General features: G+C 38.4%; 161 protein-coding genes, 1 tRNA gene, 2 pseudogenes and 1 riboswitch (2 of these 165 cut by a window edge). Of the genes and pseudogenes, 122 read left to right on the top strand and 42 right to left on the bottom strand.

The genetic code is table 11. From position 1 onward, the window contains the following. From ASE92_RS06315 to ASE92_RS06215, 20 genes are all read left to right on the top strand, one after another. Window positions 1–2,535 carry the 3' portion of a SusC/RagA family TonB-linked outer membrane protein gene (locus tag ASE92_RS06315; RefSeq protein ID WP_056849187.1) on the top strand. 627 nt of this gene lie to the left of the window's left edge, so 2,535 of the gene's 3,162 nt are visible here — the last part of the coding sequence; the start codon falls outside the window, past its left edge; its stop codon occupies window positions 2,533–2,535. A 10-nt stretch (window positions 2,536–2,545) separates the two neighbouring features. Further along, window positions 2,546–4,390, top strand: a complete 1,845-nt coding sequence (locus ASE92_RS06310; protein ID WP_056849186.1) for a RagB/SusD family nutrient uptake outer membrane protein — start codon at window positions 2,546–2,548, stop codon at window positions 4,388–4,390. Between the two features lie 42 nt (window positions 4,391–4,432). Then, window positions 4,433–5,401: a hypothetical protein gene (locus ASE92_RS06305; protein ID WP_056849185.1), complete on the top strand. Its 969-nt coding sequence runs from the start codon at window positions 4,433–4,435 to the stop codon at window positions 5,399–5,401. 369 nt (window positions 5,402–5,770) lie between these two features. Further along, a complete protein-coding gene (locus ASE92_RS06300; protein WP_056849184.1) occupies window positions 5,771–7,426 on the top strand; it encodes a polysaccharide lyase family 1 protein in 1,656 nt (551 codons plus the stop codon). 1 nt (window position 7,427) lies between these two features. Then, window positions 7,428–9,059, top strand: a complete 1,632-nt coding sequence (locus ASE92_RS06295; RefSeq protein ID WP_056849183.1) for a polysaccharide lyase family 1 protein — start codon at window positions 7,428–7,430, stop codon at window positions 9,057–9,059. A 149-nt stretch (window positions 9,060–9,208) separates the two neighbouring features. Further along, complete coding sequence (locus ASE92_RS06290) at window positions 9,209–12,361, top strand: DUF6298 domain-containing protein (protein ID WP_056849182.1); 3,153 nt, start codon at window positions 9,209–9,211, stop codon at window positions 12,359–12,361. Window positions 12,362–12,364: 3 nt separating this feature from the next. Beyond that, window positions 12,365–13,765, top strand: coding sequence for a glycoside hydrolase family 140 protein (locus ASE92_RS06285; protein WP_056849181.1), 1,401 nt, complete (start codon window positions 12,365–12,367; stop codon window positions 13,763–13,765). Window positions 13,766–13,938: 173 nt separating this feature from the next. Further along, window positions 13,939–14,865 carry a glycoside hydrolase family 43 protein gene (locus ASE92_RS06280; RefSeq protein WP_056849180.1) on the top strand — a complete coding sequence of 309 codons (927 nt, stop codon included), beginning with the start codon at window positions 13,939–13,941 and terminating at the stop codon, window positions 14,863–14,865. 161 nt (window positions 14,866–15,026) lie between these two features. After that, window positions 15,027–16,856 (top strand): hypothetical protein, encoded by a 1,830-nt coding sequence (locus ASE92_RS06275; protein WP_056849179.1) that lies wholly within the window; start codon window positions 15,027–15,029, stop codon window positions 16,854–16,856. A gap of 235 nt (window positions 16,857–17,091) precedes the next feature. Further along, on the top strand, window positions 17,092–18,510 hold the full coding sequence (locus ASE92_RS06265) for a sialate O-acetylesterase (RefSeq protein WP_235527292.1): 1,419 nt from the start codon (window positions 17,092–17,094) through the stop codon (window positions 18,508–18,510). After that, complete coding sequence (locus ASE92_RS06260; RefSeq protein ID WP_056849177.1) at window positions 18,510–21,284, top strand: glycoside hydrolase family 2; 2,775 nt, start codon at window positions 18,510–18,512, stop codon at window positions 21,282–21,284. The genes ASE92_RS06265 and ASE92_RS06260 overlap by 1 nt, the downstream gene beginning before the upstream one ends. Window positions 21,285–21,410: 126 nt before the next feature. Beyond that, the gene (locus ASE92_RS06255; RefSeq protein WP_056849176.1) at window positions 21,411–24,149 is read left to right on the top strand and encodes an alpha-L-rhamnosidase; all 2,739 of its coding nucleotides are present in this window, start codon (window positions 21,411–21,413) and stop codon (window positions 24,147–24,149) included. A gap of 224 nt (window positions 24,150–24,373) precedes the next feature. Continuing rightward, a complete protein-coding gene (locus tag ASE92_RS06250; protein ID WP_056849175.1) occupies window positions 24,374–25,042 on the top strand; it encodes a DUF3826 domain-containing protein in 669 nt (222 codons plus the stop codon). A 117-nt stretch (window positions 25,043–25,159) separates the two neighbouring features. Then, window positions 25,160–26,296, top strand: coding sequence for an exo-alpha-sialidase (locus tag ASE92_RS06245; RefSeq protein ID WP_056849174.1), 1,137 nt, complete (start codon window positions 25,160–25,162; stop codon window positions 26,294–26,296). Beyond that, window positions 26,293–27,774 carry an acetylxylan esterase gene (locus ASE92_RS06240; protein ID WP_082454921.1) on the top strand — a complete coding sequence of 494 codons (1,482 nt, stop codon included), beginning with the start codon at window positions 26,293–26,295 and terminating at the stop codon, window positions 27,772–27,774. The genes ASE92_RS06245 and ASE92_RS06240 overlap by 4 nt, the downstream gene beginning before the upstream one ends. Window positions 27,775–27,929: 155 nt before the next feature. Beyond that, the gene (locus ASE92_RS06235; RefSeq protein ID WP_056849173.1) at window positions 27,930–28,826 is read left to right on the top strand and encodes a sugar phosphate isomerase/epimerase; all 897 of its coding nucleotides are present in this window, start codon (window positions 27,930–27,932) and stop codon (window positions 28,824–28,826) included. Between the two features lie 3 nt (window positions 28,827–28,829). After that, entirely contained in the window at window positions 28,830–31,334 is a 2,505-nt protein-coding gene (locus tag ASE92_RS06230) for an L-rhamnose mutarotase (RefSeq protein ID WP_056849172.1), read from the top strand. A gap of 112 nt (window positions 31,335–31,446) precedes the next feature. Further along, entirely contained in the window at window positions 31,447–32,532 is a 1,086-nt protein-coding gene (locus tag ASE92_RS06225) for a Gfo/Idh/MocA family protein (RefSeq protein ID WP_056849171.1), read from the top strand. Window positions 32,533–32,666: 134 nt separating this feature from the next. Continuing rightward, window positions 32,667–34,256: a sodium/solute symporter gene (locus ASE92_RS06220; RefSeq protein WP_056849170.1), complete on the top strand. Its 1,590-nt coding sequence runs from the start codon at window positions 32,667–32,669 to the stop codon at window positions 34,254–34,256. Window positions 34,257–34,306: 50 nt separating this feature from the next. Next, on the top strand, window positions 34,307–36,472 hold the full coding sequence (locus ASE92_RS06215) for an amylo-alpha-1,6-glucosidase (RefSeq protein ID WP_056849169.1): 2,166 nt from the start codon (window positions 34,307–34,309) through the stop codon (window positions 36,470–36,472). A gap of 329 nt (window positions 36,473–36,801) precedes the next feature. On the opposite strand, the gene ASE92_RS06210 is transcribed toward ASE92_RS06215, so the two are convergent. Next, entirely contained in the window at window positions 36,802–37,575 is a 774-nt protein-coding gene (locus ASE92_RS06210) for an IclR family transcriptional regulator (RefSeq protein WP_056849168.1), read from the bottom strand. 274 nt (window positions 37,576–37,849) lie between these two features. Here ASE92_RS06210 and ASE92_RS06205 point away from each other — a divergent pair, with 274 nt between their 5' ends. The 16 genes from ASE92_RS06205 to ASE92_RS06130 all read left to right on the top strand — a co-directional run bounded on the left by ASE92_RS06205 (window position 37,850) and on the right by ASE92_RS06130 (window position 64,156). Beyond that, a complete protein-coding gene (locus tag ASE92_RS06205; RefSeq protein WP_056849167.1) occupies window positions 37,850–40,609 on the top strand; it encodes a family 78 glycoside hydrolase catalytic domain in 2,760 nt (919 codons plus the stop codon). Then, window positions 40,602–41,708, top strand: coding sequence for a hypothetical protein (locus tag ASE92_RS06200; protein ID WP_056849166.1), 1,107 nt, complete (start codon window positions 40,602–40,604; stop codon window positions 41,706–41,708). The genes ASE92_RS06205 and ASE92_RS06200 overlap by 8 nt, the downstream gene beginning before the upstream one ends. Window positions 41,709–41,715: 7 nt before the next feature. After that, window positions 41,716–44,232 (top strand): beta-galactosidase GalB, encoded by a 2,517-nt coding sequence (gene galB, locus ASE92_RS06195; protein ID WP_235527291.1) that lies wholly within the window; start codon window positions 41,716–41,718, stop codon window positions 44,230–44,232. A gap of 251 nt (window positions 44,233–44,483) precedes the next feature. After that, window positions 44,484–45,644, top strand: coding sequence for an ABC transporter substrate-binding protein (locus ASE92_RS06190; protein WP_082454919.1), 1,161 nt, complete (start codon window positions 44,484–44,486; stop codon window positions 45,642–45,644). Next, complete coding sequence (locus ASE92_RS06185) at window positions 45,641–46,792, top strand: CaiB/BaiF CoA-transferase family protein (RefSeq protein WP_056849164.1); 1,152 nt, start codon at window positions 45,641–45,643, stop codon at window positions 46,790–46,792. The genes ASE92_RS06190 and ASE92_RS06185 overlap by 4 nt, the downstream gene beginning before the upstream one ends. A 120-nt stretch (window positions 46,793–46,912) precedes the next feature. After that, window positions 46,913–48,076, top strand: a complete 1,164-nt coding sequence (locus tag ASE92_RS06180; protein WP_056849163.1) for a CaiB/BaiF CoA-transferase family protein — start codon at window positions 46,913–46,915, stop codon at window positions 48,074–48,076. Then, on the top strand, window positions 48,069–49,307 hold the full coding sequence (locus tag ASE92_RS06175; RefSeq protein ID WP_200926337.1) for an extracellular solute-binding protein: 1,239 nt from the start codon (window positions 48,069–48,071) through the stop codon (window positions 49,305–49,307). Before ASE92_RS06180 ends, ASE92_RS06175 begins: the two co-directional genes overlap by 8 nt. Next, a complete protein-coding gene (locus ASE92_RS06170; RefSeq protein WP_056849162.1) occupies window positions 49,304–50,395 on the top strand; it encodes a Gfo/Idh/MocA family protein in 1,092 nt (363 codons plus the stop codon). Before ASE92_RS06175 ends, ASE92_RS06170 begins: the two co-directional genes overlap by 4 nt. A 184-nt stretch (window positions 50,396–50,579) precedes the next feature. Further along, on the top strand, window positions 50,580–51,029 hold the full coding sequence (locus tag ASE92_RS06165) for a MaoC/PaaZ C-terminal domain-containing protein (protein WP_056849161.1): 450 nt from the start codon (window positions 50,580–50,582) through the stop codon (window positions 51,027–51,029). 142 nt (window positions 51,030–51,171) lie between these two features. Next, window positions 51,172–52,464: an L-fucose:H+ symporter permease gene (gene fucP, locus ASE92_RS06160; protein WP_056849160.1), complete on the top strand. Its 1,293-nt coding sequence runs from the start codon at window positions 51,172–51,174 to the stop codon at window positions 52,462–52,464. 105 nt (window positions 52,465–52,569) lie between these two features. Beyond that, window positions 52,570–56,055: a glycosyl hydrolase gene (locus ASE92_RS06155; protein WP_235527289.1), complete on the top strand. Its 3,486-nt coding sequence runs from the start codon at window positions 52,570–52,572 to the stop codon at window positions 56,053–56,055. A 90-nt stretch (window positions 56,056–56,145) separates the two neighbouring features. Then, window positions 56,146–58,167 carry a glycoside hydrolase family 127 protein gene (locus ASE92_RS06150; RefSeq protein WP_056849159.1) on the top strand — a complete coding sequence of 674 codons (2,022 nt, stop codon included), beginning with the start codon at window positions 56,146–56,148 and terminating at the stop codon, window positions 58,165–58,167. A gap of 88 nt (window positions 58,168–58,255) precedes the next feature. Beyond that, a complete protein-coding gene (locus ASE92_RS06145; protein ID WP_056849158.1) occupies window positions 58,256–59,683 on the top strand; it encodes a sialate O-acetylesterase in 1,428 nt (475 codons plus the stop codon). A 109-nt stretch (window positions 59,684–59,792) separates the two neighbouring features. Continuing rightward, a complete protein-coding gene (locus ASE92_RS06140) occupies window positions 59,793–62,159 on the top strand; it encodes a DUF5703 domain-containing protein (protein ID WP_235527288.1) in 2,367 nt (788 codons plus the stop codon). An 86-nt stretch (window positions 62,160–62,245) separates the two neighbouring features. Further along, complete coding sequence (locus ASE92_RS06135; RefSeq protein ID WP_056849157.1) at window positions 62,246–63,034, top strand: SDR family oxidoreductase; 789 nt, start codon at window positions 62,246–62,248, stop codon at window positions 63,032–63,034. A gap of 105 nt (window positions 63,035–63,139) precedes the next feature. Next, window positions 63,140–64,156: a zinc-binding alcohol dehydrogenase family protein gene (locus tag ASE92_RS06130; protein ID WP_056849305.1), complete on the top strand. Its 1,017-nt coding sequence runs from the start codon at window positions 63,140–63,142 to the stop codon at window positions 64,154–64,156. A 292-nt stretch (window positions 64,157–64,448) separates the two neighbouring features. On the opposite strand, the gene araA is transcribed toward ASE92_RS06130, so the two are convergent. Next, on the bottom strand, window positions 64,449–65,939 hold the full coding sequence (gene araA / locus ASE92_RS06125; RefSeq protein WP_056849156.1) for an L-arabinose isomerase: 1,491 nt from the start codon (window positions 65,937–65,939) through the stop codon (window positions 64,449–64,451). Between the two features lie 40 nt (window positions 65,940–65,979). On the opposite strand from araA, the gene ASE92_RS21100 reads away from it, so the two are divergent. After that, complete coding sequence (locus tag ASE92_RS21100; RefSeq protein ID WP_157255643.1) at window positions 65,980–66,141, top strand: hypothetical protein; 162 nt, start codon at window positions 65,980–65,982, stop codon at window positions 66,139–66,141. A 182-nt stretch (window positions 66,142–66,323) separates the two neighbouring features. On the opposite strand, the gene ASE92_RS06120 is transcribed toward ASE92_RS21100, so the two are convergent. From ASE92_RS06120 to ASE92_RS06110, 3 genes are all read right to left on the bottom strand, one after another. Then, a complete protein-coding gene (locus tag ASE92_RS06120) occupies window positions 66,324–67,022 on the bottom strand; it encodes an L-ribulose-5-phosphate 4-epimerase (RefSeq protein WP_056849155.1) in 699 nt (232 codons plus the stop codon). Then, window positions 67,019–68,719 (bottom strand): ribulokinase, encoded by a 1,701-nt coding sequence (locus ASE92_RS06115; protein WP_056849154.1) that lies wholly within the window; start codon window positions 68,717–68,719, stop codon window positions 67,019–67,021. Before ASE92_RS06115 ends, ASE92_RS06120 begins: the two co-directional genes overlap by 4 nt. A gap of 211 nt (window positions 68,720–68,930) precedes the next feature. Then, window positions 68,931–69,155, bottom strand: coding sequence for a CDGSH iron-sulfur domain-containing protein (locus ASE92_RS06110; RefSeq protein ID WP_056849153.1), 225 nt, complete (start codon window positions 69,153–69,155; stop codon window positions 68,931–68,933). Window positions 69,156–69,378: 223 nt separating this feature from the next. On the opposite strand from ASE92_RS06110, the gene ASE92_RS06105 reads away from it, so the two are divergent. The 27 genes from ASE92_RS06105 (at window position 69,379) to ASE92_RS05975 (ending at window position 96,953) form a co-directional block, all read left to right on the top strand. Further along, complete coding sequence (locus ASE92_RS06105) at window positions 69,379–69,684, top strand: hypothetical protein (protein WP_056849152.1); 306 nt, start codon at window positions 69,379–69,381, stop codon at window positions 69,682–69,684. A gap of 4 nt (window positions 69,685–69,688) precedes the next feature. Next, window positions 69,689–70,117, top strand: coding sequence for a hypothetical protein (locus ASE92_RS06100; RefSeq protein WP_056849151.1), 429 nt, complete (start codon window positions 69,689–69,691; stop codon window positions 70,115–70,117). Between the two features lie 59 nt (window positions 70,118–70,176). Then, window positions 70,177–71,937, top strand: a complete 1,761-nt coding sequence (locus tag ASE92_RS06095) for a WG repeat-containing protein (RefSeq protein ID WP_056849150.1) — start codon at window positions 70,177–70,179, stop codon at window positions 71,935–71,937. Between the two features lie 148 nt (window positions 71,938–72,085). Then, a complete protein-coding gene (locus ASE92_RS06090) occupies window positions 72,086–72,661 on the top strand; it encodes a peroxiredoxin (RefSeq protein WP_056849149.1) in 576 nt (191 codons plus the stop codon). 95 nt (window positions 72,662–72,756) lie between these two features. Further along, a complete protein-coding gene (locus ASE92_RS06085; protein WP_157255642.1) occupies window positions 72,757–72,975 on the top strand; it encodes a hypothetical protein in 219 nt (72 codons plus the stop codon). Window positions 72,976–72,979: 4 nt separating this feature from the next. Continuing rightward, a complete protein-coding gene (locus ASE92_RS06080; protein WP_056849147.1) occupies window positions 72,980–73,726 on the top strand; it encodes a DUF2931 family protein in 747 nt (248 codons plus the stop codon). 11 nt (window positions 73,727–73,737) lie between these two features. Next, window positions 73,738–74,448 carry a hypothetical protein gene (locus ASE92_RS06075; protein ID WP_056849146.1) on the top strand — a complete coding sequence of 237 codons (711 nt, stop codon included), beginning with the start codon at window positions 73,738–73,740 and terminating at the stop codon, window positions 74,446–74,448. Beyond that, a complete protein-coding gene (locus ASE92_RS06070) occupies window positions 74,445–75,113 on the top strand; it encodes a hypothetical protein (protein ID WP_056849145.1) in 669 nt (222 codons plus the stop codon). The genes ASE92_RS06075 and ASE92_RS06070 overlap by 4 nt, the downstream gene beginning before the upstream one ends. Window positions 75,114–75,259: 146 nt before the next feature. Then, window positions 75,260–75,622, top strand: coding sequence for a hypothetical protein (locus ASE92_RS06065; protein ID WP_056849144.1), 363 nt, complete (start codon window positions 75,260–75,262; stop codon window positions 75,620–75,622). Between the two features lie 5 nt (window positions 75,623–75,627). Next, window positions 75,628–76,461 (top strand): toxin-antitoxin system YwqK family antitoxin, encoded by an 834-nt coding sequence (locus tag ASE92_RS06060; protein ID WP_235527287.1) that lies wholly within the window; start codon window positions 75,628–75,630, stop codon window positions 76,459–76,461. A 242-nt stretch (window positions 76,462–76,703) separates the two neighbouring features. After that, complete coding sequence (locus ASE92_RS06055) at window positions 76,704–77,195, top strand: hypothetical protein (RefSeq protein ID WP_056849142.1); 492 nt, start codon at window positions 76,704–76,706, stop codon at window positions 77,193–77,195. 255 nt (window positions 77,196–77,450) lie between these two features. Then, entirely contained in the window at window positions 77,451–78,200 is a 750-nt protein-coding gene (locus ASE92_RS06050) for a DUF6882 domain-containing protein (RefSeq protein WP_157255641.1), read from the top strand. Window positions 78,201–78,621: 421 nt separating this feature from the next. Continuing rightward, window positions 78,622–79,524, top strand: coding sequence for a hypothetical protein (locus ASE92_RS06045; protein WP_056849140.1), 903 nt, complete (start codon window positions 78,622–78,624; stop codon window positions 79,522–79,524). Between the two features lie 4 nt (window positions 79,525–79,528). Continuing rightward, window positions 79,529–80,353, top strand: coding sequence for a hypothetical protein (locus ASE92_RS06040; RefSeq protein ID WP_056849139.1), 825 nt, complete (start codon window positions 79,529–79,531; stop codon window positions 80,351–80,353). Further along, window positions 80,350–81,039, top strand: coding sequence for a hypothetical protein (locus tag ASE92_RS06035; RefSeq protein WP_056849138.1), 690 nt, complete (start codon window positions 80,350–80,352; stop codon window positions 81,037–81,039). Before ASE92_RS06040 ends, ASE92_RS06035 begins: the two co-directional genes overlap by 4 nt. Window position 81,040: 1 nt before the next feature. Next, entirely contained in the window at window positions 81,041–82,111 is a 1,071-nt protein-coding gene (locus ASE92_RS06030) for a DUF6688 family protein (protein ID WP_082454918.1), read from the top strand. Between the two features lie 62 nt (window positions 82,112–82,173). Next, a complete protein-coding gene (locus ASE92_RS06025; protein WP_056849137.1) occupies window positions 82,174–83,085 on the top strand; it encodes a hypothetical protein in 912 nt (303 codons plus the stop codon). 120 nt (window positions 83,086–83,205) lie between these two features. Next, window positions 83,206–84,147, top strand: coding sequence for a hypothetical protein (locus ASE92_RS06020; protein ID WP_056849136.1), 942 nt, complete (start codon window positions 83,206–83,208; stop codon window positions 84,145–84,147). 129 nt (window positions 84,148–84,276) lie between these two features. Further along, window positions 84,277–84,918, top strand: coding sequence for a hypothetical protein (locus ASE92_RS06015; RefSeq protein ID WP_056849135.1), 642 nt, complete (start codon window positions 84,277–84,279; stop codon window positions 84,916–84,918). Between the two features lie 296 nt (window positions 84,919–85,214). Continuing rightward, window positions 85,215–86,192, top strand: coding sequence for a hypothetical protein (locus ASE92_RS06010; RefSeq protein WP_056849134.1), 978 nt, complete (start codon window positions 85,215–85,217; stop codon window positions 86,190–86,192). Then, complete coding sequence (locus ASE92_RS06005; protein ID WP_056849133.1) at window positions 86,182–86,619, top strand: hypothetical protein; 438 nt, start codon at window positions 86,182–86,184, stop codon at window positions 86,617–86,619. Before ASE92_RS06010 ends, ASE92_RS06005 begins: the two co-directional genes overlap by 11 nt. 15 nt (window positions 86,620–86,634) lie before the next feature. Next, window positions 86,635–87,456: a hypothetical protein gene (locus ASE92_RS06000; RefSeq protein WP_200926335.1), complete on the top strand. Its 822-nt coding sequence runs from the start codon at window positions 86,635–86,637 to the stop codon at window positions 87,454–87,456. A 167-nt stretch (window positions 87,457–87,623) separates the two neighbouring features. After that, window positions 87,624–88,271 carry a hypothetical protein gene (locus ASE92_RS05995; protein WP_056849132.1) on the top strand — a complete coding sequence of 216 codons (648 nt, stop codon included), beginning with the start codon at window positions 87,624–87,626 and terminating at the stop codon, window positions 88,269–88,271. Window positions 88,272–88,455: 184 nt separating this feature from the next. Continuing rightward, window positions 88,456–89,499 (top strand): NAD(P)-dependent alcohol dehydrogenase, encoded by a 1,044-nt coding sequence (locus tag ASE92_RS05990; RefSeq protein ID WP_056849131.1) that lies wholly within the window; start codon window positions 88,456–88,458, stop codon window positions 89,497–89,499. A gap of 269 nt (window positions 89,500–89,768) precedes the next feature. After that, complete coding sequence (locus tag ASE92_RS05985; RefSeq protein ID WP_056849130.1) at window positions 89,769–92,216, top strand: beta-galactosidase; 2,448 nt, start codon at window positions 89,769–89,771, stop codon at window positions 92,214–92,216. 1 nt (window position 92,217) lies between these two features. Continuing rightward, entirely contained in the window at window positions 92,218–93,567 is a 1,350-nt protein-coding gene (locus tag ASE92_RS05980) for a sugar porter family MFS transporter (protein WP_056849129.1), read from the top strand. Window positions 93,568–93,581: 14 nt separating this feature from the next. Further along, the gene (locus ASE92_RS05975) at window positions 93,582–96,953 is read left to right on the top strand and encodes a DUF5107 domain-containing protein (protein ID WP_056849128.1); all 3,372 of its coding nucleotides are present in this window, start codon (window positions 93,582–93,584) and stop codon (window positions 96,951–96,953) included. Window positions 96,954–97,044: 91 nt separating this feature from the next. Here the strand turns inward: ASE92_RS05975 and ASE92_RS05970 are convergent, their stop codons facing one another. Continuing rightward, window positions 97,045–97,941, bottom strand: a complete 897-nt coding sequence (locus ASE92_RS05970; RefSeq protein ID WP_056849127.1) for an AraC family transcriptional regulator — start codon at window positions 97,939–97,941, stop codon at window positions 97,045–97,047. A 222-nt stretch (window positions 97,942–98,163) separates the two neighbouring features. Here ASE92_RS05970 and ASE92_RS05965 point away from each other — a divergent pair, with 222 nt between their 5' ends. The 3 genes from ASE92_RS05965 (at window position 98,164) to ASE92_RS05955 (ending at window position 104,558) form a co-directional block, all read left to right on the top strand. Continuing rightward, window positions 98,164–100,596, top strand: coding sequence for a DUF4982 domain-containing protein (locus ASE92_RS05965; RefSeq protein ID WP_056849126.1), 2,433 nt, complete (start codon window positions 98,164–98,166; stop codon window positions 100,594–100,596). 284 nt (window positions 100,597–100,880) lie between these two features. Next, window positions 100,881–102,203 carry a rhamnogalacturonan acetylesterase gene (locus ASE92_RS05960; protein WP_056849125.1) on the top strand — a complete coding sequence of 441 codons (1,323 nt, stop codon included), beginning with the start codon at window positions 100,881–100,883 and terminating at the stop codon, window positions 102,201–102,203. Between the two features lie 9 nt (window positions 102,204–102,212). Continuing rightward, complete coding sequence (locus ASE92_RS05955) at window positions 102,213–104,558, top strand: glycoside hydrolase family 127 protein (protein ID WP_056849302.1); 2,346 nt, start codon at window positions 102,213–102,215, stop codon at window positions 104,556–104,558. A gap of 480 nt (window positions 104,559–105,038) precedes the next feature. Here ASE92_RS05955 and ASE92_RS05950 read toward each other — a convergent pair whose 3' ends face one another. The 4 genes from ASE92_RS05950 to ASE92_RS05935 are packed head-to-tail and all read right to left on the bottom strand — an operon-like array spanning window position 105,039 to window position 110,509. Further along, a complete protein-coding gene (locus ASE92_RS05950; protein ID WP_056849124.1) occupies window positions 105,039–106,022 on the bottom strand; it encodes a glycoside hydrolase family 43 protein in 984 nt (327 codons plus the stop codon). A gap of 1 nt (window position 106,023) precedes the next feature. Beyond that, the gene (locus tag ASE92_RS05945; protein WP_056849123.1) at window positions 106,024–106,959 is read right to left on the bottom strand and encodes a glycoside hydrolase family 43 protein; all 936 of its coding nucleotides are present in this window, start codon (window positions 106,957–106,959) and stop codon (window positions 106,024–106,026) included. An 11-nt stretch (window positions 106,960–106,970) separates the two neighbouring features. Continuing rightward, window positions 106,971–108,512, bottom strand: a complete 1,542-nt coding sequence (locus ASE92_RS05940; protein WP_056849122.1) for an alpha-N-arabinofuranosidase — start codon at window positions 108,510–108,512, stop codon at window positions 106,971–106,973. Next, the gene (locus ASE92_RS05935) at window positions 108,509–110,509 is read right to left on the bottom strand and encodes an alpha-L-arabinofuranosidase C-terminal domain-containing protein (RefSeq protein ID WP_056849121.1); all 2,001 of its coding nucleotides are present in this window, start codon (window positions 110,507–110,509) and stop codon (window positions 108,509–108,511) included. Before ASE92_RS05935 ends, ASE92_RS05940 begins: the two co-directional genes overlap by 4 nt. Window positions 110,510–111,167: 658 nt before the next feature. Here ASE92_RS05935 and ASE92_RS05925 point away from each other — a divergent pair. The 18 genes from ASE92_RS05925 (at window position 111,168) to ASE92_RS05835 (ending at window position 145,528) form a co-directional block, all read left to right on the top strand. Next, window positions 111,168–113,591: an MG2 domain-containing protein gene (locus ASE92_RS05925; RefSeq protein ID WP_157255640.1), complete on the top strand. Its 2,424-nt coding sequence runs from the start codon at window positions 111,168–111,170 to the stop codon at window positions 113,589–113,591. A gap of 26 nt (window positions 113,592–113,617) precedes the next feature. Further along, window positions 113,618–115,486 (top strand): rhamnogalacturonan lyase, encoded by a 1,869-nt coding sequence (locus ASE92_RS05920; RefSeq protein ID WP_056849118.1) that lies wholly within the window; start codon window positions 113,618–113,620, stop codon window positions 115,484–115,486. A 61-nt stretch (window positions 115,487–115,547) separates the two neighbouring features. Beyond that, on the top strand, window positions 115,548–116,315 hold the full coding sequence (locus ASE92_RS05915) for a rhamnogalacturonan acetylesterase (RefSeq protein WP_056849117.1): 768 nt from the start codon (window positions 115,548–115,550) through the stop codon (window positions 116,313–116,315). Window positions 116,316–116,463: 148 nt separating this feature from the next. After that, window positions 116,464–117,258 carry a rhamnogalacturonan acetylesterase gene (locus ASE92_RS05910; protein ID WP_056849116.1) on the top strand — a complete coding sequence of 265 codons (795 nt, stop codon included), beginning with the start codon at window positions 116,464–116,466 and terminating at the stop codon, window positions 117,256–117,258. A gap of 262 nt (window positions 117,259–117,520) precedes the next feature. Then, entirely contained in the window at window positions 117,521–120,427 is a 2,907-nt protein-coding gene (locus tag ASE92_RS05905) for a sugar-binding domain-containing protein (protein WP_056849115.1), read from the top strand. A 100-nt stretch (window positions 120,428–120,527) separates the two neighbouring features. Continuing rightward, window positions 120,528–121,655: a glycoside hydrolase family 88 protein gene (locus ASE92_RS05900; protein ID WP_056849114.1), complete on the top strand. Its 1,128-nt coding sequence runs from the start codon at window positions 120,528–120,530 to the stop codon at window positions 121,653–121,655. A 21-nt stretch (window positions 121,656–121,676) separates the two neighbouring features. Next, complete coding sequence (locus ASE92_RS05895; protein WP_056849113.1) at window positions 121,677–124,124, top strand: glycoside hydrolase family 31 protein; 2,448 nt, start codon at window positions 121,677–121,679, stop codon at window positions 124,122–124,124. A gap of 269 nt (window positions 124,125–124,393) precedes the next feature. Next, entirely contained in the window at window positions 124,394–124,702 is a 309-nt protein-coding gene (rhaM, locus tag ASE92_RS05890; RefSeq protein WP_056849112.1) for an L-rhamnose mutarotase, read from the top strand. Window positions 124,703–124,707: 5 nt separating this feature from the next. Beyond that, entirely contained in the window at window positions 124,708–127,479 is a 2,772-nt protein-coding gene (locus tag ASE92_RS05885; RefSeq protein ID WP_056849111.1) for a glycosyl hydrolase, read from the top strand. 354 nt (window positions 127,480–127,833) lie between these two features. Then, entirely contained in the window at window positions 127,834–130,059 is a 2,226-nt protein-coding gene (locus ASE92_RS05875) for a fasciclin domain-containing protein (protein WP_056849109.1), read from the top strand. Window positions 130,060–130,064: 5 nt separating this feature from the next. After that, a complete protein-coding gene (locus ASE92_RS05870) occupies window positions 130,065–133,358 on the top strand; it encodes a SusC/RagA family TonB-linked outer membrane protein (RefSeq protein WP_056849108.1) in 3,294 nt (1,097 codons plus the stop codon). A gap of 10 nt (window positions 133,359–133,368) precedes the next feature. After that, window positions 133,369–134,844, top strand: coding sequence for a RagB/SusD family nutrient uptake outer membrane protein (locus tag ASE92_RS05865; protein WP_056849107.1), 1,476 nt, complete (start codon window positions 133,369–133,371; stop codon window positions 134,842–134,844). 7 nt (window positions 134,845–134,851) lie between these two features. Next, the gene (locus ASE92_RS05860; protein WP_162237744.1) at window positions 134,852–136,660 is read left to right on the top strand and encodes a fasciclin domain-containing protein; all 1,809 of its coding nucleotides are present in this window, start codon (window positions 134,852–134,854) and stop codon (window positions 136,658–136,660) included. A gap of 60 nt (window positions 136,661–136,720) precedes the next feature. After that, a complete protein-coding gene (locus ASE92_RS05855) occupies window positions 136,721–138,163 on the top strand; it encodes a fasciclin domain-containing protein (protein ID WP_056849105.1) in 1,443 nt (480 codons plus the stop codon). Between the two features lie 19 nt (window positions 138,164–138,182). Next, entirely contained in the window at window positions 138,183–141,440 is a 3,258-nt protein-coding gene (locus ASE92_RS05850) for a SusC/RagA family TonB-linked outer membrane protein (RefSeq protein ID WP_056849104.1), read from the top strand. A 24-nt stretch (window positions 141,441–141,464) separates the two neighbouring features. Beyond that, window positions 141,465–143,210, top strand: a complete 1,746-nt coding sequence (locus tag ASE92_RS05845; protein ID WP_162237743.1) for a RagB/SusD family nutrient uptake outer membrane protein — start codon at window positions 141,465–141,467, stop codon at window positions 143,208–143,210. Between the two features lie 486 nt (window positions 143,211–143,696). Further along, a complete protein-coding gene (locus ASE92_RS05840) occupies window positions 143,697–144,152 on the top strand; it encodes a hypothetical protein (RefSeq protein ID WP_056849102.1) in 456 nt (151 codons plus the stop codon). Between the two features lie 125 nt (window positions 144,153–144,277). Beyond that, entirely contained in the window at window positions 144,278–145,528 is a 1,251-nt protein-coding gene (locus tag ASE92_RS05835) for a glycoside hydrolase family 28 protein (RefSeq protein ID WP_056849101.1), read from the top strand. A 20-nt stretch (window positions 145,529–145,548) separates the two neighbouring features. Here ASE92_RS05835 and ASE92_RS05830 read toward each other — a convergent pair whose 3' ends face one another. The 8 genes from ASE92_RS05830 to ASE92_RS05795 form a co-directional block, all read right to left on the bottom strand. Beyond that, complete coding sequence (locus ASE92_RS05830; RefSeq protein ID WP_056849100.1) at window positions 145,549–147,903, bottom strand: glycosyl hydrolase 115 family protein; 2,355 nt, start codon at window positions 147,901–147,903, stop codon at window positions 145,549–145,551. A gap of 11 nt (window positions 147,904–147,914) precedes the next feature. Further along, window positions 147,915–149,309, bottom strand: a complete 1,395-nt coding sequence (locus ASE92_RS05825) for a family 43 glycosylhydrolase (RefSeq protein WP_200926331.1) — start codon at window positions 149,307–149,309, stop codon at window positions 147,915–147,917. 23 nt (window positions 149,310–149,332) lie between these two features. Then, complete coding sequence (locus ASE92_RS05820; protein WP_056849098.1) at window positions 149,333–150,940, bottom strand: family 43 glycosylhydrolase; 1,608 nt, start codon at window positions 150,938–150,940, stop codon at window positions 149,333–149,335. 127 nt (window positions 150,941–151,067) lie between these two features. Next, window positions 151,068–154,022 carry a DUF4982 domain-containing protein gene (locus ASE92_RS05815; RefSeq protein ID WP_056849097.1) on the bottom strand — a complete coding sequence of 985 codons (2,955 nt, stop codon included), beginning with the start codon at window positions 154,020–154,022 and terminating at the stop codon, window positions 151,068–151,070. Between the two features lie 9 nt (window positions 154,023–154,031). Further along, complete coding sequence (locus ASE92_RS05810) at window positions 154,032–155,045, bottom strand: family 43 glycosylhydrolase (protein ID WP_056849301.1); 1,014 nt, start codon at window positions 155,043–155,045, stop codon at window positions 154,032–154,034. A 265-nt stretch (window positions 155,046–155,310) separates the two neighbouring features. Continuing rightward, a complete protein-coding gene (locus ASE92_RS05805; protein WP_056849096.1) occupies window positions 155,311–157,278 on the bottom strand; it encodes a RagB/SusD family nutrient uptake outer membrane protein in 1,968 nt (655 codons plus the stop codon). A 67-nt stretch (window positions 157,279–157,345) separates the two neighbouring features. After that, the gene (locus ASE92_RS05800) at window positions 157,346–160,558 is read right to left on the bottom strand and encodes a TonB-dependent receptor (protein WP_056849095.1); all 3,213 of its coding nucleotides are present in this window, start codon (window positions 160,556–160,558) and stop codon (window positions 157,346–157,348) included. Window positions 160,559–161,125: 567 nt separating this feature from the next. Then, window positions 161,126–161,362: a hypothetical protein gene (locus ASE92_RS05795; RefSeq protein ID WP_157255639.1), complete on the bottom strand. Its 237-nt coding sequence runs from the start codon at window positions 161,360–161,362 to the stop codon at window positions 161,126–161,128. A 540-nt stretch (window positions 161,363–161,902) separates the two neighbouring features. Between ASE92_RS05795 and ASE92_RS05790 the strand changes: the two genes are divergently transcribed. The 3 genes from ASE92_RS05790 to ASE92_RS21095 all read left to right on the top strand — a co-directional run bounded on the left by ASE92_RS05790 (window position 161,903) and on the right by ASE92_RS21095 (window position 165,655). Continuing rightward, complete coding sequence (locus ASE92_RS05790; protein ID WP_056849093.1) at window positions 161,903–163,033, top strand: Gfo/Idh/MocA family protein; 1,131 nt, start codon at window positions 161,903–161,905, stop codon at window positions 163,031–163,033. 630 nt (window positions 163,034–163,663) lie between these two features. After that, on the top strand, window positions 163,664–163,843 hold the full coding sequence (locus tag ASE92_RS05785) for a hypothetical protein (RefSeq protein ID WP_056849092.1): 180 nt from the start codon (window positions 163,664–163,666) through the stop codon (window positions 163,841–163,843). Window positions 163,844–165,493: 1,650 nt separating this feature from the next. Continuing rightward, window positions 165,494–165,655 (top strand): hypothetical protein, encoded by a 162-nt coding sequence (locus ASE92_RS21095; RefSeq protein ID WP_157255638.1) that lies wholly within the window; start codon window positions 165,494–165,496, stop codon window positions 165,653–165,655. 915 nt (window positions 165,656–166,570) lie between these two features. Here ASE92_RS21095 and ASE92_RS05780 read toward each other — a convergent pair. Beyond that, window positions 166,571–168,010 carry a HAMP domain-containing sensor histidine kinase gene (locus tag ASE92_RS05780; protein ID WP_056849091.1) on the bottom strand — a complete coding sequence of 480 codons (1,440 nt, stop codon included), beginning with the start codon at window positions 168,008–168,010 and terminating at the stop codon, window positions 166,571–166,573. Window positions 168,011–168,087: 77 nt separating this feature from the next. Between ASE92_RS05780 and ASE92_RS05775 the strand changes: the two genes are divergently transcribed. Beyond that, window positions 168,088–168,681: a chemotaxis protein CheB gene (locus ASE92_RS05775; protein WP_157255637.1), complete on the top strand. Its 594-nt coding sequence runs from the start codon at window positions 168,088–168,090 to the stop codon at window positions 168,679–168,681. Window positions 168,682–168,753: 72 nt separating this feature from the next. Here ASE92_RS05775 and ASE92_RS21680 read toward each other — a convergent pair whose 3' ends face one another. Further along, entirely contained in the window at window positions 168,754–168,975 is a 222-nt protein-coding gene (locus ASE92_RS21680; protein WP_056849089.1) for a HAMP domain-containing sensor histidine kinase, read from the bottom strand. Window positions 168,976–169,128: 153 nt separating this feature from the next. Here ASE92_RS21680 and ASE92_RS05765 point away from each other — a divergent pair, with 153 nt between their 5' ends. The 5 genes and pseudogenes from ASE92_RS05765 to ASE92_RS05745 form a co-directional block, all read left to right on the top strand. Continuing rightward, window positions 169,129–169,305 (top strand): hypothetical protein, encoded by a 177-nt coding sequence (locus tag ASE92_RS05765; protein ID WP_056849088.1) that lies wholly within the window; start codon window positions 169,129–169,131, stop codon window positions 169,303–169,305. Between the two features lie 196 nt (window positions 169,306–169,501). Then, window positions 169,502–169,831: a helix-turn-helix transcriptional regulator gene (locus tag ASE92_RS05760; protein WP_056849087.1), complete on the top strand. Its 330-nt coding sequence runs from the start codon at window positions 169,502–169,504 to the stop codon at window positions 169,829–169,831. A gap of 53 nt (window positions 169,832–169,884) precedes the next feature. Then, a pseudogene (locus ASE92_RS05755) lies at window positions 169,885–170,349 on the top strand (DUF6428 family protein). A 47-nt stretch (window positions 170,350–170,396) separates the two neighbouring features. Further along, entirely contained in the window at window positions 170,397–170,684 is a 288-nt protein-coding gene (locus ASE92_RS21450; protein WP_235527286.1) for a GNAT family N-acetyltransferase, read from the top strand. Window positions 170,685–170,854: 170 nt separating this feature from the next. Then, window positions 170,855–171,124 (top strand): annotated as a pseudogene (locus ASE92_RS05745) (arsenate reductase ArsC); the annotation flags it as partial. A gap of 189 nt (window positions 171,125–171,313) precedes the next feature. Here the strand turns inward: ASE92_RS05745 and ASE92_RS05740 are convergent. Further along, a tRNA-Lys gene (locus ASE92_RS05740) sits at window positions 171,314–171,386 on the bottom strand. Window positions 171,387–171,814: 428 nt separating this feature from the next. Between ASE92_RS05740 and ASE92_RS05735 the strand changes: the two genes are divergently transcribed. Then, window positions 171,815–173,074: a sugar MFS transporter gene (locus ASE92_RS05735; protein ID WP_157255656.1), complete on the top strand. Its 1,260-nt coding sequence runs from the start codon at window positions 171,815–171,817 to the stop codon at window positions 173,072–173,074. 100 nt (window positions 173,075–173,174) lie between these two features. Here ASE92_RS05735 and ASE92_RS05730 read toward each other — a convergent pair whose 3' ends face one another. Together ASE92_RS05730 and ASE92_RS05725 are read right to left on the bottom strand one after the other, a co-directional pair. Beyond that, window positions 173,175–174,599, bottom strand: coding sequence for an MATE family efflux transporter (locus ASE92_RS05730; RefSeq protein WP_056849085.1), 1,425 nt, complete (start codon window positions 174,597–174,599; stop codon window positions 173,175–173,177). Between the two features lie 673 nt (window positions 174,600–175,272). Further along, window positions 175,273–175,692: a thioesterase family protein gene (locus ASE92_RS05725; protein ID WP_056849084.1), complete on the bottom strand. Its 420-nt coding sequence runs from the start codon at window positions 175,690–175,692 to the stop codon at window positions 175,273–175,275. 412 nt (window positions 175,693–176,104) lie between these two features. Between ASE92_RS05725 and rpsO the strand changes: the two genes are divergently transcribed. From rpsO to ASE92_RS05705, 4 genes are all read left to right on the top strand, one after another. Beyond that, window positions 176,105–176,389 carry a 30S ribosomal protein S15 gene (rpsO, locus tag ASE92_RS05720; protein WP_025146265.1) on the top strand — a complete coding sequence of 95 codons (285 nt, stop codon included), beginning with the start codon at window positions 176,105–176,107 and terminating at the stop codon, window positions 176,387–176,389. 176 nt (window positions 176,390–176,565) lie between these two features. Beyond that, entirely contained in the window at window positions 176,566–178,701 is a 2,136-nt protein-coding gene (gene pnp / locus ASE92_RS05715) for a polyribonucleotide nucleotidyltransferase (protein WP_056849083.1), read from the top strand. Between the two features lie 106 nt (window positions 178,702–178,807). Continuing rightward, a complete protein-coding gene (rpe, locus tag ASE92_RS05710; RefSeq protein WP_056849082.1) occupies window positions 178,808–179,479 on the top strand; it encodes a ribulose-phosphate 3-epimerase in 672 nt (223 codons plus the stop codon). Window positions 179,480–179,651: 172 nt separating this feature from the next. Next, window positions 179,652–182,078, top strand: a complete 2,427-nt coding sequence (locus ASE92_RS05705) for a carboxypeptidase-like regulatory domain-containing protein (RefSeq protein ID WP_056849081.1) — start codon at window positions 179,652–179,654, stop codon at window positions 182,076–182,078. An 11-nt stretch (window positions 182,079–182,089) separates the two neighbouring features. Here ASE92_RS05705 and ASE92_RS05700 read toward each other — a convergent pair whose 3' ends face one another. Continuing rightward, window positions 182,090–183,316, bottom strand: a complete 1,227-nt coding sequence (locus ASE92_RS05700) for a multidrug effflux MFS transporter (protein ID WP_056849080.1) — start codon at window positions 183,314–183,316, stop codon at window positions 182,090–182,092. 144 nt (window positions 183,317–183,460) lie between these two features. Between ASE92_RS05700 and ASE92_RS05695 the strand changes: the two genes are divergently transcribed. Together ASE92_RS05695 and ASE92_RS05690 are read left to right on the top strand one after the other, a co-directional pair. Next, the gene (locus ASE92_RS05695; protein ID WP_056849079.1) at window positions 183,461–184,231 is read left to right on the top strand and encodes a queuosine precursor transporter; all 771 of its coding nucleotides are present in this window, start codon (window positions 183,461–183,463) and stop codon (window positions 184,229–184,231) included. Window positions 184,232–184,246: 15 nt separating this feature from the next. Beyond that, window positions 184,247–184,702, top strand: coding sequence for a hypothetical protein (locus ASE92_RS05690; RefSeq protein WP_056849078.1), 456 nt, complete (start codon window positions 184,247–184,249; stop codon window positions 184,700–184,702). A 74-nt stretch (window positions 184,703–184,776) separates the two neighbouring features. On the opposite strand, the gene ASE92_RS05685 is transcribed toward ASE92_RS05690, so the two are convergent. From ASE92_RS05685 to ASE92_RS05675, 3 genes are all read right to left on the bottom strand, one after another. Continuing rightward, on the bottom strand, window positions 184,777–186,021 hold the full coding sequence (locus ASE92_RS05685) for a homoserine dehydrogenase (RefSeq protein WP_056849077.1): 1,245 nt from the start codon (window positions 186,019–186,021) through the stop codon (window positions 184,777–184,779). Between the two features lie 211 nt (window positions 186,022–186,232). Beyond that, complete coding sequence (gene metX / locus ASE92_RS05680) at window positions 186,233–187,315, bottom strand: homoserine O-acetyltransferase (RefSeq protein ID WP_056849076.1); 1,083 nt, start codon at window positions 187,313–187,315, stop codon at window positions 186,233–186,235. Between the two features lie 60 nt (window positions 187,316–187,375). Next, entirely contained in the window at window positions 187,376–188,707 is a 1,332-nt protein-coding gene (locus ASE92_RS05675) for an O-acetylhomoserine aminocarboxypropyltransferase/cysteine synthase family protein (RefSeq protein ID WP_056849075.1), read from the bottom strand. A gap of 293 nt (window positions 188,708–189,000) precedes the next feature. Further along, window positions 189,001–189,111, bottom strand: a riboswitch (SAM riboswitch). A gap of 191 nt (window positions 189,112–189,302) precedes the next feature. Between ASE92_RS05675 and ASE92_RS05670 the strand changes: the two genes are divergently transcribed. Beyond that, a complete protein-coding gene (locus ASE92_RS05670; protein ID WP_157255636.1) occupies window positions 189,303–190,310 on the top strand; it encodes a hypothetical protein in 1,008 nt (335 codons plus the stop codon). Window positions 190,311–190,549: 239 nt separating this feature from the next. Here ASE92_RS05670 and ASE92_RS05665 read toward each other — a convergent pair whose 3' ends face one another. Next, on the bottom strand, window positions 190,550–191,665 hold the full coding sequence (locus ASE92_RS05665) for a PLP-dependent aspartate aminotransferase family protein (RefSeq protein ID WP_056849073.1): 1,116 nt from the start codon (window positions 191,663–191,665) through the stop codon (window positions 190,550–190,552). A 122-nt stretch (window positions 191,666–191,787) separates the two neighbouring features. Between ASE92_RS05665 and ASE92_RS05660 the strand changes: the two genes are divergently transcribed. From ASE92_RS05660 to ASE92_RS05645, 4 genes are all read left to right on the top strand, one after another. Further along, window positions 191,788–192,282: a lipocalin family protein gene (locus ASE92_RS05660; protein ID WP_056849072.1), complete on the top strand. Its 495-nt coding sequence runs from the start codon at window positions 191,788–191,790 to the stop codon at window positions 192,280–192,282. A 210-nt stretch (window positions 192,283–192,492) separates the two neighbouring features. Further along, window positions 192,493–193,686: an aminofutalosine synthase MqnE gene (gene mqnE, locus ASE92_RS05655; RefSeq protein ID WP_056849071.1), complete on the top strand. Its 1,194-nt coding sequence runs from the start codon at window positions 192,493–192,495 to the stop codon at window positions 193,684–193,686. 93 nt (window positions 193,687–193,779) lie between these two features. After that, on the top strand, window positions 193,780–194,403 hold the full coding sequence (locus ASE92_RS05650) for a histidine phosphatase family protein (RefSeq protein WP_056849070.1): 624 nt from the start codon (window positions 193,780–193,782) through the stop codon (window positions 194,401–194,403). A gap of 44 nt (window positions 194,404–194,447) precedes the next feature. After that, the gene (locus ASE92_RS05645) at window positions 194,448–195,188 is read left to right on the top strand and encodes a menaquinone biosynthetic enzyme MqnA/MqnD family protein (protein WP_056849069.1); all 741 of its coding nucleotides are present in this window, start codon (window positions 194,448–194,450) and stop codon (window positions 195,186–195,188) included. A gap of 122 nt (window positions 195,189–195,310) precedes the next feature. On the opposite strand, the gene ASE92_RS05640 is transcribed toward ASE92_RS05645, so the two are convergent. Further along, complete coding sequence (locus ASE92_RS05640; protein WP_056849068.1) at window positions 195,311–195,625, bottom strand: HPF/RaiA family ribosome-associated protein; 315 nt, start codon at window positions 195,623–195,625, stop codon at window positions 195,311–195,313. 114 nt (window positions 195,626–195,739) lie between these two features. Continuing rightward, a complete protein-coding gene (locus tag ASE92_RS05635) occupies window positions 195,740–199,132 on the bottom strand; it encodes a gliding motility-associated C-terminal domain-containing protein (RefSeq protein WP_056849067.1) in 3,393 nt (1,130 codons plus the stop codon). A gap of 177 nt (window positions 199,133–199,309) precedes the next feature. Between ASE92_RS05635 and mutS the strand changes: the two genes are divergently transcribed. The 3 genes from mutS to ASE92_RS05620 all read left to right on the top strand — a co-directional run bounded on the left by mutS (window position 199,310) and on the right by ASE92_RS05620 (window position 203,153). Then, complete coding sequence (mutS, locus tag ASE92_RS05630; RefSeq protein ID WP_056849066.1) at window positions 199,310–201,922, top strand: DNA mismatch repair protein MutS; 2,613 nt, start codon at window positions 199,310–199,312, stop codon at window positions 201,920–201,922. Window positions 201,923–202,007: 85 nt separating this feature from the next. After that, entirely contained in the window at window positions 202,008–202,505 is a 498-nt protein-coding gene (locus tag ASE92_RS05625) for a C40 family peptidase (RefSeq protein WP_056849065.1), read from the top strand. 180 nt (window positions 202,506–202,685) lie between these two features. Further along, window positions 202,686–203,153, top strand: a complete 468-nt coding sequence (locus tag ASE92_RS05620; RefSeq protein WP_056849064.1) for a TlpA disulfide reductase family protein — start codon at window positions 202,686–202,688, stop codon at window positions 203,151–203,153. A gap of 121 nt (window positions 203,154–203,274) precedes the next feature. Here ASE92_RS05620 and ASE92_RS05615 read toward each other — a convergent pair whose 3' ends face one another. The 3 genes from ASE92_RS05615 to ASE92_RS05605 form a co-directional block, all read right to left on the bottom strand. Beyond that, window positions 203,275–204,126, bottom strand: a complete 852-nt coding sequence (locus ASE92_RS05615; RefSeq protein WP_056849063.1) for an SDR family NAD(P)-dependent oxidoreductase — start codon at window positions 204,124–204,126, stop codon at window positions 203,275–203,277. A gap of 118 nt (window positions 204,127–204,244) precedes the next feature. Then, window positions 204,245–205,078, bottom strand: coding sequence for an SDR family NAD(P)-dependent oxidoreductase (locus tag ASE92_RS05610; RefSeq protein WP_056849062.1), 834 nt, complete (start codon window positions 205,076–205,078; stop codon window positions 204,245–204,247). An 82-nt stretch (window positions 205,079–205,160) separates the two neighbouring features. After that, the gene (locus ASE92_RS05605) at window positions 205,161–206,072 is read right to left on the bottom strand and encodes an AraC family transcriptional regulator (RefSeq protein ID WP_056849061.1); all 912 of its coding nucleotides are present in this window, start codon (window positions 206,070–206,072) and stop codon (window positions 205,161–205,163) included. A gap of 185 nt (window positions 206,073–206,257) precedes the next feature. On the opposite strand from ASE92_RS05605, the gene ASE92_RS05600 reads away from it, so the two are divergent. The 4 genes from ASE92_RS05600 to fabF are packed head-to-tail and all read left to right on the top strand — an operon-like array spanning window position 206,258 to window position 209,162. Further along, window positions 206,258–206,845, top strand: a complete 588-nt coding sequence (locus ASE92_RS05600) for a TetR/AcrR family transcriptional regulator (protein WP_056849060.1) — start codon at window positions 206,258–206,260, stop codon at window positions 206,843–206,845. Window positions 206,846–206,895: 50 nt separating this feature from the next. Continuing rightward, the gene (locus ASE92_RS05595) at window positions 206,896–207,663 is read left to right on the top strand and encodes an SDR family oxidoreductase (protein ID WP_056849059.1); all 768 of its coding nucleotides are present in this window, start codon (window positions 206,896–206,898) and stop codon (window positions 207,661–207,663) included. Window positions 207,664–207,682: 19 nt separating this feature from the next. Then, window positions 207,683–207,907, top strand: a complete 225-nt coding sequence (locus ASE92_RS05590; RefSeq protein WP_056849058.1) for a DUF2798 domain-containing protein — start codon at window positions 207,683–207,685, stop codon at window positions 207,905–207,907. A gap of 4 nt (window positions 207,908–207,911) precedes the next feature. Beyond that, window positions 207,912–209,162 carry a beta-ketoacyl-ACP synthase II gene (gene fabF, locus ASE92_RS05585; RefSeq protein WP_056849300.1) on the top strand — a complete coding sequence of 417 codons (1,251 nt, stop codon included), beginning with the start codon at window positions 207,912–207,914 and terminating at the stop codon, window positions 209,160–209,162. Window positions 209,163–209,164: 2 nt separating this feature from the next. Here fabF and ASE92_RS05580 read toward each other — a convergent pair whose 3' ends face one another. Continuing rightward, a complete protein-coding gene (locus ASE92_RS05580) occupies window positions 209,165–209,815 on the bottom strand; it encodes a YceH family protein (protein ID WP_056849057.1) in 651 nt (216 codons plus the stop codon). 256 nt (window positions 209,816–210,071) lie between these two features. On the opposite strand from ASE92_RS05580, the gene ASE92_RS05575 reads away from it, so the two are divergent. From ASE92_RS05575 to ASE92_RS05560, 4 genes are read left to right on the top strand one after another with little or no spacing between them, the layout of a single operon-like run. Beyond that, a complete protein-coding gene (locus ASE92_RS05575; protein ID WP_056849056.1) occupies window positions 210,072–210,695 on the top strand; it encodes a (2Fe-2S)-binding protein in 624 nt (207 codons plus the stop codon). Beyond that, window positions 210,692–211,675, top strand: coding sequence for a xanthine dehydrogenase family protein subunit M (locus ASE92_RS05570; protein ID WP_056849055.1), 984 nt, complete (start codon window positions 210,692–210,694; stop codon window positions 211,673–211,675). The genes ASE92_RS05575 and ASE92_RS05570 overlap by 4 nt, the downstream gene beginning before the upstream one ends. Window positions 211,676–211,677: 2 nt before the next feature. Continuing rightward, window positions 211,678–213,807 carry a xanthine dehydrogenase family protein molybdopterin-binding subunit gene (locus ASE92_RS05565; protein WP_056849054.1) on the top strand — a complete coding sequence of 710 codons (2,130 nt, stop codon included), beginning with the start codon at window positions 211,678–211,680 and terminating at the stop codon, window positions 213,805–213,807. Window positions 213,808–213,866: 59 nt separating this feature from the next. Beyond that, complete coding sequence (locus ASE92_RS05560; protein ID WP_056849053.1) at window positions 213,867–214,913, top strand: NAD(P)-dependent alcohol dehydrogenase; 1,047 nt, start codon at window positions 213,867–213,869, stop codon at window positions 214,911–214,913. A gap of 113 nt (window positions 214,914–215,026) precedes the next feature. On the opposite strand, the gene ASE92_RS05555 is transcribed toward ASE92_RS05560, so the two are convergent. From ASE92_RS05555 to ASE92_RS05540, 4 genes are all read right to left on the bottom strand, one after another. Further along, on the bottom strand, window positions 215,027–216,640 hold the full coding sequence (locus ASE92_RS05555) for a S8 family peptidase (protein WP_056849052.1): 1,614 nt from the start codon (window positions 216,638–216,640) through the stop codon (window positions 215,027–215,029). 138 nt (window positions 216,641–216,778) lie between these two features. After that, window positions 216,779–217,375: a DUF4142 domain-containing protein gene (locus ASE92_RS05550; RefSeq protein WP_056849051.1), complete on the bottom strand. Its 597-nt coding sequence runs from the start codon at window positions 217,373–217,375 to the stop codon at window positions 216,779–216,781. A 58-nt stretch (window positions 217,376–217,433) separates the two neighbouring features. Next, window positions 217,434–217,874 carry a GNAT family N-acetyltransferase gene (locus ASE92_RS05545; RefSeq protein ID WP_056849050.1) on the bottom strand — a complete coding sequence of 147 codons (441 nt, stop codon included), beginning with the start codon at window positions 217,872–217,874 and terminating at the stop codon, window positions 217,434–217,436. Between the two features lie 43 nt (window positions 217,875–217,917). Next, window positions 217,918–218,409: a YajQ family cyclic di-GMP-binding protein gene (locus ASE92_RS05540; RefSeq protein ID WP_056849049.1), complete on the bottom strand. Its 492-nt coding sequence runs from the start codon at window positions 218,407–218,409 to the stop codon at window positions 217,918–217,920. 76 nt (window positions 218,410–218,485) lie between these two features. Here ASE92_RS05540 and ASE92_RS05535 point away from each other — a divergent pair, with 76 nt between their 5' ends. From ASE92_RS05535 to ASE92_RS05525, 3 genes are all read left to right on the top strand, one after another. Continuing rightward, window positions 218,486–219,187, top strand: coding sequence for a hypothetical protein (locus tag ASE92_RS05535; protein ID WP_056849048.1), 702 nt, complete (start codon window positions 218,486–218,488; stop codon window positions 219,185–219,187). 129 nt (window positions 219,188–219,316) lie between these two features. Next, entirely contained in the window at window positions 219,317–221,374 is a 2,058-nt protein-coding gene (gene ppk1, locus ASE92_RS05530) for a polyphosphate kinase 1 (protein ID WP_056849047.1), read from the top strand. Further along, window positions 221,374–222,255 carry a hypothetical protein gene (locus ASE92_RS05525; protein WP_056849046.1) on the top strand — a complete coding sequence of 294 codons (882 nt, stop codon included), beginning with the start codon at window positions 221,374–221,376 and terminating at the stop codon, window positions 222,253–222,255. Before ppk1 ends, ASE92_RS05525 begins: the two co-directional genes overlap by 1 nt. Window positions 222,256–222,434: 179 nt before the next feature. Here the strand turns inward: ASE92_RS05525 and pgl are convergent, their stop codons facing one another. The 4 genes from pgl to ASE92_RS05505 form a co-directional block, all read right to left on the bottom strand. Then, window positions 222,435–223,160, bottom strand: a complete 726-nt coding sequence (pgl, locus tag ASE92_RS05520; protein WP_056849045.1) for a 6-phosphogluconolactonase — start codon at window positions 223,158–223,160, stop codon at window positions 222,435–222,437. 88 nt (window positions 223,161–223,248) lie between these two features. Next, window positions 223,249–224,763 carry a glucose-6-phosphate dehydrogenase gene (gene zwf / locus ASE92_RS05515; protein ID WP_056849044.1) on the bottom strand — a complete coding sequence of 505 codons (1,515 nt, stop codon included), beginning with the start codon at window positions 224,761–224,763 and terminating at the stop codon, window positions 223,249–223,251. Between the two features lie 28 nt (window positions 224,764–224,791). After that, window positions 224,792–226,207 carry an NADP-dependent phosphogluconate dehydrogenase gene (gndA, locus tag ASE92_RS05510; RefSeq protein ID WP_056849043.1) on the bottom strand — a complete coding sequence of 472 codons (1,416 nt, stop codon included), beginning with the start codon at window positions 226,205–226,207 and terminating at the stop codon, window positions 224,792–224,794. A gap of 102 nt (window positions 226,208–226,309) precedes the next feature. Beyond that, window positions 226,310–227,068, bottom strand: coding sequence for an ROK family protein (locus ASE92_RS05505; RefSeq protein WP_056849042.1), 759 nt, complete (start codon window positions 227,066–227,068; stop codon window positions 226,310–226,312). A 145-nt stretch (window positions 227,069–227,213) separates the two neighbouring features. On the opposite strand from ASE92_RS05505, the gene ASE92_RS05500 reads away from it, so the two are divergent. Further along, complete coding sequence (locus tag ASE92_RS05500; RefSeq protein WP_235527285.1) at window positions 227,214–228,443, top strand: sterol desaturase family protein; 1,230 nt, start codon at window positions 227,214–227,216, stop codon at window positions 228,441–228,443. Window positions 228,444–228,968: 525 nt separating this feature from the next. Beyond that, a protein-coding gene (locus ASE92_RS05495) for a SusC/RagA family TonB-linked outer membrane protein (protein WP_235527284.1) crosses the window boundary here: on the top strand, window positions 228,969–230,686 show its 5' portion. 1,606 nt of this gene lie beyond the right edge of the window; 1,718 of the gene's 3,324 nt are visible here — the first part of the coding sequence; it begins with the start codon at window positions 228,969–228,971; its stop codon lies off the right edge, out of view.

Below are 230,686 nucleotides of genomic sequence, written 5' to 3'. Positions count from 1 at the left end.
ATGGTGGAAAATTTAACCTTCCTAAAAGATGCTTCAGCATCCATTTATGGTGCATCAGGTGCTAAAGGTGTTGTGTTAGTAACTACTAAAAGGGGTAAAGTTGGCAAGCCGAGCATCAGTTACAACGGATATCTAGGTATTTCTGATGCAGCTCAAACTCCTGAAATGTTATCTGCATATGATCACGCTCTATTGCTGAATGATACATACCGAACTCAAAGAGCCCCTTTATCAAGTTTTTTTTTACCTGAGGATTTAGCATACATCAAAACATTAAATTATAAAAGTTGGTATGATGAGGTTTGGCAGTCTGCTACAACCCAACGACATAATGTTAGTCTTTCTGGTGGTGGAGATAAAATTACATTTTTTGCTGGCGGAAACTATCAAAGTGAAAGTGGAAATTACGCCGGGATGAAGTTTGATAAGTATGGTTTTAGAAGTGGATTAGTAGCTACTTTGGCTGCTGGTTTAAAAGCTGACGTAAACTTCAATGTTGATTACAATACAAAGGAACTTCATCATAATGCTAATGACCAAGATAATACTTTTTTTGAACGCATTGTGAGTATTCCGCAATGGGTACCAATAAGTATCAATGGTAATTATGTAAACTTTAATGCTAACAACAGTACGGTAAATCCAAAAGCTGTTGCTGAATCAGGTTATTACAATAAAAGCAGTAATAAAGGTTATCGTATTAATGCTGCAATAACTTATGAACCAACGTTTTTAAAAGGATTAACAGCAAAATTCCAGATTTCGCAAGCTAGTGGTGCTACAAGATCAACCATATATGCTCCCCCATATCGTTTATATAATTATGTAAGAAGTGGTAATAATCAACAACTGTTTACAGATCAATTAGTTAATACGTCGTCAACCTCTTCATTTTTTGAGCCAACAAGCGCAGCTAGTGCAAATATAACACCGGGTGTTTCAGATAATAATAGTTATCAGGGTTTTTTAACTTTACAATATAACAAATCTTTTGCCAAGCATTCTGTTAACTTATTGGTAGGTGGAGAGCAAAGTGAAAGTAATTCTCAAGAATCGGTTGTTCGTTATACTAATCAGCTAATTCCAGATATCGATCAGTATTGGGCATTCGACGCAACAAGTTTAGCTCGTCAAAACTTCGGAAGAACCGCAGTTTCAAAGCGATCGTTCTTTGGACGTTTCAATTATGATTTCGATAAGAAATACTTATTAGAGGTAATTACCCGTATTGACGCCTCATCAAATTTTGCGACAGGTAACCGTTGGGGCGTTTCGCCAAATGTTGGACTTGGATGGGTAGCTAGTCAAGAAGATTTCTTCAAAAATGCTGACTTTTTAAAATTTATCAATTTCGCTAAACTAAAAGTTAACGTGGGCATAACGGGAGATGATAGGGTTGGTAGTCGTTTATGGCAAGATCGTTTCCAAATCGACGTAACAAATGGATATTTATATGGTACCTCTAATCAAAATAGCTTAAATCGTTCTCGGTTAGCTAACCCCGATATTACCTGGGAAAAGAAAAGAACAGTAAACATTGGTTTAGAAACTTCCATGTTTAATAATAAGCTTGACTTTAGTGTTGAGGTGTTCCAAAATCGTAATTACGATGCGTTCGATCTCGGTGGGAATAACCTCTTTCCGCTTTACTTCGGTACAGCTGCACCAGTTGTGAATTATAGAGAGACCTACAACTGGGGATCGGAATTTAGTATTGGTTACCGAGCGAAGTTAGCAACAGATTGGAATCTCAGTGCCAGCATGAATTTTGGTTGGGGGAATTCTATTGTTACCCAAACGTTATATGCTCCTGGTCAGTTAATCAACAATGTGGCACCAGATTGGCAAACACAATTTGGAACTGATCCACGTGTGTATTCATCAAGCAATATTGGTTTAAAATCACTGGGTATGTTTAGAACACAGGGTGAAGTTGATGCATGGATGGCTAAATATCCTAATTACAGATTGTATGACGTAATTCCGCAGGCCGGATGGTTATATTACGAAGATACAAATGGCGACGGTGTAATTTCAGATAGTGATATGAAACCGTTATATAATAATACAAATGCATTCTTATCTACTGGTATTTCATTGAATTTGACTTATAAGAATTTCTCTCTAAATACCAATATCAATGCAAGGTTTGGTGGCAAAGTTTTTTATGACAGTAGAGCAAGGATTGCGCCATCAGCAACTAGAAATGTATTGACTATATGGCAAGATCGCTGGACTCCGGAAAACCCAATGGACGGAAAATTCCCTCGTTTTGATGATCCAGGTTTAACAAAAAATTCAGACTTCTGGGCAGTAGACGGAACTATGATCCGAATTAATACCATGACCTTGAGTTACAAAGCACCTACTGCATTTGCAAATAAATTAGGGATAGGAGGAGCACGTATTTTGTTAACAGGTAACAACCTTTGGACGATTATAAATCCTTTGCCATATAAGGATCCGTACACTTCAAGTGCTTACGATTATCCAATCTTGAGAACTCTTTCATTGGGGTTAAGTGTTAACTTATAATTTTTTAGTCATGATTAAGCAAATTAAAAACAACATAAGAAAGGCTGCACTAATTTTAACAATGGCAGCATGTTTACCGGCATGTGTAAACAAAGATGAATTTTTTCTTTTACCTGATACAGAAGGAATTGATGCAGCGATTTGGGATAACGAAGGCTCTGTTCAGTTGCATCTAAATAGGGTTTATGATGTAGTAATGCCATATTTCCCACTACAAGTAGTTCCTGATCGTTATGGTGTGCATCTTGCGAGTGACGAAAGCTACTTTCCGGACAATGATGCTAACGCAAGGGCAGCACTAGGTTTACAAGGTGTATTAGGAGTTAACGATGTTCGGTTCACAGGTAATCAGTACCGTGGTAATCCTGGTGATAACAAATACTGGGATATTGCAAGATGTAACGATGCAATCACAAATATCCCAAAAGGAACTATGGCTCCTGATAGACAGCGTATTTTATTAGGTCAATATTATGCCTTAAGGGCAATGACCTATTTTGAATTGGTTAAAGTTTATGGGGGTGTACCACTGATATTAGAGCAACAGTTAGAAAATTCTGTTTACATGGGCGGTAGAAAAAGTGCTAAAGAGTGTTTTGCTGCGATAGTTTCGGATTTAAACAACTCAATGCAAATGCTCGAAGGTTTCAATTCGACAGATGGTAGAATAACGAAACTGATTGCGGCATGTTTAAAAGCTAAAGTTCTATTTTACTGGGCTAGCCCACAATTTAATCCGACAAATGATGCCAAACATCCATATCAGGCGACCAGATGGACTGATGCTTTGACTGCAAATAAGGAAGCGTACGATTTAGCGCTTGCAGCAGGGAAAAGATTGATGCCAAACTACCTTGATATTTTCCGAATAGAAGGAACAGCTAATACGGAAGCCATTTTGATAAGAACTTATTCAAGCACAGTGGTGAACAGAGGTAATAATGCGGAAGTAAGGAATAGACCAAGTTCAGAAGGAGGATCATACAATTCATTGTATACACCAACTACAAAAATGATTGACGCCTATCCAATGCGGGATGGTAAACCAAGAGGTTTATCTACAGCTTATACTTATGACCCAGTTTTATTCTGGCAGAATAGAGACCCAAGATTTGAGGCTACTTTTGCTTATAATGGAAGCGTTTATCCATTAAGTGGAAATACGACCAGAAAGCAATGGACTTATAATACAGCTGTTAACGAATCAAATGGAAACGGCGTATATGTAAAACGCTTCACAACTCCCGGTCTTACTTCAGGCGCAGTAGCTTATAATAATGGATTGGGTGGAAGTGGGATGGACTGGATTGACTTAAGACTTGCTGAAGTAATGTTAAATTACGCCGACTGCTTAAATGAAACAGGAAATATCGCAGGTGCAAAAGATTTGGTTAGACAAATTCGTGTTAGAGCAGGTGTTTTGGCTGGCGATGCCGATTATGGTTTAGGGTTAGCTGGAAGCACTGCTGAATTGCGGACTTTAATTTTAAATGAGAGACAAATCGAATTTGCTTTCGAAAATAAACGCAATGCTGATTTGAGAAGATCACGCACGATGCATTTATTAACAGGCAACATGTCAAAATTGGAAATACAATTAAGTGCAACAACAGATAAAGGAATCTTAGAAGCGGCCACAAACGGCGTAATGTTCAGAGAAACCATAAATGTGAATGATAGAACTACATATAATAGATATTTTAGAACCGTAACAGTTACAAATACAACTTATCTGCCTTATAATATTCCTGAATTTCACTATTTCTATACTTTTCATAGTGATTTTGTGAATTTCGGTGCTAATATTGCCACTACGATTGGTTGGCCGGGTGGAACATTTGATCCATTAGATTAATAAGGAAATATTATCTTTTATTGTCAGTTTAAAAATTCAAAAATGAAAACTAAAAATATTCACAAGTTATTCTCTATTGCATTAAGCATATTGTTGTTTGCTTCATGTAAAAAGGAATCAGAAAATATATTTACCATGTTTACGGATGTAACCGTAACCTATAATAATAGCGATCCTCGTTGCGTAACCGACTACAAATTGGTGAACGATAAAGATGAGGTTTGGATTGATTTCACTATCAATTCAGCATCCGAGGATATGTATTCCTATACCATAGAGAAATCTTCTGGAACACAAACCCCAGAGCGTACGATTATTGCAATTAACGATCCAGCAAAACGTAGAAGCTTTTCAGATATATTAAAGCTTACAATGACTCGTGATGGAAAAACAACATACAGGATTTATGCTCTTAATCAAAAAGGCATTTTTATAGGCGATGGTAAGAAAAGTGTGACCATCGAAGTGAATCCAAGTTATATGGTTTATGCCAATAGAGATATTTATTTGCCAGATAGTGTTGGTAAATCGTTGCCAAGCTTCTTTTCGCTTTCAGATGCATCAAGTTATAGTTACACAAATGGTGCATCAAACTCAGCTAAAATAGACTTTGGTGTTTACAGAAAATTGGCTTCTAATTCGACACCAACGGCGATATCTTATACTTACAATTTGTATTCTCCTAGCGTAGCGGTAAATCCATTGACGGTTTATGATATTAGTACATGGACACCCAAGAGAACCACAAAATTTAGTGCTCCTATAACAAGCCAAGCGGCAGCATTTCTCACAGGCGCAGTGTCAGGTTCAACCATAGAAACATTAGCAAAAGCAAGGACTATCAACCTTGATGCTACGGTTGGAACTACCCTAGTAAATGGTCTTAACGGTGGTAGTGCAGTATTTTTTTTAACACCAGAAGGTAAGTATGGAATGATTTATATTAATGCTGTAACTTCTGATTATGAAAAAAGACCATTCATCAACGTTAGTATAAAAGTGCAACGATAACGCTTTTCTTGGCGGCTAAACACCGCCACAATTTTATATATATTTGGTTTGAAAAAAGGAAGCAGCGAGTGCTTCCTTTTTCATTTAAGAATGTTACATTTATATATGAAAATTATTTATACCTTGTATCGTGGCTAAGTTATAACAGTCAGGTTTAAATGCATATTCTTCAGCTATTGCTAATATGATATACTTTTAAGTCAAAATGTTGCACAAAACAGCCACATATTACGGTTAACTTTAAATTTTAATATACTTTCTAACCAAAATTTTTTATTTGAACTGACAAAGAAATGAGCCACGTTTATTAATATTTTTCAGTTAAAGATATTAGCTTCAATTCTTTGCTTTTCTTAGGAGCAAAACAATATGAAAAAAAACTTTTTTAACCTACTATTTTCATCAGCATTAATTCTCTCCGCTGGTTCGGCTTTTGCGCAATACCCCAACATTCCTGCTGATGTTAAAAAAGCATCAGATTCGATGATGAAAGCTGCTTATCACCAATCAGACATTGCTTGGGAGAAAGCGAAACCCATTATCGAGCAGGAAGCTAAGCAAGGTAAGCCCTATATTCCCTGGGCTGGTCGTCCAACTGACTTACCTCAATCGGATATCATTGCCTTCCCAGGTGCTGAAGGTGGGGGCGCTTATAGTTTTGGTGGTCGCGGTGGAAGGGTTATTGTAGTTAAAAATTTGAACGACAGTGGTCCAGGATCGTTGCGTGATGCCTGTGAACAGGGTGGAGCCCGTATCGTTGTTTTCAACGTTGCTGGTATCATTCGATTAAAAACGCCGTTAATTATTCGTGCACCTTATATTACTATTGCAGGTCAAACTGCTCCTGGTTATGGCGTTTGCGTGGCTGGAGAATCGGTGTGGTTAAATACACACGATGTGATTGTTCGGTTCATGCGTTTCAGAAGGGGCGAGACTTTTGTAGGTCGCCGCGATGATGCGATTGGCGGAAATCCGGTAGGTAACATTATGATTGATCATGTTTCGGCAAGTTGGGGTTTAGATGAGAATATGTCGATGTACCGCCACATGTACAATGATAGCACGGGTAAAATTGAGGATAAATTAGCAACGGTGAACATCACCATTCAAAACTCAATCTTCTCTGAAGCTTTAGATACCTGGAACCATGCTTTCGGTAGTACCTTAGGCGGTGAAAACTGTACTTTTATGCGTAATCTTTGGGCCGATAATGGTGCTAGAAATCCTTCAATTGGTTGGAATGGAATCTTCAATTTCGCAAACAACGTGGTTTTCAACTGGAATAACCGCTCTACAGATGGTGGAGATTACACTGCCTTGTTCAATATTGTAAACAATTATTACAAACCCGGACCGGTGACCAATTTAAAAGAACCGATCAGCTACCGGATTTTAAAACCAGAAAGTGGTCGTAGTAAATTGCCTTATGTGGTTTTCGGCCGTGCTTACGTAGAAGGAAATATTATCGAAGGAAATGAAAAAGTAACTAAAAATAACTGGGATGGTGGTGTGCAGCTTGAAGATAAAAAAGGCGAGCTAATGACATTTGAGCAGGCTTCTCCATACTTTGCAGCAATGAGGGTGAGAAAGCCCTTCCCAATGGCAAAAATTACCATTTTACCAACTTTACAAGCCAAAGATTATGTGCTTACCCATGTTGGTGCTAATTTACCAAAAAGAGATCCGGTGGATACACGGGTAATCAAGCAGGTTGCAACTGGTAAAATTGATTTTATTGAAGGGGTAAAGTTACCAGAGAAAGATTTTGAACACCGTCGTTTACCAAAAGATTCTTACAAAATGGGTATTATAACCGATGTGAGTCAAGTGGGTGGTTATCCAGAATATAAAGGCACGCCTTACAAAGATGCTGATAACGATGGTATGCCAGATGCATACGAATTGAAAAACGGATTGAACCCTAAAGATGCATCTGACGCTGCAAAAATTTCGAAAAGTGGCTATTCAAACATCGAAGTTTATTTGAACAGCGTTGTAAATGTTTCAACCGTAAAACCTAACTAATATGCGTAAGTGGAATTCTATTTTTAGCATTGCTGTGTTATGTGGTATCGGGAACGTTGCTTTTGCGCAATATCCGGTAATACCCGAAGCAATGGAAAAAAGAGCCGATTCACTTTTAAAAAGTATTGAAGAGCAATCGGAATTACAGTTTCTAAAAGTAAAACCTATAGTTGATGCTGAGGCAAAACAAGGCAAACCTTACATTCCATGGGCTGCAAAACCAAGTGATTTACCTCAGGCAAAAATGGTTGCTTTTCCAGGTGCTGAAGGTGGTGGAGCCTACTCATTTGGCGGTCGAGGTGGTAAGGTTTATGTAGTGACCAGTCTGGAAGACTCAGGTAAAGGAACTTTACGTGAAGCTTGCGAGCAAGGTGGTGCCCGCATCATTGTGTTTAACGTTGCCGGTATCATCAAATTAAAAACACCGCTGATTATTCGGGCACCATACATTACCATTGCTGGTCAAAGTGCACCTGGCGATGGGGTTTGTATAGCTGGCGAATCGGTTTGGATTAATACACACGATGTCGTGATTCGTTACATGCGTTTCCGCCGTGGAGCTACCGATGTTACCCGTAGAGATGACGCAATCGGCGGCAATCCTGTTGGAAACATCATGATTGACCACGTTTCAGCAAGTTGGGGATTAGATGAAAACATGTCTATTTACCGCCATGTTTATGATCCGAAAGACGGTTCAAAACCAGAGAAACTTCCAACGGTGAATGTAACCATTCAAAATTCGATCTTTTCTGAAGCTTTAGATACTTATAATCATGCCTTCGGAAGTACGATTGGCGGTTTGAATTCTACCTTCATGCGTAACCTTTGGGCTTCGAATATTGCAAGAAACCCTTCTGTTGGGATGTACGGCGATTTCGGTTTCGCGAACAATGTTATTTTTAACTGGTGGAATAGAAGTGCCGATGGTGGCGACAATGCTTCATTTTATAGTTTTGTAAACAATTATTATAAACCAGGTCCTATAACGCCTGCAGGTCAGCCAATTTCTTATCGCATTTTAAAGCCAGAATCGGGAAGAGATATCAGGTTCAAAAATGAGTTTGGCAAGGCTTACGTAACAGGAAATATTGTAGAAGGCAATGAAAAAGTAACTCAAAACAATTGGGATGGTGGCGTTCAGCCAGAAAGCAAACGTGATATGCAGAAGTTGTTAGATTCTATCCGTGTTAATAAACCACTTCCAATGGCAAAAATTTCGATCATAGATACCAAAAAAGCGTATGATTATGTGCTGGCAAATGCGGGTGCATCTTTACCGGTACGCGATGCGGTAGACAAGCGTATCGTTAAACAGGTTGCAACAGGTAAAATTGAGCATGTAGAAGATGGAAAACTTCCCGCTGCTCAGAATTATGTTAAACGCCGCTTGCCAGCTGATTCATACAAAAAAGGAATTATTTCTGATATTGCACAAGTTGGTGGTTATCCTGAATACAAAGGTAAAGCTTACCTCGATTCGGATAAAGATGGGATTCCAGATGCCTGGGAAACTAAAAATGGCTTGAACCCTAAGGATGCCAGTGACGCAGCAAAAATCTCGAAATCAGGCTATGCCAATATCGAGGTGTATTTAAATAGTTTGGTTGATATCAATAAAGTGAGACCATAGGGAAATCGTCATTGCGAGGCACGAAGCAATCTTAAAGCTATGGGTTCAATAGCGAAAGTAGTAGGATTGCTTCGTTTCTCGCAATGATGGAAACGTTAAAAAAAATGCATCCTTGGCGTCTTCGTGCCTTAGTGGTCAAAAATTAAATTATGCCAAAAACTAACCATATATATAATTCTAAAGTATTGTCCATACTGGCTTTACTTTTTTTGGTTACAAATTTTTCTTTTGCTCAAAAGATAAAACCAGTAGAACCACCAAAACCGCTTTTCAAGAGTAAGGATGGCAAATTGGCCTACACCCCTGATGCCGAGGGAAACCGCATACCTGATTTTTCTTATGCGGGTTACATGGCTGGTGAAAAAGCGATTCCAGATGCCACAATTAAAGTAGTGGTTCCGGTTTCGAAGGGCGATGCCACAATAAGAATTCAATCTGCCATTAATTATGTTTCAAAGTTACCTATCGGAAAAGATGGTTTGCGTGGTGCTATTTTACTCGAAAAAGGAACTTATGAAGTGGCAGGAACGCTAAAAATCTCTGCATCAGGTGTAGTTCTTCGTGGTAGTGGATTTGGTGTTGGTGGCACGAAAATTTTTGCAACTGGCTTAGATCGGATTGGGGTAATCAGAATATTAGGCAAAGATGATCGGTCAGAACAAAACCCCGTTGCTATCACCGATAACTATGTTCCTGTAAATGCAAATCAGCTCACCTTAGCTAGTATCAATGGTTTCAAAGTCGGCGATCAGATCCTGATTAACCGTCCATCTACAAAAGAATGGATCGACACCTTAAAAACGGCTGAGTTTGGAGGTGGCGAGAGCGCTTTGGGCTGGAAACCGGGAACAAGAGATATCCGCTGGGATAGAAAAATTATGGCAATAAATGGTTCTACCATCACTTTAGATGCGCCACTTACCACGGCATTAGATGCGAAATTTGGTGGTGCAACCGTTTCCAAATATGACTGGAATGGAAGAATCAACAATGGAGGAATTGAAAATTTAAAAATAGAATCCGATTATCACAAAGAAAATATTAAAGATGAATACCATCGCTGGACGGCGATTTGCCTGGAGAATGTGCAAGATGCCTGGATTCGACAGGTTGTTTTTGAACACTTCGCCGGCTCAGCGGTAACTGTTTTAGAAACCTCAAAACGCATTACTGTTGAAGATTGTAAATCATTTGCGCCGATTTCAGAGATCGGTGGAGAGAGAAGAAATACATTTTTAACTACAGGACAGCAAACGCTTTTTCAAAGGCTGTATGCGGAGTTTGGTTATCATGATTTTGCGGTTGGCTTTTGTGCACCGGGACCAAATGTTTTCGTACAATGCCAATCTTATTTGCCTTTTAGTTTCAGTGGTACAATTGATAGCTGGGCGTCTGGCGTTTTGTTTGATATTGTAAACGTAGATGGGCAAGCATTAAGTTATTTAAATCGTGGTCAGGATGGGCAGGGTGCCGGATGGAGCGCCGCTAATAGTGTTTTTTGGCAATGCAGTGCAGCAAGGGTTGATAATCCTCAACCACCAACCGCTCAAAACTGGGCATTTGGAACATGGGCACAGTTTTCTGGAAATGGTTATTGGGACATGTCGAACGAACAAATCCAGCCAAGGAGTTTGTATTATGCACAACTCAAAGATAGAATAGGGAATGAAGTTGAGGGAAGGACATTTTTACTTCCGGTAGAAACAGAGGCTTCGAGCAGCCCACCTGTTGACGTTGCGCAAAAATTAACCAAGTTAGCCTATAAACCTGCACTAACTATTTCAGAATATATTGATTCGGCAACAGAAAGAAATAAAATCTCTACAGACATAAATCAGGCAAAAAGCATCGATAGAATTGGCGTGGAGAAAGTGATTCAACCTGTCCTTGCAGCGGCGATGACCATTAAAAATGGTTGGCTGGTTCGTGGTAGCGAAGTGGTAGTGGGCAATCGCCAGGATGTACCCTGGTGGAATGGAAGTGCCCGCCCGTATGGGTTGAAGAAAACTAAATTCCATGCTACCCGTTTCGTTCCTGGTCGTGAAGGAAATGGTCTTACCGATGATTTGAATGAGATCACAGACTCTATGCAAAATGGTTCTGTAAAAGTTTTGGATCATAATTACGGGCTATGGTACGATAGAAGGAGAGATGATCATGAACGCATTCGCAGAATGGACGGTGAAGTTTGGGCGCCATTTTATGAGTTGCCTTTCGCCCGTAGCGGACAGGAAAAGGCTTGGGACGGTTTGAGTAAGTACGACATCACAAAATATAATCTTTGGTATTGGGATAGGCTAAAAACTTTTGCAACTCTTGCCGATCAAAAAAGTCTGGTCTTGATTCATCAACACTATTTTCAGCATAATATTATAGAAGCAGGTGCCCATTATGCCGATTTTCCATGGCGTACAGCCAACAACATTAACAATACCGGTTTTCCAGAACCTGTACCTTATGCCGGAGATAAACGGATTTTTATGGCTGAACAGTTTTATGATATCAGCAATGAAAATCGCAAAGCGATCCACAAAGCGTACATCAGAAAATGTCTGGAAAACTTTGATGGAAATTCTGGCGTGATTCAACTTATTGGTGCTGAATTTACCGGTCCGCTACATTTTGTACAATTCTGGATTGACACCATTAAAGAATGGGAAAAGGAAACCGGCAAGCATCCGATTATTGGTTTAAGTGTAACTAAAGATGTTCAAGATGCAATCCTGGCTGATAAATCGAGGGCAGATGTGGTCGATTTGATCGATATCAGATATTGGCATTACCAGGCAGACGGAACTGCTTATGCACCAAAAGGCGGCCTTAATTTGGCACCAAGGCAACATGCCCGCTTGTTAAAACCAAAGAAAACTTCGTTTGAAGAAGTTTACCATGCAGTTTCAGAATATAAAGAGAAGTTTCCAGCGAAAGCTGTCATCTATTCAGGTGATAATTACGATTCTTTCGGTTGGGCCACTTTCATGGCGGGCGGTTCGCTTTCCAATATTCAAGGGTTTGATAAAAATTTCTTAAGCAATGCTTCTTCCATGAAAGCATTCCTTCCTGCCGGGAAATCGGCCGCGCAATATGGCTTGGAAAATAAAGGTAAAGCCTACATTTTGTACAATGCATCAGGCGAATCAATAAATCTCGATCTCAGTAAAGTAGCTGGAAAATTCAGTATGAAAGTTTTAAATACTCGAAATGGAAAGATCCTAAAAGAAGAAAAAATAAACGCAGGAGCAATTGTAAAACTCAGTAAGGTCGGAACGGGCGATGAGGTAATTATCATCAACAAAATTTAATACATGAATTTAAAATTTAAACTATTTCTGGTTTTCTTAGTATCAATCCTGGCATTTGGATGCAAGGATAAACCACATTTTGGTGATAAAAGTCTACTGATTTCTGAAAATGGAAGATATTTTTCTACCGGAGATGGAAAACCCTTCTTTTGGTTGGGCGATACGGGGTGGTTATTGTTTAGCCGCTTAAATCGGGAAGAAACCAATACATACCTGGAAGATAGAAAACAAAAAGGTTTCAATGTCATTCAGGTGATGGTTTTGCATGATGTGGCCGCTAAAAATATCTATGGCGATTCTGCTTTGGTGAATAAACATGTTTCTAAACCAGTTTTAACCGAACAAAACGATTACAAGGATTCTACTGCTTACGATTATTGGGATCATATTGATTATGTGGTTGACAAAGCTGCCGAAAAAGGACTTTACATGGCGCTCGTTCCGGTTTGGGGAACAAATGTAAAAGAGAAAAAAGTAAATGAGGCTCAGGCGAAAGAATATGCTGAATTCCTCGCAAAAAGATACCGTGATAAGTGGAATATTATCTGGTTAAATGGTGGCGACATTAAAGGAACTGACGGCTTAAAAGTCTGGAATGCGATTGGCGAAACATTGAGAGCAAATGATCCAAATCATTTGATCACTTTTCACCCGAGGGGAAGAACTGCTTCTTCGGCATGGTTTCACGATGCAAAATGGAATGATTTTGACATGATTCAATCTGGTCATCGCCGTTATGAGCAAGATACCTCAGCAAAAGAAAAATTACATTATGGCGAAGACAACTGGAGATACATTGAAAGCGATTATAAACTGAAGCCAGCAAAACCTACCATTGATGGTGAACCGTCATACGAAGATATTCCGCAAGGATTGCATGACGTTACACAGCCACGCTGGAACGACGCTGATGTAAGAAGATATGGCTATTGGTCGGTTTTTGCCGGAGCCTTCGGCTACACTTATGGCCATAATTCGGTGATGCAGATGTACAAAAAAACTGATTTGAAACCTGCGTACGGTCCGAAAGATCAGTGGATTACCGCAATAAACGCTCCGGGAGCGCAGCAAATGAAATTTCTGAAAGACTTAATGTTATCACGGTCTTATTTTGATCGGGTACCTGATCAAACGATGGTTGCAGGAACCAATGGTGAAAAATATGATAAAGTTTTAGCCACACGGGGAGAGGAGTACGCGATGTTTTACATCTACACGGGTAAAACTTTTAGTGTACAGCTTGGCAAAATAGATGGAGATGAGGTGAAGGCTTCATGGTACGATCCTCGGACGGGAAAATTTACCACAATTGGTGAGTTTGAGAATAAGGGAGTAAAAGAATTCAATCCGCCAGGAGAACCTGCAAATGGTAACGATTGGGTTTTGGTTTTGGATAAGGTTTAGGAGTTAGGTTTGACGCTATTGCGAGGTTCAAGGCAAAGCCTTAAATGGTTTGTTAGAACGGTCGTCATTCCCAATTTAGTTGGGAATCTTAAAGCGATTGCAACCATTACTTGGCTATTGCATTAAGATTACCGCCTACGCGGAAAAGACGCAGTTAAAATAAAAAATAATAAATGTTTAAAGCAAAGTTCATATCAACATTACGTTTAGCCATCATCGGACTGTCTTTGTGCGTGATAACATCTTGTTCAAAACAAGGGTATCTATTTACGTCGTTCCATGAACCTGCAACTGATGGGTTACGCTTTTTATATAGTTACGATGCTTACCATTGGACAGATTTAAATAAAACTTTTTTGAAACCTTCGGTAGGTACACAGAAAGTTTTACGCGATCCATCCATTGCACAAGGACCAGATGGAACTTTTCATTTAGTGTGGACATGCAGCTGGAAAGGCGACAAAGGTTTTGGTTATGCCAGCTCAAAAGATTTGATTAATTGGAGCGAACAAAAATTCCTCCCGGTAATGGAAAGTGAGCCTAAAACAGTAAATGTTTGGGCACCGGAAATTTTTTATGATGAAGTAAAAGCCGAATTTGTAATCATCTGGGCATCAACCATTCCATTCCGTTTTGCTAAAGGTATAGAGGAAGAAGAAAATAACCACAGGATGTATAGCATTACCACCAAAGACTTTAACAATTTCTCAAAACCTAACTTGTTTTTAGATCCTGGTTTTAGTGTAATTGATGCTGTAATTGTGAAACGGGCTGTAAAGGATTATGTTTTGGTCTTGAAGGATAATACCCGCCCGAATAGAAATTTAAAAGTAGCTTTTGGGCAGGATGCTTTAGGTCCGTATAGAGATGTTTCAGAAACTTTCAGTCCGAAGTTAACCGAGGGGCCAACAGTAGTTAAAGTGAAAAATGATTGGTTGATTTATTTTGATGCTTATGGCCAAAAAATTTATTCGGCTTACAAAACATCAGATTTTAAAAACTTTAAAGACGTGACTTCGGAGGTTTCGGTGCCAGAAGGACATAAACACGGAACCATTATTAAAGTAAAAAGCAAAGTGATTGAAGGATTGAAAAAATAAAAGGACTTTCGGTTGGTATCTCACCAGCCAAAATAAAATTCGACTTTGCGAGGTACGAAGCAATCCTAAAGCGTTGGCATGAAATGAGAACCCCCCGTTGTAAGATTGCTTCGTTTCGATGAAAAGTCGAAAACTCGCAATGACGGTAAAATAAAAGAAGAATGAAATTGAATAGACTATATATGATATTATCACTTGCACTTGCATCATCAACATTGCAAGCGCAGGATACAGTACGTTACACCGGGAAGACTTTAGTGAATGCAGATTATCACCATGGGCAACTGTCGCCGGTAATGGGAGTACATAATATTCAAACTTTTAGGGCAAATAGAGAACATCCAGAATTGGCCGAAAATTTTGGCTGGACGTACAACCATGCCCCAATGTTGGCCTATTGGAACAATAAATTCTATGTAGAATACCTAAGCGATAAGGTTGGCGAAAGTATTCCGCCAGGGCAAACTTTTTTGCAAACCTCACCAGATGGTTATATCTGGACTAAACCGGACGTAATTTTTCCTATTTACAGAATTGCGGATGGTACCATAAAAGAAGGCAGAACCGATGTGGCTAAAGATTTAGACGCCGTTATGCATCAGCGCATGGGTTTTTATGTTTCTACCAAAAATGTGTTTCTGGTTCTGGGTTTTTATGCAATTAGTTTTGATGCTAAAGATGACCCTAACGATGGCCATGGAATTGGTAGAGCAGTTCGGGAAATTCAGGCCGATGGGAAATATGGTCCCATTTATTTTATTCACTACAATCCTGGTTACACAGAGAAAAACACTAAATATCCATACTTTACAAAGAGTAAAAATAAAGCTTTCGTTGAAGCTTGCAAAGAGTTGCTTTCCAATAAGTTAATGACGCAGCAATGGAACGAAGAAGCAGATAGGAAAGACCCGCTAATCACTTTACAAAAACAGTATAAGGCGTTTAGTTATTATCATTTACCTGACGGAAGAGTGGTTGGTTTATGGAAAAATGCTTTGACCGCAATTAGTACTGACAACGGAAAAAGCTGGCCTGCGAGTGCCTTTCGAGCGCCAGGTTTTGTAAACAGCAATGCCAAAATTTGGGGTCAAAAAACTGCTGATGGAAATTACGCAACTGTTTATAATCCGTCGGAATACCGGTGGCCCTTAGCCATATCAACCAGCAAAAATGGTTTAGATTATACCAATTTGCTTTTGATAAATGGCGAAATCACCCCGATGCGGTATGGTGGAAACTACAAATCTTATGGTCCACAGTATGTTCGTGGCATTATCGAAGGAAATGGTAAACCTGCCGATGGCAAACTATGGGTAACTTACAGTATGAATAAAGAAGATATTTGGGTTTCTTCGGTGCCTTTGCCTGTAAAAGATAAGGCTATGGAACACGTAAATGATGATTTTGCTAAACCTGCGAGCACAAAGTTGCTCGAAAACTGGAATGTTTATAGTCCGCTTTGGGCACCGGTTAAAGTAGAAGATCACGCTTTGATATTGAAAGATAAAGATCCCTTTGATTATGCAAAGGCCGAACGTCTATTTCCTGCATCTAAAAAAATAATCACTTCATTTTCAGTTACACCAAAGCAAAATGACTTCGGTTTATTAGAGATTGAATTACAGGATGCAAAAGGAACGGCAAGCGTTCGTTTGACATTTGACACCGCCGGAAATCTAAGTGGAAAAGCGGGCGCTCGCTACAAAAACTTCATGAAATATGAAGCTGGAAAAAGCTACGATATCAAGTTGAAACTGGATGCACATACCAGGTTCTATTCGCTTATTGTTAATGGAAAGGAATTGTCGCTAAGTTTAGCCTTTCAGCCGGTGGCTGATGTTTCGCGTATTGTTTTCCGTACTGGAGAAGTTCGTCGCTTTCCAAACGTGGATACACCTGCCGACCAGACTTACGATTTGAAAAATGCTGGCGAATCTGAGAAGAAAGAAGCCGTTTATTCAATTAAATATTTAAAAACGGAGGGGTTTTAGGATGGGAAAAAAGTTTAGCGTCTGGAGTTTAGGGTTTGGAGTTTCACCGACTTGCCTTTCTAAACATTTCGTAATGGTGTTTGGCAAATCCGTCATTTCGAGCGAAGCCGAGAAATCTTTGTCGTCGCTTAGAAGGATTTCTCGATTTTTTTGTGCTTCGCTTGACAGCATCGTTGTTCCTAGCTCGATTGAGAATAGTAATGCAAAATACTTTAAGATTCCCGCCTACGCGGGAATGATGACATTACTAATTTTCCTTTCCCTATTCGCCACCTCAGCCAACGCCAAAATCCTTTTGCCGCAAATTTTATCGAGTAATATGGTTTTGCAGCGAGATAAGCCTATCAACATCTGGGGATTTGCTTCACCAGATGAAAAAGTAGAAGTTGCCTTTGCAGGACAAACAAAGCAAGCCATAACTGATAAAAATGGCAATTGGTCTGTGTTATTATCGCCACTAAAAACATCAGCACAACCACAAAAGATGACGTTTTTAGGCACTAACAAAATTGAATTGACGAATATTTTAGTCGGTGAGGTTTGGCTATGTTCTGGGCAATCGAATATGGAATATCAAATGCGTAAACTGGCAAAAATTCCTAAGCCGAAAAATGAGAAACTAGGTTTCCCATCTGATGAAGTAGAAAAAGCAAATAATCAACAAATCAGGATTTTCCTGGTCAACCGCAAGCAGTTAGCAAAACCCGACTCTGTTCATAAAAGTTGGGCCGTTGCAGAAGATTCTGCTTTAAGGGCATTTTCAGCGGTCGGTTATTTTTTCGCGAAAGAAATCCAAGAGAAATTGGGTATTCCGGTTGGAATGATTTCTTCTGCTGTTTCTGGCAGTGCCATTGAACCCTGGATTTCACCAGAGGCTTTTGCACAGGAAGCCTATTTCAAAAACCAAAAAGTGGGCAACGACCCCGGCAAGTTTTATACACCAATGATTGAGCCACTAACCAAGTTTAAAGTCCGCGGATTTTTGTGGTACCAGGGAGAAACCAACTGCTTTTTAAATGAAACCATTAGTTATTCCTACAAGCTTAAAACATTGGTTAACTTATGGAGAAAGGCCTGGGGCGAACAACTTCCGTTTTACTATGTTCAAATTGCACCTTACGATTATAGTAAGCAAAAAAGTGATAAAGTTGTGCTCACGCAAGATACGGAACCTAATTTTTGGGAGGCTCAACAGCAAATTTTACGTTTGCCAAATACAGGGATGATTGCAACATCTGATTTAAATGACAACGGAGCAGATTTACATCCAACCTACAAATGGGAGGTGGGAAGGCGCTTGGCACTTTTAGCTTTAGGCAAAACATACAACCAGAAAATTGATTTTTCTGGTCCGCTTTATAAAACCGTTGCTTTTAAAAACAATATGGCTATTATGAATTTCGATTATTTAAAACCGATTGCAGGCAGCACTATTACGGGTTTTACCATTGCAGGTAGTGATGGAAGATTTGTTGTAGCAAAAGCGAACATTAAAGAAGGAAAAGTGATCGTTTCTTCAAAAGAAATTCCTAATCCAAAAGCAGTGCGTTACAATTGGACAGAAAATCCATCAGGCAATTTTTATAGCAATGGTTTACCTGCACTGCCTTTCAGAACTGATAACCCTTTAACCAGTCAATTTAAAGCCAATTAATGATACCTAGATTTATACTTTTCTTTTGTTCGATTATGTTGTTTGGTGTTGCAAGTGCGCAACAAACAGAAAAATTATATTTATCAGGAACGGGGAACGACAATACCGTGAACTGGGATTTTTTCTGCACTTCCGGTGCAAATTCAGGCAAGTGGACAACCATTCCGGTGCCATCCAATTGGGAATTGCAGGGTTTTGGTAAATATAACTACGGCTTTAACAAAGAGGAAAATAAAGGAAAGGAAGAAGGCCTTTATAAGTATAAATTTAAAGTTCCCGGCAAGTGGAAAAACCAGCAAATCAATATTGTTTTTGAGGGTTCGATGACGGATACTGAAGTCAAAATAAATGGAAAATTAGCAGGAAATGTGCATCAGGGTTCTTTTTATGTATTTAGATATAATATTTCCAATCTGGTGAAACTTAATGCTGAGAATTTACTGGAAGTAAAAGTTTCAAAACATTCGGCAAATAAATCAATAAATGAAGCAGAGCGTAAAGCCGATTTCTGGATTTTCGGCGGAATTTTCAGGCCTGTTTATCTCGAAGCTTTGCCACAAACACATTTTGAAAGAATACAAATCGATGCCAAAGCAGACGGAAATTTAAATGCTCAAGTAGCATTTACTGGTGATGCCGATAAAATTGAAGTGGAGCTTTTTGCTAAAGATGGGAAACGATTTGGTGACAGGTTTACAATGGCGGTTAAAAAAGGAACTCACCAATTGACGTTAAATCATCAGTTTTCTCAGCCAGAACTTTGGTCTTCTGAGTTTCCAAACCTTTATACAGCCACCTTTTCGCTCGTTAAAAAAGGGAAAGGCATCCATCAGCTTTCTAAAAAAATTGGTTTTAGAACAGTCGAAGTAAAAGAGCGTGACGGCGTTTATGTAAACGGAGCTAAAATAAAATTCAAAGGAGTAAACAGGCATTCATTTTATCCGACATCAGGCAGAACAACAAGTAAAAAAATAAGCATAGCTGATGTTGAGCTGATGAAAGAAATGAACATGAACGCAGTGCGCATGTCGCATTATCCTCCAGATGGCCACTTTTTAGAGGTTTGCGATTCGCTCGGTTTATTTGTGATGGATGAACTAGCTGGCTGGCATGGCACTTACGACACGCCAACAGGCACAAAATTGATGAAAGAGATGATGCTGAACGACGAAAATCATCCATCAATTATATTCTGGGCAAATGGAAACGAGGGTGGACATAACCGCGAACTCGATCATCTTTTTGCTGAAGAAGACATTCAGAAGCGGCCATTAATCCATCCATGGGAAGTATTTAACGGATTTGAAACCACACATTATCGTGAGTTTAACTACGGAATAGGAAATTACGATCATGGTCATAATATTTTAATGCCGACAGAATTTTTGCATGGTATGTGGGATGGCGGTCACGGTGCGGGCATAGAAGATTACTGGAATGCGATGTGGAACAATCCGCTTTCAGCAGGTGGCTTTCTTTGGGATTTTGCCGACCAGGCCGTTGTACGTACAGATAAAAATGGGGAATTAGATACCGATGGAAATCACGGTCCCGATGGTATTGTGGGGCCTTACCATGAAAAGGAGGGTAGCTTTTTTACCATTAAGGAAGTTTGGAGCCCTGTTTTTGTAGAGAAAAGAGAGATGACCGCTGGTTTCGATGGCTCTTTTTTATTGGAGAACCGTTATGCTTTTACGAACCTCAACCAATGTACTTACGAATGGAAATTGAAGAAGCTAAAGTCTGGTAATGATGCGGAATTTAAGGCTGGTAAAGCAGATGCGCCCAACGTTAAACCTTTTGAAAAAGGAAAATTGCAAATTAATCTTCCTGCAGACTGGAGGAGTTTTGATGCGCTTTACCTCACCATAAAGGATTTTTATGGTAAAGAGTTATTTACCTGGAGTTTTCCAATTACCTTACCAAAAGCTGACGCGGATAAAATGGTCGTAATCACTGGACCATCGAAAGTAAATTTAAAGGAAGATGCAAATTCGTATCAGGTGTCGGCAAATGGCATCGACTTTACTTTCAATAAAACTACAGGGTTATTGCAAAAAGCGAAAAATGCAAATGGAACAGTTCCGTTTGCTAATGGGCCAGTATTGCAGGAAGCTGAAAACAACTTCAAAAATTTTACCACTAAAATGGATGGTCAAAACCTGGTAATTTCATCTAAATTCGATAAAAAAGAAAGCTGGAATACTTTACAATGGACAATTTACCCCTCTGGCTGGTTAAAAATGGAAGTTAAATATTTTCCTTCAGCCTATTTTACCACATTTGTTGGTCTAAACTTTTCTTATCCTGAAACGGAGATGAAAAGTGTAGAATATAAAGGCAATGGGCCTTATCGGGTTTGGAAAAACAGGATGAAAGGACAGCAGTTTGGCATCTGGAAAAAGGATTACAACGATTCGGCAACTGGTGAACCTGGCTGGAAATATCCTGAATTTAAAGGTTACTATTCGAACATGTACTGGTGTGAATTTGTTGGAAAACAACAATCTTTTAAAGTGGTAACGGATAGAGAAGACGTATTTTTAAGGTTGTTTACACCAAAGAAATCGAAAGATACCGAGTGGGATAATATGAGCCCGACGTTTCCAAAGGGCGACATTTCTTTTATGAACGGAATCTCGGCAATAGGAACCAAAACGCAAAAACCAGAAACTACCGGACCAATGGGAATGAAACATGTATTTTACGATTTCGATAAAGACCAGAGTAGATCATTGGATATGACTTTGTATTTTGATTTTTCAGTGCGGTAGTCCGTCATTGCTAGGAGGCACGACGAAGCAATCTAATTCGGGAATTTAGATTGCTTCAGCTCGTTCAAATCCTGCTTTGCAATGAAGACCGCCTGAAGTGAAAAATTGAAGATAATAAAAAAATAAATGAACATTAAAATTTACATAGCGATAATCAGTATTTGCTTACTACCATTAACCAAAGTGGTGGCTCAAGTTTCTTTGCAAAATACGACCTGCGAAATGCTAGAGAACCCACTTGGAATCGATGTTCAAAAGCCGCGTTTTGCATGGCATATCATTTCGAAAGAGCGAAACGTGATGCAAACCGCTTATCAAATATTGGTTTCTTCAACTGCAGAAAAGTTGAATGCAAATGAAGGTGATCTATGGGATTCGCAAAAAGTAAATACGGGCGAATCAATTCACGTAAGGTACAATGGAGCGCCATTAAAAAGTAGATTGAAGGCGTTTTGGAAGGTAAAAGTCTGGACAAGTGCAGGTCAAAGCAATTGGTCTACAACAAATTATTTTTCTATGGGCTTACTGTACTACAAAGATTGGCCAAAAGGTTGGATCGGCTTCGATAGGGCATTTGCCTGGGATAATATCAAAACTGATTCACGCTTATCAGCAAGATATTTTAGAAAGGAATTTCAAAATACAAAGCAGGTCAAAAGTGCCACAGCATCTATCATTGGTTTAGGTTTGTACGAGCTTTTTATCAATGGAAAAAAAGTGGGCGATGATGTATTATCCCCATCGCCAACTGATTATACTAAAAATGTAAAGTACAATACCTACGATGTAACCAGTTACATCAAAAACGGAAAAAACGCTGTTGGTGCCATCTTGGGTAACGGACGTTTTTTCGCCATGCGCCAGAATGAAAAGCCTTACAAAATAAAGACGTTTGGTTTTCCGAAGATGCTGATGAATATCAATATTGTTTACACAGATGGTAGCACGGCAAATATTGATACCGATAATAGTTGGAAAGGTACTGCGGATGGACCGATTAGAACGAACAATGAATACGATGGCGAAGAATATGATGCGACCAAAGAAGCAGCCGGTTGGAATACAGTGGGTTTTGATGATAGCATGTGGCTGAAAGCGGAATTTGTACAGGAACCCAGCGGAGTAATTGAGGCTCAAATGAATGAGAATATGAGGGTGATGAATACTTTGAAGCCGGTTTCGATTTCGAAACTTTCTGGTGGAAGATACATTCTTGATATGGGTCAAAACATGGTTGGTTGGTTGCAAATAAAGATTAAGGGAATAAAAGGGAAGCAAATTAAAATGCGTTTCGCTGAATCGCTGCAAGATAATGGAGAACTTTTTACGGCCAATCTTCGCAATGCGAAATGTACAGATTTGTACACTTTGAAGGGTGGGGAAACCGAAACCTGGGAGCCCACGTTCACTTACAGGGGCTTTAGGTTTGTAGAACTTTCGGGATATAGTTACCAACCATCAGTAAATGATTTTGTCGGGAAAATGGTTTACGATAACATGAAAACAGTTGGAACTTTTGAAACTTCGAACGGCCTAACCAATCAGATTTTCAAAAATGCCTGGTGGGGAATTGCAGGAAGCTATAAGGGCATTCCGGTTGATTGTCCGCAACGTAACGAGCGTATGCCATGGTTGGGCGATAGAGGTGCAGTAGCTTATGGTGAGAATTTCTTGTTTGATAATGGCAGGTTTTATGCTAAATGGTTACAGGATATTAGAAATTCGCAAAAAGAAGATGGTGCAATTCCTGATGTTGCGCCTGCGTTCTGGCGTTATTACAGCGATAACATGACCTGGCCAGGGGCAATGCTTTTGGTAACAGAAATGCTTTACAAGCAAACAGGCGACGTTTCTTCCGTTCGCGATAATTATCCTGCAATGAAAAAATGGCTTTCTTATATGCAGGATCGCTATATGAAGGATTATATTCTAACTAAAGATAGTTATGGCGACTGGTGTATGCCACCCATTACAATTGAATTTGGAAGGGGTAAAAGCGCCGATAAAAAATATCCTTCCGAATTGATTTCGACAGCATATTATTACCACTTTACAAACTTGATGATACAATTCGGAAGAGCAATTGGTAATGAGGAAGATGTAAAAACCTACGAAGTCTTGGGAGAGAAGATTAAAAATGCATTCAATGAAAAGTATTATAATCAGCAAGGATATTATGCTACAAATGCCCTGACCGATAATATCATTCCGCTTTATTTTGGTATGGTTCCGAAAGATAAGGTAGAGACGGTTTTTAAGAATATCACCCACACTGTTGAAGTAACCAATAAAGGTCATTTAAGTAATGGCTTAGTGGGGATTCAGTGGTTAATGCGTTGTTTGAATGACTATGGCAGACCAGATCTTGCCTATACCGTTGCTACCCAAAAAACTTATCCAAGCTGGGGTTATATGGTCGAAAATGGCGCCACCACCATTTGGGAATTATGGAATGGTAATACGGCAGATCCCAAAATGAATTCGCAAAACCATGTGATGATGCTTGGCGATTTACTGATTTGGTACTACGAAAACCTTGCAGGGATTAAATCTGAAAACGCTGCTTTTAAACAGATCACGATGAAGCCTGAAATAATTGAAGGACTTAGCACTGTAAATGCCAGCTATAATTCAATTTATGGTATGATTAAAAGCAATTATAGTAAAGCAGGCAACGCCTTTGCCTGGAATTTAAGCGTTCCGCCAAATACAACGGCAATGGTTTATATTCCTGCAAAAAGCAAAACTGAGGTTTCGGAAAAGATCAAATCAATTAAAGATTTGAAATTTATAAAAATGGAAAATAACCGGGCGATTTATGAGATCGGTTCGGGTGATTATCAATTTGTAGTGAATGGGAAGTAGGAGATCGGGAATAGGAAATAGAGAGTGGAGAATAGGGAACTAATCTGCTTGTCATTCTGAACGCAGTGAAGAATCTCCAGGCGATGGAAAACGACGATAATGTACCGTTGAGCTAAAATGTGAAGATTAATTTTAAGAAGTACTAGTCGGTTGCAGATTCTTCGTTACGCTCAGAATGACAGCATTTACCGACAGATTTAAAAGTTAAACAAATAATTAATACAATGATGAGAAAGATTTTAAAACCAATAATGATGTTATTGATACTGCTAACCACAGTAACTTCCTTCAGTCAAGCTCAGGATGCGAGTGCAAATGCAGAAATTCTAACTAAAGCGAAGGATTGGGTTTCAGCATTAAACCTAACAGATGCTGCTAAAAAAACAGCCGTAGAAAATGTGATTGCTATTCATTTAACGGCTGTGAGAGATTGGCATAACAGCCATCCTTCATCAACTGTTCCGGATGGAATAAATCCGGTTACTGGAAGCAAATTGGCTGATCTTGATAAGCAAATTATTGCCGATTCTGCTATGCCCTCAACGGTTCATCAATCTTTAATGGATGGTTTAAATGAAAACTTATCTGTGGAACAAGTAGAGCTAATTCTCGATAAATACACCATTGGTAAAGTCGATTTTACCATGAAAGGCTACAAAGCCATTGTTCCGGATTTGACAGCGGATGAAGAAGCTAAAATTTTAGGTTTTATGAAACAGGCAAGAGAGCAAGCTGTCGATTATAAAAATATGAAACAGATTTCTGCCATTTTTGAGATTTACAAAACCAAGTCAGAGCAAATGTTAAACAATAATGGTCGCAGTTGGAGAGCCCTATACAGCGCCTATACCAAAAAGATAAAAGAAGAGAAAGCAGCAAAAGCTAAACAATAACTTCGATCGCTTCACCTCATCGTCATTGCGAGGCACGAAGCAATCTTACTAGGGTAACTAGCGCTTTAGGATTGCTTCGAACCTCGCAATGACGAACTTTGTTAATTGAAAAAAAATATGTTAAAAACGAAAATATACATCACACTAGGAATTGCATTAGCATTGGGATTGAGTGCCAATGCGCAAGTTGAAAAATGGCAAAAAGGTATAGTAAAGCAAGAATTTCTTTACGATCAGGCACCGTTTCCGTCTTGTCATTCAGCCACTATTGCTGAAACACCAACGGGCTTGGTGGCATCCTATTTCGGAGGAACAAAAGAGCGGAACCCAGATGTTGAAATTTACATCAGCCGTTTTGTGGAAGGAAAATGGCTGGCTCCCGTATCAGTAGCCAATGGCGTTCAGCCTGATGGCAAACGGTTACCAACCTGGAACCCGGTTCTATATCAAATTCCAGGAGGAGATTTAATTCTATTTTATAAAATCGGTCCGAAACCATCTGAATGGTGGGGTTTGATGAAAACTTCTAAAGACGGCGGCATTACTTGGTCGGATGCTACAAAGCTTCCAGATGGCTATATCGGCCCTGTAAAAAACAAGCCAGTTTTATTAAGTAATGGAAATCTGTTTGCACCTTCCAGTAGAGAAGGTGATGGCTGGAAAATTCATTTTGAGGTCACTAAAGATAGTGGAAAAACATGGAGAACGGTTGGGCCGCTACCAGACAATGGAATCAAAGCCATTCAGCCCAGTATTCTACAGCATGTAAACGGGAAGTTGCAAATTTTAGCCAGAACAGCAAACAGGGCTATTGTTGAATCATGGTCTGAAGATAATGGCGAAAGCTGGTCTGCTTTAACGAAAACCTCATTGCCGAATAATAATTCTGGCACAGATGCAGTGACGATGAAAGATGGACATCATGTGTTGGTTTACAACCACGTTTTGCCTCCCGGCGATTTAGCCAAAGGCCCGAGAACTCCGTTAAATGTTTCGGTTTCTAAAGATGGAAAAAACTGGTCTGCAGCTTTGATTTTGGAAGATTCACCGATTAGTCAATATTCATATCCTGCAGTAATTCAAACATCAGACGGGATGCTCCATTTCATTTATACCTGGAGAAGGCAGAAGATCAAACATGTGGTTGTAGATCCGTCTAAGTTGAAACTGAAAAAAATCAAGAATGGCATTTGGCCTAAACTTAACGGCTATGCAGCACCAGTGATTACAGAAACGAAAAACGAAGAACCATGAGAGTAGGGAAATTTGCATTTATTCCAAGCGTCATTTCGATCGTAGTGGAGAAATCTTTTAAATTAATTTCACAGTCTTCTTTACTATCGCTGAGAATAATGGGAATTGTTGTTTTTTTATCGTTGTTTACAAGGTTATCTGCCCAAACCCAGAATACCGACAATCTTTACAAAAAACCGTTAGTCGACGTTTTAAAAGAAATCCAGACCCGCTTCAATGTTCAGATTAAATATTCAGAACCGCAGGTGAAAGACAAATGGCTCAACTACGCTGAATGGCGTTTTCGTGCTGATGTAGATGAAACATTAACAAATGTTCTTGCTCCTTTAGATATGAAGGTAAACAAGGAAAAACCCGGCGTTTACAAGTTAAAAGAATACGAATACTACCGATGGGAGCCGAAAGATGGCTGGGCCTACCTGGATACCCTCTCAACAAAATACAGCGACAAGAGCAGTTGGGAAAAAAGAAAGGCGGAGATAAAACCCGAGCTTTACAAAGCCTTGTTACTTTCACCTTTGCCAGCAAAACTGAATTCAAAACCAATCACAACGGCGAAGCGGGTTTTTGACGGTTATTCCGTAGAAAATATTGCATTGGAAATTTTGCCGGGCGTTTGGATCAATGGTTCACTTTATAAACCGCTAAATGTTAAAGGCAAAATTCCTGTCATTCTCAGTCCTGATGGGCATTGGGAAAAACAGCGCTACAGAGCCGATTGTCAGCTCCGTTGTGCCACGATTGCACGTATGGGCGCAATGGCTTTCAGCTACGATTTATTTGCATGGGGCGAATCGATGCTGCAGTTTAAGTACGAAGACCACCGCCGGAGCTTAGCCCAAACGGTACAAACTTTGGGCGGAATCAGAATCCTAGATTATTTTTCTTCTGTTAAAGAAACAGACACTAGCAGAATAGGTATTAGTGGTGGCTCAGGGGCTGGAAGTCATTCCATCTTAATGACTGCAATGGACGATCGGATTAAACTAAGTGCGCCGGTGGTTGCCATGTCATCCTATTTTTACGGTGGTTGTCCCTGCGAAAGTGGAATGCCTATTCATCAATGCGGTGGTGGTACGGACAATGTAGAATTGGCCGCAATGGCTGCACCACGACCACAACTTTTGGTTTCGGACGGTAGCGATTGGACGGCCCACACACCCGAACATGATTTCCCTTACCTGCAAAAAATGTATGGATATTATGGAGTGAGCAATAAGGTGGAGAATGTTCATCTTCCTACAGAGAAACACGATTTTGGGATAAATAAACGCATTGCGCTCTACGATTTCCTGATAAAAAAATTTAAACTGAATGGCAGTTTGGTAAAAGATAAAGCAGGAAAATATGACGAAAGTAAAGTAACCATCGAAAAAGAAAATGCCCTTTATGTTTTTGGAGATAAAGGCGAAAAGTTACCAAAAAACGCAGTGATGGGATTTGAGAATCTGGAAAAATTATTTCCATTAAGCAATTAAATAATGCTTTACCCTTACCGTCATTCCCACGCAGGTGGGAATCTTAAGGCATGGGCAAATCTTGCCACTAAGATGCTCAGTCAAACTGAGTATGACGACCGATCATAGTTGATGCTTAAACTGAAGTACAAAGAATCATTAACAATAAATTAAATATGCAACATCAAAACAGGCGAACTTTTATTAATAACACTGCTTTGCTAGCCGGCGCTTTGATGATCCCAAATCAACTGCTGTTTGCCTTTGAAAAAAAGGATCGATACAAGGTTGCAGTAATTGATTTAATGATTTTGAAACGTCAGAAAATTAGTGCCTTGCCATTTGCAAAAGAGCTGGGTGCAGATGGACTGGAAATAGATATGGGCGGTTTGGGGAATAGAGAGACCTTTGATAACAAATTGGCCGACCCGATAGTGCGTCAACAATACGTTGATCAAGCGAAAGAATTAGATCTGGAAATTTGTTCTTTAGCAATGACGGGTTTTTATGCGCAATCCTTCGCCACACGCCCTACTTATCAAAAAATGATTCAGGATTGTTTGGACACAGCAAAGGCAATGAACGTAAGAGTGGTATTCTTGCCGCTAGGTGTTCAGGGAGATCTTGTTAAAAACCCTGAACTGCGTGAACCTATCGTTAGCAGGCTGAAGGTTGCCGGAAAAATGGCTGCAAAAGCGGGTATTGTGATCGGCATTGAAACAGCTCTTGATGCCAAAGGAGAACTCAAGTTACTCAAAGATATTGGATGTAAACACATTAAAAGTTACTTCAATTTTTCAAATCCGATTAAAAATGGGAGAGATTTACAGCAGGAATTGAGAATACTCGGTAGAAAAAATATCATACAAATTCACGCTACAAATGATGATGGAGTTTGGTTACAGAACGATTCAAAGATTGATTTAAAGCAGGTAAAGGCAACACTAGATGAGATGGGTTGGAGCGGATGGCTGGTTGTTGAAAGGAGCAGAGATGCAAGCCAACCTACAAATGTGAAATATAATTTTAGTGCCAATACAACTTACCTTAAGTCCATTTTTCAAGCGAAATAATTTATGAAACAAATTGGTTTAAGCTTTTTATTGACATTTATTTTACTTCACTTTCAAGTTGCTGCAGTAGAAATTTATGTCGCAAAAAATGGTGCTGATACTAACAATGGAAATAAGGAACAACCTCTTGCAACGCTTCATGCAGCCATTAGGAAAGCCCGGGAATTAAGGCGGTTAAAAGATCCATCCACAAAAGATGGAATTAAAATATTGGTTGGAGCAGGCATTTATCAATTACATGAGCCCATCATTCTTCGTCCTGAAGACGCTGGAACTAAAGATAGCCCAACAGAGATTTTCGCAACCGAAAAAGTTGTTTTAAGTGGCGGAGTTAAAATCGCGGGTTGGAAAAAAGTTAATGGAACTGTTGCGGGATTACCAAAAAAGGCTTTTGGGAAAATTTGGGTTGCTGATCTTCCTAATGATGGTATCAGCGCTTTGATATTTCGCCAGCTTTGGGTAAATGGAACTAAGGCGATTCGGGCGAAAAACTATAATGGAGAGGCTATGGGTAGAATTTTATCATGGGATAAAAAAAATCAAACCTGTAGAATACCACTTCAGCCAAACACAGATTTAAGCAAAATTGCCGGGATGGAAATGTTAATCCATCAATGGTGGGCAATCGCCAATCTTCGGGTAAAATCAGTTAAAGTAATTGGCAATGCTGCAGAACTTTCTTTTATGCAGCCTGAAAGTAGAATTCAATCCGAACATCCCTGGCCAGCACCCTGGATTTCTGAAAAAACAGGAAACTCTGCATTCTATTTATCCAATGCTATCCAGTTTTTAGATGAGCCAGGCGAATGGTTTGAAGACCTGAAAAACCATAAAATTTACTATTGGCCAAAGGCATCAGAAAATATGCGCAATGCTGATGTAGTTGCGCCTGCTTTAGAGAACCTCGTTAAAATTGAAGGAACAATAGATCATCCTGTTTCATTTGTAAGCTTCAAAGGGATTTCTTTTGAACACGCTACCTGGCGAAGACCATCAAGGCAAGGCCACGTTCCGCATCAGGCTGGGATGTATATGCTCGATGCGTATAAACTTGCAACACCTGGAACTCCAGATAAGCCAGGTTTGGAAAATCAGGCCTGGGTTGGCAGGCCAGCAGCCGCTGTTGAAGTAAATTTTGCCAATCAGATCAGCTTTGAAAACTGCCGTTTCCAACATCTTGCCTCTACAGGTTTAGACTTCAACAAAGGAACGTCAGATAATTTGATTCGGGGCAATTTGTTTAAAGATATTGGCGGTTCAGCGATATTAGTAGGCACATTTTCTGATGAAGCATCAGAAGTTCATGTGCCTTACAACCCAAAAGATAAACGGGAGATTTCAACGAATGACAGGATAGAAGATAATTTGATTACGGATGTTACCAATGAGGATTGGGGTGCTGTTGGCATCGGTGCAGGTTATGTGAAAGGAATCAAAATTATCCATAACGAGATTAGCGACGTGTCTTATTCTGGGATTAGCATGGGCTGGGGCTGGACTAAAACGCCAAATGCGATGAAGAATAACACTATCAGTGCAAACAAAATCCATCACTATGGCAAACACATGTATGATGTTGCAGGAATTTATACGCTCTCTGCTCAACCAGAATCTTTCATTACCGAAAATGTAGTCGATAGTATTTACAAGGCGCCTTATGCTCACCTTCCTGATCACTGGTTTTATTTGTACACGGATGAAGGGTCTTCTGAATTCACCATCAAAAATAACTGGACGCCTACTGAAAAATATCTTCAGAATGCGAACGGGCCGGGAAATGTATGGGAAAATAACGGACCGAAGGTTGCTGAAAACATCAAACAAAATGCAGGTTTAGAGTTGCCCTTTAGGTATCTGCTCAAAAATAAAAGTAGTTACTCAAATCGCGGTATCAATCAGGCGGAAGATAAAACGGTTGTTTTTGAATTGATATTTAAAGATGGTCAGTTACCAGGAAACCAAGCTCTGGAAGAGTTTGCAAAAGAGAATAACTTGTTAACTCGCGCCATCTACAAATGGAATAACAGATTGGTTATTTATACCTCAAGCCTAAAAGTAGAAAGTTTGCTGCAAACTTTGAAACGTTTAAATGCGATAGAAGTTAAGCTTTATGACAATATTTTTTACGATTTTAACAGGGAGAAAAACTGTGGGGAGAAACCTGTTGCCGAATGGGACAATGTGATTTTATCAGCCAATTTGGTTGAGGAAGAAAAGATGCAAAAAGAGTATTTGGATTACCATAAAACGCAGTTTGCAAAGTGGCCTGAGATATCCAAAGGATTTTGCAATGCCGAGTTTCAGCGCCTGGCAATTTTTAAAAAGGATAGGCAACTGATGTTAATTATCAGTATTCCTAAAGGCAAAAAACTAGACGATTTAAATCCAAAAACGACTTTAAATAATCCGAAGGTGGATGAATGGAATGCCATTATGAAAAAATACCAGGAAGGTATAGCAGGAACAAAACCCGGGGAGGTTTGGGTGTTTTTTAAACCGATTGAATAGATAAATAACCGTCATTGCATGGCACGAAGCAATCCTAAAACTATTGCTGTTTTTTGCATTAAGATTGCTTCGTGCCTCGCAATGACGACTTAAAAAATAAGAAAATATCAACATGTTAAGACTAGGGATTTTAGGTTTAGGAGAGGGCAGAAGCACGATTTCTGCATCATTGGCGAGCAAGAAATTTAAGCTCATTCAGATTTGCGACGCAAATAAAAAGCTTTGCGAGGAACGCTCATTGGAATTCGATTTTCAAAATTGGACAACCAATTACGAGGATATGCTAACGAGCGATAAAATTGATATGATTGCGATTTACACACCAGATCATTTGCATTTCGAGCACATTAAATTGGCCTTGGAACATGGTAAACACGTAGTTTGTACAAAGCCTTTTATTGATGATCTGTCTCAGGCCAATGAGCTTTTAGAATTGGCTAAAAAATCAAGAAGGAAGATTTTCGTCGGACAAAGTTCTCGTTTTTTCGAACCTGCAATGCGCCAGAAAAAAGATTTTGATAAAGGTTTACTTGGCGAGCTGATCACCATCGAAAGTCATTATCATGCTGATCACCGTTGGTTTTTAGAAAAAGGGTGGTCCTTAAAACAATCGTTTAAATGGTTATACGGCGGCTTAAGTCACCCAGTTGATTTTGTTCGCTGGTATATGCCCGATATTGAAGAAGTAATGGGTTATGGCATGTTAAGCAGCAACGGCTTAAAAGCAGGATTGAAAAATGTAGATACAATGCATTTTATATTCAAAGCAAAAGATGGCAGAATTGCAAGGGTAAGCGGTGCATATACAGGCCCAACGCAACCGGCAAGTCGCGATAGCGGAATGAGTTGCATTCTCCGCGGAACAGAAGGAGCAAGTCAGGCCGATTACCACGAATTACGCTATTCTGTTACGACCAAAACCGGTGAAGAAAAGATTATTACCTGGGGTGATGCTACATTGAAACACTATTTCCGTTTCGAGGGACAAAGTCATCATGCAGGTGAATACCAGAACTATCTCGATTATTTTGCAGACAGTATCAATAACAAATTCACGGCCTATCCGGATTTAAAAGAAGGAATTGGAACCGTTGCCCTATTGCAGGCGATGGATAAATCAATGGAGATTGGTTTGCCTGTAAAAATTGATGAAATTTTAAAAGCAAACAATATTACAAGAGAATCGATTGGCTTATAGTTTCTGCCACAGCGAACGGAATAATATTAACCACAGATAGAAAGGATAAACACGGATAAAAATTTTAATCTGTGTTTATCTGTGTGCATCTGTGGTAAAAACAATAACCAATAAACAACTAACCAAATCAATTAATGGGAAATATTGTAGAACGTTTAACCAACTTAGATTACTTTATTGTCGCCGCTTACCTCGTCATTTTAATTATTATAGGGTATAGGGCAAGCTTTTCAAAGAAGAAAAACGAAGATGAAAACCTGTTCCTGGCCAACAAATCACTTAACTGGTCGAGCATAGGTTTTAACATGTGGGGAACAAATGTTGGTCCATCCATGTTGGTTGCGTTTGCAAGTATTGGTTACTCTACAGGCATTGTGGCTGTTAATTTCGAGTGGTATGCCTTTATCTTTCTATTCTTGCTTGCCATTGTATTTGCCCCGAAATATCTGGCAGCTAAAGTAAGTACCATGCCCGAATTTATGGGCAACCGTTACGGCGATTCAACACAGAATATACTTGCATGGTATGCCCTGATTAAGATTTTGATTTCATGGCTATCACTGGGTTTGTTTGCTGGTGGTGTTTTGGTGAGGCAGATTTTGGGCGTTCCGATGTGGCAATCGGTTACCGTTTTAGTAACTTTTGCTGGTCTGTTCGCATTTTTCGGCGGACTTAAAGCTATCGCTAAAGTGAACGTTTTTCAAATGATTTTGCTGATTTGCGTTTCCTTCGCACTTACCTATTTAGGTTTGGAAAAGGTTGGAGGGATAAGCGCACTATACCAGAAAACACCAAAAAATTTCTGGAACCTCGTTCAGCCCGGGAGCGATCCGCAATATCCATGGTATGCCATTCTGCTGGGTTATCCTGTGTCTGCTGTAGCTTTCTTTTGCACAGATCAATCGATGGTTCAGTCGGTACTTGGAGCCAAAAATTTGGAACAGGGACAGTTAGGTGTGAGCTTTATCGGCTGGCTTAAGATACTTTCTTTGCCACTTTTTATTGTCACTGGCATTCTGTGTTACGTCTTATATCCCAATCTGGGCAACGCCGATATGGCATACATGACCATGGTTACCAATCTGTTTCCTCCAGGAATGAATGGCCTGGTAATCGTGGTGTTAATTGCAGTTTTGGTCGGTACAATTGGATCTTGCCTTAATTCTTTAAGTACTGTTTTTACCATGGATGTGTATGTAAAAAAAATTAACCCCAATGCAACAACGAAAGAAATTATTAAAACTGGCAGGTTAACAGTAGTTGCAGGTTGCGTTTTTGCCATCCTGGTTGCATTAGCAATAGATAATATTCAAGGGCTGAAATTGTTCGATGTTTTTCAGGCTGTGTTAGGTTTTATTGCTCCACCATTGTCTGTTGTGTTTTTATCAACTGTGTTTTGGAAAAGAACCACCAGAAAAGCTGTTAATTTCACACTGTCAATCGGGTCAATCATCAGTTTAGGCATAGGCGTTTGTTACCTGTGGGTTTTGCCATCTTCTGAATATACATTCTGGCCACATTATCTGGTTTTGTCCTTCCTCATTTTTGCATTACTGATGATTTTGTCGATTATTATTTCTCTTGCAGATCGTTCACCATCTGTTTACATCGTAAATGAATCACATCAGGCAAACATTGAAAAGCCAAGTCGAAGGGTATGGATTTCCTTTGGTGCATTAGCAGTTGTGATGGTTATACTTTATATATTCTTTAACGGACATTAAAAGGTGTTAGAGGTCCGAGGGCCGATGATATCAAGCAAAAAATACACTGTATGAAAAACTTTAAAAAAATAATTATTCTGGCATTTTTAAGCTGTTTTGTGATGCCAGCTTTAGCTCAAAAAGCCTCGTGGATCTGGTATCCAGGTGACTTTGATATTTACATGAGCAATGTAATGCAAAACCGCAGAACCGAACGCGGATCGTTTTTCCCAGTCTTTTGGAAAATGGATAGCCATTACGTTCTGGTAGATTTTCATAAGGAATTTAACCTTTCTCAACCTGAAGAAGTCAAGCTTTTTGTAGAGGGAACTTATAATGTGAAGATTGACGGACAGGCCATTTCCGGTTTCCCTAAAACGATCCAAATCCCGGCCGGTAAGCATAAATTAAGCCTTAAAGTTTACAATCAGGCACACGTTCCGGCGATTTTTGTTCAAGGGAAAACAATTGTTTCAGATGAAACCTGGTTGTCAACTTTTGAAGATAAGGAATGGATTGATCAAAGCGGAAAAGTTTCCGACAAATCAGGAACCACATTCGTTTCGGCAGGTTCATGGAATTTGACTGATCCCAATCAGTTGCCATCGCAATTTAAATTACCGGTGAAACCAATGGCTGCAGTTTCGAGAAAGAAAAACGACGGCGGAGAATTGCTTGATTTTGGCAGGGAAACATTTGGTTTCATAAAAGTACACGGTTTGAAAGGCAAGGGGCGTTTGAGTTTATACTATGGCGAATCGCCTGAAGAGGCTTCCTCAGTAGAAAAATGCGAAACGTTAGATGATGTTGATATTGATATTGCGCAAAAGAAAGATTCTGTAATGCCACTTTCGAAAGCATTCAGATATGTAAATCGCCAAACTACTGGAAATGTGACCCTTGATTCCATCTCCATGCTTTACGAGTATGCGCCTGTAACCGAAAGGGGAAGTTTTAAGTCATCTGATGCCGAACTGAATAAAATTTACGATGTAGCTAAATACACCTTTCACTTAAATACCCGTGAATTTTTTATCGATGGAATTAAACGCGACCGTTGGGTTTGGAGTGGTGATGCCTACCAGAGTTATCTAATGAATTATTATTCGTTTTTTGATGCACCAACAGTAAAAAGAACCTTGTTGGCACAACGTGGAAAAGATCCGGTTACGGCCCACATCAATACCATAATGGATTACTCTTTCTATTGGTTTTTAGGTATTTACGATTACTACAAGTTCACAGGCGATCAAAAATTTGTACAAGATATTTATCCTAGGATGCAATCTTTAATGACGTATATCGATGGAAGAAAAAACAAAGATGGTCTACTTGAATGGATGCCGGGCGATTGGATTTTTATCGATTGGGCAGACAAACTGAGTAAAGATGGTGAAGTAAGTTTTGAGCAGTTATTATATGCCCGAAGCTTAGAAACGATGGCTTTGTGCGCCAAACTTGCTAATGATAGTGAAGGCGTTGCAAAATACGACAAACAAGCAAAGGAGTTGAAAGCCAAGATATTCGATTTGTATTGGAACCAAAATAAAAACGCATTGGTTCATAGTAGGATCAATGGTAAGCAAACGGACAATGTAACGCGTTATGCCAATATGTTCGGCATCTTTTTCGATTATTTTACGCCAGAACAAAAACTTGGTGTGAAAAAAAATGTACTCCTTAACCATAAGGTCGCAAAAATTACTACCCCTTACATGCGCTTCTACGAACTGGAAGCTCTTTGTGCCATGGGTGAACAAAGCTACGTTTTAAAAGAAATGAAAAGTTATTGGGGTGGAATGTTAAAGCTCGGTGCAACCTCTTTCTGGGAAGAATATAATCCAGATAAAAAAGGAGCAGAACATTTAGAAATGTATGGCAGACCATTTGGAAAAAGCCTTTGCCATGCCTGGGGCGCAAGTCCGATCTATTTATTGGGCAAATATTATTTGGGCGTTGAACCCACTACACCAGGTTACGAAACCTACACGATCACCCCAAATTTAGGTGGTTTGGAATGGATGGAGGGAAAGGTACCCACTGCTAATGGCGATATCTCTTTGTATTGCAATAAAAAAGAAATTAAAATTTCATCTGCCGTAGGAACAGGAAAATTAAGAATAGGTAGTAAAACCAAACCTGTGGCAAAAGGTGCAGTAATTAAGGAACTTTCGAAAGGCGTTTATGAAATGACGATTGAGAAAGGGAAAGATTATAGTGTGAAATATTCTGGATAACGTATGTTTTTTGTTTTTCGTCATTGCTTGCCTTCGCCAGGCAAGCAATGACAAAGCAATCTTGATGCGGTTGTTATCCAATCCATGTAGGATTGCTTCGTGCCAATGACAACTTTTAAAAGAGTTTACACTCTAATTCTTTCTTTCTCATGTATTTCTACGCTTTGGGAAGACTAAGCTCACGATTCTTTCATAGATGGATCTAACAGACAAACTAGTGACGGCACCAGGTTCAAATCACATCTTTTCGTTTCCCTCTCTTCAAGGAGAGGGATGCAGTGCATTGAAAATAACTACAACCTTTCACAGGGTGAGGCTTTTAAAAGAGTTTATACCCCAATTCTTTGCTCAATCTTTTTAACACACTTATTTGCTTCCGCAAGGATGGTATCATTTCCGATCGACTTATCGTTATTTAAAGCATTTAACATCGAAATAGTTAAACAAGCAATAATGCCATTGTTGCTATCTACACCAATCGGAATAGAAATATCTGTTACCCCCGAAACGGAATCACTGTTTTTGAAATAAGAACCAGTTTTTTTAATATCGTCGAGCGAAAGCATAAAATCTTCTTGCTGCGCCTTGCTATATTTCTTAAAAATTGAATTATTTCTTAAAGTTGTTCTCTTTTCAATATCGGGCATATAGGCTAATAAGACCTTGCCAGAAGCGGTTAATGGCAAAGGGAACAAATTTCCTTCTTCAATAGACAGGGCAATGGGCCCCGGACTTTTAGCATGGATAATTACCATCACCTGGTTCATATACAAGATACTTAAGTGGCAAGATTGGCGAATGGTGTTTGCCAGTTCTTCTAATGGAAATTGAGCAGCTTTCCTTAACTCGTCCATCGGCGAATGCCTGTGCGAAAGGTAAAATAGCTTTAACGAAAGTCTGTACTTTCCAGAAACTTCATCACGTAAAATATAACCACGGCTCTCCAAACTCATTAACATCCTATAAATTTCATTCGGAGTTTTTTCAATGCCAACCGCAATTTCAGTTTGTGAAAGGGGGATGGATTGTGCAGATAGATATTCCAATATATCAAGTCCTTTATCCAAAGCTGGCGCTTGATATTTTGATTCTTTTTCGTTCATAAGGGGTTAAATTTGGTCGTAGCGTTTTTTTTACAATTTCAAACATACAAAATGCTTTCCAAATAACCATTTACAAAGGTTGACCCTGGTCGTAAAGTATTAATTGTTTTCATATTTAAAAAAATTATTTATATTTGAATTAGTGGCGTAAATAGGTTTAACGTTTAACTATAAACCTAAATGCTAACATAAAGAATTAATTTCTTATGTTGTTTTTGAAGCTGATAACCAATTATAAACCTAGGTAAAACATCCAAAAGATGTCAATTTTTTAATGAGCAAACTCATAACTTTTTTGTTGCTTTTCACATTTAATGCTTCGCTTTTTGCGCAGCAGGTTGAAGTCATGCAATTAAGTTTTGCCTCTCGCCATAATCCAATCGGGGTAGATTTTACTTCGCCTAGCCTAAGTTGGAAATTACAATCTCATCAACTAAATGTGATGCAGACAGCATACCAGGTTCTGGTTTCGAGCAGCATAACCAAGTTGAATCAAAACATTGGCGATGTTTGGGACACACAAAAAGTAAATTCTTCACAATCTATCCAGATAAAATATCAGGGCAATAAACTTTTATCAACCAAAACCTATTACTGGAAAGTAAAGGTGTGGGATAATGTTGGAAATGTATCGCCCTGGAGCGCTACTGCCTATTGGCAAATGGGTTTACTTAACGTTAATGACTGGAAGGGCGCCAAGTGGATTGCTTACGAAAAACTGGCAGATTCGAATATTAATGCTTTACCTGTTGATGGTAAAAAAGATAAGTACACTGGCAGTAATATATTGCCAATGTTCCGTCAAGATTTCGTTGTTACTAAAACTATAAAAAAGGCAACCGCTTTTATTTCGGGCTTAGGTCATTTCGAAATGAGTTTAAACGGCGAAAAAGTTGGCGATGATTTTCTTGCGCCGGGATGGACAAAATATGACAAAGAAGCATTGTATGTTACCTACGATGTAACCAAACAGATCAAGAAAGGGAATAACGCTGTGGGTATAATGCTTGGAAATGGTTTTTATTATATCCCTCCGGTTAAAGAACGGTATCGAAAACTAAAGGTAGCTTATGGTTATCCAAAAATGATTTGCCGGGTTTTGGTTGAATATACAGACGGTACTTCTGCCAACATTATTAGTAACCAGAGTTGGAAAACCGCTCCTTCACCTATTACATTTTCAAGTATTTATGGCGGTGAGGATTATAACGCAAACCTAGAGCAAAAAAACTGGAATGTAGCAGGATTTAATGACCAACAATGGAAATCGGCTTTGTTGGTTGATGGGCCGAAATTAAATGCACAAAAGGAAGCGCCTGTAAAAGTTTTTGAATATACCTCCTCTATTAAAACCAGCCGTGTCCCTAACGGTGATTACGTTTACGATATGAGGCAAAATTCATCATCGATAATAGAATTGAAAGTTGTCGGTAAAAAAGGCGATACTATTCGTATTACACCTGCGGAGTTAATTAAAGAAGATGGCTCGGTGACGCAAAAAAATATCGGTGGCCCATCGTACTTTACCTACATCTTAAAAGGTGAAGGAATAGAAACCTGGCGGCCGAAGTTTTTTTACACGGGTTTCAGGTATCTTCAGGTAAGAGGTGGTATTCCCGCAAACACTGAAAATAAATCTGGCTCACCTGTCATAGAAAGCTTAAAAGCATTACACATCAGAAATGCCGCAGAACAGGTGGGAGAATTCAATACATCAAACGACCTTTTCAACAAAACCTTTAAGTTGATTGATTGGTCGATCAAAAGCAACATGGTGAGTGTTTTTACCGATTGTCCGCATCGCGAAAAGCTTGGATGGTTAGAGCAACTGCACTTAATGGGTAATTCTGTAGGTTACAATTATGCTGCGGCGCCATTATTTAAAAAAGCACTCGAGGATATGAGGAATTCGCAGTTGCCTAACGGCCTTATTCCTGAAATTGCGCCAGAATATGTGAAATTTGAATGGGGAGGTGATATGTTCCGTGATTCGCCGGAGTGGGGAAGCAGTGGCATTCTACTTCCCTGGTATTTATATCAGTGGTATGGCGATAAGCAAGCAATGATTGATTATTACCCGATGATGCAAGGCTACATTAACTACCTTGCAACCAAAGCTGATAACCATATTTTGTCGCAAGGGTTAGGAGATTGGTACGATTTAGGACCAGAACCTCCCGGTGTTTCTCAACTCACGCCAATGGGTGTTACGGGTACTGCAATCTATTATTACGACTTAAAGATTTTAGAAAAAATGGCTACGGCTTTGGGTAGAAAAGCAGATGCTTTAAGTTATTCGAAATTAGCAGTTGAAGTAAGAAAAGCTTTTAATGATCAGTTTTTTGATCGTAAAACCAAGCAATATGCAACGGGTTCGCAAGCGGCCAATGCCATGGCGGTTTACATGGGTTTGGTAGCGGATCAGGATAAAAGCGCTGTTATCGAAAATTTAGTAAAGGATATTAGAGATCGGAACAATAGTTTGACGGCTGGCGATATTGGCTACCGCTATGTTCTTCGTGTTTTGGAAGATGCAGGAAGATCGGATATAATTTTCGACATGAACAGTCGCTCTGACGTACCTGGTTATGGAATGCAAATTTCCAAAGGCGCAACCGCTTTAACCGAGTCATGGGCCGCACTTCCAACCGTTTCAAATAATCATTTTATGCTTGGGCATTTAATGGAATGGCTTTACAGCGGCATCGGCGGTATTCGTCAGGCTGAACATTCAATTGCTTTTAAGCACATTGTCATTGAGCCGGAAGTAGTAGGAGACTTAACTTCTGCAAATGTAAGTTATGATTCTCCTTACGGGAAAATAGCAACGCAATGGAACAAAAGTGACAAAAACTTTGTGCTAGAATTAGATATTCCGGTTAATACGAAAGCTGATGTATACTTTCCAGGTAAAACAAAGCAAACCATTACAGATGAGTTAAATCCAAAAATGAATGCCTTAAGCTTCGAAAACGGCAAGGCAAAAATTACAATTGGTTCGGGGCATTACAAATTTATATGTACAAATGAATAGGTTTAAAATCATACTTTTTTTGGTTTTGAGCACATTCAGTGTACAAGCTCAGGTTGCAAATTCTGTTTCTCAGGCGGAGATGGAAAAAATTTATCAGGAAGTTAAAACGCCTTTTAAGTATGGCTTGGTAATGGTTCCTGAAGATAAAGATCATAAAATGGACTGCCCGACTATTTTTAAAAAGGGAAAATACTGGTATATGACTTATCTTATTTTCAGCGGGCGTGGTTACGAAACCTGGTTATCAAAAAGCAAAGATCTTTTGCACTGGGAAAATCAGGGCAAATTGCTTTCGTTTGGCGACAATGGTTTGTGGGATGATAATCAAAAAGCGGGTTACAACGCTTTGCTAGATATTAAATGGGGTGGAGACTATGGTGTAAATCAATTCGATGGTAAATATTGGATGTCGTACTTTGGTGGCAAAGAGAAGGGCTACGAAGTAGAACCGCTCTCAATAGGCATGGCTTATGCAAAAAATCATCCATCAATTATGCAAGAGTGGAGCAGGTTAGATAAACCTGTTTTAACTTCGGCGGATGAAGATGTTCGTTGGTGGGAAAACAGAAACAAGCTCTTTAAAAGTACGGTTATCGAAGATCCAAAAAGGTTGACTGGACATCGGTTCATAATGTATTATAATGCAGTGGGTGATTCTTTGGCGAATAATAAGAAGACACGTTGGTACGAGCGAATTGGAATGGCAGTTTCAGATGATATGGTTCACTGGCAGCGTTTCAATAAAAATCCTGTTGTGCATCATCCTGTTGGAATTACGGGCGATGCGATAATCCAAAAAATAGACGCCAACTACGTGATGTTCTATTTTGGCGCTTTTTGGCAAGATAGAAAAGGATCATTCAATCGTTTTGCGGTATCTAAGGATCTAGTTAATTGGACAGATTGGACCGGCGATAATTTAATCGAATCATCGGAGAAATATGATGAGTTGTATGCTCATAAATCTTTTATATTAAAGCATAAAGGAATAGTTTATCATTTTTATTGTGCGGTAAACAAGCAAGATCAACGGGGAATCGCGGTGGCAACCTCAAAAGATTTAGGCAAAAGTAAAGTGAACTTTGTAAGTGGAAATTAGAATGAAGATGTTGAACAATTTTAGGGTTTTGGTTTTTTTGATGGCAGGCTTGTCGGCAAGTCGTCATTGCGAGGCACGAAGCAATCCTAGTGCGAAAGAAATGCCAACCCATACTAATAAGATTGCTTCGTGCCTCGCAATGACGACCGATCTATTAAAACCGATTTCGGAACCCCGCACTAAAACAAATTTCAATAAAAACTGGAAATTCTTTTTAGGTGACGAACCAGGGGCGAAATCTCCAGCATACAACGATTTAAAATGGAGAAAACTCAATTTGCCACACGATTGGAGCATAGAGGGGAAATTCGACGAAAAAAATCCCGCAAAACCCGAAGGCGGTGGTCTTCCAACTGGAATTGGTTGGTATAGAAAAGAATTTACAGCACCAGCTGACTTTCAAAACCGAGTAATCAGCATCGAATTCGATGGGGTGTACAAAAATAGTGAAGTATGGATTAATGGAAAATATTTGGGAAAACGACCATACGGCTATTCTTCTTTCTCTTATGAGATTAGTAAGTTTTTGAAATCGGGTAAAAACATCATAGCAGTTAAAGTTGATAATTCAGCACAACCCGATTCCCGCTGGTATTCTGGTTCTGGAATTTACAGAAACGTCTGGTTAACCTCTACAGCTAAATTTGCAGTATCAAAATGGGGAACTTTTGTAACTGCAGATCAATCTGGTAAAGTGGAATTGCAGATTCAGATTCAGAATAAAACCTTAAAAACACAAACTGTTTCAGTAACGAATATCATTTATAATGCCGAAGGAAAAGTAATTTCTGCTACTGTACAGCAAGCGCTAAAAGTCGATACATCAGGTTCATTGATCAACAGGGTTTTCGAGGTTAAGAATCCCATTTTGTGGTCTGTGAACAATCCTTATCAATACAAACTGGTTACACAAATTGCCCAAAATGGAAAAATAATTGATAAATATGAAACCAGGTTTGGTATCCGATCTTTCAATTTTGATGCTGAAAAAGGCTTTTTTTTAAACGGTAAACCGATGAAAATCTTAGGAGTTTGCCTCCATCATGATTTGGGCGCTTTAGGTGCTGCCGTTAATATTAGGGCAATGGAGCGTCAACTCGAAATTATGAAAGAAATGGGCGTTAACGCCATCCGCACTGCTCATAATCCACCAGCACCAGAGTTTTTAGATTTATGCGATAAAATGGGTTTCCTGGTGATGGACGAGGCTTTTGACATGTGGGCGAAAAAGAAAACCAAAAATGATTACCATTTGAATTTTTCAGAGTGGCACAGACGTGATCTCGAGGATATGATCAAACGCGACCGTAATCACCCATCTATTATACTTTGGAGCATTGGAAATGAGATTCGCGAGCAATTTGACAGCACAGGCATTGCGATTACCAAAGAATTGGTCGGTATCGTTAAAAATTTAGACACTTCCCGTCCGGTAATTTCAGCATTAACAGAAACCGACGCGAAAAAGAACTTTATTTACCAGGCCAATGCGCTTGATGTTTACGGACTTAATTACAATCATAAAAAATATGCGGATTTTCCAAAAAACTATCCGGGAGTAAAATTTTTGGCTACAGAAACTACATCTGCTTTAGAAACAAGGGGTTTTTACGATACGGCAGATACCATTCGCCGTTGGCCTAAAGATGGAAAAACTAAATTTACCGAAGGCAATAAAGAATGGTCTGCATCCTCATACGATAATGTTTCGGCCTACTGGGGTTCTACACACGAAGAAACGTGGAAGGAAGCTAAAAAATACGACCACGTTTCCGGTTTATTCGTTTGGACAGGTTTCGATTATTTAGGAGAACCGTTGCCTTATCCATGGCCGGCCCGAAGTTCCTATTTCGGAATTGTGGATTTAGCAGGTTTCCCGAAAGATTCTTATTACATGTATCAAAGCGAATGGACGAATAAACCTGTTTTACATATTTTGCCACACTGGAACCTGCCTACCGGACAGGCGGGTTTGGAATCAGGCAAATCTGTTGAAGTTTGGGCTTATTACAACAATGCCGATGAAGTGGAGTTGTACCTAAACGGAAAATCATTGGGAAAAAAATCAAAACAAAATGATGATCTGCACGTGCTCTGGAATGTAAATTTCGAGCCGGGAACACTGAAGGCGGTATCCCGAAAAAATGGTAAAGAAGTTTTAGTTAAGGAAGTAAAAACAGCAGGTGCAGCGGCGAAAATAGAATTAATCGCCGATAGGAAAAACATCAAAGCTGATGGTTCCGACTTATCATTTGTAACGGTTCGTGTTTTGGATGCTGCTGGCAATTTAGTGCCAAATGCAGATCATTTAGTGAATTTTAAAGTAGAAGGCGATGGATTTATCGCTGGCGTTGATAATGGTTTCCAGGCAAGTTTGGAGCCATTCAAAGCAAGTTATCGCAAAGCATTTCATGGTTTATGCCTGGCCATTCTTCAATCAACGGAGAAAGCCGGGACGATAAAGCTGACGGCAACAGCTAAAGGGTTAACATCAACATCTATCACAATCAATACAGGGAAATGATCAACTAAATATTAGAGATTAATTAGACAAATAAATTTGAAATTAAGGTATTGTCATTCTGAGAAAAGAAGAATCTGCAAACGAATAGGGACAGACTCTGCCAAAGCATAGCTTACCTCAAGGTTGTATGAAATAGCTTAGAGATTTTTCATCAAGTTCAGAATGACGACAGCATAAATAAACAATAAAGGGTTGGCAGTTTGCTAATTGATTGCCGTTGACTTTAGTCGACGGTTTAAAAAAGAAGAAAAGTGGAGAAAACAATTAATTTAAAAGGAATAACCTGGAATCATAGTCGCGGGCTTTTGCCTATGGTGGCTACGGCACAGCGTTTTTCCGAATTATATCCAAATGTTAACATCACCTGGGAGAAAAGGAGTTTGCAGCAATTTGCAGATTTTTCTATTCAGGAACTGGCGGAAAGATTCGATTTACTCGTAATCGATCATCCCTGGGCTGGTTTTGCAGCGAAAACAAAGTCGATAGTGCCCTTAGATTTTTATCTTTCTGATGATTATCTCGCTGATCAGGAGCGGAATTCGGTGGGTCAGTCTTACGAAAGTTATTTCTATGATGAACATTTATGGGCGCTTCCGATAGATGCGGCAACGCCGGTGGCGGCTTCAAGGCCAGATTTGTTTGCTGATAAAGGTTTGGAATTGCCGAAATCATTCGACGATTTACTATCGCTTGGCGATAAAGGATTGGTTGCCTTTGCCGGAATTCCAATTGATGTGCTGATGAACTTTTATACCCTCTGTTGCTCTCTGGGCGAAGATCCCTGTCAAGGTGATGATGAAGTGGTGTCGCAGCAAACGGGTGTTAAAGCCTTGCAAATGTATCGCGAACTGGCTTCGAAAATCGATCCGGCAAACTTCAATAGAAATCCAATTCAAGTTTATGAATCGATGACTTTAACAGATGAAATTGCTTATTGCCCGTTTGCGTATGGCTATTCTAATTATTCAAGAAACGGATATGCCCGCAAAACCCTACATTTTCACGATATGATTTCCCTCGATGGAAAAATAAACTTAAGAAGCACATTAGGCGGAACCGGTTTGGCGATATCTTCCAAATGTGAGGAGCTAGATGTAGCAGCCAAGTATGTCGAATTTGTGGGTTCTCCAGCCTGTCAATCTACTTTATTTTTCGAAAACGGTGGTCAGCCAGGACATTTAGCAGCTTGGAAAAACGAAGAAGTTAACCGCCAAAGTCACAATTATTTTTTTAATACCTTACCTGCTTTACAACGGGCATTTCTTCGTCCGCGTTATCATGGCTCAATGTTTTTTCAAGATCACGCAGGCGATGTAGTTCGCGATTATTTAATGGATGGTGGAGATGAGATTTCAGTTTTATCGAAGATGAACGAATTATATCAAAAATCTAAAACTTTGGTATTATCATGAACAGGCCGCTAGAAGGACTTTTAGTTTTGGAGTTTTGCCAGTTTCTGGCAGGACCATCTGCCGGCTTAAAACTAGCAGATTTAGGCGCTCGGGTAATTAAAATCGAACGCCCGAAAACCGGTGATGCTTGTCGTCAGTTATCAATAAAAAATCTTTTCGTTGATGATGATAGCTTGCTTTTTCATACCATTAACCGCAATAAGGAAAGCTATGCAGCTGACCTAAAAAACCCGGATGATTTAGAAAAGTTGAAGAAATTAATCAGCAAGGCTGATGTGATGACGCATAATTTCCGCCCCGGAGTAATGGAAAAAATAGGATTGGGTTACGACAATGTTCAGGCTATCAATCCTAAAATTATTTATGGAGTGGTAACCGGTTATGGAAACGAAGGCCCATGGAAAAATAAACCAGGTCAAGATTTATTGGTTCAGGCAGTTTCGGGATTAACATTCTTATCGGGCGTTGATACCGATGGACCTGTTCCTTTCGGGCTTTCTGTTTCTGATATTATGTGTGGAAATCACCTGGCTCAGGGCATTTTAGCCGGCTTAATCAAGAGAGCAAAAACCAATAAAAGTGTTTTGGTCGAGGTGAGTTTACTGGAGTCTATTTTAGATGTGCAGTTTGAGGTGATCACCACCTATTTAAATGATGGCGGGAATCTGCCAGACAGAAGTGGGGCAAAGGGTAGCGCTCATGCCTATTTAAGTGCACCTTACGGGATGTATGAAACAAAAGATGGGTATATTGCCATGGCGATGGGAAATCTTCCGAATATTTGCGCCATTATTAAATGTGATATTTCCGATTTGTATGTCGAAGCAGGTTCAGCCTTCGAGAATCGGGATAAACTGATTGTTCGTTTAGCCGAAACTTTCAAAAAGGAGGAAACCAAAAACTGGGTTAATCTTTTAGAAGGCCACGGAATCTGGTGTGCAGAGGTATTGAATTACCAAACGGCTACTGCATTAAATACTTATAAAAGTCTGCAAATTGAACAACAGTTGGATTTGCGTGAAGACCTGAAAATCAAAACGACAGTAAGCCCTATTAGGTTAGATAATGAAAAATTATTTGCCCCGAAAGCCGCACCAAAATTGGGCTTTGATACATTGGATATTAATAGAGAATTTGAATTGAGTTAGAAACCCATACATGAACGGCCGTCACCCTGAATTTATTTCAGGGTCTTAATTCATGGACAGCTTAGCATGAAAGATGCTGAAAGAAATTCAGCATGACGATAGTTCATTAAAAACAAAATTATGAGACCGCTTGAAGATTATTTAGTTATCGATTTCAGCCAGTTTCTTTCCGGTCCATCGGCAAGTTTGCGCTTGGCTGATATGGGTGCTCGGGTAATTAAAATTGAACGTTTAGGGGTTGGCGATATTTGCCGCACCCTCTATACTTCTAACCTGATTATGAATGGAGAATCGTCTGTTTTTCATGCCATCAATAGAAATAAAGAGAGCTTTGAAGTAGATTTAAAGAATGAAGAAGACAAGGATATGGTGCGTGAGCTGCTAAAAAAAGCCGATGTGATGATCCATAATTTTCGCCCTGGTGTGATGGAGCGTTTAGGCTTTGATTATCCGTCAGTTAGCGCTTTAAATCCAGCCATTATTTATGGCGAAGTTTCAGGCTATGGAACAGATACAGAATGGAAAAATAAACCAGGCCAGGATTTACTTTTACAATCCGTTACCGGACTTACATCCTTAACAGGAAATGCAGATAGCGGGCCTGTGGCGATGGGTTTATCTATTGTTGATATGCTGGCCGGTGCGCATTTGGCCCAAGGACTTTTGGCTTGCTTATATCGGAAAGCAATAAGAAATGAGGGCGGATTTGTGCAGGTAAGCATGATGGAATCGGCTTACGATTTCCAGTTTGAGACGATTACCACCTTCATGAATGATGGAGGCACCTTACCAGAACGTTCAAAAAAAAATAATGCCAATGCTTATCTAGGTGCACCTTATGGCATCTATCAAACCGAAAATGGCTATCTGGCTTTAGCAATGGGTTCAATTCCTCAGTTAGGCCAATTATTGGGCTGCGAAAAGCTGGAAGATTATATAGAATTGAAGGAAGCTTTTGATAAAAGAAACGAAATTAAAGCGATTTTGGCAGAACATCTGCTTACCGCAACTACTGAAAAATGGCTTTCCGTTTTAGAACCAGCAGATATTTGGTGTGCTGATGTATTAAACTGGAATGCACTAATGGCACATGACGGTTTTAAAGTGTTAAATATGATTCAGGAAGTGGAGATGGAAGATGGCTACAAATATGAAACCACCCGATGCCCAATTCGAATTGACGGCGAACTGTTAACTTCAAGCAAAGGTTCACCGAAATTAGGTCAAGACAATGAAAGGATTATAAAAGAATTCATTACGCAGAAAACGATTGCCAATGCATAACCAGATAGAAACTTTTAAAATAGCTGTTCGGAAATTTGCTCCTTTTGAATCCGCAATCCGGAAATTCTGGGATCAATATTGCGAATTTTCCGGCTGTACCGTAAAGTTGGACATGGTGGTGATGGATTTGCACGAACTCTATGATAAAACCATTTCAAAAAAAGGTTTAGCGAATGGAGATTTTGATATTGCCCACATCAGCACAGATTGGGTTTTGGAAGGTTATTCTCATCAGGATTTTGAAGTGCTCAATCCTTACATCAACAAAAATAAACCTGAAGATTTTCCGAGAGGATGGAGCAAGTCTTTATTAACGTTGCAGCGTTTTGGTTGGGAAGTGGTAGGCTTGCCCTTCCACGATGGACCAGAATGTTTCATCTACAGGAAAGACTTGTTTGAAAGCGAACTAGAGCAAGAAAGATTTTTGGCAAAATACGGTAAGACCTTAGAAGTGCCAAAAAACTGGGAAGACTTTCATCAAATTGCCCAATATTTTAATCGTCCGGAAGACAATTTATACGGAAGTATTTTTGCCTGCTACCCTGACGGGCATAATACGGTATTTGATTTTTGCCTGCAATTGTGGACAAGGGGCGGCAGCCTAACAGATAAAAACGGATTTATCCAGCTTAACACAGAGGAATCAATCAGCGGGTTAGATTTTTACCGAAAAATAGTGAATGACAAAACTGCGGTCCATCCAAAATCAGCTGAATTTGAATCGGTAGCTGCTGGAATTGCATTTTCGCAAGGAGAAGCGGCCATGATGATTAACTGGTTTGGTTTTGCTGCGATGTGTGAAGTAGATGCAAACTCGAAGGTGAAAGGAAAAGTTGATGTTGGTTTGTTACCAGCAGTTGAGGGTAAAAATTCTGCTTCGTTAAATGTTTACTGGCTTTACACCATCGCCAAAGGCAGTAAAAATAAGGATCTTGCTTATGATTTTCTTCGCTTTGCTTTAGCTCAGGAACAAGATAAACAACTTACAATGGAAGGGGGAATTGGCTGTAGAATTTCAACCTGGAATGATCCTGAAATCAACGCCACTATTCCTTATTACCACAAACTGGAAATGTTGCACGAGGTAGCAAATATGCTACCGCAAAAACAAAACTGGGCAGCAATTGCAGCTATTATCGACCAAATGGTTTTGCAGGCGGTAAATACTGAAACGCCAAGTGAAGCGCTTGTTTTAGATGCCCAAGGCCAGATAAATAAAATTGATAAATGAGTATTGATATAAAGTATAAACCAGAATTACCGCTTACCAAGCAGCCAATTATCATTATTGGTGCTGGTGGAATCGTGGCCGATGCACATCTTCCAGCTTATAAAATTGCTGGTTTTGAAGTATACGGCATCGTAAATCGAACCAAAGAACGGGCCCAGAAATTAGCAGATGCTTTTGGCATTCCAAATGTATTTAATACCGTTGCTGAAGCCGTAGCAAATGCACCAAAAAATGCAGTTTATGATCTCACAACAATGCCTGCACAATATATCGATGCTTTAAATCAATTGCCAGATGGAAGTGCTGTTTTAATCCAGAAGCCTATGGGTGACGATTTTGCCCAGGCCAATGAAATTTTAAAGCTTTGCCGTTCCAAAAATCTGAAAGCAGCTATTAACTTTCAGCTTCGCTTTGCGCCATTTGTAAGTGCAGCTAGATACCTCATTGAAAAAGGGCTTATTGGTGAACTTTACGATATGGAAGTTCGGGTGACGATTAAAACGCCTTGGGAAATCTTTCCACATGTGATCATTCATCCAAGGCTTGAAATTCAATACCATAGCATCCATTATGTAGATCTGATTAGATCATTTTTGGGTAATCCCAACACTGTTTTAGCAAAAACTTTGAAACATCCCGCGAAAAATTTATCATCTTCACGCTCTACAATTTTGTTAGATTACGGAGATATACTCCATGCGGTGATTAATACCAACCACGATCATGATTTTGGACCAAACCACCAGGAGAGTTACATTAAATGGGAGGGGACAAAAGGTGCGATTGTGGCAAAAATTGGCTTATTAATGGATTATCCTCATGGTGTGCCAGATGTTTTCGAATACTGTACTTTAGAAGAAGGTGAATCGCCTGAATGGCAAACTGTAAAATTGGAAGGCTCTTGGTTTCCGGAAGCTTTTATTGGAACGATGGCAAATTTGATGAAGTATAACGAGGGTTCGAGCGATGTGTTGTATACCAGTGTTGAGGATGTGATCCAAACGATGGCTGTTGTGGAAAGTGCTTATCAATCGAGCGATACGGGAGGGGTTAAGCCTCTCCCTGTGAAAGGCAGCAGGAAAGGATAATATGAGTGCGTCCCTCTCCAGAAGAGAGGGAAACTATAGTTAGATTAAAAACTTAGTAAAAAAAATAGCATGCCCACTAGGTGTGCAATGGGTTATGAGTAAAAACTTTGTAATCCTCTCTTCTGGAGAGGAATTGCAGATAAGAACAATTACCCCAAAAACATTTAATAAGGAGAGGCTTTTTATGTATTTCAAATCAACATTTTTTGAAGATTACCAACTACAAGATAAACGTATAACGCTTGGTCGTACGATCACAGAAACCGATTTCGTAGTCCACGCTGGCCATACCGGTGATTTTTTTCCACACCATATGGATGCAGAATGGTGCGCTACGCAACCTTTTAAACAAAGAATTGCCCATGGAACGATGATTTTTAGCATCGGAATTGGCTTAACTGCTTCAGAAATTAATCCTGAGGCGATGAGCAAAGGCTACGATAAACTGCGTTTTGTAAAACCTGTTTTCATTGGTGATACCATTCATTCAGAAATCACAATCTCTGAAAAGGGAGATAGCAAAAGACCCGAATACGGAACTGTAACCGAACACGTAGAAATAATCAATCAGCATGGAGAAGTAGTTTTAGTCTGCGACCATTTGCTTGTAGTAAAGAAATCATTAGTTCAGTAGCCAATAGTTCATTGGTGAGGATGCAGATATTGATAATTTTGATAAAATGCCAACAACACGAAATGGACAAATGTATAGGATAGCTTTGCACTCATGAACCAATGATTAATAAACCAGTGAACTAACAAATAAAGCAAATATAATGAACCACAACACACAGCCAGAAATTGTAACCGAGGGTGATCCTTCATCAGGAAAAAAATACCTGTTGCCTTTTATCTTAGTAGTCAGCCTCTTTTTTCTTTGGGGAATGGCGCACAACCTCGATTCTATACTAATTCCACACCTAAAAAAGGCGTGTAACCTGAGCAACAGTCAATCTACATTGATTGATACATCTGTTTTCTTCGCTTACTTTTTAATGGCAATACCCGCAGGGATGATCCTGAAAAAATGGGGCTATAAAGCGACAATGATTTCTGGTTTGTTGGCTTTTGCTTTTGGTGCATTTCTATTCGTTCCTGCCGCAAATAACCTATCATATATTACTTTTTTAGTTGCGCTTTTCATCATCGGATGTGGTTTAACAATGCTCGAAACCTCAGCAAATCCATACGCTGCAGTTTTAGGTAATCCCTCAAAAGCAACAAGCCGATTAAATTTAGCTGCTTCATTTAACGGTTTAGCCGCAATGGTAGCCCCACTTATTGGCGGCTTGTTCATCCTTTCGGGGAAATCGCATACCAAAGAAGAACTCGCAGCAATGACAGAAGCGGGCCGAAACAACTATTTTTTAGAAGAGGCTGCATCGGTCAAAACCCCATACATTACGCTTGGAATTATTTTGCTTGTTATTGCAGTGATATTTTATTTTATCCATTTACCCGAAATCAAAACTAAAAGTATTGATGGCGAAGCAAAAGGAAGTTTCTTTGGAGCATTACGCCACAAACATTTGAGGTGGGCCGTGATTGCACAGTTCTTTTATGTAGGTGCCCAGGTTTGCGTAACCAGCTTTTTTATAAGAATGGCGCAGCAAGGTGGCGGATTTGATGAAAAAACTGCTGCATCATATTTAGCCATTTATGGATTGTTATTTACCGTTGGCCGCTTCGCAGGAACAGCTCTTTTACAATTTATAGCATCAAACAAACTGCTGGCAATTTATGCTGTCATTTCTGTCTTGTTAAGCATCGTGGCCATTACCGGAAGTGGTGTGGTAATCGTTTATGCATTGGGCGGTTTGGGTTTCTTCATGTCGATCATGTTTCCTACCATTTTCGCATTAGGAATTGATGGCATAGGAGAGGATACAAAACCTGGGTCTTCATGGCTCATTATGTCAATTGTTGGCGGTGCGATATTGCCATTCGGAATGGGTTCCCTAATCGATCATTACGGCGATAATATCCAAATTGGTTACAGTATCCCTTTAGTTTGTTATTTAATTATTCTCTATTTCGGATTAAGAGGTTATAAAATCGCCCATAAATAACAATGTTCAGTTATCACTGGGAGGAATAAAAAGACAAATCGAATTGCGAGGCTGGGAATGTGCAAGCTAAAGCAATCTGCTTTACAAGAGAGGTTGCTTCAATCGATGAAAAATCGATTTCGCAATAACGAAAAAGAAATCAAAAAGAAACCAATGTTTAGTAAAATCTCCTTGTTCTTTCTTCTTTTAGCTTTTAGCTTTAAGCTTAATGCACAACAAAACGAAAATGCAAAACCCTGGGTATTTTGGTATTGGGTAAAAGGTGCGGTTTCTAAACCTGGTATCACAGCCGATTTAGAGGCGATGAAAACCAATGGAATTGGGGGTGCTTACTTGATGAGTATTCAAGGTCCGGATAAAACGCCTGTGTATTCGCCGCCCGCGATTCAACTTACACCCGAATGGTGGAAACTGGTAGAGTTCGCCATGAGTGAGGCCAAACGTTTAAATTTAAAACTTGGGATGCATGTGAGTGATGGTTTCGCCTTGGCCGGCGGACCCTGGACTACGCCTGAACTTTCCATGCAAAAGGTGGTTTGGTCTAAGACTGTGGTAAATAGTGCAACTCCAAAAATTATCCTGCCTAAACCAGAATCGAACGAAAATTATTATAATGATATTGCAGTTTATGCTTATCCATCGCCTGTGGGCGAAAACATTTCTACCAGAACGGTTATACCTAAAATTACGGCTAGTAATGGTGCTGATGCCACAGGTTTAATTCAGCCCGGAAATAAGAAAAACTTTGGTTCCAACGAACCGTGTTACATTCAATATGAATTTGCAAAACCATTTACTTGCAGAACAGTAACTATTAAAATTAGTGGAAACAATTATCAGGCACAGCGACTGGCAATTGAAGTGAGCGATGATGGAAAAAGCTTTCGATCAATTGGCAGGCTGGAAGCACCACGTCATGGTTGGCAAGATACCGACGAAGATGTTACGCACTCAATTAAACCAACAACAGCCAAATTTTTCAGGTTTATCTACGATAAAAAGAATTCTGAACCGGGAGCCGAAGATTTGGATGCTGCTAAATGGAAACCTTCCTTAAAATTGTTAAATCTTGAGTTAAGTTCATCTGCCCAAATTAATCAGTTTGAAGGGAAAAATGGTTCGGTTTGGAGAATCAGCAAGCGAAGTACGGATGAACAAATCGCCAAAGAACTGTGTGTTCCATTAAATAAAATCATCAACCTAACGGATAAATTAAATCCAGATGGAACTTTAAACTGGAAAGCACCGAAAGGGAACCTGCCTGCCGGACAGACGAGCTGGACGATTTTAAGAGTTGGGCATACGACTACCGGCCATACCAATGCCACAGCGGGTGGTGGAAAAGGGTTGGAATGCGATAAGTTTAATCCCCAAGCCGTTAAACTGCAATTTGATAATTGGTATGGTGAAGCGCTGAAACATGGCGGACCAGATATTGCCAAAAAAGTGTTAAGCGTTTTTCATGTAGATAGTTGGGAATGTGGCAGCCAGAATTGGTCGCCATTATTTAAGGCAGAATTTCAAAAACGCAGAGGTTATGATTTAGCGCCATACTTGCCTATTATGACCGGCTTGCCTGTAGAAAGTGCTGAAATCTCTGAAAATTTTCTGTACGACATTCGTAAAACCATCTCCGAATTGGTAGTAGATCAGTTTTACAAAACCTTGGCAAAATTAGCTAAAGAAAAAGGGGTAACTTTTACGGCTGAAAGCATTGCGCCAACGATGATGAGCGATGGCTTGTTGCATTACAAAACTGTTGATGTACCGATGGGAGAATTTTGGTTGAACAGCCCGACCCACGATAAGCCAAATGATATGTTGGATGCAATTTCTGGTGCTCATATCTATGGGAAAAATATTATTCAGGCCGAAGCTTTTACCACCGTTCGCATGGATTGGAATGAAAATCCTTCGAATATGAAAACCTTGCAGGATAGAAACTATGCACTTGGCATTAACAAATTAGTTTATCATGTTTTTACGCACAATCCATGGATGGATAGAAAACCAGGGATGACACTAGATGGTGTAGGGTTATATTTCCAAAGAGACCAAACCTGGTGGAAAGCGGGCAAAGCATGGGTAGACTATGCAGAGCGAACACAAAACCTGTTGCAACAGGGTAAGCCTGTGGTTGATATCGCAGTTTTTACGGGAGAAGAATTACCCCGCCGTTCAGTTCTGCCAGATCGGCTAGTAGCAACTTTACCAGGCATTTTCGGTGCTGATGTAGTGGAATCAGAAAAGAAACGTTTGGCCAATGTTGGAGAACCTTTGCGTCAGATTCCGTCTGGTGTAACACATTCTGCTAATATCGCTGATCCTGAAAACTGGGTAAATCCGTTACGTGGTTACGCTTACGATAGTTTTAATCCGGATGTTTTGAAAACGGCGAAGGTGGAAAATGGCGAGGTAGTTTTTGAAAGCGGCGCAACATATAAAGTTTTGGTTTTTCCCGGGGCGATGAAAATGAATCCGAACTATCAGTATATGAGTTACGGAATTGTTGGGAAACTACTGGAATTGATCAAAAGTGGAGCTAAAGTGATTTTAGCAGATAGGCCGATGTATCAAAATGGAAACAAGCAGGTTAAAGTAGCGCAATTTGATAAAATTGTTAATGAAATATGGGGAGGGAATTTTGATTCATTTAAAAGTGGTGGGAAAGCTATCTATATAAAGAAACTCGGTTTTGGGCAAATTTATAGAGCACCTTTTGAGGGAAATGATTTTAATAGTTTGGGTTTGGAAAAGGATTTAGATATCATCGAAATCCCTACAGGATCAATGTTGTTAAGTTCAAAAATTTTGCCAACAAAAAAAATAGCATTTGGTCATAGAAAAACGGCCGACTCTGATATCTACTTTATATCAAACCAAGAAGCTAAAGAAAGAGAATTTAATTTTTCTTTTAGAATAAATGGAAGGGTTCCAAAAATCTACAACTCAGTAACGAATGATACAATAGCTTTGAAAAGTTGGTCTATTAGAGATGGAAGGACATACTTGAATTTGCAATTGCCATCAAATGGTTCTGTGTTCGTGATTTTTAATGAAATGACAAGTTTAACTCAACTGCAAGCTGGGCCAAATTTCAATACGTTTAAAGTCATTCAAAATATTTCAACGGATTGGCAATTACAATTCGATCCAGCTTTTGGTGGTCCGTCAAAGGCAGTTGTATTTAAAGATTTAACTGACTGGACTAAACATGCTGATAGCTCAATAAAATACTACTCTGGTACTGCTATTTATTCGAAGAGTTTTACATTCAATGGAGATCTAAAAAATACCTGGATTGATTTGGGTTGGTTTTCCAGCATGGCTGAAGTGAAAATCAATGGGATTAATTGCGGAACATTGTGGACAGCGCCGCATCGCTTAAACATCAGCAAAGCAATAAAAATGGGCGAAAATAAAATCACTATTGAAGTTACAAATACCTGGGCAAACCGTTTAATAGGGGATAGTAAATTGCCTGAAGATAAAAGAATTACAAAAACAACTGCACCTTTCCGTTTGGAAGGTAAACCTTTAAATCCTTCCGGATTATTAGGGCCGGTTATTATTAAAGCGGAAGAGAAATAAAACTAATCGTCATTGCGAGGCACGAAGCAATCTGTTATAAGGATTGCTCTTCGCTTGCAATGATAGCAAGAAGATAAAATAGCAAGCAATATGATAAACAGATCTGCAATCATCATCCTATTAACGCTACCATTTTTACAGGTTTACGCCCAGGATAAGGCACTTGTTAACACTTCAAATAGTAAATATGCGAAATTACGAAGTGTTAACATGGCTGATGTAACCTGGACAAAGGGTTTTTGGGCCGATCGGTTTAAGGTTGCGACTGAAACCATGGTGCCCAATATGTGGGCAATTTACAACGATCCAAAAATAAGCCATGCATTTAAAAACTTTGAAATTGCCGCAGGCTTAGATACAGGTGCACATTCTGGGCCGTCTTTTCACGATGGCGATTATTACAAAACTTTGGAGGCTGTGGCAAGTCTATACGCCTCAACCAAAAATCCAAGGCTGAATGAAATGATGGATAAAGCCATTGTGGTGATTGGGAAATCGCAGCGAGAAGATGGTTATATCTACACCAAAGCGATGATTGAGCAGCGGAAAACCGGCTCAAAAAATCAGTTTCAAGATAGGCTGAGCTTCGAATCTTATAACATCGGACACTTGATGACGGCAGGTTGCATCCATTACAGGGCAACAGGTAAAACCACTTTATTGAATATCGCTAAAAAAGCAACGGACTATTTGTACAATTTCTACAAATCAGCATCGCCAACACTGGCCAGGAATGCCATTTGTCCATCTCATTATATGGGCGTGGTTGAGATGTACCGCACCACGAAAGACCCACGTTATCTGGAATTGGCCAATCATTTAATTGCCATTAAAGGTAAAATTGATGATGGAACGGATGATAACCAAGATAGGATTCCGTTCTTGCAGCAAACCAAGGCGATGGGACATGCGGTGAGGGCGAACTATTTATACGCTGGCGTAGCCGATTTATATGCCGAAACCGGAAAAGATTCGCTTTTAAAAACCTTGAATTTAATGTGGGATGATGTGAACGAGCATAAAATGTATATCACAGGTGGCTGTGGTTCACTTTATGATGGCACTTCGCCTGATGGAACCTCCTACAATCCCGCTGATGTTCAAAAAATTCATCAGGCTTTCGGTCGCGATTACCAGTTACCAAATTTTACAGCCCACAACGAAACCTGTGCGAATATTGGCAATGTACTTTGGAACTGGAGAATGCTTCAGATTACGGGTGATGCTAAATATGCGGATGTGATGGAACTGGCTTTGCACAACAGTGTGCTATCGGGAATAAGTTTAAATGGAAAGAACTTTTTATATACTAATCCGTTGGCGCAATCTGATGATCTACCATTCAAACAACGCTGGTCGAAAGATAGGGTTCCATACATTGGGTTGTCGAATTGCTGCCCGCCGAATGTAGTGAGAACCATTGCCGAAGTAAGTGATTATGCTTATAGTGTTTCTGATAAAGGCTTGTGGTTCAATTTATACGGCGGTAATAACTTAACAACGAAATTAGCTGATGGAAGTAAGGTTTCGCTGGCTCAAACTACCAATTATCCATGGGATGGAAATATTAAGATCGCTATAAAAGAATCTGGAAATAAACCGTATTCCGTTTTCCTTAGAATCCCGGCATGGACTCAAAATGCTCAGATCACCGTTAATGGAAAGGCAGAAAATATCGAAGCCATTTCCGGAACATATGCGGAAATAAATCGGGTTTGGAAAAAAGGAGATGTAATAGAATTGAATCTCCCGATCGAAGCTACTTTGATTGAAGCCAACCCTTTAGTTGAAGAAAACAGAAACCAAATTGCGGTAAAACGCGGACCAATTGTTTATTGCCTGGAGTCAACAGATTTACCAGGCAAAAATATATTTAACGCGTTCATTCCTACCTCAACAAAATTTACCGCTCAACCAATTAAAATTGATGGTGCTGAAATGATGAGTTTGGTTGGTAATGCTAAAATTGTGGAACCGAAAAACTGGAAAAACGTATTGTATCGTCCGGTTAATAATAATAGCAAGGATGCTGAAATTAAACTGGTACCTTATTTTGCCTGGGGAAATCGTGGGCATTCAGAAATGTCGGTTTGGTTACCGGTTAGTAAATAAAACTAAATGCTCATTGCGAGGTACGAAGCAATCTATTTTGCCGTTGAGATTGCTTCGTGCCTCGCAATGACGAAATAATGTAATAAAAATGAAACTAAAACTCACCATACTCTTAAACCTCGCTTGCTGCATCATCGCATCGGCAACAGTCAAAACTGCCTCCATCTTTACCGACCACATGGTTTTGCAGCAACAAAGTAATGTGGCCATTTGGGGTTGGGCCAAGGCCTCGACCAAAGTAAAAATCATCACCTCCTGGAACAAGAAAAGCTATTCAGTAACCGCTGATCAAAACGGGAAGTGGAAAGTAAATGTGGCTACACCATCCGCTGGCGGACCATATGAACTCGAATTAAATGATGGCGAAAAGCTGGTTTTAACAGATATTTTAATTGGTGAGGTTTGGTTTTGTGGTGGTCAATCGAACATGGAAATGCCAATGAAAGGCTTCAAAAGCCAGCCAATAATAGGTTCAAACGAAGCCATCCTTAAATCGGCGAATAAAAATATTAGGCTTTATACCGTTCCACGTTCTTCTATTATGGAACGCCAGGAAAACAGTAAGCCATCTCAATGGAAAATAGCGGCACCAGAAACGGTTTCTAACTTCAGTGCGACTGCCTATTATTTTGCTTCCTTATTAAGTGAGTTATTGCAGGTACCTATCGGTGTCATCAATGACAGCTATGGAGGTTCTTCCATTGAAGCCTGGATGTCGCCCGAAGATTTAAAGGCATTTCCAGAAGTCAAAATTCCCGCCAAAGGCGATACGATAAAGGAAGTAAGCCGAACACCAACAACGCTCTATAACGGAATGCTTTATCCTGTGATTGGTTACGGAATCAAGGGTGCAATTTGGTATCAGGGCGAATCTAACTACGAACGAGCAGATCGATATGAAGATTTATTTCCAGCAATGGTTTCTTCGTGGAGAAAGAATTGGGATAACGGAGAATTTCCATTTTATTATGCACAAATTGCTCCCTATAATTATGCGCAGCTTCCGCCTTACTACATTGGAGGGAAATTTAACTCCGCATTTTTAAGAGATGCCCAGCGAAAATCTCTAAACAAAATTCCTAATTCAGGAATGGCGGTTTTGATGGATATCGGTGAGGAAAAATCCATTCATCCTGCGAACAAGAAACAAGGTGGCGAACGTTTGGCTTATCTTGCCTTAGCGCAAACTTATGGTATAAAAGGGTTTGGCGCACTAAGTCCCAATTATGAGTCTTTAACCATTGATAAAAATAAAGCGGTGATTAAATTTCAAAATGTAGCAAATGGCTTGACCGCCTTCGGTAAAGAATTAAGTCTTTTTGAAGTAGCGGGAGCAGATCGAAAATTTTATCCTGCAAAAGCAGCAATTACCGGAAGCAGCATTACGGTATCAGCTGAACAAGTTAAAACGCCAGTTGCGGTTCGTTATGCTTTCAAAGATTTCGTGGTAGGCGATTTATTCGGTAATGATGGCCTGCCGGTTTCTTCTTTCCGTACCGATGATTGGGATAATTAAGACACGTTATTGCGAGGTACAGTTTATCCTGACGTTGCGGGAAAGCAATCTCATCAAAAAGATTTCTCCGCTTCCGTCGAGATGACGATTTATAATTAATTAACAAAGAATGATTTTAACCAAAACGACACTAGGTAAAACAAGTATTCTGGCTAAGACCTTAAATGTTCTTAAACTCTTTATATGGTCAAAATCCTTTAATCCTTTTTTTGTCCTTTTTGGGTTTCTGTGGTTGATCACTCTTAATGCTTTATCGCAAGAAAAAGTACTCAATAACTTAATCTGGACTTCCCAAAGTATTAATTCGTCAGAATCGATGCCGGTTGGCGGAGGAGATATTGGCCTAAATTTATGGGTAGAAAAAGGTGAAGTGTACCTGTATTTATCTCGTAGCGGAACCTTTGATGAAAATAATACGTTACTCAAACTAGGCCGGGTAAAACTTAAATTCAGTCCTAACCCATTCGATGGAAATACTTTCAAACAAGAATTAATTCTAAAAGATGGATATGCTCAGATTGCCGGCGTTAATGGGAATTTGAACACCCAAATTAAAGTTTGGGTAGACGTTTTCAATCCAATTATTCATTTAGATATTAAATCAAATCAGAATATTACCACCGAAGCAAGTTATGAAAGCTGGCGTTTTGAAGATCGCATAACTAAAGGCAAGGAAAATAACCAGAATTCGTATAAATGGGCACCTCAAGGAATTGTAAAGACTTTTAAAGACGAGGTTGTATTTATAAATAATGCCATTCAATTTTATCACCAGAACAAACCAGAAACCGTTTTCGACGTCGCCGTAAAGCAACAAGGACTTGTTGACAGGAAAGAAGAATTATATAATCCTTTAAGTAATTTAATTTTTGGCGGAACAATGAGGGGAGATAACTTATTGGCGGCTGGGAATTATGAAGGGAAATATTTGAATACGCCCTTTAAAGGTTGGACTTTGAAAAGTAAGAAACCGTCCAGATTGACTAATATTTCCATTATTTTAAATACTGCAAAAACCAAATCAGCTCAGGAATGGGAAAGGAAATTTAATGCTGTAACGAAAAGTTCCACTCAAAAATCCAGTGTAAAATGGTGGAATGATTACTGGAAAAGGAGTTTTATCAACATCAGCTCAAAAGATGAAGCAGCGAATCAGTCATCAAAAAACTATCAGTTGTTTCGGTATATGTTGGGCTGCAACGCATTTGGAAATTATCCTACTAAGTTTAATGGTGGCTTGTTTACTTATGATCCGCAACTTACAGATACTGCTTTGAAATACACGCCCGATTTTAGAAACTGGGGAGGAGGAACGCACACCGCACAAAACCAGCGGTTGGTTTACTGGCCAATGTTAAAAAGCGGCGACTTCGAAATGATGAAGCCACAGTTCGATTTCTATTCCAATCTACTAAAGAACGCGGAAATTAGAACGCAAGCTTCCTGGGGACATAATGGAGCCAGTTTTACAGAGCAACTGGAAAACTTTGGATTACCAAATCCGGCAGAATATGGCTGGAAACGACCTGCTGATTTTAACAAAGGCATGGAATACAATGCCTGGTTGGAATATGAGTGGGATACTGTTTTGGAATTTTGTATGATGATTCTGGAAACTGAAAGATATGATGGCGCAAATGTTGAAAAATATCTTCCTTTAATTGAAAGCTCCCTCACATTTTTCAAAGAGCATTATACGTACCTGGCGAAGCAAAGAGGAGCAAAGGCTTTGGATGCCAATGGTCACTTGGTTTTATATCCAGGTTCTGGTGCGGAGACTTATAAAATGGCCTACAATTCCACCTCGACAATCGCTGCTTTAAAAACAGTTCTTGAAAGGCTGATTGCGTATCCCGGTTTATCCGAAAAACAAAAAACAGAATGGAAGGAAATGCTGAAAACCATCCCGCCAATAAGCTTCAGGGAGTTTAATGGTCATACCACGATTTCTCCTGCCAAACTTTGGGAGCGAATTAACAATACCGAAAGTCCGCAATTATACACGGTTTATCCCTGGGGAATTTATGGAATAGGAAAGCCGGGCTTAGATACGGCAATCAATACGTTCAAATATGATACAGACGTTTTAAAATTCCGAAGTCATGTAGGTTGGAAACAGGATAATATTTTTGCAGCAAGATTGGGATTGACAGATGAGGCGGCAAAGCTGACGACTGCGAAACTGAAAGATTCCGGTAGGCGCTTTCCTGCTTTCTGGGGACCAGGTTTTGATTGGGTTCCAGACCACAATTGGGGCGGATCGGGGATGATCGGTTTGCAGGAAATGCTGCTGCAGGCAGATGGAAAAAGGATTTATTTGTTTCCTGCATGGCCTAAAGAGTGGGATGTTCATTTCAAACTTCATGCGCCATTTAAAACATCGGTTGAAGGGACTTTGAAAGACGGAAAATTAGTAGATTTAAAAGTTTTGCCAGAATCAAGAAGGGCAGATGTAATTAATAAAATGTTAGAGTGAGCGGAGGATTGAATGAGGGATGTCTTAGCGATTTGCCAATGAACATTTATTCGTTCGAAAATTAATCATTCACTAAATAGAAAAATATGGATTTACAGTTAAAAGAAAAAGTGATCGTAATTACTGGTGCTGCAAAAGGCATCGGACGTAGCATTGCAGAAGTTTTTGCCAAAGAAAATGCCATCGCAGTAGTTGTTGGTAGAAAGGCAGATGATAACCAAAAAGTTGTTGATGCTATTGCTGCACAGGGTGGAAAGGCCGCACAATTTGTTGCCGAATTATCCAATCCTGATGATTGTAAGAAGGTAGTTGCAGAAATTGTGGCTCAATTTGGAAGAATTGATGGTTTGGTAAACAATGCAGGTGTAAATGATGGAGTGGGTTTAGAAAGCGGTAATTACGAAGATTTTATGGCTTCATTACACAAGAACGTTGTTCACTATTATTTAATGGCACATCATGCCTTGCCAGAATTGATTAAAAGCAAAGGTGCAATTGTTAATATCACTTCAAAAACAGCCGAAACCGGTCAGGGAAATACTTCAGCTTATGCTGCAGCAAACGGTGGCCGAAACGCTTTAACCCGCGAGTGGGCAGTGGAGCTTTTGAAATATGGAATCCGAGTAAACGCGGTGGTGGTGGCCGAATGTTGGACCCCAGCTTACGAAACCTGGATTGAAACCTTACCTGATGCACAAGCTAAATTGGACGAAATTACTTCTAAAATTCCTTTGGAAAATAGAATGACTACTGCGGAAGAAATTGCCAACATGACTGCTTTCCTGATGTCGTCAAAATCAAGCCATACTACTGGACAAATTATTCATGTAGATGGCGGTTATGTACACTTAGACAGAGCTTTAGCTAACGCTTAAAAAATTAATTATTGAATGGTAAATTGAGTCAATGATAGAATGATCTTAAAATCGCTACCAATATTCAATAATTCATTCATTCAAAATTCAATCATTAAATTAAAAATGAAAACCCTTACTTGTACAACACCTGGTACCTTCGAATATTCTGAAACAGTAAAACCGGAGTTAAAGAAAGACCACTCCATTATTAAAATAAAGCGAATTGGTATTTGTGGCACTGATTTACACGCTTTTGAAGGTACCCAACCTTTTTTTAATTATCCACGGGTTTTAGGACATGAACTTTCGGGTGAGTTAGTGGAAGCAGATGGCGCTAAAGGTTTCGAAATTGGTGAGGCAGTAACGTTTATTCCTTATTTTAACTGCGGAGAATGTATTGCCTGCCGCATGAACAAGCCAAATTGCTGTGTTAAAATGCAGGTCTGTGGCGTACATGTAGATGGTGGCATGCGGGAATATTTGCAGGTACCTTCGAAAACGCTTTTGCACGGAGAAGGTTTGAGTTATGATGAACTTGCTTTAGTTGAGCCATTGGCAATTGGTGCCCATGGTGTTCGGAGGGCAGATGTTCAGCCTGGTGAATTTGTACTGGTAATTGGTGCTGGTCCCATTGGTTTAGGAACGATGGAATTTGCCCGGATTGCTGGAGCAAATGTGATTGCTTTGGACATTAATGAAGATCGGTTGGCATTTTGTAAAGATAAATTAAAAGTTGCCCATGTGGTTAATGCACTTGCGCCTGATGTAACTCAACAACTTAGCGATATTACAAACGGCGATATGCCAACTGTCGTGATTGATGCTACGGGAAATCAAAAGGCTATCAACAACGCGATTGATTATATGGCTCACGGGGCACGATTCGTATTGATAGGCCTGCAAAAAGGAGATTTGATTTTTAACCATCCGGAGTTTCATAAACGCGAATCGACATTAATGAGCAGTAGAAATGCAACCATCGAAGATTTCGAACATGTAATTAAGTCAATGAAAGCGGGATTGGTGAATCCTACAAATTACATTACGCATCAGGTCAAATTTGAGGAGGTGAAGGACGAGTTTGAAAGTTGGTTAGATCCTAAAACAGGAGTCATCAAAGCAATGGTAAGTATCGATTAGGTTTTCTTTTATTCTAATAGTTGGTGTATCCACCAACCAGATTTTGAGCCACTAACATGCAATACGGAGTTTTAAAGCTTCCACAGAGTTACCGTATTAAGATCCTGAATTGAATTCAGGATGACGACCGCTCGTGTCTGTTGTTTGTTTTTTGCCACAGATGGACAGTCCTACTGGTTGGTGTATCCACCAAGTAGAAATAGGAAACCCCGAAACTGTTTCCACCAACCAAAGACAAACAAAAAAGCCGATAGTTAAAACTATCGGCTTTAAGATTGGAGTGATTAATAATCTATTTGTAGAAAACCTCGTTCCAGTGCAATTCATTTCTGAACTGGTTAATTTTCGTATCTGCACCAATGTTTACATATTCCAATCCTGCAATGTTTGCAAAATCCAATAAGTGTTCGGTAGTTAAATTCTGACTGTAAGCCGTGTGATGCGCACCACCGGCATAAATCCAGGCAGCACAGCCTGTTTTCATATCCGGAAGTGGTTTCCAAAGTACGCGGGCCACTGGTAAATTAGGTAAATCATTTTCTACTTCAACAGCGGTTACTTCGTTAACCAACAGGCGGAAACGATTTCCCATGTCAATTAAAGATGCATTTAAAGCGTCGCCTCCGGCAACATTAAAAACCAAACGAGCCGGATCAGCTTTGCCGCCAATTCCTAATGGATGAACTTCTAAACTTGCCTTGCCAGATGCCAAACTTGCATCAACTTCCAGCATGTGAGAGCCTAAAACCATTGAGTTTGACGGATCAAAATGATAAGTATAATCTTCCATAAAAGCATTTCCACCAGCTAAGCCAGCACCCATTACCTTACATGCACGTACCAAAGCTGCTGTTTTCCAATCACCTTCACCAGCAAATCCATAACCATCGGCCATTAAACGTTGCGCTGCAATCCCAGGAAGCTGGATCATGCCATGCAAGTCTTCAAAAGTATCAGAGAAACCTTTGAAGCCACCATCTTCTAAAAATTTACGTAAACCCAATTCAATTTTAGCCGCATCGTAAACAGACTGATGTCTGGCACCGCCAGCTTTTAAGTCGGCAGCCATTTCGTAAGTTTCTTCGTATACCTTCAATAAATTTTGAATAGCGTCTTCAGGTATTGCATTAATTACTGCTACTAAATCTCCTATGCCATAAGTGTTTACAGAGAATCCAAACTTCATTTCAGCTTCCACTTTATCGCCATCGGTTACGGCAACAAAACGCATGTTATCTCCGAAGCGGGCGAATTTTGCACCCTGCCAGTCGTTCCAACCAGCAGCGGCACGACACCAGGTATCAATTTGTTTGGCTACTTCTTCATCTTGCCAATGGCCAACTACAACTTTACGATCTTTGCGCATTCTGGTTACCATGAAACCAAACTCACGATCACCGTGTGCACTCTGGTTCAGGTTCATAAAATCCATGTCGATGGTACTCCATGGAATGTCGCGGTTAAATTGCGTATGCAGATGCAAAAGTGGTTTCTGCAAAACATTTAAACCTCTAATCCACATTTTAGCAGGAGAAAAGGTGTGCATCCAGGTAATTACACCGATACAGTTTTTATCGATATTGGCTTGCTGCAATGTTTCGAAAATCTCTTCAGTGCTTTTTACAATAGGCTTGTAAACAACCGAAACAGAGATTTTTCCATTCTGGTTTAGTGAATCAGCAACTTCTTGTGCATGCGCTGCAACTTGTTTTAAGGTTTCTTCACCATACAAATGTTGTGTACCTGTGATAAACCAAACCTGTAATTTTTTTAAATCAATCATTACTATATGTTATTTTAATTTTATTCAATTCTCGTTCTGTATGCTCACAGAACAAAAGATTTATCATTTCTATGTGCAGATGAATAGCTTTATCGTTTTTGAAAAGCAGATTTCTGTTTCAATCGGTTCCGCTAGTCCTGCTTTCCGTTTTATCCCGATGAACTATCGGGATGCTCACTCCAATCAGGTTTATTTTACTTAGGTAAACCTTTCAATCCTAAACCCGACAGTAGCGGCAGCCCCAGCTTTTTCTGCTGGGCTAAAGCAAATGGCGGGACTATCGTAACCGAATCACCACTGCATTTGCTTTCTAAGTCATTTTCAGCTTGGGTTTTTCACAAAAACATGAACCCCAACATTCCCCACTTTTCAATTCAGACTCAATTATTGTCCGTAATAGGCGCCAGCACCGTGTTTGCGTTCATAATGCTTTTGAATCAACGAATCTTTTAACTTCGGCGCCTGAGGATTGATTTGCTGGGTTAATAAAGCCATGTGTGCAACGGCTTCTAAAACAGCGCTGTTGTAAACTGCTTTCTCGGCAGTTTTTCCCCAGGTAAAAGGAGCGTGGTTACCCACTAAAATCATCTCTACTTCTTGATAACTCAAACCCAAACTTTCGAAATGATTCATAATCTGAAAGCCTGTTTCATATTCATAGTTGCCCTTAATCATTGCATCGTCCATTGGTGGTGCACAAGGAATATCAACCGTTAAATGGTCGGCATGGGTAGTTCCATAAATTGGAATAGCCTGTTGCGCTTGTGCCCAGGCTGTTCCATAATTAGAATGTGTGTGAACAATTCCACCTACATTTTCCCAATGTTTATACAAAACCGCATGGGTTTTGGTGTCAGATGATGGACGTAAACTTCCTTCAACGGTATTCCCATCAAAATCTACAATCACCATTTTTTCTGCTGATAAATCCTCGTAAGGCACACCGCTCGGCTTAATGGCAAATACACCCTTAGCACGATCAGCGGCACTCACATTTCCGAAAGTGAACAACACCAAACCCAGTTTAGGCAACTGCATGTTGGCTAAATAAGCCTGTTCCTTTATATCTTGATAGTTGCTCATGATAAGTACGGTTTTACATCTTTTTTATTGTAACGCTCCAGGTACCGGCCTAAGCCAAGATACTGCTGGTAATGCATGCGGTACATTTTCTGTTTCTTTACATTTGGCTTGTACTCTTTTTCAAAACCTGTTCCCATAGCAGCCATAGCATCTTCAATGGTTGGGTAGATGCCAGCGGCAACAGCTGCAAACATCGCTGCACCCAAAGCGCAGGTATGTTCGAAACGATGGATTCTGATTGGCATTTCCAAAACATCGGCCATCATTTGCATAATGTACGATGATTTTTTAGCCACTCCGCCAATGCCGATAATCCCTTTAACCGGAACGCCCTGTTCTTTAAAACGATCTACAATTGCCTTAGCTCCGAAACATGTTGCAGCAGCTAAAGCACGGAAGAAACGAGGCGCATCGGTACCCAAACCTAAACCAGTAATGGCACCTTTAAGTTCCTGATTGGCATCTGGAGTTCTTCTGCCGTTCAACCAATCTATTGCTAACTCAGCATAGTCGTCATCTTCAAGTGCATCAGCTTGTTTACTCAAATTAGCAATTATTTTGCTTTCTAATTCTTCTTTCAACGCAATTGCTGTCGCTTCATCAATAAGTTCAGATGCTGTTAAAAGATGATTTAACGGCCAGCTGATTAAGTTTTTAAACCATGCGTAAACATCGCCAAAAGCCGATTGACCGGCTTCCAAACCCGCCATGCCTGGAATTACAGAGCCATTTACCTGGCCACAAATACCATTAATCAGTTTACCATGTAAATCTTGATTTGGGGCAACCAAAATATCGCAAGTGCTGGTTCCCATTACTTTGCTTAAATAATAAGGTTCAATCTGTCCACCAACAGCGCCCATGTGGGCATCGAATGCGCCAACGCCTATGACTACATCAGTATTTAAGCCTAATTTATTGGCCCATTCCTCGCTTAATGTTCCAGCTGAAACATCAGAAGTATAGGTATCAACAAAAAGCTTTTCTCTAAAGCCAGCCAAAAGTGGGTCTAAACTGCTGAAGAAGCTTTCCGGCGGTAAGCCGTCGAACTCTTCTGCCCATAAAGCTTTATGTCCGGCAGCGCAACGACTGCGTTTCATCGTTGCCACGTCAGTTCCTCCTGTCAGTAAAAAAGGAATCCAGTCGCAATGTTCCACCCACGATTCTGCATTTTTTTCGATAGACGAATCAATTCTTAAAATGCGAAGTAGTTTAGACCAAAACCATTCTGAAGAATAGATGCCGCCAACGTATTTCAAATAGTTTACAGGAAATTTTGTAGCATGTTCATTAATTTCAGCAGCCTCTTTAACTGCTGTATGGTCTTTCCAAAGTACAAACATAGCATTTGGATTTTCCTCGAAACCTGGCTTTAATGCAAGGGGAGTGCCTGATGCATCGACAGCAACCGGACTGGATCCGGTGGTATCAATGGAAATGCCTTTAACCAAATGGGCAATATCCGCTCCACCGGCTTTCGCCAAACAATCTTTAATGGTGTGGTTTAAACCCTCAACATAATCTAAAGGATGTTGCCTGAATTGATTGATGGATGGCTTACAATATAAACCCTTTTGCCACCGTGGGTATAGAAAAACGGATGCAGAAATTTCTTTTCCGTTAGCAGTATCTACTAAAACGGACCGAACAGAATCCGTCCCGTAATCAACGCCAATTACATAGTTTGCTGTGCTCATAACAATAAATAATCGTCAAATTAACGTTTATTTATCTAAACTAAAAAATTTTAAACATTTTTTTAATCCACAATTACGAAGCAGGCTTGTTTGCAGGCGTTTAAGCACTTTTGGGTTTAAATATGCAGAATAGGTTAATTTAATTATAATATTGTTTTTACATACGAAAGCCCTGCATCGCTGCAAGGCTTTTTAGTATTATTTTTTAAAATTATACCTTTTTTGGAGGAAGATCGAATGCTATAGCTTCATGTTCAAAATGCCCGTTATGTGCGCCATCGCAAAAAGGTTTGTTTTTTGATAATCCGCAACGGCAAATAGAAACAATTTCTCTGCCTTGCAAACCATAAGCATTACCGTTTCTATCTACAATTTCAAAATCACCTTCAATTTTCACTGATCCGTTATTATTGATCGTTAGTTTTGTTTTTGACATAAATGTTTTGTTAGTATGCTGCAAAATTAACTTAAACAGAATTGATTTACCATATTAGTTTACAGTTTAGAATTGTTCCGCGTAGGCATTGATGTTTTACAAATACCAATTGAAGGATGGCGAATAATTAAAATCTGCTAGCGGATATTCATCGCAAAAAAAAAATGTGTTCTTTAATTGTATAATTAAACCAATTCTCTTTTAAATACCTCTAATTCGATACATGAAAAATGTTTTTGGTAAGCGATTTATTTTTATAGTGCTGGCTGGCTTAGTCCTCCTGGCTTTCTTCTTCGTCTCTTTATTTGACAAAGGCGAGAGTGGGAATAGTGGCATGTCACTTAAGTTGCAAAAGTTTATACCTTTTGTTGCTTTTTTAATTTTAGAAGCTTTTTTGATTGCTCAAGCCCTATATTTTTTTGCCAAAAAGAGAATTAGTAACGGAATGCAAAATATTTATGCAGCAGCTTTACTTGGAGTACTGCTTTTTCTGATTTTTTATATTGAACACCAATTTATAGCATCCTAAGAACATGAAATTTTTAATCTCCTGTACCTGTTGTTTTTTATTTTTCACTATTGGCTTCGCCCAGGAAGTGAAAACAACCTTTTATACCGGGAAAGTTAATAACCGATCGGTTAGATTGTATTTGAAAGAGGAGGGAAATGATTGTGGAGCAACCCCGCTATATTCTGGCATTTATCAATACGGCAATGGCAAAAACTGGATCGAATTACTGATTCAAAGTGATGAAAAAGGCCGCTTCGGGATGACAGAGTATCGATTTACAGGAATGTTAATCTTGAAAAAAACTCCTGGTGGTTTGGAAGGGATTTGGGTTAGTCCTGATGGCAAAACACAATTAAAAGTTGTACTGGAGAAACAAGCATTATCGCCGAAGTTGAAGGAAGAACTGGAAGAGGGTTTAGAACGAACGCACTATGAAAATTATGATTGTTAAAAAGTATCTGATGGATCTTTCTGAATACATCAGTTTTCAATATCACTAATTAATAAAATATGTTCAAACGCGTCATCAAAATTTTCATTCTATTGATTTTTGGCATACAGAGTGTTCAAGCACAGGTTAATATCTTGGAAAATAACAGAGCACTCCTCAACAAACTGGCACAATTTGCTTATGTTGGTAAATTGGACAGCAATTTTATCAAATACAAAGCCGAAAGTAGTTCTGGTTATGGTATTGCATCTCGAAAAACAGGAACAGTAATTTTTCCTTCAAAAAATAGTAATAGCTATTCAATGGCCTCCTACGGTAAATACCTTGCCATAGGAAAACGTAGTAATTTGGGAAACGAGTTATTTGGTTTAATAGATGAGAAGGGAAAAGTTATTCTCGATTTTAAATATGATTTGATAGGCAACTATTTAGTTCCGATGCCCGATAGTTTAGTGATTGTGCAAATGGGAAATAAATTTGGGGTTTTTAATACGAAGACTGCACTTTTATCGCAGATAATTTACGATAACACAAGCAATGTTTTGAACGACTATGATGCCAGTCGTAATGGCACTTCGATTGAAGCGGCAAAAAGTATTTATAACCAATTAGGCTTAGATGGTTTTTATAATCTACCAGTTAGCGTAGACTATATCGAGCCCAATGCAAAAATTATTGTAAACGATAACGTGGCTTATCTGGTGAACAAAAAGGGCGATAAAATATCAAAAAACTATGATTACGATTTGGAGTCTTTTTATAAGACCCATCCCTATGAATATTATTTGGGAGCTGTGAAAGATACTGGAAGTAAAAATTCAGAGGCTAGAAAATTATTTCTTATTAATGGTCTTGGCCAGGAAGTTGCCGAAATTTCATCTTATCAAAATAGTGGCGATCGCTACCTTATCGATTTGATCCCCAAGAGTAGCTATTATTTCATCAATACCAAAAAAATAATCACCATTCCTGATGGTTATGAGAAATTTGTCGAGCTGTATTTGTCGGAGGGTTTTATTGGGTTTGTAAACTTAAAAACCAAACAGAAATTATTTGTTGATCAATATGGAAATCAAATCACTATTGGCGAACCGCTAGAGCCAAAAGCAGCCATTTTGACTCAGCGATTAACTGATTCAGAAATCAACGAATTTGAGAAGTTGGTTACAAAGCAGCTGTATTTAGGGCGTGTTACAAAATATCAGTACACCAACACCGGCAAACTGTTTAAAGAAACCGGTTTCAATTGTGAAGGTTCCGACCAGCCCATACTAGGATGGGAAGATACTTATTATTATGATCACAATAATAAGGTGAAAAGAATCACGAGATATCATGGTGTTGATAAACCATTTAATTTGGATATGAATGAAGCAGCCCCTTCGGTAAAAAAAATATACAATGCCAAAAAACAATTGGTAAGTACCACCAGTACAGTTGGAGAAACAAAATATGAGGAACGATTTACCTACGATAGTTCTGGCAATGTAAAAGAAACAGCCAAGTGGTATGGTGGAAAGTTGATTTCGAAAAGTATGTTTAAATACAATGCCAAAAGGCAGGTTTTAGCTGAGGAGGTTTTTCGCGATGGTAAACATGATTACACCTACACCACTAGTTACGATAAGCAAGACCGAAAAATAAAATACGATATGATTGACAGCCGAGGAATAAGCACAAGCATTTGGTTCTACAGATACAATAGTAAAGGTAAATTACAGTATAAAATTGATTTGTATAGAATGCCCGAAGAGAAAAAAATGGAAGTAATGGAGGCTGCGCCACCATTGCCGCCAGCACCTAAAAAGAGTAAGAATTAGAAACAAAAATGATTAGTTGCTGATCTGACAAGAAAAGAACGCAGTTGAAAGTTTGACGCTAATACGGTATTAACCAAAGTTAAAAGATGGGTTGGAGATGCCTTGGACGAATTTGCCATGAAAACACGATTGAACTAAACTTATATTTATGAAAAAATTTATCTTCGCAAATTTTATGCTTCTTGCCCTGCTTGGTTGCAATGGCGAATCACAAAAAAAAACCAAAGCCGATGAAATGAAGGAAATTATTGCGGCAAACAAAGCTGATGTCGATTTGCGGCTTGGCAGCAGTCCGAAAAAATTTTCGGCAAAAACGGTTGATGGAAGCACATTTAATTCTGCAGAGCATGATGGTAAGTACTGGATTGTGTTTGTTTATCAAAATAGCTACCTCAAAAAATCAGAAAGTTATGATCTGGTAGCTGAACTAAATACACTGCACCAAAAATATGGCAATCAGTTTCCTATGGTTGGAATTGTGAATGGGTTTTCTGATGATGCTGCAACTATGACGAAAAGTATTGTAGAAGCTAAATTCAGTTTTAAACAAATTGACAATACACAGGGGCCAGGAAAAGAGGAGGCAATTAAAGAGAACGTTTATTGTACACCGGCAAAAATTTTGATTGATCCGAAAGGTAAAGTAGTCTACAACGGCTGTGGCGGAAACACAGACACCTTTGATGTTTTGCTCGATAGTTTGTTTAAATCAAAGAAACTTTAATTTCCATTTTTATGGGACAGGATGAACTCCAATTAAATAAAACGAAAAATAGTAATCTTAGTATTGTATTAATTTTAGCAAATTTTTCCTTGTTAATGGGTTTTACTTTCAGTGAAGGCGAAGAAGGAAAAGAGCTGGGCTTAGGCGTTTTGGGGATTGGTATCTTGTTTTTGTTAGGTGGCTACGCATTTAGCTATCATGGAAAAGGTTACAGAATTGGTAAATGGCTATTTGGCATTGCGCTAATCATCGCTATTGTATTTTTTGGATTATTGTGGTATTCATGGCAACTAAGCAAGGGCTTTAACCATTAATCGCATGAAGATAAATAGCATTAATAAATTATATATTGGCTTTGGTATTTTACTGCTTGCAGGTATCATTTATCGAGTTTTAACCTATAAAAGCTGGGAACGATATGATTATTCGGCAACCGTTACTGCTCCGAATACATTTCCGATAGCAATTTCCGAGTTGTACTTGATCACGCCAAATGATGATTTCGAGCACATAGATTCTGAATACTTGTCTAGTTTTTCAGCAAATTGGCTAATTGATTACACGGCCAGCACACATGCGAAGACACAAAGATTGCCAAGTAGTATTAAAATAAGTTATTTTTCATTCAGGGATAAGCTCTTTTATAGTGATAGCCTGCAACTGCCAAAACGTAGCATAGAAAAAATATTCGATTCAGCTCGTCATAATAACCAGTTTTTAGTATTATCTGATTATGCTGGTCGGCGGAAAGGGTTGTCGTTTATGGTTGGAGTTGCAAATAAAGGCAATGTAATGATATGGTTAAGGGGAGTAAATTTGGAGCAGGAAATTTTGCGTGTAAATTTAAAACCAAAAATTCCAAAGGCTGCTGATTTTTACTTCGATGGAAAAATATCGAAACAAGCGTATTTCGAAGAAGCTTTCAGCAAATTATCAGATAGTGTGAAAACGCTGCTTAAAAATGGTTATGACAAAGATGCGAACTATATCGATTCGCCTTCTCGCTACCTAGAAAATAATAAGGAGCTTTGGCAGTATCAGCGTAAAAATGGTTTTATAGACTAGCCTTAAAAGCAATGAGAAATTTAATTATTCTTATATTTTTGTTTAGCATAGCTGCTTGTAAACCAGTGAATAATAAACACTCAGGTAAAGAAGTGAAGACGTTTCAAAAGCAACAGAAAAAGCAAATCAAAATCGAAAATCCCGTCGTGGGAAATAGGAGTGATAGTAAGGTCTTTTATCAATGCGATCCAAATTGTATTTGGGAATATTATCATCCGTTTGCAGACACTAGTTATGTTTTTGCAGTTCAAAATTGTGGGGAAGAATACCTGGAAAAAGGAAAAACAGCCCGAATTTATTTTGGTATAGATAGGGGGCAAACAGATAGAATAATCTATTGTGAAAATGTATTTATCAAAACCCAAAAAGATTTTATAGAATACAAGGATTTCAATGGAGATGATGTAAATGATATTGTTATCTTTTCAGAAACGGGTGCGAGAGGTTCAAACTCATATTACTTTTTATATCTGGTAGATAGCAAAAATTATAAGGTTAATCGCGTACTAGATTTTGAGAATATTGTTAATCCAGAATTTAACAAGAAATATAATGTAATTCTAGGTTATGGTTATTCTGGAACAAACAACTATAGTGTTTATAAAATTTCCAAAGCCAACAAAGTTTACCAAATTGGTGCAAGTTTTGAGGATGATTTCGACGGAGATGAGGAGGTTTTGGATCGTAAGATTAAAGAAATTTTAGATAAAAATCGAAAATGAAGAAAATATTGATGCTTTTTGCAGCGTCGCTATTATTTGCATGTAATGGTGGCGACAAAAAGAAAGATGCGGATACCCAAAATGTGGTGCAGGAAAAAGTTGCCGATACCACTCAAATAAAGGTAGCTATTACTTCAAAATACATCCCGGTAAAAACCTGGGTTGATGATTTTAAAAATTTTAGGTCTGCTGTTTTAATAAAGGATAAGTCCAAGCTTAAAACCTATTTTAAATTTCCTGTAGTCGCTACAGAGAATTCTAGTTTGTGGTATTTAATTCAATTGAGCGATGCGGAGTGGAAAAAGCGAAAGTTAAAATATGGAAGCAAAGCCGATTCCTTTTATGAAGAGGATTTAGACCGTTACCTTAACCTGATTTTTGATCCCGACTTTGTGAAGACCATAACAAAAATAAAAACCGTCAAGCTTTTGAACGAGCAGCATTCGGAATCACCAGTATTTACCAAAGGAGATTATACCTATCAAATGTTAGCTGATTTTTACGTAGAAGAACAAAACGCCCTGTATTTAAATATGAGTTTTGGCAACACCGGTGTTGATGAAAACGGAGAGAATGTAAGTGAGGGAGAACATAACAACATTTATATGTTTGAAGTTATCGACAATAAACGAATCATTTTCAAAGGCTTTACTGTGGCAGGTTAATCATTCGAAAGCTACAAACCAAACAATTTAGGTTGTATACAATATATAAAGCATAAGCGAATAATAAACAATTCCTTGCAAATAATAATTGAGCGATTTCGATAAAATGAAAATTTATAGTTTGGTGTTTATAAAATGATATAAGCATGAGAACGCTAAATTTTTTCTTCCTATTTATTGTCCTATCCCTTGTGTACTGCTGTTCAAATTCGCCTAAAAGTGATGGAGTTGATTACTTCTCCAAATCTGGTATCGAAATCCCGAAATATAGTAATGACGAAGTAAATAATCATCTAAACGATTTCAAAAATCTTTGGAATGTACTTTCAACGGCATTAAAAAATGATGATAAATCATATTCACCCGAATTAAGCATCCAGTTTTCTGACTGGACGATAAAGGCACTTAAATTAGAAGATAAGCTTAAACGTGATGAGCGCAAAACCTATTACGGATTTATAGAGGACCTTACAAAAAAGTGGGATGAAAAAAGAAACAATCTAGATTAATGAAAATGGCTCCAAAAATAATTTTGAGGATTATTCCTTTGTTTCTGTTGCTTTGTTTGGCTAAACCAATTTACGCCCAACTACCAGAAGAAATTAAGTGGAAACACCTGCAAAAGGATTACAATGCCGATAGCAGCGAATTAGTGCTCAGCTTAAATAACAAGCTTTTACAAGGCAAGTACAAAATTCCATTTGATGAAGGTGGTTTTGCGCTTTACAATATCAAAAAGGGTATAATTACTGGCGAGGCCTTTTGGTATTCGCAAGGCGGAAGAATGGAATGCAAACTTTACTACAAAAACGGCGTTCGTAATGGGCTAAAAGAAAATTACGATAATGAAGGTAAAGTTTGGTTACGCCAGGACTATAAGGATGGCAAAAAAAACGGTGCCAGCGAAATGTACAGCAATGGTAAATTATCCAATAAATGTGTATACAAAGCTGATAAAAAACATGGTTTATCTCAAACCTTCTCTGGCGACCAAGTGATAACCGAAGCTTATTATGAAAACGATTTGAAGAATGGAACATCTAAAAATTATGGTTTAGATGGGAAATTAACTACAGAAATCAATTATAAAGATGATAAGCGAAATGGTGTGTATCGTGTTTATAATGATGGGCAAGTGACGACCGAAACCAATTATAAAGATAATTTGCAAAACGGTTTATCAACTATGTACACGCTTGGTAAAAAAAGCATGGATACCGAATTTTTGAATGGTAAACGTCATGGCGTTTCACACATGTACAAACCAGATGGATCAGTCCTTTTTACACATTACTACTTTAATGGAGAAAAAGTAACTGAAGCAATTTACAAGCAAGCGCAAAGATAAGGTTTGTAGAAAACGTTCCAAAAATCTTGAAGAAATTATCATCGCAAACGACTTCCTTAGAAATTGCGCAGTCGTTAGCCAAACTTAAAAGCGTTTAGGTTGCTAGATTTATGACGTTTACACCACAAGTATTAGTATAAACTTGAATTGGCTAAATACAACTAAAATTAGTATCAAACGGCTCAGACTTACAAATTTAAATACTACAATAACAATAAATTTTAAACTTAACAAAAAACAGAATGAAGAAAATGCTATTTATCGCTCTTGCATCAGCTATGCTTATTTCATGTAGCCAAAACAAAGAAAAAGGAAAAGTTGTAACGTTTGAAGAATACCATGCCTTAAATCAAAAAGAAGAAAATAATGGGAAACGATTTGCCATTGTCGGTTATCCTTTTGTTGACGGCGATATCACAGTAAAAAGTACATTGTCTAACGATAGCCAATTGCCGCATATCGCTTTTTATGATGAGCCAGGTGGAAAAGGAAAAATGATTGCATCGCTACCTATGGGTAATGGAAAAGGGAAAAATGAATTTGACGCACCCGGTACATTTACAATGGATCAGGTTGTATTTTACGATAACGAAGGAAAACCCTTAAAATACACAGATAAAATGGAAGTATCTTTTACTATGGATTTACAAGTTGATAGAAGCAAAACAACTATGAACGACAAATCTGTTTATTATGGCGGTCCAAGCGAAACAAGAATAGATAAAGCGAATTAAAAGGTTAATTGAAACTGAACATTTTAATACCAAAGGTTAATTTTTCATCAAACCGTACATATCGCATGAAAAAGTAGTAATTCCATTCACACTAAGAAGGATTACAGCCACTGAACCCGAAAAAGCCCCAAACATGGGTGAGTACGCCTGGAAATGGGACAACTTAGAATAGACCTGATTAAATAATATTACTATTAACATAGTGCCTGCGATAGGTTAAAGAAAAACGAAGTCACCTTTAAAATATCGCAGGTTATGATCATTTTTCTTATGGGATTTTTTGATAAAATATTGGGACAAAACGATAAAGCTGAACAGCCAAAAGAAACATTGCAAACACCAAGTATACCAATCTGTAAAACCGAACAAGAACTTATAGAACAGTTTGGCGGTATTGCGTTCGATAAGCAAATTGATTTAGGCGATGTAATCGGCAGCAATAATTGGAATGTTGACATGACAAAGGGAGAAATTAGCTTTGGCGCAGATTTGGCGTTTCCTATCCAGGTTTTAGGAACATTCTCACATTCATCTCAAACCTGGCTTTGGGCTTGGGCAAATACAAAATCCGGATTGCCTGAAAGCATTATGCAACAAGCAAACCAACTAAAAAAATATGGTGACGAAAACGATATAGATCTGCTAAGTATTAACCAATTTGATGCAACAAATGCTGATTTACACTTAATTGGATCGGTAGCTTCGGGCATGTTTAACACCAGTGGTTATTATATCGCCGACTATGGCGAAGGCGCAATGGTGGTTACCATACAAAGTGAAAAAGTAGATAAAATTCGCCGGCACAATCACCACAGAATTGCAACCGTTTTTCCCCAATTGATTTCGCAATTTGAGATGAACCACAAATTGGCGCTAACCAATTATCTAGCCTCAAAAGGCTATCAAATTTCTGAGTATGGAGCCAAGTTAGTTGCTGCAAAAAACGGACAAACGATTACAGCCGAGTTCGATGATTTATCGAGATTAACAAAGTTGAAAGGATAAAAATTCAGCACAAAATGATAGAAATTTTTAAACAAAAAAGCGAACAATTATTTAGTCAAGTAACAAACGATTAAAGGTGGGGTATCAATAACCAAACCTTATTTAATGTTTTTGCTTTAAGTTATTATGGCTATAGCTTCGGGATCGGAAATTTATTATGCTTTCTAGATCCAACCGGAATAAACGCATTTGTAAAACATTAATTAATTGAACTAGGTGCTGGAGAAAAATATGTAAGTGGCTTAATTGATTTTGCCTACGATACATTTTTGCAGCCAACAGAAGGGATTAATGCCCAATTGGTAGGAATTGGACACAGTCATTTTTCGGCAGAAGATACAACTGAACTAACCAGTGCGATATTTAATCATGCAAAAAGTATTCAACAAGCTTAGGCTTATAATTTAAAACAACAATCAAAATGAAAAATTCCTATACGGTTTTAATGCTTTTCCTAATCATAACGCCTTTTGCGGCGTGTGGTCCAACTATTTCTGGCAAAGATGAGAAAGCTTTTAAAAGCTCAAAAGCTAAGATGGAAGAAAAACTAGATAAAGAAGAAAGAGAAAACCTGGAGAAAGCTTTGCGAATAATCGTTGTAAAAGCGATGAAAGAGAAATGGAATTCTCCGGAGAAATATGAAGGAAAATCATTCGACAAAATTTCTATGGAGATAATTGATGGCAAAAGCTATAGCGCAATCATCAGCTATGCTGAGGATTTTTTAAAAGCCGATAGGGATGAAAAGATTGCCAACAAAACAGCCGAAATAGATAGTTTGGAGAAAGATAAGCTGAAGGCGGTTAAAATAACTCAGCAGATAGATGCTTTTAAATTAACTAAAATCTCCATTAGTGAAGATGTGTTTTTTTCGGATGATCCCAAACAGCCTTTTTTGGATTTAACTTTTACAAACACTTTTAAAGAAAATTTAATCGGAGAGTATATGTTATACATTAATATTTATTCCAAAAAAACAGGAGAATTAATAGCTTCAGAAGGTCAGGGAGGTACCTGGAATGATGATTATGTTTTAAAACCGAATGAAAATTTCGATTATCACCAACCCTTGCTACATAATGCGGTTCAGCATTCTAACTTATGGAAAACTGCAAAATATCCTATCACCGATTTTTCTCCATATGATTTGGTAATCAAAGCTTACGCCACTAAAATAACCACTAAAAAAGGTGGAACCATTGAAAGACCAAAAGCGGATGTCACTTATTTTGATGCTGAAATTAAAAAGCTAAACGAAGAAATTAAAGCACTTAAAGTAACCAAAGCAACTTTAGATGAATTAGAATTGACTGATAAAATGTGAAAATATGCAAAAGTTTAAAGCACATTTATGTTTGATATGGTTGGGTTGCATTTTGCTTAGTTTTCAATCTTGCGTTTCGCGGCTTAGGCGACCAGAAATTACTGGCGTAATTGTAGATTACGATAAAAACCCCATTGCCAATTGCACGGTTGGCGAAGCTTTAACAGATAAAAAAGGAAGGTTTAAGCTTGCTGAAGAACGTTACAATGCATTTTTGCTAACTGAAATATTTGCTATGGAAGCTCCTCCCTTAATGGTTTTTGAGCCGGTAGAAAAAGAAGGCTTTGAAAAAGATGCGGTTTCAATGTATAGTACAAGAGGCGGTGGGCAATCAAAAGGTGCGAAATATAAAATTGATACTATTTTTCTAAGAAGAACAAACGAAACATTTGATATATCAGCTTTGCTAAAAAATAGCGATTGGAAGTTAGCCTTTAACAAACAGGCTGATACTATTTATTTGCTTAAAAATGGTTTCAGAGAATGGTGTAAAACAGATAGGTGCAGTCCGTTTTACAGCGAGTATCAAAGGCTTGTAGACAACGCCTATACTGGTGCTAAAAATCTCCCAGAGGGAATGATTAGGAGAATGATAGAGGTGAGGTTTGATGCCCAAAAATCACCATTTGAAATAAATATGATTTGCGAATATAATAGCACTTTCGATGGGCCAAACCGACCACCGGATACCACAAATACAAAAGGGAGCTATCAGGTTTTGAACAATACGAAAATGCTATTCGATGCAGGCAAACTCAAAGCGCTTACGGGGAAATACAATATCTCTGATGTAGATTTATATCAAATGAAATTAACGAAGTTGAAATGAAAAAAATCGGCGTATTTTTATTCATTTTATTTGGCTTAGCAAAAAATGTTACGGCGCAAATTAAAACAGAAAGCTTATATAAAAAAGCTGATGAACCTGCTGGTTTAATTTATAGCATCGATAACCCCTCTATCTTATATAACAATATCAAAATTGAACTTTTTAAACCTATTAAACAGGTTATCTTCATGTGCCCAACATTGGAATTAAACTCGACCGATGGTAAAAATTTTCGTTCTAAAAATGGTTTGGTGAGCCTTTCCACTGTTAAATATAAAGGTGTTGATTATATCATTGAAATACAGGTTGATGACAGCAAATTGAATGACAAGGAAGTAAAAAATTATGGTATTATATTGGTTGATGGGTTTCCGGTAATGATTAACCATGATCCAATAGAAACCACGGATGCATTTAATAAGAAAACAATTGATATGGCCCATCAAATTAGTGGTTATGCTAGATATGGATCTTACAGGTTTAGGTTGCAAAAGGTAGATAATGAATTGCTACAGATTGCCAATTTAAATTATCCGAAAGCTTATGTCGAAAAATTACAACAGAAAAGTATTAATTTTTCTTTTAGATGGGAAAATGATTTTGCAAGATATAGTTATAAAATTGCTTTTTATATTGATGGTATCGATCCAGATAAAAAAGGCCTAGAAGCGCCAAGAGGGAATTAAAATGACGGTAATCATCATCTTGTTTTTTATTATTTGTCCCATTGCTGGCTATCTATTCTACAAGCGGGTAAGGCGAAAGGCAACACCTGCAGTCGTTATTGGGGAGTTTATTTTTATTGGTCTTTTTATCCTGTCTGCCGGTTTATTCGGTTTAGGATGGCTATTTAATGGAGATGATTATTACGATGCAATAGACCCTGTAGATGGTGGCTATACCCCTTTTGCCTCCAGACATTTACCGACGCTTTTAGTGTTTTTTGTACTCGCAGTTTTTGGCTTAATTAAACTTTGGTATAAAGGTAGGGCATTACCTCCTTTGTTATTTTCGCTATTTGTGGTTTTTGTTATTATTGGAATTCCAATTAGTATTGCTGTGATTATCCAAACCAGTACTAATACGGAGCAAAGTGGCGAAGCTTTTTTATTTGCTTTATTGCCGTTCTCTTATATTGTTACTGCCGTCGTGGTATTAACTAAAATAGTTATTCCCGAAGCAGATACAGCCAATACAAAAAGTTATCGAAATAAATTTTTAAATTACTTAAATCAAAAATTAGCTAGAACAGGAAGGCAACCCTTATTGATTTTTGCAGTGCTCATTCCTGTTTTCGCAATCATAGTGGCTGTTTTAATGCTTTTCGGTCAAGATGCTAACTCCATAACCAAAGTTTTTACAGAAACCACAACTTGGACATTTTCACAAAAAACACATCCACCTTTTTTAGGGCATAATGGTCATTATTTATGTACTGTTGCCGTTTGCGGAACGCCTGCAATTGTAAAACCTTTACGCTTAGGTAAAAGACATGGCCACGAAATTATTGTGAACAGACAGTTGTTAATTGCCAATGCTTTTGAGGAGCTGATACAAGAACATTCACCTCGTTTACACAAAGTGATGAGAGGTTTTTACGATAAATATGGTTACCCGCTATCGCGAAAAATTACGACAGCCAAGGCTTCAAACGCAGTTTATATCTTAATGAAACCTTTAGAATATTTCTTTTTGATGGTGCTGTACTTGTGTAGTGCAAAACCCGAAGAAAAAATTAACAAACAATATGCGATATAAGAATAAAGCTGAAAGACTAAAGATTAAAGCAGATAGACTAAAATAGAAAATAACCAAACAATATGAAATTTAAAATAACTGCCCTTTTCCTGTTGTTTGTCTCGTTTAGCTGCATCGGGCAAGAAGTAAAACCTAAAAAAATGGAAGAGAAAGTGAGCACAGTTCCCGTAGAACCTTTAGGTTTAATTAAACAGCGGAAACCAGTTGGCGATTTTATGCCCGATTTTAATGTAGAAACAGATTTTTTAATTGCAAAAATTGGTAACGAGCAGTACACTATTAAATCTTCGGACTTAGTGCCATTAGTTTTAGATGTGAGTTGGATGAGCAGTATTCCACGTTGGAACGCCTACATCAGTTATTACAAGGAAGGCAGAAATGTTTACACCAATGCGCAATATGTATTAAATATCGACCCGAAAAACCTTGATCCGAAAATTTTTAAAAAGCTTAAATATCATAAAGAAATTATTGAGGATGAAGCGAAGTATGTAGCCAAGCGAAAAGAACTTGAAAAATCTAATGAAGGGAGATGGTATGAAAGAAAACGTTACTTTATTGAACACGAGACGAATAAATACTTCCTATATTTTATTGTGCATATGCCTTTAACTCTTGCCGAATTAACGGCCTTGCGCTCGAAGTTAGCAGATTATAATCCCGCTGAATATTATCGTGCTGATGGTAAAGAGAAATTCGAGAACAGTATTAAAAGCAGAACTATCGAATATGATCGTTGCGAATATTATTTTGCCAGCGCTGATGATAAAAAGTGGGTTTATAGAGGTTATAATGCTAACAATGAAGACCAATTTCTGGTGCCTGTAAAAATTTATTGCGGGTTAACTGTAGATGATTGTCGAGCAAAATTTGATGCCAAAGCGATGCAACTATTTTACGGCGCACCCATTGGGATTTATAAAGGAGCAGAGGAAAAAAATGAAGCCTATATTTTAGAATGGTTCGATTATTAAGATAACACGATCGTCATTGCCAGCTTGACTGGCAATCTTAATGCGATTGTATCGGACTAAATCCTTTTATCGCTTTAAGATTCCCGTTTTCACGCGAATGACGATCAAATTTAACAAACGATGAAAAAAATAATTATCATACTATTATCAGCACTGTCTTTTTTTGAATTAAAAGCCCAAGATGCAAAAGTAACTTCAATTATAAATTTCACAGGATTGATCGATAAATATCCGATAGAAATGAAATTGGAAATGAACCAAAAGAGTGATAGCGTAGCTGGCGAATATTACTACAAACAGAATGGCATTACCGAGAAAATAATTCTCGAGGGCAAATTAATAGATGGCGAACTCAACCTGCAAGAAAGCACTTACAACATCACAAAGCGGAAATATGAAAACACCGGAAAATTCAGGCTTAATTATATAGACCAGATTTATTTGAGCGGCAGTTGGCAAAAACCTGGTAAAAACGCAGCATATCTAACCGTAAAATTGACAGCTAGAGAAAATTTAAAGGCATTTAATCCTTCCAATTACGTTTTTCAGTACTCAAGAAACCGAGCAAAGCTAGATAACCTTCCAGCCGATGCGCAATATTATTTCAATCTGGTTTTGCTCAAGGTCTTCGTAAACAAAAGCCAGCGCTGGATTTTTACAGATTTTCATGATGTTTTTATGAAAGAATCCGAAGTTTTGCTCGAGGATCTGAATTTTGATGGTTATCTCGATATTAAAATCCCCATCTATTACCCAGGCGTAGCGAAAGGGGATTACTCCTTCCTGTATTTTATCTATAAACCCGAAAAACGTGGATTTATCCAAAGCAAAAGGTTGAATGATTTAGGTGTGATATTTTTTGATGCCGTTAAAAAAGAAGCCCAAACCATAGATGCAGATGGAAGCGGAAACGAAGGAACACAATATTACCGATGGCAAAATGGAAAGCTGTTTTTAGTGAAAGAGGAGCGGGTTTACGAAAATGACAACTACACGCATTTAACCTATTACAAGATCGAAAACGGCAAATCTGTATTGGTTAAAACCGAAAAGAAAAAGTAAGGGGTTTAAGGCATTTGTTTACGAATAATAAAGCAAGAGCAACAAATTTATAAAATGCTAAAGCGAATAATTATTATTTATAGAGAGAATGGGAAAGGAAGTTATCTTCAATGAAAAAAACTCTCGAATATGGAAAATAATAAGGAAATTCAAACTGCCGAGCAATTAAAATCTGCTGCGATCGGATTCATTGGCGCAGGAATATTTAGTCAGGGAACATTGTATTTTCAACCTCAATCTAACTACAACATTCCCCGCATTTTATACCCTGTATTTATTTATTTAGGAAATACTGGACTGGCGGTAACAATGGTTTTGCTCGGGCTTGCACTATTGTTTTTCGGCCTTAAGAAATGGATGGGCCATGGAGGAAAAATTGGCTTATACGCCTTGGTGTCGTTGGCCTCGCTTGCGCTGTTTTTTTCTATTCTAATTTTTACGGGAAAGAAAAAAACGAGCACAGAGGAGTTAGTGAAAACTTCGGAAGAAAACCGACAAAAGGGAATTGAAAAAATCAATGCCATGGAAAAACCAGATTTCGGTAATCCAGAAGTTGATCAGCACTTTGCATCATTCGAAATACTTTTACAAGAATATTCAACTGCCTTTAAAAATAAAAGCAAAGCCGAAATTGCAGCAAAGGAAAAAGCTTATATGGATTGGAGCAGTAAATCAGCAGGTTTAATCCAAAAGCTGAATACGCCAGAGCAAAAACAACAATTTGCACTGTATTTAGCCAAATTATCCATGAAATGGCAGGAAGTGAAGTAGATGCAACCATTTAAACCCGTCATTCGGAACGAGTTTTCAATAGAGCCAGTTCCGTTTTATCGGAAAGGAATCTCCAAGCTATCAGCACAAAATGTTGTTAAAGCAGTAAAAATACGAAACAGATATCTCCTCGCTGCGCTGCGTTCGATATGACGAGAGCGCCAGTCAAAAAAAAATAACCTACCCAAAAAATGCAGATCACTTTAAATTATGCTTAGGCTGTTTTTAATTGAACAAAAACACATTAAAACAATGAAGTTTCATGGAAAAGAAATTTAGATAAATCACAAATATATATGGGTATCTATAGGAAAAATATCTTAGTAATCTTACTGGCAATTGCAGGCTTTATCTTAAGCATTGCCTATGGATATTTTTTCCGCAATTTTATCCGCCAACCTGACTTCAAGTTGAAAGACAGCCAATATAAATTGCTGCCAGAAGGGGTAAAGACGGAAAGATACAGTGTGACTCGTCTTTTCAAAAAATCCTATAGAAATAATCTTTCGAAGCCTTATTATTTCGCTTCAAGAAAGAATATCATTTTTATTGAGCATCATGAAGATAAGAGGAAACAATCATTTTATAGATTAGATAGCTTAGGAAATGTAGCCGATAGCATTACATTCAACAACGATTATAGTACTATAATCCGTGGCGATTATATAGTGCAAAACACAGCATATTCAAGCTGGATATTAGATGGCGATACGACCACTAAAAAATATATTGAGCTTAACGCAAGTGTTGACTGGCCAGAAGATAAAGTTGAAGAGGAATTTTCCAGACTAAATCAAAAGGCTACAGACGTTTTCTATTTCAAATTCGATCGCTTATGGAAGTACGATGATTCAAATAGAAATCGTGAAATAGATAAGGCCATATTTTTAATTAACGGAAAATGGCTTGCACTTTATGGTAAGAAATTGTATGTAAATCTTGATGACCTCCCTGGCGCCCAATTGCCAAATCTGGTTCCTGATAGTAAAGCCTTTGATAAACCTAACTCAATCGTCTATGTTGCTGATTATCAAAGAATAAACCTGGTAAAAGAAGACAGCTGGTACGGAGTCGCTTACATCAATTTATTTTATAAAACAGATACAATTAAAATAAAGGCAAAGTTATTCCAGAATGAAAAGCCAAAAAACGATCAAGGGAAGTATCCTACATACAATTTTAGCTACTATAGACCTAAAAATCTGTCATACGCACTCCTCTATGAAGACGATGTTTATTATATCATTAAACCCAGAAATAGTAATGAAAATTAAGCTGTCATTTATTAAAGCCTTGTTAATTGCAATAATAACTACCATTGGCTTTCTGATTTATGTATTCATAAATCCTGAGTTAAATAGTGGTTATGGAGGCCTATTTTTTTTAAGCATTAGCCCAGCTGTGTTAGTTGGTGTAGTTGTTTATTGTTATATCATTAAATTTTTCGATCATGCAGGGTTATTGGCGCCACATTTCATCTTTAGGTTCTCGATACCATTTTTAGTGACCTCACTAGGGATTTGGATTGCTGTTAACAGTGGAGACGATCCGCTGATCGAGGCTTTTCAACAATATAGTTTCCATGATTATATTAGTTACTGTTTCAATTTCGCTTTGTCGGCTCTTTTGCCATTAGCAATAGTTTTTGCGGCCATTACTGGAATGCTGGAGATGGGTAATAATGAAGTAGTACAAGAATAAATAAACAATAAAATGATGAAAAAATATTTAATACTGTGCATAGTTTTTAGTCTTTTGGCTTCAAGTTGCCATAGTGAGCAAAAACCTATTGAAGCGAATGACAAACGCGATATTAATGTATCTAAGTTCGATACAGCTACCAAAACTATTCATGTTTTTGTAGCCCTTTGCGATAACAAATATCAAGGCATTGTTCCTGTACCAAAAGCCATTGGCAATGGACAAGATCCAAATAATAATTTGTATTGGGGATGTGCAAATGGAATCAGGAGCTATTTCAAAAAAAGTAAAGAGTGGAAGTTGCTAAAAACGCAAAAGCTGGATAAAATACGAATGGAACGTTTGGTTTTTAAACACGTTAGCAAACATTATTACCTTGTTGCAGATGCGTATGACGGGCAATACATTAAAAAAACAACTACAGATTTTCTTTATAGTGCCGCAGGGCAGTTGAAAGATACTATCAAAATTAATAAAACAACCATTGGAATAAACGGTAATGCAAAAATGGTGGCTTACATTGGCCATGATGGTTTAATGGATTTTCAGCTGAATGAAAATTTTAGCAACGCTGATGGCAAAAAACGAGATGCCATTATTTTGGCCTGCATCAGTAAAAAATATTTTGCACCCCATTTAAGCCAGGCAAAAGCAAATCCACTACTATGGACAACCGGATTAATGGCGCCCGAAGCTTATACTTTGCATGATGCTTTGAGCAGTTATATTGCTGGTGGAACTGCCGATAAAATCTGCACCAAAGGCGCTATGGCTTATACAAAATTTCAGAAGTGCAGCTTAAAAGCATCTAAAAATTTATTGGTTACCGGATATTAATTAAGAGTTAAAAGCTCAATTAACCCTATGAAAGGATTCACTTTAATTTTGTTTTTATGCTATGCGATATCCACTTCAGGGCAGCAGAAAAAGGTTGTTTCAGTGGGGTTTATAGCCACTTACGATCAGCTTCCAAAATCATTTCAGTATTTTAGACGCAAAATAGAATGAAGAATTTAATTATAGCAATAGTATTGAGCTGTTCTTTTATTGCATGCACTGAAAGTAAAAAAACAGAGAGCAAGACAGTTATAGGTGGAGATACCGCAAATGTTTTAACTTCTAAAAAAGCTGAAGGAAAGATGCTTCATCAGCATAGATTGATTGAAGAGTTGACGAAGCTACAATCTGCGCTAGAAAATAAAAATCCAGAAGAATTAGGGAACTTTTTTTCATTACCCGTAAGAGATACTGCTTTAATTATTTCTGAGGTAAACCCAGATTTTGATCAACAAAGGGCAGCCAATAATAATCAGTTAACCAAAGAAATGTTAATCCAGCAGTTCTCCAGATTATACGATTATTGGGATTTAACTGAGTTCTCAAATCTTTTTAAGCATTTGAATTTGAAAGAATTGGAGGATAAAAATTACATCAGTAATACCTATCATATCAAAAATGATGGCTGCTATTACATCTATTCCATTAAGGTAATAAATAAAGAAGTCATCATTTCTTATGGAACAAATTCTGATGATGTTTATAGACAACAGCATCCGGATGAGGAAGAGGTTTGTGAAGAATACCAGTGGACATGGATTTTTCTATGGGATGGTCACCATCTTCAAGTTAAGAAACAGCTAATTGCCGGATAATTGACTTGCAGGCAGAGAATGATGTGTCAATACCTTTGCTGTATTGGCTGTGGCTATTGATTGGAGATTTTGAGATCAATCCACATATTGTTTGAATTTTGTAAGTAATACTTTGAATATTGCAATAGGCGACTAACAATTTGCCATTACTTTTGTTGAAGTATAATTACCTAAAATTTAGAAAATGATAGCAACAAGAGGATATGCGGCACAAAACCCTGGTACAGATTTAGCCCCCTGGAATTTCGAACGCCGAGAAGTTGGACCACACGATGTTCAATTTGAAATTTTATTCTGTGGCGTTTGCCATTCAGATTTACACCAAATTAAAAATGATTGGTTTCCTGGAATTTTTCCGATGGTTCCTGGTCATGAAATAGTAGGTAGAGTAATAAAAGTTGGAGACCACGTAAAGAAATTTAAAGTAGGTGATTTAGCTGGAACAGGGTGTATGGTTGATTCTTGTCAGGTTTGCGAGAATTGTAAGCAAGATCTGGAACAATATTGTTTGGAAGGAAATACCCAAACTTACAATGGCTTGGAAAGAGACGGAAAAACTCCCACTTATGGCGGTTACTCTGATTCAATCGTCGTAAGGGAAGAATTTGTATTGCATGTATCTGATAAATTGGACCTTGCCGCTGTTGCCCCACTTTTATGTGCTGGGATCACTACGTATTCTCCACTACGCCATTGGAAAGTTGGCAAAGGCCATAAATTGGCTGTACTTGGTTTGGGTGGACTAGGCCATATGGCGGTTAAGTTCGGCGTTGCTTTCGGAGCTGACGTTACGGTATTAAGTACTTCACCTAAGAAAGAGGAGGATGCAAAAAAACTTGGTGCTCATCATTTTGTGGTAACTACAGATGCGGAACAGGTTAAAGCCGCTATTGGAACTTTCGATTTCATTTTAGACACCGTTTCAGCAGAACACGATTTCAATATGTATTTATCGCTACTTAGAACTAACGGTGTTCATATTTGCGTAGGTGTTCCACCAAAACCGGCAGAAATTGCTGCGTTTAGTTTATTAGGTGGTAGAAAGAGTTTGGCGGGTTCTGGCATTGGCGGCATTGCCGAAACTCAGGAGATGTTAGATTTCTGTGCGGAAAATAACATTGTTTCTGATATTGAAATGATTGATATGAAAGATATTCAGACTGCTTATGAACGAATGGAAAAAGGCGACGTTCGTTATAGATTTGTAATTGATATGGCAACGCTATAAAAAATAGGAAATAAGCACATAGCCCAGTAGATGTCAATTTGCTGGGCTTTTTGTTTTATAAATCGACATTCATCCTCGTTTAGCTTTAGTTTACCATCAGATATTTCTCTCACAAAAAGCTTCGCTTCAGTTGATAAAGCGATCTGCCTCTTGGTTCAATTTATATTTTTTAAAATTTATGATGATAAGATTGTCCATCTTTATGTAGCAACTCGTCCATGTGAATTAGTGTTCGTTACAATTATTTTTGGCTCATACCATTTATAAACATGTTTCTGAGCATTAAAAAAATATACTATCCGAAGGCTTTGGCGTTTTTGCTGTCGGCCCTTTCTCTAAACTTTGCTTCAGCACAGCAAAAAAAATATAATATTGATATTTCCAATGCCGCAAAAGAGATTGTTAATGGTCAACTTAATCTGGGAGGTGTTGATCCACAAGGAAATAAAATCGAGGTAAACAACTACTTTATTTCCTATAATAATCAGGCTATAATTCCAATTACTGGGGAGTTTCATTTTAGTAGATACGCTGAAACTTATTGGGGCGAATCTATTAAGAAAATGAAGGCAGGTGGCATCTCCATGATTGCTACCTATGTTTTCTGGAACATGCATGAAGAAAAAGAAGGTAGCTTCAAGTGGACTGGTAACAGAAATCTAAGAAAGTTTCTTCAACTATGCAAAGCGAACGATATTCAGGTGATCATCAGGATCGGACCATTCTGCCATGGAGAAATTAGAAATGGTGGTTTGCCAGACTGGTTACTGTCAAAGCCATTTTCAATTAGATCCAATGATGCTGGATATTTGGGCTACGTAGATAGGCTGTATAATGAAATTGGCAAACAAATGAAAGGCCTGTTTTTTAAAGATGGCGGCCCCGTTGTAGCCACGCAGTTAGAAAACGAATACCAGCACTCTGCTGCGCCATGGGGAATATCTTATCCTGGAGAGCCTTACGATTTCACAGCTTCGGCAAGAGATCGTGCTGTTACCCATCAGGGTGTAGCGGTTTCCGATGTTAAAAATCCATATGCCGCACTTGGTCAGGATCATATGAAAATGCTTAAAAGTCTTGCCATTAAAAACGGGATAATAACCCCATTGTATACCGCCACCGGTTGGGGAAATGCTGCCATCGTTGAAAATGAAAGCCTGCCCGTTACCGCTGCTTATGCTTATCCAACATGGACAGAGAAGGCCGATATTTCACCATTTTTCTTGTACAAGGATATGACCAAAGTTCCCGATTACGCTCCAATAAGTTATAATCCGCAAGCTTATCCAGCATTTGCAGCAGAGCTTGGTTCAGGAATTATGAGTACCTATAGTAGAAGGCCCACAGTTGCTGCCGAAAGTATGGATGCCTTAATTAATAGGTGTTTAGGAAGTGCGGCCAATGGCCTGGGTTATTACATGTATCATGGTGGTTCTACACCAAAAGGTGAATTTTATTTTAGTGATGAAACTTATGGTTACCCGAAGATTTCATACGATTTTCAGGCTCCTATTGGTGAGTATGGGCAGATTAGGCCAGCGTTCCACCGCTTAAAACTGATCCATTTCTTCTTGAAAGAATTTGGCTATCTTCTGGCTCCGATGGCGGTCACATTACCGCCAGATAATAATAAAATTAAATCAGAAAACTTAGAAACGTTACGCTATTCGGTAAGGTCTGATGGAAAAAGTGGTTTTCTTTTTATCAATAACTTTCAGGATGATGCAAAACCGACCGATAAATCTGGATTAATGGTAAACCTCAATACCAAAACCAGGAAAATTTCTGTTCCAGTCAATCTGAAAAGTGGAGAGAATGCTATATATCCCTTTAACCTCAATATTAATGGGGCAAACCTGAAGTATGCAACTGCCCAGCTGCTCACCAAGTCTAATGGTGCAAATCCTTATTACGTTTTTTTCGCTGATGGACAACAACCTGCAGAGTTGGTGTTTACAAAGTCAGCAGGGCTTAAGATAGTTAACCTCAGCAATTGTAAAGTTTCGCAAGTCGGCAACACAATCAAAATTCTACCAGATCTAAAGTCTTTCGCAGAGGTCAGCATAGAGCTGGCGGGGAAAAAAACGAAGATCTTGATCGTTTCCAAAGCAAAAGCATTGCAATCCTATGTGATATCAGCTGACGATCAAAAAGCCATTTGCTTTTCTGAGGCCATTATTTTAAAAGATAAAGATCAATTGCAACTCCTCTCTTTAGGAAAAGCGAATTTTAATTTATCAGTCTATCCCAAGGGAAGTTTAGTTTTTGAAAATACTTCTGAGATGAAGGTACAGAAGGATAATTTTCCTACCGATCACTATACGGTTTCAGTTCCTGAGGTTAGTCCTGTATTGGATAAAAATTCAACAGCAAAAGATAAGGTTCAGGTTAAGCTGCCGGTTTTAGAAAAGGGATTGAATGATATTTTTCTAAATATTGATTACTTGGGTGATGTTGGCTTAGCTTATCTTGATAATACGCTGGTTGCAGATGATTTTTATAAAGGGCTTCCATGGAATATTGGTTTGAAGCAGTTTATCGGGCAGTCGAAATCAAATGAACTCCAGTTTTATTTCAGACCTATTTACAAAACAGCCCCATACTTGGTAGATCTGTTACCACAGGCTCTACCTAAGTTTGAAAGAGACTCCAAATTAGTCGATATTAAAAAATTAATCTTTGTTCCAGAATACACTTTTACCATCAAAATAAAATAGAATGACACAGACAAATACTGGATTTCACAATGGTTATATCATAGGAATTTCTTTTATATCAGCGCTTGGCGGATATTTATTTGGTTTTGATTTCGCGGTGATTTCAGGGGCATTACCTTTTTTAAGAACTGAATTTCTGCTTAATGCCTGGTGGGAGGGTTTTCTTACGGGCTCATTGGCCCTAGGTTGTATTGTCGGCTGCCTTGCTGCTGGAAAAATTGCAGATGGATATGGGCGAAAACCAGGTCTTGCAATTGCTGCAATCGTGTTTGCTGTTTCATCTGTTGGCATGGCTTTTTCCACAACCTTAAGCGTATTTGTAGCCATGAGGTTTGCGGCTGGTATAGGTGTAGGTATGGCGTCGATGTTGAGCCCGATGTATATCGCCGAGGTATCTCCTGCAAAAGTAAGAGGAAGAAATGTGGCTATCAATCAACTCACGATTGTTATTGGAATATTGATTACCAATTTGGTAAACTACAAACTCGCAGATATTGGACCTGATGCCTGGCGATGGATGTTTGGCTTGGGCGTTGTGCCATCAGTTTTATTTTTGTTAGGCGTGATTTGGCTGCCAGAAAGCCCTAGATGGTTAATTGTTTCCGGGCAAGCTGAAAAAGCAAAAGCCATCCTGAACAAAATTGGGACCCCCCAATACGTAGAATCAACAATGCATGATATTCAGCGTTCCAATGCTGAAAATCCAGGGAAACAAAGTTATGCGGCGGTTTTTGCAAAAGCGGTACGCCCTGCAGTTTTGGTGGGGATTACCCTTGCAGTATTTCAGCAATTATGTGGGATCAATGTCGTTTTCAATTATACTTCAACCATCTTTGAATCTGTTGGGGCCAGCTTAGATAGGCAGCTTTTCGAAACCGTTGCAATCGGAATTGTAAATCTTGTATTTACGTTCCTTGCCATGTGGCAGGTAGACAAACTCGGGCGGAAACCTTTAATGCTTTTCGGTTCAATTGGTTTATCGATTACCTATATTATACTGGCATATTTGCTACAAAGTGGTGCCGCTGCGGGTTTAGTTTCTGTTTTCGTCCTCATTGCGATTAGTATGTATGCCAGCTCTTTGGCGCCGGTTACCTGGGTATTGATTTCTGAAATATTCCCCAATCATATTAGAGGGCTCGCTTCTTCTGTAGCAATTGTATCGCTTTGGGGAGCTTATTTTATTCTAGTTTTCACCTTTCCAATTTTAGCCGAAAAACTCGGTACTTATGGGCCCTTTTACCTGTATGCGGTAATATGCTTTCTTGGGTTTTTGTTCGTGTTGAAAAAGGTAAGGGAAACTAAAGGAAAAACGTTAGAGGAATTGGAAAGCACTTTTGTAGGACATTAAAATTAACATCAATAATGAGTATTTCAGAGGTAAAAGTTTGGCAGGAAGAAGTGATCATTCCTACTTACGGTATCGGTAAACCTGATAAAAATCCTATGTTTTTCGAGAAACGTGTCTATCAGGGGAGTAGCGGCGTGGTGTATCCAAACGCGGTAATTGAAAAGATTGAAGATGAAAAAACAGACAAGGCCTACAAAGGCTTGTTTTTGGAAAATCGTTATATCAAGATTATGATCTTGCCCGAATTGGGTGGTCGTATCCAAATGGCTTACGATAAAATAAAAAAACGTCATTTTGTATATTATAACCAGGTGATTAAACCAGCGCTGGTTGGATTGACCGGACCGTGGATTTCGGGCGGAATTGAATTCAATTGGCCTCAGCACCATAGACCAAGCACCTTCGAAGCGATTGATTTTGATACCAGCGAAAACAGTGATGGAAGCAAAACTGTGTGGGTAAATGAGGTGGAAAGGATGTTTGGAACGAAGGGATTGGTCGGTTTTACCTTGCATCCAGATAGGGCATACATAGAGATTAAGGCCAAATTGTTTAATAGGACACCATTACCGCAAACTTTTTTGTGGTGGGCAAATCCAGCAGTAAAGGTTAACGATGATTATCAATCCATTTTCCCACCGGATGTGAATGCCGTTTTCGACCACGGCAAACGTGATGTTTCTTCCTTCCCAATTGCAACAGGAACATATTACAAAGTAGATTATTCTCCTGGAACAGATATTTCCAGATATAAAAACATTCCCGTTCCAACCTCATATATGGCCATCAACTCCGATTACGACTTTATGGGGGGCTATGAGCACGACTCAAAAGGGGGGCTATTGCATGTAGCCAATCACCATGTTTCGCCAGGAAAAAAACAATGGACATGGGGTTATAGTGATTTCGGGCAAGCCTGGGATAGGAACCTTACTGATGAAGACGGCCCCTATATTGAACTGATGACGGGAGTATTCACTGATAATCAGCCCGATTTTACCTGGCTGATGCCTTACGAGGAGAAAACATTTACCCAATATTTTCTGCCTTATCGCGAACTTGGAAAAGTAAAAAATGCAACAAAAGATATTTTACTTACTGTAACTGCCGAAGAAAGTAAACTCCACTTTAAAATAATGGTAACCTCTATTCAGCCTACAAGTAAAATCCTCGTTTCCATTGGAGGCAAATTGGGTTACAACAATCAGGTAAATCTTCAACCCGAAGAAATTTTCGAGGATTTGATTGCGATTGAGGCTGATTTTGATGAGAAACAGCTGTTGTTTCAGGTTTTGAACGAAGAGGGAAAAGAACTAATTCGTTATCAGCCTGCTGAAAACAAAAAAAATGAGATGCCAGAAGCGGCTATGCCAGCCTTAATGCCAAAAGAAGTGAAGAGCAATGAACAGCTTTTTTTGATTGGTCAACATTTGGAGCAGTACAGGCACGCTACTTTCAGCCCGGTTCCATACTATGAAGAAGCTTTAAACAGGGATACATCTGATTTGCGCAACAACAACGCACTCGGACTTTGGTATTTACGCAGAGGTCAGTTTGAAAAAGCCGAACCCTATTTTCAAAAAGCTGTTGCAACATCAATAGGTAGAAACCCCAATCCTTACGATAGCGAACCCTATTACAATTTAGGCTTTTGTCTAAAATATCAGGATCAAATTAGCGAGGCATATAGTGCTTTCTATAAAGCTACGTGGAGTAAAGCATGGCAGGATACCGCCTTTTTCTCTATTTCCCAAATTGATGTTTTCCGCGGAGATTATCAGCTGGCTGATGAACATATAGATCTGGCTTTGAACCGAAACATGGGAAATAGCAAAGCCTGGGCACTGAAAGCAACGGTGTTGAGATATCTCAAGGATTATGAAAAAGCGTTGCTTGTTTGCTCAACCGCTATAGAAAAAGATCGTTTTAATTTAGGGGCGAGGTTTGAACGGTATTTGATTAATGAGGCAATCGGCAATATCGAGGAAGCCAAATTGAATCTTAATCAAGTGTTGATTTTATCTCGGGGTACAGAACATAATTTGTTGGAATATGCCATCGACTATGCGGCTGCAGGATTATTTAGAGAAGCCGGCAGGTTTTTGAAACTGGCCGAAAGAAATGGAAATACTTCTCCAATGGTATATTATTACCTCGCTTGGTTCTCTGCTCAATATGGAACGATCGAGATTGCAAAACATTATCTTGAACTCGCTTCTAAAGCGAATTCCTATCTCTGTTTTCCAAATAAACTTACGGATATCAAGGTGTTGCAATATGCCATTGCCAATCAAACATTAGATGCTAAGGCACCGTATTATCTCGGTAATTTATGGTACGATAAGCGTCAATACCATGAGGCCATCAAAAGCTGGGAACTGTCCGTTTCGATTGACAATCAGTTTCCCACTGCTCATAGAAATCTCGGTATCGCTTATTTTAACAAACTTAATCAGCCGAATTTAGCATTGGCTTCTTTTCAAAAAGCCTTTAATTTAGATAAAACCGATGCACGGGTATTAATGGAACTCGATCAGTTGTACAAAAGATTAAACTATGAAGTTACTGAGCGCCTTAAATTTCTGGAGGAACATTTAGAAATAGTCTTGCAACGTGATGATCTGTATTTGGAACGATTGTCTATCTATAATTTTATCGGTCAACATGAAAGGGCCTACGAGTTAATCATGTCCAGGCAGTTTCATCCTTGGGAAGGTGGTGAAGGCAAAGTTTCTGGTCAATACTTGTACGCCTTGACTGAAATGGCCAAAGCTTATGGTATGGAAGGTAAATATGATCATGCACTTTCTTTGCTTCAGGAGGCGCAGACATATCCAGACAATTTGGGTGAAGGAAAGTTATATGGCGCAGCAGAAAATGATGTATTTTATTGGTTAGGTGTGTGTTACGAAAGGTTAAGTGAATCGCATACCGGTGAAGAATATCGTAACAGTGCAATCGCTTGTTATCAAAAGGCAACTGAAGGAAATTCGGCTTTAGGGGCGGCAATGTTTTACAATGATCAACAGCCCGATAAAATATTTTATCAGGGTTTGGCCTGGAGAAAACTCGGAGAGGATGATAAAGCTAATATTATCTTTAATGATTTGCTTTCTTATGGACAAACCCATCAGGAAGACCAGGTGGTATTAGACTATTTTGCTGTTTCATTGCCTAACCTGTTAATTTTTGATGATGACCTGAATTTGCGGAATAAAATTCATTGTTTGTATATGTCAGGACTTGGACTCGCGGGTTTAGGGAAAATAGATGAAGCGGTCAAAACTTTCAATTCTATTATTGATTTGGATGCAATGCATTTCGGAGCGAAAAGTCATTCGCTGCTTTTGGCTACTGAAGGTTTGCGAAAGTTGGCAAGTACATAATTAATTAGAGATATGATTTACTTCGATTTTTCATTTTTGTCGCCTCAACTATCTATTATTTTATTGCCTTTTTAATCGCTCTTGTTTGTTGCTAAGACCGTTTATGTTGGTTTTTATATATAACAGGAGCGATGCCCATCATTTTTTTAAATAATCGTGAAAAATAATATTGATCAGAGAAACCCACCTCTACACAGATTTCCTTGATATTCAAATCACTAAAATATAAAAACTGGCAAGCCTTCTGTATTTTCAACTCGTTAAAATATTGGTTAGGAGAACGTCCGGTTTTTGCTTTGAAAAGTCTGGAATAGTGGGTTACAGACAAGAGTTGTGCGGTTGCCAGATCCTGAAGCGAATAGTTGATGGCAATATTTTGTTTCATAAATGCAATCGATCTGGCAACTTTATCCAATTCGATATGGGATGGATTAATCTCTTTGGAATAGATTAAATGTGCCAAGAAATTCTGTAGGCTCAAGTTTACAATTTCTAAATCTCTATTCTCAAAGCTGTTCCCGAGTATTTTCAACATCATCTCAAATTCTCGAAATCTTTTTTCATCATACGCAGAGAACACAGGGGTTTGGATATTTTCCAAGTATCGACGATAAAAAATATCAGCATTAGCGCCTTTAAAATGTATCCAATAAAGTGTCCACGGGTTGCTTTGTGAACTTTCGTATTTATGCCCAACTTGTTTCGGCAGAATGATGAAATGGTTGGGATTAAGCTTAAAGTTTTGATCTTCGATGGTTACAGACCCGCTCCCTGTGATACAAAAGAGCAATATGTATTCGCTGCACCCGAGTTTACGCTCCCTGCTATGGTAAACCGCATGTGGATAATAGCCTATGGCTGTGAGATACAACTGATTAATTAAATCATTCTTAACAACCGAATTTTTAACATTCGGTGGAAGAACAATCATTTGTTGGCCTACAAAACCCTCCTTTATCTTTTTGTCTGATTTTAATTTATAGGTCATAAGTGGATAGCCGCTACCAATGATCGTATCTTTGCATCAATTTTTTTTAAATATGCATAAATCAATGGTTAGTTAATGTTGTCAGGTTAATTCTTCAAGCATAGCAAATATAACAATTTCCATGTTTTACTTATTTTAATTGACTTTCTGTTAAATCTTTCGTTTCTTCACAAACCGATAAAATCCTAACCATAAACCACGCCGGTAAAAGGCGCAAAGACAATGTTCAAACCCAAAGTAATCTTAATCCTATCGCTTCTTTTATCCGTTTATTTTCAGGGTTTAGCGCAAAGAAATCAAATCGTACTTAACGATGGTTGGAAGTTTTCTAAAGGCACTTTTGCCGATGCAGCTGCACCAGGTTTTGACGACAGTAAATGGCAAAGCGTTCGGGTTCCTCATGATTGGGCTATTTCTGGTCCTTTCGATAAGGAAATAGACAAACAAGTTACTGCCATCACGCAGAACGGTGAAACTAAGCCTACTGAAAAAACAGGTAGAACGGGTGCATTACCCTATATTGGCGAAGGGTGGTACAGAAAAAAACTTATTCTTCCAGCCGTTACTTCAACGCAAAAAGTGTTGCTACAAATCGATGGTGCAATGAGCGAACCCCGGGTTTACCTTAACGGAAAGCAAGTGGGGCAGTGGAATTATGGTTACAATTATTTTTATATAGACATTACCCATGGACTAAAATCAAAAGATAATGTGCTGGCCATTCACCTTAATAACAAGCCAAAATCTTCCCGGTGGTATCCTGGTGCAGGGTTGTATCGCAATGTTCACCTCATCGTCAAAGAAGAGAAAAGCATCGATCAATGGGGCATTACCATCACTACACCGGTGGTAGAAAAGGGATTCGCCAAGGTGAACGTAAAAACCAAACTAACTGGCTCAAACTTGCGCCTGGTTAATCAGGTTTTGGATAGTTCGGGTAAACAGGTTGCTGTAGATACTACAAAATCTTTTTTCGGACAGGAGGCAGATCAGAATATTCGCGTTTCTGAACCAAGATTATGGAGCCCCGAAAACCCATATTTATACACGCTTGTTTCTACAGTATACGATGGTGACCAGGTAAAAGATATCGTTAAAACGCGTTTCGGCATCAGAACCATTAGCTTTAAGGCCAATCAGGGTTTCAGTTTGAATGGACAAGTACGAAAATTTAAAGGTGTTTGTTTACATCATGATTTAGGTCCGCTCGGAGCCGCGATTAATGTGGCCGCCTTACGCAGACAACTAACCATCTTGAAAGATATGGGTTGCGATGCAATCAGGAGTTCGCATAATATGCCATCACCCGAACAATTGGAGCTTTGCGATGAAATGGGATTTATGTTCCTGGCAGAAAGTTTCGATGAATGGGCAAAAGCAAAGGTAGAAAATGGTTATCATTTGTATTTCGATACCGATGCTGAGAAAGATATCGTAAATCTTGTACAGGCAAACAAAAACCACCCGAGTATTGTGATGTGGAGTTCAGGAAATGAAGTACCCGATCAGTTTGGAGCTGAAGGGGTTAAACGGGCAAAATGGTTACAGGAAATTTTTCATCGTGAAGATCCTACTCGTCCGGTTACCGTAGGCATGGATCAGGTTAAGGCCACTATGCAATCTGGCTTCGGGGCACTTCTTGATATTCCAGGATTAAATTATCGGGTGCATCTTTACGAGGAGGCCAACAAGGCTTTCCCACAAGGTTTTATTTTAGGCTCTGAAACCGCCTCTACAGTAAGTTCGCGAGGGGTTTATAAATTTCCCGTGGTCAAAGCCAAAGATAAACAGTATGATGATTTTCAATCTTCATCTTATGATATGGAATACTGCAGCTGGTCTAATCTTCCTGATGATGATTTTGTAATGCAGGATGATAAACCATGGGTGATCGGGGAGTTTGTATGGACTGGCTTCGACTACCTGGGCGAGCCAACACCTTACGATAATAGCTGGCCTTCAAGAAGTTCATATTTCGGAATTTCTGATTTAGCAGGTCTGCCAAAAGACCGATTCTATTTATACAGAAGCCGATGGAACAAAACTAAACCAACATTGCATTTACTTCCACATTGGAATTGGGAAAATAGAACTGGAGACACTACACCTGTTTTTGTTTACACCAGCTATGATAGCGCTGAGCTTTTTTTGAATGGAAAAAGCCTCGGCATTCGTAAAAAAGACAAAAAATCACCCCAGAATAGATACAGATTGATGTGGATGGATGTAAAATATCAACCGGGAACGCTAAAAGTTGTAGCTTTCGATGCACAAGGTAAACCTGCTGCGGAAGAAAAGATAGTAACTGCAGGTAAGCCTTATAAAATTGTACTTACTCCAGATCGCAGCGTAATTGATGCAGATGGAAAAGATTTGTCTTTTGTTACCGTTTCGGTCATTGATAAAGACGGAAATCTATGTCCTACAGCTAGTCAACAACTCAAGTTTTATGTGAGCGGTAATGGAAAATTTAAAGCTGTGTGTAATGGAGATGCAACATCTTTAGAGAGTTTTGAGAAACCTACCATGAAATTATTTAGCGGAAAACTGGTTGTTCTGGTAGAGTCGACCGTTAATCCGGGAAAAATAAAATTAAACGTAAATGGTGGTGGTTTAAAGGCGGCGCAAACAGAAATTATTTCCAAAGTAAAATAGCTTTAGTTTGTTTTTTTTCTTGAATGATTTGGACGGGTGGCTACAGGATGGCAAATAAAAATTGTTTCTGCATATTTGGTTGCGATTGAGTTTTCAATTGCTTAACCAAATATTTTCCTACTGCCGATTGCGGTCTGAACATTCAATTTATGAATACAATAATTTTATTTGTGGATGATTTATGGAATGTATATGCCACCAATATCAGGGCGGATAAGATCGATTTAAACATCGCCGGAAATAAAACATCTACCCACGGAAAATAACCATCGAAAAAAAAGCAAATGAATTTTAAAAAACTAATATTAATTAGCGGCGTTGTGTTTTTCTGCCACCAATTAAGAGCGCAAAGTATAGATTATAAGTTTGACTTTGGTCCAGGCAAGGCAGCTAAAAACCACATCAAAATTTTACCAACAACCAGCTTTTCAAATAATAAAAAATATGGTTTCGATTTTGATAGTAAGGTAGAAGGAATCGACCGGGGAGGCAAAAACCTGCTCAATGCCGACCTGGTGCGAAGCAATAAGCCGTTTTATTTTTCGGTAGCGGTACCAGAGGGAAATTATAGTGTAACCTTAACATTGGGAGATGCAAAAGAATCGTCGTTAACTACGGTTAAAGCAGAATCCCGCCGTTTGATGTTAGAAGACGTGAAAACGAAACCAGGCCAACATGTGGTCAAATCATTCATTGTCAATGTAAAAAATAAAAACATTAAAGATGGCCGGGTTGTCGGGCTGAAAACCCGTGAGCTCACCAAACTAGATTGGGACGATAAATTAACTTTAGAGTTTGATCACCAAACAGCATTAGCAGGCTTAGAAATTGCAAAAGTTGAAGATCAGATTACTGTTTTTTTGGCTGGCAATTCTACAGTTGTCAATCAGGAAAATGAACCTTGGGCATCCTGGGGGCAAATGATTCCCCGGTTTTTTAAACCTGGTGTTGCCATTGCCAACCATGCAGAGTCTGGCCTCACATTGGGCTCTTTTCAAGGCAGCAGAAGGTTGGATAAAATTCTGAGTATTGCAAAGCCAGGCGATTACCTGTTTATAGAATTTGGCCACAACGATCAAAAGGAAAAAGGCGTCAATGATGGAGCTTATAAATCCTATACGGAGCGGATGAAGACCTTCGTTTCTGAATTTAAGAAAATTGGTGGAATCCCTGTAATTGTTACTTCCACTAGCAGAAGATCTTTTGGAGCAGATGGAAAAACACAGAATACACTTGGCGATTATCCAGATGCCGCAAGGAAGGTGGCTAAAGAGGAAAAAGTTGCGTTAATTGATCTTAATGTGATGACAGCCAAATTGTACGATGCATTGGGCGAAGAAAAATCTAAAAAAGCTTTTGTTCATTATCCAGCAAATAGCTATCCCGACCAAGATAAACCATTGGCAGACAATACACATTTCAACCCGTACGGGGCTTATGAAATTGCAAAATGCGTGGTTTTAGGAATTAAAGCTCAGCAGCTTGGTATTGCAAAATATATTGTGAACGATTTTCCTAATTTTGATCCATCAAAACCAGATGACCCATCAGTTTGGAAATGGCCTGAAAGCCCTAATAGCAGCTTAATCAAACCTGATGGCAATTAATCCATGATTATGAAATTTATTCTTTCCCTTATTTGTTTCTCTACTGTAACAGTATGCTGCTTAGCGCAACAGAAAATTACTGCATTTCAGTTGAGAGATGTGCGTTTACTAGAAGGTCCTTTTGTGGCCGCCCAGCAAACCGATCTAAATTATATGCTCTCGCTAAACGCGGATAAACTTTTAGCACCATACCTTATAGAGGCTGGCTTAACACCAAAAACAACTTCGTACGGTAACTGGGAAAATACGGGTTTAGATGGGCACATCGGTGGCCACTACGTTTCTGCACTCTCACTAATGTATGCCTCAACCGGCGATTTTAAAGTAAAGCAGCGGCTCGATTATATGATCGATGAGTTGGAGAAATGTCAAATCAAAAATGGTAATGGCTATCTTTCCGGGGTGCCTGACGGAAAGAAAATTTGGGAGCAGATTAAAGCAGGCAATATAATATCATCAAGTTTCTCGCTAAATGATAGATGGGTCCCATTGTATAACATTCATAAAATTTACGCCGGCCTTTACGATGCTTATGCTATTGCTGGAAACGTTAAGGCGAAAGGAATGCTCATTAAGCTTACTGATTGGTGCATTGATCTGGTGTCGGGTTTAACCGATAAGCAAATTCAAACTTTGTTAAAGAGTGAACATGGCGGCTTAAATGAGGTTTTTGCCAATGTATATTCAATTACTAAAGATAAAAAATATCTTAAACTGGCCAGGCAGTTTTCAGATCTCTCTATTTTAAATCCGCTTGAAGACAATAAAGATTCTTTAAATGGTTTGCATGCCAATACTCAAATTCCGAAGGTAATTGGGTTTGAACAAATTGCCTTGGTTGCAGCCGATACCACAATGGCAAACGCTGCAGATTTTTTTTGGAAAACAGTTGTAAACCATCGAACCACCTCCATTGGTGGAAACAGTGTGAGGGAACATTTTCATCCTTCAAACGATTTTTCTTCGATGCTTGAGTCGAGGGAAGGACCGGAAACATGTAATTCTTACAATATGCTGAAGCTCACCAAGCAGCTGTTTCTTGCCAATCCATCAAACACTTATTTAGATTATTACGAACGAACGCTTTATAACCATATTCTCAGTTCGCAACGCAGCAAAGGCGGGTTTGTGTATTTTACCCCCATGCGTCCCGGGCATTACCGAACCTATTCAAATCCTCAGGAAAGTTTTTGGTGTTGTGTGGGATCAGGATTGGAAAACCATGGTAAATACGGCGAGTTGATTTATGCTCATGATGAAAAAAATTTGTTTGTAAACCTCTTCATTCCATCACAAGTTGATTGGAAAGAACGCGGATTAAAGGCTGTTCAAAGAACATCTTTTCCAAACACCGATTTTACCACGCTTGAAATTTCATTGACGAAAAAACAGCAATTCGCTGTGAACTTCCGTTATCCTTCATGGGTTGAAAAAAATAAAATGCAGGTTTTTGTTAACGGAAAATCTGTTGAAGTGAAAGATTTGAAAAATGGTTATGTGAGTGTTAACAGACTATGGTCAACAGGCGATCGGATCAAGGTAGTTTTACCAATGCATACCTCAACTGAATTTATGCCTGATGGATCTGACTGGGTTTCCTTTGTACATGGTCCGGTGGTATTGGCGGCAGCGTTAGATACGCTGGACCAGCCGAATATCACTGCCGACGGTAGCAGAATGGGACATATTGCATCGGGTAAGCTTTTACCGATAAACGAAGCGCCTTTGGTAACTGGAACTAAGAGCACCCTTGCTAATCAGGTAAAACCTTTACCGAACGATGCATTGGAATTTAGTGCTGCAACATTGATTTATCAACCGAAATACAAAGATTTAAAGCTTGTTCCTTTTTACAATTTAGAGGAGAAACGATACGTCATTTATTTTCCTTATGCTACGATAGAAGGCTTACCCGAACGGGCGAAGGCTATTGCGCTTGCCGAAAAGGAGAAACAGGCGTTAGAATTGGCAACCATTGATCTTGTAAATACTGGTGAACAGCAACCCGAGTCTGATCACGATTTTAAAGGTGAGAAAACGGAAAATGGAACTTTCAACGATCAACATTTTAGAAATGGATCTGGTTGGTTCAGTTATGTGTTGCAAAACAAAGATTTACAAGCTCGCAAAGTGAGATTATTATTATATGGAGCAGAAAAAAACCGAACTTTCGATGTGATTATTAATAGCAAACTTGTAACGCAAATCTCAATGGATGGAGGTAATGGGAATACCTTTTTCTCAAAAGATATTTTAATTCCAGAATCTCTGATGAATAAGGAAATCACCCTAAGATTCGAAGCTAGTAAAGGCGCCAGAATTGCCAATATTTACGAAGTAAGATTGATGCGATAACATTTGAAGGTTAGGAAATCTTAGCAACCAATAATTAGTTAAAGAAGTTTATTTATCTGCTTCCCGCCATTCGCTACAATCTTTTTATCGGCTTTCTGTCATGCTGAGCTACGGAGCATCTGTTTCATCGGCTGCAGATGCTTCGTGCCTCAGCATGACAGCGTATTCAAGGTTGCTGCAAATAAAAAGTATTTTCGCTGCTGTCGGGTTTAGGTACTTAATGAGCTACAAGAAACAAAGACTTTCAAACGGCAGCATTTGGCTAAAGCCTTGGTTGCTTTATTTATTTTCCGTCAGTTGAAACTGACGGCAATAAAATTTATCGCCAATCGATTTTGCCAGCTTTAGTCCTTTTACTTTAGCTTTTAAGCTTTTATCTTTGAGCTTTTTTTCTCTTCCGCTGATGCGGAAGAAAAAGATGCAGTTTTAGCAAAAATAGTTCAGGTCCTGTAAGCGAAAGCTAGATAATAATCTTCACCACTAATCAAGGTGTTTATTTTGCTTTTTTACTCCCTCGCTGGTCATCACTATTCTTTTTATCGTTCCGTCGCTATTATAGTTCAAATAATCGATGCAAACAGATCTTCTGAAACTGCCGCCGTCGGTATTAATGGCGCCATTGTGGTAAATGAAATATGATTTTCCTTTGAAATCGATTATAGCCTGATGATTGGTATTCGAATTCCCAGCTATTTCATTTAAAATGCCTTTATATTCCCATGGTCCATTTACATTTTTGCTCATGGCATAAACAATCTTCTCAGGGAAACCTGAAGCATAAGAAAGATAATACCAGTTTTTGCGTTTATGTATCCAAGGTGCCTCGGTAAATTCGGGAATGTTAATTTTTTGTATCGGGCCATCCAATTCGATCATGTTCTTTTTAAGCTTGGCATAATAGCATCTTTGGTTTCCCCAAAATAAATACGCCTGTCCATCATCATCAATTATTACAGATGGATCAATGTCGTCCCAGCTGATTTTGACATCAGTAGTCATATCATTTGTAATCAGTGCTTTACCAATCGCATCTTTAAAAGGCCCCCGAGGACTGTCAGACACCGCTACTCCGATAGATTTTCCATGTATAGTTCCGTGAGAAATAGCCACATACCAATAAAACTTTCCATCGCGTTCAATTACTTGTGAAGCCCAGGCATCGTTTTTTGCCCACACAAAGTTTTTAACATTTAGCGGTGAAGGATGTTCCTTCCAATTGATCATATCTGCTGAAGAATACACTAACCAATCATGCATTTCATAGTTCTCCTTTCCCTTCGGCGCTACATCATGTCCGGTGTATAAGTAAACCGAATCGCCGTAAACATAGGCCGCAGGGTCTGCCGTATATTTATCCGTTATAATTGGATTGCCTTTCGCTACGATAATTTTCTCTTGCGCATTACTGCCAAATTGCATCGTTAGAAGCACTACTATTGATAGGCCTAATCGTCTTAATATCATGTTATTGCTTTAATAATTTTTTGAGTTCTTTTTCTTTTATTGTGAGGATGGTTCCGTGCCTCAAACCTTTCGGGAGTAAAATTTTGTCCGAAACATCAGTCCAGTCTTTTAAATCTGAAGATAAGATGGCGCCATATCGATGATCGCGATACTTATCAAAGTAAACAAGCCATTCATTGCCTACTTTGATTGCCGTTGGCCCTTCAGCCCAGTATTTTCCAGTTATGGATTGACTAGAGTTTGAGTAAGGACCATTCAAATGATCGGCAGTGGCAATCTTGATGTTTTTTTGAACGGGTTCGCGTGTTTCATCTTTTAAAAACATAATAAACTTTCCCTTGTCCTTTACGATGGTTGCATCGATTACGTTAAAACCTGGCTCATAAAGCAGTTTTGTTTCCGAATAGGTTTTGAAATCTTTAGTGCTTACAAAATAAATTCTGTGATTGTAACCATCTTCTAAGCTCGAAGCGGTTTCATTAAATTTTCCTGTTATAGTACTTGCCCAATAAATAATATAGGTTTTGGTAAGGCTATCATAGGTAATTTCAGGAGCCCAGGTATTTCTTGCGCCTTCCTGTTTAGCCATCACCGGCAAAAATTGTTGTTCGCTCCAATGAATTAAATCTTTCGAACTTGCATATCCAATTCCTTTATCTTTCCAGCTTACTGTCCATACCATGTGAAATAAACCGTCTGCGCCACGAATAATGCAGGGGTCTCTCATCAATTGATCTTTACTTACTGTTGGTTTCAAAAAAGAAGAATCATTTTTTAGGGCAGTCCATTGGTAAGCATCTCTACTGTAAGCCAAGTGTAGGCCATCTTTACCGTTATTTTTAAAATAGGCAAACAGATATACGGCTTTATTTGATTGTGCAAATAGATTGGAGGCGCAACATATCATTGCTGCCAAAAGGATATATATCTTCTTCATAGTTATACTGGTTATTTCAGCTCAAGCACCACCACAGACTGAGCTGGAATATCTACTTTGAGTACTTTGCCTGATTTTTTTGCACCATTAAATTTTGCGTTGTGTATTTTATTTGGATCAGAAAACGTGTTGATATCCGTTAATTTTGCCGAAGTAAGAATCTGGCCAGTTACCGTTTTCCATTTTAAATCACCTAAATCTGTATTGATAGAGATTTTATTTTTTGGGTCGAGATTTACCAGCGAAACGTGAATGGCTCCGGTTGAATCCTGCGAAGCAGAAACATTCAATGCTGGAATTTTTTGATCACCCATTGTATAATTCGGACTGGTGAAACTTATCGGAAGGTACTTGGCATCCATGTGTACTTTGAATAAGTCGAAAACATGATAGGTAGGAGTGAGCAGCATTTTATCTTTTTCTGTTAAAATCATGGCTTGCAAAACATTTACGGTTTGTGCCAAATTTGCCATTCGCACCCTATCAGAGTGGTTGTTAAAAATATTTAAGGTTGTGCCGGCAATTAGCGCATCGCGTAAGCTATTCTGCTGGTAAAGAAAGCCCGGATTGGTTCCCGGTTCTACGTCAGTCCAAATTCCCCATTCGTCAACAATTAAAGCAACTTTTTTCTTGGGGTCGTACTTGTCCATAATTGCCGAATGTTTGGCTACAATTTCTTCCATACGAATACAATTTTTCATCGTATTGAAGTATTGTGCTTCATCGAATTTTGTTGCCGAGCCTTTTACGCCCCAGTTCCCTGTCGGGAGGGTATAATAATGAAGTGTTAAACCCCACATTCTATTTGGCCCAATGTTTTTCATGCAGGTTTCCGTCCAACGGTAATCTTCTGCGTTGGCACCACTGGCAATTCTTTTCAACGGAGCACCAGGATAATCACGGGCATAAGTAGCATATCGGCGGTATAAATCGCTGTAGTAATCAGCGGTCATGTTACCGCCACAACCCCAGCTTTCGTTTCCTACGCCCCAAAATGAAACTTTCCAGGGTTTATCCATTCCGTTTTGCTTCCTGATTGCCGTCATTGGGCTCACGCCGTCGAAATTGAGATATTCTACCCATTTGGCCATTTCCTCAACAGTTCCACTTCCCACATTTCCTGCAATGTAAGGCTCACAGTTTAGCATTTGGCAGAGCTCCAGAAATTCATGTGTGCCAAAACTATTGTCTTCGGTTACGCCGCCCCAGTTGGTATTAACCATTTTCGGGCGCTCATTTCGTGGTCCAATACCATCTCTCCAGTGGTATTCATCGGCAAAACAACCACCTGGCCAACGTAGATTAGGTACATTTATTTTTTTCAAAGCCGCTACCACATCCAACCTTATTCTGCCTTTATTTGAGATAGGAGAGTTTTCATCTACCCAAAACCCATCGTAGATACATCTTCCTAAATGTTCTGAGAAATGACCATAAATGTGTTTACTAACAATTTGATCGCCCGCAGGCTTAACGGATAATAACGTTTCGCTTTGCGCATTTGCAAAATAGCTAATGCAGAGCATTGCGAAAAAGAACATTAATTTCTTCATGGTTTGGCGTATGAGATGAATGGAATTTTAATAACGTTGAATGAATATGGCTTTAGAGAGGTACTCAGCTTTTTGTCTTTTATACTGATAGCAGCTGCCTTCGGACTCACGGCAAGCGGGTTTTCGAAAGAATTTAACTGACTTAACTGCTCACTTGCCAATTCCTCAATTGTTCCCTTGGTTTTCAATTTAGTTTTTCCTTCCAGATCAAAAATTATGCTTTGGCTTTCTTTGGTGTTATTTGCAATTTTAATGATCAGTTCTTTTTTTGTTTTGTCGATTACGGATGAAGCAAAAAGACCATCTTGTCCGATGATGTTTTGATCATCAAGTGTGATGGAAACCACATCGGTGCCTTTGTTGGTAGAAAATAGTTTCTGAACGTAATAATCTGGCGTACCGTAAGAATTTAGATTATCAACCCAGATCATATCTGGCGCCCATTGCCAGCCATCAATATGGGCGAAAAGCGGTGCGTACGATGCCATTTGCACTACATCGGCATTGCGCTCTAATCCAGTCATTAATGAAGCCGATGCCAGTGCGCTTTCCCAGTTGTTCCTATTGCTGCCAATTACGTTTTTATCGGCATGAACAGCATATTCCCCCACAAAAATTTTGGTGTCGTTTCTTGGATAACTATCGTAGCGGCCAGCGTTTTTCAAAAACCAATCTGCAGGGCGATAATAATGTTCATCTATAAAATCGGCTTTATTTTCACGCAGGGAGGTATTTAATAGATTGAAACGATCACCTTCCGGATCGGTTCCGGAGCTGTTAATCAATTTAAAATCGGGATATTTTGCCTTGATAGCCTTCGTGAAAATAGCCAAGCGCTCTAGATATTGCGGTCCCCAGTTTTCGTTGCCTACCCCCATCATTTTTAGGTTAAATGGTTTTGGATGACCAAGCTCAGCTCGCTTTTTTCCCCAGGTGGTACTTAAATCTCCATTTGCAAACTCAATTAAATCGAGCGCATCCTGAACATAAGGTTGTAATTCATCTAAAGCCACTACTTCGCCGGTATTAAACTGGCAGGCCATTCCACAATTAAGAATCGGCAAAGCATCTGATCCAATGTCTTCTGCCAGCTGGAAATACTCAAAAAATCCCAGTCCAAAAGTTTGATAATAATCTGGGGCAGGGCGATGGGCAAATTCGGTATTCCAGCGGTTAATAAGTAGTTTCCGCTCTTCAATAGGGCCAATTGTATTTTTCCACTGATAGCGGTTCGCTAAATCAGTACCTTCCACAATACATCCACCGGGAAAACGGATAAATCCTGGCTTCATATCCGCCAGCAACTGGACCATATCTGCCCTAAGCCCTTGTTTGCGATTCTTCCAGGTATCGCCAGGAAATAGCGAAATCATATCTAAATCGATACTTCCTTTCCCTTGAAAGATAATCCCAAATTTTGCCTTTGGGTTGGTTTCGGTTGCTACAAAACTTACCGATTGCTTTTTCCACTCGCTACCGGTGCTTTCAGGAATGAAATTGCCCTGACCAATAATTTTTCTATTTTCATCCTTCAAAATTAACACCATTTTCACTCCAGGTTGCAACTGACGGTACATCGTTGAAAAATCATATCGCATCCCTTTTTTAACTCCTATGCCCTTGAAGCCTTCATTAATCAATTCGAAATCATCAGTTAATTTTTTAATCTGGAGGTAGCGGGGATTCGTTTCGTTGGCTTCTTTGCGGTTCACAACCAAAACTTCACCTTCTCTCGGTTTATTCCTGTAAATCGACCAGCCCATTAAAGGTTTAGCAAATTCGAAAGATCTGTTTTTAATGAGTTCCGCGTAAATTCCGCCATCTGCACCAAAATTAATATCCTCGAAAAATACACCCCACATATTGGGTTGAACCTTTGCAATGGGTTGATCTAACTTAACTTTGACGATTTTTGGCTGCTGTGCATTTAACGGAATCACAAAGAAAGCCGTTAAGCATGTAATTAAAACACTTTTTACAGGTGCAATGAGTTTCATTATATAATATTTGGTCAGTACTAATTGTAAATGTAATTTTTTTTTAAATAATAAACGTTAATTGTACGATTATTTTTCGCGAATGTTATTCTACAATATTACCATGCCAGGTTTTGCATGCTTTGTCCTTGTTCCTATCATTAAAAAGATGTTTCCATTAAATTTGTTAAGATTTATATCTCAATTATAATTTCATATCGCTTTATAGGGTTCAGATCGTTACTGTAGCATGTTAACATCTAATTACAGGATACCACAGGATGCCAGTTTCTGATTTAGTCTTTAAATTGTCGACTTAAAGAGTGTTTAGTTTAATTTGGAGACGCTTTTCTAACCAATATCTTTTTTATGAGGTTCCCTTGTATCAATTTTTTGTTAATGATGGTCTGTTTCTGTACGGTTTCTTACGGGCAGTGGCAATCGTTAAGCGGCACATTAATGTTTAGAAATTCAGCAAGCAATGGCGATGAAGCTTTGTCAATTAGAAAGGGAGAACTACCAAAATATATTGTTACTTCTAATACAATTAAACCTTTAGCCTATGTTAGCCTCCAAGCTTGAAGCCCCATGCGAACAAAGCAGGGCAAATTGTACTATAATACACTGAATTTGATTATAGGTAAAATATAATTTCGAGATTGATTCTAATTAAGCGTTTATGAAAATCAAACATATTATTGTTTTTGTTGTGGTGAGTTGCTACTCCTGGTTGGGTATGGCACAGCAAAAATCAGCTAAGCCACTTCCCGATGCGAAAACAATGAAGTTATTCTTTGAAAAGGTTTACCTGCAAACGGACAGGAACTATTTTAGCACTGGCGAGGATGTTTGGTTTAGCGCCTATCTGGTGAACGGAAAAAGCACAAGTCTTACATCGAGTAGTGCGAACTTATATGTAGAACTCGTTTCTCCCCAATCGGCGATATTAGATAAAAAAACGATTTTACTAAGCAAAGGGTTAGGGAGTGGCGATTTCAAATTACCAGATTCTATCGCTACGGGCTGGTATAATATACGTGCTTACACCAATTGGATGCGCAATTTTGGCGATGAATTCGTATTCCAGAAAAGTATCTATATCACCAACAACCTGAAAGAAAATGCCACTTATGCTACGCGAAATGCAAACAAAAAACCTGTTGGCATTGCCGAAAGTGGCGACAAAAAAACAATTACATTTTTTCCTGAAGGAGGGGCACTCGTTGAGGGGGTAAACAGTTTGGTGGCTTTCAAAACGAATGATGATTTAGGCAATGGTCTCAAAGCTTCAGGTAGTATTGTGTCTGGCAAAGGCGATACAGTAGCAAGTTTTCAAAGCACAGCCGTGGGAATGGGACTATTTACTTTCACGCCCAAAATAAATGAAACCTATCTAGCGGTAGTGGTTTTTGGCAACGAGAAATTTTCGACGCCCCTTCCAGAAATACTTAAAAAAGGTTTGTCGTTACATGTAACTGCCGATTCGCTTTACTTAAAAGCATCAATTACCGCCAATGAGATGATGTTTAGTGAAATTGCTGGAAAGACTTTATCAGTTGTGATTAAACACGCGGGAGACAAGATTTACACAGGAGCAGTTAAAATGGCAAAGCAAAGTATTTCAGTTTCTATTCCGACCAAGGGTTTTCCAGCCGGTATTGCTGTAATTACTTTAGTTGATGATTTAGGAAAACCGCATTGTGAGCGTTTGATTTTTATCGCTGACGAAAAGAAAGTTTCCTATACACTTAAACCCAACAAACAGGCTTATCAAGCCCGGGAAAAAGTAGTGCTTAATGTAAAAGCTACTGACGTTTTTGGTATGCCGGTCAAAACCAATTTCTCACTGGCCGCTGTTGATGGTTTGATTCCGGATGATGGCAATGATATACGGACTTACTTGTTGCTTCAATCAGAAATTAAGGGCGAGATTAAAAATCCGGACCAATATTTTGATGCTAAAAATCCTTCACGGTTAAAGCAATTGGATTTGCTTTTGCTGACACAAGGTTGGAGAGCGTATTTATGGCGAAAATTTGCCGATACAAGTATGTCTGTAAGTTATTTGCCTGAACCTGCACTATCAATAAAAGGCTTTGTAAGAGAAAAAGTGGGTAATAAACCACTCCCAAATATGAATATCACATTATTTGGATCTGGCTTTACTGGCGAAAAGTTATTTACCACCACAACGGATCAGAATGGAAATTATTTTATTGATGGACTAAAGTGGTATGGCGATCAGCCTATAAAAATTTCTTCGCAAGATGCTAAAGGCAAGAAGGGCGGCTGGCTTGAAATTGATTCGGCAACCAAACCTATATCCATCACTTTTAAAAGAGGATTACAAGATTTTACTAAAAATATCGACGCAGAAATCAGTAGACGTATGGATTATAATAAAACATATAAGTTCGGCGATTCAATTACTTTAAACGATATTCAAATTAAGGCAGATCAAAATAAGAAGAAAGTTGTCCTCTTTAATGAAACCGTAATGACATTTGGCTATCCTGAGCAGGTTTTCAATATCACTCCTGCCGATTACGCTTTTAACGGGCTCGAGCATTTCTTGCTCACTAAAGTAAGTGGAGCTTACCCTCGCGAAGATGTAGATTCAGTAGGATCAGAGGGGATTGCATTTATTTCAAATGGCAAAAAAATCACGCCAATCATAAGAGTCAATAATCGGGAAGAGTTGGTCGGCGAAAGGCGGGACTATTATAGTTTGAGGATGGATAAAATTAATCAGGTTAAAGTGCAGCACCTTATTAATAATTCGGGTACCGATGTTTATGTGATCAGTCTTAACTTAAAACAGGATGCGCTCGGTGCAACAAATCTTCATTTACTAAACCTCGACTTAACTGGATATTATAATGCAAGAACATTTTACTCTCCCAATTATAGCAATCCTGCAAATAAAAATAAAGATCTGAGGACAACCATTTTTTGGGCTCCAAAAGTAGAAACCAATGCCAAAGGAGAAGCAAGCGTAGTTTTTTACAATGGCGATAATAAAGGAACAATTGTAATTAAGACAGACGGGATCACAGAAAAAGGATCGGCAGTTACTGCAAAAAGTACATATGTTGTTCAATAAAACAAAAACCAAAAGAAGACAATTTGATGAAAGATAAACCAGTCGTTTTGAAATTCGGCTTCCTGCTGCTGATGATCATTTCATCATTGTATGTTTCTGCCCAGCGCCAAATGGAAAACCTGGGGAGAGGAGTGGTTGCCGTTCGCCAGGGTGCTGATTCGGTATTTATCAGCTGGAGGATTTTAGGGACTGAACCTGATGACATCACTTTTAATCTTTATCGGAAAACAGCCAATACAACAGCTAAAAAGTTGAATCAAACCCCGCTATCCAAAGGAACAAATTTTGTTGATGTTGCGATAAATCCTGATTTGGATAATAGCTATTTTGTGAAAGCGATAATAAAAAATCAGGAGCAAGAAGCGAGCAAACCCTTCTTATTAAAGGCTAAAAGCGCTGTAAATCAATATTTAACTATTCCATTAAAAACTCCAGTTGGATATACGCCTAATGATGCATCGGTAGGTGATCTCGATGGCGATGGGGAATATGATATTGTTTTGCACCAAACGGGTAGAAGTCGTGATAATTCATCAAATGGACTAACGGATCCACCAATTTTTCAGGCTTACAAAATTGATGGTACTTTTTTGTGGGAGATTAATTTGGGCAAGAACATCAGAGAAGGTGCTCATTATACACAGTTTATGGTTTACGATTTAGATGGAGACGGAATTGCCGAATTCGCCTGTAAAACTGCTGATGGTACTATTGATGGCATAGGGAAAGTAATAGGCGATTCAACAAAAGATTATCGCAATCGCAATGGACGGATTTTAGAAGGCCCAGAATTTTTTACCATTTTTAGCGGCAAAACAGGCGAAGCTTTGGCGACTACAGATTATATTCCTGCGAGAGGCGACATTAGCGCTTGGGGTGGAAAAGGTGGTAATGGCAAAAACGATAATTCAGGAAATCGGGTTGATCGTTTTACAGCATGTATCGCCTACCTTGATGGCATCCACCCGAGTGTGGTGATGGCCAGAGGTTATTATGGTAGAACCGTTTTAGCAGCTTGGGATTGGCGAGGGGGCAAGCTTTCCTCCAGATGGGTTTTTGACTCAAAAGATGGAAGAAGCCCGTTTTCAGGAATGGGAAACCATAATTTAAGCGTAGCTGATGTAGATGGGGATGGAAAGGATGAAATTATTTTCGGGTCGATGTGTGTGGACGATAACGGAAAAGGTTTATACACAACTGGTTTACGCCATGGCGATGCCTTGCATGTTTCCGATCTTGATCCCGAAAGACCGGGACTAGAAGTTTTTGGTGTCCACGAAATTGAAGAAGGAACAAAAGGGCCTGGAGTGGCAGTTTACGACGCAAGAACTGGCGAAATTCTATGGCATGGATCCGAAGATGAAGACGTGGGAAGAGGTGTGGCAGATAACATAGACAATACCAGGGTTGGTGCGCAAATGTGGTGGTCGGGTTCCAACGGTTTATTCGATATTAAGGGTAATAGAATTGGAGCACAGCCACGATCTACCAACTTTTTGATTTACTGGGATGAAGATCCTTCCAGAGAACTTTTAGATGGCAATCATATCGATAAATATAACGGTGGAAGACTTTTGACCGCTGATGGTGCTATTGCGAATAACTGGACAAAGTCCACCCCAACATTAAGTGCAGACCTTTTTGGCGATTGGCGTGAAGAGCTTGTTCTCCGGTCGTATGACAATCAAAGTCTCCGAATTTACACCACGACTATTCCAACGGAGCATAGAAATTATACCTTGATGCATGATCCACAATATCGCCTGAGCATTGCGTGGCAAAATGTTGGCTACAACCAGCCTCCGCATACTGGTTTTTATTTTGGCTATGGAATGAAAAAGGCACCAAAACCAAATATTATACTTGTTAAGCCTGCAGCTCAAAACATAAAATAGGCAGAATTAATTATCAACAAGCTCAGTTTAATATCTACAAATTTGAAAAGAATATAAACATATGAAATCAATATCAATAAAGCTATTTGCATTTGCAGCGATATTTACCGTTGCTTCAGCATTTATTAAGCCTGAAAAACCAGCACTTCATACCATTGGCGACTCTACCGTACGTAATTCAAATAAAGAAACCTGGGGTTGGGGCACACCAATTGCCGCACTTTTTGATACCACCAGAATTCATGTAGAAAATAATGCCATGGCGGGCAGAAGTACAAGAACTTTTCTTTCAGAAGGAAGATGGGATAGAGTTTTGGAAACGTTAAAGCCTGGTGATTTTGTAACGATGCAGTTTGGGCATAACGATGGTAGCGAACCCGACACCACAAAAGCTGGCAGAAGGGGTGTTTTGAAAGGAACTGGAGAAGAAACAAAAGTGCTAACCTGGCCTGATGGAAAGATGGAAACTGTACATACTTATGGTTGGTATATTCGCAAGTTCGTTCGCGAAACGAAGGCCAAAGGCGCCACGCCAATTGTGGTTTCTATGATTCCCAGAAATCAATTTAAAGATGGCAAAGTGCTCCGGGCTGATCAAAGCTTTGGAAAATGGGCCGCAGAAGTAGCCGAGCAAGAGCACGCTTATTTCGTTGATCTCAACAAAATTACTGGTGATAAATATGACGAGCTGGGACCTGAAAAAGTTAAAGCCTTTTTTCCTGGAGACCATACACATACCAATTTGGAAGGTGCTAAACTAAATGCACAATCGGTGGTAGAAGGAATTAAGAAACTGAAGGGCTGTAAACTGAAAAATTATTTATTGTAAGATGAATTTGGCTGTATCATAGGTTACGATTTTCATCCTGAGCTTGTCGAAGGACGATAAAATTGATCGAGATCTTTTGCAAAACATGACCTAACAAAAAATAGAAGTCTTAAAATTCTTTACCATTATCCTTTTAAAATAAATTCTTATGAAATCAAAACAAACATACTTAGCGCTTATCTTAACAGGTGCCTTTCTCGTCTTTTCTTCTTGCATGATCTTAAAGCAAAAACAGAAACCAACCTTATTTTTAATAGGAGATTCTACTGTAAAAAACGGAAAGGGGAAAGGCGATGGTGCTTTATGGGGATGGGGAAGTTTTATTGAAAATTTTTTCAATACAGAAAAAATTAATGTTGAAAATGATGCCCTGGGCGGAACAAGCAGCAGGACATTTCAAACCAATGGTTTATGGGATGCCGTTTTAAACAAGGTAAAAAAAGGGGATTTTGTGATGATGCAGTTTGGACACAACGACAGCAGTCCGCTTGATGATACTGCACGTGCCCGTGGTACTATAAAAGGTATCGGCATGGAAAGCAAAAATACTTTCAACCCCATCAAAAAGAAACAGGAAACTGTTTATACCTATGGCTGGTATATGCGGAAGTTTATAAAAGACATCAAGGCTAAAGGCGCAACGCCAATTATTTGCTCGTCGATTCCCAGAAATCCGGTAAAAGATGGTAAAGTAATTTTAGTGAATGATAGTTATGCTGGATGGGCGCAAGAAGTTGCAAAGGCTGAAAACGTAGATTTTATTCCCTTAAACCAATTGATTAAAGATAAGTATTCGTTTTCATCAGCAGATCAAATTAAAAGCTATTTCACTGAAAAGGACCATACACATACCAATGAAGATGGCGCCAAAGTAAATGCTGCAATAGTTGTGGAGGGCTTGAAAGCATTGAAAAAAAATAAGCTGAAAGCTTACTTAAAATAGAGTTAATATATAAAATAGGGTTCTTACCTCTAACTGATCGTCTTCTCGAACGCGGTTTTGCAAAGCGGAGAGATCTCCTTCTACAAAAACTCATTAATAAGATCTCGAACAATTCCATTTTTGCTTTGGACACAGTTCAAAATCACTACGAATAAATAAGGTTTAACAGGACACTACAGGTTGCCCATATTTATATTTAATGCTATTATAGTGCCCTTAACCAAATATATAGAATGCTTTAGCATTCATTTCAGATAAAATTATGCAGATAAAAGTATTGTCGTTTGCAAAATGTGTAGCACTGGCTATATGTTTCCTAACCGTTTTTTCTACGAGCAGCTTCGGTCAAACCATTTCTGTTTCAGGGAAATGGAGGTTTAAAATTGATGCTGGTGACGAAGGCATCAAGGCGAAATGGTACAATACCAAATTGCCCGAAACTATAAACTTGCCTGGTTCTATGGCAGAAAATTTAAAGGGCGACGATATCACGCTTAAAACAAAATGGACGGGAAGTATTTACGATAGTTCTTATTTCTATCATCCACGTTTGGAAAAATATCGTAAACCTGGGAACCTTAAAATTCCTTTCTGGTTAACCCCTGCAAAACATTATACAGGTGCCGCATGGTATCAGAAAGATGTAGAAATTTCGGCAAACTGGAAAGGGCAGCGGGTGGTTTTATCTCTCGAATATCCCCACTCAGAAACACGTGTTTGGATTGATGACGTGGAAATTGGCACGCAATACACCTTTGTGGTGGCACAAAATTTTGAGTTGCCAGCAAATTTAAAAGCAGGAAAACACACCATCACATTGTTAATAGACAATCGGATTAAAGCCATTAATGTCGGTCAGGATTCTCACAGTTTAACAGACCATACGCAGGGAAACTGGAATGGTGTAGTGGGCAAAATGTTTTTACAGGCTGGCTCTCCTGTATACTTTGAAGATGTTCAGATTTATCCAGACTTAAAGAAAAAATCTGCAAAAGTAAAAATTGAACTTAAAGCAGGTTCTAATATTTCTTCCAGCGGGAAGGTTACTTTATCTGCAAAAAGTTTTAACACCAAAAATATTATCAGTGTAAAGCCGGTAACGGTTCCATATCAACTTAAAAATGGAGTAGGTACTTTAGAAATCGATTTGCCAATGGGCGGTAACATTGCCACCTGGGATGAATTTGATCCCGCTTTATATCGCTTAACAGCTACTCTAACTGCTAAAGATGGTAAAAAGGACACGAAAAATGTTCAGTTTGGCATGCGTGAGTTTAAGGCTGTTGGCAGAAGTTTTGAAATTAATGGTCGCCCGGTATTTTTACGTGGAACAGCTAACAATTGCGAATTTCCATTAACCGGTTATCCATCTATGGATGTTGCTGCCTGGGAGCGAATTTTCAAAATATCAAAAGCGCATGGATTAAACCACATGCGTTTCCACTCCTGGTGCCCACCCGAAGCCGCTTTTATTGCCGCCGATTTAACTGGATTTTATTTGCAACCTGAAGGGCCAAGTTGGGCCAACCATGGTACATCAATAGGCGAAGGGAAGCCAATTGATCAATTCATCTATGATGAAACAAATCGGATGACTAAAAATTACGGCAACTACGCCTCGTTTTGTATGATGGCTTACGGCAACGAGCCTCGGGGCAGACAGGTAGAATATCTAACAAAATTTAATAATTATTGGAAAGCGAAAGATTCGAGAAGATTGTACACCGGAGCATCAGTAGGTGGCAGTTGGCCGGTAATCCCAAATAATGAATATATGGTTCGTGCTGGTGCCCGGGGCTTAGATTGGAATAAAAAACCAGAAAGCATTTCTACTTACGCCAAGCAAATTGAACAATTCACCGTTCCATTTGTGGCCCACGAAATGGGACAATATTGTGCATTTCCAAATTTTGCGGAAATGAAAAAATATATCGGTGTTTACAAGCCGAAAAACTTCGAGATGTTTCAGGAAGATTTAGCCGATCATGATATGGCTGACCAGGCCAAAGATTTTTTAATGGCTTCGGGAAAATTACAAGCCCTTTGTTATAAAAATGAAATTGAGAAAGCTTTAAGAACCCCAAATTACAATGGTTATCAATTACTGTCATTAAATGATTACCCTGGCCAGGGAACAGCTTTGGTTGGTGTTTTGGATGCCTTTTGGGATGAGAAAGGATACATCACTGCTAAAGAATTTAGACGGTTTTCGAACAGCACAGTTCCATTGCTTAACGTTCCTAAATTTGTTTATACCAACAACGAAACGCTAACTGCTGCTGTTCAGGTTGCGCACTTTGGCAAAGCGCCATTAAAAGATGCCAAGGTTTTATGGACTATAAAAGATGCTTCGGGATTAACATTGGCTCAAGGCGCTTTTAGTCCGCAAACATTGCCCGTTGCAAATGGAATTGTAATTGGCGATATCAAATTTGATTTGAATACTATTCAAAAAGCCACCAAGTTAAATGTAGAAGTAAACATTGATGGTACCGATTTTGCCAACGATTGGAGCTTTTGGGTTTATCCGGCAGAACTTCCAAAATTTAAAACCAGTTTTTATTATACAGATAGGTTGGACGATCAGGCAAAAAAGATATTGGATGAAGGCGGAAATGTATTCTTAAACGCAGCAGGCAAAGTAATAAAGGGTAAGGAAGTGGTTCAAACATTTTTGCCCGTTTTCTGGAATACATCCTGGTTTAAAATGCGTCCGCCGCATACATTAGGCATTCTTTGCGATCCAGCAAATCCAGCCTTTGAAAACTTCCCGACTGAAAGCCACAGCAATATGCAATGGTGGGAAATTGTAAATAAAGCGCAGGTAATGAATTTGGAAGATTTTCCTAAAGGATTTAAGCCGATCGTTCAACCGATTGATACCTGGTTTCTAAATCGTAAACTGGCTTTAGTTTTAGAGGCAAAAGTGGGTAAAGGCAAATTGATTATTTCAAGTGCCAATCTAAATCCCGATTTGAAAGATTCGCCTGCGGCACAGCAACTTTTTTTTAGCTTGCAGCGATACATGATGTCTGAAAACTTTAAGCCGAAGTATGAAGTGGCCTACAATACTGTAAAGGATATTTTCGAAAGCCCATCTAAAATTCAGTTCGATACGTTTACAAAAGATAGTCCTGACGAGTTAAAGCCTAAACCAAATTCAAATTAGAAAACCTATTGTCATAGCGCCTAAGGCGGCAATCTGAAAGCACCAACGTTGAAGAGATTGTTTCCGATTTAAACCTAATGGCAACCATAAATTAATAATAATGAAGAAATTCACATTCCTTTTCTCCCTCATCATTGGCTTATCAGCGCAGCTAGTTTTTGCGCAGAAAATTCCAAATAAAAAAGCGGTTTTAAGTGCCATGAAATTAACCAATACCTATTTCATGAACAAATGGCCCGATGCTGGTAAATCTATCATCACCAACAAAGAGCGGCCAAGTAACCTTTGGACCAGGGCGGTTTATTATGAAGGATTAATGGCTTTGTATGAAGTTAATCGTGAACAGAAATATTATGACTACGCCGTTCAATGGGGCGAAAAACATCATTGGGGATTAAGAGATGGTGTGAAAACGCGAGATGCAGACAATCATGCTTGTGGTCAAACTTATATTGAACTTTATAACATCGACAAAAAGCCAGAGCGTATAAAAGATATAAAGGCATCGATTGATATGGTGGTTAAATCTGGTAAGGTAGACGATTGGACCTGGATAGATGCTTTGCAAATGGGAATGCCTGTTTTTGCAAAGTTAGGGAATCTGTACAACGATAACAGCTATTACGATTACATGTATAAAATGTATTTACACAGCAAAAATGTGCAGGGTGGCGGTTTATACAACGAAAAGGATGGCCTTTGGTGGCGAGATAAAGATTTCGTACCGCCGTATAAAGAGCCAAATGGCGAAGATTGTTATTGGTCGCGGGGAAATGGATGGGTAGTTGCGGCACTGGTGAGGGTATTGGATATTATGCCAAAAAACGCAGCTGGTTATGACGAATATTTGAAAACCTACCATGAAATGATCAAAGCTTTGGTTCCATTGCAACGCACAGACGGATTTTGGAATGTAAGTTTACAAGATCCGAATCATTTTGGGGGTAAGGAAACTTCAGGAACCTCCTTATTTATCTATGGGATGGCTTGGGGTGTTAACAAAGGTATTTTAGATAAGAAAACTTATTTGCCAATTATCAATAAAGCATGGAATGGCATGGCAAAATACGCGGTTCAAAAAGATGGCTTCCTGGGGTATACGCAGGGTACAGGTAAAGAGCCGAAAGATGGACAACCTGTGACCTATACCAGCAAGCCTGATTTTGAGGATTATGGATTGGGCTGCTTCTTACTGGCCGGTGCCGAGATTTATAAATTGAAAAAATAGCAATACTCCATCACAAATACTATGTTGAAAAAATATCTGGCTTTTACTTTTCTTTTAATCTCATTTACAGCTTCCGCTCAAACCATTGGAAACTATAAATCGGGCTTTAAAAAAGATGGTAACGCAATTTCATTCCTAACTACAAATGGTGAGGTGAAGCTTGATTTTTGTACCCCGGAAATGTTCCGAATCAGATCAAGCTGGAACGGAAAATACGAGGCAAATGAAAATTTAATGGTGATTAAATATAGCTGGCCGAATGTTACTGCTAAAGTTGAGGAAAAGAAAGATCAGTTTATAATCTCCACGGCCAAACTCTTAATTAAAATTTATAAAACTCCATTTAAAATGGATGTTTTTGATTTGGAAGGAAAACTTTTAAGTGCTGAAAATAATGGGTCGATTACTAAGTCTGCTTCAAAAGTTGGCGTAACTAAGAAGCTTCAGTCTGATGAGCATTTTTTCGGCTTTGGAGAAAGGATGGATTTTATGGATCGCCGTTTTAAAAAAGTTACTTTAAATGTTGGTCGTGGTAAAGGTTTGCCCCATGCCATTGGCGCCTATAATATTTTAGAGGCAAATTATTGTCCTGTTCCGTTTTTTATGAGTACAAAAGGTTATGGCATTTTCTTTCATAATTCTTTTGCCACAGAGTGGGATATGGGCGCATCAAACAAAGATCAATACAGCTTCAAAGCGGCCGATGGAGAACTGGATTACTATTTTATTTACGGACCCACTTTTCCTGAAATATTAAATTCTTACACTTCCATCACTGGAAAATCGCCCATGTTACCGCAATTTGCACTTGGTTTGCATGCCGGTACCTATAGCGGAGGAACCTGGGGATATGAAGATAAAACTTCAGACCAATACGTAGTTGAATTGGCTGGAAAATATAGAGCATTAGGGATTCCAGTTGATTTGCTTTGGCTTGATTCTACCTGGAGATTGTTTGGCGAAAAGGGTGGGAAAGGGGCTACCTCTTTCGAATGGCGAGATACTTTCAAAAATCCAAAGGGAATGTTTGACAGTATTTATGCCATGAACTACAAAATGGTAGGATTACACCTTCGTCCGCGGTTTGATAATGCGAAAAAATTAAATCTATTAGATCAAGCACAAGCGAAAGGCTTTACCTATCCTGAAAATGGAAAACCAGGAGAATTCGTTAATTTTTTCGATGACAAAGCGACCCAATGGTGGTGGGATAACGGGGTGATGCGGGTTGCAAAATTAGGTGCTAAATTTCTTAAAACCGATGAAGGAAGTGCTTTTGGTGCACTGGCAAATGAGAGTGAGAAAGTTGGACCAACAGGTAAAGAAGCAGAACGACTGCATAATTTATTTCCCCTAGCCTATGCCAAAGCACCTTTTCTTGAATTTGAAAAGCTTAATGGTTTTCGTGGATTGAATCAAACTCGTGAGGGTTACTCAGGCATCCAACGTTATCCTTATATTTTTGCCGGCGACTGGCCTAGTGAATGGCAGTATTTTGCACCCGTAGTAAAGTCAGGCTTAAATGTTGGCCTTTCAGGTGTGGGTTCATGGGCACATTGTATGGGCGGTTTCGAACATCAGGCCGATCCAGAGTTATACATTCGTTGGGTTCAGTTTGGGATGTTTAGTCCCATAGCACTTGTATTTGGGATGGATCATCCAGGCTATAAAGAGCCCTGGAATTATGGAGAGCAGGCGTTACAGAATTTTAAAAAATATGATCTGCTACGCTACCGTCTGTTTCCATATTTATACGGCAGTATGCATCAGCAATATGCAACAGGTTTGCCAATGATGCGGGCTTTGGTTTTAAACCATCAAGATGATGAGAATGTTTACGAAATTGGCGATCAATATATGTTTGGCGACAACTTTATGGTTGCCCCGGTAACTACCAAAGGTGCTGTTACGCGGTCTATTTATTTACCAGAAGGCACCTGGTTTAATTATTATACTGGAGAAAAGTTTGCCGGCAAAAGTTACCATCATGTAGTGGCTCCATTAGATACAATCCCACTTTTTGTAAAGGCTGGAAGCATTATTCCCATGCAACCAGAAATGATTTATGCTGGAGAAAAGCCTGTTGACGTAATCACATTGGATGTTTTTCCTTACGCAGATTCAAAATATGATCTTTACGAAGATGATAACCTAAGTTCAACGTATAAAACAGGAAACTTCTCGATGACTAAAATCACCTCGTCGTTAAAAGATAGCCAATTGACATTAAACATTGCAAAACCTTCTGGGGCATTTAAGCCAAGTAATCATCGCTATTTAGCGAAGATTCATTGGAATGGTAGAACAACTCCACAATCAGTTTCCGAAAATGGGAATATGTTGGAAAAGCTCAAATCCGTGGATTCGTTGGATAAAGCTGCTGGTTGGTACTATGATGCTAAAGTGAATGTGATTTGGATAAAATCTACTGGCAATAATGACAGGGATCTTAGTTTGAAAGTAAATTAATGTGGGGATGAAAGGTAAGGATGCTTCGTATCTACCATTGATGTTTTTATTTTCGTCATTGCGAAATAGATTTTTCATCGATTTGAAGCTCCAGAGGAATGCCTTTGGCACAATCTCATTCGTAAAAGAGAAGATTGCAACAGTCAAGAAATACTCCCTCGCAACGACGACCGCCCTTAAAATGCCGCTCAGATCGATTTTATCAAGTAGATTAACTTCTGGATGATAGCGCTGGGTTTGTTATCCTAAAACATAGAAATAAAAAAAAAATGAAAATTGCATTTAAAATGAAACTTAAGCGTGGATTTAAGGATGAATATAAAACCCGTCACGATGAAATTTGGCCAGAGTTGGCTGTATTGCTCAAAGAAAACGGGATCAGTGATTATTCGATTTTTTTAGATGAAGAAACCGATACCTTATTTGCCGTACAACAACAAAATGGAAATTCATCGCAAGATTTGGGCAGTACAGCAATAGTTAAGAAATGGTGGGCATACATGGCCGATATTATGGAAACGAATGCAGACCAATCTCCAGTATCAATTCCATTAGAACAGGTATTTCATTTAGATTAAAAATTATGCAAACTAAACGATTCGTCTCGCTGCTTTTTATAAGCTTTTTATCTTACCATATAACTAGTGCCCAGTCTGTCTCTAAAAAGGAAGTAACCTGGCCGAAGATAGAGCGCCAAATGAAACCATGGACCCGATGGTGGTGGATGGGAAATGCCGTAGATGAAAAGAATCTAAACATCGTTTTGCAAAAATATGCCGCTGCAGGTTTGGGCGGGGTAGAGATTACGCCGATTTATGGTGCCATGGGTTATGAAAAGCAATATTTGTCGTTTCTTTCGCCCCAATGGATCAATGCATTAAAGTACACAGTCAATAAGGCCAATTCGCTCGGAATGGGCGTAGATATGAATACCGGAACAGGCTGGCCCTTTGGTGGTCCGCAGGTAAAGCCAGAAAATGCCGCAACAAAATTAATTGTGCAAGAATACAAATTAGCTGCCGGCGAAAAGCTGAATGAGGTAATAAAAGTAAAGGAAAGTAAACAGGATTTTGCCAAATTGCAGGCGCTTACCGCTTACGGGCCAAATGGTGAAACAGCTGATTTATTTGCAGCTGTAAATCAAGATGGGAGTTTGAGCTGGTCGCCGAAATCTGGAGTTTGGCAAATTTATGCAGCTTTTGCCGGTAAAACCCGCCAGATGGTAAAACGTGCCGCTCCTGGCGGTGAGGGGTTTACACTAGATCACCTTGATAAACCTTCGGTAGATGTTTACTTAAAACGCTTTACCGATTCATTTCGGAATAAGCCACAAGGAGTACGGTCGTTTTTTAACGATAGTTATGAAGTGTATGGCGCCACCTGGACCCCAACTTTTTTCGCTCAATTTAAAAAGAACCGCGGGTATGATTTAGCCACGCATTTAAAAGATTTGGTAAGCAAAGACTCAACGAATGAAAATATTGCTCGTTTAAAGTCCGACTACCGTGAAACCATGGATGAATTGCTGCTGGAAAATTTCACAAAAAATTGGACGAACTGGGCACATGCGTTAAAATCATTAACAAAAAACCAATCTCATGGTTCACCAGGCAATTTGCTTGATCTTTATGGCGCTGTTGATATACCTGAAACCGAAACTTTTGGCTCGAGTGCCTTTGCTATTCCTGGTTTGAGGAGAGATTCTGCTGATATTAGAAATGTCGATCCTGATCCGATGATGAGTAAATTTGCATCTTCAGCAGCGCACACCGGCGGGAAAAAGCTGGTATCTTCTGAAACTTTTACCTGGCTTACCGAGCATTTTAAAACATCATATTCACAATGTAAGCCTGAAGCCGAACAATTGTTCTTATCTGGCGTGAATCATATTTTTTATCACGGGACCACAAATTCTCCTGAAAACGTGCCTTGGCCGGGTTGGTTGTTTTATGCCTCTGTAGAAATGAACCCGAACAACAGTTTGTGGCCGCATGCCCAAGGTTTAAATAACTACTTAGCTCGTTGTCAATCCATCTTACAATCGGGTAAATCTGATAATGAATTGCTGATCTACTGGCCTGTTTACGATGTGTGGAATAAAGCGAAGGGATTGGATATGGCACTAAAAGTTCACGATGTTGATGAATGGCTCCATCCGAGTGCTTTCTATAAACTAGCTAAAAATCTTTCAAAATCCGGGTATTCGTTCGATTTCGCTTCAGATAGGTTATTGGCGAAAACTAAGGCAGAGAACGGAGTGCTTCGTACTGGAGAAAATGCTTCTCCTTTTAAGGTCTTGATTATCCCTTCTTGTAATTTGATGAGCCCCGAAACTTTGGATAATATCCTACAATTGGCGAACAATGGTGCAACGGTTATTTTTCAGGAATTGCCTAAAGATGTTCCGGGTTTAGCTAACCTTGAAAATAGAAGAGCTGAATTGAAGGCAGCTTTGTCTAAAATAGTATTTAAACCTTTAAAAAATGGCTCATTTACTTATACAATAGGTGCGGGTAAGGTGCTTTTGTCTGCTGATATTTCCCAAGCGCTTTCGCATCTTGCGATCAATAGAGAAGCTTTAACCGATTCGGGTTTGCAGTTTATCAGAAGGAAAGTGAATAGCGATACTTATTACTATTTGGTAAACCATACGGCTAAAGATATCGATACCCAGATTCCTATAAACGCTGATGGAAAAGCTACTATTATGGACCCACAAAGTGGGCTTATCGGCTCCGCTGCGATGCAGGGTAAAAATGTTCATGTGCAGATTAAATCAGGAGAGGCGCTCTTTCTTAATATGTCCAAAAATCAATCAGATAATATTGCCTGGCAGTATCTGAATAAAAGCGGGCAGCCAATTGCCATTACCCAACCATGGTTATTACACTTTACTGCAGGAGGACCAGCGCTTCCCTCAGATCAGAAACTAAATCAATTGGTTTCCTGGACAAAACTGAACGACCCTAAGCTAGATGCGTTCTCTGGAACTGGAGTTTACACGACTAAATTTAATTTGAAATCGAAAAAGGCTAAAGAGTATGTATTAAACCTTAATCAGGTTGATGAAAGTGCCCGGGTTTGGATAAATGGACAAGAGGTCGGAATTTTATGGAGTATTCCATTTCAGGCACGAATAGGTAAATACCTGAAGCAGGGAAGTAATACGATCAAAATTGAAGTGGTAAATTTAATGGCTAACCGAATCCGTGATATGGATATCAAGAAAATAGAATGGCGAAAATACCACGAAATTAATTTTGTAAACATAAATTATAAAGATTTTGATGCCTCTAAATGGTCAGTAATGCCATCTGGATTGATTGGCCCGGTAGTAATCACCCCTTATTTTTGATTTAATTTGGTATTATTTTAATAATAGTTAGATGAATTAGAGCTAGTATTTAAACCCCAGTATTCAACTAAATCGATTTAAATGAACTTTCGTCATCAGATACTTCATTTATGATAATATTTCATAATAAATGACAGGATGGTACAGGATGGGAATAATTGATAGCCTATTTATCTTTAGTCAAGTTTACTAACCAAATAATCTTTAACCAAATATTTAAAACAACGTTCGTTTAGCGAATCTATGCAATAAACTTCTACGCTCTTTCCGTTTTCATCATTACATTTTTCCGATCCTTCATAGCGTACTGTTTTGCAATTAGTTTTATGGCCGTTGGCATTCAATAAAATTATTATGAGTAAAATTTTACCAAAATTTTTAATCGTCATTTTGACATTTATTGTTATTCTGAGCAGTTGCCGGAAGAAAGAGTTTGATGAATTTTATGGTCGCCCCGAAAATTTAGGCGATCCTATCTATCAGCAGCTCCAGGCAAAGGGCAAGTTTACCAAATTTTTGGAATGTATAGACAAGGCTGGCTACAAGGAAACCTTAAGCACGGCCGGTTCTTGGACAGTTTTTGCACCAACTGATGAGGCGTTTAAAACTTACCTACAAGAAAATTCGCTTACAGAAATTACTGCAGATTTAGCTTCGAAGATTGTCCGTTATTCAATGATTTATGATGGGGAAAAAACGGAAAAACTGAGTGATTTTTTCTCTGTAAAAGGTTTCATCAAAAATACCGCATTTAGAAGGAGATCTGTTTATTACGATTTTGTCTATGACGAGAAAGACAATAACGGCAATCCTATCAAGGCTATCGCTACCAATAGAAACGGAAATTACTTCGCAGGCGATTTTAACAATAAAAGTATAACCTACTTCTTAGCGCCATTTATGGCTTTCTCTGGTTTATCTGCCGCAGATTATAACTTTTTCTATCCTAATATTGCTTACAATGGCAGTAACGTTGGTCCCGCTCATATTTTAGGCGATCAACAAAACATCATTGCAGAAAACGGAGTCATTCACGTAATCGACCGCGTTTTAACGCCACCATTAAGCATTGATCAGTATGTTGGATCTAAACCAGAATACAGTACTTTCAAAAGTTTGTTAGATAAATTTGTAACATACGGCTTAAATGCAGATATATCGCATCGCTACGAAGTATTAACCGGGAAAGCAGCCAATGTATATGTGAAGAGTTATAGCACACTATTAGGTTTCTCGCCAAATAACGAAAACTTTTTGAAGGTAGATGCTAATGATGCTCAGCAAGGTTCTTACAGTGTAATTGCACCTACAAATGCTGCTGTTGATGCTTATGCAAAAAACGTATTATTAAAATACTGGAGAAAAAAAGGCGTAAATACTTTGAATGAACTTTATGTTGTTGCGCCAGATTTAATTCGCGATTATGTTAATTCTCATCTTTACAACACTACTTTGTGGCCAGCTAAATTTGCCATCACCCAAAATGTTTTGGGTGATATAACCAAGCAAAGCACTACCGATATTATCGATAAACAAGTATTGAGCAATGGATTTTTCTATGGTTCTAATAAAAGCCAGGATGCTAACGTATTCTCTACAATTTATGGCAATGTAAATCTCGATCCTGATTACAATATCATGAAACAGGCATTGTTGTATTTCAATTTAACAATTCCGCTTAAAACACCTTCGATTAGATATGTAATTATTCCGATCCCCGATGTTACTTTAAAGAAAATGGGCTTCTCTTACGAACCATTTTTTGTAAGCCAGCCGATTCGTGGAGATTTGCAAGCATTAAGACGCATCTTGCAAACACATATTATTCCATTAGGCAACAGGGCAATTCCTGATTTTAGATCTGGGTCTGGTATTTTGGAAACTTCTAATGGCGAATACATTAAATATAACCGCAATACCTTATTATCGGCAGGTACGCAAGACAGCATTGCGGTTGCAAAACAAACTATTCCTGTTGATTCTATTAACACAACCCCTGTAAACGGTGCTGTAGTTTATGGCAAAGAGGCCTTAACCTATACCGCACTTAATGTTGGTAAACACATCGAAAGATACGGTACAGTAGCTACCGACCCATACTATAACTTTTTTCAATTTTTATTTAATAATGCTACCCTATATAACAAAACAACTGGTGCAATATCAGGAGTAACCGATGGGGTGAGTTATACTGTGTTTATTCCAACAAATGCCGCAATCGTTAATGCTGTAAAGGCTGGCTGGCTACCGGGCAATGTGACTACTGGCGTTCCGAATTTCACCGCTACCGATGGTGCTTCTGTTACCTTGATCAATAAGTTTATCCAATACCACATCATCAATAAAAGTACTGTAGTGAGTGATGGGCAAAAAACAGGTGAATTTGAAACGCTTCTCAAAAGTGATTCTGGCGATGCATCAAAAATAAATGTGGTTATGAATACCACTACTACACTTTCATTGCGTGACGTAACCGGTGCCACAGTGAATGTGCTATTGGGTGCTACTGATAGAAGTAATGTACTATCAAATAGAACAGTTATCCACCAGATCAACTCTTATCTAAAATATCAATTCTAACCAACATGACTAAGAAATATACATATAGTATTTTTATTTTACTATGCTGTTTGCTGTTGTCTTCTATCGCATCTGCACAGCAAATCAATTATGTGAAGGGGAAAGTAATCGACAAGAAAGATCGCCAGCCCATTATTGGTGCCTCTGTAACCATTGTAGATAAAGACCGCAGGGTAATGAAAGGCGTTTCCACTGATATTGATGGAAACTACTCACTTCCGGTTAATGATAAAACTTATAGGATCATGGTTTCCTACATTGGCTATAAATCTACGGCACCGCTTGCCATTGATAAAGCAGTGATCAATTTTCAATTAGAATCTGCAGACAACCAGATGGAGGAGGTTCAAATTGTATCGCGGGCTAAAACGGATAACGGGAGTGGTATGAGTATCGATAAGCGAGATCAAACCTCGGCAGTAGGTACCATCAATGCAAAAGAATTGGAAGATATGCAAGCTGCATCAATTGATCAGGCTTTGCAAGGAAGGTTAGCGGGTTTAGATATCGCGGCCAGTAGCGGCGATCCAGGTGCACCCATGCAGATCAGAATTCGGGGTACATCGTCAATCAATGGTGCGGTAGATCCTTTAATTGTGGTAGATGGTATGCCTTACGATATCACGATTCCATCTGATTTTAACTTCGCTACATCAGACGAAAATAATTATGGTCAGCTTTTAAACATTGCACCATCTGATATCAAAGACATCAGCGTTTTAAAAGATGCTGCTGCAACTGCGGTTTGGGGTTCGAGAGCTGCAAATGGTGTATTGGTGATTAATACCAAAAGAGGTGTTTTGGGTCCACCTAGCATTTCGTACAACTTTAAAGGCTCTTATTCAAAGCAGCCAAGTGCGATACCAATGTTGACTGGTAATCAATATTCCTCGTTAATTTTAGAAGAGTTTTACAATGCGGGGAGGCAGTTTGCTACTTCAGATTTTGCAAAACAGTTTCAGTACGATCGCAACGATCCTTACAATTACTACAATTACAGCAATAACACCAATTGGTTAGAAAGCATTACCAGAATTGGCTACCTACAAGATCATAACTTATCGATCTCAGGTGGTGGTGAGAAAGCAAAATACCGTGCATCAGTCAATTATTTTAATCAAAATGGTACAACTGTTGGAACGAGTTTGGGTCGTTTAAGTGCAAGGGTAAATTTAGATTATACCGTATCAACCAAAATTCGTTTCAGTGCAGATATCGCTTACACTCACATTGATAACAAAAACCTTTATCCAAGTGGATCGAGAGACGCAAATGTGAGAGATGTGGCTTATACCAAGATGCCTAATCAGGCCGTGTATGAGTATGACGAATATGGAAACATTACCTCAAACTACTTTAGTCCGGCTACAACCGCACAGGGAGGATTTGTATACGATTTTGCAAATTCCCGTGTTTTAGGAACCTATAATCCGTTGGCTATGGCGCTCGCAGCAAGTAATCAGCAATTGGGAGAGCGGATCATTCCTAAATTTAGTTTACAATATCAAATCATCCCTGATAAATTGAGGTTAAACGCAAATTTCCAGGCGGATATTAATAATACGAAAGTTAAAAAGTTTTTACCTCAAGTAGCCACAGGTCGTCCGTTCTCTGAAGCTGTAGTGAATTATGCCGGAGATTCTGATGGTGATTCGTTTACTATGGCTACCAATATCACTTTGGCATATACGCCAACATTGGGCAAAAACCACGATTTAATCACTTTTGCCAGATTTGATAGTAACGACAGCAGAAGAACAGGACAAGGAATGTTTGCAACCAATACAGCTTCTTCCTTTTTAGCCGATCCTTCCATTGATGGCAGAACGAATCAAACTGGCTCCGCTTATTCTTCATTTTCGCAAAGCCGTTCTGTTGGTTTATTAGTGAGTGCGCAGTATAAATTCATGGATCGTTATATTGTAAATGGTGGAGTTAGGGGCGATGGAAACTCTAAATTTGGTCCTAATAATCGGTACGGTTTATTTCCATCGGCATCTGTTCTTTGGAGAATCTCTGGAGAGCCATTTATGAAAAACACCACCAAATACATTGATAATTTAGCTTTAAGAGCAAGTTATGGTGTGGTTGGTAACGCTCCAAGAAACGATTACTCTTATTTCAACACTTACCAGAATTATGGTTTCAGTTACTTAGGATCTTCGGGCGTATATCCATCTAATATCGAATTATCAGATTTAAGATGGGAAAAAGTAACGCAGTCTAACGTTGGTTTAACGGTGGTTTTATTAAAAAATTCATTAAATATGGATATTGATGTTTACCGCAAACGTACAACCGATTTATTTTATAATGGCATCGCTATTCCTACCTACAACGGTTATTCTGGAGTAGATATGAATGTGGGTACAATGGATAACCAGGGATGGGAATTCAGCTTGTTTTACACGCCAGTTAAATCAAAAAAACTTCGTATTGATGTGAATTTTAATATTTCACACAATGAGAATATGATTCGTGAGATCTCGCCTTTGGTGCCTAGAGAAAATAACGCTCGGATAACTACCAATAACGCTTTCAAGGTTTATTTGCAGGAAAATAACCCATTTGGTTCATTCTATGGATTTAAATTTAAAGGTGTGTATGTTGATAAAAATTCAACAATTGCCCTGGATGAAAACGGCAACCAAATCGTAGGTCCGAATGGCCAGCAGATATTTATGCGTTTCGCTTATCCATCTATCGATTATGTTTTCCAGCCAGGCGATGCCATGTATGAGGATATCAATCACGATGGAAATATTGATTATAAGGATATTGTCTATTTGGGTAATGGTAACCCTAATTTAACCGGTGGTTTTGGTACAGCTATAACCTTCAATGGTAACCTGCGCTTAGGTGCCAACTTTACCTACAGAACGGGATATCAAATTATCAATGGAACAAAAATTAATACCACCAGTATGTACGGTTTTAATAATCAAAGTACAGCAGTGCTACGCAGATGGAGAGCCGAAGGTGATATCACCGATATTCCTCGTGCTACTTATGCAACGGGTTATAACTTTTTAGGATCGGACAGATATGTGGAAGATGGTTCTTATTTGCGTTTGAGAAGTATTACCCTAAAATATGATTTCAGCAAAAATTTATTGAGACGTATCGGGGTAAGGGGCTTAAGTGCCAATATCATGATGGAAAATATTTTAACCTTCACCAAATATACCGGACAAGATCCCGAGGTTCCTGTTAAGTTATCTACCTTTTCAACAGTAGTAGATAACTCTACCACACCTCCGATAAAAACAATCACCCTAGGTTTAACAGCAAACTTTTAATCAGCAAAAAATGAAAAAAATTATATATAGTGCGGCTGTTGTCATGGTGCTGATCATGTCGAGCTCATGTAAAAAATGGTTAGATACGCAACCTCGTGATGGCATCACCAGACAAGGTTTTTGGAAAACCAAAGAAGATATCCAAGCTGCAGTAGCCGGTTGCTACGCGTCTTTGCTGGCGCCGCCTCCTGGGGTAAATGAGAGATCTTTAATCGAAAACATTTTCGTTTTTGGTGAGATAAGAGCCGATATGATTGATCCGGGACCTGGAGCCTTAAATGATGAAACTGATATTTTTAATGTAAATATTACGCAAAGCAATTCATTGAGTCGCTGGAATGCATTTTACCGCACCATCAATTTCTGCAACACGGTTATAGATAACGCACCATCGGTTCGTGAAATCGATCCAACGCTTAGTGTAGAACAGCTTAATGCCTATTTAAGTGAAGTGTTAACGTTAAGAAGCCTGATGTATTTCTATCTGGTGAAAAGCTATCGCGATGTGCCTTTAAAATTAACGGCAACCACAAAAGATACCGATTTACAAGATTTGCCTAAAACATCGGCAGCAGCCATTTTAACTCAAGTTGTAAACGATCTAAAAAAAGCGGAAGCTGGGGCAGTTACTACGTTTGGCAATACGGTAACAGATAAAGGCAGGGTGACCAAATTTACTGTAAATTCAGTGTTGGCTGATGTTTACCTGTGGATGGATAATTACGAAGGCTGCATCCAGGAATGTAATAAAGTGATTAATTCGCAACGTTTCGCCTTACAGTCAGCAGCCTCTTCGTGGTACTTCAACGTGTTTTTTAACGGAAGTTCTATCGAGACGGTTTTTGAATTCAATAATAAGTCATCCGTTAGCAGTCCTTTGTTTAATGCATTAGGAAGATCTCCTAAAAGATTTTTGGCTAGTTCATATCTGGGTAGTGATGTTTTTATTCCTGATGATGTTGACCCAACCAGGTTTTATGATATTAGAGAAGAAGCCTTTTACCGTGGTTCGGATTTAGCGGTTGTTAAATGGGGAACTGATGCCGTAACATTTATCAACTGGCAGGTTTACCGTATTTCTGATTTGATGCTAATGAAAGCTGAAGCCCTTGCCGAAACCAGCAGAGGTGCAGAGGCACTTGCTTTAATTGAAGAAATTAGGTTAAAAAGAGGAGCCGTTGTAGCCACTTCGCAAACGGTAGATCCTGGCGATAAAGATGCAATATCTGATTATATTTTAGCTGAACGTGCCCGTGAATTTGCATTCGAAGGAAAGCGCTGGTACGATCTTCTTCGCATAGCGAAACGCGATAATTACAAACGACTTGATCTTTTATTAAACATAGTGGCTCAAACTGTTAATCCAGCATTACAACAATCGGCAATTACTAAGTTTAGAGACGTTAACAGTCACTATTTTCCAATTCATGAGGCAGAACTTTTTGCTGATCCTCAACTTGTTCAAAATCCATTTTACACCAAATAATAGCATGATGAAAAATAATTTAAATGGCCGCAATGCAATCATCATGATGGTTGTATTAGCTTTTACATTTGTATTTATAAATGCTTGTAAAAGAGAATCGCTTACCTTAACAACTACAGATGATGTAAATATTACAGGATATCTGGACCGCTATCCTGATCAGTTTTCCATGATGAGACAAATCATGGACCGATCTGCCACAACAGGTTTTTTAGGTGCCTACGGAAAATACACCTTGTTTACGCCAGATAACGTGGCCGTAACGGCATGGCTAAAAGCAAAAGGAAAAGCTGCGGTTGCAGATTTGACGGTTGATGAAGCCAGAGATATGATTAAGTTTCATATTCTGCCTGATACTGTAGCAACCAACCGTTTTACCGATGGCAAGTTACCTCAAATAACATTATATGGTCAATATCTTCAAACAGGTGCAGTTAACCAAGGCGGGATCAGTAGTTACGTGGTAAATAAGATTGCCAAATTAACAAAGTCGAATATTAGAGTAGGCAATGGAATTATCCATGTGTTAGATCATGTACTTGTACCAGCAACTTTAACATTAGCCAAAAGTGTCGAAGCCAATTCTCGCTACAGCTATTTTACTCAGGCATTAAAAGAGACTGGGTTTTATGATTCACTAAACATTGATGGCGCTGCAGCTAAAGACACCACCCGCCGTTTTCAAACTTTAATTTTAGAGTCAGACTCTGCTTTGAAAGCTGCAGGATATTCGAGCTACGCTAGTTTTAAAAGCAGATATTCAAAAACGGGAGATCCTAAAAATCATGCTGATAGTTTATGGTTATACATGGCTTATCACATTTCTACAGGTCCGTCTTACACACCTGATATCATCAGCTCGCCAGCAATTTATACATTGGCACCTAAAGAGGTGATCACAACAAAATTTTCTGGACAGAAAATTTTGCTGAATGAAGATGAATTTAATGGAGTAGTAGAACCTGGTGTTGAACTGAATAGAACTTTTAGCGATGTAACGGCGTCAAATGGCGTATCTCATGAAGTGAAAAAACCATTTGCAATAAAAGTGAGGGTACAATCTGCCGTTTATTTTGATGTTTCTGATCATGCAGATTTGAGAATTAACCCTAAATGGAGAGGCGCCGCTGCCGGAACCATTCCGTTGTATGCGAATGGATTAACCACGGTAAATGGATTGCTTTTCGGTAACGACCTTTCCAAAGTAAGTCAAGGAAGTAATTATGAAAGGGTAATCGTACCTAATGCAACCCGTAAATATGCCTACAACGATTTTTTCAATTTATCGATGGGAGTAAGTACAGCGAGGATTCAATACATCGATATCCGCACGCCGATGTTGGTAAAAGGAAAATATAAAATATGGATATGTTATGCTCAAAACGGAAATTCAAACTTATTTCAAGTTGGTGTGGATGTGGGTAGGCCAGGGGAACAAATTCTGCCAAATTTAGTCGATTTTAGACAATACCTCGGCTCTTCCGGTATTAGTGCAACAACGGCCACGCTACCATCGGCAGATGCTTTAATGTTAACTAACGGTTACAAACGTTACATGGCAACAACTGCCGATTTCCAGGGTACAGCAAGGGGAGAAGTTTCTATAAACGGTTCTGGATGGGATCAACTGGTTGGCCGCTTGGCAGGTACTGCTGATATTCAAACTACTGACAGGCACTGGGTGAGGTTAACTGTAGTAAGCAACGCCGGTCTTAGTAATGCAACCTACTTGGATATGATCCATTTTATTCCTGTTGATGCCGACCAGAACTACCCACGTTTTTCAACCTTTGGAACAGTGTTTAACCGCCCATAACTTATAAAGCCGGGGTAGCAATGCTCCGGCAAACGAATTCTAACCAAAAGAAAATTCTCAATGAAAACAAATATACTTCACACCATATTACTGCTTAGTACCATTTTTTGGCTAAGTGCATGTAAAGATGTATTGGAAGAGCATACAGAAATTGTGAATGTTGATAACACGATCGACGTTTTTCAGAAACTATCTGCGCAACCTAATTTAAGTAAGTTTAGTGATTTTGTACGAAGTACAGGTTACGACAAACTGTTGGCATCATCTCAAAATTATACGGTTTGGGCACCAACAAACGACGCGTTAACTTCTTTAGATGCTGCAATTTCATCCGATCCGGCAAAACTCAAAGATTTTGTAGCCAACCACATTGCTTTAACTACGGTGGTGGCTCCAAAAACCGCTTCAGATACTTTACGCATTCAGTTGATCAATAAAAAATTCGCTACACTGGTAGGCAACACATTTGAAGAAGCTGCTGTTACAGGTGGTGGTCAATTTGTTAAAAACGGTGCTTTATACACCATTGATAAAGCTGTTCCAACTAAATTTAATGTATGGGAGTACATGTTAAGCAGTGCGGATGCACCACTGCAGACTAATTACATCAGCAATATATCATCAATGGTTATTGATACCGCTAATGCAGTGATCATTGGTTATAATAATTCGGGTAACCCGATTTTTGCAGCCAATCCACCAATGGTTTCCAGAAATTTATATTGGACTACCGTGGCCGATCTTCGAACCGAAAATCAACAGTACACGTTTTTTATGCTTCAGGATGCTGCTTTCAATAGTGAAACGGCGAAGCTTACGCCATACTATTCTTTATTCGATAAACTGGGATTAGTAAGCGACTTTACCGTGAAAGGTTTATATACCGCAGATAAATTACCTGATACGTTGCTTTCAACACGCGGAGTTAAAATTCCGATCAGTAAGGCTGCAATAGTAAAGTCTTACAAAGCAAGTAACGGAATTGTACATGTAATGAGTGCACTTCCTTTTAGACTAAAGGATAAAGTACCTACATTCAAAATTGAGGGAGAACTTCCTTTTAGTTTCAGAATAAACAGGGATGGAAATACGCTATACAGAACTAAATTAGATAACAAAGGAGTTCAATATAAAGATATTGAGGTTTATGACCACAGCGTATCAGAATATTACATCAGGTACTTAAGAAGTAACGTGCCGGTGGCTAAATATAAAGTTTATGCCCGGGCAGTTGCAGGTGCCGCAGGCGATGCACAGGTTGCAGCATTTACACAGCGCTATTTTATTTTCAACCCGTTAACCTCTACGCCAACAGCTCCTGTTTATGATTTATTCGCCACTCATAATGTAACGCCACTCAATTATGATGAGGTTTACATGGGCGAATTTACGCCTAAGCAGTTTGGGCTATTAGACCTCAGGTTAACCAGTGCCGCTAGCACAGCTAAAAATGTAAGTACGCTCATATTGGATTATTTGAGATTTGAACCTATTCTTCCATAATCTGAATTATAAATTGACTATGTATAATTTTACCATCATAAAAAAAAGAGTTTCACTTACACTGTTCGGAATGATGTTTGCTACTGCGGTTTTTGCGCAGACAGATACCACAACAACAGATACAAGTAAGTACAGCACCGATACCACAACGGTTAAAGTGAAAGTTAAAAAGCTTGTCGGACAGAAAATAACCGGCATCGTGGTAGATGGCGCAACTAATAAACCTGTTACCGGTGTAAAATTAACCGTAACAGATTTTTCTGGCGCCCTAACCGATGATAAAGGTCGCTTCTCGATTACTGTTCCAGATTATAATGCAACAATCACCATTAGTAATATTGGCTACCACACTAAGTTGCTGGCTGTTCACAAAGGTAAACTCGCAACGATTAAAATTTACCCGAGTTCTTTTGCTTCCTTGTTTACCGAGGTGGTGTTGCCATCGGGTACCCAAAACCTGGCCAGAACTTCATCAGCTATTTCTTATGCCAATCCGCAAGGTGGCTGGACAGTAAATGCAGAAACGCCAGACAGCTATTTGCAAGGAAGAATGGCAGGGTTAAATTCTATTAGAAGATCAGGAACCCCTGGAATTGGAGCCGATTTATTTGTAAGAGGCTTCACTTCACTTTATGCAACCAATCAGCCTTTGTACGTGGTGGATGGAATGATTTTCGACGCCAATTCGTACGGCTCATCTTTAACGGCCGGGCACCGCAATAATCCGCTACAGTTTATTGATGTTCACGATATTGAAAGCGTGAGCTTAATTAAAGATGCAGCAGCGGCAGCAGTTTATGGAACCAAAGCTGCCAATGGGGTAATGATTATTACCACCAACCATGCTAAAGATTTGGCTACTCAGATAGATTTTGCGGCATATAGCAGTATCAACCTAGTTCCAAAAAAACTTTCGGTAATGAATGGAGGTGATTTTAGAACTTATCTTTCTGATATTTTACAAAGCCGTGGTTTGAGCAATAGTGCTATTGCAGCTTTGCCTTACATGAACGATGATCCAAACCAAGCCACTAACCCAACTTATGCCATGTATCACCAAAATACCGATTGGCAAAAAGAAGTTTTCAAACGTAGTTTCAATCAAAACTATTTTCTGAAAGTAAGCGGTGGCGATAACATCGCTAAATATGCACTTTCGGCAGGTTACTCGAAAAATAAAAGTGTTATCGATTCAACGAATAACACAAACTATCACATGCGCTTCAACAGTGATTTAAATTTAACGAAGAAGCTTCAGGCAAGTACAAATCTATCTTTTAGCTATACGGAGCAAAGCTTAAAAGACCAGGGGATTGCTCCACGTACCAACCCAATATTTTTATCGTTGGTAAAAGCACCTTTTCTTGCCAAAAATGAAATTAGTGCTACCGGCGCAGTTTCTCCAAATCTTGCAGAGGCGGATACACTGGGTGTAAGTAATCCCAGAGCACTAATAGAAAAGGGATTGAATCAGAAGAAAGCTTACCGTTTCTTTGGTAACATCGTGTTCAACTATGAATTCAATAAAAATTTCAAGATATCTAACTTAACCGGCTTAACATACGATAAAACACAGGAAACTTTGTTTATCCCTCGTAAAGGCGTAACAAATGAGGTGTTAGAAAATACCATCGGCGATAGCAAGTTGGGTTCGCAAGTAATTCGTTATTCAAACGTTTTTAATGATTTTCGCTTCGCATTCAACAAAACATTCGCCAAAGATCACAACTTAAAAATGAGTTTGGGAACGCGTTATTCAAAAAATTCTAGCGAACAGGATTTTGCCATAGGTTACAATTCTGCAACTGATGTGTTGATTAGTATTGGCAACAGTAATGCTGCCCTACGATTTTTTGGTGGAGATATCGGCAATTGGAGTTCTCTAAATACTTACTTCACTACAGATTACAGTTATAAAGACAAGTACTTTTTAAGTCTGGCTGTAGCGGCAGATGCCTCATCGCGTTTTGGTAGAAGTGATGGAAACACATCAGCAAGTACAAGTGGATACGGATTAAATTTATTTGGTGGCAAAACGGCTCTTTTACCAGCTTTAAGTGGTGCCTGGATTGTATCATCAGAAGATTTTATGCAAGGTTATAAAGGTATAGATCTGCTGAAACTTCGGGCTAGTTATGGCATTGTAGGGAATGATGATATCGGAAACTATAATAACAGACAATACTATGTTTCGCAAAATTTATTGGGTCTCCAAGGTGTGGTTCGTGGCAATGTGGCCAACCCCAATATCCAGTGGGAACGTGTAGCCAAGTTTAATGTTGGAGTAGATGGTTCCTTTTTTAATGAACGTTTAAGCATGAGTTTAGATTATTATGTGCACACCACCAGTAAAATGCTAAACTATATTCCAGTTACTTCAATTGCCGGTGTAGATTCTTATGTTGATAATCAAGGAGGTATGCAAACCAATGGCTTTGATTTTGGTTTGAATGCCCGTGTAGTAAACAAAAAAATAAAATGGGATTTAGGCATTAATCTAGGCCTATACAGAAATAAAATTCAAAGTTTATCCAACGGAAATGATATTGTTACCAATTATGCAAACGGCACATACTTAACAAGAGTTGGCGAAACAGCTAATTTATTTTACGGTCAGCGCACCAACGGTGTTTACGCTACGGATGCCGAAGCTACAGCTTCAGGATTATCTATTGTAAATAGTGCAGGGGTAACCGTACCTTTTAAAGGTGGCGATATGAGGTTTATCGATACCAATGGTGATAAAATTATCAACGGAGCTGATCGTGTGGTGATTGGAAATCCAAATCCGGATCTTTTTGGAAGTTTCAACAACACCCTTGTATACAAAAACTGGACACTGGATGTATTGGTTTCCTTCGTATTAGGAAACGACATTTACAACTACACACGCTCGGTGCTCGAATCGGGAAATGCTTATTACAACCAATCAGAAATTATGAGAAACCGTTGGAGAGGCGAGGGGCAGGTTACCAACGTACCTAAAGCCAGCTTTGGCGATCCGATGGGCAATGCTCAGTTTTCTGATCGTTGGATTGAAGATGGTTCGTACCTGCGCTTACGTTCGGTAAATTTAACCTACAACGTGCCTTTAAAAACGAAAGCGATTAAATATGCTAGAATTTATGCCACCGGAAATAATTTACTTACCCTAACCAAATACCTGGGCTACGATCCTGAATTTAGCGCTACTGGAAGTATTTTCACTCAAGGTGTAGATACCACTTTAGAGCCACAGTTCAGATCGGTTCAATTGGGTGTTAGAATTGGTTTATAATTGATAATTGATAAAAAGATGAAGATGGATTTTAATAAAAAAGTTATTGCCCTTTTAGCAGTAGCCCTGCTTGCAACAGGTTCATGGTCTTGCAAAAAAATAATAGATGAAGAGCCAGAAGCGACGCTTGATGTATCAAATGCTTACCGAAATTCTACCGACGCCGATGCCGCAGTGATCGGTATTTACGGTCAGTTTTTGGGATTACAAAAAACATATATCCTTCAAAATGAATTGAGAGCTGATTTGGTAAACGTTACAGCAAATGCCGATCCTTATTTAAAACAGTTGGCTAACCACAGCGTTACAAAAGATAATCCTTACATAGATCCGAGGCCATATTACAAAGTAATTTTAAACTGTAATGACGCTTTGAAGAATTTCCAATTGATGCGGGATGACTTCCGCATGAGTGTGGATGATTACAACAAACACTACTCTGATATTGGCGCATTAAGGAGCTGGATTTATTTGCAGTTGGGGATTCAATATGGTAGCGTTCCCTATATTACAAATCCGGTGGAGAATGTAGATGACATTAAAAACTTGTCGGCCTATCCACGTATTTCTTTTGAGGAGCTTTTAACAAAACTTATAGATTTTACTGAAAAATTACCTTACAAGGAAGTGTACGCTTATCCAACCGGAAATCCATTGGTGATCACCATAGATGGAAACAATACACAAAAGATATTTATCTGTAAACCATTTGTACTTGGTGATTTATATTTATGGAGCAATAACTATTTAAAAGCTGCAGAGAATTATAGTAAGATATTGAACGTTGAAAACAACAATACCAATATTAACATTGCTTTTGACTCCTATAAAGTAGTTTATTATGGAAATTCTGGCTATAATGATCAGGCTGTACGCTATGCGAAATATCAAGACGAAAGTACTTTGCTGTATGATCAAGGCTGGAAAAGTATGTTTAGTGCTCAAAACACCAATAATGTATGGAATTCGGAGTTTTTCTGGGGTATTCCTTACAGTTCGAGCTTCAAGCCGGGTAATCCGATGATCGAGTTGTGTTCTCCAGTATATGGTAAATACCTGATAAAACCGTCAAAAGCCGCTATCGATAATTGGAATGCGCAAAGGCAGAACAGTGGTATTCCTTACGATGCGAGAGGTAGACTATCTTATGAAACAACTGCTACTGGGCCGGCAATTACTAAGTTAACCGATAATATTATCCCAGTTACAAACCTAAACAAAGGTGGTAAATGGGGCATTTATCGTGCTGGATTATTGCATTTACGCTATTCGGAGGCAGCTAATCGTGATGGTAAGAGTAAATTGGGCTGGGCATTGTTAAACATTGGTATCGCCAATACTTTTTACACCGGTACACGTTCCTCAGCTGGAGCACCAACACCAGTATCATTTGATGAAATTAATACCATGCAAACGCCTTATCCGGCACCTTACTATCTGGATGCTAGAAACAATAATGATTATAAAAGCCCCTGGTACCGCAATACAGGTATTCGCAACCGTGCTGGCCTAACTCCGCTTGATGCCAGTTTGCAAAGCGATATGATTGGTTTAGAAGGAAAGCTAATTGATGAAGGCGCTTTGGAATTGGCTTTCGAAGGCAATCGCTGGCCAGATTTAGTGCGGATAGCTAGACGCCAGAATAACCCTGCTTTTTTAGCGGAAAGGGTTTACCAAAAGCTTTTAAAAGATGGCGATCCAACAGCTAGCTCAGCTAGAGCAAAGCTGCTAAATCCTGAAAATTGGTATTTACCTTTTGAATGGAAATAAACACCAAGATTCAATTTAAAAACCTTATCAATAATGAAGGTTTTTAAATTGAAAATTTTTTATATAAATAATATATTTATTAGTAAAAAATAACTTAGATTTGTTTAACGTTTTAAACTTGCTTTAAATGAAGTAAAATTTTGAAAATAAGCAAGGCTCTTTAACCAAATATTCATCAAAAGCAAACCAACCGTACCCATCTGGTTTCAATTTTTAAATATGAATTTCTGGAAATAAAGAGCATAACTGCATAACGTTATATACAAGATAATTTCAGTCGTTGAGGCTGCAAACATAAAAAATTACCTGACTCATAACAGGTATATATTTGGTTAGAAAAAGGGACAGTTCCGGATGGATTGTCCTTTTCTGTTTTTAAAGGTTTTATAAAAATAACTATCGCCCTGCTAACTATCTAATTGCTTTTAAATGAAAGCTTTGTGCTTTTATTAAGAATATTTATCTTTAACATACATCCAAAATGATATGAGAAGTACTTTTCTAGCCTTTGTAATGGTTTTTTGCATCTTTTCCTGTAAAAAAGATAACAATGCAACTACCACCGAGACACTAAAAGGAAAATGGTCAACCGGCGGTTACGATATCATCCTCTATAATTCATCGGGAGAAGTGGTTAGCCACTCCGTTGTAGACGCCATTAAAACTTATTGGACCTTTGATCAAAGTCAAATTAAATTATCCAACGATATCAATGCCGATGTTAAAACATCAAATTATAAAGTGCTCAATACGGTTGGTACAAGAACGCTTATGGTTGAAAATGCTGCCATTGCCACCTTCAATAACTGGATAGTTGATGAGCTGTCGAGCAATGCAATGGTCATTTCCGCACAAATTAATGATAAATCTCAACTCACTTATGGGAAAAATCAGGTAGCTGCCAAAGGTGTAAAGGCTATATATTTAAGCAGAGAACCATAGTTAGGTGATAAGTCGTTTAGCATAAGTTTCCCATTCTTCAAATGGCAGGATACTACAGGACGCAATTCGTTGGCCATTTATTGATATTTGAAATGGGTCGATTTTATGTTGATCGCTAACCAAATATGAAATATTTAATAACCGTTATCCTTTTCATCACTGCGTTAAAGCTTAATGCGCAAGAATACGACATCATGAAGTTTGGTGTAAAAGCAGATAGCAACATCGTTCAAACCAAAGCCATACAAAAAGTAATCGATCGAGCTGCCTCAAGAGGTGGAGGAAAGATTGTGATACCTAAAGGCACTTTCTTGACTGGTGCTTTGTTTTTCAAAAAGAAAACAAAATTAGTTTTAAAAGAGGGTGGAGTACTAAAAGGGTCAGATGATATTAAGAATTATCCCTTTATCCCATCAAGGATGGAAGGGAGAAGCCTGAAGTATTTTGCGGCCGTTATTAATGCCTATCAGGTAAATGATTTCAGTATCGAAGGACCTGGGACCATTGACGGCAATGGATCAAAATTTTGGAAAACGTTTTGGTCGCATCGCGATTCGGTTCGCAAAATTGGCAAGGAAAGTACCAATTTGGAAGTGAGCAGGCCGAGATTAATTTTTATTTGGGGAAGTGACAACGTCAAAATTCAAAATATTAAACTTCGCAATGCCGGCTTTTGGACAACCCATTTCTACAAATGCAATAACATTTTAGTAGAGAATACTGATATCCGATCGCCATATCAACCCGTTCCTGCACCAAGCACCGATGGAATTGACCTTGATGTATGCAAAAACGTAATCATCAGAAATTGCTATATCTCTGTAAATGACGACGCTATTGCTATCAAAGGAGGTAAAGGACCAACCGCTCATCAGCTGCCAGAAAACGGAACGGTTGAAGATGTATTAATTGAAAACTGCACTTTTGGAAACTCACACGCGGTGCTTACCTTGGGCAGCGAATGTGTACACGCCAACAACATCATTCTTCGCAACTGCGTAATGGAAAATAATTGTCCGATTTTGAACTTGAAGATGAGAGGTGATACTTTTCAAATTTATGAAAACATTACTATTGAAAATATAACCGGTAAATGTGGTTCGATAATTAGCCTTAATCCCTGGAAGCAGTTCTTTGATTTAGCAGGTAGCACTGAACAACCTTTTGGCACCATTAGGAATATCAAAATGAGCAACATCAAAGTAGAAGCCAACAAATTTGGTGAAATGAATGGCAATCCCCTGGACAAACTTTCTGGTTTTACCTTTCAAAATTTACAGATCACTACTAAAAATCCGGTGCTTAAAAATAAATATGATGAAGTTAAATACGAAAATGTTATTGTGAATGGTGAACCATTGGTGGTGAAAAAGTAATCATTTTTTGTTTTGATAATCTATAGGTTATAAATTTTTATTTGATCCAAAACAACGTTCTCATCCAACGCTTTAATGGTAATGGAGTGGTTGCGTTGTTTATTGTCCAACCTGGTAATAATCATACGTTTGGCTTGATTGGTTAAAACATTGATTTTCCATTCCTCATTTCTGTCGCTGGTATGGTAATCCACAATTTTTGGAGCCTGATCATCAATTTTGATTTCAAACCGAATCAATTTTCCTTCCACCGGTAAATTCGGAGCAAGCGCTACTTCAACTCTTATCGAATCCTTTGCAAGGCTATTAAATTCATAAACTGCGTGATCTCCTTTTTTGATAGATACCGCTCCACTTTGGTGACCTAAGCCATGTGATACAGGTTTTGTACCTTCAAATTTTACAAATTCATTTCCGTTGAATGTTGCAAAAGGGGCTTGAAAAGTTTTAAGCGGAGTTGCTGATTTTACTTGCGGTAGTTTTTGAAAAACTGCAAGATTTCTTGGTTTGAAATCCATCATGTTTTTCCATTTTCCATTCGCCAAAGTTGTATACTTAGTCGTGAGTTTTTCAATGGCGTCATAAGCGGCTTCGCTTTGCGACCAATTCGCACGACCATGTCTGGCAAGTTGCGCATATAGCAGCTTTCTGTTTAACTCTGCTGCCCCACGTACGGGGTATTCAATTAATTCAAACCAGGCATTTTGCTTGTCGGCTGGTATAGCTTTAGAAAGCTGGACTACTTTTTCCGAAATTTTATCATAGTCGGCGATACGGTTTTTTATTTCCTGCTCACTCCAGGGTAGATCAGTAACTTCTTTAAATTTCGGGTCGGTTTCCTCAGTTCGGGTGTTTCCCATAAATTCGGGTTTTCGGATATAGGCCAAACGATAGTATTCATTCATTACGGCGAGTAAATCAGCAGCATATGGCTGGCCAAACTCTCTTGTAAGCCATGTTTTTAAATGTTGATCCAATCCTTTTTTATTATCTTCAATCGAATCGATATTCCAAGCCATATCCAAGAATAGTTCTGTTAAATACTCCCCTGGCTTAATATCACCAACGTTCAGGATCCACATGTCTTTAGCACCTTTATCATAAGCGAGCTTCATTTGCGTGTAAATTTGCGCAGGATGATTGGTAGACAGCCAAAGGTAATCATGCGGGCGACCCCAGTAAGAAATGTGGTAGTAAATCCCGTTTCCGCCTTTGCGGTTCCGCTCTGCTTCGGTAGGGAAGTGGCGGATATAGCCATAATTATCATCTGTCCACATCAAAGTCACATCATCAGGCACTTTAAGGCCCATTTTATACACATCCAGAACCTCTTTGTAAGGAATAAAAACTTGCGGAACTTTAGTCAAATCGGGATTTAAATTCTCACTGATCATGATGCGTTGATCTTTAATTATCGAGGTGATGGCATCAAATTGTTCCTTTAAGGTATTTGCCCCTTGCATTTTTCCATCGTGAACCCCTCTAATTCCTAAGGTATAAATGTTGTCAGAGTTTGTAAGTTCCTTCACTCGGGTTTCCCAAAAGCGCAACACATTTTCACGATTATTTACATAGTCATAATTGCCTTTACCATCAATTTTCCATTCTGTATTGGCACTTCTCATCATCGGTTCACAATGTGATGAACCAACAACGATTCCATATTTATCAGCCATTTCCCTATTACCAGGCGTTTGAAAAAAAGCTACAGAAACTTCGTGCATGGCTGGCCAAAAAGCATTTGCCCTTAAACGCAACAGCAGTTCAAAAATTTGGGCATGTGTTTTTGGCCCTATTTGCCCTTTAATTTTCGAAGGTTCGAAAGTGCGGGAACTCCAGGGCATCAAACCGAAATCTTCATCGTTGATAAATATACCACGATATGCCACCGATGGATGTTCTAATAATTGAAACCCATTTTTAAAGCTTAGTGAATTTTTCCTGGCGATGGCCGCATCTGCCCACCATTCCCAAGGTGAAACGCCGATGCGACGAGATAATTCGAGTATGCCATAGGCGGTGCCTCTTTTGTCGCTACCCAAGATGTACATTTTGTCTTTTTCAACCCATAAGGCATAACCTTCAGAATGAATTTTCAGCTTTTCCAAAGAGGCCTGATCAATCAGTTTTTCTGCAAGGGAATGATTCCCAAGAGTGCCGACTATAATCTGAGCGTTTGAACCTTTCAATAAATTTGCATTAAAAACAGCGCTAAAATCTTTTGAAAAAATATCAACTGCCGTTTGTACTACATCTTCTTCTCCGCCAGGGAATGAGATTTCCATATTCTTCCCGTTGCGAAAGATAAAGTCGGCGAATAGGAGCTGGGGTACTGCAAAGGAAACAATCAGCAGGAGTAGTAGTTTTAAATTCATCTTTGCTTTTATTATTTGATAATTATTTTTGATAGGGAGATATTATTTGCTGTGCTGCCGTAAACCGTTTTTTTCTTATCGGACCAATTTGGGCGCTCGCCTGTTACCTCTAACCTTAGTTTATAACTTGATTTTTTTAATATTGGCGATAAAAATATCAATTGCGAAGCAGGAGTTTTGGAATAAAAATCTACCAGTGTATTTACCAAAATTTTTCCGCTTTTATTGCTCACAGATACTCTTGCGTAACCATTATCAGGTAAGGTTAATCCATAAATTCCAATTTGAGTACCGATAAATTCGACAGAAAGCGAAGATTTAGAGTCGATTGATCGCATAACTGGAGATTCGTTGATAGTCGTATCGACCCACCGCCCGGCATATTTTAGGAGTTTGTTATTGCTTAAAAGCATTTGATAATCAAGCGCTTTCACCGTTGCTTTGCCACTAACTTGATTTATTTTCCAGGCCTGTAGAAATGTAGAGATAGAAATCGAATCAGCTGCAAAACTGATGGGTTGCCAAACATAGCTCGCAGCAGAATGCTGTTTTGGATAGGACCACCTATCGCCCATAAACATGTAAGTTGTATCAGATTTTCCAGGTATTTCCAGTACAAAGGTTGATTGTGAATTCCACGTAAGTTTTCCTTTTGGTGCTAATATTCCACCAAATTTCCATGGACCTGACAGCGAAGATGAAGTATAATAATAATTATCATTCTTTTCCCAAGAGCTTAGATGAGATCCAATAAAATAATAAATTCCACTTCTTTTAAACAGTGTGGGCGATTCAAAACCTGTAGATATATTTTGATTCAGCAGTTCACTTGCAGATTGGTAATCGTCACTTAACCGATAAATAATTCCGCCATGGGTAAGCAAGTACCCTTTTCCATCATCATCCTGAAAAGTACCCATATCCCATTTTTTGATCGCTTTTCCCTTAAATAAAAGAGGTCCGTTAAATAGGTAGGGTCCTGTGATGTTTTTTGAAGTAGCATAACCGACAAATTGATCTTTATAGCCTAAAGTATCAACATGCATCAACATCACAAAAAGTCCTGAAGAGGGATTTTTCATCACTTTTACGCGTTCTCCAACTCGATTTGGACCGAGCTTTCCGTTTAGTTGTTTTGGAAGAGCAACGCTTTCAAATTTCCAGTTGTAAAGGTCTTGTGAAGAGTAGCAGTTGAAACCTTCGAATGCATTGCTGGTATCGCTATGTGATTCGCCAAACAGATAATACCGACTTCCTTCTTTAATGATATTTCCCCCGTGAGCACTTACTACATTACCATTTTGATCATACCACGATAAACCAGAATAAATTGCATCAGTTTTTCCAGGCTGTTGAGCAAATAAATTCAACGCTTGAAAAAGCAGCATGCTCCATAGAATGCTCAAAAGTTTGCATTTACGCATCAGTTTTATTTACTTTTAATTAAAGAAACATCGTCTATCAAGCAGCTGGCACCAGCCATTCCCTCGGCCAAAAAGCCAATTTCAACTTTCCCGTTAACAATACCAATGTTCTCGAGCATAATAGTATTCCAATCATTACTTTCTTTTTCAAAGTGATGACTGAGTCTTTTGCCTCCGCTTACAGCATACATTTCCAGATTCTTAAATCGGCCATTGTTTTTTACTTTTGCGGTTAATTTATAGCGCCCGTGAACCAATTGCACAGGGATAGTTGAAGTAATAATCTGATTAATTTTTCGCTGGAAATTTACTTTATCGCTAACATTTAAACTCTTCTCGCCAATAACAATTTTTCTTTCTGCTGTGCTGTTGAAATGATTTAACGTTGGGGAGGTTAAACTATCCAGGCTAATTTGATTTCCTTTAATGACAGACGTTTTCCAACCTGTTAATTGCATCTGAACTGGCTTAAACACGCTTGGAATCCGTTTTCTATCTGCTTCAAAGCTACCATTTTTAACAAAGTCATTATCTTCAGCAACTTTCCAGGTGCCTGTTTCAATATTGAGATTCCATGAGTTCAGAGAATTGAAAAACGGCGTTTTTCCTGCAAAAGATAGTGGACACCATTGATTATAACCTAATCCATTTCCAGCGAAATTAGCCCAGCGATCACCACAAAAAACAACAGTTTCTGCTTTTGAACCTTTGACGTTAACGAAGAAACCTGTTTGTGAAATGTGAGCATAATCATCAGCGCTTCCGTTCGTAACCAGCATTTTGTTGCTAGGTAAATACGGTCCACTGATGTTATCGGCCACTAAATAGTAAGCCAGCGAGCCATCCCATCCATAAATATTTGAGGCATACATGTAATATTTCCCTCCATATTTGAACATGCAATTGCCCTCACGGCTCTCGCCCTTGAAAATTTCTACACAATCAAGCAAGTTAACTTTGCCGTTTTTTACTCCGATTTCTGAAAGATAAATTTTATTGCGACCGCGACCATAAGAATAAACCAGATATGATTTTCCAGTATCCTCATCCGTAAAAACAGTTTGATCCCCAGTATTGCTGGTTCCAATCATTGGTTCCATGTTTATTCGTTGATGCCATTCAAAGGCACCGTTCGGAGTATCAGCAGTAGTAATGAGCACCTGATTACCATGCTGAACAAACATGGCGTATTTTTTTAGAGTTGCAATATAGGCCACACCCAATCTACCAACCCAGGTTTTAGGTACTCTGCTAATTTCATCTTTGGTTAGCACGTTACCTTCGCTGATCCAGTTCACCAAATCAGTAGAACTATAGCAAGTAACGGATTCGAATGTTGCATTTGGATAGGTAACTGATGGATTGTTTAGGTAAAGTTCGGCCTCCGCATATTTGACTCCATACCAGAAATATTTTTTAGTGCCAGATTTTGGATCGGTAAACTGAAAAATACCACCGCCTTGACTATAAATTGGCTGGCCATCTATCGTTTTCCAGAAATTATCATTTTTGATTTTTGCAAACTGTGCCTGTAGATTATTTACAGCGGTAAGCAAAAGCAAAAAAGTAAGTATTAGAACAGGTAGTTTGAAATGATTTTTTATTTTGCTCATTTAATTTTCAATTGACTTTATTTTCTAGTGCTAGAATTTCGATACGCCTGGTCACTGCCGCAAACTCATTCTTTAAGATGATCGCGTCTTACTATGATAATCAGCTATACACCTCGTAATTTTTCTTCTATTTAGCTCCGTAAATTTCGGTTTCGATAATGCTTAAGCCTCCCTTTGATTTGGTTTCAGCCCGCTCGATGCCGTCATCAAGCTTTTTGCCATTCACTTCAACGCCGATTTTTTCGCTCTCCGCCGTCTCTTTTCCAGAACCAAGAAGCTGAATAGTTACCGTTTTGCCTGTTGTTGGTTTACACACAGCGGTAAAATAGCCCAAACTTGGGATGGTATTGCCTTTGAAAACTTCTTTGTCGTCCACCAAAATTCTTATTGGATACGCTTTAGTTCTAAAACCATTTACTTTCAATTCAACTTCTGTAACCCTGGTTTCTTTAGCCAAATTATATTTGATCCAGGCGGTGTTTAAATTACCATCGTTTACCCAGTCGCTGAGCTCATTATCATCATAACTTAGCTTAGCCTTTTCTGTATTAGCGCCGGCAGAAGCTGATAAAATGGTTACAGGTGTTCTGCTCATTTGATAAGTTTGTGCCACTGGTGTTTCTCCACGCTGTAAGTTTGATTTTAATCCGTCAGCCGGAAACTGGACCGATAAACCATCTTTAACATTTACGAGAAGCGTTTCTAATGTAATTGTAGCGGATTTTAATCCATCAGCTTTTGCAATGATATTGATTTTACCCGGCGTTGTGGTTGATCGAATTAATAGCCGGTTTACGCCGCCTTCAACCGGCAACTGTTTGGATAAGATGTAGTTATCTGGCCCTTGCGCTAAACCACCACGCCACTCTGCCGGACCACTTATTTCGAAATTAATTAAGTTCAATGCGATCGGGTTCCTATTTCCTTCAGCGTCTACAACCTCAACTTGAACAAGTGCCAAATCAGCACCATCTGCTTTAAATCCTGTGGGATGTTGTAGCTTGGTCAGTTTAATGGCAACAGGCGTTCCGGCGGTTTTTACTTGCTTTTCAGCTAATTTAACACCTTTATCGTCATAAGAAATTGCCTTTAAGCTTCCAGATTTATAAGCAACATCTTTAAAAGTATACACAAAGCCATCTCTTTTGGCTCCAAAACCCAATGATTTTCCATTAACAAACAGTTCAGTTTTATCGCCTGAGGCGATTACGTGAATATCCTTTTTAATTCCAGCTTTATAATTCCAGTGACCGATAATATGAATGCCTGTTTTCTTGGTATCAACCCAGCCATCCCAAATCACTTTATGCGCATAAAATCCATCTTTAGGGATTCTCATCGCATCTACTTCGCCACTGCGACGGTAATTTTCTTCTCCACGGTAATGGGTGTTAGAGTCCGAAAAGATGATATTCACGCCTCCAGAACTTACCCTTTTTCCTGTCCCTGGTCTTTCTTTGTAATATTCATTCCATCTCACTACGTTTTCTATAGCATGTGTATCCTGGTTTCTATTATAAATGCTGGCATCTGCACCCTTGTAAAGCGGACCCGCACCATCTTTATGAAAGGGAGGCGAAAACTCGTCCCAGTATTTTCTTAAACCTTCATCTCTGGAATATTCCATCGACCACAAGGGTTTCGAAGCGCTTTTATTAATGTAAAGCATTTCGCCGCCATATTCTGCGGAAGGAATGTCCAACATTTCTCTGGAGCCGATCGCCCGGCCTCCGTTAGGGTCGTACTGATCTCGAATTGCCTTCATTTCAACCATGTGGGCGGCACTAATAGATTCATTACCACATTCGTAGAACAGGATGCTTGGGTTATTTCGATTGTAAATAATGGCATCTGTCATTACTGACTTTCGTTGATCCCACCGGGTTCCCGTTACATCTTTTTCGGCATCACCGGCAGGCATTGCTTGAATTAAACCTACCCGGTCGCAGGATTCTACATCTTGTTTCCATGGCGCAATATGCATCCATCTTACTAAATTGGCATTGCTTTCTACCATCAATTGATTGCTGTAATCACTCAACCAGGCGGGTACCGACAAACCAATGGCAGGCCACTCGTTGCTGGTGCGTTGTGCGTATCCTTTAATCATCAATACCCGATCATTGAGGTAAACCATACCATCTTCAAATTCAGCCTTCCTAAATCCGGTTTTCGTATTTAATTCATCAACGGTATTGCCGTTTATTTTAATTCGGGAAGTAACCGTGTATAAATATCCATAGCCCCAACTCCAGAAATTCAATCCCTCAACCATTGCCTCTGCTTTTAGCATTGCGGTTGTTCCTGGCGCTAAGTTCTGAGCTGTCGATTGAAAAGTTTTAATCACTTTACCTGATGCATCTTTAATTTGCACCTCATACTGCACTTCGCTTATTGCTGAGGTCTCATTACGCACTTGCGATTCAGAAACAATTACTGCTTTTTTACCTGTGATATCAAAGTTTTTGGCATAAATATAATTGCCCGTTGTTTTTAGTAAAGCATTTAATGGCAAAGTTTGATAAATCTTTCCCGTGAGGTGCAGGCGAACATTTTTAGAGATTCCGCCGTAATTGGCATTAAAATTTTTATCACTCCATTGGTAACCCGAGTTTGTAGCCTTCTCTTTGTAATTCCAGGCATTATCAATTCGTACGGCAAGCACATTGTCTTTGTCTGGCTGAATTAAATCACTGATATCAAAGCCGAAAGCAGTTACCCCATTTTCATGCCGACCAATAAACACCCCATTTAAATAAAATTCTCCGGCCTGCCTGATTCCTTCAAATTCAAGGAAAACTTTATGGTCTTTTGAGCCTTCAACTTTGAAATGTTTTCTATACCAGACGATGCCAGTAGAGAGCTGTTCTATAGATTTTTTAAATGCCTCATCTTCATTCCAGGCGTGGGGAAGCGTGATTGATTTCCAGCTGTTGTCATCAAATTCAACGTTTTTGGCATCTTCCTGATCGCCTACAAGAAGTTTCCAGCCAGGGTTAAAATTATAGGTTTTCCGCTGATTTTGTGCGTGAAGGTTACCTGCCATGAGGCCGCATAAAACGATGAGGTAGAGGTATTTCATTTTATTTGGTTAGTGTGTTAATTTCACATAAAGAGGTTCATCTCTGTGGCAAGTTATTTCACCATTTTCATATTTCAGTTCAGCCATTTGTATGGAGCTTCTTCTGGTGGTGTAATTATCTATGCCTTTATTTTCAGGTGTTTTGCCGGGATGTGTGAAATAATAAACGTAAGCTTTTCCATTGTTGACCAGCACATCGCAATGGCCACCCATCACGCCATCATCTACGCCTTTGCCTGGCGACTGCAATATGTTTTTTTCCTGCCTTTTCCAGGTTAATAGATCAGTTGAGGAATAGACACCAAGGCCTTTCCAGTTGTCAACAATCATCCAATAGGTATTTTTCCAGTAGAAAACCTTTGGCCCTTCGCATCCTTTATCGCCAACAATTCTTTTCCCGCTATCAACCCAATGGTAAAGGTCTTTGCTATCAGCGTAGAAGATCGATTTGCCTGCCACTTCATTATTGTAATACATCCGCCAACCCTGGTTATTAGGCAACTTAAATACGCAGGCATCTATGCAACGATCGGAGGCTAGAGGCAATTTTGATTCGAATTTCCAGTTAATTAAGTTTTTACTGGTTAAATGAATAATATACCGTGGATGGCGCCAATCTTTAAAAACTCCCGGTACGTAGGTAAGGTACATGTGGTAGGTGCCTTTGTTTTCTATCACTTCTGGCGCCCAGTGGGTGTAATCCGTTAGGCGATATTGGATGTCGCAAGTATCACGGTATTTCCATTTTATGCCATCTTTTGATTCGGCGATGCCAATTCTGGTTCCATGTACCCAGCTCACTCCATCAAGATTTTTTGCATTGGCTCGCCTGTTAGTATAAAACATAAACCACTTTTTTTCACTCTTATTCCAAATGACGACTGGATCTGCCGCTCCATCAAATATAGGATCTCTGAAAAGAGGTTTATTAATTAATGATGTGCCTTTTTGTTGTGCAACACTGAATATGGAAACTAAAAGCAAGCAAGCGAAGATAATTTTTTTATAGATAAAGATTTTCATAAGATGTAATGCTTCAGCATGCCGCAACATGGTGTTGTCAACAATCTTAAGACTCAAATATTCGGTTAAATAGCTTACACGATTTTACGGTTTAAAAATTGGTATACCATCCTGTTCCATCCTGTTTAAAGTAGGTTCAAAAAGGATCGAGAGGCTAGACTTAAATTTCAATCGTTTGAAAAAATAGGTGTAATACGAACTCCTTCAAACAAAAAAGAGCAATTAACTTCAAGTTAATTGCTCTTGTAATAATGACAGATCAAACTTACCAGTTAGGATTTTGCATCTCTTGCTTTTGCGCTGGTGATAAGGCAGCTCCATTGATTTTGATTACATCCAAATAGGATTGAGGTAGTGGTCGCAAATAGTGTTTGTTCTCAAGCGGCTTAGCCTCTAGGTTAAATGCCGCCGTTCTTGCAACCAATGTTTTCGTACGGGCTAGATCTTCCCATCTTATTAATTCTCCCATTAGTTCTCTTGAACGTTCGTTTAATATGAAAGCATTAAATTTATCAGCATTAGATACGGCACCAACCTTATCATAAAAGTCTTTATTCGAATTAAAGATATCATTTTCACTTGTCAAGTGCATTGATGTCAACGTATTTGTCGTGGTAACTGGGATATTATTCGATTCGAAATAGGTGTTTTTATCTGAATAAGACACATTAAGGTTGGTCACTGCAGGGTTTGTTTTGTAAGATACTCCACCATCAACATACGAAGATCGATCTTCACCGTCTTTATAAGCAGCACGGTCACGAACTCTATTGATATAGGTAATAGCTTGAGCATACAAACCTTGTCTTCCGGCAGCTTCCGCTGCAATTAAGTAAGTTTCACCCAACCTCGCTAATATACCATCACGTTGACCAAATTGCGAAGCAACCAAATTTCTGGAACCATCCATGAATTTTGATAATGCTACGTATTGGCTAACGCCATAATTTCCATGAGGGTTTAAATAGCTTTGCGCCTGGCCCGAAAAATACCTTACAAACATACTCGGAGCTCTTAAGCCAATGTTTGAACTGGTGTAGCGGCTATCGCCAGCATCATTAACAATGTATAAAATCGATTCCTGGCCAACGCTAAACTTATTTTGATTTACCAGAGCTGGTGTTGGCGCATTAGCAGCAGTCCATTTAGGTAAGTTATTGGCATTGTTCGCAATATACCTTGTTTTAAAACTCTTCCAGAACCTGGAGTCATTAACGCGATCGAAAACGTCAATTGCATAATCTGTTGTCTTCAATCTTTGAAATTCACGTCCACCAGCAATATCACGAACCATACCAGGCAATGTTTGATAGATGGAAGGATAATACAAGTGTACCTGATTTCCGTAACGACCTTGTGTAGCAGTATTATTAGAAAACTGTGCCGCTAAAATTACTTCTCTATTCGTTTCATTTGGCCCATCAACTGTAGTGAAATTCCAAAGATCGCTATAATTAGTTGCCAAAGTGTGTGCTCCACTATTAATAACTAAATCAGCATATTTGACTGCATTTTGAAGGTCAGCAGTTTTTGTATCACTATTCCAGTCGTTATAAAGTTCGCTTGCACGAAACAAATAAGCTTTGGCTAAAAAGTGAGCAGCTGCCCATTTGGTAATTCTCCCAGTTTGCCCTGGCGTTGCAGGAAGTAAGTCGTAAGCTTGCGTAAAATCTTTAATTACCTGATCATAAACTTCTTTAGCTGAATTTCTGGTAAATTGCTCTTTGATTACTTCTAAAGATTCAAGTTGTAAAGGAACTCCGCCAAATTGCTTGACCAGTTTAAAGTAATCGAAAGCACGCATAAAGTAACCCTCACCTAAGCGGGCGTTTTTGTTTGCACCTTCATAATAAATGGGTACATTTTTAATCATGATATTTGCCGAATTGATATTTGCGTACATATTGTCGAAAATAGCCCTGACATCACTGTTGAAAGAATTTAATGTGCCATCATAAGAGTTCCACATTTGTTCAGTTCTATCTCCGCCTACTGTAAATTCATCTACGCCATAATTGTTGCTGGTATAAGCCCAGGTATAATTGAAGTGAAATTTTAAGGATTGGTACATTCCTACCGCTAAATCTTCCAGTCCACCTATAGTTTGGAAATCAGCAGTTGTTCTGGCATTGATAATATTTTCATCAAGAAAACTTTTTTTGCAAGAGGTTGGTAAAACCATTAAGCCTCCAATTATTGCAGCACCTGATATTAAATTTATAATCTTTTTCATCTGAATATTTTTTATGAAGTGAAGTTTACAGGAATAGATTATGTAAACTTTATAATCGCTTTATAGGTTAGAAACTTGCATTAACTCCAAATACCACGCCTCTGTTAAATGTAGAACCTCCTAAGTCAGGGTCAATCCATTTGATATTGGAATAGATCAAACCCGGATTAATTGCTTGCGCATAAATTCTTAATCTCGATAGAGTTAATTTCTTGGCAATACTTTCAGCAAAATTATAACCTAGTGATATATTTCTGATTTTAATAAATGATCCATCCTGATAGTTCATCGAACTCTTATACTGATCTCCAGCTGCACTGGCATAATTTGGTGATGGGTAATCATTTGTCGGATTCGTTGGCGTCCAATAGTCTAGAACACGTTGCGCAAAACGACCCTGTAAGGCCTCTGCACCAGTTTCGATTAAGAAATTGTAGCGAGCCACCATGAAAATCGATAAATCAAAGTTTTTGTAACCAAATGTGTTTGTTAAACCGCCTGTCCAACTTGGGTTGTAATGGCCAAGTATTTGGCGGTCATTATTGGCATCGATCCTGTAATCACCATTTAAATCTCTTACTCTAATATCTCCAGGATTAAAATTTGCACCATTGGCTCTAAATTTTGCCATTTCGGCTAAATCTTCTGCAGTGTTTTGCCATATTCCATCCTTTACAAAATCATAAGCTACACCATTTCTTTGACCAAGAAATAATCGATTTGAAACGATGTCGCCAGCATTCAGTTTCACAATTTCATCCTTGCTCACAGAGAAATTTAATGTTGATTCCCATGTAAAATCTTTGGTCTTAATATTAACTGTGTTTAATGTTAAATCCAGCCCTCTGTTTTTGGTTTCGGCTATGTTATCGAAAGAAAATGGATAGCCATTAATAATTGGAATATCTTTTAATAAAATTAGGCCAGTAGTTCTTGATTTATAAATATCCAATGAACCAGAAATTCTGCCTTCTAATAATCCGAAATCTAAACCTAAATTATACTGTAACGTTTTTTCCCAGCTTAAAAGCTTATTTGGGAAAGAAATTGGATTGGCCAGAGAAGCATCAGATGCTACGTATCCCACTTGTGCAGCACTACCAAAGGTATAGGTAAGCGGTTGTAAAAGGCCTAGTGTACTACCAATTTGTACTGATGAATTCCCAGTGCTTCCCACGCCTAACCTAACTTTTAGTGAATTGATCCATTTAATGTCATTCAGAAAGTCTTCCTGATCTATACGCCAGGCAAACGCAGCAGAAGGGAAAAAGTCCCACTTATTGCCAACTGCAAGTTGTGAGGCGCCATCCCAACGACCGGATGCTGTTAATAAATATCTGTTATTAAAAGTATAATTAATCCTTCCCATGTAAGATTCTAAATTGGTCTCTGTAAGGTTGGTGTCAAAACCATCTAAAGCGGTGATATTAGCGCCTCTTAATCCATACCAAAGTGGTGCAGCCAGATTGATTCGGCTACCACGCATGGAGGAAGATTCATCCTTATTGTATGAAGAGCTTTGTAATAAAGTTACACCAAAATTATGCTTGCCAATGGTTTTATCATAATAGATTAGATGATCTAATGTATAGGCAAACTTATTACTTTGATCTAGTTGAGCAAAGTTGTTATTTGAACCAGGTACACCAGCATCCCTATTTACAGAACGAGCATCCTGATATCTACCATTGTAGAAGTTTGAGAAGTCTGGTCCGAAATTCAGACGGTATTTTAAACCTTTCATCAGGTTAAATTCGGCAAAAGCAGAACCTAAGGTTCTTAGTGTTTTACGTAAGTTAATATTGTAATCTGCTTCTAAGACAGGGTTCTGAATATTAATATCTCCTCCTGGCAGGTTAATTCTGTTGCCATTTGCATCAAAAGGAATGGCTAAAGGAAGCATACCTCGAGCAGCAGCATAAATGTTGCCTGCACCAGATGCACTTGCTGCTTGAAAACCATAGTTCTGCAAACCATAAGTTGCATTTAGATTCAATCCCATTTTAAACCATTTGACAGGGTTAAGTTCAACACTTAATTTGCCACTATACCGTTCAAAATCCTGACCCAACTGGGTTCCTGTTTGGTTTAGATAGCCGAATGAACCATAAGCTTTTATTTTATCGGTACCACCGCTTACACTTAACACATGATCTTGTGTAACTCCTGTTCGAGTTACCAAATCTCCCCAATCAGTGGTTGGAATTAAGCTTCCGTCGTAGGTGCCATTAGCCCAGCCTTTTTGAATGTTTTCAAGCGTGTAGTTATCTCCTGCAAAAATTCTTCTATCATCAGCCAATGTTGGTATCAAAGGATAGGTAGAATTAGCAGCTGCATTAGGGTTTAAAAAGCCAACCCTACGATATGCATCTCTTCTAAACTGAACATATTGTTCTGAGTTCATCATTTCCATTCTATCCTGAAGGCTTTCAATCGTTGCTGTACCCACATAGTCCATAGTTAAACGACCTGTCTTACCTTTTTTTGTCGTGACTAAAATTACGCCGTTTGCCCCACGTGAACCATAAATAGCCGTAGCGGATGCATCCTTCAAAATGTCAATATTTTCTATGTCATTTGGATTGATCGCATCAATCCCGCCAAATTGTAATGGAATCCCATCTACTACATATAGCGGTGCATTACTGGCGTTGATTGATCTAACACCACGAATCAATATACTCCCCAATTGCCCTGGGCGTTCATTCGATGTAATATCAACGCCGGCTGCTTTACCCTGAATAGCTTGCAACGCATTGGTTACCGGCCTGGATCTAATTTCTTCGGCACCTACACTTACTACAGCTCCCGTTAAATCGCTTTTCTTAACGCTGTTATACCCCACAATCACTACCTCATCAAGATCGTTAATTGAACTTTTCAACTGAACAGTGATAGTTGTTCTTCCATTTACCGGAACATCCTGGCTTGCATACCCAATATAACTTACCTCTAAAACAGGGTTTGTAACCGTCGAGGGGATGTTTATTGAAAATGCACCGTTGGCATCTGTTGTAGTTGCCAGGGCTGTGCCTTTAATTTTTATACTAACGCCTACCAGGGTTTCGCCTTTGTCGTCAGTAATTTTTCCTTTTACAGTAACATCGAGTTTTTTACTGTTTTTTGCATGAACAATGCGCACAATTTCAGCGCCTGATGCCGCATTAACGGTGTTACTCATGAGCATAAACGACAATGCAGAAACACCTACAATCAGGATTTTTTTTCTGCTTGATACATTTAGCCGATGATTTGATTTTGATTGGAAATTCAAATTCATGGTAATGATTTTAATTAATATTTGGTTAATAAGCGATCAATGATTTGCGAAACGTCTTCCAGTAGTTTACCTTTCGGTAACCCAGCGATCATAGTGAAAAAATAATAAGATTGCGGATTTACAGGCTGTAAGTTAGTCGTTGATACGGATATATATTTGGTTAAACTTATGCGATGTTAGCGGTTTTAAACATTTATTCCGTCCTGTTCTATCCTGTAAGGAGTGTTAAATTTCTTGAAAAATCAAGGGAATAGGAGTTGCTGAAAACTTTCACGGATGGGATTTTGCTTCCTGACGTCTGGTTTGTCTACTCTTGGATGAAAATAGCTGTCTTATAAACTACAAAGGGCAAGGGTGATATCGGAAGATTAATATTTATTGTAGTAATTTAATGGTACACTCCATTTATCGTAAAAAACATATTGGATTCAGAGTATTGGCAGGATTTGTCTGGTTTAAACTTTACATACCATATCATGACCTTTGAGCAGAAGATACGAACTGTTATTAACCCAAAAAAACGCCCAGCCTTCTCAAACTGGTCGTCAATTTACCATGGAAAAATGATTATTGTTTTTGTTCCGTGCCAGCATCGGCTGGTGCGTTGGTGGTTTTATCGTGAGTAGTGTCGGCACTCAATGAATCTTGACTTGTTGTGCTATCAGTATACTGGTTCATTTCTTCAACATTCTGCTCATCCGCCTGTTTGCCATTGCATGCACTTAGTGCCAGAACTAGTGCAACAGTTAGTATAAAAATTTTCGTTTTCATAGTTGAAGGGGTTGTTGTAAGAATACAATCCATTTAAAACAATAATGTTTGATAATCTACCACCTTAGCCAAATAAATTGAAGCAATTATCGCCCGAGGTGTTTAGGCTATTCTTGTTTGGTGGAATTACTACACTTACGGATCTTCTTTCGACACCTGCTGATTAATAGAAATGATTCAAGCTGATCCATATAGGGAAATTATGGTAGATACAGACATTATTGATTCAACTAGGTATGAGGAGTTAACGGTAACCGATTTGAGAAGTCACCCGCATCACTTCAACCATTGAAAAGAATATTATAGATCGGGCTGCTCAAATGGCTGCTTGTGTATGGGTGGATGACCATGCTTTTGCAGAAATGGCAATTGAGCCAACGCTTTATGATATGTTTAAGTCGCATACGGTTAAATCCAATAAGCTGGAATAAATATTTTTATGTTCTTCATCTATTCACTTACAGTTGGTGTCCCTATCCGCACACTTTATCTACCGTATAGCTACGAAAGGTAAAACCAATTGCGTACAAGACTGGTTAGAATACAGTAATACAACTGATCACGCATTTGCACATGGAAAACTATAGAATAGGAATAATTGGTTACGGTGGATTCGGAAAGTTTCTTCACCATTGGTTTGATAAAATGGAAAATACAAAGGTTGTTGCCATCGCTGAAACCGGTCAGCGTACCCAAGATATTCCTGGCTGCAAGGTTTACTATGATTGGAAAGAGCTGCTCGGCGATCCGAACATCGATATTGTGAGTATTGTTACTCCACCGGGCTTACATGCGGAGATGGCATGCGAAGCAATGAAGGCAGGCAAACATGTATTACTCGAAAAACCAGTAGCCATAACAGAAGAGACGGCAGAGGAAATTCTTAAAGTACAAAAAGAGACAGGCAAAATCATCACTGTAAATCACATGATCCGGTATAATAGCATCATGCAGAAAGTTAAAGAACTGGGTGAAAGTGGTGCCTTTGGAGAATTGAGACATGTTGTGGTGAATAATTATGCCCAGGATGAGGCCTTGCCGATAGAACACTGGTTCTGGGATGAAGAGATGTCCGGTGGCATCCTGGTGGAACATGGTGTACATTTTTTTGATATTGTTAATTCACTGACCAAACAAAACTTTCAGAAGGTATTTGGAGCTTCACATCACCGGAACAGTAAGCAGCGAGACCGGGTAGCGGCGATGGTTTTATATGATGATGGGCTGATTGGCAGTTATTATCATGCTTTCTCAGGACCAGGAATGTTTGAACAGACCACTATACAACTTGCATATGACCTGGCGAGAATAGAAATTGAAGGCTGGATGCCCTTGAAAGGAAAAATACACGCAATGGTAAATAACAAGACCAAGGCAGAAATCAGTAAACTACCGGGTTGGATAATTCAAAACAGTGAGTCATTGGAATCATCCAAAGATATGTCGAGACCGGAGGGATGGGGTAGCGCTGACAACAGCAATGATACAGCCACCAAACTTTTTTCTGGAATTGCTTATCCCATAGATGAAGTAATTATGGGTACTTTTGAAATTAATCAATCTAAAGGCGAGGTGTATGGGAATTGTGTGCAATCTATATTGAGTGATCTGATACAAAAAATAGAGAATAAAAACCATAAACTTAAGGTAACCATAGAAGATGGTGTTTTAGCCTTGAAAATTGCGCTTTTAGCCTCTGGATAAGTTCAAGTTCTCTTTTTAGTGGTTCAGCTGATACTAGTTATAGGCGATTGTAGTTTGATTAAAACTATTCATATCAACACCGTTATAAAAGCAAGTATTTAAGATTTAATTTTATGTTGTAAACATTGATGAGGGATGCTCAGGTCGTATTAATAGTGAAATTTGGTACTTAACAATAGCGTAAATTTTAAATAAATAATCGGTCAGCTTCTGCGCCGGAATGACGACTGGACAATAACCTGATACCAATGAATGAAACAAGGCCAATTGTTACGCCGACTATGACTGCTGCTTTAAATGGTGACATGTTAGAATAACGCGTCAACGAAAAATTTGTTTGCCTTCTTCACCGAATTCCTTGCATGGATTTGATCGGGACGTTGAGAATCCTCCTTTCGCAATGATATTCCTAATACTTTGTTGCTGAGATTATAATATGGATTAGGAGAGAATGATTAATGATTTTTGTGATCCTTTTAAATTGTCCGAGAACATTATTACTCTATATTTTTCTTAAACCTAAAAGCTCTATTCTGCTGTTAAATGTAACAATCGGACGATAAAATTTGTGCGACGTCCGTTAATGGGTTAATTTTAGACCTTAATAAATTTTAAGAGGGAAGATGCAACATGAGAAGATTATATTATGCCGTAGCAGCGTTCATCACTATTTTAAGGGGAAAAAATCATTTGTATTGCGATAAGAATGTTAAATCAGTAAGAGGAACAAAAAAAGTCTTCTTAGAGTTCCGTGCCGATTTAACGGAAATGGTTGTAAGTCATGAGCAGGAGCATAAAAAGGTAGCATAATATTGTTTCAGCTTAGAGAAAAAGGTTTGCCCATTCAAGGGAAATGCATGAATAAAAGTTATTGTCTGGTATGGGCCACTCTCAATAGGGTGGTTTTTTTATGAGTTTAAACTCTCTGTCAGTCAAATTTAAGCCTTTTCGAGCGAGTGGTTCGCCTATGATTTTCAATTAAGCTTGAAATACAGTTGCAATATTGAATCTGATTTCATTAGCAATATCCATGTTGCCTTTAACATTCATTTCAGCGATCTATTGTCCTAAAGCGATAAGGCAAGTATAGCGGATATTGCAAAGAAAGTTCCATCTTGAAGAAAGGTAAACCATTAACAGTTCGACAGATGATTGGAAGTTGAAATCAGAGCATCTATTATTAATTTAAAATGTTTCTGGACAAAATTCTGGAAATGTGATATGGGTGAGCCTGTTCCGGCAACGGTTATTTTGAAACTGCTTCGTATTAAAATGCAGTACAGAAGTTTGTAATCTGCATGAAGAAAAACCAATTCTATTTAAAACGAGTCATACATAAATAGTTTTTGTATAAGCTTTTCTCAATCCTATTTGAACAAGATGAACAGCGCTAAATAACTGGTTTCTAGTTAAATTTAATTCTACTAGCCAGATAGCCTAATGAGGAAATTATTGTTTGTTTTTGTTTTTTTTGCATTAGGTGAGGGCAATGTTTTTGCTCAATCGCTAGAGGGCTGTAACAAAGCCTTAAATCCCGTTATCCATTATCAATTAAATGGTTTCGGTGCCGTCACTGGCAATACTAGTAAGCCTAAATATAACACTTCACCTGTATAAACACTAACGGCCAGTACTGCTGTTTGTCCGAGATTCTTGGTTTATAACCAAAAGCTACCAGTGGTTCAATGCTGTATTGACACAGATTGTAGTGTTTTCAATACCGTGTATCAATTTACAAATATACCCTGCGATCTTGATACAAACTTAGGTATATTCGCATTGATAGTGACGGGTGCAGGGGGTATGGCAATTAGGAGAACGAGAAAAAACATTTAACCGCACCTGTAAGTTATTCGAAGCCCAACAACATGAATATCGGCAGATTACCAAATATTTGGTCTGATTCGACCTACTATTTCCCCTAAAGGTTACAGCGTAAATATATTTTATTAATTTAACAGGAATATTGAATTGCAGTATTATATTAGCTAAACATTTAATCGTCCCAGATTATAATGAAAGGAGCGCCCCTGGGAGGGGCGTTTTTTTGTTTAAAAGAAAAGCCCTGCATTTCTACAGGGCTTTGAACCTAATAATCGTCCCGGATTGTTAAGAATGTTCAAATATATAAAACTTCAATTAAAACCATTTGTACGAAGATCAGTACGAAAATGTAATTGAAAGATCGCTCAAAAGAAAGGCTATCTTACGACAGCCTTTTCAATATTATCCACTAACCAAATGTATGTTATTGTTTATTAATGACGGTATGATAACGCTTACATCATCTGATTGTTTTGTCCAACTCCAAATTTATTTCTATTTCGGTTGGAAAATACAGAGTGCGAACCTTTGATCGCAACTATGTATAAACTCTTTTATGGAAATCGAATCTGTTGATAAAACAATCGCCAGGCGCTTTGGGTTGTTGCTTTACATTAGCACCCAGATTCATCCCAAATGCCAGAACTTCCCGATTTAGCCGTAATGGCGAAAAACCTTCATCGAGGACTTGTGGGTAAAACCGTTCAGTCTCTTGAACTTCATGTAACCAAAAAAATGTTGTTTTGGAATGGCTCCAGTACCAGTTTGATAGTACAAGCTTTCAAAACCCTGAGCTAGTAGATACCAGGAAAGATCCTGAGATGATATGGGATGTATTTAATCATACCATTAAAAGGAATTAATTCTCAATAGGTTTATTAATTGTTTAGCTTTATAAAAGTTCATTAGAAGACCTGCATGTTCCTTACCAATCATGGTTACGCAGTATTGTTTTAGAATTGACTAATGATGATCAAGAAAGAGTTTGAGTAGGATGGAGAGGTTAAGACTAGGAATCTTCTTGACCGATCAGAAAGGCTTATACAATCCTCAATCGGATCACCTCCGATATGGAAATGCAAGTTCAGCAGTGTAGATTTTTGATTGAAGCACTTACTTCAAAAAAAGCGCAACCAGGGTTTATAAGCTAAACTAGAGCAAGAATTTTTCTTTTGTTATCTTAATAATTCCAATGCGCATACCTTTGGTGTCCATTTATCAGCCGGGTTTCTGATATCTTTATTTGATTAAATCAGCGACCAAAATCTCATAACAATACTGGTAGCCTCATTTGACTGATGTGTTACTGGATTTTTGGTTTGGTCGACTTGAGCTTAGGATCAGTGATCTGTTATGATCATTCGGTTAATCCTGGGAATAGAATAATGATAGAAGTCTAGTATTTACGCCAGTTTTTAAATTGTTAAGATGCCAGTCGAAATCTCCGCACTGATATATAAAACGGTTATATTTCCGGTCGATGATGCATATCAACTTATCGGTGGTTTGGGAATGAATGCGTTGCTTGATCCCATCTGATATATGATTGAATTCCCGCTTGAAATATCCGCAGGAAGACTGATAAATAAAAAAGTGCATCTGCAATATTAAAAAAATTGCAGACAGGAAAGATGCGTATTTTACACACTTATGTACGGTTTTTTATTTCTAAAAATACGTGAATAGATTATGCTATTTTGAAAAAAATGGTTTTCACTTTGGCAGCTCAAACCAAAAGTTCGTACCAGCGAGCGGATGACTGCTCACCCCGATTTTTCCAAGATGCTTGCGGACAATATTTGCACTGATGAACAAGCCAAGCCCTAAACCTGAAGCGCTGTTCTGGTTATCTGTCGCCTGATAATAACGGTCAAAAAGAAGTGGTATCTTATCTTCGGGTATTCCGGGTCCTTTATCGACAACCGAAACCCGGATGCTTTCCTGCTGATTTTCAATGTGAACTTTTATCTTGCTGGATTTAGGGGCGTATTTGATGGCATTGCCGATCAGGTTGGTTAATACACGCCCTATGCGTTCCGCATCTGCCCTAAGCATACTATTCTTGTGTCCCAGTAGCTCAATGGATTGAGTGGGCAACGCTTCAAACTGATCTATCACCTCCTCCGCCAACAGGTAGATGTCAAAATTTTCTTTTCTTAGCGAGAGCTGCTCTTCATAATTTTTCCCGGCATTTAACAGGTCGTCAATAATTGCGGTGATTCTGTTGATTCCCTTGTTGGCCTGAAGGATCAGCGATTTAACACGCTCTGAGGAACCATCCTGACTACGGTCGAGAAGTTGTAGCGAAGCTTTAAGACTGGTAACGGGTGTTTTCAGCTCGTGACTGGCAATACTGATGAAGTCATCTTTATGCCGCTCTATCAGTTTGTCTTTGGTGATATCATTGATCACGCCAATTACCCTGACCACCTGACCGGAATGATCCCTTTCGGGCGTACCTTTAATATTCAGCCATTGCAACTGCTCATCCTTTCTCAGTACTCGCACCTGCACATCCAGACCATCTGTTTCGTTGATTTTTTGTAAAGCGCTTTTAAACCATTCAAGATCACGTTGGTATAGGTGAGGATTATAATCTTCTAAAAACCACTTTTCCCTATTGGAATCATAACCAAAGAGCTGATCATGATCAGCTGACCGGAATACTTCACCCGATTTAACATCAAGCTCCCATATGGCCGTCCCTGAATATTTTAATGCAACATTTAACCGCTTTTGGCTATTTTCAAAATGTTTCAGTCCGGTGATGTCGTCGAGCACCGTAAAACCGAATGTTTCACCCTGGTCGGTATATAAAATTGTAGTTACATCTACCCATACAATTTCCCGATCTTTGCGGTAGAGGCATGCTTTTAGCTTAAAGTTCGGTACCTGTGTAGCCCAAAGTTCTTCCAGGAGATGATGCCAGTGGTCTATATGTTCTTCGCAGGCATGATCCAAAATTCTTGTGCCCAGAATTTCTTCAGCTGTATAACCGAGGAGCTCACAAAGTGCTTTATTAACTTTTAAAATGGTGAGATCTGAATTTATGATTTTTGTGGCGACGCTGCTGAGTTCAAATATACTATTGAACTTTGCATCACACTCCCTAAACCGCTGCTCAAAGCCATGCTTTTCACTATCTTTTTTCATATTTTACGCTACTGTATTCTTAACATTTTTTATGCATAAGTGTTTGAGCTGAGACCGGGCCAAAACAAAAATACATCTTGATTGATTTAGTATACATGTCAGCATTTACCGTTATTGCAATCGGCTCATCCGCAGGGGGGCTCGAGCCACTACAAAATATACTAAGTCAGTTGGCTCATCCATTCAATGCTGCAATTGTTTTGATTCATCACATTCCAAAAGGCAATAACAGTAATCTTGCATTGATTCTTCAAAGGGTAACAGATATACCGGTTATAAAAGTTGTGGAGGATATGAAAGTGGAAAAGGGGAAAATCTATGCACTGGGTATAGGCAAAATCATGACGGTTATAAACGGTACGCTGACGTTAAGAGACAGATCAGAAGAGGAAAATATCAATAGGGGAATCGATGAGCTTTTTATCAGTCTTGCCAAAGACATAGGGCATTATGCGATAGGAGTGATCCTTTCCGGAGCAGGGTTGGATGGTTTGCAAGGTGCGATGGCAATAGAAGATAAGCAAGGGCTGATTATTGTGCAGGATCCGGATACCGCCCAGTTCGGATTAATGCCGGGATCGCTTGTTGCAAACGACCATCCTGACTATGTACTGTCCCCAAAAGATATTGCAACCAAACTGCTGGAAAAAACTGCTTTGGTGAATGAGTAGTTCATTTTGTATGACTCGGGGATGCGCTCCTTTAATCATATAGCTAAGAACTGATATTCTTTTGCTGATATTTTACAGCTTTACGTGCAAGCGAAATACTGTTCCATCGCCTAAGCTGCTTTCGACTTCGATCTTGCCACCCGATGCCTCGATAATTTCTTTGACCAGGTACAATCCGATACCGGAGCCCTCTCCAGACCTTGATATTCTTTCATATTTTTTGAAAATCAGCAAGGCTTTGGACCAGAAGGAAGTGGCCGGTGAGGCAGTTGTCCAGGAGCCTGAGGTGGCCATGGAAACAAAAAAGGGTAAGGGCAGATAGCCTTTGTATTAAGTTTTACTTTTGTTGAGGCTTAGCAGGGAGTGTTTGCCCCCTGCTTTGTTACGTCTGGATTTTTGTGTTTTCCGATCCTTCTGATATATTTGCTGCTTAAATATTAATCTATCATGGAAAAATTTGCAAAAATCAAAGAGCTTGTGTCTTCAGTTGAAGCTGATGCTGAAAAGTTTTACAACGCAGGAAACGCTGCTGCTGGAACACGTGTTCGTAAAGGTATGCAGGATTTGAAAAATCTTGCTCAGGAAATCAGAGCTGAGGTAACAGAAAAGAAAAATACAAAGTAATCAATTAAGATTACTGTTTTGGGAATTATGCCCCAGTCCGGATTCGGGCTGGGGCATGATTGGTTTTAGCGTTAAGGTAATTATTCTTTATATTAATCATGCGAAGCCTGTGGTCACAATACGTTGTACTTTCATAAATTGACTTAAAGGAATTTTTTTGTTTGAAATAATTATCGTAATATTGCGATATAAAATTATGGGGCTTACAAAGACAGAAATATTTACGCAGGAGCAGAACGAACTTTCGACACTTTTGAAGGCGATTGCACATCCTGCACGTATTGCGATATTGCAGCAGATTATTTCAGCCAATGCGTGTATCTGTGGCGACCTTGTGGAAGAACTTGGACTGGCGCAGGCTACGATCTCACAGCATTTGAAAGAGCTAAAAAACGCGGGTATTATACAGGGAACGATCGATGGAGTAAAGGTATGCTATTGCATAGAGCGGAAAACGTGGACCCTTTTGCAAAAGCTGTTCGGGGAGTTTATGGGTTCATATGTTGATCCCAAAGGGTGTTGCTAACCCTTTTTTTGAGTAAATCCATCGCAAAATTACGATACATAAATAGAGAATATATAAAACTATCAGAAATCAAAACCACTTGGCAACAGCTGAAGCAGTTAATTTCCAAGTAGAAAACGGTGAAACTGTACAAGAACATTTCCGCGTAACAGAAGTGGGGATCATTACCAAGGAGTTTATCGATTGTGGAGGCAAGGTCCGCCATGAAAAGGTAGCAAATTCCAGTTATGGGATGCAGACGACTACGACCATCGCCTGAAAGCAGGCAAACTGTTGAATATCATTTCCCTTTCAGAAAAGGTATTGGGCATGGAAGACCTGGAAACAGAAGTTGAATACCAATCTGGAAACATAGGCAAATATGACCTTGGCTTTGATGGGACGAACTTTCTTTTACTTGCAAAGCAGACTGCCTGTCTTGCAAGGAAGGCTTTCGGCGTGGAAGAAACTTCAAAAAAGGAATAGTTAATCTGGCAGCGGCGGCAAACAGTTGTACCCCTGGAGGCGGTTGCTGTTAACCGTTGCTATGAAAATAAGAAATCTACTGCCATCGGACTGGGATTCGGTGAGATCAATCTATGAGAAAGGCATTGCTACAGACAACGCCACTTTCCAGACCAGCGCACCCTCCTGGGAAGAATGGGACAGTTCACATCTTGGCACTTGCAGAATTGTTGCCCAAGAAAGTGGAAAAATAGTTGGCTGGGGAGCACTGAAACCAGTCTCTTCATGTTGCGTGTATTCAGGTGTAGCTGAAGTCAGCGTATATGTTGACCCCGAACAATCAGGTAAAGGAATCGGACTTGCGCTTTTAGAAGAGCTTGTTGGCTTGAGTGAGGTAGAAGGAATATGAACATTACAGGCAGGTATATTTTCTGAGAACATCGGTAGCCTTCGCATCCACGAAAAAGCTGGCTTTAGAACGCTTGGCGTTAGGGAGAAAATTGGAAAGCAAAATGGAGTTTGGAGGGACACGGTGCTTTTGGAAAGAAGAAGTACAACAATCATTTGACAATAAAATTTATGAAGAAGATACTAGTTCTCCGCACGGGAAACAGTTGCAGGAGCCAGATTGCGCAAGGTTATTTAAGACATTTTGCTGGAGATAAAACGGAAGTTTACAGTGCGGGAATTGAAACCCACGGGGTTAATCCAAAGGCCATTTAGATCATGAAAAGGGATGGCATTGATATTTCCGGACATAAATCAAGCAACATTGATGAGTACATGGATATCGATTTCGACTACGTGATCACCGTTTGTGATAATGCAAAAAAAACATACAAGATGTTCAGTTTATAACAACCTGTACAATAAATGAATATGTGCTATTCGGTGAGTAACTTTTAACCAATTTACCTTACTTACCGAATCACTCACCAAAGTTTTATGAAAACATGCGAATTTTGGCACCTCCCTAAAAGCAAAAACCCTGCTAATCGTGCGATTGCAGGGTTTTATACATTTTGATAGTCTTTGGTGTGATCCCGCTGGGATTCGAACCCAGGACCACTACATTAAAAGTGTAATGCTCTACCAGCTGAGCTACGGAATCTTCTTTACTAAAAACGTTGTCCGTTTCCTTTAAAGTGATGCAAATATAGGGTTACGATATATCTCATGCAAATAAAAATATTGAAAAAGTGCTACTGTATTGATTTATAAGGCAATTAATTATTCGTGCTCACAATTTTGAACTAAAACCTCAATTCGAAATAGTAATAAATTAACCGTGATGGTCATTTTTAATTCGTTTGGTTGTCAACCATTGAAATTTATTGGTTTAATTGACATAAAGAGTTATCTAACAGTTAGAACAGAGACACTCAACAGAATTAAAACTGAAAATCACGCAAACGTTTGAGTTGAAAAGTTATAGTTTAAATTGCTTAGTTTGGTCCTATCAACTAAACAAACCAACTTTAACAACTATAAAAAATGATTAATCCCTCTATACCGCAAAAGAAAACGGCACTATTACCCATGATAATTTGTTGTGCCTTGTTTTTTATTTTTGGCTTTGTAACCTGGGCTAATGGAACCTTAATCCCTTTTTTGAAATTAGCACTCAACCTAAAAACTGATTTACAGGCATTCTTTGTAACATTTGCATCCTACATCGCTTACTTCTTCTTAGCATTACCAAGTTCATGGATCTTAAAAAAGATAGGCTTTAAAAATGGATTGGTATTGGGTATGGTAATTTTGGGAGTAGGTTCTTTAATATTTATCCCGGCTGCCGATAATAGAAGCTTTAGCTTATTTTTAGCAGGAATATTTGTTCAGGGATCTGCGATGGCATTGTTGCAAACTGCTGTAAATCCATATCTAAGTATTATTGGTCCCATCGATAGTGCAGCAGCTCGTATCTCAATAGCAGGTTTATGTAACAAGGGCGCAGGTGTTATGGTACCCATCATTTTCGGTATTTTATTTCTAAACAATGCAAAGGAGGTTACCTCAAAATTAGAAACAACCATAGATGTAAATGCCAAGAATGCGATTTTAGATGAACTTCTACATCGGGTTCATACCCCTTATATTGTATTGGCTGTGGTATTTGTGCTCTTTGCAATCCTTATTAAATTTGTGCATTTGCCTGAAATTAATGCAGAAGACGATGATGAAGTTTTAGTAAATGATGAGTCGCTAACGCCGGTTGTTGCTAAAACCAGTATTTTCCAATATCCACATTTATTTTTGGGTGCTTTGGCCATATTCAGTTGCGTAGCCGTAGAAGTTATGGCCGGCGATATTATAAATACTTATGGCCGTGAATTACATATCGACGCCGATTTGCTGCGTTTCTCGACATCTTTTACTCTAATATGTATGCTTGTGGGTTACGTATTAGGGATAGCCACTATCCCTCGTTTTGTATCACAGCAAATGGCATTAAGAATTTGTGCGCTTTCGGGTATTCTATTAACTATTGTTTCGGTTTTTACAACTGGTTATGTCTCTTATTATTCCGTTGCTTTATTAGGGTTGGCAAATTCTTTGATGTGGCCGGCTATTTTTCCATTGGGAATTAAGGGATTAGGTAAGTTTACTAAGACCGGATCGGCCATTATGATTATGGGAATTGCTGGTGGTGCAATTTGGCCTTTAATTTATGGCTTTTTAAAAGACAAGTTGCATATCGATTTTCAACATGCATTTTTGTTTGCTATGCTTCCTGCATATCTGTACATTATATACTTTGCGATTAAAGGTCACAAGGTGGGGTTTAAACATAAGTAAGACCTACCTGGCCAAGCATCTTTTGATCAGGTAAATCTTCCTAACCTTTAATGTTTTGCATTTTTCTCAAACAATGTAAATATTTGAAGTTTTGAGACCATTACACCATCGTTTTCTTCCATTTACCTTTTTTAAATAGGATGAAAGCCGCTACAGCGATTCCTGCTTCGGCCGTTGGAATAGCAATGAAAACACCTGTTGGACCCATTTCTAAATATTTAGCCAGAAAGTAAGCCAAAGGAATCTGAAACAGCCAAAAAGCGAATATGTTGATTTTGGTTGGCGTCCAGGTATCGCCTGCACCGTTAAAAGCACTACTAAATACCATAGCAGCACCATAAATAACAAAACCAATACTTAAAATTTTTAAAGCACGACTTGCAATTTCAATCACTTTTATATCGGATGTAAAGAAGGAAGCAAATAAATGGCCACAGGTTAAAAATACAACACTTACCACAGCCATGAAAATGATGATGTATTTTAACGTTTGGAAAACAGATTTTTCCGCTCTATCAATATGTCCGGCACCCAAATTTTGTCCAACCAAAGTTGCAGCAGCATTACTTAATCCCCAGGCTGGAAGCATGAAAAACATCATTAATCTTAATGCAGTTTGATAGCCTGCAGAACCTTCATCCCCACCAGTGGTTGCTACTAATTCCGCCAGAAATACCCAGCTGCAACTCGCTATTACAAATTGAAGGATAGCTGGAGCAGCAATTTTAACAATGGCTTTGATCTGCTTTAAATCAGGAAGAAATTGACTGATCCGGATTTTTAAAGTATTTTTTCCGTTGAATAAATTGTAAATCTGGTAACAAACGCCCAATCCACGCCCAATTGTTGTTGCAATTGCTGCTCCTGTTAACCCAAATGCAGGAACTAGTCCGAATCCATTGATAAAAATAGGGCAGAGGATGATATTTGCAATGTTTGCAATCCATAAACTTCGCATCGCGATTGCTGCGTTTCCAGCACCTCTAAAAATTCCGTTGATTAAAAATAATAAAACAATGATAACACTTCCGCCCATCATAATGCGTACGAAAGTGGTTCCGTGGTTTGCAGTTTCTATTGAAGCTCCCATTACTAGAAGGATATCTCGGGCATAAATTAATCCAGCAATGCTGATTAAGATATTAACTACTACTGCTATCACAATAGTTTGCATACCAGCTTTTGCAGCGGCTTCTGGGTTTTTCTCGCCAATTCTTCTGGCTACAACGGCAGTTGCAGCCATACTTAAACCAATGGCTAATGAATAAATAATGGTTAAAACCGACTCGGTTAAACCCACGGTTTGTATGGCGTGGCTACTGTTTTCTAAGTGGCCTACAAAATATAAATCGACTAAAGCGAAAACAGATTCCATGGCCATTTCCAGCATCATTGGAATGGCTAATAAAATAATCGCCCGTTTGGTACTGATTGAAGTTAAATCAACTTCGTGGCCTTTTAACGATTGTATAAGTACATCAAAAAAAGATGATAGTTTGCCCTGTGTCTTTGCTGACTCTGACATAAAAATATATTGTAATATGTAATGAATAAACCAAAAGATAGGCAGCTAGCTGCACAAATCTTAAATTGAAATGGGAGGGAATCCTCGGTTATTTAAAACCTAAAACGGATTGCAGATACTATCATGGTTCTGTTCTTTTTGATGAAGCAAATATAAATAAATTTTTGAATTGTCAATTTTTGATGACTGATATTTAGCTGGTTGATTAATTTGTTTGCCACGAAATACCAAAGAGCATGGAATTTTATTTAAACATTTTATTCGCATGCAGAATAAATGAAGCAATGCGAGATGTCTGTGGGTTGTTATTCTGAATATGGTGAAAAATCTCGAAACAATGAAATCCAAGTGCTAATTTATCCACGAAAAAAGTGAACGATATTTTGGGACAGAACAACTAGGTTGCGGATTCTTCGTGTATATCATTGAAGTTTTTACTTTCCATCTTTTGCTTGTCTTGCGGCAGGTAGGCGATCCCGATTTTTTATCGATTGAAGCTCCAGAGGAATGCCTTTGGCACAATCTCATTTGTAAATTATTTTATTCAAAGAGATTGCTTCGCGCCTCGCAATGACGACAGTTTTAACGTCATTCTCAGAATGACAGCAATATTAAAAATTGTCATCGGTTTAGGCATGTATTTTTAAAATGCAAGATCGCTCGTTAATCTAATCTAGACGCTATATGCCTTAATCATTTCTTCTGTCACTTTCGTTCCGCGGCTGGTGTTTAAATCAATTAGTACATAATCGAAGATCCCGTCAGAAGCAACTTTGCCCGTTTTTTTGTTGATGATTTCAAACTGAACAGAACAACCTTTATCATGCATGGTTAAAATGCCTGTTCGTATTAACATCAGGTCGTTCATCAAAAGCGGACGTTTGAAATTAATATCCACATGACTCACCACCCAACCTAAACCCTGCTTTGTGAAATGTTCCCAAGGCATATTATAGAATTTTTCCATTTGCTCGTAACGGGCGGCCAATACATAATCCAGATATTTGCTGTTATGCACATGGTTAAACATGTCTATATCATCAGGGCGCACACGTAACTCGCTTTCGAAAATGCTAAATTGATTCTTTTCCAATGGTAAATGTTTTGTGTAAAAGTAAGGATTTGTTTGGTTTGAACGATTGCAAGGAGAAACTAACTTGCTTATTCAATTTTAAGTTCGCTAAAAAATTAGCGAAAATACTTTTAAAATTGCAGCGACCTTTAATATGCTTTCATTCTGAGGAACGAAGAATCTGTTTCATCTCTTACAGATTCTTCGTTCCTCAGAATGACAGGGTTTAAACAAGATTGCAGCAAGGGTGGGAGTGCAGCAACCGATTAAAACTGCAATTTATTTTCCAAATGTTAAACCCGGTAAATGAGCCGTTTAACTATCTTGTAATTCCACTTGCTAATAATCAAAATTAGCTCTATCTTTGCGGCATTCAAAAGAAATCCTTTTGAAACAATTAATTAATTTTTATTGCTTTAATATTATTCAAGAAATGTATTTAAGTCCAGAAAAGAAAGCCGAAATCTTTAAACAACACGGCGAAGTAGAAACCAACACTGGTTCTGCAGAAGGTCAAGTAGCGTTATTTACATACCGTATTGCGCACTTAACAGAACACTTAAAGAAAAATCGTAAAGATTTCTCTACTCAGTTGTCACTTCAAAAATTGGTAGGTAAACGCCGAGGTATTTTGGCTTACCTATACAAAAAAGATATTGAGCGCTATCGTGCTATCATTAAAGCTTTATCGCTTCGTGATATCATCAAACAAAAATAAGCGAATTTTATCAACGAAAGCCATTCTTTAGAGAATGGCTTTTTACGTTTCCTGTTAAATATTTTAACGGGATTTATTATAGATAGGTGTTTTAATCTTATCTTCGTTTGCAAAAACAAAAACATATATAAACAACGGCGTGTAGAAAGAGGAAAACACACCATAATTCTATTTAAATGAATGTAATAAAAAAATCGTTCGATTTGGGCGATGGCAGAATTGTAGAAATCGAAACAGGGAAATTGGCTAAGCAAGCTGATGGTTCGGTGGTAGTTAAAATGGGCGATACGATGTTGTTAGCAACAGTTGTATCTACGGTTGGCGCTAAACCGGGTACTGATTTTTTACCTTTATCGGTTGATTATCAAGAGAAATATGCGGCTACTGGTCGTATTCCAGGGGGCTTTTTACGCCGCGAGGCAAGATTATCTGACTACGAGGTTTTAATTTCTCGTTTAGTTGACAGAGCTTTGCGCCCAATGTTCCCTTCAGATTATCACTCTGATACACAGGTGATGATTTCATTAATTTCTGCTGATAAAAATATAATGCCAGATTGTTTAGCTGGTTTAGCAGCATCTGCAGCTTTATCAGTTTCTGATATTCCTTTCAACGGTCCAATTTCTGAAGTACGTGTTGCTAAAATTGATGGCAAATTGGTAATCAATCCATATGCTAGCGATTTAGAGCGTGCAACTTTAGAGTTTATGGTTGCTGGTTCGGCTAACGATATCGGTATGGTTGAAGGTGAGTGTGATGAAATTCAGGAAGATGAAATGGTTGAGGCTTTAAAATTTGCACATGATGCAATTAAAGTTCAATGTGCGATTCAGGTTGAATTAACTGAAGCAACTGGTAAAACAGTAAAACGCGAATATAGCCATGAAGACCATGATGCTGATTTGAAAGCGAAGGTTTATGCAGATACTTACGATAAAGTTTACGCAGTTGCGAAATCTGGTTCGAACAAAGATGAGCGTAAAGTTGGTTTCACTGCAATTATCAACGAATTTTTCGAGGCAATGCCAGAAGATACTGCAGATTTAACTAAGGCAATGGCTAAACATTATTACCATGATGTTCAGTATGATGCCATTAGAAATCTGTTGTTAGATGAAGGTATTCGTTTAGATGGTCGTAAGACTACTGAAATTCGTCCTATCTGGAGTGAAGTTGGTTATTTACCTGCTGCTCACGGTTCGGCAGTGTTTACACGTGGTGAAACTCAATCGTTAACTTCAGTTACTTTAGGTAGCAAAGATGATGAGCAAATGATTGATGGTGCTTTCTTTAACGGTTACCAAAAATTCTTATTGCACTATAATTTCCCTGGTTTCTCAACTGGAGAGGTTAGACCGAACAGAGGTGCTGGTCGCCGCGAAATTGGTCACGGTGCTTTAGCGCAACGTTCGTTGAAAAAAGTTTTACCTCAAGGTGAAGCTAATCCATATACTATCCGTATTGTTTCTGATATTTTAGAATCTAACGGTTCATCATCAATGGCAACTGTTTGCGCTGGTACACTAGCATTAATGGATGCTGGTATCAAAATTAAATCTCCAGTTTCTGGTATCGCAATGGGTTTAATTACTGATGAGAAAACTGGTAAATATGCAATCCTTTCTGATATTTTAGGTGATGAAGATCACTTAGGTGATATGGATTTCAAAGTAACAGGTACGGAAAATGGTATTGTTGCTTGTCAAATGGATTTAAAAATCAATGGCTTATCATACGAAGTATTAACTAAAGCTTTATTACAGGCTAAAGAAGGTCGTTTACACATCTTAAACGAGATGAAGAAAACGATTGCTCAGCCTAATGAAGATATGAAGCCGCATGCTCCACGTATCGTTTCCATCACTATTGAGAAAGAATTCATTGGTGCAATTATCGGCCCTGGAGGTAAAATTATTCAAGAAATGCAACGCGAAACCGGTGCTTCAATCTCTATCGAAGAAGTTGATGGTAAAGGTATCGTTGAAATTTTTGCTGACAATAAAGCTGCAATTGATGCTGCTGTAACCCGTATCCGTAACATCGTAGCTAAACCAGAAATTGGTGAAGTTTACCAAGGTAAAGTAAAATCAATTATGCCATTTGGTGCATTTGTTGAGGTTATGCCAGGTAAAGATGGTTTATTACACATCTCTGAAATTTCATGGGAACGTTTAGAAACTATGGACGGTGTATTAAAAGAAGGTGATAAAATCGAGGTTAAATTGTTAGACATCGATAAACAAGGTAAAATGAAACTTTCTCGTAAAGTTTTATTACCTAGACCAGAAAAACCAGCTGCGCCTCAGGCGTAGATAGGGCTTGTTGTCATCCTGAGCTTGTCGAAGGAAAATATTATTCACCCTTTCAGTTTCGGCTGAAAGGGTTTTTTGTTTATTGCTAATTCTATATCTTTATCCTATGAAATACATCATTGCCCCATCCATACTTTCTGCCGACTTTGGCAATTTACAACGCGATATCGAAATGATAAATCAAAGTGAAGCCGATTGGTTTCATGTTGATGTGATGGATGGTGTCTTTGTGCCCAATATTTCTTTTGGCTTCCCTGTTATGGCAGCTGTTAAAAAACATGCAACAAAACCTTTGGATGTTCATTTAATGATTGTTGATCCTGACAAATTTATTCCTGAATTTACCAAAGCAGGTGCAGATAGAATTACCGTTCATTACGAAGCCTGCACTCATTTGCATAGAACCATTCAGCTCATAAAATCATCAGGATGTAAAGCTGGTGTCGCTTTAAATCCACATACACCAGTTACTTTATTGCAAGATGTAATTGAAGACCTGGATTTGGTTTTGATCATGTCCGTAAACCCAGGTTTCGGAGGGCAACAATTTATTCACAATACCTACAAGAAAATTCAAGATTTAAAACGTCTGATTCAAGGCGTAAATGACGAATTGATTATTGAAGTTGATGGTGGTGTCGGATTATCCAATCTGGCATCATTAGTTGCGGCTGGTGCTAACGCTTTTGTTGCTGGAAACGCCATTTTTGCGGACGAAAACCCAGCTGAAATAATTTCGAAAATGAAAAGTTTAATAACCACTGGTATCAGTATTTAAATTTTAACCACAGATAAAAAGGATGAACGCAGATAAAGATGTAAAAAAAAATAATCGGGCACAGAAACACTGAAATCACTGAAAGTTTAATTCCGTGTCAATCCGTGTTTTCGTGGCAACAAAATTCTGTGTGCATCTGTGGTAAAATTTAACCAAATCTCTACGCTAACCAATGCTCAAATTTCGGCTGCTCTTTTTCCTTTTTATTGCTGGTTGCAGTTTAGCTATTGCTCAGCCACAGGTTAGGATTTCGGGCATAGTTTACAACGAAGAAAAGTTGCCACTTTCGCAGGTTACCGTTATCGTTTTAGGGCAGGCGCAATCAACTGTAACCGATGAATTTGGTGTTTATACCATCTATTCGAAATCGCGAACCTTTAGTATCAAATATTCCTTGCTCGGATACCGGCCACAAACTTTAAAGTTTAATGAGCGTTCGGGCGCTAGAATTACTCAACAGGTAAAGCTAGTTGCCAATATTAATGAATTAGAGCAAGTAAACATCACGAATAAACAAAATCAGCTCAGTAATACCACCACGATTAACATTGCAGATATTGCCTCCATGCCTTTGGTTTCCGGAAACTTCGAAACCATGCTTAAAACCCTACCTGGTGTTTCAACAAACAATGAATTAAGTGCGCAATACAGTGTTAGAGGTGGAAATTTCGATGAAAATCTCATTTATATTAATGATGTTGAAATAAACCGACCCGTTTTAATTCGCAACGGTCAACAGGAGGGGCTTAGTTTTATAAATTCAGAACTGGTTAGTAAGGCAAAATTTTCAGCAGGTGGTTTTGAGGCAAAATATGGCGATAAACTTTCGTCTGTTTTGGATATTAGATATGATAAACCTGATAGTAACCAAACCATTTTAAGTACAAGCCTTTTGAACACTTCTTTAACAGCAAAGTGGATTTTTAAGCGTAGCTTTTTACTGGCAGGTTTGCGGTACAAAAACAATTCAAGCGTACTGATTAAACAAGATGAAAAGGGGAGTTACAATCCTAATTTTGCAGATGTACAGTTGATGTATCAGTACGATTTCTCCTCAAAATTTAACATAAACGTTTTTGGAAATCTGAATGTGGGCCAGTTTAAACTAGAACCTACAAACCGTGAAACTCAATTCGGGACGTTAAATACCACACTGCGCTTAGATGTTGATTATACCGGACAGGAAATTGATGACTACCAGACTTTAGGATCGGCAGTTACGGCAACTTATTCTCCCAAACCCAATTTGGTAATTAAGTTCATAAATAGCTACTTCAATACCATAGAAAGAGAACGATTTGATATAGATGGGAGTTATATTTTTGATGAAGTTGACAATACTTTTCCTGTAGAAAACTTCGGTCCAGTTACTAAAAACAAAGGCATTGGAAGTTATTATAATTATGGCCGTAATAGTTTGAATACCCAGATTTTTGCATCAGAAATTAAAGTGGATCAAAATTTCGACAATCACGTTTTTTCCTGGGGATTGAAGTTTGACAAATCTAAATATGATGATCGCTTGAATGAATACAACTATATTGATTCTGCTGGATATATTTTGCCTAATCGTTCGAAAAGCATTGAATTACAAAATGCCATCAATGTAGAAAACAACATCGACATTAAAAATTACAGTGCTTATATTCAAGATAGTTATTCGCTTTCAAATTATGCAGAACTTCAGCTTGGTGCCCGTGCAACCTATAGTTCATTAAGTAAACAACTGTTAATTAGTCCGAGGTTGTTGATTGCTTATCGCCCCAACTCAAATAATAAAATTTTAAGGTTTACAGCTGGGGTTTATAAGCAGCCGCCATCGTACCGAACCATTCGCGATTTTACAGGGAAGCTGAATATCAACCAAAAGGCACAAAGTTCTTATAACACATCCGTAGGTTACGATTATGCTTTCGATGCTTTTGGAACGCGGTTAAAGTTCACTTCTGAAGCATATTTCAAATATTCTGATAGATTAATCCCATACAAAATTGACAATCTGCGAATTAAATACTTGGCCAACGAAGTTTCACGAGGTTATGCATATGGTGCCGATTTTAGTATTGGTGGCGAGTTTGTAAAAGATCTGGTTTCTTATTTCCGTATGTCGGTGATGCATGCCAATGAAGATCTTATCGGAGATAGCTATATGCAAAATGAAGAAACGATTTATCCAGGATACTTAAAACGCCCAACCGACCAGAGACTAAATTTTTCTATCTTCTTTCAGGATAAATTGTTAAATAGTCCAACCTACAAAGTACACTTAAACGCCCTTTACGGCTCTCGGTTGCCAATTGGTCCATCGCAAACGCCGCGTTATTTGGATAAGTTTTATGTTCCATCTTATAAGCGGGTTGATATTGGTTTCTCCAAAGATTTTCTCGACGATGCGGCGCTTCACAAGCCGAAGTTTCTGGATAAAAACTTTAGCGCTGTCATGCTGTTTTTCGAGGTATTTAATATGTTGAACATCGATAATACTGTGTCATACCTGTGGTTGAAAGACGTGGATAATGTGCAGTACGCAATTCCAAATTATTTAACCGGCAGACAGTTTAACCTGAAGTTGATCGTGAAGTTGAAAAACAAACCATAGTTTGGAAAGCGCTAATGCGCAACAATTGCTGTGTTTTCTGAGGCCTCGATTTCAGTTTTGATAAACCGTTTTCCGATCAATAGGCATACTAAAGCGATAAATGATGCAGCGGTCATCACCAAAGGCATAGGAATAACTGAATGCTCACTAAATAAACTCACCATTACAGAAGCTAGTGCACCAAGACCCATTTGTAAAGCGCCCATAAGCGCAGATGCACTCCCCGCATTTTTGCTGAATGGAGCCAATGATAAAGCTGCTGCATTTGGATTGATAAAGCCCAAGCAACATAGGAATAAAGCTATAAAACCAATGGTTGAATATAAATTTAACCAATTGTTTAAAGCAAAAATCAAGAATATTAAACTGAATACACATTGAGCTAAAAGCGCTATCGTAACAATTTTTTTGCTAGTTAACCATCGTAAACATAAACTGTTTAGTTGGCTCGAACCAATGAAAGCTACAGAAAGCAGTGCAAAGATCCACCCATAACCAGTTTTGCTAACAGCGTAAATCTTCATAAATACCTGTGGCGATGATGATACGTAAGCAAATAGACCCGAAAATGTAATTGAGCTGATGAGTGCATAAGTGGAAAACTGCGGCTCTTTCAAAACCGTTAAGAAATTTTTTAAAATTGGTTTCGGCTTTAACGAATAATTGGGATCAGGTTTATAGCTTTCGGGAAGTTTGAAAATGGAGGCCAGCAATATTATTATAGCCATAAAGCCTAAAAATACGAAAACATATTTCCAACCTAATGCGGATATCAAATAGCCGCCAGCAGTTGGTGCAAGCATCGGTGAAACGGCGATAACTAGCATCAGCGATGCAAACACTTTCGGACTTTCTTCAACAGAAAACAAATCGCGAACCATTGCTACCGAAGCTACTGCCGTAGCGCAACTGCCAATAGCTTGTACAAAACGCAAAACAATTAATTGATTTACATCTGTAACGGCTAAGCATAAAAATGAGGACACGATATACAAAGCCAATCCAAAAAACAGCGGTGTTTTTCTTCCGTATTTATCTAACAAAGGGCCATAAAGTAGCTGGCCAGCAGATATTCCGATAAAGAAACTCGATAGCGATAATGCAACGGTAGATTCGGTGCTTTTTAAATCGTTTGCAATATCAACAAAGCCTGGCAAGTACATGTCAATTGAAAAGGGGCCAAGTGCCGCCAAGGAACCTAAAATTAATATAAGATAGAAGCGCTGTTTCTTAGCCATGAATATTCCGATTTTTTGAAGTCGCAAAGATTGGTAGATTATTTTTGCAAACCTATTTTTAAGGTCGAATGAGTGTAAAAGTCTTGGAAAAAATTACGGCTTAAAAACTAAATTTCGTTCGATTTATCTTTAGATTTATACGCTATGACTTTTAAAACTAAAGAAAGCCGCTTACTTCTCGTTCTGGGAAGTTTTTTTGTGGCGAATGCAATCTTATCAGAATTTATCGGTGTAAAATTATTTAGTGTTGAAGAAACATTAGGCTTTAAAAAGTTTGATATTAACTTATTTGGTGTGCCTAATCTTTCGTTTGTGATGTCGGCAGGTGTGCTTACCTGGCCAATCATTTTTATCATGACCGATATCATCAACGAATATTTTGGCGTAAAACAAGTGCGGTTTCTATCTATTTTAACGTCTGTATTGATAGCTTTTGCATTTTTAGTAGTTTGGGGCTCTATGCATTTAAGCGCAGCCGATTTTTGGGTTCATCAAAATATAAACGGTGAAGATTTGAATATGAATAACGCCTTCGCTGGTATTTTCGGCCAAGGGATGTGGATTATCGTGGGCTCGATCATTGCTTTTATTGTGGGACAGCTCGCCGATGTTTTAATATTCCATCGAATAAAAAAGATAACCGGAGAGAAGTCGCTATGGTTAAGAGCTACTGGATCAACTTTGGTTTCTCAACTGATTGATAGTTTCGTAGTAATTTTCATCGCATTTTATTTAAACCCTCAATATCACTATAGCTGGCAAATGGTTGCTGCCATTGGTTTAGTGAATTATACTTACAAATTTATCGTCGCTATTTTAATGACACCCATTCTCTATATCGTTCATACCATAATTGATGGTTATTTAGGGAAAGATTTAGCAAAAAAACTAACTGAAATGGCAGGAAGGGGATAGCTTCATTTAATAAATATGAAAAAGATTTTTATAATAATAGCTGCCTTAACATTTTTATATGCCTGTAAGGAAAAATCTGTTGGCGCGGAAGCTAAACCAAATGATATTAGAGGCACCTGGAAATTGATATCAGGAAAAATTATTGATAAACACGCTGGAAAAACTAGTGAGTATTCAATGAATTTCGAAATGATTAAGGTTATAAATGATACACATTTTGCCTTTTTAAAGCACTCTACGAATCCTAAAGATAGTTTAGGTTTTGATGCTGGTGGAGGAAGGTATACGCTAAATGGCAATGCTTACACAGAGCATCTTCAATATTATAAAAACAAAAATTGGGAAGGGCAAAAATTCGCTTTTAAAATTAGTGTGGCGAAAGATACACTCACTCAAACAGGAGTGGAAAAAGTTGAAAAAGAAGGTGTTGATCGGTTAATTATCGAAAGATATGTCAGAGAAATTAAATAACGCAAAAGGTCGGAATCGCTCCGACCTTTGTACTTAACAACAAAACAAATAAAAAAATTAACCTTAAAAATTTCTTATATCGACGCTAGTTCTTCCGCGAAGACATTTGCAGCAACCTGCTCCTGTTTGTAAATCTGCCTACCCGTATAGGCCACAAAAACATTTTTATCTAATAGAAGATCACGATTACTAATCAAATTTTTCAATTTCACCGTCCCGATTACGTATTTGTACTCACTAGCTGAATAACGCTCACTGATGTTATCGAATTCAAGTAAGCTGATTAAATCTTCATCAGCATAACGCAAATAAATTTCCAATAAAATATCTTCGGTGTGTTTTACGGCGTTTTCTGAGTGATATTTTTTGTACTCATAACGATAATCGTAACGTAGTGCAGCAATATCAGAAAGTACGGCAGCGCCTGTTGGGTGGCCACCTGCACCTTTGCCAAAGAAAAACTGCTTATCAGCAAAAGCCGCCTGAACCGTTACCGCATTGTATTCATTCTCTACATTGTATAAGAAGTCGTCTTTTGCAACCAATTTTGGCAATACGTAGGTTACAATATCCTTTGTGTTAACTTTTCTAGCTGTTGGAACCAGTTTAATTTTGAAGTTTTTTTCACGAGCATATTTAATGTCGTATTGAGACAGGTTTTGAATTCCAATGTTCAGTATCGCATCAGGGTTTACGAACAAGCCATAAGCATGCGCCGTTGCAATAGCTAATTTGTATTTTGGATCATATCCACCAACATCCAAAATTGGGTCAGTTTCTGCAAAACCTAAGTCTTGTGCCTCTTTTAGTGCCGAATCATAACTCTGATTTTCGTTAAAAATTTTCGATAAGATATAATTCGACGACCCGTTGAAAATTCCGCTCAAGGCATGGAAAAGTTCATTATCATAATATTCTTCCAGGTTTCTGATGATTGGAATACTTCCACAAACTGCTCCTTCGTAAAGTAACGACGTGCCATGTTGCTGTTGTAGATCTACTAACTCTTTCAAGTGCGTCGCAATCATCTTTTTATTTGCTGAAACTACGTTTTTACCATTCTTCAATGCCGTAGTCACAATTTCGTAAGCCGCGTCAGCATCATTTATCAACTCTACAATCGTATTGATTTCGGAATTATTGAGAATCTCATTTTTATCCGTTGTAAATAGATCTTTATTGAGGGTACGTTTCTTTCTTGGGTCTTTAATCGCAATTTTAATGATTTCAAGGTTAAGGTTCTGACTTTGGATGATGTCCAATAAACCTTGTCCTACAACTCCGAAACCAAATAATCCGATTTTTAAATTCTTGCTCATGGTGTTTTATCGTATCGAGTAGCGGAAAAAGTATCAAGATTAGATGCTCAAAAAGGTTTTCGCTACCATTTGTTTTTGTTATTTTCTATTTGCCACGGAAACGCGGATTTACACTGAATTAGATACCCTAATTTTCCGTGGCTAATTAATTTTTTTATATTTTAACCTCGGGTTTCGCCTCAAACCTTCCACCGTTTAACCTTATACCTGATCAGGCGGTATGCTGCAGCTTGATAATCTTTTTGTTTCTGCTTTCTTTGATGAAATTTCCGATGATGTTTGTTAATGCATTTGTTTCAATCAAGAAACCGTCATGACCATATTCAGAATGAATGGAGGCGAACTCCGCATCATTAATATGACCAGCTAAAAATTTCTGCTCTGAAATTGGAAAAAGGAAGTCATTTTCAATTCCTATTACTAGCGTATTTGCTTTAATCAGCTTCAAAGCCTCGGCAATTGATTTACGGTTGCGACCAACGTTGTGGCTATCCATTGCTTTAGTTAAATAATAATAACTATAAGCGTTAAAGCGGTTTATCAATTTTTCACCCTGATAATTTTGGTATGATGAAGCTCTGAAATTATCCGTTTTATCGTTTACACTTTCCACCTGCGTATTGCCATAAGCGTGGTAAGTTCTGTAGCTTAAAAGTGCAATACTGCGAGCAGTTTTAAGTCCTTTACTACCGCCATCTGGCTGGTTAGCGTAAAAAGTCCTATCGGTAGTAATCGCCAAACGCTGACTTTCATTAAAAGCAATTCCCCACGGAGAATGAACTGCATTTGTAGCAACCAAAATTAGATTTTCAATTCTGTTTGCCTCAATTATTCCCCATTCTACTGCCTGCTGACCACCTAATGAACCGCCTATTAATAATTTGATGTTTCCAATTCCTAAATGATTGGCCAATAGTTGGTGAGCAGATACAAAATCGCGGATAGTAAATTGTGGGAATGATAGATAATAAGGTAAGCCGTTTACAGGATTGGTACTTAAAGGATTGGTTGTTCCATAGTTCGAACCCAAAACATTCGCACAAATGATGTAATGTTCTTCCGGATTAAACAAAGCATTTTGCCCAAATAAACCATCCCACCACTCAAAAACATCGGCATTTGCGGTTAAAGCATGGCAAACCCAAATTACGTTATCTTTTTTGGCATTTAATTTTCCATAAGTTTGAAAAGCGATTTGCAGGTTTCGAATTTTCTTGCCGCTTTCTAGCTTAAACTGTTTGGGATAACTATACACCCCAACCTCTGAAGAGGTCTTTGAACTTCTATCGGTCATATTATTGACTGTAAATTTTTAAACATGTTTTGTTGCAACCCTTTCAAGGGATGGATAGTATTAGGCTTGTAAATTTTCAGCAATTGAATGAGTACTGATCGCAGCAAAAGCCTGCTCAAAATCTGCTTTAATGTCATCGATATGCTCAATACCTACTGAAACCCTTAACGCATTTGGTTTTACACCTGCAGCTAATTGTTCTGTTGCACTTAATTGTTGATGTGTGGTTGCCGAAGGCTGGATAATCAGGGTTTTAGCATCACCAACATTTGCTAAATGAGAAACCAGTTTTAGCTGATCTATAACTTGAGTTGCATTTTCCTTAGTGCCATTTAACTCGAAAGATAAAACCCCACCGAAACCATTGCTCAAATATTTTTTTGCCAAATTATTGTATTTGCTGCTTGCTAAACCTGGATAATGAACTTCTTTAACAAGCGGATGATTTTCTAACCAGGTGGCCAACTCCAAAGCATTATCTACATGGCGTTGTACGCGAAGAGATAACGTTTCTAAACCTTGCAATAAAAGGAATGAATTGAAAGGCGAAAGGGCAGGACCCAAATCTCTTAAACCCTCAACCCGAGCACGAATAATGAATTGAATATTACCAAATGGTCCGCCGATTCCGAAAACATCATTAAAAACCAATCCATGATAACCTTCTGATGGCTCGGTGAACTGCAGGAATTTTCCGTTGCCCCAGTTATAATTTCCGCCATCAACAATTACGCCTCCGATGCTGGTTCCATGTCCGCCAATCCACTTTGTTGCAGATTCTACTACGATGTTAGCGCCATGTTCCAAAGGTTTAAATAAATAACCTCCAGCACCAAAAGTATTATCCACGATAAAAGGAAGATCGTATTTCTTCGCAATTGCTGCAATCTTCTCAAAATCAGGAATGCTGAAAGCCGGATTTCCAATGGTTTCTAAGTAGATCGCTTTTGTTTTATCTGTTATCTTTTGCTCAAATTCTTCAGGCACATCCGGATTTGCAAAATCTACATGGATGCCCAAGCGTTTGAAAGCCACCTTAAATTGATTGTAAGTTCCTCCGTAAATATGTGTTGAGGAAACAATACTATCTCCAGCCTCTAAAATATTATGTAATGCAATAAACTGTGCCGCCTGACCAGATGCTGTTGCTAACGCTGCAACGCCGCCTTCCAAAGCCGCAATTCTTTTTTCAAAAACATCAGTAGTTGGGTTCATCAAACGCGTATAAATGTTGCCAAATTCTTTTAAGGCGAAAAGATTAGCACCATGTTCGGCATTTTTGAATCCGTAAGAGCTAGTTTGGTAAATTGGAACTGCTCTTGATCCTGTGGTTGGGTCTATTTCCTGGCCAGCGTGTAACTGTAGTGTTTCAAATTTATATGAAGTTGACATAATTTCTAAATGATTGATAAAATGAATGTTGAATATTGATTTTAAGCTTATGGTTATAAAATTTTATCACCATAAATCAAGATAATTTTGTAGGGCGTATCCCGATCTATCGGGACCTTCCAATTTGAAACAGAAACAAAGGAGGAAGATTTTTAAATTACTGTATGCAACAGCACATACAAGTAATCGCCCGCATATCACAACAAATCAATGAAATAGAAGAGTTCTCTACCTGAATGAGGTTTAGCTGAGGTTCGCTTTGCGATTGAAGATTTAATATTTTCATCAGTTATAATTTATATCTCCAAATAACACCATGTTACTCGGTCAGGAATTGGCACCTTCTCTTTCTGAGGGTTGCCAGTGGGTCATAGAGCCAGTCTCTCGCCACTTCTTTATAAATCAATCCGATTAAAGATTGACTTTTATTCAGTTGTTCACCAAATAATATTTCAAATATCTAATTTAATTTCGAAACAACAAAATTAAATTCGGATAATTTGTTAACTACTTGTGAATCAAATTCGTAATTTTAATTGAAATCATAAAATAAAGTTAACCTTAAAAATTTTATGTTTGTGATACCTATCTAATCATGATGAAAAAAATAAAATCTATTTCCTTTGTATTGCTATTCGCAATTTCAGGATTAACAGCTCAAGCACAATTTGGGGGATTAAAAGACAAACTATTAAAAGTTGGAACGGCTCAAGGTGCTAAAGCTCTTGGTGTTGATAAATTTTTAAAGCAACCCGCTGCCATTACTACAGCATTTGAGGATGTAAACCGGGAGGGTGAAAAAATGCCTGATTTTAATGCCAAGGCAAAATTTCAGCCACTATATTTATTACCAAAAAACCCTGATGGAGGTTTCGTTTTATGTGAGGGGTTTTATGAAATGACGAATAAAAGTTACTGTTTAAAAGCTGGAACTTTTGCGCCTTCGAAAGGAGATGGCTATATGTTTGCTCCTGTTTTAGGTCCGAAAGAAGAGATTGTGGTTGCCATTTTAAAGAGTGCAGAAAAACATCCAGAGGTGGAACAGCATGATATTCAAATTTTGCTTTGGACGATTATTGCCAGAACAAAATTTGCTGATTATGCAGGACCAGTAAAGCTAACAGCATTGAAACTTTTAACACCGAAACAATTAACCCAACTGGAAGGCGGTGCATTAGGTATTTTACCTTTCGATGTAATGGAAAAAGCTAAAGATCAGCTTCCCTCAGGGATTAAAGCTGTTTTCGAGGCTGAAAATAATATCCGTCAGTTGGTTTCTTCTGGAAACTATACTTATGCCGATATGGAAAAATACGCCATTATTGCAGGTATGGCGCCACCTAGAGCAGATGTACCAAGTGGTATTTGGACTAAACACCCCGACGGTTATTACGTTCGCTATTTTCCGTCTGGTTATTCCGTTACTAAAGTTCAGGTTTATGTACCGAAGGAGTTGTTGGCGAATGGAAACAAAATTGTTTATGATGCTGCCGGCGATATTGCTTGTCCTGCAAATACTGGTTCTCAGCGGTTGGCCCAAACAAACGAGCCATTAGAGCCAAACTATTCCACGAAATTGGTAACGGTTTGTAACCCGAAATAGATTTTGAATAAGAGCGGGACTGTAATTGTCAAGAATTTACAATCCCGCTTTTAGTTGTAGCCACGATGAGAAAGGGGTAACGCTAAATAGTTTGCCACCCGTAGGCTGGGATTTAAAAACAGAGTTTTGTCAGCAAGTCATTACTAGGATTTCTATTTGAAACACCGTTAGCAATCTTATTTCATTTGCTATAACCCACAGTTTTAAGATTGCTTCGTGCCTCGCAATGACGGTTTAAATTACCTAAGTGCTTGTGCTAAATCAGCAATAATATCATCCACGTGCTCCAAACCAACAGAAATTCTTAATAAGTTTTTTGGGGTTTTACTGTCTGGTCCCTCAACTGAATAGCGGTGTTCAATTAAACTTTCCACGCCTCCTAAGCTGGTTGCTTGCGCAAATAACTTTACTTTATTAACCACTCTGCTCGTTTCTTCCACATCACCTTTAACTAAGAAAGACATCATTCCACCAAAATCCTTCATCTGTTTTTTAGCAATCTCATATTGAGGATGCGTTTCTAATCCGGGGAAGAATACAGCCTCTACTTTTGGATGGTTAACCAGATATTGCGCAACTAATTTGCCGTTTTCGCAATGGCCCTTCATGCGGTAAGCCAGGGTTTTTATACTTCTACAGAGTAGGTAACAATCAAACGGAGAAGGAACCGCTCCACCGGTTTGTTGTATATTTTTTATTCTTTCCCAAAGCTCATCTTTTTTGGCAGTGACCAAGATTCCACCTAAAACATCGCTGTGACCACCTAAATATTTAGTGCTACTATGCATTACAATGTCAGCGCCTAATAAAATTGGGTTTTGTAAAATAGGAGAGGCGAAGGTACTGTCGCAAGCAAAGGTAATGTTATTCTGCTTTGCAATTTTCCCGATTTCTTCAATATCCGTAATCTTTAATAATGGGTTTGATGGGGTTTCAATCCAAATTAATTTTGTGTTTGGTTTTATACTCGATTTAATTAGTTCCAAGTCCGTTTGATCAACAAAATCGAATTCTAAAACTTCATTAAATATGGTGAGAAGCTGCTTTTTTATTCCCCAATACATGTCATCCGGAGCAATAATGTGGCTGCCAGGTTTTAGTGCTTGGAACAAACTCATTCCACAATTATTTCCAGAAGCAAAAGCTGCTGCATCTTCCCCATATTCTAATTTAGCTACAGTGTTTTCTAAAGCAGACCTGTTCGGGTTGCTCACGCGGCTATACATGTGCCCTCCAGGATAGCCTCCATTCTCATCACGAAAAAAAGTTGTCGATAAGTTTATTGGCGGGGTAACATCTCCGGTATTGTTTTTAACAAGATTAGATGCGTGAATAGCAAGGGTTTCGGGTTTCATAATGATTTGATTGTAGTGCAAAATAATTGCATTGCAAATTAATAATTTGCTGCTAATTTAAGGTTCGAAATTGTTTTGGCAAGATTTATGTAAACAGTTTCCCGAAATTAAATTAAACTAAAATGAAAAGATTATTTATAGCTATCGCAATAGCATGTTCTACTTTAGTAATGTTACAAAGTTGTTCATCAACTAAAAACGCTGCAACAGGTATTAGTGGCGGTAGAGGTACCGTTACAGGAACTTGGGTTTTAAACAACGTGGCCTTAGAGGGCTTGCCAGATCAAGCTGTGCAAGGTTTGTTTGGAGAAAAATCGTACAAATGTTTTCAGGGAAGTACATGGAAATTAACCAATAGCGGAAACGGATCATACACTTTACCAGCATCAAGCACTTGTGGCGAGGTAATGCAAACTATTTTTTGGTCGGCTACGCCATCAGAAGAAACTTTTCAATTTAAGAAAATCTATGAAGGTGATAAAGCTAAAAACGTTACAGAAGGATATCGCCTGGTGTTAACACAACTTTCAAAAGGCAATATGGTGATGAAATCTCCGATTGAATTTGGAGGCAAAACAGCAAATATCGTGTTGACGTTTTCGCCGGCAGTAAACTAATAAAAACCTTAGTAATATATTGAAAGCACTTCTGAAAAGAGGTGTTTTTTTTTGTTTAGTTCATTTGTTCAATAGTCTATTAGTATCATTGGTTATGGCGCCCAACCCAATGACTAATAAACCAATCGGCCAGTGAACTATTCGTTTGTTACAACAAAATGATTTTCAAATCGCCTCAATATTGTACTTTTGTGCAAAATAAAATCAGGAATGAATACAACTGAGCAAGTTGAAAAAATATTAGCTGATACTTCATTATCAACTGAACTACAAAACATAGCACATAAAGTTCTCCATAAAGAACGGATTACTTTTGATGAAGGCGTTTACCTTTACGAGCATGCAGAATTAGGTTATCTGGGGGTTTTGGCAAACTTCATCCGTGAGGAAAAACATGGTGATAAGACTTATTTCAATCGCAATTTCCATTTAGAGCCTACAAATCTTTGTGTTTATGATTGTAAGTTTTGTTCTTATTCCCGTTTGATAAAGCAAAAAGAAGAAGGCTGGGCTTTAACGATGGAACAAATGCTCGATATTGTTAAAAAATACGATGATGAGCCTGTTACCGAAGTACATATTGTAGGCGGTGTTTTGCCTCAATATGATGTGGCTTTCTATTCTGCATTATTTACTGCAATCAGAGCGCATCGTCCTGATTTGCACGTTAAAGCATTAACACCCGTTGAATACCATTACATTTTCAAGAAAGCTAAAATTGATTATGCTACCGGTATGAAGTTGATGAAAGATGCTGGTTTACAATCTATGCCTGGGGGCGGTGCTGAGATTTTTCATCCTGAAATACGCGAGCAAATTGCTAAAGATAAGTGCACTGGTGAACAATGGCTGGCGATACACGAGGAATGGCATAAGTTAGGAATGAGAAGTAACGCAACGATGCTTTATGGCCATATCGAGGAGTTTAAACACCGTGTTGATCACATGGAAAAACTCCGTGATTTGCAGGATAGAACTGGAGGTTTTCAAACTTTTATTCCTTTAAAATTCAGGAACCAACACAATCAAATGAGCAATGTAGCCGAATCTTCAGTAATCGAAGATTTGAGGAATTATGCCATCGCCCGTATTTACATGGACAACTTCGACCATATTAAGGCTTATTGGGCAATGATTAGTCGCGAAACTGCTCAACTGTCATTAAATTATGGTGTTGACGATATTGATGGAACTCTAGATGATACGACAAAAATTTACTCCATGGCTGGGGCTGAAGAGCAAACCCCTGCAATGAGTACTCGCGAATTGGTTGAATTGATTAAACAGGTTGGGCGAAAAGCGATAGAACGTGATACCTTATATAACGTAGTTACCGACTTCGAGAACGTTGTTTTTGAGGAAGAAAAGAAACCAGCTTATTATAAGTTACCAGTCGTAAACTAATGATAGAATGACTGAATGAAAAATGAGTGAATTAGTGCAAAACGCTTAATTTAATTCAATCATTCAAAATTAATCATTCAATAATTTTAAAAAATGAAGCAAATTTATATTATCCGCCACGGCGAAACAGAACTTAACAGACAGGGAATAGTACAAGGCAGAGGTATAAATTCAGACTTAAACGATACGGGAAGAGCCCAGGCGGAGGCTTTTTACCAAAAATATAAGGATGTTCCTTTCGATAAAATTTATACTTCTGAATTAAAACGTACCTGGCAAACCGTTCAAAAGTTTATTGATTCAGGATTACCTTGGGAAAAACTTTCTGGTTTGGATGAACTGGCTTGGGGAGTTTGGGAAGGTAAGCCGAATACAGAAGATTCCAGAGATGCTTTTCGAGAAATGTTGCAAGCCTGGGAAGACGGCAATTACGCAGCTCATTTTGAAGGTGGTGAAAGTGTTCAAGATGTTTACGAACGCTTGAAACAGCCAATGGAATTGCTTTCCACAAGGCCTGAAGAAGAAACCGTTTTACTTTGCATGCATGGTAGGGCAATGCGTGTTTTCCTTTGCCTTCTTCTTGAAAAACCACTAAGCGAAATGACAGAATTTCCACATCAAAATACCGTTTTATATAAAATGGGGTTTGAAGATGGAAAGTTCACTGTTCTTGAATTTAATAGTGCCATTCATTTGGATGGTTTAGTAATTGGGTAATCTGCTTAACGCCAAACGCGTAACGCAAAACATATATAACACCATTGAATAAGATTAAAATATCGGCTGTTGCCTATACCAACACCAAAGCTTTTATATACGGATTAGAGCATTCGGACATCATTAATAAGATAGAATTAAGTTTAGATATTCCTTCAGATTGCGCTGCTAAAGTAATTAGTGGTGAGGTAGATATGGGTTTGATGCCCGTGGCTGCAATTCCCTTGGTTCCAAATGCGAATATTGTTGCAGATTATTGTATCGGTAGCGATGGCGCAGTTAATTCTGTGTTTATTTTTAGTGATGTTCCTGTTAAAGAAATCAAAACTTTGAGGCTGGATTCCCATTCCAGAACTTCAAATAATCTGGCTAAGGTGCTGTTGAAGTTTTACTGGAAACAAGAAGTAGCATTTACGACAGACCCCGCTGCCAAGACTGATGCTGTTGTTTTGATAGGTGATAGAACTTTTGGAAAAAAAGATGATTATGCTTTTGCCTATGATATGGGTGAGGAATGGAAAAACTTTACAGGTTTACCCTTTATGTATGCTGCATGGGTAGCAAACAAAGAAATTTCTACAGAGTTTAAGGCTGAATTTAATATTGCTTTGCAACTTGGATTAGCAAACAGAATTGAAGTTTTGAAAAACTTGCCAGTTGTTAGTAATTTCGATTTAGAAGATTACTTGTATCATAAACTTCAATTTGAAGTTACAGAAGACAGGACTAAAGCCTTGAAATTGTTCTTAGGTTATATTGAAAAGTTGGAGAAGGAAAGAATATAAACCAAATTTCTTATATCACTAATTGGTCGTCCAGTTCGGAACATTCAAGGTTTATCTGAAGGTTTTAGAGGATAAACTGATGTAAAAGGGCAATCCCTATTTTTGGAATTGCCTTTTCAATTTTAATGTGCTTTCATTTTTCCAGCAATGGTTTCGAGCTTACTTTTTAACTTTGAAAGTGCCCCGTTAAGTGCCAAATCGTAGTTATTTCCAAGATTAGTAACCGCGATAGGTTCTTTGCCGGCAATTTTTGCCTCAATTAAACAACGTTTGTCATCCAGGCCTTCTTTACTGCCATTCTCGTCAGATAGATGTACCTCTAAGCGGGTAATTAGATCATCAAACCTTCCTAAAGCATCATTGATTGCCCCTTTAATTTTATCTTCGTATTCTTGGTGAATGGTTAAATTTTTGTCGGTATTCAGTTGAATCGTCATAATAAAAAGTTTAAGTTAAAAATTATTAAATTAACAGATAGTAAGAATAAACGTTTTTAAATCTTAAGTTTATTTATCAAGTAATTGATTTTGAGTCGATTTCATTTAGTTGTTTTATCTAAGTAAAGTTAAACTTCCAGAAAGAATTGAGCAACCTGTTCTAAGTTTTAAGGTGTAGTAATAGATACCTATTGGTAATTCAATACCTTTAGTTTTCCCATCAAAAGAAAAATTTGGATCTGAAGAAGAGAAAATTAGCATACCATTTCTATTGAATAACCTGATCATAAACTCAGGATAACTATTTAACCCTTTTATCGACCAAGTATCATTTATATTATCATTATTAGGACTAAATGAATTCGGAATACCTATAGCGCTTTCAGCCACTACAATTGAAATAACTGTTTTTTCGCTTTCACAAGCACCTTCAGAATAACTAACAAAATAATTCTGTGATTGCATCACATTAACGGAGAAACTATTTCGACTTTTTGCAATTGGAAAAGAAGAATTTCTCTGATCGTAGAGCAAATAGTCCCCATGCTTGATTTCAGGCAAAGAAAAGGAGGCATTACCGGAGGCACAAATTTGAATCGGTGCAATGTCACTAGGAGGAATTAATTTAGAGGACTCAAAATTGATACTAAAAATATCGCTTAAGACAGTACAGTTTTTACTATCATAAACTGTTAAAACATATTTATTAACTGATACATTTGCTAACTCTAACTGATTACCTACAAGTTCATTTTTTATATTTCTCCATTCGTAACGATATGGAGGTATACCACCCTGAACAATAAGACCATTTATAAAGCCCTTTTGCAAGCCACATTTATCATTTGCCAGTACTAATGCGTCTTGGTTAATTTTCAACTGTTCAATTTCGTTCACCATAAAAACGTCATATAAGGTTTCACAATTTTTGTCATTTGTGATGTAAAGTTTATAGCTTCCTTTAGAAAGGTTTGATAGTGAAGTTTGATTACTAATAAAATTATTGCTTTCATCAGCCCATCTCAATGATTTCGGACTGTGCCCATTAAATCGAATCGTTATTTTTCCATTTTTGCCATTACAAAATGCGTCTTCAATCTCTCTAATCACCAAATAATTTTCGTTGCTAGTGTTTTCTTGAATAGTATAAAATTCAGTTGTTTTAGAGCAGTGACTATTTGAAATTTGTAACCTGTATTTTCCTGATCGTACGTTTTTTAAATCTATCTCGAAACCTACTACATCTCCTTTTTCATTAAACCATTTTAACTCATCCTTTGCACTGACGTTAATACCTGTAATTGAACCATTAGATAAATTGCAGGTTGCATTGCCAATATTCAATCTGGTAACATCAATTGAAATAGAATTTGTTTCAGGAATAAAAAATGATGCTGTCAATAACCCGCATGTACTTTCATCTCTTACCTCCAGTGTGTATTCACCACTGCGAACATCAGTTAAATCTGCAGACTTAGACAAAATCAATCCATTTTTATCTTTCCAAAGAAAATCTAGCAGCCCTAATCCAGTAGCAGAGATCCCCCTTATGCTACCATCACTACTGTTACAGTTTGCAGCCTGAATTTTTTGATTTGATCGTTCTATATTTGGTCCCTCTGTGCTTTTGAGAATGATTGGTCCATAAGACTTTGAACATCCATTAAGAGTAGTAACAGTTAAAGTATAGCTACCGGGATATAAGTTATTTAAGTCTAAAAAATTAGTTTTAGCAACTTCCTTTTTATTTTCGTCATACCATACTCCGTTTGCTGAGCCTCCGGAATAATAAATTATTCCAGTAATCGAACCATTGTTTTTTCCACAAGAAGGCTGTTGCACCTTTAAATTATTGGTAATAAAGGTCGGTTCATTATTAATCAAAACGGCGGATGAAGCTTTAGTAAAGCACTTACCATTAAAACCTAATGCATAGTATGTTCCTGCAGGTAAATTTTCTACTCTCAAGCCTTCACCAACTTTTTCATCTTTCGAATTATACCATTCAACACTTAAAATATGTTCAGGCATCAACATTTCCAAGGATCCATTACTTAATCCGCAAGATGGATTTACGCTTGAATACCAGCTACCATTTGTCGTCCTAATATGAGGTTGAGTAAATTCACTGGAAGTATTAATTAAGGTTGCATTGGCAACAAATCTAGTGCTTTTAAAGTTTCCTGTCATAGCCCATTTACCAGATGCATCCGCATTGATTTTAGAGTAAAAACTAACTGGACTACAAGATGTACAACCTGTATTGTCATTATAAATGTATACCTCTGAGTTAGGGGTTGCGATTCCAGAATATTCACTATCGTTGTTTACCAAAACTTGTATTGAAATACTTTTCTGATCCCTTATTGAATATGCATATTCAGAGCAATAAATAACGTTTTTTCTGATCTCAATATTTTTAGATCCAAAGTTTTTTATGGTATTTGTATTTTGAAGAAAAATATTAACATCCTGAAAGTCATCAGATCCTATTTGAATATTTTCTGAGTAAGCCATTTCTATTCCGCCATAATATGCTTTTGAAGGATCAAATAATTCTTCATTCCTTAGAATTTTAAAATTTTTGCTTTTAAAATTTAATTCAATCCTGAATCTGGTTGATTTGTTATCGGAAAATTCTCCGCCATCTATTGATAAGTAAAGAGGTATAATACTTGAGTTCGAGAAACTATTAGCCTCAAAACCGAATTTGTTGAAGCGCACATTATTACTCTTGCCGCTAAACGCTAACCCATACGAAGTGTAGCCACCGAGTATATTACCAAAACTTTCATCTATTCCACCAAATTCAGAGTCATCCGCAGATAAATTTCCTAAACTATTCGGTCTCATGTAAATACCAACACTAACACCTTGGTTACCATCGGTATGTAAACCAAACCAGTTTGATTGGATTTTGATTTTACTGTTTACAATCTGATATTGGTCGCTAGTTGATGCGTTAATACAAATGTAATCCAGATCAAAAACATTACCCTTGCCGGGTGCGCCAACAATAATATTTTTGGCAAACTGCAAGTAGATTGCCGAAGATTGAGTTAAACCAAAACCTCCATATTGATTTATTAAACTATAGAATTCTCGAATGTAAAGACTATAAATCTCAACATTTTCTACATTTCTTAAATTTAAACAACCTGTGTAATACTCGGTGGTTTGATAAACAGATCTGTCTGCTTTTATACATATTTTGGCAGGGCTAATGCCCAGAAACGATCCTGGCTGGGTGGATGCATCAATTACTATATTGGATGTAACAAAAGGTAGCTCTTGTTTCAATATAATCGTTCTTTCATTTTCACTGTTCCCTTTAAGATTAAAGTTTATGAAATCTTTCTGAATTGTTCCATTTGCGGCGGCAAGAGTCAGTGCTTCCCGAAGTGTTCCAGCTCCTGCATCTAAATTGCTTGTCACAACGAACGTATCTGCCGTTGCCGCAAATCCAAGAAATAAAAAAAATATAAGGGAAAAAAAACTTGATTTCATTTCGAGTGCGTAAAATTTATCCTAAAGTAATTTTTTTAAGATGATTTTTAAAAATAAAGTCAAATAGACTATCAGATGTCTCTGTGTCATCATTAACAATCTCTCAACTTTTCAACAAAACCGCCGTAGAACGACGAATGATGTTATCTTTATAGCTTTTGCAAATTAATATCAGTTTTGGCTAAAGACACGAATAAAGAAACCCCGTTAATGCAACAATACAACGCTATTAAGGCGAAGTATCCAGGTGCACTTTTACTTTTTAGGGTTGGAGATTTTTACGAAACCTTTGGCGAAGATGCCATAAAAACTGCTCAGATTTTAGGAATTGTACTGACCAGAAGAGGTACAGGACCTAACGGCGGGGCGCTCGAATTAGCGGGTTTCCCTCACCATTCCTTAGATAACTATCTATCAAAGTTGGTTAGGGCTGGGCAAAGGGTAGCTATTTGCGATCAATTGGAAGACCCGAAGGCGACTAAAACAATCGTAAAACGTGGTGTTACTGAATTGGTTACTCCCGGTGTTGCTTACGGCGATAATATCGTCAATCAAAAATCAAACAATTATCTGGCGTCTGTCTATTTCGATAAAACACAAATAGGCATTTCGTTTTTGGATATCTCGACGGGAGAGTTTATGATTGCTCAAGGCAATAGCGATTATATTGATAAGCTTTTACAAGGCTTTAAACCTACAGAAGTAATTTTTCAAAAATCTAAACGCCAAATTTTTCTAGAGCAGTTTGGCGATCGGTTTTATACGTTTGGGTTGGATGATTGGCCATACACATCAGATTATGCTGAAGAAACTTTAACTAAACATTTCGATGTCGCCTCGCTGAAAGGTTTCGGTATTGAGCGATTACAAAGCGGAATTATTGCCGCAGGGGTTGTTTTACACTATCTGGGCGAAACGGAACATCGAAATTTACAGCACATCACTTCAATTAGTAGAATTGAGGAAGATAGATACATGTGGTTGGATAGGTTTACGATCCGGAATCTGGAATTGGTAAACTCTGCAAACGACAATGCCGTTACTTTATTTGATATTCTTGATCACACCTGTACGCCAATGGGTGCCAGATTGCTGCAGAAATGGATTATCATGCCTTTGAAGGAGCTAAAGCCGATTGAAGAGCGTTTGGGCATGGTAGATTTTTTCGTTAAAAACGAGGAAGTTCAACAGGAATTTCTAACTCATATTAAACAAATCGGCGATATAGAAAGGTTGATCTCAAAGGTCGGCTTGCAGCGTGTGGGCCCTCGTGAATTGGTGGCGTTGAAGCGGGCATTAATCCATATCGAGGCGGTTAAAAATCTTGCTGCCAAGTCGAAAAATCCGTTCCTAATTAAAATCGCCGACCAGTTAAATCCTTGTTTGGCAATCCGTGAACGAATTGAACGGGAACTTCAGCCAGAGCCGCCAGCATTGCTAATTAAAGGCAATGTAATTAATGATGGCATTGATGAAGACTTAGACCGCCTGCGTAAGATTGCTTTTGGCGGTAAAGATTATTTGGTGCAAATTCAGAAACGTGAAGCCGAAGCTACAGGGATTCCCTCACTTAAAATTTCCTTTAATAACGTATTTGGTTATTATTTAGAGGTTACACATACGCATAAAGATAAAGTTCCTGAAGGCTGGATTAGGAAACAAACCCTGGTTAACGCCGAGCGATACATTACACCAGAACTGAAAGAATATGAAGAACAGATTCTAGGTGCTGAAGAAAAAATACAAGCCATTGAAATTCGTTTATACAATGAATTGATGTACGAAACGGCAAGTTATATTAAACCGATTCAACTCAATTCGTTTTTAATTGCACAATTGGATTGCTTGTTATGTTTTGCACAACTGGCTGAGAAAAACCATTACACTAAGCCGACGGTAAATAAAGAAAAGGTGCTTGATATTAAGGGCGGTAGGCACCCGGTGATTGAAAAACAGTTGCCGGTCGGTCAAGAATACATCACCAATGATGTTTATTTAGATACTGATTCGCAACAAATTATTATGATTACCGGACCAAACATGGCGGGTAAATCAGCCATTTTGAGACAGACTGCTTTGATTGTTTTAATGGCGCAGATGGGAAGTTTTGTGCCTGCCAAGGCGGCTGATGTAGGATTGGTAGATAAGATTTTTACCCGTGTTGGAGCATCTGATAATATTTCCTCTGGTGAAAGTACATTTATGGTGGAGATGAATGAAACAGCCAGTATTTTAAATAACATTTCAGATAATAGTTTGATTCTGTTGGATGAAATCGGTCGCGGAACAAGTACTTACGATGGAATTTCGATTGCCTGGGCCATTGCAGAGTTTTTGCATCAACATCCAACTTCCCGTCCAAAAACCTTGTTCGCTACGCACTACCACGAGTTAAACGAATTGGCTAACACAATGCCTCGGATTAAAAATTTCAATGTTTCGGTTAAAGAGATGACGAATAAAGTAATCTTCTTAAGAAAACTTATCCCGGGTGGAAGCGAGCATAGTTTTGGTATCCATGTGGCAAAAATGGCCGGAATGCCACCTAAGCTAATCGGTAGGGCGAATGAGATTTTAAAGAAACTCGAAATCGATAGGACAGAGGGACAAAGCATTAAAGACAGCATAAAAAAAGTTCAAAATCAAGCTTACCAACTACAAATGTTCGCTATCGATGATCCTGTTTTGGTTAAGATTCGCGACACACTGAATAATTTAGACGTAAATGCATTGACACCAGTTGAGGCGTTGTTGAAGCTCGATGAAATACAACGGTTAATAAAGAATTAGGAAAACTAACCACAGATAATAAGGATAACCACAGATTTACATAAAAAACTATCTGTGTAAATCTGTGGTTAAAGAATAGTAAAGCATGATAAAAACAAGAAACTCATTTTGGCTAATCTTAATACTCTCACTTATTATAACTGCCTGTGGTTCGAGGAAATATACCGTGAAAAGCGATACAAAAGCGGCAAAGGCAGCTGATGCAATGTCGAACTTAAAAAGCAAGCAGCTCTATAAATTCATTACCGATTGGACAGGTGTGAAATATCGTTTCGGTGGACTAGATAAAAGTGGAATTGACTGTTCGGGCTTTGCTTTTTTGTTGGAGAAAGAAATTTACGGCGTAACCTTACCCCGAATTTCCCGCGATCAGGCCAAAGCTGTGAATAAAAAAAGCATCGATCGTTTACAAGAGGGCGATTTAGTGTTTTTTTCTTTCGGAGGCAACGATGTTGACCATGTTGGCGTTTACCTCAACAATGGCTTTTTTGTACATGCAAGCACGAATAGAGGTGTAATTGTTGATGATTTGAACTTGCCCGCTTATCAAAGGGTATTAGTGAAATCTGGTTCTGTTAATTAGGTAACATGTCATTCTGAATGCAATGAAGAATCCTTGAGCTATGTTATGCAGCGTTCAAATTTATCACTGACTAATTCAATTAGTAAGATATGTGAACTTGAATATGCTTTTCGCAGGACTTTGCGATACTCAGAATGACAAAAAAAGCAAATAGTTCCCCATCAATTTTGAATATAAACCATGCGTATATTTCTTATAATTTGCTTTATTTTATCCGCCTATTCTGCAAATGCGCAGGTGAAACTGCTCACTCTTGATAATTTGGATAAACGCATCGCTCAAGGGAAAGATACCACTTACGTGATTAACTTTTGGGCAACATGGTGTTCACCGTGTGTGGCTGAGTTGCCGAATTTTGAGAAGCTACGTTTAGCCAACCTCAAAAAGCCCGTGAAAGTGCTATTGGTAAGTTTAGATTTTAAATCGAAATTGCAGAAAGGCGTTGTTCCTTTTGTAGAGAATAACAATATTAAAGGCGAGGTTTTCCTTTTAGATGAGCCAGACCAGCAACAATACATCGAGAGAATTGATAAAAATTGGTCGGGAGCGATACCTGCAACGTTATTTGTGAAGAAGAGTGTAAGGCGTTTTTACGAAAAAGTATTTACTGAACAGGAACTCAAAAAAACTTTATTGAACCTAAAATAGAAATACAGCGTTATTTTTAGCAAAATTAAAAAAGGGATAATTGCTTATCCCTTTTTTGTTTGTGTCATTCTGTAAGTTAATTTATCTTCCCATTAACCAGCATAACATTTTTTGGATTTGATTAAGCTCCAACCTCATCGAAATTGGTTGATGTTGCCAATGCTTTCCAGTTTTCCATATCTTGTTGAACATCAGCTATCTTTGAATTTGCAACTTGATAAGCATCCGGACCTAAGAATAAATGCAAGGGCGAATTTTCGCTTTCTGCTGCTGCAATCATTACATCAGCTGCCTTGGCAGGATCACCAGGTTGATTATTGTTGATCTGTTCCTGATGGGCGATTTGAGATTCACGCACTTCTTTGTAAGCATCAATCGGATTTTTAGGAATAGCGAAGGATCCGGAACTTAAAAACTCCGTTCTGAAATAGCCAGGTTCAACAACTGTAGCTTTAATGCCAAGCGATTTTACTTCAGCGGCCAAAGATTCTGTGAAACCCGCTACCGCAAATTTAGTGGCGCAGTAAATTCCGAATCCTGGGAAATTTCCAGAAAAACCACCAATTGATGATATGTTGAAGATATGACCAGATTGTTGTCTCCTCATTTGAGGTAAAGCTTTTCTAATTACATTTAAAGAACCGAAGACGTTTACATCAAAGTTTTCTCGAGATTCCTGATCACTCAATTCTTCCAAAGCACCAAGCATTCCATAACCAGCATTGTTTACTACCACATCCAGGCTCCTAAACTTGCTAATGGTTTGGCTTATTGCCGATTCTACGCTAGATTCGTTCATCAGGTCAACGGAGATTGGTAGGAAACTTTCGAATTCTCCAACGGCGTTCGATAAGTCGTTTACGCTTCTCGAAGTTGCGGCAACATGATATCCACGACTTAATAATTTCTTTACTAATGTTAGTCCGAGGCCTTTTGAAGCACCCGTTACGAACCATACTTTTTTGTTTTCCATGATTTTTTGTTTTAAATATTTATAACCTTTTCGTCATTGCGGAGCATGAAGCAATCTTAATGCATTGCATATCGCTAAATGGTTTTGTAGGATTGATTCCAACTCGGCTATAACTATTTTAATAGTCAGTTGAAATGGTTATTGCTTTCCAATCTTGATATTCTTTTGTCAGTGCATCAGTTTTTGCGATTGCCCTTTGCAAGGCATCTTTCCCTAAAAGCAAATGGATAGGAGGGTTTGGCATACTTGCCAGAGAAATCATTGCTGCAGCAGCTTTTTCTGGATCTCCAGCTTGTGCGCCATCCATTTTTAAGTATCTTTCGTGTATCGCTCTTACTTCCTTGTAGGCATCAATTGGATTATTTGCCAGCATTAGAGATTCTTCTTTAAGAAAACTTGTTCGAAATGCTCCGGGTGCTACAACCGTAACTTTAACACCAAATTCTTTGAGGTCTTCCGCTAACACTTCAGATAAGGCTATTACTGCTGCTTTTGAAGCCGAATAAACTGCCCAACCAATAGCGCCGACGATACCGGCGATTGATGCAATGTTAATGATATGGCCTGAGCGTTGTGTTCTTAAATGCAGACTTGCTTTCCTAATCACATTTAAAGTTCCAAAAACATTGACATCGAAAGCATCTTTGGTTTCTCTATCCGTAAGTTCTTCGATGCTGCCACCAATACCATATCCTGCGTTGTTAATTACCACGTCGATTCTGCCAAATTGAGCAATAGTAGCATTAATTGCCTTTTCTACACTTAACTCGTCAGCAAGGTTTACAGCTAGAGGAAGAAATTTTTCTGAATTTGTATCGACTGCAGAAATTAAATCGTTTATATTTCTGGATGTTGCTGCAACAGATTGACCTGCTTTTAATAACTGGTTTACTAAACTTAGCCCTAATCCCTTAGAAGCACCAGTTACAAACCAAACTTTTTTAAGTCCCATAATTTTATCCTTTTTGTTAAGACAAAATTACTGCGGGAATTAAAATTCGCTATTACGTTAATCAAACTGATGATTACGAAATTCAAACAATACGGTATGAACTCGGTGTATGGTTGGTGAGTTTTTTAAAAAAGTTATTAAAGTGTGTCGGTTCTTCAAAACCTAAACAATAACCAATTTCGGAGATATTCCAGTCGGTATGTTTTAGTAAAGCCATAGCCTCACTCAATAACCTTTCAGTAATATAATGGGTAGTCGTTTTTCCTGTTGTTTCTTTTATTGCCCTGTTTAAGTGGTTTACATGTACGGAAAGCTGAGCTGCAAAATCTTTTGCCGAACGCATGGTAAATCTTTGTCCAGGGTTTTCGATGGGGAACTGTCTTTCTAAAAGCTCTGTAAATACCGAAGTAATTCGTGAATTTGCATCAGGATGTTTGTATAAAACCTCAGACGGCTCAGTTTTGAGTGCGAAGTGCGTTATTTCTGTAGTGTAATTTCTTAGCAGGTCATACTTGTACATATAATCGCTATTAATTTCTTCCAGCATCTTCTCAAAAAGTGAGGAGATGAGTTCATCTTGTTTTTGATCAAGAATATAGGCTGGCTTACCTCCAACGGCAAACATGGGCAAATCTCCAATATTTCCTCGAATTTTTTCATTGAAAAACGCTTCGGTAAATATGCAGAAGTAGCCTCTCACATCATTCAATTTACCACTTGCCAATTCCCATTTGTAGGGTACCAAAGGATTGAAAAACATTAGTGCCGTTCCATTTATTTCAACGCTTTTATCAGCATAATGATAGATATTGTGACCTCTGTTCAAAGCGATTTTATAAAAGTCTCTTCTGCTGTATTTAACAGGCGCTTTATCCTCGCCAACACAGTCTTCCATCCTAAATACATTGAAATGGCCGATATCTTTTTGAAGACTATCTGGCAAGAAATCAAATTTATTTTTATAAAAATCTTCTATAGATTCCGACTTACTCATGAAACAAAATTACAAAATTCAAACCAGGAAATAAATCTTTGTGAAAGTGTATTATCCAGATATTTCTTTCTTTCGCTTCAACCTCAATCTAAATCATAATTAGTAAAAATACATTATCATGATAAATAAATTCGTATTTAATATACCAATCGGTATATATTTGCGTCGTCAATTCTTAAATAACCATGACCAAGGCAGAAAAAACAAGAAACTTCATTATAGAGAAAATAGCACCCATTTTTAATATGAAAGGTTATGCTGGTACCTCTTTAAATGATATTATTACTGCAACGGGGCTAACAAAAGGTAGTATTTATGGCAACTTTGCCAATAAAGATGAAGTTGCGCTTGCTGCTTTCGATTATAATTTCAGTACGAATGTTTCAAAAATCGAGGCAGAAATAAGCAGGCAGAATACCACTGAAGGAAAATTGCTTGCTTACATAAGTATTTACCAAAGCCTTTTAATTAATGGGATTTCTCTGGGAGGTTGCCCAATTTTGAATACGGCTATCGATGCCGATGATACTCATCCAGCGCTTCGTGATAAAGTTTTAAAAGCAGTCTTGTCCTGGAAGAATAGAATTATAAGTCTGGTAGAAGAGGGGATTTTAAAGAAAGAACTTAATGCTGATAATAATCCCGAACAAATTGCGCTGACAATTATTGCAATGATAGAGGGCGGAGTGATGGTTTCTCGCCTTACCAAAAACATAGACAATTGGAAATTAATCATGAATTCTTTAAAAAAATATATTAAAAGCTTAGGCTAAAAAAATTTAAGAATAAATATAGCGATTGGTATATAACAAGAATAGCAAATATGAAAACTTCACAAAACACAGTATTAATCATCGGTGGAACAGCTGGTATCGGATTAGAAATCGTAAAACAGCTAACAGCATTAAACAATCATGTGATTGTAACTGGCAGGAACAAAGAGCGTCTTGACTCGGCATTGGCTGGATTAGAGAATGTTACCGCTATCCAGTTTGATGTAAGCAAGGCAGGAGAAGTTGATCAATTAGCTGAACAGATAGGAAAGAATTTTCCCCATCTAAATATGGTGGTCAATAATGCAGGGAGAGCAATTGTTTACAATTTAGCTGATAATAACCAAGACGCTTTCGCGAATGCCGAAGATGAAATTTTAACTAATTATTTATCAATTATCAGAATTAATCAAAAACTTCTACCGATTTTAAAAGCGCAGTCAGAATCGGCAATTGTAAATGTTTCTTCGGTTGTAGCTTATGTTCCTGGTATTACATTGCCAACTTATGCAGCCAGTAAAGCTGCTTTACATTCTTATACAACTTCGCTTAGGTTAAGTCTCGAAGATAGTTCAGTTAAAGTTTTCGAATTGATGCCTCCTTTGGTTGATACCGAATTTTCAAAAGAAATTGGTGGGCACAATGGTATTAAGCCATCAGTTGTTGCTGATGAATTTATTGCTGCTTTAGCAAAAGATGAATTCGAAATCAGGGTTGGTGATACCGCTAAAATTTATGAATTGTTCCGTCAATCTCCTTTAGATGCTTTAAATGTGATGAATGCGAACAGAAAAGCTTGGGTAGAATCGGTAAACTAATCATCCGAAAACAGCAGGAATGAAAAAGAAATTAACTTTCGCCTTTATTATGGCAATTTTTACAACAGGAATTGTAACCTTTGCGGCGATAAGCGTAAACCTGGGTTTCAGCGAGATTTTTCTTAAAGTCTGTCTCAAATCGTGGGCAATTTCTTATGTAGTTGCCATTCCCGCTATATTAATTATTGCGCCGAAAGTTCAGGCTTTCGTAGATTACCTGTATGCAGGAGAAAATAAAAACTAATAAAATGAAACGAGTAGTTGTAACTGGATTAGGCGCCATAACGCCACTTGGAAACACTGTAGAAGACTTCTGGAAAAATATTCTGGATGGTAAAAGCGGTGTCGGACCGATTACCAAATTTGATACCTCGAAATTTAAAACACATTTCGCTGCTGAGGTAAGAAATTTCATTGCGGAGGACTTTTTGGATAAAAAAGAAGCGAGAAAGTACGATACCTTTACTCAATATGCTATCGCATCAAGCGACCAAGCGATTAAAGATTCAGGTTTGGACTTTACTGCGATGACTGATGCCCAATTGGCTGAAGTGGGTGTAATTTGGGCTACTGGCAACGGTGGGATCTCTACTTTCGAAGAACAGTTGGCCGAATTTCACCAAGGTGACGGAACACCCAGATTCAGTCCGTTTTTTATTCCAAAAATGATTGTAGATATTGCTGCAGGTGCCATTAGCATTCGCCACAGACTCCGCGGCCCCAATTATTGTACGGTTTCGGCTTGTGCTTCTTCCAATACGGCTATTATAAATGCTTTCGATACCATTCGTTTGGGCAAGGCAAGTGTCATGGTCGCCGGAGGTTCTGAAGCTGCAATCACTGAAGCTTCTGTTGGCGGTTTCAACGCTGCACAAGCATTGTCTAAAAGAAACGACAGTCCTGAAACAGCTTCAAGACCATTTGATGAAACCCGTGATGGTTTTGTGATGGGCGAGGGCGCAGGTGCTTTAATTTTAGAAGAATTAGAACATGCAGTAAGCCGTGGCGCTCATATTTACGCAGAAATTGTTGGTGGCGGAATGGCGGCTGATGCTTACCACTTAACAGGAACTCCACCAGATGGAATCGGAGCAACTTTAGGGATGCAGAAAGCTTTAAGCGATGCTAATATTTCTGCAGATAAAATCGACTATATCAACGCTCATGCTACCTCGACAGGCTTAGGCGATTTGAGCGAATTAAATGCAATCAAAAATGTTTTCGACGGCTTGACTGTGGTAATTGGGGCATCAAAATCCATGACAGGACATTTGCTTGGTGCCGCCGGCGCTATAGAAAGCCTGATTAGTATTTTAGCCATAAGAGATGGCATCATTCCACCAACAATCAACACTAAAAAGCTTGATGAAAAAATCCCGGAAGGATTGAATATTGTTTTAGGTAAGCCGATTAAAAAGGAAATTAACTACGTTCTAAACAATACATTTGGCTTCGGTGGACACGTAGCCAGTACCATTTTTAAGAAATTTGAGAGATAAAGTTACTTGTCCATTAGCAGGTTAACAAGTTCTTTTAACTCTTCAAGTTCCTGCTCCAATTTCGCAATACGATTTTCCAGCACTTCATTGGGTTGGAAAATTGTAGTTTGCGCTACTTGCGGTTCTTCCTCTTGGTTATTTGTCTGTTCACCTAACAGGTGTACATATCTTGCCTCTTTCTGTCCTGGCCGTTTGGGCAACAATTTTACGAAAGCAGGTTCTCCCTCCGCAAGCTTCTGTAATTGTTCAGAAATTTCTTCTATACTATCAAATTCGAAGAGTCTTCCAGAATTACTATTGATTTCGCCTGGTGTTAGTGGTCCTCTCAAAAGCAATAGACAAAGAATAGAAAGTTCTGAAGGGATTAACGGATAGGAAATGGCTAAGTTATGTTTATATTTAATCACGCGGCTCGAACCACCTGTGGCTGTGGAAATTAAACCTTTTATTTTTAGTGAATTTAATGTTAGTGTTACGGTCTCCTCACTATAATTTACCACTGGATTTCTTGAGCTTTTTTGATTACAAGCTGCTGTTAAACTGTTTAGCGTCATCGGATAATAATCTGGCGTGGTTCGGCTTTTTTCTATTAATGAACCTAAAACGCGTTGTTCTTCCGCAGATAAATCGGGTAGCAATTTAATTTCTTCCATTTGCTAAAAATAGAAATTGAGTTGACATTATCGAAATTATTTTGTCGGTATCGGTTATTTCTTTTAGCTAATACCCAATACCGTCATCATTCCCACGTGCCTGGAATTCTTAAAACTTTTTCAGGCCTCTAGAATACTAAATCTCAAGCTCTGGAAGACTCAATTCTATATCTTTATAGAATCGTTCTAAATTTCTAAATCGAGCTAATTTTAGCTTAAGATTAGCGAACTTAGAAGACATCTCAAAACATACTTTATGCAATCATCTGATAAGGAATCAATTCAGGGCGATAGCAGGAGAGACTTTTTAAAGAAAAGTTCACTCATTACTGCAATCGCTTTAACACCATCTGTTGCTGTTAAAGCAGCCGAAAACCAGGCTGATGAACGTTTCGCTGAACTTTTCGAAAAAATACCACTCAATATAACCGTAAATAACAAGGCATATAAGGCTTCTATCGAGCCACGTGTTACTTTGTTAGATTACCTGCGTGAAGAGCTTCATTTAACAGGAACCAAAAAAGGTTGTGACCATGGCCAATGCGGTGCTTGTACCGTTCACGTAAATGGAGAACGCGTAAATTCTTGCTTAAGCTTGGCAGTGATGAACGAAGGGAAGAAGATAACGACTATAGAGGGACTTGCAAATGGAGACGAATTACATCCGATGCAGGCTGCATTTATCAAACATGATGGTTTTCAGTGTGGTTATTGTACACCTGGACAAATCATGTCGGCAGTAGCCTGCGTGAACGAAGGACATACAAATTCAAGAGCAGAGATTAGTGAATATATGAGTGGAAATATTTGTAGATGTGGTGCTTACCCTAATATAGTTGATGCAATAGTTGAAGTTTCGAAGGGAGGAATGAAAGCATGATCAACTTCCAATACTTAAGAACGACCTCAACAAAATCAGCCTTGTCGTTATTGACAAAAGATAAAAACTCCAAATTTCTTGCTGGGGGTACAAACCTGATCGATTTAATGAAAAGAGGCGTAACAGCGCCTGAGAAATTGATAGACATTAACCACGTTCCTTTAAAGCAGATTGAACTTGTGGGCGATAAAATTATCATTGGTGCATTGGCTTCGAATACCGCTGTTGCAGAAAATGCATTGGTTAAAGAAAAATTGCCTTTGCTGTCGATGGCTTTAAATGCCGGCGCATCGGCACAATTGAGAAATGTGGCTACAGTTGGTGGCAACATGATGCAACGAACACGTTGTGGCTATTTTTATGATACTGAAATGCCCTGCAATAAGCGCCAACCGGGATCTGGTTGTGGTGCTATTGGTGGCTTCAACAGAATGCACGCCATCTTCGGAACATCAGATAAATGCATTGCCGTTCATCCGAGTGATATGTGCGTCGCTTTAGTCGCTTTAGATGCAGTTGCTGTGTTGACAAGTGCCAAAGGCGAACGCAAGGTTTTATTTAAAGATTTTCATCGCCTTGCGGGAGATACTCCGCAGTTAGACAATAACTTAAAATCAGATGAGATGATCATTCGTTTGGAGATTCCACTAAATAATCTCGCTAAAAATTCTAATTATTTGAAGGTTAGAGATAGGGCATCTTACGCCTTTGCCTTAGTATCTGTAGCGGCCGCCTTAGAAATCTCTAACAATAGAATCAGCGATGTTCGCCTTGCAATGGGCGGCGTTGCACACAAACCATGGAGATTAACAGCGTCGGAAAATTTCTTAAAAGGCAAGGAACCAAGCTTTGAAAACTTTGAGCAAGCCGCCAAATTGGCAATGACGGATGCGAAAGGATTTGGAGAGAATGATTTCAAACTCCAGATGGCTCCCAACACAATTATCGAAGCATTAACTGTTGCAAAATCTAAGGCATAATCATGGAAAATCGAATAGTTAAAGATGAAAATGACCGCGTAGATGGCGTTTACAAGGTTACAGGTAAAGCTAAATACTTTGCCGAATACGAATTGCCTGGGTTAACTTACGGCGTTTTAGTTACCAGCACCGTTACGAAAGGCAAAATTACTACGCTTGATACAAAAGCTGCTGAAAAAGCGCCTGGCGTACTTGCGGTGATATCTCATTTGAATAAACCATCGGCGCCGGGATACGAACAGGAGGGCGGCTCACCTTTTAAAATTTGTTACACTGATAAGATATTTTTTAACGGACAGCCAATCGCTATTGTGGTTGCAAATACTTTTGAGCGGGCAACGTATGCCGCATCATTAGTAAAGGCAACTTATGCAAAAGAAGATTTCAATACTGATTTTGAAAAAGCAATTGCCGATTCAAAAGCTAAAAAACTTCAAGGTCAGCCTGATTATAAACGAGGCGTTGAAAATGCCTATAAAACTGCTGAGGTAAAGATTGAGGCTAAATACCATTTGCCTATCGAAACACATAACCCTATGGAATTACATGGGATTATTGCCGATTGGCGTCCAAATAATCAGGTTACAGTTTACGCAAAAACCCAGGGAGTAAAAGCAACGCAGGGAACGATAGCTAATGTATTCAAAATTCCAATTGAAAACATCCAGGTAAATTCTGAGTTTGTGGGCGGTGGTTTTGGGATGGCTCTACGTACATGGCCCTTAGAAATTGCAACGGTAATGGCTTCGAAACATCTTGGTAAACCTGTTAAACTCGTAATTACCCGAATGCAGATGTTTACCATGGTGGGCAATCGACCGGCAGCTGTTCAAACCATAGGTTTAGGCGCCAGTAAAGATGGAAAGTTAACTGGAATTACGCATCGTGCTTTTGGAGAAACCTCTGCGTACGAAAACTTTACTGAAGGGGTGGTTAACATGGCAAAGTTCATGTATCAATGCGATAATGTTAATACGCAATACACAGTTGTTCCTGTAGATTTGGGTGTGCCTATCTGGATGCGTGGACCTGGGGAAGCGACTGGTGCCTTTGCGCTGGAAAGTGCAATTGATGAAATGGCACATGCCTTAGACATGGACCCACTTGAGTTCAGAATTAAAAACGACCCGGAGCGAGATCAGCAGCGTGATAAGCCATTTTCGGATAAAAATATTAAAGAGGCTTATAAAATTGGCGCTCAGAAAATAGGATGGAATGAACGCAAAAACAAGCCTGGAAGTTTGGTTGAAGGCCAATCGAAGACAGGTTTTGGCGTAAGTATTGGAGTTTTTAATGCCAATAGGGGTCGAGCCAGTGTTAAAGGTATTTTAAAAGCGGATGGATCTTTGGTTTTGCAAAGCGCAACCAGTGATATCGGTCCGGGAACTGGAACAGGAATGACTTTGATTGCCAGTAAGATAACTGGAATTCCCGTAGGTAAAATTACTTTCGAGTTGGGAGATTCTTCATTGCCACCAGCACCAAGCCAGGGTGGTTCTGCAACGCTTTCTACTGTGGGTTCTGCAGTGAACGATGTTTGCGTTAGCTTGAAATCGACCATAGCAGAATTAGCAGCCAATTCAAATATGGATGCAACATCCAATTTTGTCGACGTTTTAAAGAAGAATAACCTTCCATCTATCGAGGTCACTAAGCAAAGTTCTGCAGGCAAAGAAAGGGAAGAATATTCCATGTATTCTTTTTCCATCCACTTTGTGAAGGTAAAAGTGCATAGCTTAACTGGTGTAGTTAAAGTTGATAAGATTGTTTCAGTGGGTGATTCAGGAACTATTGTCAGTCCTAAAACTGCTCGAAGCCAGATGGTTGGCGGTGCAGTGGGTGGCGTAGGTATGGCACTAACGGAAGAGTCTGTTATCGATCACCGTTACGGACGCTATATCAACAATAATTTTGCTGATTATCATGTGCCGGTCAATGCAGATATACCAGAAATAGAAGTACATTTTATCAATAAGCCAGATCCATACATTAATCCAATGGGTGCAAAAGGAATGGGTGAAATTGCTTTAATCGGTTTTTCTGCAGCGGTTGCAAATGCGGTTTTTAATGCCACCGGTAAAAGGATTAGAACTTTACCGATCACCCCGGATAAGATTTTATCAAGTTCCTGATAAATACAACAATTGAGAAAAAACGAAGATTGAATATCAAATAATATAAGAAAATTTATATGATAGCTGCAAAAGGATATGCTGTTCACAATAAAACAGATCAACTAGCGCCCTGGAATTTCGAAAGAAGGAATGTTGGCCCAAAAGACGTTTTGATAGAGATTTTGTTTAGTGGTATTTGCCATTCGGATATTCATCAGGTGCGCAGCGAATGGGGCCCGGCTCGTTATCCAATGGTTCCCGGACATGAGATTGTAGGTAGAATTACTGAAGTGGGATCGGAAGTAGCCAAGTTCAGCGTTGGCGATTTGGCAGGAATAGGTTGTATGGTAGATAGTTGTAAGGAATGTACAACCTGTAAAGGCGGCCAGGAGCAGTTTTGCGAAAGAGGCGAAACGGTTTGGACCTACAATAGTGTAGAACGTGATAAGAAAACGCCTACTTACGGTGGATATTCAAATAAAATTGTTTGCACAGAAGAATTTGTAGTAAGCGTTTCAGATCGTTTGCCTTTAGCAGGAGTAGCACCATTACTTTGTGCGGGAATTACTACTTATTCGCCAATTAAACGATGGGGCATAGGCAAAGGACATAAGGTGGCCGTTTTAGGCTTGGGTGGTCTTGGGCACATGGCGGTAAAATTTGCGGTTGCATTTGGTGCAGATGTTACGGTTTTAAGTACATCTCCTTCTAAAGAGCAAGATGCTAAAGGTTTAGGAGCACATCATTTTGTGATTACCAAAGATCCTGAAGAGCTTAAAAAATATGCAAAGCATTTCGATTTTATCATTGATTCTGTTTCGGCTCCGCATGATTATGAGACTTACCTAAAACTCCTTAATGTAAATGGTGTGCATATTTGCGTTGGATTACCACCAGAACCTTTAAAATTTCCTGGCTCTGCTTTAATGCATGGAAACCGATCTTTAACAGCCTCGAGTATTGGCGGTATTGCAGAAACGCAAGAAATGCTGGATTTCTGTGCAAAACATGATATTGTTTCCGAGGTAGAGGTTATTAATATCAATTACGTAAATGAAGCTTATGAACGTGTGTTAAACAGCGATGTAAAGTATCGTTTTGTTATCGATATGGATACTATTTAATTGTAGTTAGATTAGATATGACTTTTTACATTCAATAGGTAAACTTTACGAACTTAAGACCATAAAAAAAGGCGAACGTTAGTTCGCCTTTTTTTATCTAAGTATTTATAGGATTATTTAGCAGTTGCTTTTCCATTATAGGTAGCAGCCAATTTTAAAGCTTCGTATGCATTAACAATACCACCGCTGATGCATAAATCAGAGAAAGGTACTGACACCGATTCTGCATTTTCCTCTTCTCCTTTTTTATAAGAAACATTATGATTTACTTTGCTAACTGATTTCACAATGATCTCTTTCACTTGCGCAGCAGTTAATTTAGGATAATAAGAACGAATTAATCCTGCCAAACCAGCTACAACAGGAGAAGCCATACTTGTTCCATTTAAATTTTTGTATTTCGATCCTGGAACAGTAGAATAGATTTGCACACCTGGAGCAAAAACATCTACCTGAGTCTTACCAAAGTTAGAGAAACTTGCTTTTAAAGTTTCATCATCTTTAGGTCCTGATGCGCCAACAGTAATCCATGATGCGATTGTTTTTTCATCCAAGTCTTTATGATTAGGAAAATTATTTTCCGTATCGATATCCTTATTTTCATTACCTGCAGCCTGCACAATTAAAACATCCTTAGAAGCTGCGTATTTCATTGCTTCGTTCACTACGGCTTTGTCCCAGCTGTAAGCTTTACCAAAGCTCATATTAATTACTTTTGCTCCATTATCAACAGCATAATAAATGCCATTTGCCACGTCTTTATCACGCTCATCGCCATTCGGTGTAACCCTAACGCCCATAATTACCACATTATCGGCCACGCCTTTAATTCCTAAATTATTTGTTCGGTCTGCTGCAATAATTCCGGCAACATGAGAACCATGCATGGCATCCGGACCAGCAACGTCGTTATTTCCATAAAATTTTTCTTTAAGATCGTTAGGATTATCACCTACAATGCTACGGGGATCGTAATCAACATTTAAGTTATATTCTGCCTGACGGGTGTAATAATCGAAACCTTCTTTAATTTGATCTTCGTAAAAATCTTTAAAACTTACATTTGCCAATTGTTCAACTAAAATGCTTTGAATACGGCCATCCATTTCTGCTGTTGGCTTGTAGGCTTTAATTTCTTCTAAAGTTGGATTTTCTTTCCCTAATTTCTTAATGAAGGCATCTAACGCGTTTTTAAAACCAGAAATATTTGCTAAGCCAGCTTTAGCCTCACCTAACTGTTTTTCCAAATCTGCTCTTCTGGCTTTAAATGCTTCAAAATCTGCTTTATCTTTTGCCGAAACCGTTGCATCTGTAGTATTTGCAAATCGTGTTTGATCGCGGCGTACTAAACGCGTTAATTCTAAAGTTTCGAAGTTAACAGACTCTTTTGGTCCACCGATAAAGTTCCAACCGTGAATATCGTCCGTGTAACCATTCTTGTCGTCATCTTTTCCATTGCCAACGATTTCTTTAGCATTAACCCACATAATTCTTTTTAAATCTTCATGTGTATTTTCAACGCCGCCATCGTTTACGGCTACAATAACCTTTGTCGATTTTTTTCCTTTCAAAAGTTCTTTGTATGCTTTTTCTGTGCTGATTCCAAATGTTGAATCGGTTTTAAGATCAAGATTTTGCCAATTTGCTTTTTGTGCATTGGCTATAAATGGTACTGCACTAACTACAGCAGCGCTCAGCAACGCTCTAAAAATTCTACTCTTATTCATTTACTTATTTTTGTATTAAACGCGGAAAGATAATTTTAATTTTTCGTATTTATGAAAAAATAATTAAAATGATGAATCTATATAAACAGAAGATCCCATTCAAATTAATGAACAGGATCTTAAATAATTTATGGTTCCTTATTTTAGGTTGGTTACGATTTCTTTAGCTGCTTGATCATGACCTTCTATTACAGTAAGGGTTTTACCTGCCCATTCTTTTAGTTTTGCATCTTTGTTTTCCATACCATCTTTAAACAAAGAAATTGTTTTTTGATGATCGGTCACCATCATATCCATATAATGTTTATCAAAGCTTGAGCCAGTCATTTTCTTCATTTCATCCAGATGGATCTGATCTTCTGCTGGAAGCGCATCCGGAGTTATAATTTTCTTATCTGTCGCCAACGCTTTTAGTTCTTTGTTGGCCTGAGTATGATCTGTCAGCATTTTGGCTGCGAAATCTTTCACTTTTTGATTGGAAGCGTTCTTCATTGCAATTTTTGCTGCTTCAACTTCCATAATACCACCTACAGCTGCTTTTCTCAAAAATGTTGCGCCAGCTTCATCCAAACCTGTTTCGATCACTTCACTTCCTGCAACGTGATTGCCGTTTACCATATTGGTATCGCCAGCTACGCTATCTTTTGTAGTAGATGATTTTTTATCTGCTGTTTGGCAAGCGGTAAAACTTACTGCTAATGCAATTGCGGTTACATATAAAAATTTATTGCTCATTTTATTTTCGTTTTGTACGTAAACAAAACACCAATTAGCAAAAAAGGTTTTTTTGATGTTAGTCTTTATTGTAAGGATTTGAAATGGAGATTGCCATCTGGTTTTCGGGATTTTTTATCTGCGAAAATCCGAATTGTTCATAGAGCCCATGTGCATCATGGGTAGCCAGTTGATATCGTCTTAGATTTTGTAAATCAGGGTGGAAAATCATAAATGATATTAATTTTTTAGCCAGGCCCTTACCACGATAATCCTCTTCTACGTAAACATCACATAGCCAGCCGAAAGTCGCTTTATCGGTTATCCACCGGGCAAAGCCTATTTGAATGCCACTTTTGTAGATGCCGAAACAAAGCGAATTTTGAATTGAAGTAGCAACAGTTTCTGCAGGGATATCCTTGGCCCAATATGATTCTTTACTCAAGTACCTATGAATCCGATCTATCTGCAATAGTTCTTTCTGATCAGAAAAAAGAAATCCATCTTCAATTACCTGCATTTTTTAATTCTTTATTTTGATAAGCATTAACATATTCAATTGACTAATTTCTCATGTTAATGAACTGCAATGGCTGGTCGAAATCTTCACCACGGCATAGAGAAATTACGGCTTGGAGGTCATCAATTTTTTTGGCGGTTACCCGAACCTGGTCGTCCATGATAGAGGGTTGTACTTTTAAACCACTCGCTTTAATTTTAGCAACAACCTTTTTGGCGGCTTCTTTATCCAACCCTTCTTTGATAGTAATTTCCTTCCGAATCATATTGCCGGAGGCGATGGTTTCTTTACCAAAGTCAAGGCTTTTTGGATCCAGATTTTGTTTCATCATCCTCGATATGATCGAACCTTCAATGGCTTTTAACCGCATGTCATCTTCCGTAACAATGGTTACAACGTTGGTTTTTTTATCCAAATCTACAGTACTTTTAGATCCATTGAAATCAAATCTATTGAGGATTTCTTTCTTGGCATTATTAATCGCATTATCAAGGGTTTGCGCATCAACTTTACTTACAATATCAAAAGAAGGCATGGTTTTAGCTTTTAAAGTAAAAAATTAAGTAGATTTATTAGAAAATAATCGATCTCACAAAAAAACGAAAAATAATATGAAAACCACTAAAGCTAAGTCTCAAAAAAAAGCAACAAAAAAAGAAGCTGCAAAACAGTTAGAGCAATCAATAACTACGCAGTTTTTAAATGTAATTAAAAGCTTGGGCCATGATGCATCAGAAATTAGTTCAGAAGTTGCAAAAGCAAGCAAACGCGTAGCTAAAAAATTGACTAAAAAGTTTACGGTGATTAAATCAGATGTGGGGCATAAAATTGATGATTTATTGAAGTCGTCAAAATCAAAGGCTGATAAAAAGCCGGTTACAAAGGTTGTTAATAAAGCGGAAAAATCTGCAGCTAAGGTGGTTAAAAAAGCAGTTTCTAAAGCTAAACCGATAGTTCAAAGTGTTAAAGTTGCAGCAATTGCATCTGAGGAAAAAGTAGAAAAAGCATTAGCTAAACCAGTAGAGGCCATTAAAAAAACGGCAAGTAAAGCAACTGAAACGAAAGAAAATGCCCCTGTTAAAAAAGAAATAAGCAAGGTTGCTGCAGCTGATGTACCAAAATTAACACAAAAAGCCGTTAGCAAAACATCCTCTGCGGCTAAGCAAAAGGTAGCAACAGCCAAGAAAGACGTTACCGAAGCTAAAAAAGTAGTCCAAGATAAGGCGAAACCGTTAGCGAAAGACGTTGCGAAAGCAGCTGAAGAAACAGCAAAGCCAAAAATTGTTAAAAAGGCCGCTAAAAAAATGCTTTAGTTTCGGTTTTTTGTATTAACGATTAAACAATTCGTTAACGTTAACACCTTGATTTATTAACATCAATTTAACAAATTATTTTGCAGCTTTGAGCATCCCTGTACCCACGGGGATTTTTTATTTTTTTAGATGAGCAAGAAGAAAATACCATTTTTAAACCGGGAGATAAGTTGGTTGTATTTCAACGATCGTGTGTTACAAGAAGCGGCCGATGAAACCGTTCCACTCATCGAAAGGATTAAGTTTCTATCTATATTTTCTTCCAATCTGGAAGAGTTTTATCGGGTGCGGGTCGCAACAATGTCGCGGCTAACCAATTTAAACGATAAAGCAAAAGCGCTTTTGGGATTCAATCCGAAAAAAATCCTCAATGAGATTAAGAATATCGTAGTGAAACAGGAGCGAAAGTTCGATCAGTTGTTCCAGGCTACGCTTATCAATGAGCTTGCTCAAAATAGAATCTTTATTTTGAATGATACCCAGCTCAATGTAAGTAGAGGAGAGTTTGTGAAGAACCACTTTCGTGATAAAATTTTATCAAATCTGGTTCCGATCATGTTGGATATGGATAAACCTTTTCCAGAACTAAAAGATCGGTTTTTGTATTTCTTTGTGAAGTTATCCAAAAAAGATACGAAAGTTAGAGAGAAATATGCGCTAATCGAGATTCCACCTAGTTTGCCACGTTTCCTTGTCTTGCCAGAAACCAACGACTTAAAGTTTATTATTCTTGCCGAAGATATTATCCGCTACTGCCTTGATGATATTTTCTATGTTTTTACTTACGACCATTTAGAAGCTTACTCTATTCAGCTAACAAGAGATGCTGAACTGGATATTGATAAAAATATCGATGATAAGTTTATTGAAGACTTAAAAAGTAGTTTGGAGAAACGGAAAAAAGGTAAACCCATGCGTTTATTGTACGATTCGGCAATGCCTTTGAATATGCTTACTGTTTTGGTGAATAAACTCAAACTCGATGCTGACAGTTTAATACCGGGTAATAGTTATCATAAATTTGGAGACTTTATCTCTTTTCCTAACGTTGGGAAGAAGGAATTGGAGTATGCACCAAACGTACCCTTAAAGGTGCATGATTTGCCACGAACGCAGAGTGTTTTTAGTAGAATTGCTCGTCGCGATTACCTGGTAAATCTACCATATCAATCTTATGATTACATTATACTGTTTCTGCGGGAAGCGGCAATTGATCCTAAGGTTACTGAAATTCAAATTACGCTATATCGCCTTGCTGAAAACTCTAAGGTAATTAACGCCCTAATTAATGCGGCAAAGAATGGCAAATCAGTTTCTGTAGTGTTGGAACTAAAAGCCAGGTTTGATGAACAAGCCAATATTTTCTGGACATCGAGGTTGATGGAAGAAGGCGTAAAAGTTAATTATGGCTTAACAGATTATAAAGTTCATTCCAAAATTTGCCTCGTTAAAAGAATAGAAAAGGATAAGCCTGTTTATTACGCAAATTTAGCAACAGGAAATTTCAATGAAAAAACTGCCGGGCTATATTGCGATCACAGTATTTTCACAGCTAAAAAGGAAATTACAAATGATCTTGTAAAATTATTTGATGCGCTGAACAAAAGAACAGTAACCAAAGGGTTTAAACATTTAATCGTTTCTCCATTGGAAAGCCGTTCCAAGCTGATCAATTTTATTAATAGAGAAATCAGAAATGCCAAAGCCGGAAAACTGGCATATATTATGCTAAAAGTGAATAGTTTGGCTGATGAAGGCATTATTTCAAAGCTATACGATGCCAGTAATGCTGGTGTTAAAATTCAACTCATTGTTCGGGGAATCTGTTGTTTAGTTCCTGGTGTAAAAGGCTTTAGTGAAAACATAACTGCCATCAGTATTATAGATAAGTTTCTAGAGCATGCAAGGATTTATATTTTCAGTAATAACGGCAAAAATGATATGTACTTATCTTCTGCAGATTTAATGAGCAGAAACTTTGAACATAGGGTAGAAGTAGGCTTTCCGGTTCTTGATCCCGAAGTAAAACAAGAAATTCAAGACATCATTGATCTTCAATTGCAAGACAATACAAAATCACGACAAATTAACGCATCCAATAATAATAAATATCATAAAAATAGATTGAGCAAAAAGATTAGAGCTCAGGTTGATATTTATAACTACTTAAAAACCAAGCACCAATAATGTTAAGATATGCAGCTATAGATGTTGGCTCGAACGCAGTAAGATTGCTCATTGCCGACATCAGCAAAAGCGACGGAAAATATAAATATAAAAAGAACACTTTAATTAGAGTGCCCTTACGCTTGGGCGATGATGCTTTTTTAGATCATCATATTTCTGAAAGAAAAGCGGGAGATTTGGTGAAAACGATGTCTGCCTTTAAAAGTTTGATGGATGTCTATCACGTTTCCGAATATTTGGCCTGTGCCACTTCAGCCATGCGTGAGGCTAGCAATGGACAAGATATCGTTAAAATGATTAAGGCACAAACGGATTTAAATCTCGAAATTATTGAAGGCCAGAGAGAAGCTAACATTATTTATGCTAACCACATAGAGGCCGATTTGGATGAAAATAAAACGTATTTATACATCGACGTTGGTGGTGGTAGCACCGAATTATCAGTATTTGTAAAAGGCATACCAGAAGCTTCACGTTCGTTTAATATTGGTACGATAAGAATGTTAGATAACCAGGATAAAGAAGAGACCTGGGACGAAATGAAAGAGTGGGTGAAGGAGCACACCAAGAACTACAAACAGTTGGCAGCTATTGGTACTGGAGGTAATATTAATAAATTATTTAGAATGAGTGATGAAAAGGATGGTGCCCCGATGTCAATTCAAAAACTAAATGCACTTTACAATAAATTAACAAGCTATTCTCTGAAAGAACGAATACATGAATTGGGTTTAAATCCTGATCGTGCTGACGTAATTATTCCTGCGAGTGAAATTTATTTGACTTTAATGAAATGGACAGGTATTAAGCAAATTTTTGTTCCAAAAGTGGGCATGGCCGATGGAATTATTAAACTGTTAATTGAGGAAAAACTTGATTAGGAATTGAAACTTCCAGCGAAAGCGAGTTTAAGAAAATGCATCACTTCTTCATTTAAATCTTTTGTGGCGTAAATTCTTAAATGATTCTTTAATATCACATATCTGCGCCGTAAAAAAACGGAATAAACCCAAGGTATATTCCGTTTTTCCATTTAAAAAATCAGCTGGTTGACCAGATACTATTCTTCTAATAGTTTAGTGGCAGCCTCATCAGTAAAGAAAGTTAGCTTACCATCAATAGGGGCAATTAGTTGAGATGGATATAGGTCAAAATCTTTTTGTTCATCGCCAATTACGTGTTTAATTGCCTCTGCTTTATTTTCTCCAAAAACAAGAAATGCTATATTTTCGGCTTTGTTAATTAACGGGGCTGTAAAACTAACGCGATAAGTGTTTTGCTTTTCTACAAAAACAGAAGCTACGTTTACTTCTTCATCTTTAACTAATGAAGTATTAGGGAAGATTGATGCGGTATGTGCATCATCACCCATTCCCAATAAAATTAGATCGAAAACTAAATCTTCGCCTTTGAAATGAGTATCAATTGCTTTTTTGTACTCAATTGCAGCTTTCTCTGGAGCCAATGATGTATCAACATAAAAAATATGATCGTCTTTGATGTTTAATGGATCGAGTAGTGTCTTTTTTGCCATTAACCCGTTGTAATTTTCATCATTTGACGGAACATTCCGCTCATCGCCAAAAAAGAAATATACTTTTTCCCAATCAATTCTATGTTCGCATTCTTTCGCTAGAAAATGATAAAGTGCTTTGGGTGAACTACCTCCGGTTAAAACAAAATTAAAACGATCATTCTCCTCAATAGAAACCTCAGCAATTTTAATAATGTAATCTGCTAAATCTTCAGTAAGTTCTTCAATCGTTTTATATATTAATAAATTCATATTGCTAAATATTAAACGTCATTGCGAGGCAAAAAGCAATCTCAATCACGTTAGTTGATTATTACTTTTGCCCAACTATGAGGAGTTTTTACTCTTTATTTTTTAATGGTAAATTGAACCAATGGAAGCCATCTCTTGCAATAAGTGCCTCTGCTTCTTCTGGTCCCCAGCTATCGGCTGGATAGTTTGGGAAATTTATTGATTTTTTACTTTCCCAGGTGTTTAAAATAGGCATTACCAATTCCCAGGCAGCTTCTACCTGATCGCCACGCATAAACAAAGTTTGATCACCCATCATAGCATCCAATAATAAAGTTTCGTAAGCTTCTGGTGTGTCACCCTCATATGTACCTTTATAGTCAAAAACCATATCAACAGGATTTAAAACCATATCCAAACCAGGTCTTTTCGCTTGCACCTGCATGCGAATACTCATTTCTGGCTGAATACTAATTACCAAGCGGTTTTGTTGCCAACTCTCTGTAACATCAGAAGAAAAAATTTGATGAGGAACATCTCTGAACTGAATGGTAATAAGAGATGAAGTTTGATTTAACCGTTTTCCAGTTCTTAAATAAAATGGAATTCCCTGCCATCTCCAGTTATCAATATGGAATTTTACAGCGGCGAAGGTTTCTGTATTGGAGTGTGGATCTACCCCTTTTTCCTGGCGATAGCCCGGAACCTCTTTACCTTCAACCCAACCTTTGCTGTATTGGCCACGTACGGTATGGAAACGGATATCTTCAGCAGAGAACGGACGCATGGCTCTTAAAACCTCCACCTTGCGGTTTCTAATTTCATCGGCATCAAAGTTGATTGGCGCTTCCATTCCTATTAAGCACAATAACTGTAAAAGGTGGTTTTGAATCATATCACGCAGGGCACCAGCACCTTCATAATAACCACCTCGATCGGCAACACCCAACTGTTCGGTAACCGAAATTTGAACGTGATCGATGTAAGATCTATTCCATAACGGTTCAAATAGTGCATTTGCAAACCTAAACGCCATCATGTTCTGTACCGTTTCTTTACCCAAATAATGATCGATGCGGTAGATTTGCTTCTCGGTGAAAATTGTACTTAACAATGCATTAAGTTCTTTTGCCGACTCTAAATCATGACCAAACGGCTTCTCAATTACGATACGGCTATTGTCTTCATCCTCAGTAAGTTTATATTTTTGCAAATATTCAGCAATAACAGGGAAGAAGTTTGGAGCAACGGCCAGGTAAAAAATCACCTGCGTATCTTTACCATATTCCTTTTGGTATTTTTCTACCGCTGCTTTTAAATTTTCGAAGGTTTTCGGTTGAGCAAAATCTGTAGGACAATACCGGATGGTATCACCAAACGTGTCCCATTTTTCTTTTTTGACTTTGCCCGAGCGAGAAAATTCATTTACAGCGTCTTCTAGAGCGGTTTTGTAACTTTCATCGGTGTACTCGGTTCTACCGGTACCAATGATAGCAAATTGATCAGGCATGTAACCCTCAATAAATAAGTTGTATAGCGCAGGTGCTAGTTTTCTTTTATTTAAATCACCCGTACCACCAAATATTACAAATATTGTGGGGTTTAATGCGGTTTTGGTTTTCATTATATTTTCAGATTCTTAATCAAATTTATTACGATAATTTGTTCCAATCAGCATGGAATACGCCATCTTTATCTATACGTTCGAAGGTATGAGCTCCGAAGAAATCTCTTTGTGCCTGTATTAAATTCGAAGGCATTCGAGCAGTGGTAATGGTATCGAAATAGGTTAGGGTAGAGGCAAAAGCTGGAATTCCGATACCGGCGTTGATGCAGGCTGAAATGCTTTTACGAGTACCGGCAAGTGTAGATTTAATAATTTCCTGGACACCGCTATCACCGAACAAGTGTTCTAATGAATTATTTTTCTCGTAAGCCTGGTAAATATCTTCTAAAAATTTAGCCCGGATAATACAACCACCCCTCCAAATTTTCGCAATTTCCTGCAGCTGAAGATCGTATTGGTATTCTTTAGAGGCTTGCACTAACAGGTGCATGCCCTGTGCATAAGCGCTAATCATAGAAAAATAAAAAGCATTTTCTAAATCATCAACAGTGATATCAATTTTGTTTTCTTTTTTACCAAAAGCATCCTCAAGTGAGACTCTTAATGCTTTAAATTTTGATAAATCGCGATTGGAAACTGCTTCATTGATGGTAGGCACCGGCAACTGAAGTTCCATTGAAACTTCTGAAGTCCATTTACCTGTTCCTTTTGAGCGGGCTTCATCTTTAATTTGATCTAATAGATCATTTTGTGTTTCTGTATCTTTAAACAAAAATATTTCTGCAGTAATTTCTAAAAGAAAAGACTGTAGTCTGCCTTCATTCCATTTCTTAAATACATTGTAAATTTCATTGTTAGAATAACCCATCCCGTTTTTAAGTACACCGTAAACTTCTGCTATAAGTTCCATGATAGCGTACTCAATGCCATTATGTACCATTTTTACAAAGTGACCGGAAGCACCTGGACCAATGTAAGTAACACATGGATCGCTACCTACTTTAGCAGCAACTGCGTCGAAAACATCTTTGACCACGTTGTATGCTTGTTTGTCCCCTCCAGGCATCATACTTGGTCCAAACCTCGCACCTTCTTCGCCACCAGAAATCCCCATTCCAAAGAAATGTAAACCATCTTTTTCCAATTCGTCAACGCGGCGGTTGGTATCGGTAAAGTGCGAATTTCCACTATCAATAATGATGTCGCCTTTACTCAACAAAGGTTTAAGTTCATTAATAACGCTATCCACAATTGGGCCGGCCGGAACTAACAAAATCAAGGTTCTTGGCGTTTGTAAACTACTGATAAAGGCTTTGATATCGTTAAATCCCTTAAGATTGTGCTCTTTTCCTTCATCTTCAAGTTTTGAGATCATCTTCTGATCTTTATCATAACCCGTAACGGAAAAACCTTTATCTGCCATGTTTAATAATAAGTTTCGGCCCATTGTGCCCAAACCTATCATCCCTAATTTATAATTTTTAGAATCGTTATTTGACATTTCTTGCTCTTTTGCTTGTTACCCAAAATTAGGGTTTAGAAATTAATATTATTAATTGTGTTGTTATTTGATTGTAATAAAAAAAACCAATTAGTGTATATTTTACACTTTGGGATTAACTGTAAATATATTGTATTTATCGGCCAATTTCCAAAGTTTGGCACCGCCTTTAATTCCATCTCTATTGGTCACCAGTTTCATGTTTTCATCTAGCTTAAAGTCTATCTGTTTCGAGTTGCCTCCGCCGATATAAAGGAAATCATAATTGAATACCGTTTTATAAGTTTCGATTACTTTTTTAAGACGTTTGTTCCAACGTTCGCTACCTATCTTTTCAAAAGCTTTGTTCCCAATATAATCATCGTAATCCTCTTCTTTGTTTAATGGAAAGTGTGCAAGTTCCAAATGGGGTAACAGCTCGCCATCGAACAGAAGGGCGGTTCCAAAGCCGGTTCCAACAGTGAACACAATTTCGAATCCTTTTCCCTCAACTACGCCCAAACCTTGTTGATCGGCATCATTTACCAATCTTACTGGTTTATTGAGAGCATCTGCTACACGTTGAGCTAAATCGACATCAGCCCATTTGTTCTTTGCCAGATTAGGTGCAGTTTTTACAATCCCATTTTTTACATAGCCTGGAAAACCAATTGAAACCCTATTGAAAGTATTAGGGATAGGCTTAATTAACGCTTCAATACCGGATACAATATCTTTTGGTGTTGCACCTTCGGGAGTTTTACTTTTTAAATATTCTGATAACATATTCCCATCCTCGTCTAGCAATACTGTTTTAATACTTGTACCGCCTATATCAATAGATAAAATATTGGATTGATCGTTATTTGTTTTTGTTGCCATGTTGCAATTATTTATACTGAAACTGATTGATGCAAATTAATAGAATCAAAAAACATAAAACGAATAGAAAGGTATTTAATTTAAAATAGTAAACTACTAAATCTATATATTTAGTAGAATATTATTATGTTTGTCACGTTTTAAATTGATACAGAACTTTCATAATATGGGCTTAAATTATCTTGCATTTGCAATTCCTGCGTTTTTTATTTTTGTATTTATTGAATATAAAATCGCTCAAAGGCAAAAAAGGGAGAAAATTTTTAAATATGAAAGTACCGTAGCTAACTTTAGTGTAGGTATAGCCGAGCGCCTATTAAATCTGTTTATTGCAGCTAGTTTTTACCAGGTTTATGATTGGGTATATAGTAATTATGCTTTGTTTGATATTTCTACAAAATGGTACGTTTGGGTTTTGCTACTGTTGGCGACAGATTTAGTTTGGTATTGGTATCATCGACTGGGGCATGAAATTAATTTTTTATGGGCTGCACACATAGTTCATCACCAAAGCGAAGAATTCAACCTCTCTGCAGCGGCGAGAATCACCACTTTCCAGGCAGTTTTTAGAAATGTATTCTGGTGCATATTGCCCTTCATAGGTTTTCATCCTACTATGATCATTAGCATATTGTTGGTGCATGGGGCCTACTCATTTTTTACCCATACGCAAATGGTAGGGAAACTGGGTTGGTTAGAAAAGATTTTCATTACCCCATCGCTTCATGGAGTGCACCATGCAAGTGATGAAAAGTATTTGGATAAAAATTATGGTGATGTTTTCGTTTTTTGGGATAAACTTTTCGGTACTTTTCAGCAGGAGCAGGAGGCCCCAAAATACGGACTCACGCACCCATTAAAAAGTTATAGTTTTTTGTGGCAACATTTCCATTACTACCTCGAAATAGGAGAGGCCTACAAGCAAGCAAATGGTTTTAGGGCGAAATGGGATGCACTCTTTGGTAGTCCTGCATTGATGGACCAAAATATCAGGCCAATTTTAGAAAAGAGATTTGAACAAAATAAGATTAAGAAAAACTCCAGGGTAAATTTTAGGCTTTACCTGAATATTCAATTAATTGTGGTTGTAGCCATGCTTACGGGGCTAACATTGTTTTTTAACGTTATTGATTCGTGGGGGAAAATCGCCATCTCGTCTTTTATTCTGATTACTTTAATCAATATTGGTGCGCTCCTGGAGCAACGAAGATGGATCTATTATCTTGAATGCTTTCGTTTGATTTTAATTCTGGCTTACTTGTTTTATAGCTTAAATATTTTCAGCTTCGTTATTTTGCCAATATTCGTACTTGTTATTCTAGAGAGAACAATTTCTTTAAGTAAAATTTACATTAAGTATGTTTTTGCTAGGTAAGAGCGTAGTGTTTGATGTTTCTTTCTCTTTCATTTAGTCTGACATGAGAATGTTACATACATCTTTTATTTTATTAAAAATGCTTTAATAACATGTTAGTTATATTTAAATATTTTCAATGTAACCAAATAATTACCGGTTCTTCTTTAGTGGCTTCCTATTAGTAACTTATAATGTTAATGTGTGTATATATAGCTTGAAGCTTTTTTATCGTACCTTTCTTTCATCATATGTCGAATTATCCTAGCACTTCATTTTCTTTAAAATAGAATTATCTACATTAAAAAAGATAATTATTTTCTGAAAATCGTAAATTGTTTTTAGTTTCGATTTGTTTTCCTAATTTTATTTATCGAAACCATTAATAATGGAAAAACGAACAATTCGTAATTTTATGAGCGTTTATTTTGTTTTCTTAATTTTTGCTTAACATATCCTTAATCTCGAAGGGCTTATTTTGCAGCTATTCCGAAGGCGTAACAAAACGAAGATTACTAATTAAAAAAGCTAATAACCGGATATAATATGAACAAACTTTTTACTAAAACTAGTTCCATGTTTTGGCATGGATCAAAAACTGTTGATGAAATCCCTAAGCATCCTCAGTGTGATGAACAGAAGTCTTTTCTAGCAGTAGTAAGTCATCCCTTTTCATTTTATTTCAAAATTCTACTTATTGGGCTATTTCTATCATCTACTGTGAGCCTGTTTGCGCAGCAGCCGGCACAACGATTTGTAGTTAAAGGAAAAGTGCTCGATGATGGAGATGGACAGCCTTTAGTGGGTACAACCATAAGTGATGGCGCTAGAAAGGTATTGGGCGTAACAAACGATAGCGGAGATTTTTCGGTTACGCTTCAAGGTGCGGGAACCATTTCATTCAACATGGTTGGATATACGGTGGTAAGCAGAAATATTTCTGGTAATCTGACTGGACTAACCATCAGGTTGAAATCATCAAACAGCCAGTTAAATGAAGTGGTAGTAACTGCTCTAGGCATAAAACGAGAAGAAAAATCACTAGGTTATGCGGTTTCTAAATTAGATAGTACAGCATTCACCAATGCGGTATCAAGTAACTGGACGGATGCCTTATCGGGTAAAGTTGCTGGTTTAAATTTGGTTAGAAATAGCGGTCCTGCAGGATCAAACAAAATAATTTTGCGTGGTGAAAACAATTTGACGGGCGATAACGAAGCATTAATTGTAATCGATGGTGTGGTTGCAAGTAGTTCGGCCAGGCGTACTGGTGGAACAGGCGGTGGCGTTTACGGTACATCAGGAGATATAATGCCGGCCGATTTTGGCAGTGGTTTAAACGATTTGAATCCCGATGATATTGAGAACGTTACTATCTTAAAAGGACCTGCGGCATCAGCATTATATGGTCAACGTGGTGCAAATGGGGCAATCATTATTACAACCAAATCTGCTGGCTTAAACCGAAAAAAAGTTAATATTTCATTTACATCAAATAGCGCATGGGAAGAAATAAACCGCAGTCCTGATAGGCAAACACAATACGGGGCAGGCGTTGCCGGAAATTCATACTTTTCTTATGCTGCAAGTGCTGATGGTGCAAACACAAGTGCCACAAGTTCTACATACGGGCCAGAGTTTTCTCCAGGTATGATGTTTTTTCAGTATGATCCTGCGACCAAAAGTCAAGGGTTAACCAGAACTCCTTGGGTGGCTGCGCCTGATCCTGTCGATGCATTTTTTAAAACAGGTTTTGAATCATCAAACTCATTCAGCATAGATGGTACTTTTAAAAAAGTTGGTTTACGTTTATCAGCAAGTCATGGAAATAATGAGTGGATTGTACCCAATACGGGCTTAGATAGAACTACAGTAGCCTTAAATGCAACAACCAATATCACTAAAAAATTAAATATTAATACTAAAATACAATACAGTAATCGCAATAGTGATAATTTGCCTGCAACAGGATATGGTAATCAATCGTTAATGTATTGGTTTATGTTTGCGCAACCTAATGTAAATATAGATTGGTATAAAGACTACTGGGCACCAGGTCAAGTTTTTAGACAGTTTACGAACTTAACCACAACTTTTCCTGAAGGGCCTTATGCAATTTCAGAACAATATTTAAATGGGCAGAGACGTAATGGTTGGTTAGGAAATATTCAAGCTACCTATAAATTTACTGATGAGCTTAGTCTGATGTTAAGAGCATCTGGCGATTTAAATAACGATGTTCGGGAAACCCGCCGTCCTTGGGA

Source organism: Pedobacter sp. Leaf41 (assembly GCF_001422545.1).
In the GTDB taxonomy this organism is placed as follows: Bacteria; Bacteroidota; Bacteroidia; order Sphingobacteriales; family Sphingobacteriaceae; genus Pedobacter.
This window is presented reverse-complemented; position numbering and strand designations above follow the sequence as displayed.

Excerpts from the sequence above, each read along its gene's own strand:
- ASE92_RS06310 (WP_056849186.1), top strand. The coding sequence starts at position 2,546 with ATGATTAAGCAAATTAAAAACAACATAAGAAAGGCTGCACTAATTTTA.
- ASE92_RS06305 (WP_056849185.1), top strand. The coding sequence starts at position 4,433 with ATGAAAACTAAAAATATTCACAAGTTATTCTCTATTGCATTAAGCATA.
- ASE92_RS06300 (WP_056849184.1), top strand. The coding sequence starts at position 5,771 with ATGAAAAAAAACTTTTTTAACCTACTATTTTCATCAGCATTAATTCTC.
- ASE92_RS06295 (WP_056849183.1), top strand. The coding sequence starts at position 7,428 with ATGCGTAAGTGGAATTCTATTTTTAGCATTGCTGTGTTATGTGGTATC.
- ASE92_RS06290 (WP_056849182.1), top strand. The coding sequence starts at position 9,209 with ATGCCAAAAACTAACCATATATATAATTCTAAAGTATTGTCCATACTG.
- ASE92_RS06285 (WP_056849181.1), top strand. The coding sequence starts at position 12,365 with ATGAATTTAAAATTTAAACTATTTCTGGTTTTCTTAGTATCAATCCTG.
- ASE92_RS06280 (WP_056849180.1), top strand. The coding sequence starts at position 13,939 with ATGTTTAAAGCAAAGTTCATATCAACATTACGTTTAGCCATCATCGGA.
- ASE92_RS06275 (WP_056849179.1), top strand. The coding sequence starts at position 15,027 with ATGAAATTGAATAGACTATATATGATATTATCACTTGCACTTGCATCA.
- ASE92_RS06265 (WP_235527292.1), top strand. The coding sequence starts at position 17,092 with ATGATGACATTACTAATTTTCCTTTCCCTATTCGCCACCTCAGCCAAC.
- ASE92_RS06260 (WP_056849177.1), top strand. The coding sequence starts at position 18,510 with ATGATACCTAGATTTATACTTTTCTTTTGTTCGATTATGTTGTTTGGT.
- ASE92_RS06255 (WP_056849176.1), top strand. The coding sequence starts at position 21,411 with ATGAACATTAAAATTTACATAGCGATAATCAGTATTTGCTTACTACCA.
- ASE92_RS06250 (WP_056849175.1), top strand. The coding sequence starts at position 24,374 with ATGATGAGAAAGATTTTAAAACCAATAATGATGTTATTGATACTGCTA.
- ASE92_RS06245 (WP_056849174.1), top strand. The coding sequence starts at position 25,160 with ATGTTAAAAACGAAAATATACATCACACTAGGAATTGCATTAGCATTG.
- ASE92_RS06240 (WP_082454921.1), top strand. The coding sequence starts at position 26,293 with ATGAGAGTAGGGAAATTTGCATTTATTCCAAGCGTCATTTCGATCGTA.
- ASE92_RS06235 (WP_056849173.1), top strand. The coding sequence starts at position 27,930 with ATGCAACATCAAAACAGGCGAACTTTTATTAATAACACTGCTTTGCTA.
- ASE92_RS06230 (WP_056849172.1), top strand. The coding sequence starts at position 28,830 with ATGAAACAAATTGGTTTAAGCTTTTTATTGACATTTATTTTACTTCAC.
- ASE92_RS06225 (WP_056849171.1), top strand. The coding sequence starts at position 31,447 with ATGTTAAGACTAGGGATTTTAGGTTTAGGAGAGGGCAGAAGCACGATT.
- ASE92_RS06220 (WP_056849170.1), top strand. The coding sequence starts at position 32,667 with ATGGGAAATATTGTAGAACGTTTAACCAACTTAGATTACTTTATTGTC.
- ASE92_RS06215 (WP_056849169.1), top strand. The coding sequence starts at position 34,307 with ATGAAAAACTTTAAAAAAATAATTATTCTGGCATTTTTAAGCTGTTTT.
- ASE92_RS06210 (WP_056849168.1), bottom strand. The coding sequence starts at position 37,575 with ATGAACGAAAAAGAATCAAAATATCAAGCGCCAGCTTTGGATAAAGGA.
- ASE92_RS06205 (WP_056849167.1), top strand. The coding sequence starts at position 37,850 with ATGAGCAAACTCATAACTTTTTTGTTGCTTTTCACATTTAATGCTTCG.
- ASE92_RS06200 (WP_056849166.1), top strand. The coding sequence starts at position 40,602 with ATGAATAGGTTTAAAATCATACTTTTTTTGGTTTTGAGCACATTCAGT.
- galB (WP_235527291.1), top strand. The coding sequence starts at position 41,716 with ATGTTGAACAATTTTAGGGTTTTGGTTTTTTTGATGGCAGGCTTGTCG.
- ASE92_RS06185 (WP_056849164.1), top strand. The coding sequence starts at position 45,641 with ATGAACAGGCCGCTAGAAGGACTTTTAGTTTTGGAGTTTTGCCAGTTT.
- ASE92_RS06180 (WP_056849163.1), top strand. The coding sequence starts at position 46,913 with ATGAGACCGCTTGAAGATTATTTAGTTATCGATTTCAGCCAGTTTCTT.
- ASE92_RS06175 (WP_200926337.1), top strand. The coding sequence starts at position 48,069 with ATGCATAACCAGATAGAAACTTTTAAAATAGCTGTTCGGAAATTTGCT.
- ASE92_RS06170 (WP_056849162.1), top strand. The coding sequence starts at position 49,304 with ATGAGTATTGATATAAAGTATAAACCAGAATTACCGCTTACCAAGCAG.
- ASE92_RS06165 (WP_056849161.1), top strand. The coding sequence starts at position 50,580 with ATGTATTTCAAATCAACATTTTTTGAAGATTACCAACTACAAGATAAA.
- fucP (WP_056849160.1), top strand. The coding sequence starts at position 51,172 with ATGAACCACAACACACAGCCAGAAATTGTAACCGAGGGTGATCCTTCA.
- ASE92_RS06155 (WP_235527289.1), top strand. The coding sequence starts at position 52,570 with ATGAAAAATCGATTTCGCAATAACGAAAAAGAAATCAAAAAGAAACCA.
- ASE92_RS06150 (WP_056849159.1), top strand. The coding sequence starts at position 56,146 with ATGATAAACAGATCTGCAATCATCATCCTATTAACGCTACCATTTTTA.
- ASE92_RS06145 (WP_056849158.1), top strand. The coding sequence starts at position 58,256 with ATGAAACTAAAACTCACCATACTCTTAAACCTCGCTTGCTGCATCATC.
- ASE92_RS06140 (WP_235527288.1), top strand. The coding sequence starts at position 59,793 with ATGATTTTAACCAAAACGACACTAGGTAAAACAAGTATTCTGGCTAAG.
- ASE92_RS06135 (WP_056849157.1), top strand. The coding sequence starts at position 62,246 with ATGGATTTACAGTTAAAAGAAAAAGTGATCGTAATTACTGGTGCTGCA.
- ASE92_RS06130 (WP_056849305.1), top strand. The coding sequence starts at position 63,140 with ATGAAAACCCTTACTTGTACAACACCTGGTACCTTCGAATATTCTGAA.
- araA (WP_056849156.1), bottom strand. The coding sequence starts at position 65,939 with ATGATTGATTTAAAAAAATTACAGGTTTGGTTTATCACAGGTACACAA.
- ASE92_RS21100 (WP_157255643.1), top strand. The coding sequence starts at position 65,980 with ATGCTCACAGAACAAAAGATTTATCATTTCTATGTGCAGATGAATAGC.
- ASE92_RS06120 (WP_056849155.1), bottom strand. The coding sequence starts at position 67,022 with ATGAGCAACTATCAAGATATAAAGGAACAGGCTTATTTAGCCAACATG.
- ASE92_RS06115 (WP_056849154.1), bottom strand. The coding sequence starts at position 68,719 with ATGAGCACAGCAAACTATGTAATTGGCGTTGATTACGGGACGGATTCT.
- ASE92_RS06110 (WP_056849153.1), bottom strand. The coding sequence starts at position 69,155 with ATGTCAAAAACAAAACTAACGATCAATAATAACGGATCAGTGAAAATT.
- ASE92_RS06105 (WP_056849152.1), top strand. The coding sequence starts at position 69,379 with ATGAAAAATGTTTTTGGTAAGCGATTTATTTTTATAGTGCTGGCTGGC.
- ASE92_RS06100 (WP_056849151.1), top strand. The coding sequence starts at position 69,689 with ATGAAATTTTTAATCTCCTGTACCTGTTGTTTTTTATTTTTCACTATT.
- ASE92_RS06095 (WP_056849150.1), top strand. The coding sequence starts at position 70,177 with ATGTTCAAACGCGTCATCAAAATTTTCATTCTATTGATTTTTGGCATA.
- ASE92_RS06090 (WP_056849149.1), top strand. The coding sequence starts at position 72,086 with ATGAAAAAATTTATCTTCGCAAATTTTATGCTTCTTGCCCTGCTTGGT.
- ASE92_RS06085 (WP_157255642.1), top strand. The coding sequence starts at position 72,757 with ATGGGTTTTACTTTCAGTGAAGGCGAAGAAGGAAAAGAGCTGGGCTTA.
- ASE92_RS06080 (WP_056849147.1), top strand. The coding sequence starts at position 72,980 with ATGAAGATAAATAGCATTAATAAATTATATATTGGCTTTGGTATTTTA.
- ASE92_RS06075 (WP_056849146.1), top strand. The coding sequence starts at position 73,738 with ATGAGAAATTTAATTATTCTTATATTTTTGTTTAGCATAGCTGCTTGT.
- ASE92_RS06070 (WP_056849145.1), top strand. The coding sequence starts at position 74,445 with ATGAAGAAAATATTGATGCTTTTTGCAGCGTCGCTATTATTTGCATGT.
- ASE92_RS06065 (WP_056849144.1), top strand. The coding sequence starts at position 75,260 with ATGAGAACGCTAAATTTTTTCTTCCTATTTATTGTCCTATCCCTTGTG.
- ASE92_RS06060 (WP_235527287.1), top strand. The coding sequence starts at position 75,628 with ATGGCTCCAAAAATAATTTTGAGGATTATTCCTTTGTTTCTGTTGCTT.
- ASE92_RS06055 (WP_056849142.1), top strand. The coding sequence starts at position 76,704 with ATGAAGAAAATGCTATTTATCGCTCTTGCATCAGCTATGCTTATTTCA.
- ASE92_RS06050 (WP_157255641.1), top strand. The coding sequence starts at position 77,451 with ATGATCATTTTTCTTATGGGATTTTTTGATAAAATATTGGGACAAAAC.
- ASE92_RS06045 (WP_056849140.1), top strand. The coding sequence starts at position 78,622 with ATGAAAAATTCCTATACGGTTTTAATGCTTTTCCTAATCATAACGCCT.
- ASE92_RS06040 (WP_056849139.1), top strand. The coding sequence starts at position 79,529 with ATGCAAAAGTTTAAAGCACATTTATGTTTGATATGGTTGGGTTGCATT.
- ASE92_RS06035 (WP_056849138.1), top strand. The coding sequence starts at position 80,350 with ATGAAAAAAATCGGCGTATTTTTATTCATTTTATTTGGCTTAGCAAAA.
- ASE92_RS06030 (WP_082454918.1), top strand. The coding sequence starts at position 81,041 with ATGACGGTAATCATCATCTTGTTTTTTATTATTTGTCCCATTGCTGGC.
- ASE92_RS06025 (WP_056849137.1), top strand. The coding sequence starts at position 82,174 with ATGAAATTTAAAATAACTGCCCTTTTCCTGTTGTTTGTCTCGTTTAGC.
- ASE92_RS06020 (WP_056849136.1), top strand. The coding sequence starts at position 83,206 with ATGAAAAAAATAATTATCATACTATTATCAGCACTGTCTTTTTTTGAA.
- ASE92_RS06015 (WP_056849135.1), top strand. The coding sequence starts at position 84,277 with ATGGAAAATAATAAGGAAATTCAAACTGCCGAGCAATTAAAATCTGCT.
- ASE92_RS06010 (WP_056849134.1), top strand. The coding sequence starts at position 85,215 with ATGGGTATCTATAGGAAAAATATCTTAGTAATCTTACTGGCAATTGCA.
- ASE92_RS06005 (WP_056849133.1), top strand. The coding sequence starts at position 86,182 with ATGAAAATTAAGCTGTCATTTATTAAAGCCTTGTTAATTGCAATAATA.
- ASE92_RS06000 (WP_200926335.1), top strand. The coding sequence starts at position 86,635 with ATGAAAAAATATTTAATACTGTGCATAGTTTTTAGTCTTTTGGCTTCA.
- ASE92_RS05995 (WP_056849132.1), top strand. The coding sequence starts at position 87,624 with ATGAAGAATTTAATTATAGCAATAGTATTGAGCTGTTCTTTTATTGCA.
- ASE92_RS05990 (WP_056849131.1), top strand. The coding sequence starts at position 88,456 with ATGATAGCAACAAGAGGATATGCGGCACAAAACCCTGGTACAGATTTA.
- ASE92_RS05985 (WP_056849130.1), top strand. The coding sequence starts at position 89,769 with ATGTTTCTGAGCATTAAAAAAATATACTATCCGAAGGCTTTGGCGTTT.
- ASE92_RS05980 (WP_056849129.1), top strand. The coding sequence starts at position 92,218 with ATGACACAGACAAATACTGGATTTCACAATGGTTATATCATAGGAATT.
- ASE92_RS05975 (WP_056849128.1), top strand. The coding sequence starts at position 93,582 with ATGAGTATTTCAGAGGTAAAAGTTTGGCAGGAAGAAGTGATCATTCCT.
- ASE92_RS05970 (WP_056849127.1), bottom strand. The coding sequence starts at position 97,941 with ATGACCTATAAATTAAAATCAGACAAAAAGATAAAGGAGGGTTTTGTA.
- ASE92_RS05965 (WP_056849126.1), top strand. The coding sequence starts at position 98,164 with ATGTTCAAACCCAAAGTAATCTTAATCCTATCGCTTCTTTTATCCGTT.
- ASE92_RS05960 (WP_056849125.1), top strand. The coding sequence starts at position 100,881 with ATGAATTTTAAAAAACTAATATTAATTAGCGGCGTTGTGTTTTTCTGC.
- ASE92_RS05955 (WP_056849302.1), top strand. The coding sequence starts at position 102,213 with ATGAAATTTATTCTTTCCCTTATTTGTTTCTCTACTGTAACAGTATGC.
- ASE92_RS05950 (WP_056849124.1), bottom strand. The coding sequence starts at position 106,022 with ATGATATTAAGACGATTAGGCCTATCAATAGTAGTGCTTCTAACGATG.
- ASE92_RS05945 (WP_056849123.1), bottom strand. The coding sequence starts at position 106,959 with ATGAAGAAGATATATATCCTTTTGGCAGCAATGATATGTTGCGCCTCC.
- ASE92_RS05940 (WP_056849122.1), bottom strand. The coding sequence starts at position 108,512 with ATGAAGAAATTAATGTTCTTTTTCGCAATGCTCTGCATTAGCTATTTT.
- ASE92_RS05935 (WP_056849121.1), bottom strand. The coding sequence starts at position 110,509 with ATGAAACTCATTGCACCTGTAAAAAGTGTTTTAATTACATGCTTAACG.
- ASE92_RS05925 (WP_157255640.1), top strand. The coding sequence starts at position 111,168 with ATGAAAATCAAACATATTATTGTTTTTGTTGTGGTGAGTTGCTACTCC.
- ASE92_RS05920 (WP_056849118.1), top strand. The coding sequence starts at position 113,618 with ATGAAAGATAAACCAGTCGTTTTGAAATTCGGCTTCCTGCTGCTGATG.
- ASE92_RS05915 (WP_056849117.1), top strand. The coding sequence starts at position 115,548 with ATGAAATCAATATCAATAAAGCTATTTGCATTTGCAGCGATATTTACC.
- ASE92_RS05910 (WP_056849116.1), top strand. The coding sequence starts at position 116,464 with ATGAAATCAAAACAAACATACTTAGCGCTTATCTTAACAGGTGCCTTT.
- ASE92_RS05905 (WP_056849115.1), top strand. The coding sequence starts at position 117,521 with ATGCAGATAAAAGTATTGTCGTTTGCAAAATGTGTAGCACTGGCTATA.
- ASE92_RS05900 (WP_056849114.1), top strand. The coding sequence starts at position 120,528 with ATGAAGAAATTCACATTCCTTTTCTCCCTCATCATTGGCTTATCAGCG.
- ASE92_RS05895 (WP_056849113.1), top strand. The coding sequence starts at position 121,677 with ATGTTGAAAAAATATCTGGCTTTTACTTTTCTTTTAATCTCATTTACA.
- rhaM (WP_056849112.1), top strand. The coding sequence starts at position 124,394 with ATGAAAATTGCATTTAAAATGAAACTTAAGCGTGGATTTAAGGATGAA.
- ASE92_RS05885 (WP_056849111.1), top strand. The coding sequence starts at position 124,708 with ATGCAAACTAAACGATTCGTCTCGCTGCTTTTTATAAGCTTTTTATCT.
- ASE92_RS05875 (WP_056849109.1), top strand. The coding sequence starts at position 127,834 with ATGAGTAAAATTTTACCAAAATTTTTAATCGTCATTTTGACATTTATT.
- ASE92_RS05870 (WP_056849108.1), top strand. The coding sequence starts at position 130,065 with ATGACTAAGAAATATACATATAGTATTTTTATTTTACTATGCTGTTTG.
- ASE92_RS05865 (WP_056849107.1), top strand. The coding sequence starts at position 133,369 with ATGAAAAAAATTATATATAGTGCGGCTGTTGTCATGGTGCTGATCATG.
- ASE92_RS05860 (WP_162237744.1), top strand. The coding sequence starts at position 134,852 with ATGAAAAATAATTTAAATGGCCGCAATGCAATCATCATGATGGTTGTA.
- ASE92_RS05855 (WP_056849105.1), top strand. The coding sequence starts at position 136,721 with ATGAAAACAAATATACTTCACACCATATTACTGCTTAGTACCATTTTT.
- ASE92_RS05850 (WP_056849104.1), top strand. The coding sequence starts at position 138,183 with ATGTATAATTTTACCATCATAAAAAAAAGAGTTTCACTTACACTGTTC.
- ASE92_RS05845 (WP_162237743.1), top strand. The coding sequence starts at position 141,465 with ATGGATTTTAATAAAAAAGTTATTGCCCTTTTAGCAGTAGCCCTGCTT.
- ASE92_RS05840 (WP_056849102.1), top strand. The coding sequence starts at position 143,697 with ATGAGAAGTACTTTTCTAGCCTTTGTAATGGTTTTTTGCATCTTTTCC.
- ASE92_RS05835 (WP_056849101.1), top strand. The coding sequence starts at position 144,278 with ATGAAATATTTAATAACCGTTATCCTTTTCATCACTGCGTTAAAGCTT.
- ASE92_RS05830 (WP_056849100.1), bottom strand. The coding sequence starts at position 147,903 with ATGAATTTAAAACTACTACTCCTGCTGATTGTTTCCTTTGCAGTACCC.
- ASE92_RS05820 (WP_056849098.1), bottom strand. The coding sequence starts at position 150,940 with ATGAGCAAAATAAAAAATCATTTCAAACTACCTGTTCTAATACTTACT.
- ASE92_RS05815 (WP_056849097.1), bottom strand. The coding sequence starts at position 154,022 with ATGAAATACCTCTACCTCATCGTTTTATGCGGCCTCATGGCAGGTAAC.
- ASE92_RS05810 (WP_056849301.1), bottom strand. The coding sequence starts at position 155,045 with ATGAAAATCTTTATCTATAAAAAAATTATCTTCGCTTGCTTGCTTTTA.
- ASE92_RS05805 (WP_056849096.1), bottom strand. The coding sequence starts at position 157,278 with ATGAAAAAGATTATAAATTTAATATCAGGTGCTGCAATAATTGGAGGC.
- ASE92_RS05800 (WP_056849095.1), bottom strand. The coding sequence starts at position 160,558 with ATGAATTTGAATTTCCAATCAAAATCAAATCATCGGCTAAATGTATCA.
- ASE92_RS05795 (WP_157255639.1), bottom strand. The coding sequence starts at position 161,362 with ATGGATTGTATTCTTACAACAACCCCTTCAACTATGAAAACGAAAATT.
- ASE92_RS05790 (WP_056849093.1), top strand. The coding sequence starts at position 161,903 with ATGGAAAACTATAGAATAGGAATAATTGGTTACGGTGGATTCGGAAAG.
- ASE92_RS05785 (WP_056849092.1), top strand. The coding sequence starts at position 163,664 with ATGAGAAGATTATATTATGCCGTAGCAGCGTTCATCACTATTTTAAGG.
- ASE92_RS21095 (WP_157255638.1), top strand. The coding sequence starts at position 165,494 with ATGCCAGAACTTCCCGATTTAGCCGTAATGGCGAAAAACCTTCATCGA.
- ASE92_RS05780 (WP_056849091.1), bottom strand. The coding sequence starts at position 168,010 with ATGAAAAAAGATAGTGAAAAGCATGGCTTTGAGCAGCGGTTTAGGGAG.
- ASE92_RS21680 (WP_056849089.1), bottom strand. The coding sequence starts at position 168,975 with ATGGCCACCTCAGGCTCCTGGACAACTGCCTCACCGGCCACTTCCTTC.
- ASE92_RS05765 (WP_056849088.1), top strand. The coding sequence starts at position 169,129 with ATGGAAAAATTTGCAAAAATCAAAGAGCTTGTGTCTTCAGTTGAAGCT.
- ASE92_RS05760 (WP_056849087.1), top strand. The coding sequence starts at position 169,502 with ATGGGGCTTACAAAGACAGAAATATTTACGCAGGAGCAGAACGAACTT.
- ASE92_RS05735 (WP_157255656.1), top strand. The coding sequence starts at position 171,815 with ATGATAATTTGTTGTGCCTTGTTTTTTATTTTTGGCTTTGTAACCTGG.
- ASE92_RS05730 (WP_056849085.1), bottom strand. The coding sequence starts at position 174,599 with ATGTCAGAGTCAGCAAAGACACAGGGCAAACTATCATCTTTTTTTGAT.
- rpsO (WP_025146265.1), top strand. The coding sequence starts at position 176,105 with ATGTATTTAAGTCCAGAAAAGAAAGCCGAAATCTTTAAACAACACGGC.
- pnp (WP_056849083.1), top strand. The coding sequence starts at position 176,566 with ATGAATGTAATAAAAAAATCGTTCGATTTGGGCGATGGCAGAATTGTA.
- rpe (WP_056849082.1), top strand. The coding sequence starts at position 178,808 with ATGAAATACATCATTGCCCCATCCATACTTTCTGCCGACTTTGGCAAT.
- ASE92_RS05705 (WP_056849081.1), top strand. The coding sequence starts at position 179,652 with ATGCTCAAATTTCGGCTGCTCTTTTTCCTTTTTATTGCTGGTTGCAGT.
- ASE92_RS05700 (WP_056849080.1), bottom strand. The coding sequence starts at position 183,316 with ATGGCTAAGAAACAGCGCTTCTATCTTATATTAATTTTAGGTTCCTTG.
- ASE92_RS05695 (WP_056849079.1), top strand. The coding sequence starts at position 183,461 with ATGACTTTTAAAACTAAAGAAAGCCGCTTACTTCTCGTTCTGGGAAGT.
- ASE92_RS05690 (WP_056849078.1), top strand. The coding sequence starts at position 184,247 with ATGAAAAAGATTTTTATAATAATAGCTGCCTTAACATTTTTATATGCC.
- ASE92_RS05685 (WP_056849077.1), bottom strand. The coding sequence starts at position 186,021 with ATGAGCAAGAATTTAAAAATCGGATTATTTGGTTTCGGAGTTGTAGGA.
- metX (WP_056849076.1), bottom strand. The coding sequence starts at position 187,315 with ATGACCGATAGAAGTTCAAAGACCTCTTCAGAGGTTGGGGTGTATAGT.
- ASE92_RS05675 (WP_056849075.1), bottom strand. The coding sequence starts at position 188,707 with ATGTCAACTTCATATAAATTTGAAACACTACAGTTACACGCTGGCCAG.
- ASE92_RS05670 (WP_157255636.1), top strand. The coding sequence starts at position 189,303 with ATGATGAAAAAAATAAAATCTATTTCCTTTGTATTGCTATTCGCAATT.
- ASE92_RS05665 (WP_056849073.1), bottom strand. The coding sequence starts at position 191,665 with ATGAAACCCGAAACCCTTGCTATTCACGCATCTAATCTTGTTAAAAAC.
- ASE92_RS05660 (WP_056849072.1), top strand. The coding sequence starts at position 191,788 with ATGAAAAGATTATTTATAGCTATCGCAATAGCATGTTCTACTTTAGTA.
- mqnE (WP_056849071.1), top strand. The coding sequence starts at position 192,493 with ATGAATACAACTGAGCAAGTTGAAAAAATATTAGCTGATACTTCATTA.
- ASE92_RS05650 (WP_056849070.1), top strand. The coding sequence starts at position 193,780 with ATGAAGCAAATTTATATTATCCGCCACGGCGAAACAGAACTTAACAGA.
- ASE92_RS05640 (WP_056849068.1), bottom strand. The coding sequence starts at position 195,625 with ATGACGATTCAACTGAATACCGACAAAAATTTAACCATTCACCAAGAA.
- ASE92_RS05635 (WP_056849067.1), bottom strand. The coding sequence starts at position 199,132 with ATGAAATCAAGTTTTTTTTCCCTTATATTTTTTTTATTTCTTGGATTT.
- ASE92_RS05625 (WP_056849065.1), top strand. The coding sequence starts at position 202,008 with ATGATAAAAACAAGAAACTCATTTTGGCTAATCTTAATACTCTCACTT.
- ASE92_RS05620 (WP_056849064.1), top strand. The coding sequence starts at position 202,686 with ATGCGTATATTTCTTATAATTTGCTTTATTTTATCCGCCTATTCTGCA.
- ASE92_RS05615 (WP_056849063.1), bottom strand. The coding sequence starts at position 204,126 with ATGGAAAACAAAAAAGTATGGTTCGTAACGGGTGCTTCAAAAGGCCTC.
- ASE92_RS05610 (WP_056849062.1), bottom strand. The coding sequence starts at position 205,078 with ATGGGACTTAAAAAAGTTTGGTTTGTAACTGGTGCTTCTAAGGGATTA.
- ASE92_RS05605 (WP_056849061.1), bottom strand. The coding sequence starts at position 206,072 with ATGAGTAAGTCGGAATCTATAGAAGATTTTTATAAAAATAAATTTGAT.
- ASE92_RS05600 (WP_056849060.1), top strand. The coding sequence starts at position 206,258 with ATGACCAAGGCAGAAAAAACAAGAAACTTCATTATAGAGAAAATAGCA.
- ASE92_RS05595 (WP_056849059.1), top strand. The coding sequence starts at position 206,896 with ATGAAAACTTCACAAAACACAGTATTAATCATCGGTGGAACAGCTGGT.
- ASE92_RS05590 (WP_056849058.1), top strand. The coding sequence starts at position 207,683 with ATGAAAAAGAAATTAACTTTCGCCTTTATTATGGCAATTTTTACAACA.
- fabF (WP_056849300.1), top strand. The coding sequence starts at position 207,912 with ATGAAACGAGTAGTTGTAACTGGATTAGGCGCCATAACGCCACTTGGA.
- ASE92_RS05580 (WP_056849057.1), bottom strand. The coding sequence starts at position 209,815 with ATGGAAGAAATTAAATTGCTACCCGATTTATCTGCGGAAGAACAACGC.
- ASE92_RS05575 (WP_056849056.1), top strand. The coding sequence starts at position 210,072 with ATGCAATCATCTGATAAGGAATCAATTCAGGGCGATAGCAGGAGAGAC.
- ASE92_RS05570 (WP_056849055.1), top strand. The coding sequence starts at position 210,692 with ATGATCAACTTCCAATACTTAAGAACGACCTCAACAAAATCAGCCTTG.
- ASE92_RS05565 (WP_056849054.1), top strand. The coding sequence starts at position 211,678 with ATGGAAAATCGAATAGTTAAAGATGAAAATGACCGCGTAGATGGCGTT.
- ASE92_RS05560 (WP_056849053.1), top strand. The coding sequence starts at position 213,867 with ATGATAGCTGCAAAAGGATATGCTGTTCACAATAAAACAGATCAACTA.
- ASE92_RS05555 (WP_056849052.1), bottom strand. The coding sequence starts at position 216,640 with ATGAATAAGAGTAGAATTTTTAGAGCGTTGCTGAGCGCTGCTGTAGTT.
- ASE92_RS05550 (WP_056849051.1), bottom strand. The coding sequence starts at position 217,375 with ATGAGCAATAAATTTTTATATGTAACCGCAATTGCATTAGCAGTAAGT.
- ASE92_RS05545 (WP_056849050.1), bottom strand. The coding sequence starts at position 217,874 with ATGCAGGTAATTGAAGATGGATTTCTTTTTTCTGATCAGAAAGAACTA.
- ASE92_RS05540 (WP_056849049.1), bottom strand. The coding sequence starts at position 218,409 with ATGCCTTCTTTTGATATTGTAAGTAAAGTTGATGCGCAAACCCTTGAT.
- ASE92_RS05535 (WP_056849048.1), top strand. The coding sequence starts at position 218,486 with ATGAAAACCACTAAAGCTAAGTCTCAAAAAAAAGCAACAAAAAAAGAA.
- ppk1 (WP_056849047.1), top strand. The coding sequence starts at position 219,317 with ATGAGCAAGAAGAAAATACCATTTTTAAACCGGGAGATAAGTTGGTTG.
- ASE92_RS05525 (WP_056849046.1), top strand. The coding sequence starts at position 221,374 with ATGTTAAGATATGCAGCTATAGATGTTGGCTCGAACGCAGTAAGATTG.
- pgl (WP_056849045.1), bottom strand. The coding sequence starts at position 223,160 with ATGAATTTATTAATATATAAAACGATTGAAGAACTTACTGAAGATTTA.
- zwf (WP_056849044.1), bottom strand. The coding sequence starts at position 224,763 with ATGAAAACCAAAACCGCATTAAACCCCACAATATTTGTAATATTTGGT.
- gndA (WP_056849043.1), bottom strand. The coding sequence starts at position 226,207 with ATGTCAAATAACGATTCTAAAAATTATAAATTAGGGATGATAGGTTTG.
- ASE92_RS05505 (WP_056849042.1), bottom strand. The coding sequence starts at position 227,068 with ATGGCAACAAAAACAAATAACGATCAATCCAATATTTTATCTATTGAT.